Source organism: Picosynechococcus sp. PCC 11901, from assembly GCF_005577135.1.
Taxonomy (GTDB): domain Bacteria; phylum Cyanobacteriota; class Cyanobacteriia; order Cyanobacteriales; family MRBY01; genus MRBY01.
This window is the reverse complement of the sequence record NZ_CP040360.1, coordinates 977,406-1,208,091: the sequence shown is the minus strand read 5'-3', so window position 1 is coordinate 1,208,091 and position 230,686 is coordinate 977,406. Positions and strand designations below refer to the sequence as shown.

At 49.6% G+C, this 230,686-nt stretch carries 218 protein-coding genes, 3 tRNA genes, 1 other RNA gene and 2 pseudogenes (2 of these 224 only partly in view); 114 read left to right on the top strand and 110 right to left on the bottom strand.

Annotation, left to right across the window (positions count from 1 at the left end; genetic code table 11):
• On the top strand, window positions 1–436 hold the end of the coding sequence (locus tag FEK30_RS06770; protein WP_138072523.1) for an O-antigen ligase family protein. 2,078 nt of this gene lie to the left of the window's left edge; only the last 436 of its 2,514 coding nucleotides appear in the window; its start codon lies beyond the left edge, outside the window; it ends in the stop codon at window positions 434–436.
• Between the two features lie 38 nt (window positions 437–474).
• Entirely contained in the window at window positions 475–1,707 is a 1,233-nt protein-coding gene (locus tag FEK30_RS06765) for an MFS transporter (protein WP_138072521.1), read from the top strand.
• 35 nt (window positions 1,708–1,742) lie between these two features.
• Here FEK30_RS06765 and FEK30_RS06760 read toward each other — a convergent pair whose 3' ends face one another.
• The 4 genes from FEK30_RS06760 to FEK30_RS06745 form a co-directional block, all read right to left on the bottom strand.
• Window positions 1,743–3,167: a glycosyltransferase family 2 protein gene (locus tag FEK30_RS06760; RefSeq protein WP_138072519.1), complete on the bottom strand. Its 1,425-nt coding sequence runs from the start codon at window positions 3,165–3,167 to the stop codon at window positions 1,743–1,745.
• A 130-nt stretch (window positions 3,168–3,297) separates the two neighbouring features.
• Window positions 3,298–3,879, bottom strand: a complete 582-nt coding sequence (locus FEK30_RS06755; protein ID WP_138072517.1) for a Uma2 family endonuclease — start codon at window positions 3,877–3,879, stop codon at window positions 3,298–3,300.
• 24 nt (window positions 3,880–3,903) lie between these two features.
• Window positions 3,904–6,270, bottom strand: a complete 2,367-nt coding sequence (gene pcrA / locus FEK30_RS06750; protein WP_138072515.1) for a DNA helicase PcrA — start codon at window positions 6,268–6,270, stop codon at window positions 3,904–3,906.
• A 68-nt stretch (window positions 6,271–6,338) separates the two neighbouring features.
• Window positions 6,339–6,761 (bottom strand): tellurite resistance TerB family protein, encoded by a 423-nt coding sequence (locus FEK30_RS06745; RefSeq protein WP_099237775.1) that lies wholly within the window; start codon window positions 6,759–6,761, stop codon window positions 6,339–6,341.
• Window positions 6,762–7,003: 242 nt separating this feature from the next.
• Here FEK30_RS06745 and zds point away from each other — a divergent pair, with 242 nt between their 5' ends.
• Entirely contained in the window at window positions 7,004–8,467 is a 1,464-nt protein-coding gene (gene zds / locus FEK30_RS06740; protein WP_138072513.1) for a 9,9'-di-cis-zeta-carotene desaturase, read from the top strand.
• Window positions 8,468–8,665: 198 nt separating this feature from the next.
• Here the strand turns inward: zds and FEK30_RS06735 are convergent, their stop codons facing one another.
• From FEK30_RS06735 to FEK30_RS06725, 3 genes are all read right to left on the bottom strand, one after another.
• On the bottom strand, window positions 8,666–8,809 hold the full coding sequence (locus FEK30_RS06735) for a high light inducible protein (RefSeq protein ID WP_030005805.1): 144 nt from the start codon (window positions 8,807–8,809) through the stop codon (window positions 8,666–8,668).
• Between the two features lie 163 nt (window positions 8,810–8,972).
• Window positions 8,973–9,602 (bottom strand): precorrin-8X methylmutase, encoded by a 630-nt coding sequence (locus FEK30_RS06730; protein ID WP_030005804.1) that lies wholly within the window; start codon window positions 9,600–9,602, stop codon window positions 8,973–8,975.
• A 222-nt stretch (window positions 9,603–9,824) separates the two neighbouring features.
• Window positions 9,825–11,120 (bottom strand): D-alanyl-D-alanine carboxypeptidase, encoded by a 1,296-nt coding sequence (locus FEK30_RS06725; protein ID WP_168191128.1) that lies wholly within the window; start codon window positions 11,118–11,120, stop codon window positions 9,825–9,827.
• Window positions 11,121–11,266: 146 nt separating this feature from the next.
• Here FEK30_RS06725 and plsX point away from each other — a divergent pair, with 146 nt between their 5' ends.
• Complete coding sequence (gene plsX, locus FEK30_RS06720; protein WP_030005802.1) at window positions 11,267–12,364, top strand: phosphate acyltransferase PlsX; 1,098 nt, start codon at window positions 11,267–11,269, stop codon at window positions 12,362–12,364.
• Between the two features lie 50 nt (window positions 12,365–12,414).
• Window positions 12,415–13,419: a beta-ketoacyl-ACP synthase 3 gene (locus FEK30_RS06715; RefSeq protein WP_138073762.1), complete on the top strand. Its 1,005-nt coding sequence runs from the start codon at window positions 12,415–12,417 to the stop codon at window positions 13,417–13,419.
• Between the two features lie 34 nt (window positions 13,420–13,453).
• Here FEK30_RS06715 and FEK30_RS06710 read toward each other — a convergent pair whose 3' ends face one another.
• The 3 genes from FEK30_RS06710 to FEK30_RS06700 form a co-directional block, all read right to left on the bottom strand.
• Window positions 13,454–13,837 (bottom strand): hypothetical protein, encoded by a 384-nt coding sequence (locus FEK30_RS06710; RefSeq protein ID WP_138072509.1) that lies wholly within the window; start codon window positions 13,835–13,837, stop codon window positions 13,454–13,456.
• Window positions 13,838–13,875: 38 nt separating this feature from the next.
• Window positions 13,876–14,628 (bottom strand): class I SAM-dependent methyltransferase, encoded by a 753-nt coding sequence (locus FEK30_RS06705; RefSeq protein ID WP_138072507.1) that lies wholly within the window; start codon window positions 14,626–14,628, stop codon window positions 13,876–13,878.
• Window positions 14,629–14,736: 108 nt separating this feature from the next.
• On the bottom strand, window positions 14,737–16,023 hold the full coding sequence (locus FEK30_RS06700; RefSeq protein WP_065715940.1) for a M16 family metallopeptidase: 1,287 nt from the start codon (window positions 16,021–16,023) through the stop codon (window positions 14,737–14,739).
• Between the two features lie 50 nt (window positions 16,024–16,073).
• On the opposite strand from FEK30_RS06700, the gene FEK30_RS06695 reads away from it, so the two are divergent.
• On the top strand, window positions 16,074–16,907 hold the full coding sequence (locus tag FEK30_RS06695; RefSeq protein WP_138072505.1) for a phosphatase PAP2 family protein: 834 nt from the start codon (window positions 16,074–16,076) through the stop codon (window positions 16,905–16,907).
• Between the two features lie 24 nt (window positions 16,908–16,931).
• The gene (gene era / locus FEK30_RS06690; RefSeq protein WP_030007130.1) at window positions 16,932–17,873 is read left to right on the top strand and encodes a GTPase Era; all 942 of its coding nucleotides are present in this window, start codon (window positions 16,932–16,934) and stop codon (window positions 17,871–17,873) included.
• A 126-nt stretch (window positions 17,874–17,999) separates the two neighbouring features.
• On the opposite strand, the gene FEK30_RS06685 is transcribed toward era, so the two are convergent.
• Both FEK30_RS06685 and rpsP read right to left on the bottom strand, forming a co-directional pair.
• On the bottom strand, window positions 18,000–18,428 hold the full coding sequence (locus FEK30_RS06685) for a KH domain-containing protein (protein ID WP_012306150.1): 429 nt from the start codon (window positions 18,426–18,428) through the stop codon (window positions 18,000–18,002).
• On the bottom strand, window positions 18,428–18,670 hold the full coding sequence (gene rpsP, locus FEK30_RS06680; protein WP_030007128.1) for a 30S ribosomal protein S16: 243 nt from the start codon (window positions 18,668–18,670) through the stop codon (window positions 18,428–18,430). Before rpsP ends, FEK30_RS06685 begins: the two co-directional genes overlap by 1 nt.
• A 169-nt stretch (window positions 18,671–18,839) precedes the next feature.
• Between rpsP and FEK30_RS06675 the strand changes: the two genes are divergently transcribed.
• The gene (locus FEK30_RS06675; protein ID WP_045441973.1) at window positions 18,840–19,463 is read left to right on the top strand and encodes a chorismate lyase; all 624 of its coding nucleotides are present in this window, start codon (window positions 18,840–18,842) and stop codon (window positions 19,461–19,463) included.
• A gap of 86 nt (window positions 19,464–19,549) precedes the next feature.
• Here FEK30_RS06675 and FEK30_RS06670 read toward each other — a convergent pair whose 3' ends face one another.
• The 6 genes from FEK30_RS06670 to FEK30_RS06645 all read right to left on the bottom strand — a co-directional run bounded on the left by FEK30_RS06670 (window position 19,550) and on the right by FEK30_RS06645 (window position 25,204).
• On the bottom strand, window positions 19,550–20,761 hold the full coding sequence (locus tag FEK30_RS06670) for a 4-hydroxy-3-methylbut-2-enyl diphosphate reductase (RefSeq protein ID WP_138072503.1): 1,212 nt from the start codon (window positions 20,759–20,761) through the stop codon (window positions 19,550–19,552).
• A gap of 62 nt (window positions 20,762–20,823) precedes the next feature.
• Window positions 20,824–21,747 (bottom strand): Ycf66 family protein, encoded by a 924-nt coding sequence (locus FEK30_RS06665; RefSeq protein ID WP_138072501.1) that lies wholly within the window; start codon window positions 21,745–21,747, stop codon window positions 20,824–20,826.
• 71 nt (window positions 21,748–21,818) lie between these two features.
• Complete coding sequence (minE, locus tag FEK30_RS06660; RefSeq protein ID WP_012306146.1) at window positions 21,819–22,097, bottom strand: cell division topological specificity factor MinE; 279 nt, start codon at window positions 22,095–22,097, stop codon at window positions 21,819–21,821.
• A gap of 87 nt (window positions 22,098–22,184) precedes the next feature.
• Complete coding sequence (gene minD / locus FEK30_RS06655) at window positions 22,185–22,985, bottom strand: septum site-determining protein MinD (RefSeq protein WP_012306145.1); 801 nt, start codon at window positions 22,983–22,985, stop codon at window positions 22,185–22,187.
• Between the two features lie 64 nt (window positions 22,986–23,049).
• The gene (minC, locus tag FEK30_RS06650) at window positions 23,050–23,970 is read right to left on the bottom strand and encodes a septum site-determining protein MinC (protein WP_062432278.1); all 921 of its coding nucleotides are present in this window, start codon (window positions 23,968–23,970) and stop codon (window positions 23,050–23,052) included.
• A gap of 64 nt (window positions 23,971–24,034) precedes the next feature.
• Window positions 24,035–25,204 carry a pyridoxal phosphate-dependent aminotransferase gene (locus tag FEK30_RS06645; protein WP_138072499.1) on the bottom strand — a complete coding sequence of 390 codons (1,170 nt, stop codon included), beginning with the start codon at window positions 25,202–25,204 and terminating at the stop codon, window positions 24,035–24,037.
• 217 nt (window positions 25,205–25,421) lie between these two features.
• Between FEK30_RS06645 and FEK30_RS06640 the strand changes: the two genes are divergently transcribed.
• Window positions 25,422–26,543, top strand: a complete 1,122-nt coding sequence (locus tag FEK30_RS06640) for a histidinol-phosphate transaminase (RefSeq protein ID WP_138072497.1) — start codon at window positions 25,422–25,424, stop codon at window positions 26,541–26,543.
• Window positions 26,544–26,553: 10 nt separating this feature from the next.
• Here FEK30_RS06640 and FEK30_RS06635 read toward each other — a convergent pair whose 3' ends face one another.
• A complete protein-coding gene (locus FEK30_RS06635; RefSeq protein ID WP_012306141.1) occupies window positions 26,554–26,859 on the bottom strand; it encodes a hypothetical protein in 306 nt (101 codons plus the stop codon).
• Window positions 26,856–27,731 (bottom strand): MBL fold metallo-hydrolase, encoded by an 876-nt coding sequence (locus FEK30_RS06630; RefSeq protein WP_138072495.1) that lies wholly within the window; start codon window positions 27,729–27,731, stop codon window positions 26,856–26,858. The genes FEK30_RS06635 and FEK30_RS06630 overlap by 4 nt, the downstream gene beginning before the upstream one ends.
• Window positions 27,732–27,850: 119 nt before the next feature.
• Between FEK30_RS06630 and FEK30_RS06625 the strand changes: the two genes are divergently transcribed.
• The gene (locus FEK30_RS06625) at window positions 27,851–29,191 is read left to right on the top strand and encodes a nicotinate phosphoribosyltransferase (RefSeq protein ID WP_138072493.1); all 1,341 of its coding nucleotides are present in this window, start codon (window positions 27,851–27,853) and stop codon (window positions 29,189–29,191) included.
• Here FEK30_RS06625 and FEK30_RS06620 read toward each other — a convergent pair.
• Window positions 29,188–30,531: a 16S rRNA (cytosine(967)-C(5))-methyltransferase gene (locus tag FEK30_RS06620; protein WP_138072491.1), complete on the bottom strand. Its 1,344-nt coding sequence runs from the start codon at window positions 30,529–30,531 to the stop codon at window positions 29,188–29,190. The genes FEK30_RS06625 and FEK30_RS06620 overlap by 4 nt on opposite strands.
• A 130-nt stretch (window positions 30,532–30,661) precedes the next feature.
• Here FEK30_RS06620 and FEK30_RS06615 point away from each other — a divergent pair, with 130 nt between their 5' ends.
• From FEK30_RS06615 to FEK30_RS06605, 3 genes are read left to right on the top strand one after another with little or no spacing between them, the layout of a single operon-like run.
• Window positions 30,662–30,886, top strand: coding sequence for a hypothetical protein (locus tag FEK30_RS06615; RefSeq protein WP_030007117.1), 225 nt, complete (start codon window positions 30,662–30,664; stop codon window positions 30,884–30,886).
• Entirely contained in the window at window positions 30,874–31,275 is a 402-nt protein-coding gene (locus FEK30_RS06610) for a type II toxin-antitoxin system VapC family toxin (RefSeq protein ID WP_138072489.1), read from the top strand. The genes FEK30_RS06615 and FEK30_RS06610 overlap by 13 nt, the downstream gene beginning before the upstream one ends.
• Before the next feature lie 56 nt (window positions 31,276–31,331).
• A complete protein-coding gene (locus FEK30_RS06605; protein WP_138072486.1) occupies window positions 31,332–32,024 on the top strand; it encodes an HAD family hydrolase in 693 nt (230 codons plus the stop codon).
• 467 nt (window positions 32,025–32,491) lie between these two features.
• Here the strand turns inward: FEK30_RS06605 and FEK30_RS06600 are convergent, their stop codons facing one another.
• The 5 genes from FEK30_RS06600 to pilM form a co-directional block, all read right to left on the bottom strand.
• Complete coding sequence (locus tag FEK30_RS06600) at window positions 32,492–33,076, bottom strand: transposase (RefSeq protein WP_138072484.1); 585 nt, start codon at window positions 33,074–33,076, stop codon at window positions 32,492–32,494.
• Window positions 33,077–33,155: 79 nt separating this feature from the next.
• Window positions 33,156–35,438 (bottom strand): secretin GspD/PilQ domain-containing protein, encoded by a 2,283-nt coding sequence (locus tag FEK30_RS06595; RefSeq protein ID WP_168191127.1) that lies wholly within the window; start codon window positions 35,436–35,438, stop codon window positions 33,156–33,158.
• Between the two features lie 232 nt (window positions 35,439–35,670).
• The gene (locus FEK30_RS06590) at window positions 35,671–36,477 is read right to left on the bottom strand and encodes an OmpH family outer membrane protein (RefSeq protein ID WP_138072480.1); all 807 of its coding nucleotides are present in this window, start codon (window positions 36,475–36,477) and stop codon (window positions 35,671–35,673) included.
• Between the two features lie 50 nt (window positions 36,478–36,527).
• Window positions 36,528–37,259, bottom strand: coding sequence for a PilN domain-containing protein (locus FEK30_RS06585; protein WP_138072478.1), 732 nt, complete (start codon window positions 37,257–37,259; stop codon window positions 36,528–36,530).
• 4 nt (window positions 37,260–37,263) lie between these two features.
• On the bottom strand, window positions 37,264–38,367 hold the full coding sequence (gene pilM, locus FEK30_RS06580; protein WP_138072476.1) for a type IV pilus assembly protein PilM: 1,104 nt from the start codon (window positions 38,365–38,367) through the stop codon (window positions 37,264–37,266).
• A gap of 212 nt (window positions 38,368–38,579) precedes the next feature.
• On the opposite strand from pilM, the gene FEK30_RS06575 reads away from it, so the two are divergent.
• From FEK30_RS06575 to FEK30_RS06560, 4 genes are all read left to right on the top strand, one after another.
• A complete protein-coding gene (locus FEK30_RS06575) occupies window positions 38,580–39,860 on the top strand; it encodes an ABC transporter substrate-binding protein (RefSeq protein WP_138072474.1) in 1,281 nt (426 codons plus the stop codon).
• A 120-nt stretch (window positions 39,861–39,980) separates the two neighbouring features.
• Window positions 39,981–40,424, top strand: a complete 444-nt coding sequence (locus tag FEK30_RS06570; protein ID WP_138072472.1) for a DUF3531 family protein — start codon at window positions 39,981–39,983, stop codon at window positions 40,422–40,424.
• Window positions 40,417–41,091, top strand: a complete 675-nt coding sequence (locus FEK30_RS06565; RefSeq protein WP_138072470.1) for a RibD family protein — start codon at window positions 40,417–40,419, stop codon at window positions 41,089–41,091. The genes FEK30_RS06570 and FEK30_RS06565 overlap by 8 nt, the downstream gene beginning before the upstream one ends.
• 31 nt (window positions 41,092–41,122) lie before the next feature.
• A complete protein-coding gene (locus FEK30_RS06560; protein ID WP_138072468.1) occupies window positions 41,123–41,854 on the top strand; it encodes an ABC transporter ATP-binding protein in 732 nt (243 codons plus the stop codon).
• A gap of 7 nt (window positions 41,855–41,861) precedes the next feature.
• On the opposite strand, the gene FEK30_RS06555 is transcribed toward FEK30_RS06560, so the two are convergent.
• The 4 genes from FEK30_RS06555 to pheS all read right to left on the bottom strand — a co-directional run bounded on the left by FEK30_RS06555 (window position 41,862) and on the right by pheS (window position 44,978).
• Window positions 41,862–42,662 carry a response regulator transcription factor gene (locus tag FEK30_RS06555; RefSeq protein WP_138072466.1) on the bottom strand — a complete coding sequence of 267 codons (801 nt, stop codon included), beginning with the start codon at window positions 42,660–42,662 and terminating at the stop codon, window positions 41,862–41,864.
• Window positions 42,663–42,881: 219 nt separating this feature from the next.
• Window positions 42,882–43,232, bottom strand: coding sequence for a DUF4870 domain-containing protein (locus FEK30_RS06550; protein WP_138072464.1), 351 nt, complete (start codon window positions 43,230–43,232; stop codon window positions 42,882–42,884).
• 96 nt (window positions 43,233–43,328) lie between these two features.
• Window positions 43,329–43,880 (bottom strand): TM2 domain-containing protein, encoded by a 552-nt coding sequence (locus tag FEK30_RS06545; protein WP_012306125.1) that lies wholly within the window; start codon window positions 43,878–43,880, stop codon window positions 43,329–43,331.
• 90 nt (window positions 43,881–43,970) lie between these two features.
• A complete protein-coding gene (pheS, locus tag FEK30_RS06540; protein ID WP_138072462.1) occupies window positions 43,971–44,978 on the bottom strand; it encodes a phenylalanine--tRNA ligase subunit alpha in 1,008 nt (335 codons plus the stop codon).
• A gap of 99 nt (window positions 44,979–45,077) precedes the next feature.
• Between pheS and surE the strand changes: the two genes are divergently transcribed.
• Window positions 45,078–45,911: a 5'/3'-nucleotidase SurE gene (gene surE / locus FEK30_RS06535; protein WP_138072460.1), complete on the top strand. Its 834-nt coding sequence runs from the start codon at window positions 45,078–45,080 to the stop codon at window positions 45,909–45,911.
• A 15-nt stretch (window positions 45,912–45,926) separates the two neighbouring features.
• On the opposite strand, the gene FEK30_RS06530 is transcribed toward surE, so the two are convergent.
• Complete coding sequence (locus FEK30_RS06530) at window positions 45,927–48,077, bottom strand: DUF3769 domain-containing protein (protein WP_255447981.1); 2,151 nt, start codon at window positions 48,075–48,077, stop codon at window positions 45,927–45,929.
• 265 nt (window positions 48,078–48,342) lie between these two features.
• Here FEK30_RS06530 and rplU point away from each other — a divergent pair, with 265 nt between their 5' ends.
• From rplU to rnpB, 4 genes are all read left to right on the top strand, one after another.
• Window positions 48,343–48,690, top strand: coding sequence for a 50S ribosomal protein L21 (gene rplU, locus FEK30_RS06525; RefSeq protein ID WP_030007101.1), 348 nt, complete (start codon window positions 48,343–48,345; stop codon window positions 48,688–48,690).
• A 70-nt stretch (window positions 48,691–48,760) separates the two neighbouring features.
• Window positions 48,761–49,027: a 50S ribosomal protein L27 gene (gene rpmA / locus FEK30_RS06520; protein WP_012306120.1), complete on the top strand. Its 267-nt coding sequence runs from the start codon at window positions 48,761–48,763 to the stop codon at window positions 49,025–49,027.
• 488 nt (window positions 49,028–49,515) lie between these two features.
• Window positions 49,516–50,151, top strand: a complete 636-nt coding sequence (gene hisIE, locus FEK30_RS06515; protein WP_065711609.1) for a bifunctional phosphoribosyl-AMP cyclohydrolase/phosphoribosyl-ATP diphosphatase HisIE — start codon at window positions 49,516–49,518, stop codon at window positions 50,149–50,151.
• A 24-nt stretch (window positions 50,152–50,175) separates the two neighbouring features.
• Window positions 50,176–50,562: RNase P RNA component class A (gene rnpB, locus FEK30_RS06510), an RNA gene on the top strand.
• Between the two features lie 22 nt (window positions 50,563–50,584).
• Here rnpB and rpaB read toward each other — a convergent pair.
• Window positions 50,585–51,337 carry a response regulator transcription factor RpaB gene (rpaB, locus tag FEK30_RS06505; protein ID WP_030007099.1) on the bottom strand — a complete coding sequence of 251 codons (753 nt, stop codon included), beginning with the start codon at window positions 51,335–51,337 and terminating at the stop codon, window positions 50,585–50,587.
• A 209-nt stretch (window positions 51,338–51,546) separates the two neighbouring features.
• Here rpaB and truB point away from each other — a divergent pair, with 209 nt between their 5' ends.
• A complete protein-coding gene (gene truB / locus FEK30_RS06500; RefSeq protein WP_255447980.1) occupies window positions 51,547–52,437 on the top strand; it encodes a tRNA pseudouridine(55) synthase TruB in 891 nt (296 codons plus the stop codon).
• Between the two features lie 104 nt (window positions 52,438–52,541).
• On the opposite strand, the gene FEK30_RS06495 is transcribed toward truB, so the two are convergent.
• A tRNA-Pro gene (locus tag FEK30_RS06495) sits at window positions 52,542–52,615 on the bottom strand.
• A gap of 135 nt (window positions 52,616–52,750) precedes the next feature.
• Here FEK30_RS06495 and FEK30_RS06490 point away from each other — a divergent pair.
• Both FEK30_RS06490 and FEK30_RS06485 read left to right on the top strand, forming a co-directional pair.
• Complete coding sequence (locus FEK30_RS06490; protein WP_030007097.1) at window positions 52,751–53,968, top strand: site-2 protease family protein; 1,218 nt, start codon at window positions 52,751–52,753, stop codon at window positions 53,966–53,968.
• A gap of 84 nt (window positions 53,969–54,052) precedes the next feature.
• The gene (locus FEK30_RS06485) at window positions 54,053–54,541 is read left to right on the top strand and encodes a DUF1499 domain-containing protein (RefSeq protein ID WP_099237711.1); all 489 of its coding nucleotides are present in this window, start codon (window positions 54,053–54,055) and stop codon (window positions 54,539–54,541) included.
• A gap of 95 nt (window positions 54,542–54,636) precedes the next feature.
• Here FEK30_RS06485 and FEK30_RS06480 read toward each other — a convergent pair whose 3' ends face one another.
• The 6 genes from FEK30_RS06480 to FEK30_RS06455 form a co-directional block, all read right to left on the bottom strand.
• Window positions 54,637–57,162 carry a glycogen/starch/alpha-glucan phosphorylase gene (locus tag FEK30_RS06480; protein ID WP_138072456.1) on the bottom strand — a complete coding sequence of 842 codons (2,526 nt, stop codon included), beginning with the start codon at window positions 57,160–57,162 and terminating at the stop codon, window positions 54,637–54,639.
• Window positions 57,163–57,460: 298 nt separating this feature from the next.
• The gene (locus tag FEK30_RS06475; protein WP_012306112.1) at window positions 57,461–57,673 is read right to left on the bottom strand and encodes a DUF2839 domain-containing protein; all 213 of its coding nucleotides are present in this window, start codon (window positions 57,671–57,673) and stop codon (window positions 57,461–57,463) included.
• Between the two features lie 109 nt (window positions 57,674–57,782).
• The gene (locus tag FEK30_RS06470) at window positions 57,783–58,415 is read right to left on the bottom strand and encodes a vWA domain-containing protein (RefSeq protein ID WP_012306111.1); all 633 of its coding nucleotides are present in this window, start codon (window positions 58,413–58,415) and stop codon (window positions 57,783–57,785) included.
• A gap of 170 nt (window positions 58,416–58,585) precedes the next feature.
• Complete coding sequence (locus FEK30_RS06465) at window positions 58,586–59,692, bottom strand: class I SAM-dependent methyltransferase (protein WP_138072454.1); 1,107 nt, start codon at window positions 59,690–59,692, stop codon at window positions 58,586–58,588.
• Between the two features lie 8 nt (window positions 59,693–59,700).
• Window positions 59,701–61,158 (bottom strand): M16 family metallopeptidase, encoded by a 1,458-nt coding sequence (locus FEK30_RS06460; protein ID WP_138073760.1) that lies wholly within the window; start codon window positions 61,156–61,158, stop codon window positions 59,701–59,703.
• An 85-nt stretch (window positions 61,159–61,243) separates the two neighbouring features.
• Window positions 61,244–62,848, bottom strand: coding sequence for an Hsp70 family protein (locus tag FEK30_RS06455; protein ID WP_138072452.1), 1,605 nt, complete (start codon window positions 62,846–62,848; stop codon window positions 61,244–61,246).
• A 152-nt stretch (window positions 62,849–63,000) separates the two neighbouring features.
• Here FEK30_RS06455 and FEK30_RS06450 point away from each other — a divergent pair, with 152 nt between their 5' ends.
• The gene (locus tag FEK30_RS06450; protein ID WP_138072450.1) at window positions 63,001–63,858 is read left to right on the top strand and encodes a TlyA family RNA methyltransferase; all 858 of its coding nucleotides are present in this window, start codon (window positions 63,001–63,003) and stop codon (window positions 63,856–63,858) included.
• A 15-nt stretch (window positions 63,859–63,873) separates the two neighbouring features.
• Here FEK30_RS06450 and FEK30_RS06445 read toward each other — a convergent pair whose 3' ends face one another.
• Window positions 63,874–64,269 (bottom strand): FHA domain-containing protein, encoded by a 396-nt coding sequence (locus tag FEK30_RS06445; protein ID WP_012306106.1) that lies wholly within the window; start codon window positions 64,267–64,269, stop codon window positions 63,874–63,876.
• 369 nt (window positions 64,270–64,638) lie between these two features.
• Entirely contained in the window at window positions 64,639–64,953 is a 315-nt protein-coding gene (locus FEK30_RS06440) for a P-II family nitrogen regulator (RefSeq protein ID WP_012306104.1), read from the bottom strand.
• A gap of 667 nt (window positions 64,954–65,620) precedes the next feature.
• Here FEK30_RS06440 and FEK30_RS06435 point away from each other — a divergent pair.
• The 7 genes from FEK30_RS06435 to FEK30_RS06405 all read left to right on the top strand — a co-directional run bounded on the left by FEK30_RS06435 (window position 65,621) and on the right by FEK30_RS06405 (window position 73,234).
• A complete protein-coding gene (locus FEK30_RS06435) occupies window positions 65,621–65,863 on the top strand; it encodes a hypothetical protein (protein WP_030007089.1) in 243 nt (80 codons plus the stop codon).
• 362 nt (window positions 65,864–66,225) lie between these two features.
• A complete protein-coding gene (locus tag FEK30_RS06430) occupies window positions 66,226–67,338 on the top strand; it encodes a sodium-dependent bicarbonate transport family permease (protein WP_138072448.1) in 1,113 nt (370 codons plus the stop codon).
• A 373-nt stretch (window positions 67,339–67,711) separates the two neighbouring features.
• Entirely contained in the window at window positions 67,712–69,163 is a 1,452-nt protein-coding gene (locus FEK30_RS06425) for a circularly permuted type 2 ATP-grasp protein (protein ID WP_138072446.1), read from the top strand.
• 72 nt (window positions 69,164–69,235) lie between these two features.
• Entirely contained in the window at window positions 69,236–70,186 is a 951-nt protein-coding gene (locus FEK30_RS06420; protein WP_030007086.1) for an alpha-E domain-containing protein, read from the top strand.
• A 35-nt stretch (window positions 70,187–70,221) separates the two neighbouring features.
• The gene (locus FEK30_RS06415; RefSeq protein ID WP_138072444.1) at window positions 70,222–71,106 is read left to right on the top strand and encodes a transglutaminase family protein; all 885 of its coding nucleotides are present in this window, start codon (window positions 70,222–70,224) and stop codon (window positions 71,104–71,106) included.
• A gap of 243 nt (window positions 71,107–71,349) precedes the next feature.
• Entirely contained in the window at window positions 71,350–72,240 is an 891-nt protein-coding gene (locus tag FEK30_RS06410; protein ID WP_065715911.1) for a mechanosensitive ion channel family protein, read from the top strand.
• Between the two features lie 64 nt (window positions 72,241–72,304).
• A complete protein-coding gene (locus FEK30_RS06405; protein ID WP_138072442.1) occupies window positions 72,305–73,234 on the top strand; it encodes a bestrophin family protein in 930 nt (309 codons plus the stop codon).
• 31 nt (window positions 73,235–73,265) lie between these two features.
• Here the strand turns inward: FEK30_RS06405 and FEK30_RS06400 are convergent, their stop codons facing one another.
• Window positions 73,266–74,051 carry a proteasome-type protease gene (locus FEK30_RS06400; RefSeq protein ID WP_030007082.1) on the bottom strand — a complete coding sequence of 262 codons (786 nt, stop codon included), beginning with the start codon at window positions 74,049–74,051 and terminating at the stop codon, window positions 73,266–73,268.
• Window positions 74,052–74,220: 169 nt separating this feature from the next.
• Between FEK30_RS06400 and FEK30_RS06395 the strand changes: the two genes are divergently transcribed.
• Complete coding sequence (locus FEK30_RS06395) at window positions 74,221–74,778, top strand: zinc-ribbon domain-containing protein (protein WP_138072440.1); 558 nt, start codon at window positions 74,221–74,223, stop codon at window positions 74,776–74,778.
• A gap of 35 nt (window positions 74,779–74,813) precedes the next feature.
• Here the strand turns inward: FEK30_RS06395 and FEK30_RS06390 are convergent, their stop codons facing one another.
• The 3 genes from FEK30_RS06390 to FEK30_RS06380 form a co-directional block, all read right to left on the bottom strand.
• On the bottom strand, window positions 74,814–75,947 hold the full coding sequence (locus FEK30_RS06390) for an amidoligase family protein (RefSeq protein WP_138072438.1): 1,134 nt from the start codon (window positions 75,945–75,947) through the stop codon (window positions 74,814–74,816).
• A 91-nt stretch (window positions 75,948–76,038) separates the two neighbouring features.
• Entirely contained in the window at window positions 76,039–76,809 is a 771-nt protein-coding gene (locus tag FEK30_RS06385; RefSeq protein WP_030007079.1) for a hypothetical protein, read from the bottom strand.
• Window positions 76,810–76,904: 95 nt separating this feature from the next.
• Window positions 76,905–78,521 (bottom strand): MFS transporter, encoded by a 1,617-nt coding sequence (locus FEK30_RS06380; RefSeq protein WP_138072436.1) that lies wholly within the window; start codon window positions 78,519–78,521, stop codon window positions 76,905–76,907.
• 131 nt (window positions 78,522–78,652) lie between these two features.
• On the opposite strand from FEK30_RS06380, the gene FEK30_RS06375 reads away from it, so the two are divergent.
• The gene (locus FEK30_RS06375; RefSeq protein WP_138072434.1) at window positions 78,653–80,323 is read left to right on the top strand and encodes a serine/threonine-protein kinase; all 1,671 of its coding nucleotides are present in this window, start codon (window positions 78,653–78,655) and stop codon (window positions 80,321–80,323) included.
• On the opposite strand, the gene FEK30_RS06370 is transcribed toward FEK30_RS06375, so the two are convergent.
• The 3 genes from FEK30_RS06370 to leuD are packed head-to-tail and all read right to left on the bottom strand — an operon-like array spanning window position 80,320 to window position 82,550.
• Window positions 80,320–81,573, bottom strand: coding sequence for an FGGY-family carbohydrate kinase (locus FEK30_RS06370; protein WP_138072432.1), 1,254 nt, complete (start codon window positions 81,571–81,573; stop codon window positions 80,320–80,322). The two genes, FEK30_RS06375 and FEK30_RS06370, sit on opposite strands and share 4 nt — an antisense overlap.
• Window positions 81,573–81,950 (bottom strand): 6-carboxytetrahydropterin synthase QueD, encoded by a 378-nt coding sequence (gene queD / locus FEK30_RS06365; RefSeq protein WP_012306089.1) that lies wholly within the window; start codon window positions 81,948–81,950, stop codon window positions 81,573–81,575. The genes FEK30_RS06370 and queD overlap by 1 nt, the downstream gene beginning before the upstream one ends.
• Before the next feature lie 6 nt (window positions 81,951–81,956).
• Window positions 81,957–82,550 (bottom strand): 3-isopropylmalate dehydratase small subunit, encoded by a 594-nt coding sequence (gene leuD / locus FEK30_RS06360; RefSeq protein WP_065710064.1) that lies wholly within the window; start codon window positions 82,548–82,550, stop codon window positions 81,957–81,959.
• Window positions 82,551–82,712: 162 nt separating this feature from the next.
• Between leuD and FEK30_RS06355 the strand changes: the two genes are divergently transcribed.
• The 3 genes from FEK30_RS06355 to FEK30_RS06345 all read left to right on the top strand — a co-directional run bounded on the left by FEK30_RS06355 (window position 82,713) and on the right by FEK30_RS06345 (window position 85,657).
• A complete protein-coding gene (locus FEK30_RS06355; RefSeq protein WP_099237681.1) occupies window positions 82,713–83,042 on the top strand; it encodes a DUF6825 family protein in 330 nt (109 codons plus the stop codon).
• 79 nt (window positions 83,043–83,121) lie between these two features.
• Window positions 83,122–84,864: an ABC1 kinase family protein gene (locus tag FEK30_RS06350; RefSeq protein WP_138072430.1), complete on the top strand. Its 1,743-nt coding sequence runs from the start codon at window positions 83,122–83,124 to the stop codon at window positions 84,862–84,864.
• Between the two features lie 64 nt (window positions 84,865–84,928).
• The gene (locus FEK30_RS06345) at window positions 84,929–85,657 is read left to right on the top strand and encodes a Stp1/IreP family PP2C-type Ser/Thr phosphatase (RefSeq protein ID WP_168191165.1); all 729 of its coding nucleotides are present in this window, start codon (window positions 84,929–84,931) and stop codon (window positions 85,655–85,657) included.
• A 24-nt stretch (window positions 85,658–85,681) separates the two neighbouring features.
• Here the strand turns inward: FEK30_RS06345 and FEK30_RS06340 are convergent, their stop codons facing one another.
• Window positions 85,682–86,578 (bottom strand): D-hexose-6-phosphate mutarotase, encoded by an 897-nt coding sequence (locus tag FEK30_RS06340; protein WP_138072426.1) that lies wholly within the window; start codon window positions 86,576–86,578, stop codon window positions 85,682–85,684.
• Window positions 86,579–86,697: 119 nt separating this feature from the next.
• Between FEK30_RS06340 and recN the strand changes: the two genes are divergently transcribed.
• Window positions 86,698–88,464: a DNA repair protein RecN gene (gene recN, locus FEK30_RS06335; protein ID WP_138072424.1), complete on the top strand. Its 1,767-nt coding sequence runs from the start codon at window positions 86,698–86,700 to the stop codon at window positions 88,462–88,464.
• Here the strand turns inward: recN and glmM are convergent.
• Window positions 88,461–89,867: a phosphoglucosamine mutase gene (gene glmM, locus FEK30_RS06330; protein WP_255448014.1), complete on the bottom strand. Its 1,407-nt coding sequence runs from the start codon at window positions 89,865–89,867 to the stop codon at window positions 88,461–88,463. The genes recN and glmM overlap by 4 nt on opposite strands.
• A 185-nt stretch (window positions 89,868–90,052) precedes the next feature.
• Window positions 90,053–90,658, bottom strand: a complete 606-nt coding sequence (locus FEK30_RS06325) for a Uma2 family endonuclease (protein WP_138072420.1) — start codon at window positions 90,656–90,658, stop codon at window positions 90,053–90,055.
• Window positions 90,659–90,908: 250 nt separating this feature from the next.
• Here FEK30_RS06325 and FEK30_RS06320 point away from each other — a divergent pair, with 250 nt between their 5' ends.
• Window positions 90,909–92,300, top strand: coding sequence for an NAD-dependent malic enzyme (locus tag FEK30_RS06320; RefSeq protein ID WP_138072418.1), 1,392 nt, complete (start codon window positions 90,909–90,911; stop codon window positions 92,298–92,300).
• Window positions 92,301–92,347: 47 nt separating this feature from the next.
• Here the strand turns inward: FEK30_RS06320 and pheT are convergent, their stop codons facing one another.
• Window positions 92,348–94,777 carry a phenylalanine--tRNA ligase subunit beta gene (pheT, locus tag FEK30_RS06315; protein ID WP_138072416.1) on the bottom strand — a complete coding sequence of 810 codons (2,430 nt, stop codon included), beginning with the start codon at window positions 94,775–94,777 and terminating at the stop codon, window positions 92,348–92,350.
• A 363-nt stretch (window positions 94,778–95,140) separates the two neighbouring features.
• Here pheT and FEK30_RS06310 point away from each other — a divergent pair, with 363 nt between their 5' ends.
• Window positions 95,141–96,817, top strand: coding sequence for a serine/threonine-protein kinase (locus FEK30_RS06310; protein WP_062432140.1), 1,677 nt, complete (start codon window positions 95,141–95,143; stop codon window positions 96,815–96,817).
• 11 nt (window positions 96,818–96,828) lie between these two features.
• Here the strand turns inward: FEK30_RS06310 and FEK30_RS06305 are convergent, their stop codons facing one another.
• The gene (locus FEK30_RS06305) at window positions 96,829–98,553 is read right to left on the bottom strand and encodes a peptide ABC transporter substrate-binding protein (RefSeq protein WP_138072414.1); all 1,725 of its coding nucleotides are present in this window, start codon (window positions 98,551–98,553) and stop codon (window positions 96,829–96,831) included.
• Between the two features lie 45 nt (window positions 98,554–98,598).
• Window positions 98,599–99,393 carry a fumarylacetoacetate hydrolase family protein gene (locus tag FEK30_RS06300; RefSeq protein ID WP_138072412.1) on the bottom strand — a complete coding sequence of 265 codons (795 nt, stop codon included), beginning with the start codon at window positions 99,391–99,393 and terminating at the stop codon, window positions 98,599–98,601.
• A 247-nt stretch (window positions 99,394–99,640) separates the two neighbouring features.
• Between FEK30_RS06300 and rpsF the strand changes: the two genes are divergently transcribed.
• Complete coding sequence (gene rpsF, locus FEK30_RS06295; protein WP_012306075.1) at window positions 99,641–99,988, top strand: 30S ribosomal protein S6; 348 nt, start codon at window positions 99,641–99,643, stop codon at window positions 99,986–99,988.
• 155 nt (window positions 99,989–100,143) lie between these two features.
• Here the strand turns inward: rpsF and FEK30_RS06290 are convergent, their stop codons facing one another.
• Window positions 100,144–101,538: a sensor histidine kinase gene (locus tag FEK30_RS06290; RefSeq protein ID WP_138072410.1), complete on the bottom strand. Its 1,395-nt coding sequence runs from the start codon at window positions 101,536–101,538 to the stop codon at window positions 100,144–100,146.
• A gap of 166 nt (window positions 101,539–101,704) precedes the next feature.
• Between FEK30_RS06290 and FEK30_RS06285 the strand changes: the two genes are divergently transcribed.
• Entirely contained in the window at window positions 101,705–101,956 is a 252-nt protein-coding gene (locus FEK30_RS06285; protein WP_030007062.1) for a hypothetical protein, read from the top strand.
• A gap of 11 nt (window positions 101,957–101,967) precedes the next feature.
• Here the strand turns inward: FEK30_RS06285 and FEK30_RS16735 are convergent, their stop codons facing one another.
• From FEK30_RS16735 to FEK30_RS06265, 6 genes are all read right to left on the bottom strand, one after another.
• On the bottom strand, window positions 101,968–102,111 hold the full coding sequence (locus FEK30_RS16735; protein ID WP_168191125.1) for a DUF8639 family protein: 144 nt from the start codon (window positions 102,109–102,111) through the stop codon (window positions 101,968–101,970).
• A gap of 170 nt (window positions 102,112–102,281) precedes the next feature.
• Window positions 102,282–102,353: transfer RNA gene (locus FEK30_RS06280), tRNA-Thr, on the bottom strand.
• A gap of 4 nt (window positions 102,354–102,357) precedes the next feature.
• Window positions 102,358–102,442: transfer RNA gene (locus tag FEK30_RS06275), tRNA-Tyr, on the bottom strand.
• A 96-nt stretch (window positions 102,443–102,538) separates the two neighbouring features.
• Window positions 102,539–103,564: a hemolysin family protein gene (locus FEK30_RS06270; RefSeq protein WP_315862029.1), complete on the bottom strand. Its 1,026-nt coding sequence runs from the start codon at window positions 103,562–103,564 to the stop codon at window positions 102,539–102,541.
• Window positions 103,565–103,692: 128 nt separating this feature from the next.
• Window positions 103,693–103,830 (bottom strand): hypothetical protein, encoded by a 138-nt coding sequence (locus tag FEK30_RS16730; protein WP_012306071.1) that lies wholly within the window; start codon window positions 103,828–103,830, stop codon window positions 103,693–103,695.
• Between the two features lie 102 nt (window positions 103,831–103,932).
• Window positions 103,933–105,006 (bottom strand): Gfo/Idh/MocA family protein, encoded by a 1,074-nt coding sequence (locus FEK30_RS06265; RefSeq protein WP_012306070.1) that lies wholly within the window; start codon window positions 105,004–105,006, stop codon window positions 103,933–103,935.
• A 130-nt stretch (window positions 105,007–105,136) separates the two neighbouring features.
• Here FEK30_RS06265 and FEK30_RS16725 point away from each other — a divergent pair, with 130 nt between their 5' ends.
• Window positions 105,137–105,289, top strand: coding sequence for a hypothetical protein (locus FEK30_RS16725; RefSeq protein WP_168191124.1), 153 nt, complete (start codon window positions 105,137–105,139; stop codon window positions 105,287–105,289).
• Here FEK30_RS16725 and FEK30_RS06260 read toward each other — a convergent pair.
• A complete protein-coding gene (locus FEK30_RS06260) occupies window positions 105,286–107,865 on the bottom strand; it encodes a M1 family metallopeptidase (protein WP_138072408.1) in 2,580 nt (859 codons plus the stop codon). The two genes, FEK30_RS16725 and FEK30_RS06260, sit on opposite strands and share 4 nt — an antisense overlap.
• 179 nt (window positions 107,866–108,044) lie before the next feature.
• Between FEK30_RS06260 and FEK30_RS06255 the strand changes: the two genes are divergently transcribed.
• Window positions 108,045–110,114, top strand: a complete 2,070-nt coding sequence (locus FEK30_RS06255) for a M3 family metallopeptidase (protein ID WP_138072406.1) — start codon at window positions 108,045–108,047, stop codon at window positions 110,112–110,114.
• A 59-nt stretch (window positions 110,115–110,173) separates the two neighbouring features.
• Here FEK30_RS06255 and FEK30_RS06250 read toward each other — a convergent pair whose 3' ends face one another.
• The 3 genes from FEK30_RS06250 to clpB form a co-directional block, all read right to left on the bottom strand.
• Window positions 110,174–110,935: a ParB N-terminal domain-containing protein gene (locus FEK30_RS06250; RefSeq protein ID WP_138072404.1), complete on the bottom strand. Its 762-nt coding sequence runs from the start codon at window positions 110,933–110,935 to the stop codon at window positions 110,174–110,176.
• Window positions 110,936–110,938: 3 nt separating this feature from the next.
• Window positions 110,939–112,288, bottom strand: coding sequence for an AAA family ATPase (locus tag FEK30_RS06245; RefSeq protein ID WP_030007057.1), 1,350 nt, complete (start codon window positions 112,286–112,288; stop codon window positions 110,939–110,941).
• 167 nt (window positions 112,289–112,455) lie between these two features.
• Window positions 112,456–115,449 carry an ATP-dependent chaperone ClpB gene (clpB, locus tag FEK30_RS06240; RefSeq protein ID WP_138072402.1) on the bottom strand — a complete coding sequence of 998 codons (2,994 nt, stop codon included), beginning with the start codon at window positions 115,447–115,449 and terminating at the stop codon, window positions 112,456–112,458.
• A 208-nt stretch (window positions 115,450–115,657) separates the two neighbouring features.
• Between clpB and speD the strand changes: the two genes are divergently transcribed.
• The 8 genes from speD (at window position 115,658) to hetR (ending at window position 125,061) form a co-directional block, all read left to right on the top strand.
• The gene (speD, locus tag FEK30_RS06235) at window positions 115,658–116,041 is read left to right on the top strand and encodes an adenosylmethionine decarboxylase (protein WP_041443332.1); all 384 of its coding nucleotides are present in this window, start codon (window positions 115,658–115,660) and stop codon (window positions 116,039–116,041) included.
• A 371-nt stretch (window positions 116,042–116,412) separates the two neighbouring features.
• Window positions 116,413–116,643, top strand: a complete 231-nt coding sequence (locus tag FEK30_RS06230) for a hypothetical protein (protein WP_030007054.1) — start codon at window positions 116,413–116,415, stop codon at window positions 116,641–116,643.
• A gap of 212 nt (window positions 116,644–116,855) precedes the next feature.
• Window positions 116,856–118,517, top strand: a complete 1,662-nt coding sequence (locus FEK30_RS06225; protein ID WP_138072400.1) for a GAF domain-containing sensor histidine kinase — start codon at window positions 116,856–116,858, stop codon at window positions 118,515–118,517.
• A 78-nt stretch (window positions 118,518–118,595) separates the two neighbouring features.
• Window positions 118,596–120,260, top strand: coding sequence for a bifunctional 3,4-dihydroxy-2-butanone-4-phosphate synthase/GTP cyclohydrolase II (gene ribBA, locus FEK30_RS06220; RefSeq protein WP_062432115.1), 1,665 nt, complete (start codon window positions 118,596–118,598; stop codon window positions 120,258–120,260).
• A 168-nt stretch (window positions 120,261–120,428) separates the two neighbouring features.
• Window positions 120,429–121,475 carry a recombinase RecA gene (gene recA, locus FEK30_RS06215; RefSeq protein ID WP_030007051.1) on the top strand — a complete coding sequence of 349 codons (1,047 nt, stop codon included), beginning with the start codon at window positions 120,429–120,431 and terminating at the stop codon, window positions 121,473–121,475.
• A gap of 178 nt (window positions 121,476–121,653) precedes the next feature.
• Window positions 121,654–122,724: a tetratricopeptide repeat protein gene (locus FEK30_RS06210; RefSeq protein ID WP_255447979.1), complete on the top strand. Its 1,071-nt coding sequence runs from the start codon at window positions 121,654–121,656 to the stop codon at window positions 122,722–122,724.
• Between the two features lie 23 nt (window positions 122,725–122,747).
• Window positions 122,748–123,872 (top strand): aldo/keto reductase, encoded by a 1,125-nt coding sequence (locus FEK30_RS06205; protein ID WP_138072396.1) that lies wholly within the window; start codon window positions 122,748–122,750, stop codon window positions 123,870–123,872.
• Between the two features lie 244 nt (window positions 123,873–124,116).
• Window positions 124,117–125,061 carry a heterocyst differentiation master regulator HetR gene (hetR, locus tag FEK30_RS06200; RefSeq protein WP_234991360.1) on the top strand — a complete coding sequence of 315 codons (945 nt, stop codon included), beginning with the start codon at window positions 124,117–124,119 and terminating at the stop codon, window positions 125,059–125,061.
• Between the two features lie 128 nt (window positions 125,062–125,189).
• Here hetR and aspS read toward each other — a convergent pair whose 3' ends face one another.
• Together aspS and FEK30_RS06190 are read right to left on the bottom strand one after the other, a co-directional pair.
• Complete coding sequence (gene aspS, locus FEK30_RS06195) at window positions 125,190–126,980, bottom strand: aspartate--tRNA ligase (protein ID WP_099240142.1); 1,791 nt, start codon at window positions 126,978–126,980, stop codon at window positions 125,190–125,192.
• Window positions 126,981–127,164: 184 nt separating this feature from the next.
• Window positions 127,165–128,529 (bottom strand): RNA-guided endonuclease InsQ/TnpB family protein, encoded by a 1,365-nt coding sequence (locus FEK30_RS06190; RefSeq protein WP_255447978.1) that lies wholly within the window; start codon window positions 128,527–128,529, stop codon window positions 127,165–127,167.
• Window positions 128,530–128,759: 230 nt separating this feature from the next.
• Between FEK30_RS06190 and FEK30_RS06180 the strand changes: the two genes are divergently transcribed.
• The 16 genes from FEK30_RS06180 to FEK30_RS06100 all read left to right on the top strand — a co-directional run bounded on the left by FEK30_RS06180 (window position 128,760) and on the right by FEK30_RS06100 (window position 143,411).
• On the top strand, window positions 128,760–130,088 hold the full coding sequence (locus FEK30_RS06180; RefSeq protein ID WP_138072390.1) for a nucleotide sugar dehydrogenase: 1,329 nt from the start codon (window positions 128,760–128,762) through the stop codon (window positions 130,086–130,088).
• On the top strand, window positions 130,085–131,029 hold the full coding sequence (locus tag FEK30_RS06175; RefSeq protein ID WP_138072387.1) for a Gfo/Idh/MocA family protein: 945 nt from the start codon (window positions 130,085–130,087) through the stop codon (window positions 131,027–131,029). Before FEK30_RS06180 ends, FEK30_RS06175 begins: the two co-directional genes overlap by 4 nt.
• A gap of 5 nt (window positions 131,030–131,034) precedes the next feature.
• Window positions 131,035–131,457 (top strand): DUF29 family protein, encoded by a 423-nt coding sequence (locus FEK30_RS06170; RefSeq protein WP_138072385.1) that lies wholly within the window; start codon window positions 131,035–131,037, stop codon window positions 131,455–131,457.
• A gap of 2 nt (window positions 131,458–131,459) precedes the next feature.
• Window positions 131,460–132,062 (top strand): acyltransferase, encoded by a 603-nt coding sequence (locus tag FEK30_RS06165; protein WP_138072383.1) that lies wholly within the window; start codon window positions 131,460–131,462, stop codon window positions 132,060–132,062.
• A gap of 54 nt (window positions 132,063–132,116) precedes the next feature.
• A complete protein-coding gene (locus FEK30_RS06160) occupies window positions 132,117–133,556 on the top strand; it encodes an oligosaccharide flippase family protein (RefSeq protein WP_138072381.1) in 1,440 nt (479 codons plus the stop codon).
• Complete coding sequence (locus tag FEK30_RS17205) at window positions 133,531–134,169, top strand: DapH/DapD/GlmU-related protein (protein WP_275938063.1); 639 nt, start codon at window positions 133,531–133,533, stop codon at window positions 134,167–134,169. The genes FEK30_RS06160 and FEK30_RS17205 overlap by 26 nt, the downstream gene beginning before the upstream one ends.
• Window positions 134,170–134,198: 29 nt before the next feature.
• Window positions 134,199–135,116: a methionyl-tRNA formyltransferase gene (locus tag FEK30_RS06150; protein WP_138072379.1), complete on the top strand. Its 918-nt coding sequence runs from the start codon at window positions 134,199–134,201 to the stop codon at window positions 135,114–135,116.
• A gap of 16 nt (window positions 135,117–135,132) precedes the next feature.
• A complete protein-coding gene (locus tag FEK30_RS06145) occupies window positions 135,133–136,098 on the top strand; it encodes a GNAT family N-acetyltransferase (RefSeq protein ID WP_138072377.1) in 966 nt (321 codons plus the stop codon).
• Window positions 136,095–137,492, top strand: a complete 1,398-nt coding sequence (locus FEK30_RS06140) for a polysaccharide deacetylase family protein (RefSeq protein WP_138072375.1) — start codon at window positions 136,095–136,097, stop codon at window positions 137,490–137,492. The genes FEK30_RS06145 and FEK30_RS06140 overlap by 4 nt, the downstream gene beginning before the upstream one ends.
• 17 nt (window positions 137,493–137,509) lie before the next feature.
• Complete coding sequence (wecB, locus tag FEK30_RS06135) at window positions 137,510–138,619, top strand: non-hydrolyzing UDP-N-acetylglucosamine 2-epimerase (protein ID WP_138072373.1); 1,110 nt, start codon at window positions 137,510–137,512, stop codon at window positions 138,617–138,619.
• A gap of 111 nt (window positions 138,620–138,730) precedes the next feature.
• On the top strand, window positions 138,731–139,153 hold the full coding sequence (locus FEK30_RS06130) for a DUF29 domain-containing protein (RefSeq protein WP_138072371.1): 423 nt from the start codon (window positions 138,731–138,733) through the stop codon (window positions 139,151–139,153).
• A 163-nt stretch (window positions 139,154–139,316) separates the two neighbouring features.
• On the top strand, window positions 139,317–139,748 hold the full coding sequence (locus tag FEK30_RS06125) for a hypothetical protein (RefSeq protein ID WP_181445680.1): 432 nt from the start codon (window positions 139,317–139,319) through the stop codon (window positions 139,746–139,748).
• A 225-nt stretch (window positions 139,749–139,973) separates the two neighbouring features.
• The gene (locus tag FEK30_RS06115) at window positions 139,974–140,369 is read left to right on the top strand and encodes a UDP-N-acetylglucosamine 2-epimerase (RefSeq protein WP_138072369.1); all 396 of its coding nucleotides are present in this window, start codon (window positions 139,974–139,976) and stop codon (window positions 140,367–140,369) included.
• An 11-nt stretch (window positions 140,370–140,380) separates the two neighbouring features.
• Complete coding sequence (locus tag FEK30_RS06110; RefSeq protein ID WP_138072367.1) at window positions 140,381–141,703, top strand: glycosyltransferase family 4 protein; 1,323 nt, start codon at window positions 140,381–140,383, stop codon at window positions 141,701–141,703.
• Between the two features lie 190 nt (window positions 141,704–141,893).
• A complete protein-coding gene (locus tag FEK30_RS06105) occupies window positions 141,894–142,793 on the top strand; it encodes a glycosyltransferase family 2 protein (RefSeq protein ID WP_138072365.1) in 900 nt (299 codons plus the stop codon).
• 9 nt (window positions 142,794–142,802) lie between these two features.
• Window positions 142,803–143,411 (top strand): class I SAM-dependent methyltransferase, encoded by a 609-nt coding sequence (locus FEK30_RS06100; RefSeq protein WP_138072363.1) that lies wholly within the window; start codon window positions 142,803–142,805, stop codon window positions 143,409–143,411.
• 56 nt (window positions 143,412–143,467) lie between these two features.
• On the opposite strand, the gene FEK30_RS06095 is transcribed toward FEK30_RS06100, so the two are convergent.
• Both FEK30_RS06095 and FEK30_RS06090 read right to left on the bottom strand, forming a co-directional pair.
• A complete protein-coding gene (locus FEK30_RS06095) occupies window positions 143,468–144,658 on the bottom strand; it encodes a glycosyltransferase (protein WP_138072361.1) in 1,191 nt (396 codons plus the stop codon).
• Between the two features lie 12 nt (window positions 144,659–144,670).
• Window positions 144,671–145,102, bottom strand: coding sequence for a hypothetical protein (locus FEK30_RS06090; RefSeq protein ID WP_138072359.1), 432 nt, complete (start codon window positions 145,100–145,102; stop codon window positions 144,671–144,673).
• A gap of 52 nt (window positions 145,103–145,154) precedes the next feature.
• Between FEK30_RS06090 and FEK30_RS06085 the strand changes: the two genes are divergently transcribed.
• From FEK30_RS06085 to FEK30_RS06045, 9 genes and pseudogenes are all read left to right on the top strand, one after another.
• Window positions 145,155–146,420, top strand: a complete 1,266-nt coding sequence (locus FEK30_RS06085; RefSeq protein WP_138072357.1) for a bifunctional folylpolyglutamate synthase/dihydrofolate synthase — start codon at window positions 145,155–145,157, stop codon at window positions 146,418–146,420.
• On the top strand, window positions 146,404–146,793 hold the full coding sequence (locus FEK30_RS06080; protein ID WP_138072355.1) for a hypothetical protein: 390 nt from the start codon (window positions 146,404–146,406) through the stop codon (window positions 146,791–146,793). The genes FEK30_RS06085 and FEK30_RS06080 overlap by 17 nt, the downstream gene beginning before the upstream one ends.
• Before the next feature lie 6 nt (window positions 146,794–146,799).
• On the top strand, window positions 146,800–147,750 hold the full coding sequence (locus FEK30_RS06075; protein WP_138072353.1) for an ADP-ribosylglycohydrolase family protein: 951 nt from the start codon (window positions 146,800–146,802) through the stop codon (window positions 147,748–147,750).
• 219 nt (window positions 147,751–147,969) lie between these two features.
• Window positions 147,970–149,286 carry an urea ABC transporter substrate-binding protein gene (gene urtA, locus FEK30_RS06070; protein WP_012306032.1) on the top strand — a complete coding sequence of 439 codons (1,317 nt, stop codon included), beginning with the start codon at window positions 147,970–147,972 and terminating at the stop codon, window positions 149,284–149,286.
• Window positions 149,287–149,385: 99 nt separating this feature from the next.
• Entirely contained in the window at window positions 149,386–150,564 is a 1,179-nt protein-coding gene (locus FEK30_RS06065) for an ABC transporter permease (RefSeq protein ID WP_138072351.1), read from the top strand.
• A gap of 36 nt (window positions 150,565–150,600) precedes the next feature.
• Window positions 150,601–151,770, top strand: coding sequence for an urea ABC transporter permease subunit UrtC (gene urtC, locus FEK30_RS06060; RefSeq protein WP_138072349.1), 1,170 nt, complete (start codon window positions 150,601–150,603; stop codon window positions 151,768–151,770).
• Between the two features lie 9 nt (window positions 151,771–151,779).
• Window positions 151,780–152,514 (top strand): annotated as a pseudogene (gene urtD, locus FEK30_RS06055) (urea ABC transporter ATP-binding protein UrtD); the annotation flags it as partial.
• Window positions 152,515–152,985: 471 nt separating this feature from the next.
• Window positions 152,986–153,852 carry an ATP-dependent sacrificial sulfur transferase LarE gene (larE, locus tag FEK30_RS06050; protein ID WP_138072347.1) on the top strand — a complete coding sequence of 289 codons (867 nt, stop codon included), beginning with the start codon at window positions 152,986–152,988 and terminating at the stop codon, window positions 153,850–153,852.
• Between the two features lie 20 nt (window positions 153,853–153,872).
• Window positions 153,873–155,510 (top strand): ABC transporter substrate-binding protein, encoded by a 1,638-nt coding sequence (locus tag FEK30_RS06045; RefSeq protein ID WP_168191123.1) that lies wholly within the window; start codon window positions 153,873–153,875, stop codon window positions 155,508–155,510.
• 34 nt (window positions 155,511–155,544) lie between these two features.
• Here the strand turns inward: FEK30_RS06045 and FEK30_RS06040 are convergent, their stop codons facing one another.
• Both FEK30_RS06040 and rpsN read right to left on the bottom strand, forming a co-directional pair.
• The gene (locus FEK30_RS06040; RefSeq protein ID WP_062432061.1) at window positions 155,545–155,793 is read right to left on the bottom strand and encodes a DUF7219 family protein; all 249 of its coding nucleotides are present in this window, start codon (window positions 155,791–155,793) and stop codon (window positions 155,545–155,547) included.
• 225 nt (window positions 155,794–156,018) lie between these two features.
• Entirely contained in the window at window positions 156,019–156,321 is a 303-nt protein-coding gene (rpsN, locus tag FEK30_RS06035; protein WP_012306025.1) for a 30S ribosomal protein S14, read from the bottom strand.
• A 165-nt stretch (window positions 156,322–156,486) separates the two neighbouring features.
• Between rpsN and tsaB the strand changes: the two genes are divergently transcribed.
• Together tsaB and FEK30_RS06025 are read left to right on the top strand one after the other, a co-directional pair.
• Window positions 156,487–157,146: a tRNA (adenosine(37)-N6)-threonylcarbamoyltransferase complex dimerization subunit type 1 TsaB gene (tsaB, locus tag FEK30_RS06030; protein WP_030006162.1), complete on the top strand. Its 660-nt coding sequence runs from the start codon at window positions 156,487–156,489 to the stop codon at window positions 157,144–157,146.
• A complete protein-coding gene (locus tag FEK30_RS06025; protein WP_255447977.1) occupies window positions 157,074–157,778 on the top strand; it encodes a TIGR04282 family arsenosugar biosynthesis glycosyltransferase in 705 nt (234 codons plus the stop codon). The genes tsaB and FEK30_RS06025 overlap by 73 nt, the downstream gene beginning before the upstream one ends.
• Here FEK30_RS06025 and FEK30_RS06020 read toward each other — a convergent pair.
• The 14 genes from FEK30_RS06020 to FEK30_RS05955 form a co-directional block, all read right to left on the bottom strand.
• Window positions 157,759–158,628 carry a fructosamine kinase family protein gene (locus tag FEK30_RS06020; RefSeq protein ID WP_065710017.1) on the bottom strand — a complete coding sequence of 290 codons (870 nt, stop codon included), beginning with the start codon at window positions 158,626–158,628 and terminating at the stop codon, window positions 157,759–157,761. The genes FEK30_RS06025 and FEK30_RS06020 overlap by 20 nt on opposite strands.
• A gap of 38 nt (window positions 158,629–158,666) precedes the next feature.
• Window positions 158,667–159,548 (bottom strand): glycine--tRNA ligase subunit alpha, encoded by an 882-nt coding sequence (gene glyQ / locus FEK30_RS06015; protein WP_099240188.1) that lies wholly within the window; start codon window positions 159,546–159,548, stop codon window positions 158,667–158,669.
• A gap of 198 nt (window positions 159,549–159,746) precedes the next feature.
• Window positions 159,747–160,025 carry a DUF1816 domain-containing protein gene (locus FEK30_RS06010; protein ID WP_062432053.1) on the bottom strand — a complete coding sequence of 93 codons (279 nt, stop codon included), beginning with the start codon at window positions 160,023–160,025 and terminating at the stop codon, window positions 159,747–159,749.
• A gap of 130 nt (window positions 160,026–160,155) precedes the next feature.
• Complete coding sequence (rlmB, locus tag FEK30_RS06005; protein WP_315862712.1) at window positions 160,156–161,001, bottom strand: 23S rRNA (guanosine(2251)-2'-O)-methyltransferase RlmB; 846 nt, start codon at window positions 160,999–161,001, stop codon at window positions 160,156–160,158.
• 542 nt (window positions 161,002–161,543) lie between these two features.
• On the bottom strand, window positions 161,544–161,939 hold the full coding sequence (locus FEK30_RS06000; protein ID WP_030006156.1) for a Mini-ribonuclease 3: 396 nt from the start codon (window positions 161,937–161,939) through the stop codon (window positions 161,544–161,546).
• Between the two features lie 14 nt (window positions 161,940–161,953).
• Window positions 161,954–162,310 carry an STAS domain-containing protein gene (locus FEK30_RS05995; RefSeq protein ID WP_041443323.1) on the bottom strand — a complete coding sequence of 119 codons (357 nt, stop codon included), beginning with the start codon at window positions 162,308–162,310 and terminating at the stop codon, window positions 161,954–161,956.
• A 151-nt stretch (window positions 162,311–162,461) separates the two neighbouring features.
• Complete coding sequence (locus tag FEK30_RS05990; protein ID WP_012306016.1) at window positions 162,462–163,520, bottom strand: ribonucleotide-diphosphate reductase subunit beta; 1,059 nt, start codon at window positions 163,518–163,520, stop codon at window positions 162,462–162,464.
• Between the two features lie 228 nt (window positions 163,521–163,748).
• Window positions 163,749–164,567, bottom strand: coding sequence for a TPM domain-containing protein (locus FEK30_RS05985; RefSeq protein ID WP_138072341.1), 819 nt, complete (start codon window positions 164,565–164,567; stop codon window positions 163,749–163,751).
• Between the two features lie 132 nt (window positions 164,568–164,699).
• Window positions 164,700–165,506 (bottom strand): aminotransferase class IV, encoded by an 807-nt coding sequence (locus FEK30_RS05980; protein WP_255447976.1) that lies wholly within the window; start codon window positions 165,504–165,506, stop codon window positions 164,700–164,702.
• 64 nt (window positions 165,507–165,570) lie between these two features.
• Entirely contained in the window at window positions 165,571–166,134 is a 564-nt protein-coding gene (locus tag FEK30_RS05975; protein ID WP_030006152.1) for a cyclic nucleotide-binding domain-containing protein, read from the bottom strand.
• 170 nt (window positions 166,135–166,304) lie between these two features.
• A complete protein-coding gene (locus FEK30_RS05970) occupies window positions 166,305–166,553 on the bottom strand; it encodes a DUF3146 family protein (protein WP_012306012.1) in 249 nt (82 codons plus the stop codon).
• 110 nt (window positions 166,554–166,663) lie between these two features.
• Complete coding sequence (locus FEK30_RS05965) at window positions 166,664–167,401, bottom strand: SDR family NAD(P)-dependent oxidoreductase (protein ID WP_138072337.1); 738 nt, start codon at window positions 167,399–167,401, stop codon at window positions 166,664–166,666.
• A complete protein-coding gene (locus FEK30_RS05960; RefSeq protein WP_138072335.1) occupies window positions 167,401–168,099 on the bottom strand; it encodes a DUF2834 domain-containing protein in 699 nt (232 codons plus the stop codon). Before FEK30_RS05960 ends, FEK30_RS05965 begins: the two co-directional genes overlap by 1 nt.
• A gap of 54 nt (window positions 168,100–168,153) precedes the next feature.
• Window positions 168,154–168,528 (bottom strand): c-type cytochrome, encoded by a 375-nt coding sequence (locus FEK30_RS05955; protein ID WP_012306009.1) that lies wholly within the window; start codon window positions 168,526–168,528, stop codon window positions 168,154–168,156.
• Window positions 168,529–168,710: 182 nt separating this feature from the next.
• On the opposite strand from FEK30_RS05955, the gene petG reads away from it, so the two are divergent.
• From petG to nadC, 10 genes are all read left to right on the top strand, one after another.
• Window positions 168,711–168,827, top strand: a complete 117-nt coding sequence (petG, locus tag FEK30_RS05950) for a cytochrome b6-f complex subunit V (RefSeq protein ID WP_012306008.1) — start codon at window positions 168,711–168,713, stop codon at window positions 168,825–168,827.
• 109 nt (window positions 168,828–168,936) lie between these two features.
• Entirely contained in the window at window positions 168,937–169,065 is a 129-nt protein-coding gene (locus FEK30_RS17075; protein ID WP_255447975.1) for a hypothetical protein, read from the top strand.
• On the top strand, window positions 169,055–170,995 hold the full coding sequence (locus FEK30_RS05945; RefSeq protein ID WP_138072333.1) for a transglycosylase domain-containing protein: 1,941 nt from the start codon (window positions 169,055–169,057) through the stop codon (window positions 170,993–170,995). The genes FEK30_RS17075 and FEK30_RS05945 overlap by 11 nt, the downstream gene beginning before the upstream one ends.
• A gap of 51 nt (window positions 170,996–171,046) precedes the next feature.
• Window positions 171,047–171,997, top strand: coding sequence for a glycosyltransferase family 2 protein (locus FEK30_RS05940; protein ID WP_030006148.1), 951 nt, complete (start codon window positions 171,047–171,049; stop codon window positions 171,995–171,997).
• A gap of 214 nt (window positions 171,998–172,211) precedes the next feature.
• Window positions 172,212–173,708, top strand: a complete 1,497-nt coding sequence (locus FEK30_RS05935) for a PP2C family protein-serine/threonine phosphatase (protein WP_255447974.1) — start codon at window positions 172,212–172,214, stop codon at window positions 173,706–173,708.
• Window positions 173,698–173,898: a hypothetical protein gene (locus FEK30_RS05930; protein ID WP_138072331.1), complete on the top strand. Its 201-nt coding sequence runs from the start codon at window positions 173,698–173,700 to the stop codon at window positions 173,896–173,898. Before FEK30_RS05935 ends, FEK30_RS05930 begins: the two co-directional genes overlap by 11 nt.
• Window positions 173,899–173,995: 97 nt before the next feature.
• Complete coding sequence (locus FEK30_RS05925; RefSeq protein ID WP_138072329.1) at window positions 173,996–174,787, top strand: hypothetical protein; 792 nt, start codon at window positions 173,996–173,998, stop codon at window positions 174,785–174,787.
• A 16-nt stretch (window positions 174,788–174,803) separates the two neighbouring features.
• Window positions 174,804–176,114, top strand: a complete 1,311-nt coding sequence (locus FEK30_RS05920; RefSeq protein WP_138072327.1) for a glycosyltransferase family protein — start codon at window positions 174,804–174,806, stop codon at window positions 176,112–176,114.
• A gap of 143 nt (window positions 176,115–176,257) precedes the next feature.
• The gene (locus FEK30_RS05915) at window positions 176,258–176,569 is read left to right on the top strand and encodes a DUF2973 domain-containing protein (RefSeq protein ID WP_030006144.1); all 312 of its coding nucleotides are present in this window, start codon (window positions 176,258–176,260) and stop codon (window positions 176,567–176,569) included.
• Between the two features lie 5 nt (window positions 176,570–176,574).
• Window positions 176,575–177,438, top strand: coding sequence for a carboxylating nicotinate-nucleotide diphosphorylase (gene nadC, locus FEK30_RS05910; protein WP_138072325.1), 864 nt, complete (start codon window positions 176,575–176,577; stop codon window positions 177,436–177,438).
• 25 nt (window positions 177,439–177,463) lie between these two features.
• Here the strand turns inward: nadC and priA are convergent, their stop codons facing one another.
• The gene (gene priA / locus FEK30_RS05905) at window positions 177,464–179,875 is read right to left on the bottom strand and encodes a primosomal protein N' (RefSeq protein ID WP_138072323.1); all 2,412 of its coding nucleotides are present in this window, start codon (window positions 179,873–179,875) and stop codon (window positions 177,464–177,466) included.
• Between the two features lie 659 nt (window positions 179,876–180,534).
• Between priA and FEK30_RS05900 the strand changes: the two genes are divergently transcribed.
• Window positions 180,535–181,632, top strand: coding sequence for an RpoD/SigA family RNA polymerase sigma factor (locus tag FEK30_RS05900; RefSeq protein ID WP_030006142.1), 1,098 nt, complete (start codon window positions 180,535–180,537; stop codon window positions 181,630–181,632).
• 225 nt (window positions 181,633–181,857) lie between these two features.
• Here FEK30_RS05900 and moeB read toward each other — a convergent pair whose 3' ends face one another.
• Window positions 181,858–183,033, bottom strand: a complete 1,176-nt coding sequence (gene moeB / locus FEK30_RS05895) for a molybdopterin-synthase adenylyltransferase MoeB (protein ID WP_062432027.1) — start codon at window positions 183,031–183,033, stop codon at window positions 181,858–181,860.
• Between the two features lie 295 nt (window positions 183,034–183,328).
• On the opposite strand from moeB, the gene FEK30_RS05890 reads away from it, so the two are divergent.
• On the top strand, window positions 183,329–184,744 hold the full coding sequence (locus tag FEK30_RS05890; protein WP_138072321.1) for an LCP family protein: 1,416 nt from the start codon (window positions 183,329–183,331) through the stop codon (window positions 184,742–184,744).
• Between the two features lie 39 nt (window positions 184,745–184,783).
• Window positions 184,784–186,505, top strand: coding sequence for an FAD-dependent oxidoreductase (locus FEK30_RS05885; protein WP_138072319.1), 1,722 nt, complete (start codon window positions 184,784–184,786; stop codon window positions 186,503–186,505).
• A gap of 109 nt (window positions 186,506–186,614) precedes the next feature.
• Here FEK30_RS05885 and FEK30_RS05880 read toward each other — a convergent pair whose 3' ends face one another.
• The 3 genes from FEK30_RS05880 to FEK30_RS05870 form a co-directional block, all read right to left on the bottom strand.
• A complete protein-coding gene (locus FEK30_RS05880) occupies window positions 186,615–187,406 on the bottom strand; it encodes a DUF1828 domain-containing protein (protein WP_065710003.1) in 792 nt (263 codons plus the stop codon).
• A 3-nt stretch (window positions 187,407–187,409) separates the two neighbouring features.
• A complete protein-coding gene (locus FEK30_RS05875; RefSeq protein ID WP_065710002.1) occupies window positions 187,410–187,874 on the bottom strand; it encodes a DUF6978 family protein in 465 nt (154 codons plus the stop codon).
• Window positions 187,875–187,999: 125 nt separating this feature from the next.
• Window positions 188,000–189,529, bottom strand: a complete 1,530-nt coding sequence (locus FEK30_RS05870; protein ID WP_138072317.1) for a YifB family Mg chelatase-like AAA ATPase — start codon at window positions 189,527–189,529, stop codon at window positions 188,000–188,002.
• Window positions 189,530–189,606: 77 nt separating this feature from the next.
• On the opposite strand from FEK30_RS05870, the gene FEK30_RS05865 reads away from it, so the two are divergent.
• The gene (locus FEK30_RS05865) at window positions 189,607–190,128 is read left to right on the top strand and encodes a TolB family protein (RefSeq protein ID WP_138072315.1); all 522 of its coding nucleotides are present in this window, start codon (window positions 189,607–189,609) and stop codon (window positions 190,126–190,128) included.
• 35 nt (window positions 190,129–190,163) lie between these two features.
• Here FEK30_RS05865 and FEK30_RS05860 read toward each other — a convergent pair whose 3' ends face one another.
• From FEK30_RS05860 to FEK30_RS05845, 4 genes are all read right to left on the bottom strand, one after another.
• A complete protein-coding gene (locus FEK30_RS05860; RefSeq protein ID WP_138072313.1) occupies window positions 190,164–191,351 on the bottom strand; it encodes a GNAT family N-acetyltransferase in 1,188 nt (395 codons plus the stop codon).
• 78 nt (window positions 191,352–191,429) lie between these two features.
• Window positions 191,430–191,903 carry a phosphoribosyltransferase gene (locus FEK30_RS05855; protein ID WP_138072311.1) on the bottom strand — a complete coding sequence of 158 codons (474 nt, stop codon included), beginning with the start codon at window positions 191,901–191,903 and terminating at the stop codon, window positions 191,430–191,432.
• A 2-nt stretch (window positions 191,904–191,905) separates the two neighbouring features.
• A complete protein-coding gene (locus FEK30_RS05850; RefSeq protein ID WP_138072309.1) occupies window positions 191,906–192,484 on the bottom strand; it encodes a metal-binding protein in 579 nt (192 codons plus the stop codon).
• Window positions 192,484–194,637 carry an IMS domain-containing protein gene (locus FEK30_RS05845; protein ID WP_138072307.1) on the bottom strand — a complete coding sequence of 718 codons (2,154 nt, stop codon included), beginning with the start codon at window positions 194,635–194,637 and terminating at the stop codon, window positions 192,484–192,486. Before FEK30_RS05845 ends, FEK30_RS05850 begins: the two co-directional genes overlap by 1 nt.
• Window positions 194,638–194,915: 278 nt before the next feature.
• Between FEK30_RS05845 and pdhA the strand changes: the two genes are divergently transcribed.
• The 4 genes from pdhA (at window position 194,916) to gcvH (ending at window position 198,146) form a co-directional block, all read left to right on the top strand.
• Window positions 194,916–195,947, top strand: coding sequence for a pyruvate dehydrogenase (acetyl-transferring) E1 component subunit alpha (gene pdhA, locus FEK30_RS05840; protein WP_138073755.1), 1,032 nt, complete (start codon window positions 194,916–194,918; stop codon window positions 195,945–195,947).
• A gap of 157 nt (window positions 195,948–196,104) precedes the next feature.
• Complete coding sequence (locus tag FEK30_RS05835) at window positions 196,105–197,430, top strand: aminopeptidase P N-terminal domain-containing protein (RefSeq protein WP_138072305.1); 1,326 nt, start codon at window positions 196,105–196,107, stop codon at window positions 197,428–197,430.
• A gap of 15 nt (window positions 197,431–197,445) precedes the next feature.
• Window positions 197,446–197,568, top strand: coding sequence for a hypothetical protein (locus FEK30_RS17070; protein WP_255447972.1), 123 nt, complete (start codon window positions 197,446–197,448; stop codon window positions 197,566–197,568).
• A gap of 179 nt (window positions 197,569–197,747) precedes the next feature.
• Window positions 197,748–198,146 carry a glycine cleavage system protein GcvH gene (gene gcvH, locus FEK30_RS05830; protein ID WP_012305985.1) on the top strand — a complete coding sequence of 133 codons (399 nt, stop codon included), beginning with the start codon at window positions 197,748–197,750 and terminating at the stop codon, window positions 198,144–198,146.
• On the opposite strand, the gene FEK30_RS05825 is transcribed toward gcvH, so the two are convergent.
• The gene (locus tag FEK30_RS05825) at window positions 198,125–199,156 is read right to left on the bottom strand and encodes a DMT family transporter (RefSeq protein WP_138072303.1); all 1,032 of its coding nucleotides are present in this window, start codon (window positions 199,154–199,156) and stop codon (window positions 198,125–198,127) included. The two genes, gcvH and FEK30_RS05825, sit on opposite strands and share 22 nt — an antisense overlap.
• Window positions 199,157–199,542: 386 nt before the next feature.
• Between FEK30_RS05825 and ftsH2 the strand changes: the two genes are divergently transcribed.
• Both ftsH2 and petL read left to right on the top strand, forming a co-directional pair.
• On the top strand, window positions 199,543–201,429 hold the full coding sequence (ftsH2, locus tag FEK30_RS05820; RefSeq protein WP_138072301.1) for an ATP-dependent zinc metalloprotease FtsH2: 1,887 nt from the start codon (window positions 199,543–199,545) through the stop codon (window positions 201,427–201,429).
• Window positions 201,430–201,566: 137 nt separating this feature from the next.
• Window positions 201,567–201,662: a cytochrome b6-f complex subunit PetL gene (petL, locus tag FEK30_RS17215; RefSeq protein WP_099240448.1), complete on the top strand. Its 96-nt coding sequence runs from the start codon at window positions 201,567–201,569 to the stop codon at window positions 201,660–201,662.
• Window positions 201,663–201,836: 174 nt separating this feature from the next.
• On the opposite strand, the gene nblB is transcribed toward petL, so the two are convergent.
• The 4 genes from nblB to purM all read right to left on the bottom strand — a co-directional run bounded on the left by nblB (window position 201,837) and on the right by purM (window position 204,601).
• Window positions 201,837–202,493, bottom strand: a complete 657-nt coding sequence (gene nblB, locus FEK30_RS05810) for a phycobilisome degradation protein NblB (RefSeq protein WP_138072299.1) — start codon at window positions 202,491–202,493, stop codon at window positions 201,837–201,839.
• A gap of 31 nt (window positions 202,494–202,524) precedes the next feature.
• Entirely contained in the window at window positions 202,525–202,989 is a 465-nt protein-coding gene (locus FEK30_RS05805) for a CBS domain-containing protein (protein ID WP_030006122.1), read from the bottom strand.
• Window positions 202,990–203,076: 87 nt separating this feature from the next.
• On the bottom strand, window positions 203,077–203,523 hold the full coding sequence (gene ccmS / locus FEK30_RS05800; protein ID WP_138072297.1) for a beta-carboxysome assembly chaperone CcmS: 447 nt from the start codon (window positions 203,521–203,523) through the stop codon (window positions 203,077–203,079).
• A gap of 52 nt (window positions 203,524–203,575) precedes the next feature.
• Entirely contained in the window at window positions 203,576–204,601 is a 1,026-nt protein-coding gene (purM, locus tag FEK30_RS05795; RefSeq protein ID WP_138072295.1) for a phosphoribosylformylglycinamidine cyclo-ligase, read from the bottom strand.
• Between the two features lie 332 nt (window positions 204,602–204,933).
• On the opposite strand from purM, the gene FEK30_RS05790 reads away from it, so the two are divergent.
• Together FEK30_RS05790 and FEK30_RS05785 are read left to right on the top strand one after the other, a co-directional pair.
• Complete coding sequence (locus FEK30_RS05790) at window positions 204,934–205,800, top strand: septal ring lytic transglycosylase RlpA family protein (protein ID WP_065709990.1); 867 nt, start codon at window positions 204,934–204,936, stop codon at window positions 205,798–205,800.
• Between the two features lie 19 nt (window positions 205,801–205,819).
• A complete protein-coding gene (locus tag FEK30_RS05785) occupies window positions 205,820–207,346 on the top strand; it encodes a bifunctional pantoate--beta-alanine ligase/(d)CMP kinase (protein ID WP_138072293.1) in 1,527 nt (508 codons plus the stop codon).
• Between the two features lie 3 nt (window positions 207,347–207,349).
• Here the strand turns inward: FEK30_RS05785 and FEK30_RS05780 are convergent, their stop codons facing one another.
• Window positions 207,350–208,192 carry an RNA methyltransferase gene (locus tag FEK30_RS05780; RefSeq protein ID WP_315862702.1) on the bottom strand — a complete coding sequence of 281 codons (843 nt, stop codon included), beginning with the start codon at window positions 208,190–208,192 and terminating at the stop codon, window positions 207,350–207,352.
• A gap of 359 nt (window positions 208,193–208,551) precedes the next feature.
• Between FEK30_RS05780 and fusA the strand changes: the two genes are divergently transcribed.
• The gene (gene fusA / locus FEK30_RS05775; protein WP_012305975.1) at window positions 208,552–210,639 is read left to right on the top strand and encodes an elongation factor G; all 2,088 of its coding nucleotides are present in this window, start codon (window positions 208,552–208,554) and stop codon (window positions 210,637–210,639) included.
• A 157-nt stretch (window positions 210,640–210,796) separates the two neighbouring features.
• On the opposite strand, the pseudogene FEK30_RS05770 reads toward fusA, so the two are convergent.
• Window positions 210,797–211,180: pseudogene (locus tag FEK30_RS05770) on the bottom strand (HupE/UreJ family protein); the annotation flags it as partial.
• A gap of 78 nt (window positions 211,181–211,258) precedes the next feature.
• Between FEK30_RS05770 and FEK30_RS05765 the strand changes: the two are divergent.
• Window positions 211,259–212,137, top strand: coding sequence for an IS982 family transposase (locus FEK30_RS05765; protein ID WP_138071026.1), 879 nt, complete (start codon window positions 211,259–211,261; stop codon window positions 212,135–212,137).
• Between the two features lie 7 nt (window positions 212,138–212,144).
• On the opposite strand, the gene FEK30_RS05760 is transcribed toward FEK30_RS05765, so the two are convergent.
• A complete protein-coding gene (locus tag FEK30_RS05760) occupies window positions 212,145–212,375 on the bottom strand; it encodes a HupE/UreJ family protein (protein ID WP_138072290.1) in 231 nt (76 codons plus the stop codon).
• A 182-nt stretch (window positions 212,376–212,557) separates the two neighbouring features.
• On the opposite strand from FEK30_RS05760, the gene pbpC reads away from it, so the two are divergent.
• The 3 genes from pbpC to gloA all read left to right on the top strand — a co-directional run bounded on the left by pbpC (window position 212,558) and on the right by gloA (window position 217,033).
• A complete protein-coding gene (pbpC, locus tag FEK30_RS05755) occupies window positions 212,558–214,858 on the top strand; it encodes a penicillin-binding protein 1C (protein WP_255447971.1) in 2,301 nt (766 codons plus the stop codon).
• Window positions 214,859–215,509: 651 nt separating this feature from the next.
• The gene (locus FEK30_RS05750; protein ID WP_255447970.1) at window positions 215,510–216,595 is read left to right on the top strand and encodes a transporter substrate-binding domain-containing protein; all 1,086 of its coding nucleotides are present in this window, start codon (window positions 215,510–215,512) and stop codon (window positions 216,593–216,595) included.
• 42 nt (window positions 216,596–216,637) lie between these two features.
• The gene (gene gloA / locus FEK30_RS05745; protein WP_030006114.1) at window positions 216,638–217,033 is read left to right on the top strand and encodes a lactoylglutathione lyase; all 396 of its coding nucleotides are present in this window, start codon (window positions 216,638–216,640) and stop codon (window positions 217,031–217,033) included.
• A gap of 80 nt (window positions 217,034–217,113) precedes the next feature.
• Here the strand turns inward: gloA and FEK30_RS05740 are convergent, their stop codons facing one another.
• The gene (locus FEK30_RS05740; protein WP_138072284.1) at window positions 217,114–218,046 is read right to left on the bottom strand and encodes a putative selenate ABC transporter substrate-binding protein; all 933 of its coding nucleotides are present in this window, start codon (window positions 218,044–218,046) and stop codon (window positions 217,114–217,116) included.
• A gap of 83 nt (window positions 218,047–218,129) precedes the next feature.
• Between FEK30_RS05740 and FEK30_RS05735 the strand changes: the two genes are divergently transcribed.
• Complete coding sequence (locus FEK30_RS05735; RefSeq protein ID WP_168191121.1) at window positions 218,130–219,758, top strand: rhomboid family intramembrane serine protease; 1,629 nt, start codon at window positions 218,130–218,132, stop codon at window positions 219,756–219,758.
• A 35-nt stretch (window positions 219,759–219,793) separates the two neighbouring features.
• On the opposite strand, the gene FEK30_RS05730 is transcribed toward FEK30_RS05735, so the two are convergent.
• From FEK30_RS05730 to malQ, 6 genes are all read right to left on the bottom strand, one after another.
• A complete protein-coding gene (locus FEK30_RS05730) occupies window positions 219,794–220,570 on the bottom strand; it encodes an HNH endonuclease (protein ID WP_138072280.1) in 777 nt (258 codons plus the stop codon).
• A gap of 76 nt (window positions 220,571–220,646) precedes the next feature.
• On the bottom strand, window positions 220,647–220,829 hold the full coding sequence (locus tag FEK30_RS05725; RefSeq protein ID WP_138072278.1) for a hypothetical protein: 183 nt from the start codon (window positions 220,827–220,829) through the stop codon (window positions 220,647–220,649).
• A gap of 113 nt (window positions 220,830–220,942) precedes the next feature.
• Window positions 220,943–221,239 carry a helix-turn-helix domain-containing protein gene (locus FEK30_RS05720; protein WP_138072276.1) on the bottom strand — a complete coding sequence of 99 codons (297 nt, stop codon included), beginning with the start codon at window positions 221,237–221,239 and terminating at the stop codon, window positions 220,943–220,945.
• On the bottom strand, window positions 221,236–221,565 hold the full coding sequence (locus FEK30_RS05715) for a type II toxin-antitoxin system RelE/ParE family toxin (RefSeq protein WP_138072274.1): 330 nt from the start codon (window positions 221,563–221,565) through the stop codon (window positions 221,236–221,238). The genes FEK30_RS05720 and FEK30_RS05715 overlap by 4 nt, the downstream gene beginning before the upstream one ends.
• A 100-nt stretch (window positions 221,566–221,665) precedes the next feature.
• A complete protein-coding gene (locus tag FEK30_RS05710; RefSeq protein WP_138072272.1) occupies window positions 221,666–222,049 on the bottom strand; it encodes a DUF1818 family protein in 384 nt (127 codons plus the stop codon).
• A complete protein-coding gene (gene malQ, locus FEK30_RS05705) occupies window positions 222,050–223,567 on the bottom strand; it encodes a 4-alpha-glucanotransferase (RefSeq protein WP_138072270.1) in 1,518 nt (505 codons plus the stop codon). It lies immediately after the preceding gene.
• A 236-nt stretch (window positions 223,568–223,803) separates the two neighbouring features.
• Between malQ and fbp the strand changes: the two genes are divergently transcribed.
• The 3 genes from fbp to FEK30_RS05690 all read left to right on the top strand — a co-directional run bounded on the left by fbp (window position 223,804) and on the right by FEK30_RS05690 (window position 226,805).
• Window positions 223,804–224,853, top strand: coding sequence for a class 1 fructose-bisphosphatase (gene fbp, locus FEK30_RS05700; RefSeq protein WP_012305963.1), 1,050 nt, complete (start codon window positions 223,804–223,806; stop codon window positions 224,851–224,853).
• A gap of 52 nt (window positions 224,854–224,905) precedes the next feature.
• Complete coding sequence (locus FEK30_RS05695) at window positions 224,906–225,124, top strand: hypothetical protein (RefSeq protein ID WP_138072268.1); 219 nt, start codon at window positions 224,906–224,908, stop codon at window positions 225,122–225,124.
• A gap of 115 nt (window positions 225,125–225,239) precedes the next feature.
• Window positions 225,240–226,805 carry a B12-binding domain-containing radical SAM protein gene (locus tag FEK30_RS05690; RefSeq protein ID WP_012305961.1) on the top strand — a complete coding sequence of 522 codons (1,566 nt, stop codon included), beginning with the start codon at window positions 225,240–225,242 and terminating at the stop codon, window positions 226,803–226,805.
• 89 nt (window positions 226,806–226,894) lie between these two features.
• On the opposite strand, the gene FEK30_RS05685 is transcribed toward FEK30_RS05690, so the two are convergent.
• Window positions 226,895–228,151: an acetylornithine transaminase gene (locus FEK30_RS05685; protein WP_138072266.1), complete on the bottom strand. Its 1,257-nt coding sequence runs from the start codon at window positions 228,149–228,151 to the stop codon at window positions 226,895–226,897.
• A 245-nt stretch (window positions 228,152–228,396) separates the two neighbouring features.
• Here FEK30_RS05685 and FEK30_RS05680 point away from each other — a divergent pair, with 245 nt between their 5' ends.
• The 3 genes from FEK30_RS05680 to FEK30_RS05670 form a co-directional block, all read left to right on the top strand.
• The gene (locus FEK30_RS05680) at window positions 228,397–229,398 is read left to right on the top strand and encodes a potassium channel family protein (protein ID WP_181445688.1); all 1,002 of its coding nucleotides are present in this window, start codon (window positions 228,397–228,399) and stop codon (window positions 229,396–229,398) included.
• 120 nt (window positions 229,399–229,518) lie between these two features.
• Window positions 229,519–230,208 carry a ribulose-phosphate 3-epimerase gene (gene rpe / locus FEK30_RS05675; protein WP_012305958.1) on the top strand — a complete coding sequence of 230 codons (690 nt, stop codon included), beginning with the start codon at window positions 229,519–229,521 and terminating at the stop codon, window positions 230,206–230,208.
• A 154-nt stretch (window positions 230,209–230,362) separates the two neighbouring features.
• Window positions 230,363–230,686, top strand: the start of a protein-coding gene (locus tag FEK30_RS05670) for a hypothetical protein (protein ID WP_138072262.1). The gene runs 1,089 nt beyond the window's last position; 324 of the gene's 1,413 nt are visible here — the first part of the coding sequence; the start codon lies at window positions 230,363–230,365; its stop codon lies off the right edge, out of view.

Below are 230,686 nucleotides of genomic sequence, written 5' to 3'. Positions count from 1 at the left end.
CCAACAAATTACCCAAAACCCAGACAATAATACCCGTTGGCTCATTCTCAAGGCCTGGTTTCAGCCGGACTTTAATCTAAATCTAAACCTCAAACAAGCCGATGCAGAAGACTCCCAAACCTATCTCCTGACCTCCCGCCGTGCCGAAGGGGTGACGCTCCAGACATGGCTGAAGCAGATTGCCGAACTTGCCAAACCCGTCGGTAGTGAGCGCCTAGCCTCTCGACTGCTTTACCGTAGTGAGGATTTTGAAGCGGTGGATACGGTGTTGCGTCCCGATGATCTCCAGACGTTTCGTCTCCTGTCATTGTTGGGGCTGGGAAGTGGTTATCCCCGCACGTTCCCGGTTTTAGATCAGCTGATCAACGATGTCCGTACCGAGGCGTTGGACCTGCCTCACCCCACTGAAAACGGTTTCCAACTCAGGGAACAATAGATTTCACGGTCAACATTTAAGCGCAATTTAAAAATTTCATGGGTAATGCATCAAAAACTTGGCTGCTGGGCCTTGATCGCCAGATCTGGATCCTCGCCGCAGGCCGACTCCTTTCCCAGATTGGCACCGGGTTCACTGCCTTTTATGCGCCAATCTTTTTCGTAAATCAGGTGGGCCTATCAGCGACCCAGGTGGGCCTTGCCTTAGGGAGTGCCTCGGTTTCGGGGGTTGTGGGCCGTTTTTTAGGGGGAACAGGGGCGGATAATCCAGCCTGGGGACGCAAAAAAACGCTGCTGGCTGCCGCAGGGGTTTCGGCGATCGCCGATGTGGCTTTGGCAACGGCAGATACGTTTTGGCTCTTGGTGTTGGGAAATTTGTTAATGGGCTTGGGGATCGGTCTGTATTGGCCTGCGACAGAAACAGTGGTGGCAGATCTAACCAGCGGTAGTCAGCGTAATGAAGCCTTTGCCCTGGTGCGCCTGGCAGATAACATTGGCCTCGGTACAGGGGTGATGCTGGGGGGCTTGATCATTGCGACGATTCAAAATTATCGTTTGCTGTTTGTCCTCGATGGCATCAGTTTTGTGGTGTTCTTTGGGGTGATCTGGGTGGCGATCGCCGAAACCTACCAAAGCCACGAGGATGTCCAAGCTGAAGGTAATAGCTGGTTAACGGCCCTCCAGGATCAACGGCTGGTAATTTATATGGCGGTCAATGTGATGTTTACGCTGTATATCGCCCAGATCCAAAGCACCGCGCCCCTATACCTCACGAATTTCATTGAATTTTCGCCCCAGGTGATTAGTGGCCTGTTTGCCTGGCATATCGTGTTTGCTTCCGTCTGTCAGTTGCCCATTGCCCGGCGTTTAAATGGCTTGAGCCGACCCCATGCCCTGATGGTTTCCCTCCTGTTATGGGGCATGGGTTTTACGGTGATGTGGGGAGCGGGTATTGGTGCAATTCCGGCCCTGGTGGGGGCGATCGCCAGTTTGGGGATTTTAGCCCTAGCCACCGATGCCTATACCCCAGCCGCTTCTGCTTTAGTGGTTGATCTCGCCCCAGCCTCCCAACGGGGTGTTTACCTCGCACTGAATTCCCAATGTTGGGCGATTGGCTATTTAATTGGGCCACCGATCGGCGGTTGGGCCTTGGATCAGGTGCCGGCGATCGCCCATGGATTTTGGCTGGCGGGGGCAGTGAGTATTGTTCCTTGTCTGTTGACCTTGCGGTACCTCGAAACCCTTATCACCCACAAAAAAACGGAGGGTTAACTCCGTTCAATGGTTAATTATTTCCTGTAAATTCACTAAGTCTGAGAAACAAAACTTTCTTCTTCTCCCTGGTGGGTGGTTTTAACCCACTTGAGCCGTTTGGGGCGCACCGACATCCGGGCCGTAGTCAGGGGCATCACGACCATCCAGTGGAGCATATAAACCATCGTCAGACCACAGGCCGTAAAAATTTTCGTGACCTTCGCCCAAGTCCAGGGCAACTCGTGATAGACACGCATATTTCCCTGCACCATTGCCCAGAGGGAAAGGCCGAGGGCGAGGGTCGTCATCGGCATCAGGACGGGTAAATGGCCCTTCAGTGCCGCAAAAATAAAGTCAGGGATAGCCGCAGTGGGGAGCAAATACTGCATCAAGATGAAGGAAAAGAGATCGACTTTTTTACCAAAGCCGAGGCGCTTATTCGAGAAATATCGCCAATAGTCGAGGTAGCGCTGGTAACCCCCTTCGGCCCAACGACTGCGCTGATGCCAGAGGGCGATCGCCTTGGTAACTCCTTCTTCGTTAACGGCGGGATTAAGCAAAAAGCCAATTTTCCAATTGTCCAGGTGAAGGCGGATCGTCAAATCCAAATCATCGGTGATCGTTTCTTCGTTCCAACCACCACATTGATCCAATGCAGAACGGCGCACAAACTGACCATTGCCCCGCAGTTCACCGATGCCCCCCAGGGCAATTCGTTGTTGTTGAAAATAACTGTCGAGGATCATTTCTGTGGCTTGACCCTTCGTCCAGAAATTTAGCGGTTCATTGGCGATCGCCTTCCGGACTTGGATCGCCCCGACATTTTCATCGGCAAAGAGGGGCACCACATGGCGCAAAAATTCCGGCGGTACCGTGGCATCAGCATCAAAGACCGCAATAATTTCGCCCTGGGTTTGGGCTAGAACTTGGTTGAGGGCACCTGACTTCCCACCACCGGCATTGGGAGAGCGATGCACCACCTTTAACTGGGGATACTCCAGAGCCAATTGATCGAGGATCTGGGGCGTTTTGTCGGTGCTGGCATCATCAATTAACCAGACCTCACATTTCGCCGTCGGGTAATCCAATTGGCAGAGATTTTTTACTAAACGCCCAATGACGGCTTCTTCGTTCTTCGCCGAGACAATGAGGGAAACGATGGGTGCAGTGGTTAAATCTGCGTCAGCTAGGGGTTGGGGTTGAGGATCGGGCTGGGCGCTAACCAAACGGATGGCCTGAATCAAAAGCAGACCCGTAGCTCCCAAAACCGCCGTTGACCCCCAGCTCACACTGTGGAGAACAAAGGCGATCGCCCAGATGAAACTGAGCATCAAGGCTGACTTTTTGCGACGCCCCCCTAATCCCTGGAAAAAATCACTCCGAAATTCCGCTTCGGCTACCTCTGGATCAGTCAGTTCATCTAAAAAAGCCCCAAGGGGATCGTGATTGTCATCGGTTTGCCAGGGTTGATTTGCCATGCGGAGATTCTCCTCTTCCAAAAAGTGCGGTTCGGGGGCTGGGGATAATTGCGTTTGCCGCTCGACATTCATGATAATCGATAGGCCTGCCCCCTTGGGGAACGGTTCTCAAGGGACTGTGCGACCATCGCTACGGAGTTGGCGCAGTGAAAGTTACTCCTTCGTAAATGTCCGTGAGGGGGGCATCAAGATCAAAGGATTCTAAATGGGCGATCGCCTCAAGTCCTTCGTAGATTTGTAGCATCCAAATATCTTGGGTCTGTCGCCGAAAACATTGCACAAAGGGGGTTTCTGTGCCAACAAGTAAATATTCTTCTAGGCTCGGAATGGTGCGATAGTACAAAAATTTGGCGGCTTGATCGAAATTTCTTGTCGAGGGAGAAAGCACTTCGATGATCAGTTTCGGAAAGTTGAGATAAGTCTGGGCCGGATCATCGCGGCGATCGCAGGTTACAAGGACATCTGGATAAAAAAAGCGTCGTTGATGAGCAACATTTACTTTCATGTCGGACATATACGTCAGACAGCCAGAGCCTTTTAGATGATTTCTCAACAACATGGCACAGTTCAAACTAATCAGGTTGTGGTTTCCTGTGCCGCCAGCCATGGCATAAACTTCACCATCGACGTATTCATGGCGGATATCACTGGTCGCTTCAAAGGCGAGATATTCCTCTGGGGTTAGGTGTGAATGGTCACTGAGGGCAATCATAATCTTTTTAAATTTGGTATCTACTTAAAGCTTTTTCATCGGGGCCACCCGGGGATCAATGATTTTTTTACCGAGATTGGGAAACTGGATCGCCAGGTTGGTCTTTTTGTCATCCCCAAAGATTTTGATCACTTCCCCTTCCCCAAAGACGTTGTGGTGGACGCGATCGCCAATGTCCCATTTTTGTTGGGCCACTTCGGTGCGGGCGGCCTGTCGTTCCCGTCTTTTCTGGGAGCGTTGCTTCTGGCTAATGGACATCATTTTGGGTTCCTGCTTCGGGGGCATTGGGGCCGGCGATCGCCCATTGGAAGTTACCAACTCCTGGGGGAGTTCTGCGAGAAATTGCGAGGCAACGGCAGGCTCTCGATAACCCCACATATACCGCTCCCTGGTATAGCTGAGGAATAATTGCTCCTGGGCGCGGGTCAGGCCCACGTAACACAACCGTCGTTCTTCTTCTAAAGCAACGGGATCATTTAAGGAGCGGGTATGGGGAAATAGCCCCTGCTCTAGCCCTACCAAAAAGACCACCGGAAATTCCAAACCCTTCGCTGAATGGAGCGTCATCAAAGAAACCTGCTGGGACTCATCATTGAGGTTATCGAGATCCGAAGCGAGGGACGCATTTTCCAAAAAGCCATTTAAGCTACTGTCTTCGTTTTCGTCTTGGAATTGCAGCATTGCATTGTAAAGCTCGGAAATATTTTCCACACGACTATCGGCTTCTTCAGTACCTTGTATTTTTAAATCATCGATATAGCCGGAATTTTCCATCACATAATCGAGGATATCTGCACCGCGCATGGTCGCCATTTTGCCCTGCATTTCCTGGATTAGCCCGGCAAATTCGTTAATTTTCCGAGCGGCCCGTCCGGCGATGGTGGCCACAGAGGTTTCATCGCTGAGGATTTCCCAGAGGGGACAGCCTAATTCTTGGGCGGCATGATTGAGTTTATCGACGGTGGTTTTGCCGATGCCCCGCTTGGGAGTATTAATCACCCGCATCAGGCTCAGGGTATCTGCGGGGTTGGCGATCGCCTTGAGGTAAGCGAGGGCATCTTTAATCTCTTTGCGGTCATAGAACTTGAAGCCGCCCACTACTTGGTAGGGAATGTTGTTGCGAATCAGGAGATCTTCAAAAGGGCGGGATTGGGCATTGGTGCGGTAGAGGATCGCAAAATCGCCCCAGTTGAGTTCTGGATTTTTGCGCCGCAGACCGAGGATCTGATTTAAAACAAATCGCGCTTCTTCGTTTTCGTTATCCGCCTTGTGGCAATAAATTTCTTCTCCGGCGCCCCGGGTAGCCTTGAGCACTTTATCAATCCGCTGGCTATTTTGCTCGATCAAGGCATTGGCGGCTTTCAGAATATTTTCCCGGGAGCGGTAATTTTCCTCCAACTTGACCATGGTTTGGGTTTCGTCATCGGGGAGGCGATCGCCAAAATTTTCTTGGAATTCCAGCAAGATTGTGAAATCCGCCATCCGAAACGAATAAATGGATTGATCCGCATCCCCTACCACAAACAAAGAGCGATTATGCCAACCCAAAGCGGCCTGGTTTGTTTCACCATTGGTACTGAGTAACCGAATTAACTCATACTGAATCCGGTTTGTATCCTGATATTCATCTACCAGGATATGGTGAAATTGACTGTGCCAATAGCCGAGGATCGATTCATTTTGTTGGAATAGCCGCACCGGAATCAGGATTAAATCATCAAAGTCAAGGGAATTATTCGCTGCCAAGGCCGTTTGATAGGCTTCATAAACCTCCGCGACAACTTTCCCTTTGTAACCTCCCTGCTGCCGGGCATAGTCATTGGGGGCAAGGCCGAGGTTTTTGGCATTACTAATCTGATAGCGGATGGTGCGGGGATTGAATTTTTTATCGTCTAGGTTTAGTTGCTGGGTGACAATGCGTTTGATCAATGTCTGGACGTCGCTATCGTCCATGATCGTGAAATTGCGCTGCCAGGTGCGGCCCCGTTCGTCCTGATATTTGTTGATGTCGTACCGGAGAATTCGCGCGCATAGGCTGTGAAACGTGCCAATCCAGAGCTGTTTTGTCACCTGCTTGTAAACCTGCGATCGCAATTTTTTTTGCTCAAACTCCGGCAGCCCTCCCAAGGGTTTACCATGTTGCAGTTCTGCGAGTTGTTGGGCATAGAGCAGTTCCACCCGTTCTTTCATTTCGCGGGCAGCCTTGTTCGTAAAGGTGACGGCCAGAATATTTTCTGGATCAACACGGTGGTTGCGGATCAAATGGGCAATGCGAAACGTCAAGGCCCTGGTTTTGCCTGAGCCAGCCCCGGCCACCACCAGGAGTGGCCCACAAAAATGTTCAACAGCACGACGTTGGGAGGGGTTGAGTTGGGCTAACAAGTCAGACATGGAAGGTAAGGTTCACAGCACAAGGAGAGACCTTATTTTGACATACTCCCCGGCGTGGCAGGGTTCAGTTAGTTCATCTCGGTGATCGCCCCTTTGTAGAGTTTTTGGATGGATTTGATCACCCGCTGAAAAGGAGAGTTTGCGTGCTGGGACTCCGGCGCTAGAGATTGCAAGCGATTAAGCAATTTCGCCTCTTCCGTTTCAATTTGACTATCGCTGTAGACCATGTGGCTAACCGCATCGAGCAGTTCTTGGTATTCCGCCTCGTTGGTATGGTCATCAATGTATTCTTCGACGAGACGGTAACAATCCTCCGGTTTAACAGGAACCGCCTCACATAACAAAGCCCGAATATCCGGATCTTGGGAGAGGTTTTTTTGATCCGCAATTTGGTGGAGATATTGACGTTCTTCTACCTGGATTTCGCCGTCGATCCAAGCGGCACTAAAAAGAATTTTAAAAAGTTGTTTGTTTTTATCTGCCGTCTGCATAAGGGGTCCTCCCGAATCAGTGGGGAAAGTAATGGGCCAAAACCTTCTTGATTGTCTCTACCCTAAACTCCCCGTCTTGTGACCCCGAATTTTCTGTTGAATATCTTAAACATTCTGACTTGAACTTTTCCTGAACCCGCACCGATTCAACCAGAAAGAAAGGCGATCGCCCCGAAGAGACCCCCACCAATCGTTTACAATAATTAATACTTTTTTGAGAATCAAACCGTAGGACAAAAGTAATGCGTGTAGCAATCGTTGGAGCAGGCCTCGCCGGACTCAGCACCGCCATTGAACTGGTCGATGCAGGCCATGAAGTCGAAATCTTTGAAGCTCGCCCCTTTGTCGGTGGAAAAGTCGGCAGTTGGGTTGACAAAGACGGCAATCACATCGAAATGGGCCTTCATGTCTTCTTCGGTTGCTACTACAATCTGTTTTCCCTGATGGAAAAAGTCGGTGCCGGCAATAACCTCCGCCTCAAGGAACACACCCACCAATTCATTAACGAAGGGGGCAAAATTGGCGAACTCGACTTCCGTTTTCCCGTCGGTGCTCCTTTCCATGGTCTCAAAGCATTCTTTACTTCTTCTCAACTTTCGGCGATCGACAAAGCCGCCAACTCCCTAGCCCTAGGGACGAGCCCCATTGTGCGTGGCCTCGTTGATTTTGACGGAGCCATGAAAACGATCCGCGACCTCGATAAAATCAGCTTTGCCGATTGGTTCCGGAGCCATGGTGGTAATGACGGCAGTCTGAAAAAAATGTGGAATCCGATCGCCTATGCCCTTGGTTTTATCGACACCGAAAATATCTCCGCTCGCTGCATGTTGACCATCTTCATGTTCTTCGCCGCAAAAACTGAAGCCTCAGTGCTGCGGATGCTCGAAGGCTCTCCCCACGAATATCTCCACAAACCGATTGTCAACTACCTCGAAGCCCGGGGCACCAAGATTCATACCCGCCATCGGCTTACCGATATCCACTACACCCTAGAAGGACAATCCAAAATTGATGGCATCGTCATTAACAACGGTGAAACTACCGAGACCATCACCGCCGATACCTATGTTTTTGCCCTTGATATCCCTGGTATCCAGCGCATTATTCCCGAAGCTTGGCGTCAATGGTCGGAATTTGACAACATCTACAACCTCGAAGCTGTGCCTGTCGCCACTGTGCAATTACGCTTTGACGGTTGGGTAACAGAACTCAACGACCCCGAAAAACGTAAACAACTCCAAGAAGCGGTCGGTATTGATAATCTGCTCTACACCCACCAAGCCGATTTTTCCTGTTTTGCCGATTTAGCTCTCGCCAGTCCCGCCGATTACTACAAAGAAGGTGAAGGTTCTCTTATGCAATTGGTTTTGACGCCCGGCGATCCATTTATCAAAAAGAGCAATGAAGAAATCGCCCAGCACGTCTTGGCCCAGGTACATAAACTCTTCCCTTCTTCCCGAGAGCTCAATATGACTTGGTCAAATGTCGTCAAACTCGCCCAGTCCCTTTACCGAGAAGCCCCCGGCATGGATGTGTATCGCCCAGCCCAAGCGACGCCCATCAACAATTTATTCTTAGCCGGAAGCTATACCCAGCAAGACTACATCGACAGCATGGAAGGCGCAACAATTTCCGGTCGCCAAGCAGCAGCAGCAATCCTCCGTACCGTCGAAGAACCACGCGAGAAAACCCCTGCGGTTGTGTAGGACGAAACTACTGCGGCATTATTGCAACTGAAAAAATTGTCCACCAAGCCTCCTGATACCAATAGAACGGGGGCTTTTTAATTGTTTTCTGACAAAAAACAAAAAAGAGAGGAATTCAATCCTCTCTCAAACTTTTAAGTGCTTTTTTAACAATCAATTTGTGATAACTGATCCTGGAATGTCGTCAGTTCTCAGAAATTACATGAGGCCGAGTTGTGCCAGAATACCTTTTCCGGTTAGGAGCTCAGTCAAAAGACCGATTACGAAACCGAGCATTGCTAGGCGGCCGTTCCAGTTTTCAGCGAAGGCGCTAAAACCAAATTTGCTTTCTTGATTTTCCATAATTTATTTCCTCAGAAGAATCTTGACGTATATAGTTGTTTTCTAGTCAACCAGTTGATACTTAATTTAACAAAAGCACAGATATCTTGCAACGTTTTGTTACTTGCTTGAAGGGAAATTTCTTCGAGGATTGAAACGAAAACAGGGTAAAAACCCTTCTCCTTCAAGGGTTTTCGCCTACATCTTGTCCGTAGGCTTTCCATGACAAACTAATCAAACCATTGATAATCGCCACGGCAACGGTCGCGCCACCTTTACGACTTTGCATGCAAATGTGTGGAATCGCCGCTTCTTCTAAATACTTTTGGGGCGCTGTGCCTGTCAGAAAATTAGCAGGAGTAAAAATGACCAGCGCAGGGCGAATGATGCCTTTTTTGACTAAAGTGACCAGACTAGACAGGGCGGTTTGGGATTGGCCAATGACAAAAATTGCTTCTGGATAACGGCGCGCCAGGGTTTCCATACCCCAAGCGGTTTTTGTCTTTTCCCGTTGGGGACGGGTGAGGGTATCGGCGCTACAGTAAACGGGATTGGCGAAGGAATTTTGAAGCTGTTCTGTGATGCCGACACGAACCATCGGAGCATCGACGATGATCGTACCGCGAGCGGCCAGGGCCGCTGCACCAGCCTGGAGGGCGTGTTCTGAAAAGTGAATCAGTTGGGCATACTCAAAGTCAGCGGTACAGTAAATGACCTGACGCACAATTTCATATTCGGCAGGGGAAAAGGAGTGTTTGCCAATTTCGCGATCAATGAGGGCTAAACTTTGGGCGTCGGTCAGATGCCATTCCATCATATTCTGTACTGCCTCGGCGTTGTTGGGCTCTGTTCGGTAGTCCTCCACAATTTTGACATACCCGAAAAGCCACTAGAGTAGTTCTCCGGGAAAAATCAACTTGACATTAGTTTCATTGCAAAGCGCCTAAATATCTTGATGGGTAAGTGTTTCGGCATTATTCGGACAGTTTTTTATCTGGGCTTGAAATTCTGGAAGTAATGATTGGGTCTTGGGTTTTTAATTGGCTTGAATGCGTTCGGGATTGCCGAAATAGTCTGGGGGAGATTTTTGAGTTGAGTCAACGGGGGGAATCACCGGCCACTGCTCACTTAGGGTTTGTAGGAGTTGATCCTGTTGTTGTCGATAGCCGCTAACGTCCCAGGTGCCGTTATTGATAATGGCAAACCAGACATTGCCTTGGGTTTGGGTTGGCATAACCCCAGCGAGGGCACTGACTTGGTTGAGGGTGCCCGTTTTAAAGGCGATGCCTGGGGGAATGGTGCGGTTATTGACGGTGCCGCCGCGATCTTGGCCTGCAATGGGTAGGAGATCGAATACGGTAAAGGGTTGTCCTTGGAGTTTGCTGTCGATGGCTTGGAGCATTGCTACGGCAGCCCGAGGGGAGACTTTGTTTTCGACGCCGAGGCCAGATCCGTTAATGAGCTGGATTTCTGATGTCGGAATATTCAGGTTTTGGGCAATGCGCGTTCCCATGGCTGGGCCACCGTTTAGGTTTTGGGCGATCGCCTCGGCTACGGCATTGTTGCTGTAGAGATTCATTTGTTTGAGGATGTCGGCCAGGGTTAAGGATTGGTGGTTGAGGACGAGGGTTGCACCATCGGGTAGGGCTTGGCGAGTAAGGATTTTTCCGGCGATCGCCACCTGGGAACGGGGAGGACGCGGCGACATCTGTTGATATTGGGTTTCGATGGCGTCGTTCCAGGCGCGTTGATCAAGGGCGAGGCGCAAACTGTCCCCAGAGGTGGCAGGCTCAGCAACATAGTTCATCATGAAGTCACCGACAATAATTAAATCTCCTTCAATTTGACGAATTCCCGCTTGATTCAGGGCATTTCCCAGGGCGATCGCCTCTTCCCAAACAAATAAAGGATCGCCCCCTGCCTCAATAATCAAATCTCCCTGAACTAGACCATTAGCCACCGTCCCCGTTGTGTAAACACGGGTGGTAAAGCGATGGGTCAACGGCCACTGCTCCAGGGCCGCTAGGGTCGTCGCAATTTTCGTTAGCGAGGCCGCCGACAACGGTTGATTTCCCTGGTGGTTCCCCAGGGTTGACCAGGCTGATTCTAGCCAAATGCCCTGTAACGCCGGATCTTTGCCGCCAGAATCTAATTGCGCTAAGTATCGATCCACAATGGTTTGGGTATTGGTGTCCTGTTGGTAGCGAATCTCGAAGAGGCCCGCTTCTTGCCATTGCAAGCTTGCGTAGGAGGCGATCGCCAAATCCGTGCCATCCCCTTGCTGAAAAAAGCCCAAAAAACCCAAAATCCCCAAAATTAACCCATTTAACATACCGTAAACCCCCATTGATCCCCGTCAATGCAAAATCACAATCAAAATTTGGGTCAATGATATCAACATCAAAATCTTCTCAGCCGTGACTTCAGTGACCCAACAGGCTTCTGGTAATATGTTGAAGGCTTCTATTCCTGATAAAAATGTCATCGACACGCGCAAAAATAGCCGTAGACGCTATGGGGGGAGATTATGCTCCAGACGAAATCGTTGCTGGGGCGATCCGAGCCGTAGAAGAACTCAATGTAGAAGTTTTTCTAGTCGGTGACCCTGTCCGCATTCAAAAGTATTTAGACGAACATTCATCTCCAGCCAACCAGTTTCTCCATGTGGTAGAAGCCGAAGGAGTGGTGGAAATGTGCGAAGAACCTCTTGTGGCCATTCGGCGCAAGCCCAAAGCGTCAATTAATTTATCGATGCAGCTTGTCCGTAAAAAACAAGCCGATGCCGTCGTTTCAGCGGGGCATTCTGGGGCGGCGATGGCTGCGGCTCTTTTGAAATTGGGTCGCATTAAGGGCATTGATCGGCCTGCAATCGGGGCTGTATTTCCGACCTTGGATCCCGAACGCTCGGTGATCGTGCTCGACGTGGGAGCGAATGTCGATAGTCGTCCGAAATATCTGGAGCAGTTTGCCCTGATGGGGACTATTTACAGCAAGTATGTCCTGGGGAACCGGGAACCACAGGTGGGCTTATTGAATATTGGTGAGGAGCCTTCCAAGGGCAACGAACTGGCCTTAAAAACCCACGAACTATTGAGTAGTAACCCTGCAATTCCTTTCAAGGGGAACGCTGAAGGACGGGATGTGCTGTCCGGTGAGTTTGATGTGGTGGTCTGCGATGGTTTTACGGGAAATATCCTCTTAAAGTTTGCAGAATCAGTCGGCGCAGTGCTCCTACAAATCTTAAAAGAAGAATTACCCCGTGGTCTGCGGGGCAAACTTGGGGCGGCGGTATTAACTCCAAACCTGAAGCGAATTAAGCAACGCATTGATCATGCAGAACACGGTGGCGCACTGCTATTTGGAGTGGCTGGGGTGTGTATCATTAGCCACGGTAGCTCGAAGGCACCGTCTATTTTTAATGCAATTCGTTTAGCTAAAGAAGCAATTGACAACCAGGTAATCCAACGGATTCAGAATTACACGGAGGAACACCAAGCTCTGCTTGAGCAGCAAACGAACTCCACCACCACACTCTCTGAAGTGGCATCCAGTGCCATGATAGAAAAAAGCGAGTGAATGAATTACTATCAGATGAATCATCTCCGAGGAAGGAAGGGAGTCGAGCATTGAAATTTGATGGGGCAGGTATTGCCATTACAGGAAGTGGCTCTGCCACACCAAAAGCAGTCATCCATAATGATGATCTGAGTCAGTTGGTAGAGACTTCAGACGAGTGGATTCGCACTAGAACGGGGATCGCAAATCGTCATTTACTTCCAGAAGATAGTAGTTTGAGTGAATTGGCGGCAGAGGCGGCAAAAAAGGCGATCGCCGCCGCCCATTTACACCCAGAAGAAATTGATTTGATTATCCTGGCGACATCCACACCGGATGATTTGTTTGGCAGTGCCGGGAAAGTACAGCAGTTGATCGGCGCAAAAAATGCCACCGCCTTTGATCTGACGGCGGCCTGTTCTGGATTTGTTTTCGGTTTAGTGACAGCAGCCCAATATCTTCGGACAAGCACCTTTCAAAAGATTGTTGTGATTGGTGCCGATGTGTTGTCCCGGTGGGTAGACTGGGGCGATCGCACCACCTGTGTATTGTTTGGCGATGGTGCTGGAGCCGTGGTTTGTCAGAGCAGTCCCCAGGATCAGTTGCTCGGCTTTGAGATGTACAGCGACGGTAGCCAAAACGAATGCCTGAATCTTGCCTACGACGGGCATCCCAAATATTTAATCCATGATGTGTCAATTCAAAAAGGTGGCTATCGAGCAATCACCATGAATGGGCGCGAGGTCTATCGGTTTGCGGTGGCGAAAGTACCGGAAGTCATTGAAAAAACCCTATTCCGGGCAGGTCTCACCACAGAAGATATTGATTGGCTCATTCTCCACCAGGCAAACCAACGAATTATTGATGCCGTGGCAAAACGCTTAAAGCTGCCTTCAGAAAAGGTAATTGCCAATCTCCAGGAATATGGAAATACTTCGGCGGCCTCGATCCCTATTGCCCTCGATGAAGCGGTGCGGGCTGGCAAAATCAAACCGGGTCAAACGGTAGCCACCTCTGGCTTTGGGGCGGGTCTCTCTTGGGGATCGGCAATCTTTAAATGGGGAATGCCTCATTAGTGAAAGAAAAAGGCGATCGCCGCTTTTAAAAAGATTACTTGAGTAAAAATATTACGCTTGGGCAAAACAACAAAACAAGCATACCAATGCCTAAAAAATTACCTTTGAGTGGGTTGAAATCATCCACAATTTTTTGCCATGGTAATCGAAATACAACTCTGCCAAAGTACAAATCCAAAGACAACATCACCATAACCCAAATCAAGCCAATGCCAGCACACTCAAGTAGATTTTGAGGCTTGATCCAAGGCAAGCAAAAGTAGGCAATCAAGGTAAAAAGAAAGATTCCTGAGCAGAGGCTAATATTTTTTCCTTTGCGGCGGCCAAACTTTTTCTGGAGATACCTAACGCGAAAATTGCCATTAATAATTTCTCCAAAAGCAATTAGAATCCCAACTAAAAAGGCTCTAAAAATCATAGTTCATTGGCCTGAAGTGAAAACAATTTAGCTATTTTTCAATTCAATTTTCTGGCAATATATACTCCATAGCTGTAATAAGCTTTGTATTGTTCATATAATTCAATTTCGCGCGTTTCCATTTCAACAATACTGTGGGCATTTTCACTATGATTGTTTCGTTTCAGAAAATCTTGAAAACGCGCCTGCATCGGTTGGTAATAATTTTCTAACCAACAACGTTCTGGCAAAACAAAATAACCGATTGGCGAATAGCCGTGCTCTTCGAGTAAAGCAAACTTTGCAGAGGCCAGATCAATTTCTGGATATTCAACTTCCCAATATTTTTGAATTTCTAGCGGACGAAAATTTGTAAGCCAAGTGATTTCTGAAACGACCAATAATCCACCTGGTTTTAGGTAACGATGCCAATCTTTGATCCCTTTTTCAAAGCCGATATTATAGATTGCTCCCTCAGACCAGATTACGTCAAATTCTGCATCATTAAAGGGTAAATTTTCCATGGAGCAGCACAGGGTCGATATTTTCTCAGAAAGTTCCTTTTGTTTTGCTCTCGTTTCAAGGACTTCGAGAAAATCCGGGAGGAAATCGACTGCGGTAATCTGCGCGTTTAATTGTTCCGCAAGTACCAATGTCGAAGCCCCTGTCCCGCAACCGATATCAGCAATTTTCAAGGGAGCAGTTTTATCTATTCCCAACAGATCAAGGGCAAGTTTAGTTTCTGGATTTCCCCCAGGCCCTTGACGTTCTGCATCCTTATGTAAGTCGATTAAAAGTTGATAGTCTGCCACTGCCTTGTTCTAACCCACGGGTTTATTCCCTCAGGATATCGTCCGTACTACCAACTTATTTCAACAAGCAAAATATTCTTAAAGAAAAGACTGATATCCTTTCAAAGTTTAGGCAGGTGGCGTTAGGGTGACAATGCCGTAAGCTTCAGGATTCAGATATTTTTGTACAGATTGTTGAATGGTTTCGAGGGTAATGGCTTGGAGTAATTCCGGATAATTTAAAGCGGGTTCGAGATCCCGTAATAGCGAGTAATAGTAACCGTATAAATTGGTGCGATCGCTGGGCCGTTCATTCCCAAAAATAAAGCGATTAGCCACTTGAGTTTTCACCCGCTCTAATTCGTTGGGCAAAATAGAAGCGGTACGAATGGTTTGAATTTGTTCAAGAATCGCCGCTTCTACCGCAGGGATGTGCTCCGCTGGCAATTGGGCAGAAATGTAAAACACGCCCTGTTGTTTTTGGGTGAAGTTACTAACGCTGATTTGAGTCACCAGACCTCTTTTTTCCCGGAGATCCTGCACGAGGCGCGAGACTTTACCTTGCCCTAACACCGTCGCTAAAATATCGAGGGCATAGGTTTCTTCTAAATCCGTTAGCCCCGGCACGCGCCACATCATCACTAAACGGGCTTGCTGTAGACCTTCATCTTCATAATGACGACGCACAATATTTTGAAAAGGGGCTTCGGGAGAGTGATCGTCAAAGGTGGGAACGGTTGCTGTGGGTTGGGATTGATACAGTTTATCGAAGGCTGCGGCGACTAATTCAATCAGGCGATCGCCTTCTAGATTTCCGGCAACGGCGGCAGTCATTCGTTGGGGTTGGTACCAAAAGCCGTGGAAATCCCGCATTTGTTGGGCTTGAAGATTTTCAATCACCTCACTAGGGCCGAGCACCGGACGACGGTAGGGCAACCGCTCAAATCCCGTCTCAATGGCGCGGAAATAGGTGCGACGGCGGGGATTGTCCTCGGAACGACGAATTTCTTCGAGCACCACCTGGCGTTCCCGCTCAAAGGCAGCATCAGGAATGCTAGGATTTAGCACCACGTCCAGTTGCAGGGGCGCAAGTTCCGCAAAATCCTGGGGCGCACAGGTAATGTAATAGTGGGTGTATTCTTGGCTAGTGGCGGCGTTGGTGACGGCTCCTTTAGCTTCGATGCGCTGTTCAAATTCGCCATTGCCGATTTGGGGCGTCCCCTTAAAGACCATGTGCTCCAGGAAATGGGCCATCCCATTAATGCTGTTGGCTTCCACCGCAGACCCCACATTGAGCCACACATTGAGGCTCACGGCATCAACCGGCACCTGTTCAGCAATGATTGTCAACCCATTGGCCAGGGTCTTAATCGTTGGTTGGTTGAGGCGTGGGCTGGGCACTAGGATGGAAGTCATGGGCGAAGCGCTGGCAATTCAAAGTTTTTCCGTGTTTTTACTTTAACGCAATGTTGTTCATCGAGTTTTTACAGAAGGTTTTTGGGGACAGGTTTTTGGGCTTTTTTCTGGGGGTAACGCACCTGGGGGGAGAGGCAATTTATATTTTGTTGTTGAGTTTGTATTATTGGCTACTAGATCCCCGTCAGGGTCGGCTACTAACCCTCATTTTGACCCTGAGCGTGATCAGTAATATTGTTCTGAAAAATGCCTTTGCCTTGCCCCGTCCCTATGTGGTTAATCCGGCGGTAATTACCCCAGAAGCGTTTCATACGGAAGGTAGTTTTAGTTTTCCCAGTGGCCATGCCCAGGGGATCACGACATTTTGGGGGGCGATCGCCTGGTTACATCACAAGATCTGGCTGTGGTTAGTGGCGATCGCAATTATTGTTTTGGTCTGTCTCTCGCGCTTATATTTGGGCGTTCATTTTCCGGTGGATGTGGCCGCTGGGATACTCTTAGGCATTTTTTGGATTAGCGTTGGCCTGTGGCTCAACGGAATGATTCCCTTACCGAATTATCAGTGGTGGCAAAAAATTAGCTTTTGGAGCCTGGGGGGATTGGTGGCGATCGCCTTGCCGGGATTAGCAGATTTACTGGGAATTTTCTGCGGTTTTTTGGTGCTTCCAAGTTTTACTTTTACGCCGCCCCAGGGCTACCGCGACAAAATAATGCTCGGATTCGGCGGGTTGGTGATCCTAATTCTCAGTTATCTCCTGCTGAAAGGAGCAAGTCTTATGTTGCCCCCAATTGGCCTGGTGAACTATGGGCGCTATTTGGCGATCGCCCTCATCGTTACAGAAGGTATCCCCCGTCTCTGGCAACGCCTCCAGCCAGTAAGATAAAAACACGCCACATCGCACAAATTCATGACCCAAGACTTTGATCTCAACCCGACTATTCCCGTTGCCCCCGCCGATTTTCGTTCTGGTTTTGTTGCCCTGATCGGTCGTCCCAATGTGGGCAAATCCACCCTGATGAATCAATTGATCGGTCAAAAAGTGGCGATCACCTCCCCCGTCGCCCAAACCACCCGCAATCGCCTGCGCGGTATCCTCTCCACTGACCAAGCGCAAATTATTTTTGTCGATACCCCTGGGATTCATAAGCCCCACCACGAGCTGGGGAAAATTTTGGTCAAAAACGCCCGCAGTACCGTTGGGGCGGTGGATTTAGTGGTATTTATCGTTGATGGTGCGGTTCCCTTGGGTAAAGGCGATCAATTTATCGCGGACTTTTTGGTGAAGACAGAAGCCAAGGTGATCCTTGGGGTCAACAAAATTGACCAACGCCCCGACAATAAGCCAGATATCTTCGCTTCTTATCAAGACCTCGCCAGCCAAAATAATTGGCAACTCCAAGAATTTTCGGCCCTCGCTGGCGATCGCCTCCCCGAACTCCAAGACAAACTTATTCAGGCTCTCGATCCTGGCCCCTACTATTACCCCCCCGACCTCGTCACCGACCAGCCCGAACGCTTTATTATGGCCGAACTAATCCGGGAGCAAATTTTGCTCCACACCCGCCAGGAAATTCCCCATTCCGTGGCGATCGCCATCGAACAAGTCAATGAAGGGGAAGAAATTACCGAAGTCCGTGCCGCCATCAACGTCGAACGCAATTCTCAAAAAGGAATCATCATCGGCAAAAAAGGGGCCATGCTTAAAACCATTGGCACCGCTGCCCGTCAGCAAATCCAAAAACTGATCGCCGGTAAAGTTTATCTCGAACTCTTCGTTAAAGTTCAACCCAAATGGCGCCAATCCCGCACCCGCCTCGCCGAACTTGGGTATCGCCTCGAAGATAACTGAACCGTCCAAACTGAAGCCTAGGCATAGCAGCACCAATAACAAAGACTCCAAACCAAAGGGCGACTGGAGTCTCAGGAGGCATCCACGAAGGACACAATTTCAATTTTGTCGCAACGCAAAAATAGCCTAACCCTCGTCGGAGTTCCGCAACTGGGGGCTGGGCTTCGGCGTGCGGGGCCGTCGGGAAGTGCGACCACGCCGACCGTCTTCCCTTCTACCACGAGAAGAACCAGAGGAACGCTCTCTCTGGCCACCATTGCCATCATGGCTACCGTACACATCCAAAGAAATTTTTTGCTGAGGATTGGTGGCAGCCCCATTGAGTACGGTTTCAATGGCCCGTAGATTTCGGCCGCCACGCCCAAAAACCTTTCCCTTATCCTCTTGCTCAAAAGCAACACGAATCAAAACCCGGTTGCTACTCGATAGCTGTTCGCAATCTATCGCCAGGGATTGGGGGTCATCAAGCAATGGCTCTAGAAGAAATTTGGCTAATTTTTCGTAGTTTGCCGTTGCTGAATGGGATGCACTAGACAGATCGTCTAAATTAGACATTAAACTTGGTCGAATACTTTAGCTTTTTCGAGGAGGTCACGCACTGTGTCCGTCGGTTGGGCACCTTCTTTGAGGCGCTTCACGATCGCCGGCACATTCAGGCGGGTTTCATCGGTACGGGGATTATAAAATCCGAGTTCTTCTAGGGGACGACCATCGCGGCGGCTGGTGCTTTGGGCAGCCACAAGACGATAGCTAACTTCTCTTTTCTTACCAAAACGCTTTAGACGGAGCTTTACCATTTGTTTTAACTGTGAAAAACTTCTATAGAAATAACTATAACAGAGCCAATATACTATCAAAACATAAGCACTGAGGGATGTCAATTTGCCCTGGTTACAGTGAGAACCCCAGCGGCAGGGTGGGCAAGAATTGTTTATGATCAGTTTAGTTGAAGTTTTGTGAAGAATCTTGACTCTAGCACTCAATTCTCCGTTTTTGGCAACGTCTAAAGAGCGTCAGTGGCACTGTTTAGAACCCATCTGGCAAGGGGGGATGGCCGAAGTACAAAAGGGACTCCCCCACAGCCAACTCGCCCCGCCCTGGCAAATTTTGCTCTTGGGGGATGGTTCGCCTACCCGCCATTTGGGTCTACTGACACGGGAAAAAATTGAGGTCGATGTGATCGATATGTCCCCCATTGGTACGGATAATGATGGGGCACCGAGTTTGATTTCTGCGATCCCAACGCCCCATTTACGCCGTCAGGTGTGGTTACGGACGGCGGGGGGACAACGTTTGGCCTATGCAACATCCTGGTGGGATGCGAACCATGTGGATGATTATTTGCAAAATCGCAGTTTGCCCATTTGGGAGAGTTTGTCACGGCTCCACACGGAACTGTACCGGGATATTCAAGGAATTTATCTGGGGCGATCGCCAATCCTAGAAGCCGCTTTTCAGGAGGAAGGGCCTTTTTGGGGCCGCCATTATCTGTTTTGGCACGATGGTAAACCCTTAACTTTGATTTATGAGGTGTTTTCGCCCTATTTGCGCAAATATTTAGGACAACCGAGCCAGGAATTTCCCCAATAAAAAATCCCCATCCCCAGGCGATCGCCAGCAGTAGGACGGGGTAAATATTTTTTACGTTTGCGGATGTTTAACGGTGCCTGAAAAAGTTAGACCAAGGCCGCTGGTTGGGCTTTTTCAGCAAAGATTTTCGCAATGACGTCTTCGACCACTTTGTCAGGAGTGGACGCGCCGGAGGTCACACCGATCTTTAGTTTGCCAGCCGGAAGCCAATGGGTTTGGGTTGTGATTTCACCATTGAGGGGTTTGTGGGCAATGGTGTTATTCCCTAAAAGGCGATCGCCGCTGTCGATGTGATAAGAAGGAATATTGCGCTCGACGGCGATTTCCTGGAGGTGGGTGGTATTGGAGGAATTGAAGCCACCGATGACGACCATCAGATCTAAATCTTTTTCCACGAGGTCAAACATCGCATCCTGCCGCTCTTGGGTGGCATCACAAATCGTATTGAAGCTCATGAAGTGGTCATTGATTTCCGTCGGGCCAAATTTTTCGAGCATCGTCTGTTCAAACAGTTTGCCCATTTGTTCCGTTTCGCTCTTGAGCATGGTGGTTTGATTCGCCACGCCCACACGGTCTAGATCTTTGTCGGGGTCAAACCCTTCGGAATAGGCATTTTTAAACTTGTCGAGGAACGCTTGGCGATCGCCTCCATGGAGAATGTAATTCCGCACATATTCCGCTTCGTCTAGATTCAGCAGAACGAGGTAAGTGCCAGCAAAAGAGCTAGTAGCTACCGTTTCCTCATGCTTATATTTGCCGTGGATAATCGAAGTGTAATTTTTCTTTTTGTGCTTTTCAACGGAATTCCACACCTTAGAGACCCAAGGGCAGGTGGTATCCACAATCGTGCAACCGCGATCATTGAGCAGTTGCATTTCTTGCACCGTCGCCCCAAAGGCCGGCAGAATCACCACATCGCCATTCGCCACGCCACTAAAATCCTTAGCGCCATCAACCACCTCAATAAAATGAACATTCATCTCCTTCAGACGATTATTCACCGAAGGATTGTGGATAATTTCGTTCGTCACCCAGATTTTTTCCGTAGGGAAATGCTTGCGGGTTTCGTAGGCCATCGCCACTGCCCGTTCTACCCCCCAACAAAAGCCAAACGCCTCCGCCAGGTAAATGGTGACATCACCACGGGTTAACTCATAGTTGTTGTCACGGATCTCTTGGATCAGGCTACTTTGATATTCGCTGGTCATCATGCCAGCCACTTCATCTTTATGGCCAAATCCTTGGCGATAGTAATTTTCAGAGTGATTTAGGGAACGTTTAAAGGCTTTGGTATCCATAGGGCACGGGAGATCAACGATACGCTTCAGTCAAAGATCATAGCGAATTCTTGGGGCGATCCCTAATCTTTGGGAGTATCTTTGGTTTTGGAAGTTTCGTCTAATTCAACCGAGGCTTCTGTTTCCGCCTGGGTTGCTGCTTCGGCAGATTCAGCTTGGGGTTCCTCTAGAGAGGAAGTTTCGTCGGTGACATCATTAACAGCAGGGTCTGGCTCAGGCACATCTTTTTCTTCGGCAAAAATTTGCTCAATATCTTCGTCTCCTGCTGATGCACTGGTTTCCGTTGGGGCTGCGGTAGATGCGGTTTTACGTCCAAATAGCCGACCGAAGGAAAATCCTTTTTTAGAGGGTTGTGCCGTAATCGGTGGATCGGTGATGGCGTCGCTTTCTGTTTCTGGGGTGTCGGATACTTCCGTGGGTGTCTCAGAAGCTTCTTCTGGCGAGGGAACGGGCTTTGTAGAGTCAGCTTTGTCTAAATCTTTTGAAGCAGAGGGCGTTGCTGGTTCTGGGGTCGGCTTTTCAGCTTCGGGAGATGTAACTGGGGCCGTTTCAGGAGACTCAGATGGTGTAGAGGTTTCTGGAGCTTCCTTTGCGAGGTCAGTAGTTTTAGAGGAATCGGAGGAAGATTTTTGGGTCTTTTTGGTTGCTGGGGCAGACGTAACTTTGGGCTTTTTAAAACGGTCTTTGACGTAGCCAACCAGGGAAACTTTGTCGAGGTTGGGGATTTTGCTGGGATCGGCGATCGCCTGGCGGAGTCGGAGGGTTTCCCAAGCAAACCAACCGAGGAGGATCACGCTGGCCAATTGCCCCAACAGGATGGCCCCAGCCATTTGCCCGGCACAAACCCAAAGGACGAGGGCGTAGAAAAGACCAACAGTGCTCCAAAAAAAGTCATCTTGGCGGTGGAGTTTCGGGAAAATAAAGGCAGTCAGAAATAGCAACCCGCTCCCCAGGGCAACGGCGATCGCCAAAATTTGTGCCAACATGACCAACAACTCCTACTGATGCTAACTGCTTGCCCTATTGTGCCAGAATCATCGGATCTTCGCGTAAAAAACTATTCTAGGGAACGAATATCCCGTACTCGACGAATCGGTAGATTTGCCACCAAAGCCGTCATCCGGTCACTACTCGAAAGGTCGAACTCCATTTCCTCTGGATCCACCTCGACGTATTTAGCGACGACGGCCAAAATTTCCTGGCGCATCTCCTCGACTTTTTCGGGACTGAGGCCCACCCGGTCGTGGGCAATGACCAGCTTGAGGCGTCGTTTTGCTTCGTCACTGCTCTTGGGAGACTGCCAATGGAGCAGCTTTTCAAGTAATTCCTGGATCATGACTCATTACATCATTACAAAGGGAAACATTAATTAGATTTCAGCATAGAGGGGAATGAGGGCGATATTCCGCATCAGAGACAGCAGTTAACTGGCAAAGATCCGGCGAATTTTGGCAAGGAATCCCTCTTGGTTGGCCATTAGGTTTAACAGGGGCACTTTTTCCCCCTCTAGACGGCGGGCAATATTCATAAACGCGGTGGCAGGAAGGTCATTTTGTTTGTCTCCTAGCACCAACGGTTCACCCCGGTTACTGGAAACAATTACTTGTTTATCGTCGGGAATAATCCCCAGGAGCGGAATGGCGAGAATTTCGAGGACATCCTCGACGCTCATCATTTCATTTTGTTTGACCATTTCTGGCTTGAGGCGATTCACAATGAGGCGCGTCCGTTTAATGCCATAGGCTTCTAAAAGACCCACAACCCGGTCTGCATCACGCACGGCAGCCACTTCGGGGGTTGTGACGATCAAGGCTTCCCTCGCGGCGGCGATCGCATTCCGAAAACCCATCTCGATGCCCGCCGGACTGTCCACCAAAATATAATCAAAAGCTTTATTCAGCCGCATAATGAGCTGTTTCATCTGGGTGGGAGTGACGGATTCTTTATTCCGGTTTTGGGCCGCTGGCAGGAGGACGAGACCATTTTGCCGTTTGTCCTTCACAAGGGCTTGTTCGAGGCGACATTCTCCGGCGATCGCCTCAATGGCCGTATAGACAACGCGATTTTCTAAACCCAAAAGTAAATCCAGGTTTCGCAGACCAAAGTCCGCATCGACCAGGGCCACTTTTTTGCCGAGCTTGACCAAGGCCGAACCGAGGTTGGCGGTACAGGTGCTTTTGCCGACGCCTCCTTTTCCGGAGGTCACAACGATAACGCGACTCATAGACTTCTGGGTGGATAAATAATTCAATAAGCTTACGACATAGCCACGGGTTGCGGCAGCTTAGCTACGATATTACAGGTAAGAGGGGATCAGATGTTTCTTGCCAATGCTGTTGATCGGCTTGGTATTGATAGTTTTTCGAAAATTTGAGGGCCGGAGCTAGACGAATTCCCTCTTGGGTCAGATAGGCCACCTCTGGCTTTCGTTGCTCAACGGCCTGGGGGGCAGCACGGGCGACAACATCGGCAATGCGCAGTTGGGTCGGCTCCATTTGAAGGGCCATAATCCGTCCGGTGCGATCGCCTTTTGCACCAGCATGGGCAACCCCCCGCAAACAGCCCCACACCACAATATCTTTATCCGCGACGATACTTCCCCCTGGATTGACATCCCCTGTGACAATTACCGAGCCGGGATAGACGATTTCAACTCCGGAGCGGACGGTTTGGTCAATGTACAACACTTCCGGTTCTTTGTCGGGGGCCAGGAGCGGTTTTAACTTTAGAGGAACATCCGCCAACAGTTGATTCGGGGGATCTTGATCGACGCTATAGCCTGCTGTCGCCGCGGCGATCGCCGTTTGCCGTCGGTTGGTGTAAATGCGTTTGAGCTTTAGGTCGTGGGGTTTGAGTAGGTCAGCCAGTTCCTGGAGTTGACGGCCCCCTACCAGTTGATTTTGAGCGATTAAGTGAACGTGGGCGACTGGAAAATCAGCAGCAGCCTGCAACTGCTCCCGAAAATTGGCCCAGATTGTGTCCCAAGCCTCAATTTCATAGGTCTGGGTGGTGGGTAAGACTAGGGTGAGGTGGTCAGCTTCAAGGCCGAACTGCAACTCCGGGGTCGCCATGGCTGCTTCTGGCTCTTTTGGGTTGAGATCATCACGTTCCGTAACAATCTCCGGGGTCGCGCTTTCACTGGAGTTAGAAGAAAACTCCGTCGATGTTGAGTCGGGATTGGGGAGAGTGTGATCGTCAAGCTCGGCCATAAAGTCAATTAGAAATGCACCCCTGATTTATAGCAGTAAGCACTGGGCTTCGGCAAAATTTTACTTACCTTGAGAGGGACTGGAGAAATTTGCCAAGACGGGACATTCCCTTTTCAATGGTGCCGAGATCTGTGGCGTAGGACAGACGAATGCAGCGGTCGTTGCCAAAGGCCACCCCAGGGATCGCCGCCACCTGCTGCTCGGCGAGGAGCTGTTTACAAAAACTGAGGGAATCAAGACCGTAGGCGCTGATATCCACAAAGAGATAAAAGGCACCGTCGGGGGATGGACAACTCAAACCCGGCAGATCTTGAATCGCCCCCAGCATTACTTCCCGACGCTTACTAAAGGCGGTTAACATTTCCTGGACGCAATCAAGTCCTCCTTCTAGGGCGGCGATCGCCCCGTATTGGGCAAAGGTACAAACGTTGGAGGTGCTGTGGCTCTGGATCGTCGTCATACCCTTAATTAGTTCCACCGGCGCGGCAATGTAACCCAAGCGCCAACCCGTCATCGAAAACGCTTTGGCGAAGCCGTTACAGGTGATCGTCAGGGGAAAAATTTCGTCACTCACGGAGCCAATACTCTGGTGCACGGCATCTCCGTAAAGAATTTTTTCGTAGATTTCATCGGCCACCACCAACACTTGTTTTTCCACTAAAACCTGGGCGATCGCCGCTACCTCTGCCGGACTGTAGACGGCCCCGGTGGGATTCGAAGGGGAGTTGAAAACAAATAATTTCGTTTTGTCGGTGATCGCCTGGCGCAACTGATCCGGAGTGATCTTGTAGCCCGTTGCTGCCGTGGTTTCGACGAAGATCGGGGTGCCGCCCGCTAAAATCACCATTTCTGGATAGCTCAACCAGTAGGGGGTCGGGATAATCACCTCATCCCCCGGTTCAATGAGAGCCATCATCAAACCATAGAGGGCGTGCTTGCCGCCATTGGTGACGATCACGTTTTCGGGGTTGTAGGGAAGATTATTTTCCGTCTGTAATTTTTTGGCGATCGCCTGACGCAGGGCCGGTTCTCCGGGAGCAGGGCCATATTTGGTTTTTCCCGCATCGAGGGCAGCTTTGACAGCGATTTTAATGTGATCGGGGGTGTCGAAATCTGGTTCTCCAGCACTAAAGCTGCACACGTCAATCCCATCCGCCTTCATGGCCTTTGCTTTTGCGGAGATTGTGAGGGTAATCGAAGGCTTGATTTGACCGACTCTGGCTGCCAATTTCATGGTGATTTGCGTTTAGATAGGAAGTGGAAAACGTGAAATAACGGTGCAGGAAAATTCCCAATTTTTAGGCTAAGGCGACTCCCCACCGCACCAACGTTATTTTTACATAACGCAACCTTAAACTTATGATCGATTTCACAGATTGATTACATTTCATTTGCGTTCGTTTCAATGCCCTTGGGGAATTGATTTTCATTCTTCTTTTTTCACAGCACCTATGTCCTTTTTGCGTTCTGACTTGGCCCAACTCAAAGCCTATGTGTCCCACCCCGGTGGCCCGGTAAATACGCCGGTAGATATTCTCGACACCAATGAAAGTCCCTACGATCTCCCAGCGGATCTCAAGGAAATTCTGGCCGAACATTATCAAAATCAAATTGCCACAAACCGCTATCCCGACGGGGGCCATGGGGCGCTCAAGGAAGGCATTGCCGACTATGTGAATCGTTCTGGGCAGTTGACTGGGGATATTCAAGCGGCCCACATCTCCGTGGGCAATGGTTCCGATGAGTTGATCCGCTCGTTGTTAATTGCCACTTGCCTGGGCGGGGAAGGGTCGATCCTGGTGGCCGAACCCACCTTCTCGATGTACCGCATTTTGGCGCAAACTTTGGGAATTCACACCGTGGCGATCGCCCGACAGCCAGAAGATTTTAGCTGGGATCTTGCGGCGGCCCAAAACGCCATTGACCAACCCCAAGGGGCACCGGTGCGGGTGGTGTTTGTGGTGCATCCCAACTCTCCCACGGGCCAATGTCTCACGGTAGCAGAAATTAGCTGGCTCCAGTCTTTGCCGCCGGATATCCTTGTGGTGGTGGACGAAGCCTATTTTGAATTCAGTCAAAAAACTTTGGTGGCAGAAGTCCTACAGCGGCCCAACTGGGTGATCCTGCGGACATTCTCGAAGGCGTTTCGATTGGCAGCCCTGCGGGTGGGCTATGCCGTGGGCAGTTTAGAAATTATCCAAGCCCTCGAAAAGGTACGCCTCCCCTATAATTTGCCCAGTTTTTCCCAGGCGGCGGCCCGACTCGCCCTCGACCATGGCGATCGCCTGTTGGAAACCATTCCCGAAGCGCAACAGGAACGGGGGAAACTTTACCAAGCGTTAGGGCAACTGCCGAATTTCCGGGTGTGGCCCAGCGATGCGAATTTCCTCTATGGTCGCCTCCAGCCAGCGATGGAACCCCAGGCGGAAGCCTTAGCAAACCTCGTCGAAACCCTGAAAAATCAGGGGACTTTAATTCGACACACGGGGGGCGGCCTGCGGATTAGTGTAGGAACACCAGCGGAAAATCAGCGCACTTTAACTCGGTTAACAGGTTACTTGCAGGCTCTGTAAACAGGTAATTTCAGAGGCGACGCCGCACGAAAATTAAGGCTCGGAGGAGTTGTTGGAGCAACTTGATCTGGGCGATGACTTGCTGCCCTTGCTGTTTTTTCATCTGGATCTGTTGGGTGGTGGCAGGGATCACGTCCGCTTGTTGAATTAAATCTTCTACGACAATTTTGATTTTGCGTTCGTTGAGGGCGAAACGGTGGCGACTGAGGCGCAGATCCTGGTGCCAACGGCGAACTTTGCGCCAGAGAATATAATTCACCCCGATGAGACAAAGATTACTGGCGATCGCCACCAACCAGAAAAACGTTACGCTCATGCCACGGACTCCATCCACTGAATACAAGCTTTTAAATCTTGGTGTAGGGTTGCGCTGTCGGCCTGGTGGCGGCGGCCATGGCCCGGCAAAATCCAGGTGATCGGGTAGGGAAGGAGTTTTTTCATCGATTCAATTTGCGCTGTCCAAGAATACCAACAGTGATTCCGAAAGCCCGTCAAATGACCCAGGCGCGCCGAAAAAGCCAGGTGATCCCCGGTAAAAAGATATTGATCGCGGTAGAGTAACACTGCATGGCCTTCGGTGTGGCCCGGCACGGGAATAATTAGGCAATCTTTGAGAAAGGGGATCGCTTCGGTGCCTTCGAGAACGGTTTCTACGGCTTTTGTTCCCTCCCGAAGATCGGCCCGGTGCAACAGGCGATCGCATCCGAAATGATCATGGAATTTTTGGTGATCGGCCACATCATCCCGATGGGTCAAAAATAAATATCTCACGCCGCCTAAGGCTTCTAGTTGCTTTACTAGGGAGGGTTGGAACCGGGGGGAATCGACGAGAATGTTCCCCTCTGGATGCTGGATAAAATAGCTGGCAGCCCCAAAGGATTTACGCGAGTGGTAGCCGCAGTAATAGATATTTTCGACGATGGGTAGGGGAAATTCTGCCTGGATTGCAGGAAGATCTTTGGGGACGGTTTCGGTGGCGATGGAGGCCGTAGGACAGGCCAATAAAGCTTGTAAGGCCGCCCGTCTTTGGTTAGGGGTTTGGGGCTGGTGGTAGACGGCGGATTGCCCATCCTGACGGTTGAAAATCTCTGGACTGAGCCAACGGCAAGTATCACAGTCGATGCAACTACTGTCTACATAAAAGTCACCGGGCACATTTTGCGATCGCCGCTGGTGTTGGGTAGCCATGGATCTTTTCCCCTGAACTTTCTGATGGGATCTTAACATTCGTCCCCAAAAGCAGCCGATCCAGATTTTTTATTGTATTATAAACACTAAATTAATTCATTGGAGGCGAAAGACGCACCATGGCTGGGAAAAATTTAGACATCACGGCCCAGGACTACGCTCTATTGACGGATCTTTACCAGCTCACCATGGCGGCTTGTTATGTGGGGGAAGGATTGGCAGAGACCCCCGCCTGTTTTGAGCTGTTTACCCGTCGCTTGCCCGATGAATTTGGCTATCTCGTGGCGATGGGCTTGGAGCAGGTTTTAAATTACCTGGAAGGGCTGCAGTTTACGGAGGCGCAAATTGACTATCTCCGCAGTACCGGGATTTTTGAGCAGGCCCCAGCCGCCTTTTGGGATTTACTCGCCACGGGTCGTTTTACAGGGGATCTTTGGGCCGTCCCAGAGGGAACCGTGATTTTTCCCCAGGAGCCGTTTTTGCGGATCGAAGCCCCCCTGTGGCAAGCCCAGATTATTGAAACGTTTCTGCTCAATGCCATCAATTACCAAACCCTAATTGCAACACGGGCGGCACGGATGCGTCACATTGCGGGCGATCGCCAATTATTAGAATTCGGCACAAGGCGGGCTTTTAGTCCCCAGGGGTCTACCTGGGCAGCGCGGGCGGCTTTGGCTGGCGGGTTAGATGCCACGTCCAATGTTTTAGCCGCACAACAGTTGGGGATTAAACCCGTGGGAACGATGGCCCATGCCTTGGTGATGGCGGTGGGCACCCTCGAAGGCTCGGAGGATGATGCGTTCCGGGCGTTTCACCGTTATTTTCCGGCGGCCCCTTTGCTCATTGATACCTACGACACCGTGGCGGCGGCGGAGCGTTTAGGTAAGGCGATTCAAACTGGCGAAACCCATCTAGCGGGAGTGCGCCTCGATTCGGGGGATTTATTAACCCTCTCCCAACAGGTGCGGCGAGCATTACCAACGACGGTGAAAATCTTTGCCAGTAGTGATCTCGATGAAGGGGAAATGGCGCGGCTCCAGGCGGCTGGGGCAACCATTGATGGCTATGGTTTGGGGACGAAATTGGTGACAGGCGACCCAGTTAATGGCGTGTATAAATTAGTGCAAATTGGCGATCGCCCGACGATGAAAAAGTCCAGCGGGAAGGCGACTTATCCGGGTTGTAAGCAGATTTTCCGCAATCTAGAGGCTGGACAGGATCGCCTCGGTTTAGTGAATGAAGCTCCCCAATCAGGAGAAATTCCTCTGCTCGAAAAGGTGATGGCCCAGGGAAAACGGTTATTTTCGACCGAAGATCTCGGTACAATTCGTCAGCGAACGACGGCTAATGTGTGTCAATTACCCGATGAAGTGAAACGTTTAGAAAATCCTGAGACCTATCCCGTCACAATTTCTGAATCTCTGCAAACCCTCACCGAGGCGATCGCCCAATCCCTCTAGGCAGGCCGTTGCAACTTCACCATAAAGAAACCATCCATGTCATGGCGCTGGGGTAAGACCTGAATCCAACCCTGTTCCTGGGCATAGGGAAAAGCGGGTGCATCTGAGCTGGGGGGGACAATCTGCCAGTCTGGGTGTTCCGCGAGGAATTGGTTGGCGATCGCCTCATTTTCTGCCGGATTTAGCGTGCAGGTGGCATAGACTAAATAGCCTCCCGGTTTGACCCAAGTGGCCCCCGTGGTGAGCAGTTCTCTCTGAAGTTGGGTCAGTTCAGCAATTTTCTGGGGGTTTTGTTGCCAGCGGATATCGGGGCGTTTGTGGAGTGTCCCCAATCCCGAACAGGGCACATCCAGCAGCACCCGGTCAGCCATATTGCGAAACTGCGAATAGGTGCGACTGTCACCGATGAGGGTGCGGATCATCGAGAGTTTGAGGCGGCGGGCATTTTGCTCAATTTTATTAATGCGGGCTTGATATTTATCACTGGCCCAGATGGTGCCGCGATCCTGCATTTTTTCGGCGATGTGGGTCGTTTTGCCACCAGGGGCTGCACAGGCATCGATAATTACTTCCCCTGGTTGGGGATCGAGCAAGTGCGTTACCAATTGGGCGCTGGCATCCTGGATTGTCCACCAGCCTTCTTTGTAACCCGGCAAATCTTGAATTAAACCCCGTTTTTCTACTAGGCGCAGGGCATTGGGTAAATTGGCGATCGCCTCGGCTTTGACTCCTGCCTGGGTGAGTTTATCCTGGACAGCGGCGACATTCGCCCGGAGGGGATTCACCCGGAGATCCAGTTGGGCAGGCCGATTAAACCATTGACAAAGCTGTTCCGTTTCCTCCGCTCCAAATTGTTCAAGCCATTGGCCAATCAGCCATTCCGGAAAACTATATTGCAAAGCTAGCCGCTCTGCTGCTGTCTCTGGTAACTGGAGCGGATCATGGCCTTTGTCCCGTTGCCGCAGATAACCGCGCAGACAGCCATTTACCACCCCTGCTAATTGGCCCAGCTTGTTGGTTTTCGCAATTTCAACGCTGGTATTGACCGCCGCCGAGGGGGGAATTTGATCTAAGTAACGCAGTTGGTACAAACCCAGTTGAAGGAGTACCCGTAGATCAGGCGGTTGTTGATCGATGGGCTTTTTTCCTAGTTGATCAATGATCGCATCGAGGGTTTTTTGGCGACGGACAGTACCATAGACTAATTCGGCAACTAAAGCGCGATCGCTCCCGGTGAGGTTACTTTTGTGGAGGACTCGATCAAGGGCCACATCGGTATAGGCGTTGTGGTACATGATTTGCCGGAGGGCGAGGAAGGCGAGTTGGCGGGCTGAAGACATTAAATCCGATAAAAACGTAGTAGGTTGATTATCCCCTAGTCTGTTCCTCCCCACTACTTCTGAACTTAGCTTTGGGTTTGAATCGGACAAAACTTCTAAAATGTATGGGTAATGCTCTGGATGAATCGATATGCTGAAAAGTTACGAGGCAATTTATGAGGCAGGACAAATGATTTGGCTTGGGGAAGTGCCCCAAATTGATCAAGCACGGGTAATTGTGACGATCATTGAGGAAGGTTCTCCGATTCAGAAAAAACGCCACTTTCCCCCATCACACTTGGCTGACAAAGCGAAAGTCCTCGGTGATATTGTGGCACCCCTAGTAGATGAAGCAGATTGGGAATGTCTGAAGTAATTCTCCTAGATACCCATATTTGGTTATGGCTCATCAATGGCGATTTTGATCAATTTCCGTCCCACTGGGTTGAGAAGCTGGAACGAGTCGATGTTGTTGGTGTTTCGCCGCTATCTTGCTACGAAATCGCTCTAGCCTGTCAGCGACAGCGTTTGCAACTGACTTGTCGCCCCGAAGAATGGATACAGCAGGCTTTAGACCCGGCAGGTATCGAGATTTTGCCTTTAACAGCAACAATTGCAGTAAGGGCTGTAAATTTATCTCCTATTCATCGAGACCCATTTGATCGCATGATTATTGCGACAGCTCTGGTGTATCAGGCTCAGCTTGCCAGTATTGACGGGCTTTTTGGAAAATATCCTGAACTCGAAAATTATTTAATGAGATAGATTGTTTGGTTTAATACTGGCAATCTTTAAAGTATTGTGAGCATGAGAGCAAGATTATGGTCAGGTTGATTTCGGATTTTGATGGGGTGGTCGTAGATCTGTCGGAACGCTACTATCGTGTTTATCGCTGGCGGTTAACCCAAGTCGCAGAACCAGAGCAAACCTTATCCCCCTTAACAAAGGAGGAATTTTGGGCTTTAAAGCGACAAAAGACTTCCCAGACCGATATTGGTTTGCGGTCAGGTCTCCGGGAAGATCAGTTGCCAGAGTTTAAGCGGCTCCGGGATGACCATGTGCATCGACTAGAAAATATGGTGCACGATCGCCTGATTGAGGGTTCCTTAGAAGCATTGACGACTGCTCAAAGCTGGGGCTGGGAAGTGATGACCGTTACCATGCGTCGTTACAGTGAGCTGGACAAAATTTTGCAGCTTCATCCGGTTTTGCAGGATATTTTTCCGGGCGATCGCCGTTTTTGTTTACCCGACTCAACGGATCGCAACCAAGATTTTTATCAAAAGCCGTTGCTCATGGGAGAAAGCCTTGCCCGACTGCGTCCCAAAGAGACCACTTGGATGGTGGGGGATACGGAAGCCGATATTCACTCGGCCCAGAGCCATAATATTCCCGTGATTGCAGTTCTTTCGGGGATTCGCGATCGCCAATTATTGGCCGCCCACAACCCAGATTTCATTGTGGAAAATTTATGGGAAGCGGTGCAACTGATCCGAGAGCAGGTCGCTAGTTAGCATAGAAAAAAAGCTATGTTATAATTTTGGCGCTTTATTGGGGCTGTGGCTCAGCAGGATAGAGCAAGCGCCTCCTGAATCTTTCGGGCAGCATGGATCGGAAACGCCATGGCTGAATGTGGTCAAATTCAAGGAAGCCTAAGTGATGAAAATTTCCATCATAGGGTAACCCTGAGCCAAGCCTTTCGGTGCCTCGCCGGAGGAAGGTGCAGAGACTAGCTGGTTGGTTTTGGGGCAAATTTTTTTTGAGGATCTTGAATGCTAACGTTTGTAGCGAAAGGTCATCGCCAACCCAGCATAACGGCCACCACCTACGGAAACTGTAGGATTTGGTTACCAAATCCTGGGTTCTAGGGTGAAGAGATAGTCCAGAGAGTCGGGGAAACCCACACCAATCTGAAGCGCTAGGTCGCCGGTTCGAATCCGGCCAGTCCCGTTTTTCCCGTAGGGATTTGGTCTCCAAATCCCTACCATTTTGATGGGATGTTGGGGTGTAATTGATCGACGTGCCAATTGTAGGGATTATTTTCTATGTATTCTCTGAGGATATCGAGGGATTTTTCATGGCGAATAATGTGCTCATAGTAGTTTTTTTGCCAAATTTTTGTCCCAACTAGATCGCGTTTTTGATTGATTTTTTTCGTTGTTTGATATTTGAAATAGGCGATAATTTTGCCGAGGTTCGTTTTTTGTTCGTAAAAAGGGCGATCGCCTTTGTTGTGAATGGCGTTAAAAGCGTCTTTTGGCGGTGGCACAGGGAAATCTGTCGTTTCAGGTTCGGTACAAATTAAGATGCCATGAAAATGATTGGGCATAATCACGGCGGCATCAATTTCTAGATTTTCAAAATGTCTAGGCAAATAATTCCAAACTTGTTCAACAATTTTTCCATACTCGTTTAAGTGCAAGATTTTATCCGTGATCGTGCCAAATAAACATTCACGGGCCTGCACACAAATTGTCACAAAATATGCGCCTGCCCGGTTGTAATCATAAGATTTCAAACGAATGGAGCGCCGATGATGAATTTGCGGATTATATTGATTTGCCATCGCAATAACCGTAGGGATTTGGTTTCCAAATCCAAAATAATAGAAACCAAGGGCATGGGAACCAAGCCCCTACGGATGGTTAACGGGTGGGAAAACGAGCATTGTCTAGCATTTCACGGGCTGTTTCGCTGGGTTGATAGCCATAACCCCACATTGCTCCATCAGAATCATCAATCACTTGTGGCGTAATAATAAAGAGAAGTTCTCGACGGCTATTATCTCTGGATGTACTTCTAAACAAGGAGCCGATAAGGGGAATATCGCCTAGGATAGGAACTTTTGCTGTAGTGACTAGATCTCGTTCATCAATCACACCTGCAAGAAGTAAAGTTTGATCATCTCTCAAGCGAACAGAACCTGACTGAAGAAGCGTTTGTCGTTTCAATGTAACAGGTTCATCATTGACGATCTCCTGACCGGCGACAGAAGAAACTTCTGGTTGAACATTCAGAGTAATAAAGCCATTATCGTCAATCCTTTCTATTCCTACTGCAACTTTAAGGCCAACTTGATCAATTACAGGCTCAACAATTCGATCTGTAATATTACCTTGGTCATTTTGTTGTCTGCGCTCAACAGTTCCAACTACAATATCCTCTGTCAAATCAATATTGGCAACTTGATTTTCTTGGACAATTAAAGTAGGGTCAGCAATAATTTTAGAGGTTGTATTACGTAGTAAGCCAGCAACCAAATTACCAATAAAGTTAGTACCTCGACCAACTGCTCTATCGCTAACATTTGCTCCTAGACCTTGAATAGAAAGCGTGACATCTCCTGCGTCATCTAGAGTTCGGATAACTGCTGCCACTTGGTCTTCGTTTAGTCCTGCCGGGAGGGGAGAACCAGGGAAAGCAATCTGATAAGCTTCAGTAATTGAACCAACAAATACTGTGTTGGCAGGATCTAGACTATCAAATACTTCGAATTCTTCTCCAAATGAAACTTGTTGATTTCCTTGTTCAATGACGATCCCATTGGGGTTGAACTCGGAAAAAATATCACTAGCTCTCGATAGATCATTAGGAGAAAGGATAATCCCATCTCCTGCACTGATCCCTACTCGATCTTCTAACAGGAGCTTAATATCAGACGAGATAGAACGATTTCCACTTAAAGTAACATCTAGAATCTTGACATTAACAGCAACTTGCCGCTTTCGAGCATCCAGTTGAGTCAAGAGGTTCGTTGCCATTTCAACAATCTTAGGTTCACCCGTCAATGTAATTGCATTCAGTCGAGTATCAAGCGTACTTTCCAGCTCATTTCGGAATAAATCTCGAAGTTTTATTAATCCAGCGTCAACAGTGGTTGTTGCTCCGTCTGTCGCCTCCTCTTCTTCTTCGATTTCATTGGCGCAAACAAAAACATCTCCTTCTGGTTTGACTGAATCACTGCCTGTTTCTAAATAGCATTGAGCGCGAAAAACGTCTGCTTGGTTGAGACGTAAAGTTCGGGTGATTTTAGGGATCACTGCATCAGGTAAATCTTTTCCAACAAAAACTGTCCCACCTCTCATTGCCGCTTTAAGATTGGACAGCATTAATACATAGTCAAAGACTTCTTGCACTGGCTCATTTTCAATATCTAAAGAAACAGACCGATCACTAATATCACCAGAAACGACTAAGTTAATACCTGCTGTCCGCGCTAATAGAGCCATCACATCTTCTGCGGGTGCTTGCTTCAATACAAGACGAGGCACAACTGCATTTGTCCGTAGGTTGACATATCTAGGAAGGGAGGTGTCAGTTGTCGAAACCGAAATATCGCCTATTGGTGGCGCACTGGCCCTTGGTAAAAACGGTGGAATTGGGGCCGTCGGTTGGAGGAAATTATTTTGATTGTTATTGCTGGGGGCACTCTGAGCCAACAAGGTCGGTTCAATGACTGTGGAGGGCTCTGTGACCTGGGCCGTTTCTGTCGTGTCTGCTGTCGAGGTGGTCACATTGAGCAAAATGCTGTTGTCATCCTGGCTGAGGATTTCCCCTTTTGGTGCTGCCACTTCCCCTAGGGCGACGATTTTGACATTGCCTGGAGCCGACTCCATCACCTCGATGCGCTCAATCCCCGGTAAAGGATTATCTTGGCTGAAAATATCCTGTCCATTGCCGAGATCTAACCGTGCATTGGCAATTTCTGCAATGAGTACCCGGTCTTTTTGGGTCGTCGAAACCTGGGGCTTCTCACCAGACAGATTTGCACTCTCTGGTGCAAGACTGAGAGCGAGTTCTAGGTTGCCATCTCCTGGCCGTACCGCCAGTTCCCGTACTTGTATATTTGCTGCCTGGGCTGGGGTGACTAAAACTGTTGTAGAAGCAACGACACCAGCGACGACTCCGGAATAGGACTTGATATTCACGACAGAAAATCTCCACACACACTAATTAAATGTAATCGAAAAACCGAAATGAATCCCGCTTGAAATTAACAATAATTTTAAAAAACAACCCTAAAAATCCAAAATAATTAGCAATTTAAAATAAGTTTTGCTAATAATGTCTTCAGAAATTTGTTTTGAAACCAAAATTAATGGTTCCTATGCCGCTAGTTTACCTCCCTATCTCCTCAGCAAATTGTTTTGACCTCGAAACCTAGCCACCATTCTCTGCAGGTTGTTCCTCTTGACCTTCTTCTCCCTCGGCTGGGGCGGCCTCAGCAGCTAATTCTGCTTGTCGGGCAGCTAGCTCTTCCGGGGTCGGGGCAATGAGGGCATCCACCACAAAGGAAACCCCTAGCTGGGCTTGGGATTGTGTTACCAAACGGCCATTTTCGTAGCGGAATGTCGCTGGTTCAGCCACCGTCGTCGAAAAATTACGCAATACCAACAACGGCTGCAACACATCGATGCTCGTGAGCATGGACTCTGCTTCTGTGTAGGTCATATTATCGAAGCTGACGTTAAAGGTTTGGTATTTCAGCTTATTTTGGGCAGCTTCACCGTAGGTAGCGGCATCGGTAATAAATTCGGGTTTAGGTGGTGTCGGCTCGTAGCTCGTTAGTTGTACATTGCTGGCTGTGAGGATCCGGTTGAAATCAAGCAAGAAAGTCTGCATTTGCTTGTCTTGACCATAGGCATTGAGAATTTCGGTGGCAATCCGTTGCTCGTTGGCTAATTCCACCTCGCGCTGGGCAATTTGCTCTTGGATATTCCCGGCGCCTTTTTCTTGTAATTCTGCTTGTTTTGTCTGGAGTTCCTGTTCGAGGGTGCTGATTTCCCCTTGGATGGGCCGAACGAGAAACCACCATAGTCCGGCGCTGGCCCCAATGCCGGCGATCGCCAACATCGTCCCTAAAACTTTTGAAGTGAACTGAATCCCAAAAGCTTCAAAAAAGCCCTGTTCCTGACCAACCATGGTCATTTCCGTCATCGTTTGCCGGAACTCTTCTGCGTATGTCATCGGTTGTTGCTCCTCCTCACAGTGTTGATGAATATCGAGATCGTTAAATCCTAAAAGCTACTCCGCAAGCGTTCGGCCATCCCCCGTGCCCCCTGGCTGTCTAGGGTGCGAATCACCTCTGCATCGGTGAGGTCATTGAGGGAGATTGATACCGTGTAGTCCACCACCTGGGGCATGCTAAAGGAAGCAACGGGCCGCGGAAAATCCACCTGGGCAGTGGTAATCGGGTTATCGACTAAATTTGCACTGACAATATAGATTTCTTCCCCTTGCAGCAAAGGCGATTCCGGCAGGTTGAGGACAAAGTCATTCACTTCATTAAAAGTGCGTGCGTTACCCCGTACCAACACTTGATTATCCGACTGCTCGAAGGAAGTGATCTTGAGACCGGGTGGGGTTAAATCCCCCACTTCCCGCAAAATGGCCGACCAGGGTTTAATCCTCGTTTGCAGCACATCCACAAAGGCTTGGCTTTGGGATTTATAGGTGTCAATTTCTTGTTGAATTTGCTGTAACCTCGCCTGCTGGGCATTGGCTCCCTGGAGCTGTTGATCGACAACGGCAATTTCTTCTTGGATGTTCGCTTTTTCACGACTTTGCTGGAACCACAACAGACCCACCACCGCCAAGGCCGCCGCAGTGACCGCCCCACCGATAATTAGTGGCTTTGGCTCTTGGCCCGGAATCACCCCAGGTTTGCTCACCAGACGATCGGCGATCGTCATCGAAGAATCTTTCGTTAAACCACGGTCTTTCAGGAAATTAATATCTAAACCATACATAGCCCTATACCTCCCGGAGTCCTAAACCCAGTGCAGTGCCCAAGGACGGTCGTTGTACCTTGGAAATTTCTTCATCAACGTCAATAGACAGCGCCTCAAACGGATCAATTTGAATCGTCGGAATGCTGAGACGCTGCGTAAAAAATTCATCCAGTTGACTAATCCCCCCCCCAGGGCCAGCCAACATTAATTGGGCCACTTCCAGCTCACCGCTCTGGTTGAGGTAAAAATCAATGGAACGGCGCAATTCGTCTGTCAGTTCCCCTAGAACGCGCAGGAGGGCCGCCATCCCAGGGTTAATGCCCGTGGCGCCAGTGCGCGATCCTTCCATTGGTGTGTTGGGAATGGTCATCCCCTGGAGAAGTTCGATGTCGCGGGGGGCAGGTAAATTCATGGCGCGGGATAGGGCATTTTGCAGTTGCGAAGCACCAATAGGCACCGTCCGGGAAAACTGTGGTACCCCATCGACCACAATGGCAATTTCGGTACAGTCAAATTCAATATCAACCAAGACCACCGCTTCCTGGGAGCTAAACTGCCGTAGTTGCTCACGAATCGTCCGGAGGAGGGCAAAACTATTGATTTCGAGGATATTGATCTCTAGTCCCGCCTGCACAATGGTCTCCACATAGGCGTCGGTCACTTCTCGCCGGGTGGCCACCAACAGAACTTGCACCTTTTCAATGCCATCTTCATCCTGGAAAAACCCAAGTTTTTGATAATCGAGATCCACTTCTTCGCGCGGGTAGGGCAGGTAGAGGCTTGCTTCGTGGTTGAGGACCATATCCCGCAGTTCGGCATCATCGAGTTCGGCGGGGATCGGGATCAGGCGAATAATTGCCTCCCGCATGGGCACGGCGGCCGTAACCTGTTTAGCGCTGATGTTGTTGGCGCTGAGGGTATTTTGGATCAGCTCGGCGAGGGCGGGAACATCAACAATTTTTCCTTCTTCAAAAATGCCTTCGGGTACGGGTTCGGTGATGTAGGTCGCCAGCTTATAGACCTGTCCCTGTTTTTTGAGTTGGACCATGTTTAAGCGTTCCGTTGAGATCTCGATGCCAATCCCTTTACGCTTTGGTTTGAAGATATTTTTGAAGAAATCTAGCATAGGAAAATGTTCCGAAAGGATGACCTATGGAGCCATCGGTGCTAACCACCCATACCCCGGTTGCTATTAAATTTAGCTCAGTTTGCCGAAAGTAAATAACAATCGCAAAAAAGGGAGCAATTTTGCCCCTGAAGCTGTCTGGATAATGGCATGATCTGAAGGTCAATTCAATGTGAGTGATCACTGCGGCTGAAATTGGGAGGAAAGTTTTTATGTTTAATGGTCTCAAAGGGCTACGGCGTGGACTGTTTGTGGGGGTGAGTTTGGTGGCGATCGCCGCCTGTCAGCAGGTACCTGGGGGCAATGGCAACACCCCAGAAACGGTCGAATTTTGGACAATGCAATTGCAACCAAAGTTTACAGATTATTTCAATGAATTAATTACGGCCTTTGAAACCGAAAATGCGGCAGAAACGGTGCGCTGGGTAGATGTCCCTTGGTCAGCGATGGAAAGTAAAATCCTGACGGCGGTTTCGGCGCGCACGGCTCCGGATGTGGTGAACCTCAATCCTAATTTTGCTTCCCAGTTGGCCAGTCGTGATGCTTGGTTGGTGCTGGATGATCGTCTGACGCCAGAATTGCGCGATCGCTATTTGCCGAAAATTTGGCAGGCGAATCAAATCAACGGCCAAACCTTTGGTATTCCCTGGTATCTCACGACCCGGATTAGTTTTTATAACGAAGATTTATTTGCTGAGGCGGGCATTGACGATCCCCCCAGCACCTACACAGAGTTGGCGATCGCCGCCCAAACGATCAAAGAAACAACTGGGAAATATGCCTTTTTCGTTACTTTCGTCCCCGGTGACTCCAATGAAGTCCTGGAGTCCTTGGTACAAATGGGGGTCACCCTAGTCAATGCCGATGGTTCTGCGGGCTTTAATACCCCCGAAGGCATTGCGGCTTTCCAATACTGGGTCGATCTTTACCAGGCGGAATTATTACCCCCAGAAGTGCTGACCCAAGGCCATAGCCACGGCATTGAACTCTACCAAGCCGGGGAAACGGCGATCGCCAACACTTCCCCCGAATTTATCAACACCATCCAGCAGAACGCGCCCCAAATTGCCGTGGTATCCGTCCCAGCCCCCCAAATCACTGGAGAAACAGGTAAAAAGAACGTCGCCGTAATGAACCTTGTGATCCCCAAAGATAGCGACGATCCAGAGGCTGCCCTCGATTTTGCCCTCTTTGTCACTAATACTGAAAATCAACTTGCCTTTGCTGAAGCCGCCAATGTTTTGCCCTCTACCCAGGCCGCAGTGGAACAATACATTGCGAAACTCGCCGCCAGCGCCGCCACTGATAGCCTCAGTTTGGCCCGGAAAATTAGTGCCGAACAACTAGCGGATGCCGAAATTTTGATCCCCGCCCAGGAGAATCTCACGGAACTGCAAAAGCTTATCTACGAGAATCTCCAAGCAGCGATGCTCGACCAAAAGACAGTTCCCCAGGCGGTGGCTGATGCGGCAGCAGCTTGGAATGCCCTTTAACCCTCCCAAGAGGGAATCCACCCTCCGCCCGTTGGGCACCTCCCTCCAGGGAGGATGTTTCTTGGTTTTTTGCAAAACGTTTATACTGACATTTCTCAAGCCCTATTATCCACAAACAATATGGAAGTCCAATTTCGCGAATTTTCCCCCTTCGACCTCTGGATTTGGTTGGAGTTTGACCATGTGCCTTCGGAGACGGAAAAACAATATGTCGAAGAGCTATTTGACTCTTGGTTTTACATCGGGAAATTAGGGGGCTTTAATGCGGAGAATCTCCAGATTCAAGAAACTGGGGTAGATATTAGCTACCTCACCTACGACGAAGACCAAGCGGATAATGCGCTGATGGCCCCAATGCACAATAAAGGGGACTTTGAATATGAGGGCATTTGGGGGCGTTGCTGGTTTGATTTGGGGACGAGTGATCTCATTGCTTTAGATATTTTGGTTAATGCCCTGAAGCAGTTAAGCAAAGATTTTGTGGATCTGCGCCGGATTGTGGTGGGGGGCGAAAATGAAGATTGGCCCATCGAACGGGACGAAGCTGACAGTTGGTATGCATAGGCAGCGACCCCAGGTAACAGCGATCGCCGCCATGAGTGCCGACGGTAAAATTGCCGATTACAGCGGCGCTCCAGCGCGGTTTCCTTCGGCCCAGGATAAAGCCCACTTGGAACGGTTAATTGCCCAGGTGGATGCGGTGATGTTTGGGGCCAATACCCTCCGCGCCTATGGCACAAGTCTTCCGATTGGCGATCGCCACCTGTTGCAACAACGCCAAGACCGCCACCAACCGCCCCAACCAATCCACTTTGTTTGTTCTGGCTCCGGCAATCTTTCCCAGGATTTGCCTTTTTTTCGGCAGCCCCTCCGCCGGGGTCTTTTAACCGCTCCCGAACAACTTCCCCGGTGGGCCAAATTTCCAGGTTTTGAGCAAATTATTGCTTTAGATTCAGCCGGAGCATGGCAACCAACTCTCACGGAACTGAGGCAACAGGGGATTGAAAAGTTGGGTCTGTTGGGAGGAGGAAACCTCATCGCCAGCTTCGCGGAGCAAGGCTGTTTGGATGAACTGTGGCTAACGGTTTGTCCTGTTTTACTCGGCGGAACAGCGGCTCCCACCCCCATGGCAGGCAATGGTTTTTTACAGACGGCGGGCTTGACCCTCGAACTTCTGGAATATGAGGCGATCGCCTCGGAGTTATTTCTCCATTACTGCGTGAAACAATAACAGCAGCACTCTGTACTCTGGCACCTTATCCATGGCGATTTTAACGGTTGAACAACTCACCCTTACCCTTGGGCCGAGGGATATTCTCCGAGATATTTCCTTTGCCCTAGAGCCCGGCGATCACCTAGTGCTGGTGGGGCCATCGGGCTCCGGAAAAACAACCCTCCTCCACTGTCTCAATCAACTTCAGAGTCCCACCGCAGGCCGCCTCACCTTCCAAGGTCAGCCCTACAGCGCCTATAATCCCGTTGTCCTGCGGCAACACATTGCCCTCGTGCCCCAGGAGGCCCGCCTTTTGGCGATGACCGTCAAGGATGCCCTATGGTACCCACTCCAGTTACGGAAACAATCGGCCCCAACTATCCGCAACCATTGGCAACAGTGGCAAGATCAACTGGATATTCCCCCAGAATGGCTTGATCGCCACGAAGCACTCCTGTCCGGCGGCCAAAAACAATGGGTGGCGATCGCCAGGGCACTCCTCTGCAAACCCCAAGTTCTCCTCCTAGACGAACCCACCGCCGCCCTAGATTTAGGTCGCATTCAAACCTTAGTTGCGCTGTTGTTGAAATATCAGGCCCAATCCAATATCCCTTTGGTTATTTCTACCCATAACCTCGACTTTGCCCAGCAACTCGCAACAAAATTGATTTACCTCGACCAAGGTCAAATCCAGCACCACCACCACAATCACTCCATTCCTTGGTCAGTCATCCAGCAAACCCTCCAAAGTCGTCAATCCACCAATAGCGAACCTTGGTGACGACCCTCTAACCTTGATTAACCAGCTCACGAATGGAGGTCCGGGTTTTGAGTTTTGGGGGGCTTGGGCGAGCCGGCGTCGGTGAAGGTTCTAAGGTTGCATTGCCATTGCCGAGACCAGACCCAATCCCATCGAGGTTAAAACGATAACCCACATTGCGTACCGTTTGAATCAAATTGGGCTGACGGGGGTCCTGTTCAATTTTCTTCCGCAGGGATAACACATGGGTATCGATGGTGCGGGGGTTATCAATGGCATCTGGCCATGCCCGCCGCAATAATTCTGAGCGACTGAGGGGTTCCCCGTTGGCCTGGGCGAGCACATACAACAAACTAAATTCTTGGGGCGTTAAATCGATGTACAGACCCCGGAATTGTACCCGCCGCTGCACGAGATCAATGCGCAATTCACCATAATCAAGTTGGAGGGGAGCACTCACTGCCCGAATCCGCCGCGTCAAGGCTTCTACCCGCGCTAAAAGTTCTTGCATCCCGAAGGGCTTCGTTAAATAATCATCAGCCCCAGCCTTTAACCCTGCCACAACATCTTTTTCTGTATTTTTTGCCGACAGGATGAGAATGATGGCCTGGGTATTTTGGCGTAGCCAACGGCAGAGTTCGAGGCCATCACCGTCCGGTAATTCCGAGTCTAGTAGCACCAAGGCAGGCATATGCTGTTCAAAGACACGCCGCGACTGGTTGAGATTTGCTGCTTGGTAAATGGCATAGTTGGCTTGTTGAAGATGCCACCCAAGCAATGATCTCAAGTGGGGATTTCCTTCGATGATGGCAACAGAGATTAAAGTCACGATGGTTTGACTTCCTTGCGATTGTTGCTCCTACGTTAACAAAGTTAATGTCAACAGATTGTAACCGTGGTTACGTCTTAACTGTTTCTTTGGACTCGATTAATTACCGCAAATCACAATCTTAAAAGTTCACCTAAATGGATCATGTATCTTAATGATTATTTAAGCTGAACTTGATAACAAAAGGCAAAAGAACGAAGTCAACCATCGTCATTTTAGTTACAGAATATGAATGATAAAAGGGTAGCGATATTCTGTTGCTGGACTGCCCAAGATTTTTAAAATCGCCAAAATTGGCATCACAAAGCTCAGGAGCAGTAGGGGAATGGCTAGGATGATTGCAATGGGAATCAGGATTACGGTAGCCGCGCAAAAACCGGCGATCGCCCAACCCACCCAAAGGTTTAGGTGGAGATTGAGGGATTCCCGTGCATTGGCCTTAACAACGGGATCTTCACTCACAAGCAACAGGGCCACCGGAATTCCAATGGAGACAAATGTATAGTTAATAAAAATGGCTCCGTGGCAAAGACTCGAAAGCAGTTTTCTTTTATCGGGATCAAAGGTCATCGCTTAAATTCTCCTAACTTTAGTAAAGTTGTATTTTTTAAATAAAGGTTAAATGGTTGTTATGAATGTTACGTTTTGCGAGCACGAAGACATCCATTAGTTGTCTAAACGATAAACAATTTTGCCATCGGTGGCGCGATTCGTCACTTGCAAAAATTCTGCTCGCACTAAATTTTCTAGGTGGGATTCGAGGATGTTTCTTGGAACTTCTTCAATTTCAAGGAAGCAGTCTAGAAGGGTAACTTCGCCTTTGGTCTGACAAAATTTAAGGATGCGACGATCGAGGGCTTCTTTGGCAATATTTTGATCGACAGGTGTGTCTGGGGCCAAACTGGGAGTCACATTTTGCTGATTGGCGGCGATCGCCTGATCCCCAATATTCACAATCACCTGGGGGGGGATCGCGTCACGGGTTAAGCGTTTAGACTCGTATCCCATGAGGGCTTTGGTGTTGTACTTTTTGTCAAAATCATCCTGGGACATACTAACCAACACGATTGCTTCGACAAAGCCGACAATGGTGGGAATGTAAGTCCAGAAAAAAATAGCGTAAATAATCCCCCAGCCGATTTCCCCCAGATAGAATTTATGCCCCCCCACACCACCGAGGAAAAAGGCTAACACTGCGGCTGTACTTTTCTGTCTCATGCAGGGTTCTTGGTCATACTAAGCGGACATTGGCAATCAACCAGGCGATCGCCTTTCCCCACTATTGTAGAAACCCTAGTCGAAAACGGCCTAGAACTGACGCAAAAAGCGCAGATCACTGTTATACAAACGGCGAATATCGTCCAGCTTGTGCAGAACCATCGCAAAGCGCTCTACCCCTAGCCCGGCCGCAAAACCGGTATAGACTTCCGGGTCATAACCAACGGCCTTGAGCACATTGGGATCAACCATGCCACAACCCATTACCTCCAGCCATTTACCCTGCCATTTCACATCCACTTCGGCGGAAGGTTCAGTGAAGGGGAAGTAGCTGGCCCGGAAGGTCACCTCTAGATCTTCGCCGAACATCTGCCGCAAAAATTCCTTGAGGGTGCCTTTTAGGTCGGTGAATTTCAAATTTTTATCAATTGCCAGGAGTTCAATCTGATGGAACACGGCGGAGTGGGTCGCATCGACGGTATCGCGACGGTAAACCCGGCCCGGGGCAACAATCCTTAAAGGGGGTTCGTTTTGCTCCATGTGGCGAATCTGTACCGAGGAAGTATGGGTGCGCAATAGGCGATCGCCCGGCAGATAAAACGTATCCTGCATATCCCGTGCTGGGTGGTCAGCAGGGGTATTGAGTGCCTCAAAGTTGTAATAGTCTGTCTCAATTTGGGGGCCTTCAGCGACGGTATAGCCCAGGCCCACAAAAATATCTAAAACCCGATCAATGGTGCTCTGGAGCGGGTGCATTTTCCCCAGGGGACGCCCCACACCGGGCATGGTGACATCGAGGGTTTCGGCTTTGAGTTGGGCTTCGATCTTCGCTTTCTGGAGAGTTTCAAGCTTGGTATCAAGAGCCCCCTGGAGGGCTTCTTTAACTTGGTTGGCGATCACCCCAATTTTTGGCCGTTCTTCAGCGGAGAGTTTGCCCATGCCCCGGAGGATTTGGGACAGTTGACCCTTCTTGCCGAGGTAGTTGACCCGCAATTTTTCGAGGGCGTCGAGATCTGTCGCCGTGGCGATTGCGCCGGTGGCTTCCTGTTGGAGCGTTTGCAAATCAGATTCGATTTGGGTCAAAGTAGAAGTGGTCATGCCAAAAAGATTGCAACTAAACTTGTTTCGAGGATAAAACCCCTAACAGTTTAAACCTTCCTCGATAATAAAAAAACGTCAATTTTTCACCAGGAACCCATGACACCTGCTACGCCGCTGAATTTATTAATCAGTAATGATGATGGCATCTCCGCCCTGGGGATCCGTACCCTCGCCAATACCCTCGCCGAAGCAGGTCACCAGGTCACCGTCGTTTGTCCTGACCGAGAACGTTCTGCCACGGGGCACGGTTTAACGCTCCACCGCCCGATCCGCACTGAAATTGTCGAAGGGATTTTTGATCCCCGTGTCACTGCTTGGAGCTGCTCTGGTACACCATCAGATTGTGTTAAATTTGCCCTCAGTGCCGTCCTCAAAGAACGCCCTCATTTTGTCCTCTCTGGCATTAACCACGGCTCTAATCTGGGGACTGATGTCCTGTATTCCGGGACGGTTTCGGCGGCGATGGAAGGGTTATTAGAAGGTATTCACAGCATTGCCCTAAGCCTGGCGGACTATACCAGCCACAATTTTCAACCTGCCGCTGATTTCGCAGTCAAGCTCCTCTGTCAACTGATGGAAAAACGTCCCCACTGGGCGATCGCCAACCAAGATGCGCCAGTTTTATTGAATATCAATGTGCCCAACCTAGAAAAAGAAAAGCTTGCTGGGGTAAAAATTACACGTCAGGGGTTGCGCCGTTACATTGAGCAATTTCAGAAGCGTCAAGATCCGCGCGGCAAAACCTATTACTGGCTCTCTGGGGAAGTGATCGAAGAATTACCCCAACCGGATGAGCCGAATATTCCCCTAGATTTTCCGACCGATGTCCAGGCGATCGCCGCTGGCTATATCACCATCACGCCTTTGCAGTACATCATGAATGACCTGCACCGCATCCAGACCCTCGCCCAGGAGGATTGGCAGATCTAAGCTCTGTGAATTTCGTTAAGGTGTGACCCCATCGCTGACGGGCCGAATTTCTTCGTTGGTAAACGGATCTGTGGAGCCGTTCCAATTAAAACTATTGATCGTAATATTCACCGAACCAATTTCAAGGACGGGATTATAGCGCAACAGCACGCCGTGGGTTCGCCGACTATATTCAAGGAAATAATCGGTGCTAATCGCTTCTTCGCTGTCGAGGTTGATCGCCGTCTGGAAACCCACCCGGAAGGGGCCATAGAGTTGTTGGGTCAGGCCGAATTCGAGGGTACGTTGGTCAACGGCCCGGTCAAAGAGAAACGGCGATAATTCATCACTGAGGACGCTATTGGTGTAGCTCAGATTAAAACCCGTATAGTCGAAACTGTTCCCGGCAAAGCGGCCAAATTGTCCTTCGATGCCGATTTTTCCCCGGAGGGAATTTTGGCGATCGCCATTGCTATAAACCCCCGCTACCCCCTGTAACCCCGTCACCAGAGAAACATAGGGAACAATGGGCTTCGGACTGTATCGTAAGCCCTCAAAGCGAGTCGGCGGCAAGGGTTCACCGCTCCAGAGAGGGAAACGATGGTCGAGGTTAAAGGAGCCTTGGTAACGGGTGAGGTTCACTTGGTCTTCGCTGACCCCTGGTTCCAATAAGTCTGGGCGGTCGGTATCGGCTTCGATATTCTGCACGCTGGCCTGAAAATCCACCTCAAAGCCGGAATCTCCCAAAATATAGCGCGGCGATCGCAGCACAATTCCAAAGCTCCGCTGTACCCGCTGAAAACCGAGGGAACCATTAAAAAGGCGATCGCGGTAGTTAAATTCCTGACTAAGGCGAAAGGGATTATCTAAATTACCAAGCTGTTGTTCTAGGCGAAAATTCAACTCGAGTTTATCTTCAAAATTATCCAGCTTGAGATTCTCTAAGGAACCCCGTGCCGCAAATGACACCCGTGGATTAAACCGATAGTCAAACTCACTGGTCACCGCAAACACCCCAGGGGCCAAGATTTCCCCTGCATCATCATCGTTGGTTTCTGCGAGGATCGTATCCGGGAACCAAGCCTTCTGGAGGAGGTATTGGGGGGTCACTGTCCAGCGACCCTGGGCACTGCGATAAAGGGAAAATCGCCGCTGCAGAAATAAACCGCCTTTTTCCTCATCATCAAATCCAAAGGACACCTGGCTAAAAATCCCCTCGGATTCGCCAAAGCGAAAGGTCCGCGGAAATACAGGTAAAGAAACGTTGTTGTCAATGACGAGGCGGGTCTTGGTGGTAACGAGCTCGTCGTTAAATTCGTCTACTTTTTGGTAAGTGGCCGTGTCTGCCACCAACTGCAATTCCGGTGGCGAAAAGGGATCATTGGTGATGCTGATATTTTTAGCTTCCCAGCGATCGCCGACAAATTCCACCGATTCTGCTTGGAAACGCACCCGATTGATGACGTTTGTCTGGGTATCAATGTCACGGGTGCCAATATCGCGCCCGCTGCCCAGGACAAAACTAATCCCTTCTTCGCCCATGACCTCTGTGGCCGGTTGATTGAGCAAAAGCCGTTCGTTTAAAAGCACGGCTGGATTGCTACTGACCCCAAAACGTGTGGGTCGCACTCCCAAGTCTTGGTTTAAGGTCGTTTGGGAAATTTCCCCTTCTGCCTGTTGGATCTGGCCGCGATTTTGTACAAAGAAATAGGTAAATTGTTCACCCCGTAAAATCTGTTGTCCCCGACGTAGGGCGACATCTCCCCTGGCGATCGCCAATTTGCTGTTGAGATTGATCTGGAGTTGGTCGGCGCTGAGAACGGCTTCCTGGAAGCGGACGACCACATTTCCCATGGCTGTGACCACCTGGGTTTGCTCGTTATATTCCTGGCGATCGCTGATTACTTCGAGCACCGCTGGCGGAGTCGGGATTGCTTCGGGATCTGTCGCCTCCTCGGTTGGATTTGCTTCTAAGGAAAATTGTTGCTGCTGACCCGTACGGTCTTGGATTTGAATTTCGCCATAGTTCATTTCCCCTTCCAGCTCAATTTCCTGGGCCGCTACTCCCCCTGGTAATTGCGCCATCGGTGAGCCTTGGCCCGTCTGCATCAACGGCTCTGCCACCACAGGCATCACAGCACAATTCAATGTACAAAGGACGGCGATCGCAGACATAACAGTACTCACCTGCAAAGGAAATTACACAAAATCTATCCTAATCCCTAAATTCCGCACCACACGTAATTTTATTTTTTTGGGAAGTTATTTTGTAATGTGCCGGGATTTGACGAAACCCACAAATTAAATCTATATTAGATGATTGTGTCTTTATATCCTGCTCGGATCAGGTGACACAGTAAAAATGCGATCGCCAGCTTTAACTTTGTGAAGCAAACAGACTTAAGCGCGATTGCTACCTGTACGGCAACCCTATAGAAAAATTACTATTTTTATGAGCTACGCAATTATTGAAACCGGCGGTAAGCAGGTTCGTGTTGAGCCCGGTCGTTTCTACGATATCGAAAGACTCGATGTGGACATCGATGGCAACCACACCATTGATAAAGTGCTTTTGATCAGCGATGACAATGGCGTCACCGTCGGTCAACCCTACATCGACGGCGCAACCGTTGAAGGGACTGTTGTTGATCAGCGCCGGGCTAAGAAAGTGCTGGTTTACAAAATGCTGCCCAAAAAGAAAACCCGTAAAAAGCGCGGTCACCGTCAATATTTCACCCGCTTCATGATCGATAGCATCAAAGTTGGTGGCAATGTTGTTGCGGCCAAAGCAGACGCCTAAACCCCTCAACAGTCGGCAATAGTTCACTGTTACAATAAATCCCTAGATTTCTAGCAACTGGAGAATCCCAATGGCACATAAGAAAGGTACTGGTAGTACGAGAAACGGCCGCGACTCCCGCGCCCAAAGACTCGGTGTAAAACGCTATGGTGGCCAAACCGTGACCACTGGCAGCATCCTCGTCCGTCAACGGGGCACCAAAGTTCACCCCGGCAATAATGTTGGTCGTGGTGGCGATGACACCTTGTTTGCCCTTGTCGATGGCATCGTTAAGTTCGAGCACTACAAGCGTGGCCGCCGTAAGGTCAGTGTTTACCCCGCAGATGCTTCTGCCTAAGTTTTTTTAGCAAAGGTTTCTGAGGAATTGGGGAACAAAACCCAAACCCCACCGTTTATAGGACAGCAAGCAAAAACCTCGTGATTCATCCGTGAAATGTAGCGTGGGCGGCTTGAGCCGCCGTTAGCTTTCAGTTAACAAACCGATAAGTTTGTGATACTTTGAAAGTTAAAGAGGAGCGAAAAACCTCTATAAAAACGTTTGCTTCCTAACGGAAGTCCCAGTAAAACTGAAACAATTTAATTTTTAAACTGTAGGGTGGGGCGCACCCAAACAGTATAATCAACGCTTTTGGAGAGAATACCCTCTGGGGTGGAAAGGAAGTGAACTCCTGGAAACTATAAGGTATCTCGACGAATTAAGAATCCAACACGCTTCTAGCCGTTGGAGCGTCAAACTGGGAAAGCTCAATGATTGGGCTTTCTTTTTTATTGTCATTCATTGCCCCAATTAGTCGTTATTTTTTTAAAGATTTGGAGATCGTCAAAATGAGTTTACGTGGTGCTATCCCACTGGATCAGGTGCGTTTCAATGAGCAGGGATTGGTGCCGGCGATCGCCCAAGATTATCTTGATGGCACCGTGCTGATGTTGGCCTGGATGAACCAAGCATCCCTAGAAAAAACCATGGACACGGGAGAAGCTTGGTATTGGAGTCGTTCTCGCCAAGAGCTATGGCACAAAGGGGCCACCTCCGGACACATTCAAAAGGTACAATCCCTCCGCTACGATTGCGATAGTGATGCGATTTTAATGTCCATTGAGCAGATTGGTGATATTGCTTGCCACACGGGGGAACGGAGCTGTTTCCACCAACTAGATCACAGTAAATCTGCCCCCCCAGCGGATACCCTCTCAGAAGTTTTTAACGTCATCCGCGATCGCCGGGACAATCCCCAAGCGGGTTCCTATACCAATAGCCTCTTTGAAGCAGGGGATAATAAAATCCTCAAAAAAATTGGTGAAGAAGCCGCCGAAGTGGTGATGGCCTGCAAAGACGATGACAAAGACGACATCGCCGGGGAAGTGGCCGATCTGTTTTATCACTCCCTCGTGGCGATCGCCCACCATGGCGTAGAACTGCGGGATGTTTATAAAAAGCTCCAAGATAGACGCCGGAAATAAAATACCGCTAGACTAACTATTAGGAGAGTTAGCGCGGCAGTTGCAGGGTTAACCTTGAGTTCAGCTCTGAGGAAAGTCCGGGCTCCCCAAAGACCAAACTTGCTGGGTAACGCCCAGTGCGCGTGAGCGTGAGGATAGTGCCACAGAAACATACCGCCGAAGATCAGCATTAGGCTCGCCTAAGCTATCTGGTAAGGGTGCAAAGGTGCGGTAAGAGCGCACCAGCAGTATCGTGAGGTGCTGGCTCGGTAAACCCCGGTTGGGAGCAAGGACGGCGGGATGATGGTTGGTCTTTTTCCGATCCCATAATTTGGAGTGCCGCTGGAGGTGGCTGGTAACAGTCATCCTAGATAGATAACTGCCCTTTTGCGCTGCAAGAGAACAGAACCCGGCTTATGTCTAACTCTCCTGAGCTTTTTTAAAATTAACTCCACTACGATGCCGCCATAGAAGAAGATACATTCGCGGCGATCGCCACCGGTAGTTTCCGAAACAGATAGCCTGTGCCCCGTTCTGTAATGATAAATTCTGGCTGGCGTGGATCCTGCTCAATCTTCGAGCGCAGGCGTGATACATGGACGTCCACCACCCGCAAATCACTGTGGCGGCGGGGCACATAACCCCAGATCGCCGTTAAAATATCCGTGCGGCTTAGGGGTTGTCCCGCTTGGTTCACGAGCAATTCCAGCAAATTAAATTCAATGTGGGTTAACCGCAGGGGCTTATTATTTTGGGTCACCTTGCGGCGATTCGTATCAATCACCAAGTTAGCCGTCCGTAAAATGCCCGCTTCTTCCGTGGGGGGCAGCGTTTTTTGGGTGCGCCGCAAAATACACTGGATCCGCACCTCCAACTCTTTGGGCGAAAACGGTTTGATCAAATAATCATCGGCCCCAAAGCGCAATCCCGTAATCCGGTCGGCCACATCCCCAAGGGCCGTCAACATAATGATCGGTGTACTAGATTCGCGGCGAATTTCTTGGCAGACGTAATACCCATCGCGCTTGGGCATCATCACATCCAGGATGACTAAATCGGGATCTTCACGCCAAAAAATGTCGAGGGCTTCATCACCATCGGCAGCAGTGATAATGTCGTAGCCAATCATGGATAAACGAGTTTGTAAGATACGACGTACGGCGATTTCGTCATCGACTACGAGGATGGTTGCCTTGTTGTCTACCACGATGGACGGGACTCCTTGTTGCAACGGTGGGATTTCTTAGAAATGATTCTTTACATTTCGTTACAAGAAGTATAGCAAGATCCTTTTTGTCGTGCCAAGCCAAGATAGGGCAAAATACAAAGGCTCATTGTCATTGGTGACGGAAAAAAGGGGGCCATTTGAATCAGCAACGGACAGGATCAGCCTTTAGCGGGTGGGGCTTTATTAACTTGCAAAAACCGGCTGGCTGGACTTCCCATGATTGTGTCGGGAAACTGCGGCGGCTCCTGGGCCTCAAAAAGATTGGCCATGGTGGCACCCTCGATCCGATGGCCACGGGGGTTTTGCCCGTTGCGGTGGGTAAGGCAACGCGTCTTTTGCAATATTTGCCGAAACAAAAAAGTTATCAAGGGATTGTCCGCTTTGGGGTCAAGACAACCACAGACGACCTAGAAGGGGAAGTAATCACCCAAAAAGCCTGTAACGCCCTAACTTTGGCGGAGATTCAACGGGTTTTACCAGACTTTTTCGGTACTATCACCCAAATTCCCCCAGCCTTTAGCGCGATCCAGCGGGATGGTAAACGCTTATATGAGTTGGCTCGCCAAGGCATTGCGGTGGATGTACCTAGTCGTCAGGTGGAAATTTACGACTTGCAAATTAAGGCGTGGCAACCGGGGGATTTCCCGGAACTAACCCTAGAGATTTGCTGTGGAGAAGGAACTTACATCCGGGCGATCGCCAGGGATCTCGGTGAACGGTTGGGGGTCGGGGCCACCTTAGCGGGTTTAACGCGGACTCGCAGTGGCGGTTTTGACCTAGAGGAGAGTATTAGCCTAGAAGACATTGCCGCCCAGCGGGAAACGGGAGTATTTGCTTGCCTCGAGCCGGATCAAGCTTTGGCCCATTTGCCAGCTGTCGTTCTGAATGAAGCCCAAGTAACCCAGTGGAGTTATGGGCAAAAAATTAGTTGGGATGTGGCCTTGGCTGATCCCCTGGGGGAACCTCTGGCTGTCTATGACCAGGCCCATAACTGTCTCGGTGTGGGTGAGTTTCGTCCCAGTAAAGATAATCCGCATGAACGGGTTTTGGCGGGGCGAGTAGTCTTAATCGGTCGCTAGGCGATCGCCTGTGATTTCTTTTCCCAAAAACGATTTCCAGAAACGAAAAAAACCTCCGGATCATCCAGAGGTCTTTCGAGGGTGATGATTAGATTTTTTTCGTATCGGAACGGCGGGATTTGAACCCACGACCCCCACTACCCCAAAGTGGTGCGCTACCAAGCTGCGCTACGTCCCGTTTTGTCAACAGTATTACATTCTAGGGGATGTTTTGGGAAATGACAAGACTTTTGTCCCGAAAAAAGGCGATCGCCTAAAGTTGCTATGATCACAGTGACCCTCACCATCGTCGCCAATTGGTCTTGTGCGTGCTATGCAAAAAAACTGGCAAGTGGGATCGCTGTTTGGGATTCCGTTATATCTAGATCGCTCTTGGTTTGTAATTTTAGTTCTCATCACGGCGGTGGATGCCAATGACGTCCTCGGACAGGGGTTTGTGCAATCTCCCCTAGTGGCTGTGGGGCTGGGTTTTGCCATGGCTTTACTGTTGTTTGGCTCCGTATTACTCCACGAATTGGGCCATAGCCTCGTGGCTAAATCCCAGGGAATCAGCGTCAAATCAATCACCCTCTTTCTCTTTGGGGGGGTAGCCTCCATCGACCGCGAGTCCCAAACCCCCTTAGCGGCCTTTGCGGTGGCGATCGCCGGGCCATTGGTAAGTTTTACGTTATTTGGTTTGTTTTGGGTACTGTGGCAATATGCGCCCCTCGGCGGCGCGGGTACTTTTTTGGTGCGGGATCTGGCTCGGTTAAATTTGGTCTTGGCGTTGTTTAACCTAATTCCGGGGCTGCCTTTGGATGGAGGGCAAATGTTTAAGGCCATCGTCTGGCAATGGACGGGCGATCGCCTCAAGGGAATTCGTTATGCCGCTGCCAGTGGAAAATTATTAGGCACAGTGGCGATCGCCTTTGGGCTATTGGCGGTGTTGTTGGTTGGTGAATTTGGGGGATTATGGTTGGCGCTGATTGGCTGGTTTGTGTTGCGCAATGCCGATGCCTACGAACGCTTGAGCGATCTCCAAAATCTTCTTTTGACCCTGACCGCCGAAACAGCCATGGGCCGCGAATTTCGGGTGGTCAATGCCCATTTGTCTCTACGGGAGTTTGCTGAACAGTACCTTGTGCTGTCGCCCCATCCCACTCGCCCCACCTATGCTAGTTCCGAAGGTCGCTACCGGGGCCTAATTCGACCCAAGAGTCTTCACCGCCTTGAGCGTAGCCAGTGGGATCAGTTGGAACTCATGGCGATCGCCATCCCCCTAGACAAAATTCCTTCCGTCACTGAACAGGACAACCTCGCCACGGTGATCTGTGCCCTCGAAACCCTCGAAGAACCCTTTATCACCGTGCTTTCTCCGGCGGGTGCTGTGGCGGGGATCATCGACCGCGCGCAAATCGTCCAGGCGATCGCCAAGGAATACAACATCAACCTGCCTGCCCAGGAACTCCAACGGATTCGCAGTGAGCGGGTCTATCCCAATGGTTTTCCCCTCGTGGAAATCGCCCAACAACTGCAACCCTCTGAAAGTTGAAAGATCAACGCAATGGCCATGAACCCAACGGCATGCACGGATTTTGTCTAGCATAGGGGATGTTGTTCTAAAAATTCTTCTAAGATGCTGAGCCGTTTTTTGATCCTTTGCCTTGCTCTCTGCCTCTGGGCTGTATCGCCACTGCCAAGTTTTGCTGCTTCCCCCTTTGCCGGCGAACGACCAACGGATTTAGGCGTCGAAGCTGGACACCTCGCGCCCTGTCCTAGTACGCCTAATTGTGTGGTGAGCCAGGGCGGTGACGGGGAGCATCAAATTGCGCCGATTACCTACGCCGGCGATCGCCAACAAGCCTACCAAGCCGTTGTTCAGGTTCTCGGAGTTGTCCCCCGCACAGAAATCATCACCCAAACAGAAAACTATCTCCGGGCCGAATCTCGCAGTCGTTTATTTGGCTTTGTGGATGATGTGGAATTTTACTTCCCCGAAACAGAACCAGTGATTCAAATGCGCTCAGCCTCCCGCCTTGGGGAATCAGACCTGGGCGTTAACCGTCGCCGCCTCGAACAAATTCGCCTCGCCCTCCAGGATTTAGGCATTGCCCAAAATTCTTAATGTGAGCACGAAAAAAGTGGGCCGCCATCGTGACCCACTTGCTTGCTTAGACGATTTTTTCAGTTGCCATCGACTAGGCGATCGCCGTTAAAAATCTACAGCTTGACTGAAACAGGTTTAGCACACCAGATTTCTTTGACATATTCATCGATGGTGCGGTCAGAAGAAAATCTGCCTACCCGCGCCGCATTTAGGATCGACATCTGTGTCCACCGTTCCGTCTCTGTATAGGCATTAGCCACATCCTGTTGACGTTCAACGTAGGATTCATAATCCGCCAACAACACATATTGATCGTTGTACAACAGAGAATCCACAATCGGTTTAAACATCTCCGTGTCCCCATGGGAGAAATCACCACGGGCAATCCGGTCAATGACGCCTTTGAGTTCCGCATTATTGTTGTAATAATGCAGCGGGTCATAGCCGCTGGCCTTGAGATGGGAAACTTCTTCCGCCGTGAGACCAAAGAGGAAGAAATTATCGGCCCCCACTTCCTCACGAATTTCGATATTTGCTCCGTCCAGCGTCCCAATGGTCAGAGCGCCATTCATCGCAAACTTCATGTTGCCAGTCCCAGAGGCTTCTTTTCCAGCAGTAGAAATTTGTTCCGAGAGGTCTGCTGCCGGATAAATCTTCTGGCCGAGGGAAACATTAAAGTTCTCCATAAAGACCACCTTGAGGCGATTGTGGGTATCGGGATCATTATTGACCACCTCTGCCACAGCATTCACCAATTTAATGATCAATTTCGCCATGAAATAGCCCGGTGCAGCCTTACCACCAAAGATCATCGTCCGGGGCACCATATTGATCGCCGGATTATGCTTAATGCGGTTGTAGAGGGTGATGATAAACAACACATCCAGCAGTTGACGCTTATATTCGTGGATGCGCTTCACTTGGATATCGAAAATCGAATCCGGATTAATTTCGATACCGTTGTGATGCTCAATGTAGCTGGCCAGCTTGACTTTATTTTGATGCTTGATTTCGCGCCACTGACGACGGAACTCTGGATCATCTACAAATTCTTCGATGCGTTGCACCTGTTCCAGGTTTTTGATCCAACCAGTACCGATCTTGCTAGAGATCAGATTTGCAAGTTTGGGATTGCACTGGCGAATCCAACGCCGGGGGGTGACGCCATTGGTCTTGTTGTAGAATTTCTCCGGCCAGATGCGGGCAAATCCCTTCAGGGTATCGGATTTCAACAATTCCGTGTGGAGGGCGGCGACCCCGTTAATCGCATGGCTACCGACGCAGGCCAAGTTCGCCATTCGGATCGATTTTTGGGGATATTCTTCGATAATGGACAGCTCTTGAATGAGAGCATCGAGGTCATCGTGGTCGGCGTACCAGGTTTTAAGATTTTCGATGAAGCGGAAATTAATTTCGTAAATGATCTCTAGGTGACGGGGCAGGAGCTGCTCGAACATCTCCACAGGCCAACGCTCGAGGGCTTCGGGCATCAGGGTGTGGTTGGTATAGGCGAGGGTTTTTTGGGTGATATACCAAGCGCGATCCCAGGGGAGACTATGTTCATCGATAAAGAGACGCATCAACTCAGCAACGGCGATCGCCGGGTGGGTATCGTTGAGTTGAACGGTGTAGAAATCAAAGAAATTATCCAGATTGGGCTGTTTCTTCAGGTGCGCCCGGATCATATCCTGCAAGGAAGCGGACACAAAGAAAAATTGCTGTTCTAGGCGCAGTTGACGTCCCTGGGGGGTGTTGTCGTTGGGATAGAGCACCTTAGAAATATTTTCCGAAGAAATTTGGTTGGCGACCGCTCCGTCATAATCCCCGGCATTAAAGGCTTCAAAGTTAAAGCCTTCATCTTCCGCTGCCATCGCACTCCAAAGACGGAGAACATTAACGGTGTTATTGCTATAGCCCGGGACTGGGGTATCGTAGGGCACTGCTTTAACGCGGCGGGCTGGTACCCAGACAGCACAAGGGTAACCCTTATCGCAGTGGTAAATCTCAGTGTGGCCCCCAAAGGGAATTTCCAGGGCCTCAGCTTGGCGACAAATTTCCCAAGGATTACCGTTACGGAGCCATTTATCGGGCACTTCCACTTGCCAACCGTTGCGGATGTATTGGTGGAAAATGCCAAATTCATAGCGAATCCCGTAACCAATGGCTGGAATTTCGAGACAGGCCAGGGAATCTAAAAAGCAAGCGGCGAGACGACCCAGGCCGCCATTCCCTAAACCAGGATCAACTTCTTCTTCGAGAATATCTTCGAGTTTAATGTTGCTTTCGGCGAGCATTTCGGCGACGGTTTCGTAGATTCCGAGGCTGATGAGGTTGTTGCCCAGGTACCGTCCCATCAAAAATTCTGCGGAAAGGTAGCAAACCGTTTTTGCACCCGTGTTGAGGTAAGTTTGCTCGGTTTGTTTCCACCGTTCTAAAAGGCGATCGCGGACAACATTTGCGAGCGCAACGTAATAATCGCGTTGTTGGGCCGCATCTTTATCACTTCCGGCGGAATAGAAAAGGTGATCGAAAAATGCACGGCGGAGACTTTCTTTGTCCATCCCCGTGCGATCGCCACTCCCCCCAAGGGAAGGGAGGCCATGGGAATTAGTCGCAGAGGTAGAAGGTTGTGTTTGCACAGTAAGTTATCACTCCTAACAAAATAAACGAGGGTCGCGGGTTTGTAGCATTGCAGTGGTAGGGACGTTCCCGTAGTCTGACAACGCGCATGATTCAGTCAATGATTTTAGTTAATGGTCAATGGTGAAAATTTCTGTACTGCTACGGCCCACCGTTGTACTGCTATTTTGCAGTCTGTCCTCATAATCATGCAAAAGAATCGTTAATAGAACATGACATTATCAGGACTTATGAATTTCTTTAGCGAAAGATGTCGAAATGTTCTGGAGAACGGATGTTGTAAAGCGTCCTTTGCTTTTAGTCAACGGCCCACCAACCGAAGCCAGGGCCAATAATTCGCACGGTAAGCCACAGTACAACCATGAGACCAATGCCAATCCAGGCACCTTTGGTGGTCAGATTATAAGCTTGTTCTGCTTGGGTTTTGGTGAGGGGTAACCAGGGGTAAATGCGCTGTTCTTTACCATAGTTTTCCCCCATGGATTTCTTGCGGCGCTTTGCTTCTCCCATTGTTTTTTTGTCCTAACTGTTTGAATGGCTTGCATTGTGGGTACTGCGATCGCCATCATATCAAAGTGGCCCTCGGCGATCGCCCTTATGGCAACCAATTTAAAGCAACTTAATCAATTAAGGCCTTCAGCAGCACTTCCGGGAGAGACATGGCCGTCATTTCATCGATGGTGATGGTATCGACAATATCAAACTTCGCCCCAGCTTGACCTAGTTGATCATCGAGGGCTTTGAGATAGGCCTTAGCCTTACGATCTTGGCCCACTTGAATCAGCGAGATCCCGATTTCTTCATCCCGCTCAATTTTATTGGCGGCATCGATAATCACCCGCATCACGGCTTTACTGTCGTCCGGCTCCCCATCGGTAATCACCAAAAATGTTTCACCGTTGGGTTTGGCTTCCCCTCGTTCTTTCCGTTGGAAATAGTTATCGAGGGCATCTTGCAAAACTGCCGCCAAGTCCGTCCGTCCCATGGGCTCATTTTCAGCGTAAACTTGGGTCACTTTATCGGCAGTGACATTGTCGTAACGCCGGAATCGCCCGGAAAACAAGTAGACCGTAATGCCATCGGGGTCAATTTTTTCGCAGGTTTGGGCAAGGGCAAGGGTAGAGTCTTGGGCTGCATCCCAGCGGGTTTTGTCAGAGGTGGGCAGATCGCAGGTGTACATACTGCCACTTTTATCGATGATGAGGGTATAGTCGCGATTTTCGACTAAAGAAATTTCTGCAAGATCTACCATGGGCCTTCTCCGTCACAGGTGGGGTTTTGGGGTTCCCCCTGCTTTAGCCTAGCGAATTTCTCCAGAAAAAACGGGCTCAGTAACAATAGTTTTTGGACATTTCACAACAAATAAAGTTTGGGTGACATCCTCCCGACACTGAATTCAAGATTACAGCGTTAAACGACAATTTAAGATGCGCCTAACTGGGTGGCGATCGCCTTAATTTTTTCCATTGGCGCATCGGTTTTTAGCGCTTGGGGATTAATGTGGGTGCGACTGGCTTGGAAACCTTCTGCCTGGAGACTGTTCAGTAGCGAATCTAATTTTGGCAGATCGATTTTGGCCCGGGCACCAATCTCTTTTAACGGGAAAAAATAGGGGGGTAAATCATTTTCTAAGGCCATCGTTTCTAGAACCTTAACCACATCCTGCCAGTGCCAGCGTTGGGCGATCGCTAACATTTGCCGTAAATAATCCGGGTGGTGCAGCTTGCCTAACCACATCGGGCCACTGAGGGTTAAGGGCAAATCGTCATGGGCACAGGTCGCCTGGGAGAGTTTACGCCATGTCGGTAGGCCATAGGTGCCGCAGTGGTGACAATAGCCGAGAAAGCCGTAGTTTGTCTCCGTGAGGGTAGGTTTACGGGTCAAACGGGCCATAATCCGGCAAGTATCTCCCCAAAACAACGAAAAAATTGGCTCAATGCCGAAATTGCGCTGGGCTGCCTGTTGCGCGAGGCTCCCTAGCAAGAGCCGTAGGCCCTGTTCCTGGACGGCGGGATGCGATCGTCCATAGGCCCCATATTGTCGCAAGGCTCGTTGCGGTTCCCGACCACTGTAGGTTCGACCATCGGTGCTAGTCAGGTACATCAATCCGCCCAGGGTCGTGACGGTGAGGGCATCCTGGACGAAGGCTGACCCAGAGCCAAAGGCATCAAAATCAACCAGATCATAGCGATCGCCCATTAAAGACCGTTCCAAACAAAGCTGCCGCAGGGAAAGCACACTAATGCACCGTTGGGCCGCGGGAATTCGCCGCAAATTCGTGGTCAATGTCTCCAGGAGATCTGGGTTTCCTTCATTGGCCCAGACCCAATCGGCTTGGGCTTCTTGGTAGTATCGGAGCGATCGCACCCCCGTCGCTGATAGGCCATCTAGAACCCGCAATTGCCCTTGATTTTGCCGATAGACTGCCGCCGCTAATACCCCTAAATCTCGCACAATGCGGCTGTGGGCCCGGTAGAATCCCCCATCTACCTGAAATTGTATCGACCGCTCTTCAACCAGTTGCACCACAACGCCACCTACTCAGGGATGGTGATGTCAACAGGTTTAATCGTCTCAAACAGACTGCTTAGGGGAGGATCCATGGCGGCATTGCCCACCACCAACACCGTTAGTTGTTCCGGTTTGAGGTAGGTTTGGGCCACCCGTTGCACATCTTCAATGGTGGTTGCTTCCACTTCCCGTTGGTACTGGAAAATAAAATCTTCCGGGTAGCCATAGTACTCGTAGCGCATGAGGCGAGACAGGGTTTGACCTGGATCTTCAAAATTAAAGACAAAGGAATTCAGAATCGAATCCTTGGCATAGGCGAGTTCGGCGGGGGTAATCAGTTCCGTTTGTAGTCGCTTGATTTCCCCTTTCATGGCCGTGATAAAGGGCACCGTCGCCTCGGTACGGGTCGATCCCCCGGCGATAAATTGACCATCGTAGTCATAACGGGGACTCCACACGCCATATACAGAATAGGCGAGGCCCTGGCGGGAGCGAATTTCGTTAAAAAGCCGCCCCCCAAAGCCATTAATCACACCATTCATCACAGAGAGTTCTGGATAATCAGGGTTACTCAATTGTCCCCCCTGGTGGCCGATCAAAATGCTGCTTTGGGTCAGTTGGGATTGATCAACGAGGAAAGCGCCACTTTGGGCGGGTTGGGTGACAGCGGGTGGAGCAAGGTCAGGACTGGGACTGGGGTTACGCCAGGGGCCGAATTTAGCGGCAATTTTTGCTTTGGTGGCTTCTACGTCGATGTCACCGACAATGCCGAGGATCATTTGGTCAGGGCGGATATAGCTGCGGTAGAAGTTAAATAAATCGACCCGGTCAATGTTATCGAGGGTGGCATATTCGACGGTGCGGGCGTAGGGACTATCGGCACCGTAAATCAGTTTGTCAAATTCCCGGGCGGCGATCGCATCGGGTTCATCGTTACGGCGGGCAATACCTCCGGCGGTTTGTCGTTTCGCGAGATCGAGTTTGTCCTGGGGGAAAGCAGGTTGCTGGAGCACTTCGGCAAATAGATCAAAGACGAGTGCAAAATCTTCCTTGAGGGCACTAAAAGAAGCACTGCCAGAAGCTTCCCCAATGCTGGTCTCAATGCTGGCGGCCCGTTGTTCAAGGATGTTATTTAAGGTGTCAGCGGGATGTTTGAGGGTGCCCCCACTGCGCATCACAGTGCCCGTAATACTGCCGAGGCCCACTTTGTCGGCGGGTTCCAGGCGTGAGCCAGTGCGAATCACCATGGAGCCCCCCACCAAGGGCAGGGTGTGATCTTCCATGAGATAGACCACCATCCCGTTTTCTAGTTCGTAGCGTTCGTAATCGGGGAGGGTGATTTCGGGTAGGGGAGGAAATTCTAACTCACTGTAATCTTTGGGGGTAAGGGCGATCGCCGGACTGGGGAGCAGTTGTACCGTCACTAAACCGACAAAAAACAAAGTCCAACCGCGTCGGTATAATTTCGAGACTAGGAGACGCATCTTCTTGAGTTGGGGATTTTTCATCGATTTTGTGAGATTGAAGGGCTTCTATGGATTTTAGCAGGGCTGTCCTGGGGATGGGCAGCTAACTCAACTCGGCAACTTTTTGGTTTTCAATGAGGGTGACATTGCGCAGTAGATCCTCGACGGTGACCCGCAAGGTGCGATCGCCATCGACGAGGAATTGCAACTTAATGCGGTCGGTGCCGGGATAGCCCACGGGATCCAGTTTGGCAATGGTGCGCGCCCCATCCCGGTCATTGAGGGGTTTAACGTTGGTTTGGTTGGCTCCTAGTTGTTGGGTCACGAGGCGATCGCCATCGAAATAAACCTCCGTGCCGCTGCTTTGCTCCCCCAGTTCGCCAACGATTAGTTCAATGCTGGGCTGTTGATCCATCGATGCCCCTAGGGTGATTTCCAGCGGTTCCGTCATCGGGTAGAGCTGGCCTTGGTTAATAATCGGTTGCCAATCGTGGCGGTTATGGCGGCGATTCCAGTAGCGGATGCCGTAGCTGTGGTAGAGAAAATCTTTGAGTTCAAACCCCTGGGCCAACTGCAACGCCCCCCAGGCGATCGCCCCAAAAGGATTATCCCGTTTAATTTTTTCCGGGGGGAAATAACCCTCTAACCAGCTTTGCACTAGGGGAATTTGGCTCGTGCCTCCAACTAGGAGCACCGCTTCGATGTCCTCTTTGCCGACGCCGTTACGGCGGGCCTGTTGCAAGACCTGGGCCAGCAAATCATCGAGTTGGGCAAGGAAGCCTTGATTTTCTAAAATCTCCTCAAAGGCCGACCGAGCCAGGCTTAACTCATAGCTTTCAAAGGTTTGGTCGTTGTAATAAATCTCCGTTGCCTTCGTCTTTTGGGACAAGGCAATTTTCAGGCGTTCAACTAAGCGTAAACTCAGGGCATCCTGGGGCAAATTTTGTTGGGTCTGGAAATGTTCAAAAAGCCAATTATCTAAATCGGAACCACCGAGATTTTTACCTGCTTTCGCCAGCACTTTTGCGGTTTTGATCTTTTGGGTTTTGCTATCGGCGAAGGATTTACGCCCCCACTTCAAAATAAAGCCCGTCGGTTTACTTTGGCCCTGGGCCAGGTTGAGATCCACAAGGGAAAAGTCTACGGTTCCTCCCCCAAAATCCACCACGAGAACTCTTTTTAAATCTTCAGCCAAGGCTCCATAGCCCAAGGCGGCGGCGGTGGGTTCGTCCAAAAGCTGAATTTTTTCGAGTTCTGGCAACTGCTCACAAAGCCGACTCAGCCAACTCCGGTAGGCTTCAAAACTATCGACTGGCACGGTTAAAACGAGGCTATCAAGGGTTTCTCCCTGGGCCTTGAGTTGGGCAAAAATACCGTTGAGGAAATATTCCCCCATTTTTTCAAAGGTGATTTTTTCGCCATCTAGTTCCGGTAAAAAACCTTGGATTGCGGTGCCAATGCCCCGTTTAAAGTTGCAGAAATAGCGGGGATCGGGGGCGCGATCTAAACCGCGATCGCCAATGGCTTGACCGATAACGACTTTTTGGTCGGCGGCATTTTCGATGTACAAAAGGCTGGGGATCAGCGGTGGATTCGGGGAAATGCGTTGGGAAAGACCCTGGAGTGGGAGAATTTCTGGGGCTCCTTTGGCGGCATTCCACCGGGTCACTAGGGTATTGCTCGTCCCAAAATCCACTGCGATCGCCATAATGATTTCGTGATTTTCTTGAAAGCTAAACTGGACAATTTTTGTATTGTATCGAGTTCGACGGTTTCCGGTCGTCCTGACCCCGTCATTCCCGAAAACACCAGACACCCAGTAGACTAAAACAGCAGCGGTGGCATTGGGGAAGAAAAACTTTGGCCAAACAACGATTAGACCTCCTGTTGGTGGAGCGTAAACTGTGCGAGTCTCGGCAACAGGCCCAACGGGTAATCCGGGCCGGAGAAGTCAAAGTAAAACAGCAGATTGTGGATAAACCAGGCACTTTGGTTCCTGCGGATGTGGACATTGAAGTCCAGGCGAAACCGCCCTTTGTGTCCCGGGGAGGCGAAAAACTAGCCAAGGCGATCGCCCACTTTCAAATCACAGTCAAAGATCGCATTTGTCTAGATGGCGGGATTTCTACCGGTGGCTTTACCGACTGCCTCTTACAAGCCGATGCCCAACAGGTTTATGGCATTGATGTGGGTTACGGCCAAGTCGCCTGGAAGATCCGCCAAGATCCACGGCTGATCCTCCGGGAGCGCACCAATTTTCGCCATCTGACCCCAGGTGATCTCTACTCAGAAGGTACAAAAAGACCAACCCTAGGGGTGATGGATTTATCTTTTATTTCCCTGACGAAGGTTTTGCCTACCCTCTGGAGTCTTCTGGATGAGCCGAAGGAAGTGATCCTGTTGGTTAAACCCCAATTTGAAGTGGGACGCGCCCAGGTAGGAAAAAATGGCGTTGTCCGCGATCCCCAGGCCCAGGCCCAAGCAATCTTTGCGGTACTAGAAGCCGCCCAAAAACTCGGTTGGCACCCCCAAGGGCTGACCTATTCGCCGATCACTGGCCCCGCCGGAAATGTGGAATATCTGCTGTGGTTAGGTACAAATACTCCCCAAATTGACCTTGATTTAGAAGCCCTAAAACAGCTCACCAAAACGGCGATCGCCGCCCTCAGCAAGCCAGCGAATCCGGACGGATCGACGGCGGCCAATATTACCGAATAAATTTAAGATTACGCATTAGAATTGCGCGAAGGTTTCCCGGGACGGATCTGGGTTAGAGGACTTTTTCAAGCGTTGTTCCTTGCTTGCCGCTTCCCCTTCACTGAGTTGTTTCCCTTGGATGCGCACAAGAATTTTTGGCCCAGAGGTTGCCAAACGGAAAATCAGACCATCCTTAGCCACACATTGCTCGACCCGTTGATCCTCTATATAAGTACCGTTGGTGCCGAGATTAACAATTGACCACTCTTCCCCCTCCAATCGCAGTTCAACATGGTGGCGAGAAACAACTGCACTGTAGAGAACCACATCATTATCGGTTGAACGGCCAATACTGATCGTAGTTTCGGTCTCAAAAGACCAATTTTGCATCGGAGTAGCTTGGATGGGATGAAGTAAGGTCAGAATAATCACGGATTAACAAGGGTTTGCGGATGGGGCACGGCACTAGAAAAAACGAAAATTTTAGAGATGCGGCTCGTGAAATAAAGACTTTTGACCCTATTTTACCCTTAAGGGTAGTCGAACTTACCGATTAGATTATCTTTCCTCGTCCAAGATGATCTTAGAAAATTTGATGTCCGTAACACTGATGAGATCAAGAAAATCAAAGAAGAAACACCACACTTGATCCTTGACATTAAAAAACCCCCTACGGTTGTATGGAGCACTGCTGCTATCCGTCGCTGTAGAGGGCTTGATTGTGGTGATGACGTTTGATGAGGGAACGATTAGCTATGACTGACAGGGTTTTCTGCAATATTCAGCACTTGGGAAGTCAGCCTAAAATTTGTGCGCGTACAGTACCTCCGCGTCGCAGATGTAAGTGATCCCTGAATAGTCATCGAAAAACTGGGCGGCAACCTCATCCGAAATCTTTAAAGCCATCTCTCGACTAGCGGTCAGTACCTCAATTTTTACATTCGAGGAAGTGTCAGAGACGTTGGGCTGTCCCGATGAGCGCACGTTGCGGCTCCCTTTACCGCCGGCGGGCACCACCGTGTAACCGGTTGCTCCAACACCATCGATAATTTTGGCGATTTTTTTGAGTAATAATTTTTCCGTAACGATGACGAGCTTAATGGCTTGCTGAGTCATGGGGGGTTCCTCTTGACGCGTGATGTATGGCGAGTCGAAAAAAATTGTCGCTTTTCTATTAAAAATATGGGTTGCGACAATCAAAGACAAGACTCTATGGTTTTGTCTCAAACCATATCTTTAAGTCTATGCCAAAGGATACCCTCTATTGGAAAGGATTGATTTAGATTAATCGAAGCATTTTATAAAAAACGCTTATCCCTTTAGCGCCGCGATCGCCTTTTAATCACTGGTTTTAACGCTGTTTGCAATGGAACCCGTCAAATCCTAATTCATCGTCTAACGACAAGCCAGCCCTTGAGAATCACCCTCATCACAGCAGATATTTTTCTAACGGATGTTGGCTTTGTAATTTGACCCAATTCACAAACACAGATCCAGGGATTTAGACTCAATTCATAAGCTTAGGTTATCAAAAGATTCAGCAAGTTTAAGGCGATTTTTGACAAAAAAGGCCACTTGTTGACCCGGCATTGTATAGACTAAAAAACATGGCATTCACTCAATCCATAGACTTATTTCTATGGATTGGGCTTACTCAACTATTTAAAAAATTCAACTTAAAGTCGCCATGGATATTGCATGGGTGGTTGTTGGCTACGTTCTCTGTTTTAAACGGGCACGTGATTGTTCGGAAATACATACAAACAGCATGGAGTAAAAAGCAATGAAAAAATTTGACGCGAGACCATCGCAACCCACCTTAAATGCAGATGAGGGGTGGGTAGTGCAAGTGTATGGTAGTGACCGCCGCTTACTTTGCGTTTTAGAGCCTTCCCACGGTTGGATGTTTTTGATCGGTTGTGGGGTTGGTTTACTGCTTTCTGTTATCTGGGTGAACATTGCCCCTTACAGTCCCCCTTTAGAAAGTCCTGCACCGGAACAGTCTCCTGCTTTGCAAGTGGACTGAATTCTCCCCTTGGAGGCACTCGATACAGCGAGAAGTAAATCAAGGGATTGCTTGGTTGCACGAACAATAGGCGATCGCCATTTACTTGAACACCATTCACCTTAACTAGGAGCAATGAAGACAATAGAAAAGAAAAACTTATGAATCAAATTTGACATTGCGTATCAAGTTGATGCTAAAAATTGAGATTTTCAGGATAGACTTAAGCACATAGAAATTTGGGTATTGATAGAGCTAAATCTATAAGAACCCAATAACGGATTTTCGCATCGTACCCGCGCTGTAGGTGTGAAGCCCTGCAGCCTTACTATTCAAAGCTCACAATTACCGCTCTTCATGGGAGGAAGCGGAAGGAGGTATTAGTGGATTTTTTGTCCGATTTTTTGACGAAATTTGGGTCGCAGTTGCAGTCCCCAACGCTCGGCTTTTTAATGGGTGGTATTGTCATTGCCGCCTTCGGTAGTCGACTCACCATTCCCGATGCAGTGTATAAGTTCATCGTCTTCATGCTGCTCATCAAAGTCGGTTTGAGCGGCGGTATTGCGATTCGTAATGCCAATATCACGGAGATGCTTTTGCCTGCGTTATTTGCTGTGCTCATGGGCATTCTGATCGTTTTTATTGGGCGTTTTACCTTAGCGAAACTGCCAGGTATTAGGACCGTAGATGCAGTGGCAACTGCCGGCTTGTTTGGGGCAGTGAGTGGTTCGACCCTTGCTGCTGGAATCACGGTTATGGAAGGGCAAGGTGTTTTCTACGAACCTTGGGCAGCGGCACTTTATCCTTTTATGGATATTCCCGCCCTGGTGACAGCGATTGTTGTAGCCAGTCTTTATAAGAGCAAGCAGCGCGAGGTTGAAGCCGATAGTTTCAGCAAACAACCCGTTGCCGCTGGTGAATATTCTGGTGAACCCGTTTATCCCACCACGAGGCAGGAATATCTGGATCAAAAGCGTGATAAACCGACTAATCGGGTTGAAATTTGGCCCATTGTTAAGGAAAGTCTCCAGGGTTCTGCCCTATCAGCATTGTTGCTTGGTCTTGCTCTCGGTTTGTTAACTCGGCCGGAAAGTGTCTTTGAAAGTTTCTATGAGCCCCTCTTCCGTGGTTTTCTTTCGATTTTGATGTTGGTGATGGGGATGGAAGCTTGGTCTAGGCTTGGGGAACTGCGCAAAGTTGCTCAATGGTACGCTGTCTATGCGTTTATTGCGCCGCTACTCCATGGATTTATTGCCTTCGGTCTCGGCATGATCGCCCACTATGTTACCGGGTTCAGTCCTGGTGGTGTTGCCCTCTTAGCGATTATTGCGGCGTCTAGTTCAGACATTTCTGGGCCACCTACTTTACGGGCTGGGATTCCGTCGGCTAATCCTTCTGCTTACATCGGTTCGTCTACGGCCATCGGTACCCCCGTGGCGATCGCCATCGGCATACCACTTTTTATCGGCCTTGCCCAAGCAATTATGGGTGGCTGATCTAAAATCGGTCATCGTCAAATAATCCAGAATTTCGATCAAGGTCTGCATTGTCTCCGGTCAATCGTCGGGCGATCGCAAAAAATAAACACTAGAAAGTCGGGGTTTTGCCTCGGCTTTTTTTGTTGCGGAGTGGCTCTAGAAAGGACGCCATGGGGTTTTGGGGGACTGAAAATCGTGTCCTTGGGGAGAAGCTTGATTTTTGTGAAGTCTTTGGTAGCTGTATGACTTGTTACAGCTTCAGTCGCTCAATGCTTGATACATCTAGCTAGCTGGGACGATTTAAGCACAGAAGGCAGTGGTCTGTTTGGCGATCGCCTGAACTGTAGCTTGATCTTTGGCCCCACTTCACAGCAGGTTCGAGGGTAATGGCATGGTAAATAGTCTAGAAGGTTACAACCCCGGAGATTTTTATGATGAGCTTTTTGCGGATCAGGGGATACCACGACCAGCCGCAGCGGCGTTGATTCAGCATATTGGTAAGTTCCCCCTCAACGTCCTGGAACAACAACAGAAATCGGCGCAAAATATGTTGTTCAAGTTGGGCGTGACCTTCAATGTTTACAGCGATAACCAGGGGACGGAGCGGATTTTTCCCTTTGATGTGATTCCCCGGATTATTGCCCAGACGGAGTGGGATTGGCTCGAAAAAGGCTTACAACAGCGCATTGAAGCGTTAAATCATTTCCTCGACGATATTTACAATGAACAGCGCATTATCAAGGATCAAGTGATTCCGCGCCATGTGGTGGAATCGGCGTCGGGCTACTTGAAACCCTGCATCGGTCTCAAACCCCCCAAGGGCAAATGGTGTCACATTACGGGTACTGATTTGGTGCGCGATCGCCAGGGTCAATGGTACGTCCTCGAAGATAACCTCCGCTGTCCGTCCGGGGTGTCCTACGTTCTCGAAAATCGTCGGGTAATGAAAAGTCTTTTTCCGAGCTTTTTTAATACCCTAAAGATTCAACCCGTCGATGACTATCCGGGGCAACTGCTGAATCTGTTAATGAATTTGGCCCCCGATCACATTGCCGATCCCTGCGTTGTGGTGCTGACACCGGGCATTTACAACTCCGCCTATTTTGAACATTCTTACCTCGCCCAGCAAATGGGGTGTGAGTTGGTCGAAGGGCGCGATCTGGTCGTGGTGGATGGTTATTTACAGATGCGCACCACCAAGGGATTGCAACGGATTGATGTGATTTATCGGCGCATTGACGATGACTTTTTAGACCCGTTTGTTTTTCGCTCAGATTCGGTGCTTGGGGTCCCGGGCCTGATGGAAGTCTACCGCCAAGGACGGGTGGCGATCGCCAACGCCCCAGGGACAGGGATCGCCGATGACAAAATGGTTTACGGCTACGTTCCCCAGATGATCCGCTACTACCTCGGCGAAGACCAAATTTTGCCCAATGTCGAGACTTATTTTTGTGAAGATCCCCAGCAGCAAACCCATGTGTTGAACCATTTAGACGAGCTTGTGGTGAAGGCCACCGATGCCTCCGGGGGCTATGGGATGTTGGTCGGCCCCCATGCCAGTCCTAGTGAACGGGAGCAATTTAAAGGCTATATCAAAGCTAACCCCAGAAAATATATCGCCCAACCCACATTATGTTTATCGCGGGTGCCAACCTTAATTGATGGCGCATTTGTTGGCTGTCACGTGGATCTGCGGCCTTTCATCCTCAACGGTGGCGATCGCACCTATGTTAATCCTGGTGGCCTGACCCGTGTCGCCCTCAAACAAGGCTCCTTAGTCGTCAACTCATCCCAAGGGGGCGGCAGCAAAGATACCTGGGTGATTAATACCAAGGCCGCCTAAAAAAATTACGCCAAACTGCAAACTCCCTACTACACCCTATCCCTAAGCAAATTCGAGGAGTAAAGATCCACCATGTTGAGTCGTGTTGCTGATTCTATTTATTGGCTCAATCGTTATGTCGAACGGGCCGAAAATGTCGCTCGCTTTGTGGAGGTCAATTTAACCCTCCTGCTAGATACGACAACCACCACCAACTATTGGCAAGCTCTGATCACCACCACAGGAGATTCTGCTCTATTCCGCGAGTCCTATGGCGAAGCCACCAGCGAAAATGTCCTGCAATTTTTAACCTTTGATCAGAACTACCCCAGTTCAATTGTGTCCTGTCTCAAACGGGCGCGGGAAAATGCCCATGCTGTCCGGGCCAATATTTCTTCTGAAATGTGGGAACAGCTCAACGAGCTTTATCACACAGTACAACGGGCCGCGAGTCAGCCCATGACCCTAGAAGAGCGTTATCAATTTTATCCCGCCATTCGCATGGGGAGTCATCTGTTTGCGGGCATTATGGAAGCGACAATGTCCCACAATGAAGGCTGGCACTTTGGCCAGTTGGGGCGTCTCCTGGAGCGGGCAGATAAAACAGCGCGAATCCTTGATGTGAAATACTTTATCCTCTTGCCTTCCTTGCAGGATGTGGGGAGTCCTTTGGATAATTTGCAGTGGATTGCTCTACTCAAATCTGCCAGTGCCTACGAGATGTACCGCAAACGCCAACATCGGATTACCCCAGAGAATGTGGCCGCCTTTTTGATCTTGGATGCGCAGTTTCCCCGGTCGATTTGTTTTTCGTTGCTCGAAGCCCAAAAATCTCTCCATTGCATTGCCGGGACTCCCGTTGGGAGCTGGAGTTGCTCTAGTGAGCGTTCCCTTGGTCGCCTCTGTTCTGCGTTGGATTACATGACGATGGATGAAATTTTTGACCAGGGCCTCCATGAATTTCTTGACGATCTTCAGAGTAAATTGAATCGCGTTGGTCAGGATATTTATGAAGATTTCATCGCTGTCCCCCTGGCGGTTTAGTTTGAATTGACTGTTTACTTTTTTAGGCTTGTGTTGTGCGCTATCAGATTACCCATTCGACCCTCTACACCTATAGTCATCCCGTAGAACTGGGCAGTCATTGTGTCAAATTATGTCCACGCACCGATGGCCAGCAACGGCTCCGGCAGTTTCACATAGAGGTTGACCCGCTACCCCGGCAGCACACCCGCCTCCTGGATCCAGATGGCAACGTGGCGGATCGCTTCTGGTTTGATCCGCAACCTGTGCAGTCCCTAAAGTTCGTCACAACGGCAGAGGTGGAAGTCGTTTATCAGAATCCCTTTGATTACCTTACGGCTCCCTGGGCGATCGCCTGTCCCTGGGACTACCCCAGTTCCCTCGCCCTCAGACTTTATCCCTACCGACAACTCACAACTCCCCATCCCCGCGTCGTGGAGTTAGCCCAGGATCTCTTGCACCAAGTAGAAGGGAATACCGGCCTCTTTGTGAGCCAACTGACCCAGCGCATCTATGAAGATTGTCGCTATATCCATCGCCTTGAAGGGGCACCCCAACTTCCTGGGATCACCCTCAGCCAGCGGACAGGTACCTGCCGTGATTTTGCCTTGTTATGGGTTGAGGCCTGTCGAGTCGCTGGTCTAGCGGCACGGTTTGTCAGTGGCTACCAACGGGGCGATGAAACCACAACCCAACATGAACTCCATGCCTGGGGAGAAGTGTATATGCCGGGAGGTGGCTGGCGTGGCTTTGATCCCACCTTGGGTTTAGCGGTCACAGATGGTCATATTGTCGTCGCCGCAACGGGAGATCCCCGACGGGCGGCCCCTGTATCGGGGGATATCCAGAGTCCCTTGGGGAGACCCCAGACGAGCTTGGTCTGCGATATTCGTCTGGTTGATGATGCGCTTTTTTCCCAAACACAATCACAATCGCAATAATTCTCTAGGGTCTATCATCAGTTAAGCCAGAGGATGGCATTAGCGAATCATTTCTATATGCCAAACCCCGTTAACTTGACAGCTTTACGGAAAGCTTTCACCATGAAATCGGTTCAGTTAACTTGAGCAGAATACTTTTTATTTTCCCTCAGTACTGATGGCATTGTTGCCAATCCTAAAATTTTTGTTGAATTATTCTCCTAATTAGATTGAGTTTCACTACAAAATGAAGCCACACATTTTATGAGCCAAATTACAGAAACCATTATTAACAGTCTACAAGCCATTTTAAGTATCGGTATTCAACGAATTCCTGGCTTGCTAACTGGAATCATTATTCTATTTTTAACAAGGTATTGCTCGGAAATTTTCCAGAAAATAACCAAAGAAGTTACCGCCAAAACCATCAAAAATCATTCACTACAAATTCTGGCTGACAAAGGCGTTTATGTGGGAACGTGGGTTTTAGGTGTTTTATTTGCCTGTGTAGTCGCTTTTCCTGGCCTGAGTTTAGGGGATATCGTTGCCACTTTAGGGGTGGGTTCAATCGCCATTGGTTTTGCATTTCAGGATATCGTCAAAAACTTTTTTGCGGGGATTATCCTACTAGTTGAGGAGCCTTTTCGCATCGGTGATGAAATTGCAGTCAGTGACTACCAAGGTATTATTGAAGATATCAGCATCCGCACAACGAGCATTCGCACCTATCAGGGTGAGAAAGTCTTGCTACCAAATGCCAGCGTGTTTACTGATGCGGTAATGGTGAAAACAGCTTATCCTAATCGGCGCACTGATCTCGGTGTGGGGGTAGATTACAATACGCCCCTGCCAATGGCCAAGGATTTATTACAGCAAACGATTTGTGATTTGGATGGCGTTTTAGCACAGCCTGCCCCCGAAATTGATCTCGTCAGTTTTGGCGATAGTTCCATTGACTTTATTGTCCGCTATTGGACAACGCCTAAACAAAAAGAAGTTCGTCGCGTCCAAACCCTGGCAATTATTAAGATCAAAGAAGTATTCGACGCAGCTGATATTAATATTCCCTATCCCATTCGCACTTTATATTATTACAATCAGGATAAATACAATGATTATTTACCCAGCCAATTACCTGCAGGAGATGATACTTAGAAAGCTGATTTGAAAACTGAATATTTAATTTGTTGACTCACACAAAAAATTACTTTAGATACCGATGATCACCTCTGACAAACTGGATAAACCCGATTGGCTCAGTACTATCTTTCAGGTCAAGGGGGCTGTCTTGTCTATGATTTTGCCGCGCATCCTTTTTTTCTGTATTTTGACTGCGGCATTGACATTTATCTACCTCCAGGGTTTGCCTATCTATCTTGAGAAACTGGGAGATTTGACCACAAATGTTATTTACAATCTGATTCTGGGTTTGCTCATCGTTTTTCGCACCAACACATCCTACGAGCGTTTTTGGGAAGGGCGAAAAGCATGGGGAGGGATCGTTGTGAATATCCGTAATCTTGCCCAGGAAATTTTGATTGGGATTACGACCTCAACAGAAAAAGAAATACAGGGCAAAAAACAGGCTTTAAATCTACTGCTTGCTTTTGCGATCGCCACCAAGTTGCACCTACGGGGAGACCAAGTAAACGACAGACTAGAAGCATTGGTCGAGCCGGAGCAGGTCGCGCAACTGAAAGACTCGAAAAATCGCCCCCTTGATATTCAATTTTGGTTACGCACCTATCTACATCAGCAACTCAAGCTGAAAAATTTTGGGGATGCGCAGCTAAATATGACCACCGGTATGCTGAATAATCTCACGGACAATGTGAGTGGTTGCGAAAGAATTTTAACCACTCCAATTCCAATTACCTATCGTGTCTATTTAAAGCGCTTGATTTTAATTTATTGTTTTGGTTTACCGTTCCGCTTGGTGCCTGAGATGACCTGGTGGGCGATTCCGATTGTGGCTGTGGTTAGCTTCCTGTTACTGGGCGTTGAAGAAGTCGCCCGGGAGCTAGAAAATCCCTTTGGTTTTGATGTTAATGATCTGCCCTTAGACGAGCTTTGTGACGTGATCGAAGGCAATCTTGAACGTGTCTCTAGTTTGCATGGCCAGACGAAAGAATTAGCGTCTGTATCGTGATTAGGGATGACAAACAATACTCCCGATTGCGTCACTCAAGGAAATCTGTCCCGTTACTTGCCGGATCTTGATCCTGCTGATTAAAGTCCCGGTTCCATTCCACCCCTGGCATTGCTTCAGAGGCTTGTTTGAGGGCATTTTCCCAATAGCGACGAATTTTGAGTAAGTAGGGGTCGCGGGCTTCTAACCGCAGGCGGTGCTGGATTTTGAGGCTATTGACCGCATAGGAAATCATATCGATGGGAGGCCCCACAGACAGGTTAGAACGCATTGTGGAGTCGATGGAGAGGAGGGCTGATTTGGCGATCGCATCTAAAGAAGACTCATAGGAAAGGGTACGATCCAAGATCGGTTTGCCATACTTCGTTTCGCCAATCTGTAGATAAGGGGTCTCTGGGGTCGCGCGAATACAATTTCCCTGGCTGTAGATGAGAAAAAGCTCCGGTGGTGCCCCGGCAATTTGCCCAGCGAGGAGAAAATTACACTGGAAATCAATGTGATCCTTTTCGAGCCAAGGTCGATCTTCCTGTTGCAGTTGGCGAGTCTTTTTGCCAATGTAGCGGGCAGCATCATAAAGACTAGGAATCGTATGGAGATTGTGGGGCGTACCACTGCGAATCTCCTGTTCTAGTTGATAGGTGATGGCTTGGGTAATGGATAAATTGCCCGAAGTACAGAGAATAAGCACCCGTTCCCCTGGGCAGGAAAAATCAAATAACTTTTGATAGGATGAGACGTAATCAACCCCCGCATTGGTGCGTGAATCGGCGGCGAGAATAAAACCCTGGCGAACTAAGATTCCTAAACAATACGTCAATCTTGATGACCTCGTTTGACCTGATGGGATTCACAGAAAAAATTTTGGGTTGGCCGAGCGTAACCTGTCAGGATATGGACGACAAAAGCCAGTCGCTGTCACGTTAATCATCGCATATCTTCCAAGCTGCGCGAGCATTATTTTTGCAAATTATTGTTGGAGTTTCCCCATGAATTACGTCTGTTATCTCGGTTCTGGGCAACGGCTTGATTTGGCGAACCAAGGCTCCCATACCGTTATTACCCTCAGCCAAAGTGGCCCCGGACAACAACAACAAAGTACAAACCGTTACCTAACGGGCACCTGGACGGCACAACCAACGGTGATGCAAGCGGGCGGGATCACGGTGATCACGGTTTTTAGCGCGACAAAAACAACGCAAATTACTGTACAAGGCCAGGCGATCGCCCTTTGTGAACACCCCCTCAATTTACAGGGTGCCCAATCGCTGCCTTTAGAGCAAACGGCGGCGAAATCTCCGGAGCCAATGTCTCCTTTAGAACCCCTGCCCCCACTCAAAATGGGCAACATGGAAATGAAAATGAAGCCGATGGAAATGCGCCTGGGCAATATGGAGATGCGGATCGATGATCTGAATCAGCCCGCCCAGCAGCAACCGACACCAGCAGCGAATCAGAAGCCAAAACGGTTTTGCGCCCAATGTGGTCAGGCAATCACGGCAGGCGATCGCTTTTGTACCCAGTGCGGTCAGCCTTTGTCGTCCTAACAATAGAGCTTAATCTAAGGGTTCCATCGTTGAAATTACTGAAAACCTTTTTTCCGGGCCTTGCCTTGGGGCACCTGTTGCAACCAAAGATCAATTTGCTCTGTATCCAATTGCAGTTGTTGCAAAAGAGCTTGGACATTCGCACGGGTATATTTTTCTGGGGGGCCTGGGGCGATCGCCTCTCCCTGAGCAGCCAAATGTAAAACGGCGGTAAATAAAGAAGCAGCCTGAAGAATTGGCGTTGTCTCTAGCCAAACGGGGAGAATCCGCACCTCAATCGTGTTTTTGTGGGGTAGGGCATTGATGCAGTTCACCAAATTAAAATCACAATATTTTGTCAGCTTGAGGCGATGGAGTTGCTGTTGGACGGCGGGCCAGGGAAGTTGTCGAAATTCCGGCTGGTTCACGGTAGTAAAAAGGGTTTCGGGCCAGGGGCCGAGGCGACGACAATGGGGATTCGTGCCCATGAGAGTTTTGAGAATATCCCCATAGCGCCACAACAGATTCACTAAATTGGCGATCGCCGGAGCAGACTGGAGGGGCGTCGCCTCAAAATGAAGGTGAGTTGCGCCTTCAACGGGGGCCGTAAATTTTAGGTGCCGCGCTAAGGATAATAGGGTTTCTAATTGATGCTCGTGGTCTGTCTCCAGGGGCGCTGTAATCAATTCACAGGGGCGTTCTCGTTCTCCGGGTAGTGGGGCGGCGATCGCCACGGATGCCCCGCTTTGATCATTCACCCGCCGCATCCCCCCTGGCCCCGGTTCTGGTACCGTGCCAAACAAATCGCCGATAGGAGCCATCACGGTCTCTAAAGGAGCTTTAGCCTCGGTCTGACGGGCAATCAAACGCAGCAGACGCTCGTCATCACTGACAATGCGATACCAACCTGCTTGGGGTTTGGCCTGGCGCTTCAAGTCTTTTTGTAACGTTAGATCATCGACACATTGGGCGATCATCCGTTGCTGGGGATCTCGGATCTCAAAGCCGAGGGTTAAATTGTGGAAGACTGGTTTACCCGGTACTTTGCTGGGTTCCGATTGGGGGTGAAAAAAGCGATGGACTTGCCCCCCCTGGGCAGTGGCGATCGCCGCTGCTAGCTCCTGACGACTGCTTCCTGATGGTGCCAATAACTCAATTTCAAAGCCAATTTTCCAATCTAGAGTAATCACGATTTTTTCGCCTCGGCCCTTGTCTGTTGTCGTCGATGTTTATCCAAAAAAATGCGGGAGATGATGCCTCACCTCCCAAGACGATTGCCGCTTAGAAACCCATCGCATAGAGGGGCTGGGGCGCACCCGGATCGGAAGAATAGCGATATTGAATTTGATTGAAATGATAGTCCAAATGAATTTCCATATTGCGTGAAGCGTCGAAGAGGGTCACCACCAACGGATCCCGCTCAATTTCATTGAAGTAAAAAATTTCTTCCCCGGCAGCAGTAAGCTCGACCCATAGACCATCGGCCCGTTGGACAAAATAACCTAAAGTGTGGCCATCACGATTCAAATTCTCAAAGGCAATGGTTTCGACAATCGCGGTGGGATCATAATGGGATTGCTCGGCGTAGGCCATCTCAACGATGTCATGGGCAACACCCGGTAAGCCCCATTCCAATTTGTCAGCGATGGTTGTTTTTGCTTCAGTCACAGACACATCCCAATATTCAGCGACGACAACCATATCTTCATAGCTAAAGCCTTCGTCAGTATAGTTGCAAAGACCTTGGCCACCGTAATAGTCCCGGGCCGCCGTTAATTTACTTTCAACGGTTTGATAGTCACCATCCTGGAGGAGTTTGCCGGCACTGACCTTGGCATTACCGGGGCCTTCTCCCCAGAATTCCCCCAGCATTTTTGCGTCGCACCAGGTGTAATCTTCAAAAAATAGGGACGTTGCATCCTGGGCGGGGCTTACGGTTAAAGGGGAAGCGGTGGTAGGAAGGGCATTGGCGGAGAATCCGGACACAAATACTGCACCAGTGGCAATCATTTGTAAGAGGGTGCGGGGGGCGGTAAAAAGTGTGGTTGTCATGGCTCTTGATTTTAAGTGGGAATTTTTGTGTGTTGCCCAGTCTTAGTTGTGCCGCCTATTTACTGATGCACTTTGTGGGGCGATCGCCACTGCAACTAGGCTTGATCGACGCGCCGTTCAGCGAGTTTGAGGCGAATTTCTTCGTGGTACTGCTGGGTGATGGGATAAAAGTAGGCGAGTCCTAAGCCAATGATAAGCGCAAGGGTCGGTAAGGGGGCGATCGCCAAGCGGATTGCTAGGAGGGCAGAATCAGGTTGCACCGGGGGCGCTTGACCCGGAATAGATTCAACGAAACCAGCCCAGGCGAGGGCTTGACCCACCAGGAATAAGCTAATAGCCAGACCTATTTTCTGGAGGAGCACCATAAAGCCATAAAAAACGCCTTCCCGCCGTTGTCCGGTGGTGAGTTCGTCTAGCTCAATCACATCGGGCACCATCGACCAGGGGATCAGATAGCTCACGGACACCCCACAGCCAGCCAAGATTGCACAGGCAAACATTAAACCGATTTGTCCCGGTTGCAAGAAAAACAACCCCACCTGGGCAATGATCCACAGGAAAACGCCCCCAAAATACACCGTTTTTTTCCCTAAGCGTTGACTGAGGGCGCTGGCTACAAATAAAAGCACCAGGGCTGTCCCCTGTACCGCCAGAGCCACATTGGGAAACATCGCATCCGGCAAGCCCATCCAGTTGATCACAAAATAGGGCAAGATCGAAGCGGTTAATTGAATCGCCAGCCAAGAGGCGAGATAAATCCCAATCACGAAGAGAAAGGGTTTGTTACTAAAGGCAATTTTCAGTTGCTCCCGGAAGGGAATCGGGGCCGCAAGATCCGTTTGTTCAGCCAAAGGTACTGTTAAATGGGGTTCCGGCACAGAGCGCACAAATGTCCAACCCGCCACCGCCAGCAATAGCCCCGCAGAAATAAACAAAAATGGCCATAAAATTGGCCCCTGGAGCAACCCCAACCCAACCAGGCCACTCACCCCAGCCATTCCCCATAACCCTTGACCCAATCGCTGGCGTTGCCGAGGGTTTAAAATTGGCGATCGCCCCTTCTCTTGAAGCCGCAACGTACACCACAACAGCGCCAAGCCCGCAAACACTGAACAAACCAGACCCAGGAGACTGTATTGCTTTAGGGGATCATCTGGATAAGCTTGAAAGATCAACCGCGCCACAATCAGCGAAAAAATACTAGAGCCAATGGAAAAACTAAACCGAAAACTGTTCAAGCTTGTGCGTTCGTGGTAATCCTGGGTTAACTCTGGAGTGAGGGCCGCGTAGGGCAAATTGACCGCTGTGTAGGCCAGATTAAATAAAATGCCCATCACGATGTAGTAGCCAAACAAAAACCAATCATTCACTTGATCAATTTCGCTCAATTGGGGAACCAACCACTGCCCAAAAAAGACAAAGACAAAGGGAATAATTCCCCCCAGCATCCAGGGCAAGCGTCGGCCCCAGGGATGACGGGTGCGATCGCTCAAAACCCCCACAATCGGATCATTGATGGCATCGGAAATTTTGCCGATCATCAAGATGCTCCCCGCCAGGCCTGGTGGTAAACCCGCCACTTGGGTAAAAAAGTACAACAGAAAGAAAACCAAGACATTTGCCGTGAGAGCTGGCCCAATATCGCCCGCCCCAAAGGCAATTTTTGTCGATAGGTTGAGTTTTTCTGATGGGGGATGGAACGGCTGGGTCATGGCAGGGACGCCCGCTTGGGGGCACAAAGAAACTGCTTGCAATTGTAGTGGCTGCCACGGTAATCGGCGATCGCCAACTCAGAAACGGGGAATGTAAAATAAAATTCACGCCTTTTCATAACCAAATCCCTATGCAATCTTCCTTGATCAATGGCCGTTACCAAATCGTGAAGACCCTCGGACAGGGTGGATTTGGGGATACCTTTTTGGTGAAAGACCTACAACTGCCCTCCCAACGGCAATGTGTGCTGAAATCCCTCAAGGTACAGGCCACCAGTCCCCAAACGGTCCAGGAGATGCAGCGACGCTTTCAACGGGAAGCCGCCATCCTCGAAGGCCTGGGGGAAAAATATAACCAGATCCCCAAGCTCTACGCCTACTTTGAGGAGCAGGGACGATTTTATTTGGTGCAAGAATGGATCGATGGACTGACACTTCAGGACATCGTTAAACAGCAGGGCAGCTTAAGCCCACTCCAGGTACAACAAATTTTGCTGGACTTGTTGCCCGTCCTCCAACTGGTTCATGACCAATACATCATTCACCGGGATATTAAGCCAGAAAATATTATTCTGCGCAGTAGCGATCGCAAACCTGTTTTAATTGACTTTGGGGCCGTCAAGGAAGCCCTGACCACCGCCATTCACCTGGACTTGAGCCAGCCCGTCTCTGTGGCGATCGGCACCCCCGGCTACATGGCCCCCGAACAGGGCACCGGGCGTCCCGTCTATTCCAGTGATTTGTATGGCCTTGGGTTTACGGCGATTTTTCTCCTCACTGGCCAATCTCCCCAACAGTTTCCCAATGATCCCCAAACGGGGGAATTGATTTGGCAGCAAGATTTTCCCTATCTGCAAACGCCCCTGGGTCAAGTCATTGCTAAGGCGGTGAAATTCCATCCCCGTGATCGCTTTCCCACGGCCCAGGCGATGTTAAATGCTCTCCGGAATGCAGTGGGCACTGCGGCGGCTCCGGCTCCTGTAGTTAATGGCAATCAAACCACCGCCACGCGGGTTGTGGGATCGCCCCCCGTGGCAAGACGTACCACATTACCGACAAGCACCACCGCCGCCCAACCCCAGGAAACAGAAAATGGTGGCTGTTGGCGTTTGGCGATTCTCACGGTTTTGTTTAGCGGTATTGGCATTAGTGCGGGAATTTGGTTGACCTTTGCCCTCGTCGGGCGATCGCCTGAACCTCAAACTTTTCCCGAAGATCCAGCCTTGAACACAGAGAGCAATTCGCCTGTTCTTGAAACTCCCCTACCCGAACCGACCCCAGAGCCGGAACCGGAACCCGAGCCCATTCCAGAACCAGAGCCAGAACCGGAACCCATTCCAGAGCCGGAGCCGGAGCCAGAACCGACCCCAGAACCTACTCCCAGCCCTGGAGAAATTCCGTTAATTCCCGTGGGGACTCCCGGCGCCGCCATTCCCCAAATTATTTCTGTGCCCCCCACCGATCAACGGCCTGGCTTTTGGGGTGATAGTACGGCGATTTTGTATCGCAACTATGGCCCGGCGAATGTCAGCCTCGGCTACATCGTTGACAACACAACGGGCACCTTAGCCCAGACGGAAATCACTTTTCCCGTGGGGACTGACCTCAGCGTGATCCAACAAACCCTGGGTGGCCTTTTGCCCGAAGGCGTGCCCCCGGAAGTGAACCAAGCGGTGGCCAGTGTCTACAACCGCAATAGCAGTTCCCAATCCTTCACCACGGCTAACCACCGGGGCCAAATTAAACGCAACGATAGCGATCGCCTTTATCTCGGCATTTGGAATCCCGGCTTCCACGATTAGGCTCTGGGCAGTCCCCGTTGGGCGAGGAGAGCGCTCCCATAGGCGGCTTCTGGTTGGGGTGAAATAAGCACTGAACAACGGAGGTAACGGGCACGAATTTGTGTCCAGATTGGGTTTTTTGCCCCACCACCAGCGGTAAAGACGGTGCTAACGGGAGGCGCTCCTAGGGCCTGTAACTTTTGGTAACCCTGGGCTTCAATGCGGGCGATGCCTTCTAAGAGGCCTTGCAAAAACTGGCGGGGGTCTTCAGGCCGTGGGGTTAATTTTGGTGGCAAAGTTGGGTCATTAATCGGAAAGCGATCACCAGGCCGTAGCAACGGATAATAATTTAAGCCACTGTCCTGGTGGGGATTAATAGTGGCACTGAGTTGTTGCAGTTGTGTGTCATCAAAATAATGTTTGAGCACAGCACCGCCTGTATTTGAAGCGCCACCCACGAGCCACAGATGACCAAACCGATGACTGTAGACCCCGGCGGCCAGGTCTTGAATCGGGCGATCGCCTAACAATTTCAGCACCAACGTGGAGCCGAGGGAGGTCACTGCTTCCCCAATTTCCTGGGCACCACTGGCGATAAAGGCCGCAATGCTATCGGTGGTTCCGGCACAAATTTGACAGTGGGGATTGATCCCAAACCGCCGAGCAACGGTCGCTAAAATCTTTTGTTTCCCAGCACCGGGGGGTTGCACTTGGGGCAGTAAATGAAACAGAGGATGCTGTTGTAACCAGGGAGGATAACCGAGATTTTCGACGTCATAGCCAAGTTTTAGGGCGTTGTGGTAATCGCTCAGGCCAAAGTTGCCGTGGAGTAAGCCACTTAACCAATCCGCCTGGTGACAAAAATAGCTGGCCCCCTGGGTTAACCCCTGGGATTCAAACCAGAGTAATTTGGCGAGGCTGGCCGTGGCCGATTGCACAAGATGTTGGGGCGGTGCCAAGACTCGGAGCATTGGTAAAACGGTCTGGCCCCGGTCATCGTTGTAAAGCAGGGCTTCTGTAATCGCTTCTCCGGAGGCATCACAGAGTAGAACCGTTCCAGAGGTGCCATTGAGGGCGATCGCCTGGAGATTTTGCCGAATCTCTAGATTGAGGGCAGCGAGTAAATGCCAGAGTGCCTCGCGCCAACCCTGGGGCGTTTGTGCAAGGGGATCTACACTAATCGTTTGGGAAATTTCACCCTCACCTGTAATGGCGATCGCCCGTGCCCCAGAAGTCCCGAAATCAAGGCCGAGGTAAAATGGCGCGGTCATCAGTCTTCGGTGTAAATACAGCCTGCGGTGCAAGTTTCTTTAATTTCTACCGCCGCTAAACCCGGTAAATCCACTTTTTTCAGCTCTTGGTAAATCCATTGGGCGATCGCCTCGCTGGTGGGACTTTCCATCCCCAAGGAATCATTCAAATGGTAGTGATCTAGGTACTGATCTAGTAGCGGCTGGACGTATTTTTTAATCTCGCCAAAATCGAAAAGCATCCCCTGTTTTGGCCCCGTTTCCTGGAGGCGATCGCCCCGCAGATACACCCGCATCACCCAACTATGGCCATGGAGACGGGCACATTTGCCATCGTGGTGGGGCAGTTGGTGGGCTGCCTCAAAGCGAAATTCTTTATAGAGTTCCCACTGGGCCATGATGGTTTAGGCCCAGGCCAGGTAAGGCAATTTTGTCGCCGTTGTGGCAATCTCCGCCTGGTTCGCCACCAATTGACCACAACTATCCCAAGTGCCAGCGAGTAATGCTTGTCTAGCCCCTTCTCCTAGCTGGATTTGACCCGACCAGTCACCGCAGGAAACTGTCAAATTTTCTAGATCGACGCTGGTGGCCGCCTGGGGATTGGCTTCTAACTGGCTTTGTAATGCTTCGACCGTAGCCCGATCCGCCGTTACACAGGGGACGCCGTTGGCGAGGCAGTTCCCAAAGAAAATTTCCGCAAAACTTTCACCCACAATGGCTTCAATACCCCATTTCAAAAGGGCTTGGGGGGCGTGTTCCCGTGAAGAGCCGCAGCCGAAATTACCGTTGACCACGAGGATATTCGCATTCTGATACTGGGGTAAATCAAAGGGATGCTCGCCGTCTAGTTGCTGGCGATCGTCCGCAAAAGCTTGTTCCCCAAGGCCATCAAAGGTGACACACTTCAGAAACCGTGCGGGAATGATGCGGTCTGTGTCGATGTCGTTGCCCCGGAGCGGGATCCCTGTGCCAGAAACTTGCTTGATTTCGCTGCTCATATCTCGTTTGAATCGGTGACCAGTGGGAGATTGCTAATTTAGCATACTTTCCTGGGGCAATTGCCGCAGTGAAAAGGAAACCCCAGGGGCGATCGCCAAAAGACGAAACCTCGTTTAATAGATATAATCTGTTACGAAAGCCATTAAGAAATGTTGCGTCCCATGAACAACCCCGTCCTCCAAGCCCTGGCCTATGGCCGCGCCTTTGCAGAAGTCCTCAAAGAGAGGGTAGAAGACAGTTTGACGGATCTGCTTAGTGATCTTGGTAAATTCGATGCAGAACGCAATCAATGGTTTCAGGAATTTGCCCAAGAAGTCCAGGCCCGCGCTGAACGGGAAGCGGCCAATCAAGCGAATCCTAGCCGTCCGATCACCATCGACATTGACGGCGACGATCGTCCCGCTGACCTCCAGGAGATGATCGACAATCTCCGGGCAGAAATTGCGAGCCTCAAAGCGGAACTCAAGCAATATCGCGATACCCAAAATTAAGCTTTTTCTCCCAAGGCGATCGCCCTAGCCACACCATACTTTTCTTTTCCGTAAACCCATTTCGATAGGCAAATTCTTTGTGTCTGCTCTGTCTTCCCAAGCCAATTCCAGGGTCTCTAATCCCAACGCCACCCCAGCACCGCGCCTAGAGCGGGCTAAATCTACCTATCGCTGGAACCGTGGAAACTACTCCAAAAATCGGCGACGGTTCGACATTTGGGTATTTGTGCTCACCCTGATTTTTAAACTAATCCGCAACGGCAAGAAATGGACTTATGCGGGTGGTTTTACCGAAGAGAAACTCGCAGCCCGGCAAAAAATTCAAGCCCAGTGGATTAAAGATAGCTTCCTCGAATTGGGGCCTACTTTTATTAAAGTCGGTCAACTCTTTTCAACCCGCGCCGACCTATTTCCCGAAGCATACGTCCAGGAACTGTCTAAGCTCCAAGACCGCGTACCAGCCTTTTCCTACGAACAAACGAAGCAAATAATCGAAGCAGACCTTGGTAAACCGATTAATGTTCTGTTTCGCAGTTTCGACCCCGTTCCCCTCGCGGCGGCGAGTCTCGGTCAAGTCCACAAAGCCCAACTCCACAGCGGCGAAGAAGTGGTGGTTAAAGTCCAACGACCGGGCCTGAAACAGCTTTTCACCATTGATTTGGCGATCCTTAAAAAAATTGCCTGGTATTTCCAAAACCATCCCCGTTGGGGCAAAAACCGTGACTGGCTTGGAATCTACGCTGAATGTTGCCGTATCCTCTGGCAGGAAGTAGATTACCTCCAGGAAGGACGCAGTGCCGATACCTTCCGGCGTAACTTCCGGGGGATTGACTGGGTAAAAGTACCGAAGGTCTACTGGCGTTATGCCTCACCGCGAGTGTTGACCTTGGAGTATGTACCGGGGATCAAAATTAGCCATTACGAAGCCCTGGAAGCGGCCGGCCTAGAACGCAAACAATTGGCGAAACTCAGCGCCCGGGCCTATTTACAACAATTACTAAATGATGGTTTTTTCCATGCTGACCCCCACCCCGGTAATCTGGCGGTGAGTCCCGATGGGGCACTCATTTTCTATGATTTTGGGATGATGGGAGAAATCAAGGCCAATGTCAAAGCTGGCCTCATGGAAACCATGTTGGGAATTACAGAAAAGGATGCCGACCGGGTGATAAACTCCCTCGTTACCCTAGGGGCCTTGGAAGCAACCGGAGACTTGGCACCGGTACGCCGCTCGATCCAATTTATGTTGGATAATTTTATGGATAAGCCCTTTGAGGCCCAATCGATTACGGCGATTAGTGATGACCTTTACGAAATTGCCTACGACCAGCCCTTTCGGTTTCCAGCAACCTTTACCTTTGTGATGCGGGCTTTTTCTACTTTAGAAGGGGTCGGCAAAGGCCTTGATCCAGAGTTCAATTTTATGGCGGTGGCTCAACCCTTCGCCCTCCAGGTTATGAGTGAAAATTTACCCAGCGGCAGCAACATTATTGACCAGTTAGGACGCCAGGCGGCACAACTGAGCACTTCCACTTTTGGTTTGCCACGGCGCATTGAAGACACCATCGACAAGCTAGACCGGGGTGATATTCGCATCCGGGTGCGGGCCCAGGAGTCTGACCGACTGCTCCGCAAATTGGGGGGAATGCAACTGGCGACGAATTATACGTTGATTTTTTGTGCGCTGATTTTGTCTGCTACCCTGTTATTTGTGAATGGCTCATTCATTCCGACGGCGGTGGTGGGGGCGATCGCCTTGGTGCCTGGTTGGGCATTATGGCGTCTCCTTAAAAAACTAGATCGCTACGACCGCAAATTTTAGCTAAATTTAGATAAGTTCTAATCTAGTACGCTACTTTTCCAGCTATTTTCCCGAAACCATGCTTATGAAATGTCGCTTTACGGGGCAAACTGATCCCGGGTTGGTGCGCTCCGCTAACCAAGACTCCTACTATTGTGATCCCGACGGGCGATTTTTCATCGTTGCCGATGGCATGGGAGGACACGCGGGGGGAGAAGAAGCTAGTCGGATTGCCGTAGAAACCATCCAGCAATATTTAGAGGCTAATTGGGAAAGCCCAGAAAGCTCAGAAGATCTTTTAGAAACGGCTCTCATCAAAGCCAATGAGGCAATCCTCGCGGATCAACTCGACAACCCAGCCCGTCAAGACATGGGCACGACAGCGGTGATGGTGCTATTTCGGGGCGATCATGTTTGGCGCGCCCACGTGGGGGATTCTCGCCTCTATAGTGTCCGTGGAGACACCCTCATTCAAGTAACTGGCGATCATACCTGGGTCTCCCAGGCGGTGCAGTCGGGAGATATTACGGCAGAACAGGCGAAGGTGCATCCCTGGCGTCATGTCCTTTCCCAATGTCTGGGTCGTAAAGATTTAAGCTTGATTGACCTGGCTACCCTAGAGATTCACGGTGGCGATCGCCTGTTGTTATGCAGCGATGGACTAACGGAAGAGGTAGATGACTCAGAAATCCAATTTATTCTGAGCGCTAATGATGATCTCGACCAGGCAGCGGCGGCTTTAATTGAAACGGCTAAAGATAACGGTGGTTCCGATAACGTCACCGTAGTTTTGGTGCAGGTTGAAGCCGACTAGCCCAAATTTTCCATAATCCATAACTCACAACAATCGGTAAGTAACACCGAGGGTATAGCGTTCGCCGGCAGCGAGGGTGATAGTCTCGGCGGCAGCATTGGCCGTTTCAACACAGAGAAATCGTTGATAGGCGTCCGGAGAAAGATCACCCATGGTTGCAGTTTTCTCCATGCCAGGATTCCAGACGATGGTCGTGGTACTGTTTCGGTTACAAACCTCAATTTTTCGCTCAAGACTAAGATCATCAATGAACAGCTTCGGGGCGGTATTTTGATAAATGCGGTCTACTTCCCCCTGGATCGTGACTTCGCCAATTTGTGATTTTTGCTGTGCGCTGTCTACCTTGTCGATGTAATTCAGGCCCGCAAGACCCAGCACTTTCACCCGTTGAATGTCGCCGATGGTGAAGTAGGTGTGGAGAGCTTGGGTAATGGTCATCGGCCTTTGATCGCGGTTATGACTCGTGAGTTCGAGATCTAAGCTTTCGCCTACGGTGATGGCGATCGCCAGTTCAAAAGCATAATCCCAAATTTTGTGGGTCTCTTCGTCATCTTGCAAGCTTAAAATAACGCGGGTTGCGCCATTGGCGAGGGTTTCAGTGTGCCGGACAGTCCAGAGGCGATCGCGCCCAAAACCATGGTTTGCTCGCCCTAATTCGTCCGGGTCTGCCCCAAACCAGGGCCAACAGATGGGAATCCCACCCCGGATCGCTTTTCCTGGTTGGTAATGACTGCGATCGCTCAAAAATAAAAGATCAGCCTGGGTGTTGCTTGGTTGGAAAGAAAGCACCTGTCCGCCATAGAGAGAGATTTCTGCCGTGGCAAACCGATTCTTAATTTTGATCACCGGAAAACCCGGTTGGCGATCGCCAAAGGAAAGTTCAGGCAAGCCGTATTGTTGATTGAGTTGGTCAAGATGCATAAAAACTGTGGAGCGCTACTGCCATTTTAGTGAAAATTGCCAGGGCCAGAATCTGCCACTGCCGCCCCAAAACTCCGGCATAATAGACAGCGAACGACTTTTCTTTTCCTCAACCATTTATGCTGTGTTGCCTCCGCATTGAAAATTTTGCGTTGATCGATCATCTAGAACTCGATTTACAGGCTGGGTTGATGGTTTTGACCGGGGAAACGGGGGCCGGAAAGTCAATTATTCTGGATGCCCTCGATCTTGCCCTTGGCGGAAAAGCAACGGCGCGGTTAATTCGGGCGAAAAATGATCAAGGAGATGCCACGGGAGAACGGGCGTTTATTGAAGCAACCTTTACCCTCACCCCCAGCATCAAACAATGGTTACAGAGCCAAGACATTGATCTGCTAGAAGATGAAACGGTGGTTTGTAGTCGGGAGTTAAGTCTGACCCGCACTGGTTTGCGATCGCGCAGTCGTGTCAACGGAATTATTCTTAATCAGGGTTTGATGGCGGAACTCCGGGCGCAACTGCTAGAAATTACCGCCCAGGGTCAAACGGTTGAACTCCTGATTCCTGAACGGCAACGAATTCTCCTCGATAGCTACGGTGGCTCCCAGGTGCAACAGCAGCGGCAACTTGTGACTGCCACCTATCAAATTTATCTCAAAGCAAAGCAATTACTCGAAAGTCGGCGCACTTCGGAGCAAGAACGGCTCCAACGGCTAGATTTACTGCAATATCAACTCCAGGAGCTATGTGACGCCCATTTAGAGGATCCTGAGGAGCTAGAAGTATTGCAACAGGAAGGCGATCGCCTTTCCCATGTGGTGGAATTGCAACAGCTCAGTTACCAGGCACACCAAATTTTGTACCAAAATGACGATCCCGAAACCCCGGCGGTGGCGGATCTTTTGGGGGAGGCTGAGAACCTGCTCAAAGAAATGGTGGACTATGATACCCAGTTAAATGGCATTCTCGACATGGTGCGCAATGCCCTTACAGAGGTAGTAGAAGCAGGCCACCAAATCAGCACCTACAACAACAATCTTGAAGCTGACCCAAAACAATTGGCTGACATTGAGGCCCGAATGCGGGTACTAAAGCGAATTTGCCGTAAGTATGGCCCGACCCTCAGCGAGGCGATCGCCTACCGGGACAAACTTCAGGGGGAGCTAGATGTCCTCACCGCTGCGGATCAGTCCCTTGAAGCCCTAGAGCAAGACTGTAGAATTAAATATCAAGACTTAGAAGTCCATTGCCAAAAATTAAGCCAATTACGCCAAAAAGCAGCCCAAAAATTAGAAAAGCAACTGATTAAAGAACTGAAACCCCTGGCGATGGCAAAGGTGAGCTTTGAATGTCGCCTTAGTCCCATCTCGCCTACTGCCGCCGGAGCCGATCAGGTGACGTTTTATTTCAGCCCGAACCCTGGAGAGGTGGCTCAACCCCTCGCCGAGATTGCTTCTGGTGGGGAAATGAGTCGCTTTCTCCTCGCCCTCAAAGCCTGTTTCACCCAGCAGCAGACGACGCCGAAAACTTTGGTGTTTGATGAAATTGACACCGGGGTTTCTGGGAAAGTGGCCCAGGCGATCGCCACCAAGCTCCACCATCTCAGCCAGTATCATCAGGTGCTTTGCGTCACCCACCAACCCCTCATTGCCGCCATGGCCGATGGGCATTTTCGCGTGACAAAACAAGTGCAATCCCAGGCAAAAAAACAAAAAGGCGATCGCACCCTTGTCGCCGTAGAATCCCTACAGCACCATCAGAAACGCCGCGATGAATTAGCCCAGTTGACGGGGGGTCATGCCGCCGAGGAAGCGATTTCCTTCGCCGAATCCCTCTTAGTCCAGGCCCAAACCCTCAAGGCAGGCAGCAAAATGACCCAAGCCTAGCCCAAATGGGTTTGCACCACATTGACCAAGTGTTGCGTCCAATATTCCGCGAGGTATTGTTCCTCGGCCTCAACCATCACCCGAATGACAGGTTCCGTCCCCGAAGCCCGCACCAACACCCGTCCCTTATCACCCATGGCCGCTTCGGCTTTAGCAATTTCCGTTTGAAGCACGTCGCAGTTCTGCCAATTTAAACGGCGATCGCGATCTTCGACCCGCACATTTTTCAGGAACTGGGGATAGGTCTGGAAACTTTGGTCAATTAACTCATTGAGGGGAACCCCTGCCTCCCGGACGAGGGCCGCTAAATGCAATGCCGTTTGGATCCCGTCCCCAGAAACGCTGTGGTGATGGCAAAGAATATGACCCGATTGTTCGCCACCGAGCATCGCCCCCGTCTGCCACATAGCCGCTTGGACATACTGATCGCCAACGGCAGTCCGATGAAGTTGTCCTCCTAGTTTTTCCCAGGCCCGCTCAAAGCCCAGATTTGCCATTACGGTACCGACAATTAAATTGTTCGGCAGTTGACCCGCTGCCTGGAGTTGTTTCCCCCAAAGGTAGAGGATGTAATCCCCATCAACGATCCGGCCTGTGTTATCTACGGCAATCACCCGGTCGGCGTCCCCATCAAAGGCAAAACCGAGATCTGCGTTGTGGAATTGCACCGCCCCTTGGAGTTGGTCGATGTGGGTCGAACCGCAGTTAACGTTAATTTTGTTGCCGTCTGGTTGGTGGTGTAGGGCAATCACTTCTGCACCGAGGGCTTGGAAGAGTTCAGGGGCCAAATGTACAGAAGCGCCCCAGGCCAAATCGAGCACAATTTTGAGGCCGTCGAGGGATAAACCTTGGGGAAGCGTCGCAAAAACTGCATCCCGGTATTGTTGGGTCAGTTCCTTTTGATGTTGGTAGGAACCACAGTTATTGGTTTGCAACAGAATATTTTCTAGGCGATCGCCGCGCAGACCTGCTTCAATTTTGGCACTGAGATCCTTGAGGAGTTTTGTCCCCGCGTCACTAAAAAACTTAATGCCATTATCTTCGGGGGGGTTGTGGCTAGCGGAAATCATAATTCCCCCAATGGCGTCCGTGGTGCGGGCCAGATAGGAAACACAGGGCGTCGGACAAAGGCCCACATGCCACACTTCTAATCCAGAGGCGGTCAAACCAGCGGCGATCGCCATCGCTAACATATCACTGGAGTTGCGAGAATCTTGTCCAATGATCACGGGGGCGCGTCGTGCCGCTGTTTCCTGGAGCACTTGTCCAGCCCAGTAGCCGACTTGGAGCGCAAAGGGTGCCGTCAGCAAATCCCCTGCTTTACCCCGAATCCCGTCAGTCCCAAATAATGAACCTGCGGGTAAATCACACCGTAGGGCTTGGGGCGGATAGCTCGCCAACATACGACTCAGGGGATGTCCTTCCTCTGGCATGATCATCATGGGTTTTGCTCCTCACAACATACAGACACAACGATATCAGTGATTGATTTGTCCTGACCACTATGGAGCCGCTTTTATCAGGGATTGGTATCAATGGTGTCTGGTTTAAAAACCTGGAGTGAGGCTTGGGCGGCGATCGCCTTTATTTATTCGTCTATCTCACTGGGGAATTCCGGCTCAACTTCCGGCAAATCGACAGTGGCATAGATATCCACTAGGGGAATTTCGAGGTCTAGGGATTGCAGTTTAAGCGTTGCCTCTTGGCCTTGATAACTTTCTAGAATCCAGAGCTTCCCTTCGCTACGCCGAAAGCAGTCTACCGAGTAATGGGTTGTGCTGACCAAAATGTATTCCTGCAAGCTGGGAATCGTGCGGTAGAACTTAAACTTATCGCCCCGGTCAAAGCCTTCTGTCGATTCTGACAAGACTTTAATGATTACCCTAGGTTGGGTCACATAGGACAAACTCAAATCATCGTCATCATCACAACTGACAACTAGATCTGGATAGAAAAACTTTTTTCCTGCTGATAAACGCACTTTCACATCAGCCATATAGGTGCGGCAAGGGGAATCGCCTAAATGGTTACGGCAGGCGATCGCCAAATTTAAGCTCACAGTATTGTGGGCGCGCGTTGCTCCAGCCATAGCATAAGCTTCTCCGTGCATATATTCATGCTTAATGTCGCTATGTTTTTCAAACTCTAAATATTCTTCGGGACTGAGGTACTGATCTGAGGTGAAGGCAACCATGATGTTTTCAACAATTTGGGTGACATTCTCCTCCATTTTGCCAAGAATTTACGGGGCGGCATCCCCAAAGGCAATGATTCACGATTTGATTCAGGTCAGCTCCGGGCAAGATTAAAGTGTTTTTTCCTGAGATCGTTCCAAGCCATTTCGTAAGCCGGAATACTTTAGGAAAAGGGAAAAGTAGGGTTAAATGAGATGGGAATTTTTCCTCTCTTTGTTTTTTCAGCAAGTAAAACTTAACGCAAATTCTATGGTTGCCCTCACCCCAAATCCTAGCTACAGTGTCACGATCCAGCTACGTATCCCTAACCGGGCGGGCACTTTGGCCAATGTGACCCAGGCGATCGCCAACGTGGGAGGCAGCCTCGGTAATATTGAGTTGGTAGAACGGGATCTGAAGTTTTTAATCCGCAACATCACCGTAGATGCATCCAGTGAAAAACACGCTGGGGATATTGTTGATGCCGTCAAAGCGGTGCCGGAGATTGAAATTCTCAAGGTTCTAGACCGGACTTTTGCGATTCACCAGGGGGGGAAAATTACCGTCGAAAGTCGCATTCCCCTGACGGTGCAGTCCGATTTAGCGATGGCCTATACGCCGGGGGTGGGTCGCGTTTGTCAGGCGATCGCCGAGAAACCGGAACAGGTTTATGATTTGACCGTGAAAAGCAATATGGTGGCGATCGTCACCGACGGCAGTGCTGTTTTGGGGTTAGGCAATTTGGGGCCGGAAGCCGCAATGCCTGTGATGGAAGGGAAAGCGATGCTCTTCAAGGAGTTTGCTGGGGTGAATGCGTTTCCCATTTGTTTGGCGACCCAGGATGTCGAAGAAATTGTCCGCACGGTGAAGTATCTCGCCCCGGTTTTTGGCGGCGTGAATTTAGAAGATATTGCCGCGCCCCGCTGCTTTGAAATTGAACAACGCTTGAAAGCAGAAACAGATATTCCCATCTTCCACGATGATCAGCATGGTACGGCAATTGTTTCTCTCGCAGCACTGTTTAATGCCCTGAAATTGGTCAAAAAAGACCTACAGAGCGTCAAAATCGTGATCAACGGAGCAGGAGCTGCGGGAGTGGCGATCGCCAAATTACTCCGGCAAGCAGGGGCAACGGATATTTGGATGTGTGATTCCAAGGGGATTATTTCCAGCCAACGGGATAATCTCACCCCCGAAAAACAAGCCTTTGCCGTGGCCGCCTCTGGCACCCTCGCCGAGGCGATGCAGGATGCTGATATTTTCCTTGGGGTAAGTGCGCCGGGTGTGGTGACCCCCGCAATGGTGATCTCCATGGCGAAAGACCCAATCGTCTTTGCGATGGCGAATCCAATCCCCGAAATTCAGCCAGAACTGATTATGGATAAAGTCGCGGTGGTGGCCACTGGGCGCAGCGATTACCCAAACCAAATCAATAATGTTCTCGCCTTTCCAGGGGTGTTCCGGGGGGCCCTCGATTGCCGTGCCTCCAGCATTACCACCAATATGTGCCTCCAAGCAGCCCAGGCGATCGCCTCTTTGGTTAGCCCGGCCCAGTTGGATCGAGAGCATATTATTCCCTCGGTTTTCGATCAACGGGTCGCCGCCGCCGTTTCCGCCGCCGTCGGTCAAGCCGCCCGCCAAGATGGTGTTGCCCGCCGCTAGAACACCTTGATTCTCCCCTTGAGGGGAGATGCCGCGAGGCAGAGGGGTTAGCTTCTCAAGGTCACGGCAAACTGTTTGACCAGCGCATCTCGCACCTTTTGGTGGACTGGATCAATCTCCTCGTCCGTTAGGGTTTTATCCGTAGCCCGATACTGCAAACTGAAAGCCAAACTGCGCTGGCCTTCAGGGGCGTGCTCACCGCGATATTCATCGAATAACTCCACCCCAGCCAACAGTTTTTTTGCTGTTTTCTGCATGGCCTGCTCCAGGTCGGCTACAGACGTTTCGAGGAGAGCGAAGAACGCTAGGTCACGGGTGACTGCGGGGTAAGTAGAAAAGGCCTTAAAAATGGGCACCTGTTGGGATGGACGACTCAGTACCGTTTGCAGCAGATCAAGTTTAAGTTCAAATACATACACCGCATCGATCAAATCTTTTTCCTGTCGCAATTGGGGATGAAGTTGCCCGAAAATCCCCAGTTGACGCCCCTGAAGCCAGAGAGACGCTGTCCGGCCAGGATGCAATTTTTCGTTGCTAGTATCTGCCCGATAGCTCACCTCTAAGCCCAGTTGCCGGAAGGCGGCATCAAGAAATCCCTTTGCTTCATACCAAGACATCGGTTGACCTTTGCCACCAACAGCCCAACTGCCATCGGGATTGAGATTGCCCCCTAGAATTCCAGCCAGATAATCGGCTTCAGCATAGTTTTCGTTGTCGTCTAGCCAAAAAACGCGACCCAATTCAAAGGCATTGAGGGCACCATTCCCTTGGGATTGGTTGTAAGCAAAGGCATCAATTAACCCTGTGAGCAGCTCCTTTCGTAGGGCAGAATATTCCACAAACAGGGGGTTACTGAGTTTGATGTCAGCAAGTTCTGGCTTAACCAAGGAGTAATGCACTACTTCGGTCAGGCCAATCGCCCGGAAGCTGCCCCGCAATTGACGATTTACTTTTTCGGCTGGGGACAAGAAACCAGCGGCGGATTGACTCGGCAGGGTATCGCAGAAATTGTCATAGCCATAGAGACGGGCGACTTCTTCGATGAGGTCAATTTCACGCTCTAAATCGCGATAACGGTAGGGAGGCACAGCCACTTCCCAGACCCCTTCTCCTGTGGATTCGAGGGTGCAGCCGAGGTCAGCTAAAATGCGTTCTACATCAGCGAGGGGCACGTCAAAAATTTTGCCGTCCTTGTGGACATGGCCGAGGACTTCATGGAGCCGTTGTAAACGCAGCGGGATTTTGGGGCGGGCGTTGGGATCGGGTCGGGTATCCGTGAGACCACGCTGAACTACAGTGCCTCCGGTGAGTTCTTGGAGGAGGGCGATCGCCCGTTGGGCCGCCCGGTCTAATTCCACTTGGTTGACGCCCCGTTCATAGCGAGTCGAAGATTCGCTGCGCAGACCCACGGCCCGGGAAGACCGTCGGATAGTGACCGGTTCAAATAGGGCTGCTTCTAAAACAATATTCTGGGTGCCATTGTGAACTTCCGTACTTTCACCACCCATTACTCCCGCCAAAGCGACAGGGACATCATTGGCGGTAATCACCAAATTTTTCTCAGCTAGCTTGCGCTCTTGACCATCGAGGGTCGTTAACATTTCCCCGGCTTTGGCAAACCGCACCCCAAGGGCAACGGTTTCAGATCCTGCCACCTGGGCGAGGCGCTCCCGGTCAAAGGCATGGAGGGGCTGTCCCCATTCGAGGAGTACATAGTTGGTGATATCAACAACATTATTAATCGGGCGAGTGCCAGCCGCTTGGAGCCGGAATTTTAGCCAATCAGGAGAAGGCGCTGTCGTCACACCTTCGATCACCGTACCGAGATAGGCGGGACAGGCGACAGGATCGGCCACGGTGATGGTCAACGTTTCTGGGGCGGTATCCATGGCCGGAATTTCTGGGAGTTTGACATCTACCCCCGTGAGGGCCGCCACTTCCCGCGCGACGCCGACCATACTGAGGGCATCGGCTCGGTTAGCGGTGGCGGTTAAATCCAATACCACATCATCTAAGCCGAGGAGGGGGCGCACATCCATCCCCGGCTTTAGGTCTGGTTGTTCAAAAATGTGAATGCCTTCGGAGTCTTTTTCTAAGCCCAATTCGGAGAGGGAGCAAATCATCCCGGAGGATTTTACACCCCGGAGTTTGGTGGGTTTTAGTTTGAGGTCAATGGTGGGTAAGTAGGTGCCTAGGGTAGCGACGGGGACAAAGATATCGGCCCGGACATTTTTCGCCCCACAGACAATGGTTGAAAGTTCGTCTGCACCAATATCGACTTGACAGACGCTCAGTTTGTCGGCGTCGGGATGGGGTTCGCGGCTCACAACTTTACCAACAACGACACCATCGGCCAGGCGGCGGCGATCTTCGATTTCTTCTACTTCAAACCCAGCAATGGTTAGGGTTTTGGCTAATTCTTCTGGCGATAGGGTGATCTCAACAAACTCTTTTAACCAATTCAGGGAAATCCGCATTGACTTTTTGGGGCATTACACTAGTTTCAAGGAGTTTATTTTAAACGTTTCCCTCCCCTTACCGGGGAAAATATTGGGGGCGATCGCCATAGATGATATCCCACAGATCCTGATAGAAAGACCCAAGCCCTGAGCCGAAACGCGCCCTTTTAGGGAACGCTAAGAGCACGCCTAGCAAACCCCCAGACACCATCCCAGTACGTTAAGGTGGTGGGATATGATGGAGCTTGAGGTGAACACACCATCACAGGTCATCCCCGTTGGTGCGTCAGATCACAACGCCATGCTTGCTCACGGTAACAAAATAGGCGACCAAAACTTTCCTTGCAGAGGCGATCGCCTCTCCCATTAAGGTGACTCTGGATGAGCTACTGTATCAATCCCAAATGTTCCAACCCCAAAAATCCCCTCAAGGCACGAGTCTGCGGAACCTGTGGCAGTAGCCTAATCCTGCGCCAACGCTATAAACCCCTCAAAAGCTTAGGCCATGGTGGTTTTGGTGCCACCTTTCTTGCGGTAGATTTGAACCTCCCCGGCAAACCATCCTGTGTGATCAAGCAACTGCGTCTTGCGAGCAACGTGCCGCACTTGTTCCAGATGGCCCGCGAACTTTTTGAACGGGAGGCGGAGACCCTCGGTCGCATCGGCAATCATCCCCAGGTGCCTCGCCTCCTGGATTACTTTGAAGACGACAATCATTTTTACCTGGTTCAGGAATATGTCAAAGGCAATAACCTGCAGCAGGAAGTGAAAAAAAATGGGCCATTTAGCGAAGCCGGAGCGCGGCAATTTCTCAGCGAAGTTTTACCTGTCATCCAATACATTCACTCCCAACAGGTCATCCACCGGGATATCAAGCCCGCTAACCTGATTCGCCGTGACCAAGATAAAAAATTAGTTTTGATTGATTTTGGTGCGGTAAAAAATCAAATTAACGTCGAGGCGATCGCCTCGACATCAGAACAAACAGCCCTCACCTCCTTCGCCGTTGGTACCCCAGGTTACGCTCCCCCAGAGCAAATGGCCATGCGTCCCGTCTATGCCAGTGACATCTATGCGGTGGGGATCACCTGTCTTTATTTGCTCACCGGGAAACCCCCCAAAGAACTCGACTACGACTCCAAAACGGGGGAGCTGCTGTGGGAGTCCCACGTCAATATCAGCAACAGCCTCGCGAGTGTCCTCCACAAAATGCTGGAAAGTTCAGTCAAGCACCGCTATCAATCCGCCCAGGATGTGCTTGATGCCCTCGAAATGGAACCCTATATGGAAAGCCTGGCCCAGGGCATGGCAGACTTGAGTGGCGCAGAATCCTTTACGGGAACCACTGGGGGCCAAGTTTCTCCCACCGCCTCAAGCGATGACGATGGGGAACTGACGGGCGGCCCTTCCACCCTGGCTAATTCTCAGTTAGCGATGGCCATCCGAGCAAGACGCGATCGCCAAAAGAAACCCTATGGTGCCCCTTCCCAGACAGACACCTATCACCCCTCTGCTTCTGCCCAGCGTATTAATCGATTGACCGCAGGACGCAACAAACCCCGTTCTACCATGGGCAAAACCATGCGGATCGAGCCGAACAAAGCTAATCGGGCAAATCCGATGGAAACTAAGTTGACCGCCCAGGATATGTTGAGTGCCTATGGCCAAGGTCGCCGAAACTTTGCTCAACTACAACTGTTAGGTCTCAGCCTGCCGCGCATGAATTTATCAGGTTGTATTTTCCACCAATCCCAAATGATTCAAGCCAATTTCCAGGGGGCAAATCTCAGTCGTGCTGATTTTGGCAAAGCTAACTTACACCAAGCGAATCTCCGGGACGCAAATCTAGAACAGGCTTACCTGAGCTATACCAACCTCAGCCAAGCCGATCTGCGGGGAGCTAACCTAGAACAGGCCTATTTAAACTACGCTCTGCTGGACGGGGCAAATCTCTGTGGCGCGAATTTGCGCAACGCCAAAATTACAGACCAGCAACTCAAAACCGCTAAAACGAACTGGGCCACTATCATGCCGAATGGTCGGCGGGGTCTATTTTAAGGTCGTCATTCCTAGGCTTCCTTGCGCCAGGCGGCAATATTCCAAGTATTCATATCCCAGGGCGTGAGGCTAACTCCCGTAAGGCGATCGCCAATCCCGGCGGTCTCTGCCCGGTGAATGAGGGGAATGACCGCAACCTCTTGAATCAGCAAATCATTGAGGCGAATCAACGAGGCTTGCCGCTCTTCTGGATCGAGGGCTTGGGTGGTTGCGGCCCAGAGTTCATCATAATCGGGGTTGCAATAACGGGCATAGTTATCCCCCGTCCAGTTGTTCGCCTGGGTCGGAATTTCAGCGCAAGTGTAACGTTTGAAATAGGGCAAGGGATCAGGATTGGTATTACCCGTCGTAAACATCTGCAAATCTGCTGTAAAGCGTTCTGTGGTGTCCACATTGGCCGGATCGCCGGAAAAGTAAATGCTGGCGTCAATGCTTTTTAGTTCAACGGCCATCCCAATTTCGGCCAAATTTTGCTTAATAATCGCTTGGGTTTTCTGGCGGAGTGGATTCACAGAAGTCTGGAACAGCAACCGCATCTCCACGCCGTCTTGATCACGGGTCCCATCGCCGTTGGTATCAACCCAGCCCGCTTGGTCGAGGAGGGCCTTGGCCTGTTCTGGGTTGAAGCGATAGCTGGTATTGGGGGAGACGAACTCAGGGGGATTCACTACAAAATTACTGGTGGGTTTGCCCGTGACACCATACAGTTCCTGGGCAATGGTCTCGCGATCAATGGCCGTGGCGATCGCCTCCCGCACGCGCCGATCCGTCAAGAAAGGATGGGGAAAAGCCAAACTCGACCGTTCACCACTGGGGGTTTCCTGATTGGGGTCAGTGAAGTTGAGGACTAGCCGTTCACTCAAAGACCCAAAGTTCGCTAAAACTTGCCCCTGTCCCCCTGCACTCAGTTCCGTCAAAACCTTGGTTTCTACCTGGAGATTGTAGGCAAAATCTGCCTCCCCTGTTTGGAGGACAGCCCGCGCTGCTGCGGTGGCATCCCCACCCCCTTTTAGCTCTAGTCGCTCAAAGCCTAACTGCTCGACATCCCGATAATGGGGATTCTTTTCGTAAACCACTACATCCCCCGGTTTAAATTCCACCACCCGGTATGGCCCTGTGCCCACCGGTAACAGATTTGCTGGCGCAGTTCTGGCCTGTTCTCCTTGGTAATCGACAAATTTGTGACGGGGTAAAATCATCCCCTCGGCCCCGACAAAAACCCCAAACCAGGCAGGGGTCACATCTTTAAAAGTAACCTTCACCGTTGTTTCGTCGATGGCTTCTACGGTTTCCACCCCCTGAAAAACCCCCGCATTGGTCGCCCCCGTCGCCGGGTTTGTAATGAATTCATAGGTAAAAACCACATCCGCCGCCGTGAACGGCTCCCCATCAGACCAACGCAAATCTGGTTTGAGTTTCCAGGTTACGGAGCGTCCATCGGCACTGAGCCCTCCATTTTCGAGGCTGGGAATTTCTGCGGCTAATACAGGTACCAACTCGCTATCAGGATTAAAGGTTGCCAAGGGTTCGAGGGTAATTCGGCTGGCTTCCCAGTCCTTAAAACCCGTAGAAAGATGGGGATTTAAAATGGTTGGCCCTTGCCAGTACAGTAGGCGGAGCAACGTCGGTTCGCTGGGATTTGGGGGCGTAATGTTATTGGTGGTACCACAACCCACAAGCAGGAGACAGGCGGCAGCAGCACAGGTACGGGTCAAAAAACGTTTGGCGATGGGCATGGTAACAGGTAGTCAACAACAAGTAATGGAGGACGGGGACGGGTCTTAGGGGGCGACGATGGGATTTTCGAGCTCGCCGATCCCTTCAATGGTGATCAAAAGGCGATCGCCAATGCGGACAGGGTGAACTCCGGCGGGAGTCCCCGTCAAAATCACATCACCGGGCAACAGGGTCATAATTTCGGAGATGTAACTCACCAATTTGGCCACGGAAAAAACCATATCCTGCACCGAGGCGGCCTGGGCTGGGTCTGGTTGTTCAGGGAGTTCTTTCCCCAGGGGCGTCACATAGGTGCGCAATTTGGCATCGGGGCTAAGCTCGCGCACAATCCAAGGGCCGAGGGGACAGAACGTATCAAATCCCTTTGCCCGCGTCCACTGGGCATCCTGCCGTTGGAGATCCCGCGCCGTCACATCATTGGCGATGGTATAGCCCCAAATTTTCCGGTGGGCCTCTTCTTCAGAGCAATGGCGGGTGCGATCGCCAATCACAAGGGCCAATTCCCCCTCAAACTCCAACTGTTGACATTGGGCCGGATACACAATGCCCTGTTGGTGGGCCACAATCGCACTGGGAGGTTTCAAAAATAAGACTGGTTCCGACGGAATCGGCTGCTGGAGTTCCGCCGCATGGGCGGCATAATTATGACCCACCGCAACAATTTTTGACGGGGCGCAGGGGGCCAATAATTGGTACTCATCCGGCGCGAGACTTTCCCCCGTCGGTTGTCCCCCCAACCAGGCTGGCGCATCGATCACCTGCACTTCACGGTTGAGCTTTAGCAATCCGTATAATACTTGCCCTTGGGGAGTTTGAACCCGAACATATCGTTGCGCCATAAATGAATTTTGATCAACTAAACACAGAACAGAGCTCCACCTCAAGGTGGCGATCACCAATCGATGACAGACCCTCAGACCCAAGTCATGATCTGTTTTTCATCAGTTTCAGATCCAGCCAACACTCCCTAAAAGGGGGCAAGGTGTAGTAGAATTTTATATCCTTGCTTCTCGAATCGTAAAAGAAATCCGAAATTTCCACACATCGAGCGGCCTTATTGTCCAGAAGGATTTATATCAAACAGTAATGAGCAACAACTACGAAATGATGTACATCCTGCGCCCCGACCTCAGCGAAGAGCAGGTGCAGGAAGTCTCTAGCAAATACAAGACCATGCTCCAAGACTCTGGGGCAAGCGACCTTCAGGTTCAAGTACGGGGCAAGCGCCACCTCGCCTATCCGATCCAGAACTTCAACGATGGAATCTACATCCAAGTAAACTACAAAGCCGATGGCAGCCAAATCAAAGCCGTCGAGCGGGATATGCGCTTAGGGGAAATGGTTATTCGCTACCTCACCATGAAGCTAGATGCAGAACCCATTGCCCTCGAAGCCGACGCACCTCCCTCTGAGCCAGCGGCTCCTGGTGCTTAAACTGTCGGCACGCGATAAAAACTAAATCAAAAATTAGTAGAGATGGGCTCCTCTAGTGTGGCCCATCTTTTTTTGCATCAATGGTGAAATTCAGCGTTTGGTTAGCAGAGACATTCCCAAGGGGAATTTATTGCTTTACCATGCCCTTACGAGATCTAGAGGGGCACAGCGAAGCTATTGCCGAGGGGTAAGAAAATAGCAAAGACTTCTTCCCCAGAAGCCCGGCGTCGAATTGCCAGTTTGCCGCCTAACTGTTGAAAGAGATTTTTGGTCACATCTAAATTCAGGCTCAAGCTGCCCGTTTCTGGTTGGAAAATGAGTAACTGACCAATCGCCTTTTCAAGGCATTTTTGACCCAGGCCGTGGGACTGGACTTCTAACTTCAGTTGGCTGCCGGCGGTGCTGACTTGGATTTGTACCTCTGCTCCCGTCGGTAGGCGTCGCGTGAGGGTCTCGATTAACCCGGACAGCATTTGGTCAAGCATCGCTGGATCACTTACCACCTGGGGCAGGTATGGGGGCAAGGCGACCTCTAGGTTGACATTGCGCCGTTGGGCCTGTTTTTGCCAACGGGGTGTTCCCTCCTGGAAAATTTGCTCTAGGGAAATGGGCACCAGTTGCAGAGTTTGCTTCGGGTGATGGGATGGAGTTTCCAATTCGGCCGCCCGAAAAATAAGTTCCATGCGCCGGATTTGTTCGTTGCACTCTTGCTCAATGGTTTCGATGCGTTTGACAATATCCTGAGTCAGTTGGGTTTTCTTTTTTAACAACAACTTTGTCATGGTACGGATTGTTGTCAAAGGAGTGCGAATTTCATGGGTGAGGGCCTGCAATAGCTCTAATTCCGGTTGAGCTTGGGCAGCTGGCTCTGGGATGTGATGAGGTTCTGGAGATGGTAGGGAATCAGCCTGGGGTAAATTAACCGTCAGCGATCGCACCATTAACTGGCTAAACCGGGAGACAAGACGGTAGTCCGGAACAACCTCGGCAAAGCGGGGCCAAAGTTGGGCGAGGGTTTGGAACTGGAATGGTTGCGTTAGGGCCATGCGCCACTGCAAAATTTGCCAAATGGCGGCGATCGCCTCTGTTTCAAACGAAAAGAGCAATCCCTGGGGAGACAGGGCCATCGCAAAATTAAACTTCGCCGTCAAAATCAAACAAAATTGTTCCTGGGCCAACGGATCATTGGGCAGAATTGGAAACTCAACGATTTGATTATTGTGGTGCCGAATGCTTTGATTCAAACCGGCCCCCGGCAATTGCAGGTGACTCAGGGCAATGTCCTGGAGATTTTTCGGCGTTAAAACGTAATGATGGTGGTGGCGGGTGATTTGGGGCGCATCAAAGACCGGGCTAGGGCTCGATAAAATAACACCACGGGTTTCGCCCCCGGAGCGCAGGAGTAAATCCGTCAAGGCGGCGATCGCCGCACGCCACTGCCCAGTTTGTCCAGAAGAAGAAGTAGACGAAAAAATCGGGTTAAAGTCCTGGAGAATGCCGGCCACCGTTTGCTGAATATTGAGTTCTTCTAGTTTCTTTAAATCCACCACAGTATTGCTCTCTTCTGACCCTAGGTTATATTGATACTAAAAGGATTTTTTCCAAAATAGAAGCAGTACAACCGAACATCACCGAGTGGGGTTTTACCTGCTATTTCTTTTCCCTCAGCCATCAACTTCAGATTGATTCTCCGGCTGCCATAGATTTTTGTAAGCCATGAATTTCTATAACCTTTACCGCTGGATTCTCCTCGGCATCACCCTCTACAACGTTGGGAATGTCCTGCTAACGGCCCTGGAGTATCGGCAATATTACGAAAAACTGCCCCTAAAATTGCGCCATTATTTACAACAAAAAACAGCCCGCATTCTTGGGGAAAAGATGAATACCTATAAAAAAGAATTGTGGGTCAATTTTGGTTTATTATTGCTGCTAATTAGTTTAAATGGCATTTCCTTTATGATTTGAGCTGCAACCGATTAATAATCACTATCAGCAACACAGATTCCCTTACATTTGATGCCATTGGTCGCAGTGCGCTTGCAGTGGGGACACAGCACCTTTTCTGATGTTGTTGTGGTTCCCTGGGCGGGTGCTGGCTGGGTCTTTTTTTTCTCAGTCATAGATGCTTAGGATAATTCAGTTTTACAAAGGCAATGGGGAAACCCAGTGCGCCTCCATTAATCCTAAAGAAAAACAAAAGATTGCGGCAACGGCAGATATCCGCAGGAATAATAGTCTAAACGAATATCCAAACGCTTTTTGTACTGGTTAACAATTAATTTTCTTAAGAAGCCCATAACGAGATTTGAACTCGTGACCTCTCCCTTACCAAGGGAGTGCTCTACCCCTGAGCCATATGGGCAATGTGGTGGGCCGAGCTGGATTCGAACCAGCGTAGACATAGTCAGCGGATTTACAGTCCGCCCCCATTAACCACTCGGGCACCGACCCACGTTTTTTTGTTTTCACAGTTATCAATCCTAGCATAAAAATAAAATATTGCAAGGCGATCGCCAATTTTTTTCTGACAGATTCCCAATTCAATTTTTATCGATCAGAAAACCGCCCTGGCAAACCCGGCTCACGGGGAGCATAATCACTCTCATCATAAATTTCTCCCACCAGCTCTTCGAGTAAGTCCTCTAGGGTGACGAGACCCACCGTTCCCCCATACTCATCAACGACAATGGCGATGTGGAGGCGTTGTTGGAGCATTTCTTTGAGCAAATCGGCTACCCGCTTCGTTTCAGGAATATAAACGGGCGTATCCATCACAGAACGGACAATGGCTGGGGTCTGGGTCTGGGGAGATTCTGGAGAATGGAGACCCTTGAGAGCTTGCTTGAGGTTAACAATGCCGATGATGTGGTCTTTGGATTGTTCCTGGACAGGAATGCGGGTGTAGCCCGTTTCGAGGCAGAGGTTGACCAACTCCTGGAGGGTGGCATCGTGGGCGATGGTTTGCATATCGATGCGTGGCTTAACCACATCTTTGACCATCATTTCATCAAGGAGGAGAGCATTTCCTAAAATGCGGCGGCGTTGCAGATCAAGCTTGCCTTTTCCCCCCAGGATTTCGATCATCAGTTGCAGTTCAGTGAGGGTTTCGCTGGTGGGAGAATTTTTATTCTGGCGGCCTTCAAAGATCTTGATCGTTTTTTCGGTGATGGTTTCAAAGATATAAATAATCCCCAAGGATGACAGAATACGCGACAGCCAATAGATGGGCGGCACAACGAAGGTAAAGGCCGAGCGCACGTTGAGGATGGCGAGGGACTTGGGGGTAATCTCTGCAAAAATGAGGACGACGATGGTAACGACAGCCGTCGCAATCCCGATCCCAGCGTTCCCTAACCAAATCGCGAAGAGGTTACTGGTGAGAATCGCTGAGAAATTATTAACGAGATTGTTCCCCAGCAGCAGGGTCGTGATAAATCGCGTCCGATTTTTGAGGACGATCCGGAAGATGCCCTGGGGATCGCCTTGGCGCTTAATCAGTCCTTCGAGTTTGAGGTTATCAAAGGCGGTAATGGCGGTCTCGGAGCCAGAGAAAAAGGCAGAAAGGCCAATCATGACCACCAAAACAGCGAGATCAAGCCAGACTTCCCCCAACAGGGGGCTTGGTTTGCTAGATTCAGCGGCGGCGATCGCAAACAGGAAATTCAAAGTGTGTCGTAGGAGCTAGAGGTGACTGGATTAGTTTAGAACGAATAGGCGGTTGTGAGACCCCAGATCACCAGGGCGGCGATCGCCCCTAAAACTAAAACAGCAGAAACGGCGACGACGATGGGTTTATCTGCGCCGTCAAATTTCATGATGCCACGATTGAGATCAGACATAGTCAGTGCAGCGGCTCCTTACCCGCTAAAGTCAAAGGATGATTGTTTATCTATTAAGGGTAGCGAAAACTGCGCCCCTTCACGCATCGAAAACGCAAAATATCAAGAAACGGAGAGGGGCGTGACGATGGTCTTCGGCTTATTGAGGTGTTGGTAATGGCGATCAGCCTCTTTCCAAACCTTGCCATCCAAGGCGCTTTGTTCGATCAAACTCGCAAGGCGGAGGGCTTTTAACGCCTGTTCTCCCCCAACGGAAGGTTGTTCGCCCCCCCGGACACATTGAACGAAATGTTCGAGTTCGGCATGGAGCGGTTCGATATTACTGGTGTAAACTTGCTCGATCAAACCATCCTGACGGTAAAGGACTTGGCCATAGTCGGTGGTGTAATTGGCGGTGGTTTGGCGGTGAATTTCGATCTCGTTGTTGAGAAAATCGGCTTCGGTGAGGGAATTCTGGCAGTGGGCGGCGATCGTGCGGATTTTGCGGTGGGTGACTTTGCTCGCCGTCAGGGTGGCCACGATGCCATTGGCGAAATTTAAGGTGGCCGTTACGTAATCCAAATGATTAGAATCGTCTTTTTTTGAACCCGTGGCTGTCAGTTGAACCACCGGAGAAGCTGCCATTTCTAGGAGGAGGTCAATGTCATGGATCATTAAATCCAAGACGACGGAAACATCGTTTGCCCGTTGGGAATAGGGACTCATGCGATGGGCTTCGATCGCCAAGAGCTTTTCGGTTTTGAGCACTTTACTCAGTTCTTGGAAGGCGGGATTAAACCGTTCGATGTGGCCAACTTGGAGAATCACGTTATGTTCGGCGGCCGCATTGACGAGGGCTTCGGCTTCACTGATACTCGCCGCGATGGGTTTTTCGATCATCACGTGCTTGCCCGCTGCCATGCACTCTAGGCCCACTTGGTAATGGAGCTTGGTGGGGACAGCAATGCAAACCGCATCGACGAGGGGAAGCAGGGCGTGGTAGTCCTCAAAGTAACGGATGCGATATTTACTGGCGAGGTCTAAGCCGCGTTCAACGTTGAGATCTGCAACGCCAATGAGTTCAACATCTTTGAGGAGGCTAAGGACACGGGTGTGGTGTTGCCCCATGTTGCCTACGCCAATCACGCCGATTCTGAGATTCGTATTGGGGGATAGACTGGACTGTAGTTGGGCCATAAGATTTAGGAAACTCCTTGAACTCCTCCACCGCAGATGATGAGGGATGATGTTGCCTCGCCACCTTTTTGACTACCGATGGTAGCACGGATGTCCGGAGTCTAAAGAATTGATAAGTAGATTTTGTGGAATGGCAGAGGGCGATCGCCAATGGATCCGGCCTTGGGATAATTATTGGGGCGATCGCCAAGTGGTTGACAAATTGCTGGGCTATTCAACTTATTTTTTCGACGCAAAATCGCCCCGGAAAGTTCGCCCCAAAAGTGCGATTAATGGTCATTAATGGTCGCCCTGGGCTTCGAGTTTAGCGAGGCGACTTTGCAGTTGTTTGTTGTCTTCCCGCAGTTTATCGAGGTCTTCGCGCAATCCTTGAATCGCTTTGTCGGTGCTGAGCTTTTTCTGGAGGCTGCTCACGGTTTCCTCGGCCCGCTGGCGGACGCGCTTGTCGGGGGCTTGGTTGGCCAAGGTTTGGAGGAGCGTAACAGCTTTGGGATTTTCGATCTGGCCGAGGGCGCTCACAATGGCAACTTGGGTGAGGAAGAAGGTTTCCCTGGCGATCGCCTCTAAGCGATTGAGAATGACTGCTAATTTGTCGTTGGTTTGGCCACTGGCAACAGTGCCTAGAGCACGGATTGCGGCAAGGCGTAGTGGTTGGGGGATGCCCAGTTCGGTGTAGGGCAGGATCGCGTCCACGGCTTCGGGGGAGGTTTTCATCGCGGCGAGTCCGCCAATTGCTCCGGCACGGACAACTTCATTCCAACCTGCGCGGGTTTTGAGGATCTGGTTAAGCAAGTCACGGGTGGCCTCGGCTTTGTCCGTTAAACCAACAGAAACCATTGCGCCTAGGGCGCGGGCGGCGGCGGCTTCGGTATAGTAGCTGGCATCTCCTGCCAAGAGAAAAGTTTTCATCGCTTCGTAGCTACTTTCGGTTTTGAACTTACCGAGGCTAGATAGGGTGGCCCGGCGCACACGGGGATGGGCATCTTTTAACCCTACCATCAGGGCATCCTCGGCCTGATTGAGTTGGATGCTACCAAGGGCTTTGGCAATCTCTACCCGTACACCCCAAAACGCTTCTGTTGTTAAAGCTGTTTGCAACGTATTGACCGCTTCGAGGTTCCCTTCCTTGGCGATCGCCTCGGCTGCTTGAACGCGGGAAATGGGATCGGGGTCATGGGTCAGTTGATTTTTTAGTTCTGCCATCGGGTAGGACAATTTCACCGTTTTTGTCCAATGGTTGCCCACATCGAAGCTGACAAAATCCGGTTTGCGGTCGAGGGGAATATAAAAGGTATGTTCCGCCTCGTTGAGCCTAAAGGTAAAGGTTTTTTGGCTGACTGTTTCCCCATCGAGATAGTTAAAGGCAACAGGAATTTTGAGATCAAACAGGGCTTTTTCGTCTTTTTGCCCCTGGGTTTGTTTGACCGTCAGTTTTGCTAAACCATTTTCCCCGTCCCAACTGTAGGCCACTTCAAAATCCGGATGCCCACCCCGAAAAACATATTGATCAAACAAAGGCGCAAGGTTAAACCCAGTGGATTCCTCAATCGCCCGCAGTAGATCAACGGTTTCGACGGTTTGGTGGGCGTGTTTTTGGACAAACTTTTGAATTGCTTTTGAGAACAACTCATCGCCAAGCACCGTGCGGATCATGTGGTAGACGCAAGCGCCTTTTTCGTAGAGGTGGCGGTCATAGAGTTCAATGGGGGCGCGATAAACATGGGTGACGATGGGGCGACGGTAACGGCTGCTGTCTTCGTCGAGATAGTTCCGCATCTGCTCCAACAGGTAATAGGCTGCTTCTTGTTTGCCATATTCATGTTCCGTCCAGAGCACCTCGGCGTAGGTGGCCATCCCTTCTTTGATCCAGGCGTGGCTCCAATGTTTAATCACCACCAGATCGCCAAACCACTGGTGGGCTAATTCGTGTAATACGAGGGTTTCAGTGCGCTGATCGTCGAGGCTCGCCCGTTCGTCGAGTAAACAACGATCCGTCAAAAGGGTGGTAGATGTGTTTTCCATGCCGCCGAAAATGAAGTCATCGACGCACACTTGGGCGTATTTTGGGAATGGGTATTGGTAGCCGTAGGTTTGACTGAGAAAATCCATCATCTGGGGCGTTTTCCCCATGCTGCGATCGCCATCGGCTTCGCGCCCTTTTTCGACGTAGTAGAGGACGGGGATACCTTGCCATTCGGTTTTTGTTTCGGCAAAATCACCCACCGCTAAAGTAATTAGGTAGGAAGGATGAATTTCTTTTTGATACCAGTGATATTCCGTTTTTTCTCCTTGTTCCTCACTACTGATCAATTCACCATTGGAGATAGCCCGGTAGGGATTAGCCACGCGAATTTTTAGTTCAGAGGTGGCAAGCTGACCGGGATAGTCGAAGCAGGGGAACCAAAAACGGGAATCTTCATCTTCCCCCTGAGTCCACACCTGCACAGGTTTATCAGGGTAATGGTCGTCCGGCTGAATGAAATAAATGCCCCGCTGCGGTTCTGTTAATCGGTAGGCGATCGCCAACTCAATTTTTTTCGTCGTCGTCGGTTGCAGTAAGCGAATATTCAGGGTTTCGCCATCATAGTCAAAGGGTTGATGGACACCCCCGATGCACACCGATTCAATGGCCATGTCTACCGCATCAAGGGTCAGGGACGTCACCCCAGAACGCACCGGAGCTAAAGTAATCGTGCAAGTCCCAAAGAGCGATCGCCCCGTAATGTCGAGATCCAAATCCAAATAGATATGCTCCACCTGTCCCGGACGGTCGGGGTTGTAGTGGGGTTTTGCGCCGGGCAACTCAAAAGAACGGGTCGTTTCTGTATCCACAAACGCTTTAAAATTAATTCCAGACATTTTGCTCGACATATTCTCAGGCTCAAAAGGCGATCGCCGCCCATAAAATTCATTCGTTTCAAATCATAACAACCCCGTTGATGGGCCAGCCAACCATGTCCAGATATCCCCACTGCCTTCCCTAAAAACTTGCTGTCATAATGGGAAATAGCGTAAACAATCAGAAAAATTAACCGCATATGACCCAGAATCCCCTCCTCATCGGCCATGGTCTGCCCCCCTTCGCCGAGATCAAAGCCGAGCACGTTGAACCCGCTGTCACCACTCTTCTGGCGGAACTAGAGCAACAGGTCAGCGATCTTGAGACGAACCTCAAACCCACCTGGACAGACTTTGTCGAACCCCTTACCCAGCTCGAAGAAAAACTGATGTGGACTTGGGGGGTGATTGGTCATCTTATGAGTGTCAAAAACAGTACAGAACTGCGCGCTGCCTACGAAAAAATGCAACCTGCTGTAGTGCAGTTTATTAACCGCTGGAGCCAAAGTCGCCCCATCTACGAAGGTTACAAAGCGATTCGCGAAAGTGACCAATGGGACAAACTAGAACCCGCCCAACAACGCATTATCGAAACCGCCCTCAAGGAAGCCGAACTCGCTGGGGTGAGCCTTGAAGGAGAAGCAAAAGAGAAATTCAACGCGATCCAATTAGAATTAGCGGATCTTTCAACGAAATTTTCAAATAATGTCCTCGATGCGACCAAGGCCTTTAAGCTCAAACTGACCGATAAAGAAGATATCGCCGGGTTACCCGATAGCGCCCTGAGTCTCGCCGCCCAAACCGCCCGCAGTGAAGGGGAAGAAAACGCGACCCCAGAAAATGGCCCCTGGGTCATTACCCTTGATTACCCCAGCTATCTCCCCTTTTTGAAATATGCCGAAAACCGGGAACTGCGGGAAAAAGTCTACAAAGCAGCAGTCTCGAAGGCTTCTTCTGGGGAATTTGATAATCACCCCCACATTGATCGCATTCTTGAGTTGCGTAAACAAAAGGCCCAAATTTTAGGCTTTGAAAATTATGCCGAACTGAGTCTGGCCCGGAAAATGGCCCCGAGTGTGGCCGCCGTTGAACAACTTATGGAAGAGTTGCGCCAAGTGAGTTTCGAGGCCGCTCAACAAGAATTGGCGACCCTAAAAACCTTTTCGGGACAGGCTGACTTGGCCCACTGGGATGTGGCTTACTGGTCAGAGAAACAACGGGAAGAAAAGTTTGGCTTTACTGCCGAAGAATTGCGCCCTTATTTTTCCCTGGGGCGGGTCTTAGAGGGTTTGTTTGGCCTAGCGCAACGCTTGTTTTCCGTCGAAATTACCGCTGCTGATGGAGACGCGCCCGTGTGGCATGAAGATGTACGTTATTTCAAAATTAACGACGAGTCTGGAGAACAAATTGCCAGTTTTTACCTTGATCCCTACAGTCGCCCGGCGGAAAAACGGGGTGGGGCTTGGATGAATGATTGCGTCGGTCGCGCCAAAATGCTGGTCAATGGTCACACCGTTACCCGTTTACCTGTGGCTTATTTAATCTGTAACCAGACGCCACCCGTGGACGGTAAACCCAGTTTGATGACTTTTGGGGAAGTGGAAACCCTCTTCCATGAGTTTGGCCACGGGTTACAGCATATGTTGACCCATGTGGATTACCCCGGTGCAGCCGGAATTAATAATGTCGAGTGGGATGCGGTGGAGTTGCCCAGTCAGTTTATGGAAAATTGGTGCTACCACCGGGAAACGCTATTCGGGATGGCGAAGCATTACGAAACGGGAGAAACGCTGCCAGAACACTATTACCAAAAGCTCCTGGCTGCCCGCACTTATATGAGTGGCTCGGCGATGTTGCGGCAGTTGCATTTTAGTTTGCTTGATATTGAACTGCACGCGAAATATGACCCGGCCAGTGGTGAGACCCCGGAACAGGTGCGCGATCGCCTCGCTGAAACCACCACCGTTATGAAACCATTGCCGGAAGATTCGTTCCTCTGTGCCTTTGGCCATATCTTTGCGGGGGGCTATGCAGCGGGCTATTACAGCTACAAGTGGGCGGAAGTGCTCAGTGCGGATGCGTTTGCGGCCTTTGAAGAAGCTGGCCTCGAAGATACGGTGGCGATCGCCGATGTGGGCAAAAAATTCCGCGAAACGATCCTCGGTTTAGGCGGCAGTCTCCACCCATTGGAAGTGTTCAAGAAATTCCGGGGTCGGGAACCGCAAACAGAACCTTTGCTTCGCCATAGTGGTCTATTGCAAACTGCTTAACTCCATTCTTTAAATGAGCGTAAAAAAAGGCTTTTGGAATATTCCAAAGGCTTTTTCTTTTATTTAGTTTCTTCTACATCAATAAATCGATTCCAAGCATCTAGAATTTTTACCATTGAAGTTTCAGTAATAGCTCTATTTTTGTTCTGTAACCGCACTCTGTTAATAATTTCTCCCAAAGAACTAAAGCGACTTTTTTTTCTCTCTTGAATAATTGCTGTTGCCATTTTCTGACCTTTCTTACCAGTAAAGCCAGCAGAACCTAGTTTATCGACTAAAATTTTGAAATCAGAAGCATTAAAGGCTTCTAGGTGATCCTCATCACGAGGCACAAGAATTTTGACACCATCAAATTTTTGCTCAAGATTTCTCGATAAATTATTTTCTAAGCGAGAAACTTCAAATTTAAGTTGATCTTGAAGGTGAGCTAAAAGATTTTTTTCTAAATTAGCAATTTCATTTTTGTTTAAACTATGCTCCAAAGAGTTAGTCGCAGAACTTTCTTGCACAGTATTTAAATAATTATATTGATGCTTGATTTGCACTTCATTTTCAGGAGTAATAATGATCGCGTTAATCATCTCAAAATCATCATTGATTTCTCTGGCTCGGACTGCTGCATAATATTCTAAATGTCCAGAAACAACGGTAAATGAATCAAAATCTAAGCGTTGAACAAGAATAGGTTGAGAGTTCCCACCGACTGTTAAAAAACTATTGGCCAAAGCTTCAATTTTATCCTTAGAAAAACTAGATCGGGGTTCTGGACTATCAACAGATAGAATATCAATTAGTTGAATTTTTAAAAGGTTTTCTAGCATAATTTAATTGATTTTCTCTAATACTTCACTAGCTAGCATTGCAAATTCATGGGCTGATACAGAATCTGATTTATAGTCAAAAATAGAGAGTGGATCCGGAATATCTTCTTCTCCATACTCCAAGGTATTTTCCAACGCTTTGGCAAGATCTTCTCGTTCATAAATTGCCGCAGACATTAGGGGAAAACCATAACGTTGTTCGACCATTCTGCGACGTTTGGGATATGTATACTGGACAAAGCGAGCATTCGTTGAAATCTTCGACGGTAAAACACCTAAAATTTTCAAAGGAGACATACCAAACATATCTTTGGCTTCGTTTATATCCGCGATAAAATCTTTGACATTATTTAAACCCTCATTAGCAAATGGTTTAAGGTCTGAAGGAATGATTAGATAACCTGCACTTAGTAAAGCAATACGAGCATACAAATTAAGTGAGGGAGGAGTATCAATTAGAACAATATCATAATCATTCTTGACATCTTTTAGCTTAGATAATAGTCGAGTTTTGGCTGGTTCAATCCGGGTTAATTCCGATTCATATTTCATCATCTCAATATGAGATGGAATTACATCAATACCTTGGGATACGTAAGTTGAGGGTCTTGCAACTGCTTTGACTGGATATTTTTCTCTAGATTGAATGAGTTGCAAAATATTGTTATTTTTAAGGTCATCGTCTTTCTCATCAAGAAATTTTGCCAAACCAGTTGCATAAGTCGTATTTGCTTGGCTATCCAAATCAACAATTAAAATCCGTTTGCCTTGCTTCTGCAATGCGGCGGCGAGATTGACTACTGTTGTTGTTTTGCCAACTCCGCCTTTATTGTGATAAACAGCGATGATTTTCATACGATTTTTTCGCGCGGTTAAATTTTTTTCTGGTTGAATTTCAGACTTTTTTCGACTACTGGGAACGGGTTTTAAACTTTCACGACCAACTAAAAACTTGATTTTTTCTAGGTTAGCATTAATTTCTGATCCTGAGCATTGAAAACACAGATCTATTTTTGAGCCATCTCGTTCGTAAATACGAAAATCTTTGCCATTCGTTAATATTCCATAGGGGGACTTTAAACTGGTCAAATAGGTTCTTAGACGAGGCACATGACGATCTAAATTTTCTCTCGGACTTTTGGCTTCAATAATAAGATTTAGAGGAGAGCTACTATCCCAAGTGAAAGGCATTACCGTCGCGGTAAACGCCATAAAATCAAGACGAATATTGCCAAAGGCAACTTCTTGGTACCAAGTGTTAGGCGGATAACCTAGTTTTGGCAATAAGTAATGGACAATTAATTTACTTTCGACTTCTGTTTCGTTACGAAATAAACTGGGATCAGGAATCACGGCACTCAAAACATTGTGTTTCTTCGCCCATTATCTCCTATATGGATACCAGTTTTTTTGAAGTTTTATAAATTTTAAAAGGATAACTTTAGCAAGTTACAAAGTATTTCTTTGTACATAACGCTCAAGAATAATTCAAGCTTGACATTATCCTTTTGCCTCAACACCTAGATAGAATCTAACCAATTTTCTTCTGAGTCAGAATCAGCACCAACATAAGCTGGAGGATTTGTTTCTCTGGTCGGAGATTCTAAACCATTAGCTGTTTGCTCTGGCTCATCTGTCCCAAACCATTGATCATCGGGCTGTTCGGCATCAAAGGAAACAGTCGTCTCATCTTCACCCCAATCATCATCGGGTTCATCGAGTTCAGCCTCTGCAACCACAATTTCATCCGGTGCGACGACAGGAAGGATTTCTGCTTCTGTTATAGATGCCTCTTCTGTTTCTATGGGTTGCTCTTCCGGTGCTGGGGCGATCGCCTCTTCCGAAATCACCTCTGGCACTTCTCGTTCAGGTCGTTGCCGATCAAAAACCAAGGCCCCCTCAACGCAATCAACTAAAATGCGATCGCCTTCCATAAAGTCCGTTTCTAAAATGCGATTGGCGATCGGATTTTCCAATTCCCGTTGGATCGCCCGTTTTAAAGGTCTGGCCCCAAAGGTCGGATCGTAACCCGCTTCCACCACATGATCGAGAGCCGCATCCGTGAGGGATAACGTAATCTTTTGGTCGGCCAATAGTTTTTCGATGCGGTGAATTTGCAGTTTGACAATCTCGCGCAATTCATCCCGTTTCAAAGTATGGAAAATAATCAGTTCATCAATCCGGTTCAAAAATTCTGGGCGGAAATTTTTCCGTAACGCCCCCGTCACCTTGTCCCGCATCTTGTCATAGTTCGCATCATCCCCCGACAAACTCAGGATAAATTCACTACCAATATTGCTCGTCATCACAATGATCGTATTGCGGAAATCCACGACCCGGCCTTGGGAATCGGTGATCCGGCCATCATCCAGCACCTGCAACAGGATATTAAAAACATCCTTATGGGCTTTTTCCACCTCATCCAGCAGCACCACCGAATAGGGACGACGACGCACCGCCTCCGACAGTTGCCCTCCTTCTTCGTAGCCCACATAACCCGGAGGCGCACCAATGAGCCGCGACACCGCGTGTTTTTCCATATATTCGGACATATCAATGCGCACCATCGCCTCTTCGCTATCGAAAAGGAAAGCAGCCAATGCCCGCGCTAATTCTGTTTTCCCGACCCCCGTCGGCCCCATAAACATAAACGAGCCAATCGGACGACTGGGATCCTTCATCCCAGCCCGGGCGCGACGAATGGCAGCGGAGACCGCTTCCACCGCTTCCTGCTGACCGATCACCCGCTCGTGCAAATGTCCCTCTAGCTGTAGAAGTTTTTGCCGTTCGGATTCCATCAGGCGATTCACGGGAATCCCTGTCCAACGGGCAACAATTTCGGCGATATCCGCTTCCGTGACCTGCTCCCGTAACATGGCATCCCCTGCGGCTTGGATTTCCAGCAGTTTGACTTCTTTTTGGCTCAGTTCTGCTTGTAGCCCTTCGAGACGACCATATTTCAATTGAGCCGCTTTGTTGAGGTCATAGGCGCGTTCTGCTTGTTCCACCTGGAGACGCAGTTGTTCTTCCTCTTCCTTGAGGGAATTAATTTCATCGATGAGATTTTTCTCGGCGAGCCACTGGGAAGAAAGGTCTTTCTGTTGGATTTCAAGGCTTTTAATTTCTTCGTCGATCCGATCTAAACGTTCCTTGGAAGCGAGGTAGGCGGGAGAGGTTGCCCCCAGTTGTTCCTCACCCTTGAGGGAAAGCTGCTCCATTTGCAGTTGCATCAATCGACGATCAATGGCTTCGAGTTCAACGGGTTTGGAGGTAATCTCCATTTTCAGTTTGGCGGCGGCTTCGTCTACGAGATCGATCGCCTTATCGGGAAGAAAACGGTCGGTGATGTAGCGGTTAGAAAGGGTCGCAGCGGCAACGAGGGCGGAGTCGGTAATGTTGACGCCGTGGTGCAGTTCATAGCGTTCCTTGAGACCCCGCAGAATGGAAACGGTATCTTCCACGGTGGGCTGTTGGACGAGAACCTGCTGGAAACGCCGTTCGAGGGCGGGATCTTTTTCGATATGTTTGCGGAATTCGTCGAGGGTGGTCGCCCCAATACAGCGCAATTCGCCCCGTGCCAACATCGGTTTGAGGAGATTTCCGGCATCCATGGAACCGTTGGCGGAACCTGCACCGACGACGGTGTGGACTTCATCAATAAAGAGAATAATTTGTCCGTCGGACTGGGTCACTTCTTTAAGCACAGACCGCAGACGGGCTTCAAATTCGCCCCGGTATTTTGCGCCGGCAATGAGGGAACCCATATCGAGGGACATCAACTGCCGATTTTTGAGGGATTCGGGCACGTCGCCATTGACGATTCGTTGGGCTAAACCTTCGGCGATCGCCGTTTTCCCAACCCCCGGTTCACCGATGAGAACTGGATTATTTTTCGAGCGCCGAGAAAGTACCTGAATCACGCGCCGAATCTCATCATCCCGCCCAATCACCGGATCAAGTTTGCCGTCCTTGGCCTGTTCGGTGAGATCGCGGCCATATTTACTTAGAGGACTACCACCATAGGAACTGCCACTTTCTTCTTGGTTCTGGGCGGTGACCTTTTGGCTACCTTTGAGTTCTTTGATTTTGAGTTCGAGATCCTGGGGGTCGAGGTTAAAACTTTTCAGCGATCGCCGCCCAATCCGCTCATCCTCCGCAAAGCCCACCAGCAAATGCTCAACAGAAATAAAATCATCCTGCCAACTGTTACGACAGGCTTCGGCCCGGTCTAACATCACATCTAAACCTTGACCGAGATAGAGCTGATCGCCCCGCATTAGTTTGGGCTGTTGCTGGGCAAACCGTTCTAACTGCTGCTGGAGCCTGATCCCATCGACACCTGTCTGGGTCAAAATCGTTTGGGCCAATCCCTGTTCCTGCTCTTGTTCTAGCAATGACAAGAGTAGATGTTCCACCTCAAGATTTTGGTGTCTGTAGCGACGGGCGATCTCCTGTGACTTGACGATCGCATCCCAAGCTTGTTCGGTGAATTTGCTGGAATCGGTGGGCTGCATCAGTAGTTTGTTTTGGCGTTAACGGTTTTTATCAGCACAGTATAACAAGTTGCTGATTGTCCCTTGGGGGCAGTGCGAAAATTTCCCCGATCCAAATTTAGGTAAAAATACGGATTTATTTTCCTCAGAAAATCATTGAAACTGAGATCTTCTTTGTGATATGAACGCAAAGTTTATCCCCTTTACTCGGAGTGTAAGGATAAAAAGAATGAAAAAATTGGGTACTCACCTTGTGGTGGATGGTTGGGGTTCCCCTGCGAACCTCCTCAATGATCCCGAAGGTATCCGTCGGGCCATGATCGAAGCGATCGCCGCCGGAGAAGCGACTCTAATTGATCTCTGTGTCCATCAATTCAGTCCCCACGGTGTAACAGCCACCGCAACCCTTGCTGAGTCCCACATTGCCATTCACACCTGGCCCGAATATGGGTACTTTGCGGCTGATCTTTTCTTTTGTGGTCGCGGCAAACCCGTTGAAGCCATGAAATTCCTCCAGCAGGCGCTACAGGCAACGGAATGTAAAATGACCGAATTTGATCGCGGTTTCCCCAAAGAAATTTTGGTGCCCTCCATGGCTGCGGCGATCGCCTAAATAATCTAACGACTGCTCCAGGGCGAAATTGAACCTCTCCGGCAGTCCAGTTATTGCTGAATAACTCAATAAGTTTAGATGCCCCTCTATGTCCCCCAGACCAGAGGGGTTCCTTGTTTTTGGGCAACAAAATGGCAGTCCCATCAAGAAACCGTCACAATTTTAGCTGTCTAAATGAATCCTTCATCATGGTCTTAACCAAAGGCGATCGCCTCCGCAGACCCTACGTTAAAAGTCTTTAGCATCCTCTTAGAGAGTTTGTGATGGCGCAAAAGATAACAACCTCGATTAGGGAAATTACCCAAGCCCCTTGATACAGAGACGCAAACGCCCTTTGATAGAATGTAGCTCATCCAATGGCCGCCATTTCTATGGAAAATCACCCCACCGACCCCCAACGACAGCCCGAAAAAACCCAGATTTCGATTCACATCGATCCAGAAGTCCTCGATCAGATCAAACATCTTACTAACGACCCCAGCAAAGTGATCGAAACTGCCGTTAAGCAGTGGCTCCGGGGCGAACGGGTCCGCGATGATGAACTGACCCGACGGTTTCGGCGCAATCCTCCAGTTCCGCCCAAGGGGGAATGGAACGATTAAGAAAGGTAAGTATATTGTTGTTAAGCTGGCCTTTACCCCCCAAATTGTTAGTCATAATGGGCCTTTGTCAGCCATCAAGAAAAAGTCCGATAAAATCCCCAATAGGGTTTGATTTTCCCAAAAGCGCACCGCGCAGCGGATCCCATTGCGATCGCCTGGGCTAGTCATCAAATACCCGGACTTAATCTCGACAATATTCACTCAATGCCTCCATGGGTTGTTTTCCGCCTCAACTACCAGCAGATCAACGGCAGCACTTCGCCTATTGGCAAGCCCTCAACGCAGAAATTATCTGGCTCCAGGACAATATGGGGGTTTGTACCGCTTTTTTTTGGCAATGGGCAGAAACCTTTGGTTGCCAACCCCAGGCAATGGTGACAACAGAAATGTTTCAGCAATGGATCACGGTAGACAACGCTATCTACACAACTGCCCTGCAACGGGTGGGTCAGGGGTGCCTCCCCGAAACCCTAGACGGTACTTTTCAATGGGCCGACCAGACTTTTCCCCTCAAGCTTTTGGTCACTGCCATCGGCGCGGGCCAACTGTTGGTGGTGGGTTTCCCCCAGGCTGTTGCCCCCAGTTCCCTCTCTCCTCTGTCCTATCAAAAAGCCCTCAGTCGCATTGCTCGCAAGATCCGCAATACCTTTGACCTGACGGTGATTCGTCAAGAGGCGATGAATGGCCTAGGTAAAACTTTACAGGTGAGTCGTTGTTTATTGTTGACCGCCGATGCAACCCAAAGCCGATTTCAGGTCGAAGCAGAATATCGTTGCAGCTCAGTTCCCTCCTGTCTTGGGGCTAGTTGGCGATCGCCCGATAGCCCAGTCCTCGAAGAAATTTATCAAACTCAAGTTTCCCAATCTTTAACAACCCTTTGCCCGGCCCTGGCCGACAGTCAAGCGGTGCTTATTTTGCCTACCCTCTACCAAGGTAGTGTCAATGGTTTTATCTGTCTGCAACAGTGCGATCGCCCCAGGATTTGGCAGGAAGTTGAGCAAGAATTTGCCCAGGAGCTAGCTGAACAACTGGGAACGGCGATCGCCCATGCCACCCTCTACCAAGAACTCGAACAACTCCACCAAGCCGCCACCGAAGCCGCCCGCCTCAAAAACGACTTCCTCGCCAATACCACCCACGAACTCCGCACCCCCCTCAATGGCATCATCGGTTTTCTGACCCTCGTCCTCGATGAAATGGCCGACGGCCGCGCCGAAGAGTTAGATTTCATTGCCGCCGCCCACGAAAGCGCCCTCCACCTGCTGAACCTAATCAACGATATCCTCGACATTGCCAAAATTGAATCAGGCAAACTCGACCTCGATCTCCAGCCCATTAGCCTAGGGGAACTGCTCGATAACCTCAATAACTTTGCCCGGCCCCAGTTACAAACCAAAAATCTCACCTGGGAAATTTTAGTGCCCGAAAGCCACGACGATATCATCCTCTACGGCGACTACCAGCGTCTTTTTCAGGTGCTCCTGAACCTCGTGGGCAATGCGATCAAATTCACCAATGCTGGTGGTATTACGATCAATGTTGAGCTAGTTTTCAAACCCGTCATCCACGATGATCAACAATTTCCAGGCATGGTCAAAATCAGTGTAATTGATACCGGGATTGGCGTGGCTTTGGATATGCAATCTAAGCTCTTTCAAAACTTTTCCCAGGTGCGGGGTGGCCATACCCGTAAATATGGCGGTACGGGGTTGGGCCTCGCCATTTCCAAGAAACTGGTTGAAGCCTGTGGCGGCAAAATCTCTTTCTACAGTATGGGCGAAGGCCTGGGATCGACGGTCACTTTCTCGGTACTTCTCCAGCAAAAACCCGTGCTCAAACAGCCCAAGTACCAGGATCCCCAAGTGATTATCTAGGCCGCACCGACCCCGGCAAAACGTTACAATAGAGACTAAATATTAAAGAAACATTACATTTAGCAGACCGGAAAATACGTGGATACAGCTTGGCAGTTTGATTCGATTGAAGCGGCATTGGGCGACATCAAAGCCGGACGGGCCATCGTTGTCGTAGACGATGAAAATCGTGAAAATGAGGGGGACATCATCTGTGCGGCCCAACATGCCACCCCAGACATGATTAACTTCATGGCCGTGGAAGCACGGGGCTTGATTTGCTTAGCCATGACCGGCGATCGCCTCGATGCCTTAGATCTGCCTTTGATGGTTCACAAAAATACCGACAGCAACCAAACCGCCTTTACGATCAGCATTGATGCCCATCCCCGCCTGGGCGTTACCACGGGGATTTCTGCCGAAGACCGTTCCCGCACGATCCAGGTAGCCATTGACCCCACCTCCCGCCCCGAAGACCTCAATCGCCCCGGCCATATTTTCCCCCTCCGAGCCCGGAGCGGTGGTGTCCTCAAGCGCGCTGGCCACACCGAAGCTGCGGTGGATCTGTCCCGCTTAGCTGGTTTATACCCAGCGGGGGTCATTTGCGAAATTCAAAATAACGATGGCTCCATGGCGCGGCTGCCGGAGCTAATTGAATATGCCCGAAAGTTTGACCTCAAAATTATTAGCATTGCCGACTTGATTTCCTATCGCCTCGAAAATGACCGCTTTGTCTACCGTGAGACCGTGACAAAGCTCCCTACGGAGTTTGGTCAATTTGAAATCTATGCCTACCGCAACACCATGGATGGCACAGAGCATGTGGCCATTGTGAAGGGTGATCCGAAGAATTTTGCCGACCAGCCTGTGATGGTGCGCGTCCATTCAGAATGCTTGACGGGGGATGCCCTCGGTTCCCTGCGCTGTGATTGTCGGATGCAACTGATTGCCGCCCTCAAAATGATCGAAAATGCCGGTCAAGGGGTGGTGGTCTATCTACGTCAGGAAGGGCGCGGCATTGGCTTGATTAATAAACTCAAGGCCTATTCCTTGCAGGATATGGGTTTAGATACAGTAGAAGCTAACGAACGGCTCGGCTTTCCGGCGGATCTCCGGGACTACGGCATGGGGGCACAAATGCTCAATGACCTTGGCGTCCATGCGATTCGTCTAATTACCAATAATCCCCGCAAAATTGCGGGTCTGAAGGGCTACGGCCTAGAGGTGGTCGATCGGGTGCCGCTTCTGATTGAGAGTAATGATTTTAATACCCGTTATCTCAATACCAAGGCCCAAAAGTTGGGACATATGCTCCTGCAAACCCACCTGGCTACCATTGCCCTCCGTTGGCAAGGGAAAGATAATGTCACCCAGCGTTATGAACATTTAGAACGGCTCCGTCACTTGACCCAAAAACAACATTTACTCGTGCGGGAGGAAGCCCGTCCGGTCGCTAGTGCGGTCTTTTCCAATGCGCCCTTAATCGTTCACCTAGGCTTCGACCAGGCCAAGTTAGCCCGCGCAGATTGGTACACTGATACGCAACATCCCTATCTCCAGGCGATCGCCTCTCTCCTTGGCGACATTGCCCAATGGGACGATCTCACAGAATTGGAGTTTATGATTGCCACAGGGGATGACCCGATGACGGGGCTACAAATTCAACTCGACCGTGAATTTTTGACCTGGCCCCAGCTACCCACCTTTATCCAAGCGGCCCCCGTCAAAACCCAGACTATCTACCACTTCCAGCAGCCCAAATAATCATCCCGGTGAGGGTTGTTTGTCGTCGGAATCTCACCTGGATCTGCCTTTTGTCGGATTGTAAAAATCCTCTGGTCGCTTTCCGGAAAAATTGCGATACCATAAGTACGATTGAACTCAGAAACCCAATCACCTTTGACCCATTACGCCACGGCGATCGAGGTAACCATGTCAGCCATCACCAATAATCCCGACAAAGAAAAAGCCCTAAACCTAGTACTCAACCAAATCGAGCGCAACTTCGGTAAAGGGGCAATTATGCGGTTGGGGGATGCCGCCCAGATGAAGGTCGAAACAATCCCCAGTGGAGCTTTGACCCTAGATCAGGCGATGGGGGGTGGGTTCCCACGCGGGCGAATTGTGGAAATCTACGGCCCGGAGAGTTCTGGGAAAACGACGGTTGCTCTCCATGCGATCGCCGAAGTCCAAAAAGCGGGTGGCGTCGCTGCTTTTATTGACGCTGAACATGCCCTGGATCCCACCTATTCCGCCGCCTTGGGAGTTGATATTGAAAACCTGCTGGTGGCCCAACCCGATAACGGCGAATCCGCTTTAGAAATTGCCGACCAATTAGTTCGCTCGGCGGCTGTTGATCTCATTGTGATTGACTCGGTGGCGGCCCTCGTGCCCAGGGCAGAGATCGAAGGAGAAATGGGCGATGTGCAGGTGGGTCTCCAGGCTCGTCTCATGAGTAAAGCCCTCCGTAAAATTGCCGGGAATATGGGGCGTTCGGGTTGTACAGTAATCTTCCTCAATCAATTGCGCCAAAAAATTGGCATTAGTTACGGTAATCCAGAAGTGACCACCGGGGGAACCGCCCTTAAATTTTATGCCTCCGTGCGCCTCGATATCCGACGCATCCAAACCCTCAAGAAAGGGAGCGAAGGGGAATTTGGCATCCGCGCCAAGGTTAAGGTGGCCAAAAATAAAGTTGCCCCACCGTTCCGCATCGCTGAATTTGACATTATCTTTGGGAAAGGAATCTCTCGTGTGGGCTGTATGCTAGACCTCGCTGAACAAACGGGGGTTATTACCCGTAAAGGTGCTTGGTACAGCTACGAAGGGGATAACATTGCCCAGGGTCGCGATAATGCAGTGAAGTATCTAGAGGAAAATCCGGACGTTGCGGCGATCGTCACCCAAAAAGTCCGGGAAAATCTGGATATGAGTTCCATGGGTTTCGGGGATGAGCACCACACCACCGAAGAAGAATAAGCATTTTTGTGGCAGCAAATATTCCTGATCCAATGCAAGATGGTGAGACAAGGGGCAAATTTAAGCCTCTTTTTTCTTGAGTTTCTTGAAAATTAGGGGAACAGACACCAGACAACAGCATAATTTGCGGCGTGCTAGAATCGGATGCATCATTTTGAAAAAAAACGTTACGTTCACTATGGGTATTCGTTTCTCTCGTTGGTTAGTGGGTTGCGGTGTGGCGATCGCCTTCGGTGTATTGTCTCCTTCAGTCACTTGGGCTAATCCCCAACTCAATGCCCTCCTCGAACAGGGAAATGAACAGCTGACCAATCGGAATTTTGCCCAAGCAGTGCAGCATTACCGCCAGGCTCTCACCCTAGAAGCCAACAACGCCCGGATCCATGGTGCCCTCGGTTATGCCCTCTCTCAACTGGGCAATTATTCAGAAGCGGTGACGGCCTACCGCCGGGCTACGGAATTAGAAGATGACAATGCAGAGTTTTTCAATGCCCTAGGTTTCAATTTGGCCCAAAGTGGTGATAATCGCAGTGCCATCAACGCCTACCAGCGAGCCACCCAACTGCAGCCAAATAACCTGGCCTACAGTTTGGGTTTAGCGACCGTGCAATTTCGGGCCGGGGACTACGATCAGGCTCTGGTCGCGTACCGTAAAGTTTTGGCTAAAGACAGCAACAACACCATGGCGCTGCAAAATAGTTTAACCAGTTTGTTGCAATTAGGACGGAACCAAGAGGCGGCAGTGCTGTTTCCTGATTTGCTGCGCCAACGACCCAATGACGCGGAACTCCGCATTAAGGCAGCGGTGACGTGGTTTGGCCTCAATGATCGTGACCAGGCGATCGCCTTCCTGGAAGAAGCCCGCCGCCTCAGCACCCGCGACAGTGCGATGCAAATTCGAGTCGGCAAGATCTACGAAACCCAAAATTTATTCCCCCAGGCGATCGCCGCCTATGAGCAGGCTAGTTTTGTTGATCCCCAATCCCGCGAAGCCTTTGCCTTATATGGATCGGCGGCGATGAAGACCGAGGATTATATCAACGCCATTATTGCCTACCGCGCCCTAACGGAATTGTCCCCCACGGATCCGGCGGCCTTTTACAATTTTGCGGTGGCCCTCCAGGGGCGGCGGCGTTCCCGCGAAGCCCTCGAAGCTCTAAAAATGGCGCGGGATCTCTACCAACAACGGGGCGATCGCCGGGGGGTTAATATTACGGAATCTCTCATGGCGGCCATCGAAGAGGGCTAGGAACCGCACCAGTCACGATCACCATGCGTTACCGACGGTTTGGGAAAACAGAATTAGACATCTCAATTTTTTCCCTGGGGACAATGCGAGCCTTAGAAAGCAGCGCAACCATGACGGCAACGGTGCAGCGGGCTTGGCAGTTGGGGATTAATCATTTTGAAACAGCGCCGAGCTACGGGGTGAGCGAGCGTTTGTTGGGGCAAGCCTTTCGCGAATTGGGTCTCCCCCGGTCAAATTTTTTTCTCACGAGCAAACTCTTACCCAAGGGGGCAGCGGCGGAAATTGAGCAGACCATCACGGTTTCCCTCGAAAATTTAGGTATCGATTATTTAGATTGTCTGGCGATCCACGGGATTAACACAGCGGAACATCTCCAGTGGTTTTTAGAAACGGGTCTGGAGCCGCTCCAACAATTGCAACGGCAAGGCAAATTTCGCCACCTTGGTTTTTCGACCCACGGCCCCCTGCCTTTAATTCTCACGGCCATCGAAACGGGCTATTTTGAATTTGTTAACCTCCATTACTATTATTTTTTTCAGCGTAATGCCGAGGCGATCGCCCTCGCTGCGGCACGGGATTTAGGGATTTTTATCATTTCCCCTGGTGATAAAGGAGGCCAACTGTTTACCCCACCCCAGACCCTCCAGGCCCTCTGCCAACCGGACACGCCCCTAGCACTCACCTACCGTTTTTTGTTGGGCGATCGCCGGATTACGACCCTCAGTTTTGGGGCAGCCAATCCCGCTGAATTGGCTGTTTTGGGGCCCCTCGTTGACCAAGATCAACCCCTCACCCCCCAGGAACAACAGCGCCTCACGAACCTGAGTCAGCACCAACACCAACGCCTCCAGGGGACAGAATGCCACCAATGTTACGACTGCTTACCCTGCCCTGAAGCGATTGCAATCCCCGAAATTCTCCGCCTCAGAAATTTGGCGATCGCCTACGATATGCAAAGTTACGGCGAATACCGCTATCAGATGCTCGAAAATGCCGGCCATTGGTTCCCTGGCAAAAAAGGCAATGCCTGTACAGAATGTGGCGACTGCTTACCCCGTTGCCCCAGCCAACTGCCCATCCCCCAACTGCTCCAGGAGGCCCACCAGCGCTTGAACGGAAAACCGCGCCGTCGTCTTTGGGAAACTTGATTTTGATTTTTGCGCATATTGGCGGATGCATTTAGCCTGTCAATAACCATTAAATTTTCGTGGGGCCGATTCGTCGCCAAAACGGGTCATTAAACTCAGCCAAATGTCAGATTTTCCCTATTTTCAGGGGATAAGTCACAGCCAATGGCCAAAAGCCAAGTAGAATTTAGCCCCTAAAGGGATCATCGAAACTTCATTATTCTCGTCTAACTCGCCAGTTGATTCGTTTGGGGAACTCTGAAAATTGACCAATTCCTCTGGGGCTTTTTCGTCGATGGCACAACCGGAACTAGAACTGCTCCAAGCCCTAAATCCGAGTGCCTTTGATCAAGTGTTGTTGTCCTTGGCGTTTTTTGCGCTCCGGCAAAGCAGTTATCGCCATGGGGCTTTTTTGGATGCGGCGGCAACGGCGGCCAAATGTGCGGTCTATACCACCTATGTGGAGCAGGGGGGAAATCTACGCATGACTGGGCATTTGCACCACATCGAACCGAAACGGGTCAAGGCCATTGTCCAGGAAATTGAGCAGGGTCTCCAGGCGGGCCAACGGTTGCAGCATGCGGCTTTCCAGGAACCCACTTACTTGACTGAATTGCCCCAGGTTTGGTTAGGGCAGTATCCCTGGCATCGCTCCCAACCCCGGTTAACGGGCGATCGCCTCAGCGAAGACCAACAGACTTACCTCGAAGCGAAACTGCCCCCAGATCTACCAGCGGCCCAGGGGATCTCCTCCGCCGAATTTGCGGATCTCATTGCTTTTTTACACCAACAGGCCCAGGCAAAAACCCCAGGCGATCGCCCATTGCCCCTCAGTGAAGCCCTCGCCGAACATATCAAACGCCGTTTGCTCCACGCCGAGACCGTGATGCGCCTCGATAATCCCTGGGGGATGCCCTATTACATCCTTTTGAGTTCTACCTACGGCGGCCCCGACAGCCCAACAAAAGCCCCCCATTCCCTCCTCGAAGACGCCGCCCACTTTTTGCGCCTTAGCCATGCCTGGACAAAGCAACAACACAACGTCATGCGCATTTTTGAATCCCTTGATATTGCCCCCGCCGATTTGTCCCAGGCCCAGACAGAACTGCATGAATTAATGCGGCACTGGGCGAAAAAATATCACCAACGGGGCAAACCCACCATGGCGATTCACATGATGTTTGGCCCCAAAGATCATTCCCTTTCCTAAAGCCGAGAACAGCCGCCCTTTCCCAAACGATGTAGAGCATAAAAAAACAGGGGCGATCGCCGAAATTGCACGATCATCCCCCATTATTCTTTTTGAAAGCAATTTCAGTTGTCTTGAAAGCCAATGGCCTAGTCTTTTTCCGGGGCCGTAGAAGCGACAAAAAGTTCCTTCAGTTGCTTTTGATCGACCCCCGCCGGCGCATCGGTTAACAGACAGCTGGCCTGTTGTGTTTTCGGGAAAGCAATCACATCGCGAATGGAATCCTCCTGGGCCATAAGCATCACCAAACGATCTAAACCATAGGCAATGCCGCCATGGGGCGGGGTGCCATATTCAAAGGCTTCAAGTAGAAAACCAAATTTTTCTTGGGCCTCGGTTTCTGATAAGCCAATGGTCTGGAAGACTTTTTCTTGGACTTCCCGCTGGTAAATCCGTAGACTGCCACCACCGATTTCAATGCCATTTAAGACGATGTCGTAGGCGAGGGCGCGGGCCGTTGCCAGATCTTCTAAATCTTCTGGATTCGGTGCAGTAAAGGGATGATGTAGGGCCTCGAGGCGTTTTTCGTCGCTATTGTATTCAAACATCGGAAAATCCGTAACCCAAACAAAATTGAGCTGATTTTCATTGATCAAGCCCATCTCGGCACCGACCAACTGTCGCACCCGGTCTAGGGACTTATTGACAATATCCGTTGCCCCGGCCCCAAAGAGGAGGAGCGTGCCCGCTTCGGCCCCAGTGCGACGGAGGAGTTCTTGTTTTTGGGCGTCACTGAGATTGTCCTTGATCGCGCCGATGGTATCGATCGCCCCATCTTCCCGCACCCGAATAAAGGCAAGCCCTTTGGCCCCCATTTCGACGGCGGCATTAAATAGATCGCCACCGGGCTTGATCCGTACATTGGAAATAGCATCGTTTCCGTTGGGAATCGGGAGGACTTTTACTTGGCCACCGCTCTTAACCGCGCCAGAAAAGACTTTAAAGCCCATGTCCGCAACAATATCGGATACATTGACCAGCTCCAGGCCAAAGCGCGTATCGGGGCGATCGCAGCCGTATTTTTCCATGGACTCGGCGTAGGTGATGCGGGGGAAGGGGCGCTCCAGTTCAATGCCCTGGGCCTCCTGGAAAATCCGGCAAATTAGGCGTTCGTTGAGGTCAATGATTTCGTCGAAGGACATGAAGCTCATTTCCATATCCAACTGGGTAAACTCCGGTTGACGGTCGGCCCGGAGGTCTTCGTCCCGGAAGCAGCGGGCAATTTGATAGTAGCGATCGCAGCCAGCCACCATCAGCAATTGTTTAAAAAGCTGGGGCGACTGGGGCAGGGCATACCAATCGCCTGGGTTCACCCGGGACGGCACCAGATAATCCCGCGCGCCTTCGGGGGTAGACCGAGTCAAGATTGGCGTTTCCACCTCCATGAAGTTTTCATCGTCTTCGAGGAAGCGGCGCATCGATTTGACGACGGTGTGGCGCAGTTGGAGGTTTTTCGCCATGGTTTCCCGGCGCAGGTCGAGGTAGCGATATTTTAGCCGGAGGTCTTCTTTGACTTGATCGCCGTCGGCACTACTGGAAACGAGGATCGGCAGCTGTTTATGGACGCCATTTAGGATCTCGATGGTGTCAGCGTAGATCTCCACTTCGCCAGTGGGTAATTTGGGGTTTTTCGCCCCTTCTTGGCGGGCGCTGACTTTCCCAACAATTTTTACGACGTACTCACTACGGCTAGCATCGGCATCATTGTAGGAATCTGGGGTTCGCTGGGGGTCACTGACAATCTGGACAATGCCCGTGCGATCGCGTAGATCAATAAAAATTACGCCACCATGATCCCGACGGCGATCGACCCAGCCATACAGGGTTACGGTCTGGTCAATGTGCTCGGAGCGCAAATCCCCGCAGTAATGAGTACGCATAGTTAGTATATATAGTTAAAGCATAGAGTTTTAAAGCGATACTAAGCCTACCAAAGATCCTGGGTCTTGCCTACATTCTCTTGGGCATCCCAAACTTAAGGGTAAAACTGGCTGCCATCTGCCAAAAATTTGGTACCCGTTTGCTCTCACCAAAACCAACCGATAAGCTATGAACTACTCCAGCCTAAGAGGCATGGAGTTTCCGTCGTTTCATCGCCCCAAGTTGCCTCATGCTTCCGCAATCGGTAGAGCTTGGCGGCTCCGCGACTGAAGAGGCCAGTTCCTGACCCCTTGCCCAGGCTAAATTAACCTGAGCTGCATTAATATCTCTATCCTCCCTGTGGCCACAGTTTGGGTTTGAGCAAACATGTACCCTGTCTGCCAATGTCTTTGGCGTTAGCTCCCAACATTTAGCGCAACGCTGAGAAGGCTTAAGCGTCCTTGTCGGGGACTCCACATAAAACCCTCCTGCCTCTGCCAACTTGTATTCCAGCATTGAACCAATCATGCCGAAGCCAACCGAGAGAATGGAGCGGTTAAGCCCTGTTTTTTGAGCTTTCCGTTTGCTGTCTTTTTTGGCTTTACGGGTCATGCTTTTGACGTTTAACTGCTCACCTGCAACCAGGCTATTACCGCTGACTATGTTGCTTGTGATTTGATGCAGCCAATCTTCGCGCTGACGGGTAATTTTGCGTTGCCGCATTGATACCTGCCGTCTCACTTTTTGCCACCGCCGCGATGCTTTAACTCGCTTATTTCGGTTTGGTGCACGCTTTCGTCTGAGTTGCTTGGATGCTTGCTTAACCCGTTGTTCTCCCTCCCTAATAAAATCTGGCTTGCTGATTTGCTCCCCTGTCGAAAGGGTGATTGCTTCCTTGCAACCCAAATCAATCCCCACAGACCCACCATCGGTTTCCCGCTTGGGTTCACATTTGACCGTGATTGAGGCATACCACTTGCCCTGACGGAAGAAAATTGTGCAAGTTGTTGGTTTTCCCCAGGTGCGAGCTTTCCCTCTCATCGGCATTCTGCCTAAGTTGCTCAACTTGAGAAAGCCATGCTGACCGCCTGTTTCAACCTGCCAACCTGCCCCGCAGGGATATGTCCACCCCGAATATCTCCGAGATGCCTTAAACTTCGGATACCCCCCCAATCCCTTAAAAAATCGATTGAAGGCAAAGTCCACTCGCTTTAACGTTGCCTGTAGGGCATGGGAACCCAGCTCTTTAAATTCTGGCCATACTTGCTTGAACCCTGGCAAACTATTTTGCTGCTCAAAGTAATCGACTGCATGGTTGAACTTTTGGTACTGAGTTTTGCGGTTAGCAATCGCTGCGTTATACAAACTGCAATGTAAACGCCGCCAATAGTGCAGCTTTTTTTGCTGTTGGCGACTTGGATAGAGTCTGTAGGTGATTCGGCGTGTTAACATGCTTCTATTGTAGTCTATTGTGCCCACAATGAACAAGTCAGAAGTATTAAAAATAAGGCTAACGTCAGAGGATTTGGCAAGACTCAAGGCATTCGCGTCCAGCAAAGATGTCAGCATGGCTCAAATTATCAGAGAGTACATAAGGCGATTGCCTAAGCCTGTTTGATTTGGCTACTTCCGTTTCTCTTCAGTAGCCGCGCTATCCTTCCCTACCCTAAAGAGGGATAGGGACTGCCGCGCCCAAGTTCACTGTGCTAGGCAGCCTTGAATCTGAGGACTTTTATCGTTGGTTCGGGTAATCTAAGCTTAAAGGGTTTTAGTTGCCCAAAATTTCGAGAAAATAAGCTGTGAATTCAGAAGCTCCCCTGCTCACTCAATTTAAAGAGAAAATTCGGCAACGTACAGCAACAGTCGGTGTTGTCGGCCTTGGTTATGTCGGTTTGCCCTTTGCAGTTGAGAAGGCTAAAGTCGGTTTTCATGTTATCGGGATTGAGCAGAACCCCGCACGAACAGCCAAAATCAACGCCGCTGAAAATTATATTCCTGACGTAGAGGATGAGGCGTTACAGCAACTTGTTCAGAGTGGTCGCCTTAGGGCCGTCGAAAATTTTACGGCGATTCCAGATCTGGATGTGGTCGTCATTTGTGTACCAACACCATTAACTCAAAATCTCACGCCGAATCTGTCCTATGTAGAAAGTGTGACCCAACAAATTGCTGAACATTTAAAGCCAGGACAACTGGTTACCCTTGAGTCCACGACCTATCCAGGGACAACGGATGAGGTAATGGGCCCCCTGTTGGAAGGGATTAGTGGTTTGCGACAAGGGAAAGATTTTTTTCTGGCCCACTCACCGGAGCGGGTCGATCCAGGCAATAAGCGCTATACCACTAAAAATACAAATAAGGTGGTAGGGGCTTCTGATCCTGACTCTTTAGAGGCGGCGATGTTGTTTTACTCCCAAACTATCGATCATGTGGTGCCGGTGACCAGTGCTAAGGCCGCAGAGTTGGTCAAAGTCTTCGAGAATACGTTTCGGGCGGTGAATATTGCCCTTGTGAATGAGTTGGCAATGTTGTGCGATCGCCTCGGCATTGATGTGTGGGAGGTGTTGGATGCGGCCAATACAAAACCCTTTGGGATGATGCCATTCTATCCGGGGCCTGGGGTCGGGGGCCATTGTATCCCGATTGATCCCCATTATCTGGAATGGAAAGCGAAAGAATATAATTTTGAAACCCATTTCATCGCGTTGGCGGGAGAAATTAACCGTCGAATGCCGGAATTTGTGACGGACAAAATTTGGCGCATCTTAAATCGGGTGGGGGTTGCGCCCTCAAAATCTCAGGTGTTGCTTTTGGGGGTAGCTTACAAAAAGGATTTGGGAGATTGTCGGGAATCACCGGCGATCGCCTTAATTGAACGGCTTACTCAGGATGGGGTAAATCTGATTTATCACGATCCTTTTGTCTCTGAGATTGAGGTCAATGGTGAGCAATTGAATTCAATTTCCCTCACAGATGAGTTGCTTCAAGCCGTTGATTTAGTGGTGATTACGACGGATCATAGCCAATTAGATTATGGCAATGTGGTCAAGCAGGCCCAGGCGGTGCTAGATACGCGGGGGGTGACGCGCCATTTGAACTGTGACAAAGATAAGGTGACGTTGTTATGAGTCGAGTTATTGTTGTGGGGGCGGGCCACTGGGGCAAAAACCTCGTTCAAAATTTTTATGAGTTGGGAGCATTGGCCGGGGTTGTCGAATTGGCACCGGCGCTTCGGGAAAAAGTTGTCCAACAATATCCTGATGTACAAGTTTATGCTGACTTCTCCAAAGCACTAAACAGTGAAGCCCAAGGGATTGTGATTGCGACCCCTGCTCCGACCCACTACACCCTAGCGTTGGCAGCTTTAGAGGCCGGCAAGGATGTTTTTGTAGAAAAGCCAATAACCCTCCAGGAGAGCGAAGCCAGGGGGTTGGCAGAGTATGCAGATCAACAGGAGCAGATCTTAATGGTCGGTCATTTGTTGCTCTACCAAGGGGCGATCGCCTGGATGCGGGACTATCTCGCAACGGGAAAAGCGGGCAAAGTTTTACATGTGGCAACGCGGCGAACCAAGCTGGGACGGGTTAGGCGCGAGGAAAATGTTTGGTGGTCATTTGCGCCCCATGATGTTTCTGTGGTCTTGGAATTGCTGGGACAACCCAAATTACAACAAGTAAAAGCGGCGGGACGGACAATGCTCCAACCCACGGTGGCGGATGATGTCGATGTGGCCTTAACTTTTGCCGGGGGACAAACCGCCCATATCCATTGTTCTTGGTATGCGCCTTTACTGGAACGGAAAACAATGGTGATTGGTTCCCAGGAGATGCTGGTCTATGATGAGGTGTCTGGGCAGGTGACGGTTTACCAAAAAACGGTGGATCAGGCTCTGCAAAATCAGGATCAAGGCAGTTGGCTAGCAAACTTTGAGAGTCCACCGCCCCTCCGCCAGGAATGCCAACATTTTTTGGACTGCATGGAAACACGACAACGCCCCCGCTCCGATGGCTGGAATGGGGTAGCAGTGGTTAACATTTTGGAGCAGGTTCAGCGTGATTTAGAGAGGTAAATCCCATGGAAGAATTGACCCTGTTGCGGCAGTATATCGAAACGGAAAATTATGGGGATGCCCTCGCGCTCATCGAGGAACTGGAGGAAATGTCGAAGGAGGACAAGCTCAACAAAATTTATAGTTATGGGGTGATTTTGCTCCTGCATTTGATTAAGCAGGCGGCGGAAAATCGGACAACCCGCTCCTGGGATTTTTCGATTTACAATGCGGCAAAGGCTATGCAGCGGACAAATAAACGGCGCAAGGCTGGGGTTGTTTATGCGAATCGGGAGGAATTAACAGAAATTTTGGAGGATGCGTTTGATACGGCGATCCGCAAGGCGGCCCTAGAGGCTTTTGAAGGCAAGTATTCAGCTATCGAGCTAGAAGCCCAGGTGAATAAAAATGAGATTCTGGCAGCAGCTTTAGACCAAATTATGAACTGAAGATGAACGAACAGAAAGAAAAAACAAGTGATTATTTTGCCCATGAATCGGCCTATATTGACCCTGGTGCGGAGATTGGGGCTGGTACAAAGATTTGGCATTTTTCCCATGTGATGGGTGGGGCCAAGATTGGTCGGGATTGTTCCCTGGGGCAAAATGTGTTTGTGGCGAATCGGGTGGCGATTGGGAACGGCTGTAAAATTCAGAATAATGTGTCCCTCTATGAGGGGGTTATTTTGGAGGATTATGTCTTCTGTGGCCCTAGCATGGTCTTTACGAATGTGAAAACGCCCCGGTCTGAGTTTCCCCGCAATACGAGTGATGACTACGGAACAACGTTGATTAAGCGGGGTGCAAGTATTGGGGCGAATGCAACGATTGTCTGTGGGGTAACGCTCTATGAATGCGCTTTTGTGGCAGCGGGGGCAGTGGTCACGAAGGATGTTCCGGCCTATGGGATGGTGGCTGGGGTTCCGGCACGTTTGGTTGGCTGGATGAGTGCCTATGGTGATGTGCTAAAGTTTGATGCGACTGGTTGGGCAGTGGATTCCCAAGAAGTCCAATATCAAAAAGTTTCTCCTACAGAAGTGAAGCAAATCAGGTAAATTTTGCAGTTCATATTTCGGATTTAAATTTTGTCTGTCAGCAGATAGTTTTGTATGACCCATAGCCAAGAAACGACCACACAGACGAACAAAAGTAGTTTTGGCAAAGATGTCCTGAAACTTGTTTCTGGCACAGCCGTAGCACAGGCACTGAGTATTTTAGCAGCACCTATTCTTACGCGATTGTATGCTCCAGAAGCATTTGGTGTTGTGGCCTTATTTGTTTCTATTACTAGCATCATTAATGTGATTGCTTGTATGCGCTATGAGCTTGCCATTATGTTGCCGGAAAGTGATGAAGAGGCGGCAAATTTATTGGGAGTGAGCTTGAGTTTTGTCGTCCTAATCAGTTGCTTGACTGTTCCTCTAGTGTGGTTTGGCAAGTCTTTTATTTTAGATATTTTTAATGCTTCAGAGTTGGCTGCTTATTTGTGGCTAATTCCGCCGATGGTCTTTTTTAGTGGTGCTTTTCTAGCACTCAATTATTGGAATTCTCGGACAAAAAAATTTGGTCGCTTATCTATTGCTCGAATTATTCAATCTTTCGGAACGACAGGAATCCAATTAGGTGCTGCATTGATTGGCTATAAAACAGGGGGAAGTCTAGTTGCAGCTTATGTTGTAGGCACAGCCACTTCTACACTTATTTTAGGGGGACAAATATGGCGTGACGATCATCAATTATTACGCAATAGTATTCATCTGCAGGAAATGATTTATGGAATAAAACGCTACTATAAGTTCCCTCTATATAATACTTGGGCTGCTTTTTTGAATAATTTGTCTTGGCAGTTGCCAACTCTAATGTTGTCAGCTTTTTTTTCACCAATAATAGCCGGATACTACGACTTAGGAAACCGAGTGTTAAAAATTCCAATGAGTTTAATTGGCAATTCGATTAGCCAAGTTTTTTTTCAGCGTGCCTCAGAAGCAAAAACGAGCAATTATTTAGATGTAGTAGTTGAAAAGACATTTTTTTATCTTATTAAACTTTGTTTGTTCCCTTCTTTAGTATTAACTTTAATGGGGAAAGAATTGTTTGAAATTATTTTTGGTTCGCAGTGGAGTGAGGCTGGCATTTATGTTCAAATTTTAGGAATTTGGACATTGATTTGGTTTGTTTCATCCCCTTTAAGCAACTTGCTGAGTGTACTAGAAAAGCAAGAGTTTGCACTTTTTATTAATGTATTCATTTTTATTACTAGGCTCATTTCCTTATACGTTGGGGGAGTTGCTAATAATATTTATCTCGCCATAGCTCTATTTAGTTTTTCTGGAATATTCGCATATGGATATTTGGTTGTAATGGTTATGAAATTTGCCGGGGTTTCTTTAATTCAAACGTCAAAATTATTTTGCATTCAGTTTTTGTATACTCTGCCTTTTGTTTTGCCAATCTTCGCAGCGAGGGAAGCAGAAACAAGTAGATTGATAATTCTTTTATTTTCGACAATTTTCTTGCTTTTTTATGAATTTGTCCACAATAGAAAGTGAATGTTATATAAAAGAAATATATTTTTTTAGCTGGCATACTTCAATTTACAAGAATGGTTATGTAAGACAGTTTGGTTGGAGGATCAAAAAAAGAATGTTACTTGTCAAAAAAATAGTCCGATTTTTTCTGTCCTTGTTTATCACAAAAGAGTTTATCAAAAGAGATTATTCTAACTATTTAATCTTCAAGCATTTTGTAATCCAGAAAATTTTGAGAATCAATAGTCATGTTCCATGGCCTGTTCATCCAACATCTACTGTGTCTGGAGTTAGAAATATCAAAACAGGTTATGGAAAAACAGCTCCTGGGTTGTCACCAGGATGCTACATTCAAGGAATTAATGGAATTGTTTTTGGTGAAAATGTTTTGCTAGGACCAAATGTTGGTATTATCAGCGCGAACCATGCCTCCAAAAATTTAAATCAGCATGTCGAGGAAAAACCAATTTATATTGGAAACAATTGCTGGATTGGGATGAATTCTGTTATTTTACCAGGTGTACAATTAGGAGATAATGTAATTGTTGGGGCAGGATCAATTGTAACTAAAAGTTTTCCATCAAATTGTGTAATTGCAGGCAACCCTGCCCATATAATCAAAAATGTAGATTAAGGTATAGTATTTGAGCTTTGAATATTAAGATGAAGTTTATTTTTATTGGTCAAAGTAGTAAGTTTTCTTGTCATATTCTAGATACTCTCTTGAATAGTGAGCATGAACTAATTGGAGTCATTGAGTCAGCGCCTAGAAATGTCATTTCAGAAGCACAAGAAAAGCGACTACGGCTGAAACGAAAATTAAAATTTTTTTTGAGAAAAAGATATTTGAGTAGCTACGCTCGTAGTAAGAAAGTACCTTACTTTCTATATACTAAGCATAAATCTAACGAATTAACCCGATTCTTAAAACAACTTAATCCTGAAATTGTTTGTGTTGCATCAATGTCTCAACTCATACCACCAGAATCTCTAATAGAACTTAAGTATGGATTTATCAATCTTCATCCTTCATTATTGCCTAAATATCGTGGTGCTAACCCTTATTTTTGGCATTATTACTATATGGAAAAAGAGGGTGGAGTTACAGTTCACAAAATAGATAGAGGAGAAGATACCGGCGACATTATACAACAAGAGTCTTTCCCGATAGAACTTGGTATGGATCCCAAAGAAATCATAAGTAAAGCCGCGGAAGTAGGTGCTAGAAATATGTTGGAAGCGATAAACAAAATATCCTTGGGGACAGCGACATTTAGAACGCAGAAAAATTTACCCTGCCTGTACAAAGGACGACGAATTAAGCCTGGTGAAAATATTTACATTGATTGGGAAAATTGGTCAATTGAAAGAATCTATCATATTCTTTCTGGTGGTTACTTATGGTATGACCCATTGCCTCAGCCAAAAGGCTTATGGAAAATCTTTAAGATAAGAGCCATCAGTTTTTCGAGACAGTCAACTCAAGCCCCTTATGGAGTAATTCAGCGAGATCGTCAAGGTTTTTACTTATCGCATCCTGAAGGCAGAATTTCCTTAAAGTGGGTATTTTTTAAACGATAATTTTCCGTGGATTAAAATGAAAGGCCATATTCAGACTTGTAACCAACTAAAAACTAAAGGAGCAAACTGTATTTTTCAGCAGCCCTGGTGGTTAGACGCCGTGTCGCCTGATACTTGGTCAGCTATAGAAATAGAAAAAAATAACCGATTAATTGCACGTTTTCCCTATGTGATTAGACAAAAATATGGGTTAACAATGCTTACAATGCCTAAGCTCACCCAAACTCTTGGCCCATGGTTAGAGCCATCTAAGGCCAAATATGCCAAACAATTAAGTCAACAAAAAGACATAATGAATGAGGTGATATCGCGGCTACCATCTCATGATTACTTTTGTCAAAATTTTCATTATTCAGTTACAAATTGGCTACCGTTCTACTGGCAAGGCTTTACTCAAACCACACGGTATACTTATGTTTTAGAAAAGCTGGATAATTTAGAACAAGTATGGGCTGGCTTTCAGGAAAATATTCGCAGAGAAATACGCAAAGCTACAAAAAAAGTTAAAGTGAAAACAAATTTAGATATTGAGACATTTTTGAATGTTAATTCACTTACTTTTCAAAGACAAGGCAAAAAGCTCCCCTATACTCGCGAGTTGGTTCAACGTCTAGATACGGCTTGTTTAAAATACCAAGCACGGCAGATATTTTTTGCAGAAGATGCTCAAGGACGTATTCATGCTGCCATTTACATTGTTTGGGATGAAAATTCTGCTTACTATCTTATGGGAGGTGCCGATCCAGAACTTCGTAATAGTGGCTCTACTAGTCTACTCATGTGGGAAGCAATTCAGTTTGCTGCTACTGTTACTAAAAAATTTGACTTTGAGGGTTCTATGATTGAGCCTGTAGAGCGTTTTTTTCGAGCATTTGGGGCAAAACAAGTTCCCTATTTTCAAGTCACACGCATGAGTCGTCGAATGAAACTACTAATGACTGGACGAGAGATGCTGCAACTCTTTTCTGGAGCAAGTATATGATTTTCATTCAGATTCCTAGTACCTATGAAGCAGAACGCCGCTATATTCTCTCCGTAATGTTCGGCGAGTTTTTGGGATTAGACATCCAAATTCAATTGTCAGACCGCCAAGATACCCGAATTTCCATCAATGATGATAGTCGCACACTTGTTGTAGCCGATGGACTATTCAGCACACCACCCAACCAATGGTTAAAATCTGCCTCTCTGCCCAAACAACCCTTACCTATGTGGGATATCTCCAAAGTGGGACTATCTACTACAACTGTGAGTCCAGAAATTCCGGTCATCTATGGAAACGAACCCAATAATCTGGATTTTTTTCAATATTCGGGAAACAAAATTAACCTTGGACTTGATATTTTTGGTTCCGCTTTTTTTATGCTCACTCGTTATGAAGAAGTTGTAAAATCCGAACGAGACAAACATGATCGATTTCCTGCAACAGCATCATTAGCTTATCAAGAAAACTTTTTACATCGTCCCATCATCAATGAGTATCTAGAAATTCTCTGGGCCTGTCTCAAATATCTTTGGCCTAGGCTAAAACGCAAGTCGAGAAATTTCCAAATCCATTTAACTCATGATGTTGATAGTTCATTTCGTTTTGCATTTACTGGAATTTTATCACTTGCAAGACAATGTGCTGGTGATTTGCTAAAGCGTCGTCAGCCGACATTAATGCTAAATAATATCTCTAATTGGCTTGTAGTTAAGAAAGGAAACCTAGAAGCGGATCCTCACAACACTTTTGACTATATTATGGACATTAGTGAACAAAACAACATCAAAAGTGCTTTTTATTTTATTACGGATCATCCTGCCGGAAAAATAGATGGTATTTACGATATACGTCATCCTTTGATTAAAGAACTGCTACAGAAAATTCATCGACGAGAGCATGAAATCGGTCTTCACACTAGTTACAACACCTACCAAAATTCAAAGCAAACAAAGAACGAATTCCAAATTCTACGAGAAGTTTGCGAATCTCAAAGTATTGAACAAAATATTTGGGGAGGGCGTCAACATTTTCTTCGTTGGGAAACACCAACGACTTTCCAAAATTGGGAACATGCAGGTTTAGATTATGATACAACCCTATCCTATGCAGACATAGCAGGTTTTCGGTGTGGTACTTGCTACGAATATCCAACATTTAATTTGATTACCCGTCAGGCCCTAAAACTCCGTGAGCGTCCCCTAATTATTATGGAATGTACAGTTCTCGATAAGCGCTATATGAATTTAAGTGATGATTTGGCATTTAACGCCATGGTGGAGTACAAAAGAAATTGTCAGCTTTTCAATGGAAAACTTGTTATTCTTTGGCATAACACAAGATTTCTAGAACCAAGTGAAGTTTCTTTGTATCAAAATTTATTATCTTTCTAGCGAGAGTTAACTATTTTATGATTCAAGATATTTCCATCCAAAAAATTGTCACTATCGTTGGTGCCCGTCCCCAATTCATCAAAGCGGCTACCGTTTCTCGTCTCATTCAAAACACACCTGGTCTCAAAGAAATCCTTGTCCACACCGGACAACACTACGATGAAAATATGTCCGCCATCTTCTTTGAGGAAATGGAAATCCCAGCACCTCACTACCATCTGGGAATTGGTTCAGGTTCCCATGGCACCCAAACCGGACAAATGCTCAGTGCCATTGAAGCCGTTCTGAGCAGAGAACAACCCGATTGGGTTTTGATTTATGGCGATACTAATTCGACCCTTGCTGGCGCTTTAGCTGCAGCCAAACTACACCTTCCCATCGCTCACGTCGAAGCCGGACTCCGCTCTTTTAACAAAAAGATGCCCGAAGAAATTAACCGAATTCTGGCAGACCGAATTTCTGATTTACTTTTTGCCCCCACCGAAACCGCCGTTGCTAATCTCCACAATGAAGGCATAGGGACAGATCAAATAGCCTTAGTTGGCGATGTGATGTATGATGCCGCCCTTTACTATGGAGAAAAAGCTGAAAGCCGCAGCCAAATTCTACAGACCCTCCAGCTACAACCCAGAAACTATTTACTGGCCACTATCCACCGCGCGGAAAATACAGATAACCCCCAACGACTTCAGGCGATCTTCGGGGTTCTCAGCGAAATAGCGAAACAAATTCCAGTCGTGCTTCCCCTGCATCCCCGCACTCGCAAAGCCTTAGAAAAAACGGATCTTTTCGCCTCCCTGACCCAAGCCTTAAGCATCATTGAACCCGTCGGCTATCTGGATATGGTCATGCTCGAAAAAAATGCCCGGCTCATTACCACAGACTCCGGCGGTGTCCAAAAAGAAGCTTTTTTCTATGGTGTCCCCTGTGTCACGCTCCGGGAAGAAACAGAATGGGTCGAACTCGTTGAGCTGGGCTGGAACTATTTACTGCCACCAGTTGATCAAGCTACCATGCAGGAACAGCTACAACAGCGGTTTGAAGCGGTACCACCTCGGCTAGATACAACTAAACCCTATGGCGATGGAAAAGCCGCCCAACTCATTGTCCATCACCTCCTTAGCTAAATCATCAGTACATGAAAATCCGCATCATTCCCATACTCGCCTTCTTCTCTCCATAACAGCTCACTATAATCAAAATAAAATCAACAAACCCACCCATCGGCAGCAAGACCCATGAGTTCCCTGTATGAACAAGACTTTAGTCAATGGGCCGAAACCATGGCCGAATTGCTTGAAAACGGTCAGTTCAGTGCCCTTGATATCGAGAATTTAGTGGAAGAGGTTCGGGATTTGTCTAAACGGGAACGCGATCGCCTTTTGAGTAGTATCCGGCTGATTTTACATCACCTATTAAAGTGGGATCATCAACCTCAAAAACGGTCTCGCAGTTGGCAGGTCACCATTGAACGGGAGCGCAATAATATTCAACAATACCTTGAAGACAGTCCCAGTTTAAAACGCTTTCTGACGCAACAGTGGATTGATAAAGCCTATGTCAACGCCCGTTTGAATGCGATCGCCGAAACAGGTATCGATATGCCAAAGGATTGTTCTTATCGCTTGGCAGATGTACTAGATCGTTCTTTGAATTTTTAAAAGGCGATCGCCTCACAATCCCTGTCCAGGGAGCCAGAGTTGGGGGGCGTTGAGTAAAATAGTGAAATCCTGCTGTTGATTTAGATGTGGCTCAATTTTCTGGGGCTGTTGCCCTCTACCGTTCTGACCCTGCTGTTAATCGCCATTGCGTTTTTGAGGTTCTATGACCAAACCGACTTTGAATTTCTCGGCATCATCGCCGAACCAAGAATCTGGAGCAACCGATGTACTGTGGCAGCCCTCCTGGCTACATTGGCTAATTTCGGCGTTGAGTGGAACCGTCGAAATCGAGAAACAAACCGCTTGGTTGAAGAAGCACAACGCCGAGCTGAGGAAGTACAACGAAGAGCTGAGGAAGTACAACGAAGAGCTGAGGAGGAGCAACGCAGAATTGAAGCGGAAGAACGAAGAATGGCTCAGGAACGAGCAGCTGAGTCTCGAAGAGCTGAGGAGGAGCAACGCAGACTTGAAGAAGAGCAACGCCGAGCTAGAACGGAAGAATATGCGGCTCGCCGAACTCGAATTGAAACTCGATGCCGTATTGCCGAAATCGAATTTCAGCTTGATCCCTCCGAATCGAACCGACGAAAGCTAAAGGTTGCTTTGGCAGTGTTGACAGAATATGGAGATTTGTTTTAGGCGATCGCTGAAACAGGTATCGATATGCCAAAGGATTGTTCTTATCGCTTGGCAGACGTCCTAGAGCGTTCTTTGAATTTTTAATATTCCACAGCAAATTCTCCGTCAAAAAATTATGACAGACCTGGCTATACTGTTGAGGGTGATGTCAACCCGTGAAGGTAATTAGGCGGCCAAACAAATCCCAGTTGTCTTCCCACTCTATCCCCACACTCGCAAAGCTCTAGAAAAAGCGAATCTACCTATAATGGCCCAAACTCTTGCCGTTATTGAACCCGTCGGCTATCTGGATATGGTCATGCTCGAAAAAAATGCCCGGCTCATTACCACAGACTCCGGTGGTGTCCAAAAAGAAGCTTTTTTCTGTGGTGTCCCCCGTGTCACGCTCCGAGAAGAAACAGAATGGGTCGAACTCGTTGAGCTGGGCTGGAACTATTTACTGCCACCAGTTGATCAAGCTACCATGCAGGAACAGCTACAACAGCGGTTTAAAGCGGTACCACCTCCGCTAGATACAACTAAACCCTATGGCGATGGAAAAGCCGCCCAACTCATCGTCCATCACCTCCTCAGCTAAATCATCAGTACATGAAAATCTTGATTATCGCCCATGATTTCCCTCCAGTGAATCGCATTGCAGCTCTACGTCCCTATTCATGGGCAAAATATTGGAGTCAACAAGGTCATGAGATTACTGTCTTAACAGGACGTTCAACACATGCTCCCTTAGATTTTAATAATGGTTATCTTGAAGCAATTCAAGATAAAGTCCACATCGAAGTGATTCACTATTTACATATTAAGTCGGCACAAAATAGCTCTTGGAATATTGATATAAATTCTACAAAAACATCTTCAACAATTTATCGAAGCCTCAAGGAAGGACTACTAAGAGCCAGTGATGTCATTGGTGCAGGCTCTTTGCTTACTGCCAGTTTGTTTTGGATTCAACCTGCTTACAAGAAAGCTTTAGAGATTTATACAAAATGGCCTTTTGAAATTATGATAAGCACATATGGTCCACCGGCTGCTCATATTATTGCTGGTTTAGTTTATCCAAAAACTAGGGCTTTTTGGATAGCAGATTATCGTGATGTGTGGGACAGTCGTTACTCAACTCAACCAGAAACAGGAATATTCCGTTGTATCCAAAAAAGTTTAGAAACAAGCTTGATGATACAGAAAACAAAAATGATTACTACCATCTCTGACTCTCTAGCTAAGCAGTTAAAAATGCGCTTCGACACACCAGTCAAAGTTATTGAAAATGGATTTGACTTAGATGATCTAAAATTAGTAAATAAAAATTTTCAACCCTTTCCAAATGATAAAAAAATAAGATTAGGATACACCGGAACCATAATCCCGATTAAACGGGATCCATCCACACTACTAGAGGCAATTCAGCATTTGATCAATCAAGATATTGCTATCAAAGAAAAAATTAGACTGGTTTTTTACAGCGCCGATCATTCTGAAATAAAAAGGCTTGCAAAAAAATATAAACTGGAAGAGATTTTAGAATGCTTTCCTTATGTCGAAAGAGCCATGATTTTACAAATTCAACGTAGCTTAGACGCTCTAATTTTTTTGGATTGGTCTGATCCTTCCGCCGAAGGAATTTTAACGGGAAAACTCTTTGAATACTTATATTCTGGCACACCAATACTCAGTTTTGGTGCAAATCATCAAACAATAGCTAGCAAGATTATAGAAGAGTCAGGGACAGGTATTTGCTTAGGAAAATCCGTCAAAAATACTGCCAAGGTTATCATGCAACTTATCAATACCAGAAAAATTTCAATCAACCCCTCTACTAACATTTTAAACAAGTATTCCCGTAAAAATCTTGCGCTTGAGATGCTGACCGAGATTGAAAAAGAATATTTTTTATACAAAAATAAAACATAGTTCATTAATGAGATTTGAAGTAATCTTATGGATAAAGTATTTTTTTATGCTGATTTATTATCAATAATTACTTAGTCCTGCTAGAGCTGTCAAAAAATATGTTGTCTTAATTATATACCTCTGAAATTTATTATGTGATCACCTATCTTAGTAAACAGTGGGAATTCTCAATCAAAGTGATGTGATATTTATGCAAACTCCCGTTGCTTTCCTTGTTTTCAATCGACCCGATACAACTCAGCAAGTCTTTAATGCCATCCGCCAGGCCAAACCGCCAAAACTTCTCGTTGTCGCCGATGGGCCAAGGGGAACCCACCCCGATGATGCTGCCAAGTGTGCCGCTGTCCGGGCAATTATTGATACCATTGACTGGGACTGTGAAGTTCTAACAAATTACGCTGATACAAACTTGGGTTGCAAAAACCGTGTTTCCTCTGGTTTAGATTGGGTGTTTGAGCAGGTTGAAGAAGCAATCATTCTAGAGGACGATTGCTTGCCCGAGCAAAGTTTTTTTCCTTTTTGTGAAGAGTTACTAGAACGATATCGTCATAACGAGCAAATCATGGCGATTTCCGGTGATAATTTTCAGTTTGGGAGAAAGAGAACAGACTATAGCTATTATTTTTCAATCTATAATCATTGCTGGGGTTGGGGAACCTGGCGGAGAGCTTGGCAACATTATGATGTAGATATGCGCCAATGGCCAAAAATAAACAAAAGAAAATTCCTTCAAAACTTATTTTCTAATGTCTTCGCCGCCAAATATTGGCAAAATAAATTCACCCAGACCTACGAGGGAAAAATCAATACCTGGGACTACCAATGGACTTTTACCTGTTGGCAAAACAATGCTCTAACCGTATTGCCAGAAGTTAATCTCGTGAAAAATATTGGTTTCGGTAACGCTAGTACCCACACGAATAATCAATTTAACCCCTATGCAAACCTCGAAACTTCCCCGATTGCTTTTCCCTTAAAACATCCCACCGAAATGGTTCAATGTCAAATTGCTGATCACTTTACACAAAACCATAAATTTGGCTTCTGGCCCCGTGCCTACAGAAAACTTCAAGGTTTAATTCAACAATAAGGTACCAATATGGGAATTGGCAAAAAAATCAATGGATCTACTACATACTTCAGGGACGAATATATTCTAGATAAATGTCTTAATAAGACTGTTCTACACGTAGGGTGTACAGATTTTCCTTTCTTTAAAGAATCACTAAATCAAGGATTTTTATTACATGAAAAAGTTAATCAAGTCGCCCAAAAAGTCATTGGCATAGATATAGCTCAGAGTGAAGTTCAAGAAATGCAGAGCCATGGATATGATGTGAGATTATTTGATGCACAAAAAATGTCTACATATCAATGGAAGGAGAAATTTGATGTAGTTTTACTTGGAGATGTCATTGAACATATTCCTAATATCGGCCTTGTTATTGAGGAGTCGATAAAAATGCTTTCCCAAGACGGAATCATCGTAATTACTGTGCCCAATGCATTTGGAATCATTAGATTTTTAAAGTCGTTTTTCAAATATGAACAAGTGCACCCAGATCACTTGGTTTATTTTTCATCAGGAACCCTAGAAACCCTTGCTGAGAGATTCGATTTAAAAGTTAGAGAAATGGCATGGTATAGATTTGAGGCTCGTGACCCTCGCTTAACAGTTAAAGTAAGTGCCTTTTTAGAGCGTATATAACATTTTTTTTCCTTGGTTTTCAGAGGGATGCATTGTACTTTTGTCTAGAAAATAATCTAAAAATATTTAAAATTTACATCAATTAATTCTTGATAAATTCTCAACAAGTAGTGAACATTTTTCTTGGAAAAATAAATATCATCTAAGCTGTCTAAAACTTTGTTTTTGAGTCCAAGCCAGTTTTCTGGATTAGCTTCGATGGAAGCAAGTACCTGTTTTAAAGCTTCTTCATTACCAGCCGGATAGGTGAATCCCGTTACTCCGTCTTCGATGGCGTAGCTCACTGAGCCAATATCTGAGCAAACAACAGGTAAAGATTGGCTATAGGCTTCTAGGATTGTTAACGGAAATCCCTCATACCAAATGGACGGAAAAATCAAGGCGATCGCCCTCTGCATATATTCTTTGACTTGTTCCTTGGGTTGTTGTCCCAAATAACGAATTTTAGGGTTCGCTTTTACTGCTGCTTCCACGGTTGCCTGTAATTCACCACTGCCAATAATCACCAGTGGATAAGATGAGTTTGACTTTTGATAGGCTTCCAGGAGAATGTGAATACCCTTTTCCGGAGAGAGTCTACCAACAAATAAATAATATTCTCCAAACTTTGCTTCGTGCTGAATCTTTGGAATATCATCAATAAAATTCGGCTTAATATAAATTTTCTTTGCCGGTATTTCCATCTGAATTAACTTATCCCGCATGAAAGGGGTAAGGGCGATATAAGCATCAACCGTCCGAGTCCAAGTCCCCAGCCAACGGTGAATCTGCAACATTGCAGCAACCGTCAAAGTTTGGATAAACGACTGCCGATAACACCGATAAAGAAGACTCTGAAGTAAGTTTTTTTCTAGGCATAATTCACAGATTGCTCCTTCTCGGAAAAAGGTTGCTGCTGGACACCCCAGCCGATAATTGTGGATGGTTTGTACCACAGGCACCCCAGCTTTCCGACAAGCATAAAAAATCGACGGAGAAAGCAATGGCAAAAAATTATGGACGTGGACAATATCTGGGTGAAAATCTTGAATAATTTTTAACGCTTCATGGTATGCCCAGCGAGACCAGATCGTGTTCAAACCGAGACTGATTTTATCCCACAAGCTCCCTTCGCTAATGTCTTGATTATCAACCGTCCAAGTTCTAACATCGTAATCAGCATCCCGAAGCAGTTGGCTTTCTTGCTCGAAAACACGATCTTCCCCAGCACGAATGCGATACCGATTATGGACAATTAAAATGCGCACTTTGGTCTTTATCTAGAACATCTCCCCATACTCTTCTAAAACGACCAGGGTATTGATTATGATTTGTCGGTTGGCTTCGCTTGGGTCGAGTTGGTAGCGGAGTTCCGCAAGACGGCATCGAGTTTCGATTCGAGCTCGCGCAATTTGGCGTTCTCTTGCTTCAGCTCTTTGTTGCTCCTCCTCAGCTCTTCGTTGTGCTTCTTCAGCGAGGCGGTTTGTTTCTCGATTTCGACGGTTCCACTCAACGCCGAAATTAGCCAATGTAGCCATGACGGCTGCCACAGTACATCGGTTGCTCCAGATTCTTGGTTCGGCGATGATGCCGAGGAATTCAAAGTCGGTTTGGTCATAGAACCTCAAAAAGGCGATCGCAATCAATAGAATTGTTAAAACGCTTGAAGGCAGTAACGCCAGAAAATTGATCCAGATCTGGGAATTTCCCATACACAAATCCATTATAGTCTGGGGATATTATCCCAAAGTTTTGAGATTCACCATGAGCCAAGTGGCGATCGCCAATCTCCTTGAAACCTTTGAACGGTTTGGCATTAACCTCGGTTTAACGCGCATTACCCAACTATTGGCGAACCTTGGTCATCCAGAGCGCCAAGTACCGATTCTCCATGTGGCAGGCACCAATGGGAAAGGGTCGGTCTGTGCCTATTTGTCTTCCATTTTGGCGGCGGCAGGCTATCGGGTCGGGCGGTTTACGTCACCCCATTTGGTGGACTGGACAGAACGCATTTGTTTGAATAATCAGCCGATTACGTCCGAGCGGTTATTGACGGTTTTGGAAAAGGTGAAAGCAGCCATTGATCCGACCCAAGAAACACCGACCCAATTTGAGGTGATTACGGCGGCAGGATTTTTGTATTTCGCCCAGGAACAGGTGGATATTGCGGTGATTGAAGTGGGTTTGGGGGGACGCTTGGACTCGACGAATGTTTGCGATCGCCCCCTCGTTTCTGTCATTACCTCCATCGGCATGGATCACTGGCAGCGCTTAGGTAACAGCTTAGATAAAATTGCTGGGGAGAAAGCGGGCATTTTAAAACAAGATTGTCCGGCTGTGATTGGGGCAGTGCCGGAGATCGCGGCGAAAGTGATTCGTGAAAAAATTAGTGAGTTAAATTGTCCAGCCACCTGGATTCAACCCGCCCAAGCCATTCATCCCCCTTCAGGAGAAGGACAGAGGAGGATAGCGAAATACAATGATTTTGAATATTTTTTGCCGCTTTTAGGGGATATTCAACTTCATAATTCGGCGATCGCCATTGAAACTATTTATGCGTTGCGCAAACAAGGTTGGCAAATTTCCGATCAACAATTGCGCGACGGTATTGCTAAAACCCGCTGGGCTGGACGTATTGAATGGCACCAATGGCAGGGGCAAAAAATCCTCATTGATGGCGCTCATAATGGTGTGGCAGCGGCGGAATTACGCAAATATGTAGACACCCTCCCCCAACCCGTCACTTGGGTCATGGGAATGCTCTCCACCAAGGATCACCAAAATGTCCTCCAAGCCCTCCTGCGAGACGGGGATCACTTGCATCTCGTACCAGTGGGGGGCCATAGCAGCGCCGATCCCCAGAGTTTAGCAATGTTGGCCCAGGTGATTTGTTCGGCCCTCGCATCCTGTCAAACCCATGAAACCTTATCTGAAGCCCTTGATCAGGCGATCGCCACCCCCCACACTAGGGTGTTATGTGGTTCGTTGTATCTTTTGGGAGAATTTCTAAGTTATGCAGCCAAAATTTAAAACCCGTAAAGCCTGGAATCAGGCCGAAATGCTGCTCCAACCGGCCTTTATTCGGGTCGTCGATAATTTCCGTGCTCAATTAGAAGATTCCCCCTGGACTGGGGAGTACGAAGATATTCAAGACCCCTACCCTGGCTACGTTTTGCGCCTGAAGAAAGACCACATCGAAACGACGGTTAATATCTGGGATCTCTGTTACCAGATCTGTTTTGTTGCCTATCCCACCGCAGCCCTCGTGGAAAATGGCTGCACCGTGGAAATCGATGAAACCCTGTTCGAGGCGTCTGGGGCCGTGGATTGGCAAAAACTGGAAGCGAAAACCCAACAGTTGATCCACAATATGTTTGAGCAATTTGATCACTTAGGGGGGTAGTCATTGATGGTTACGCAAGCGCAGATTCACGGGGGATTATTGGGGCTTTGTGTGGGGGATGCCCTGGGCGTGCCTGTGGAATTTTCTGAGCGCAGCACTCGACAGCGGGATCCTGTGACAACGATGCGGGGCTATGGCACCTACAATCAACCCCCCGGTACCTGGTCGGATGATAGTTCCCTCACTTTTTGTCTGGCCGAGGCGATCGCCGAAGTGGGTCTGGGCGAAGAACTCCCCGAACATCTGGGTCGTAAGATGGGTCTTTGGCTCAAGGAAGCTTACTGGACACCCCACGGCGAAACCTTTGATGTGGGCAACACGACCGCCGCCGCAATTCATCAAATTTTAGCGGGTATCAATCCCCTGGAAGCAGGTGGGATCGGGGAGCGGAGTAATGGCAACGGCTCCTTAATGCGTATTTTGCCCCTCGCCTTTTGTGGTGAGCGACTGCCCTACGCCGATCTTTTGGATCTCGTGCACAACATTTCCTATCTGACCCACCGTCATCCCCGTTCCCTCATTGCCTGCGGCATTTATATTTCCATTGCCCTGGAACTGTTACACGGAAAAAGTATTGAAATTGCCTACCAGCAAGGGATACAACGGGCCGAAGAGTTTTATCGCGATTCCATTTACAAGCCGGAACTCAGCCACTACCAGCGGCTTTTGGCAGCAGATTTCGCCACACTTCCCAGGGAAAGCATTGCAGCGAGCGGTTATGTCGTCCATGCCCTCGAAGCCGCCCTTTGGTGTTGTTTAAACCATGATAACTATCAGGATACGGTGCTCGCGGCGGTGAATTTGGGGGACGACACCGATACCACAGCGGCGATCGCCGGCGGTTTAGCCGGACTTTACTACGGCCTCGACAATATTCCCCCTGACTGGCTGGCGCAAATTCCCCGGCGGGATGACATTCTCCAGTTAGGCGATCGCCTCTTCACAGCTATCCGCTGACCGAGCAGGGGCAAGCAGTCCATTTTCTTTAATGTAAAGTTAAATTAATTCTTCTCCATTAACAAACCCTTGAATCAAGCGCATCGGCACTTTGTATCAAGTGTCACATTTTTTTAGGGGCGGGACTTTTACACTGCAAAGCTTAAACACGACTTAAACTTTTAAGCTTCTTTCCTCCCACACACTATCCCAAAGCCCCTTGAGAAAATCGCATTAACCATGAGTAATCTCGGAAGACGTAAATTTATTCTCTACAGTTCCGCCGCCCTCGGTTCCAGTATTCTCCTCAAAGCCTGCGGCCAACCCACAGAAACCCCTGATACCCCCGATAGTGGCAGCACAACCTCAACCCCCAGTGGTGACACGATCAAAGTTGGCATTCTCCACTCCCTCAGTGGCACCATGGCCATTAGTGAAACCACCGTGGTCGAAGCCGAACAACTCGCCATCAAAGAAATTAATGCCGCCGGTGGCATCGATGGCAAACAAATCGAAGCCATTGTCGAAGATGGTGCCTCCGACTGGGATGTCTTCAAAGAAAAAGCCGAAAAACTCATTGACCAAGATGGTGTCGCCGTCGTCTTTGGCTGCTGGACGTCTGCCAGCCGAAAAGCGGTTAAAGATGTCTTTGAAGCAAAAGACCACATGCTGTTCTACCCTGTCCAGTACGAAGGCCAGGAATGCTCGAAGAATATCTTCTACACTGGGGCCGCCCCGAACCAACAAATCGAGCCCGCTGTGGATTGGCTCCTCGAAAATAAGGGCACAGAATTTTTCCTCGTGGGTTCTGACTATGTATTCCCCAGAACTGCGAACACCATTATCAAAGCCCAGTTAGAAGCCAAAGGTGGCACCACGGTCGGCGAAGACTATCTGCCCCTAGGTAATACTGAAGTGACGCCGATTATCACCAAAATCAAAGCAGCGCTTCCCAACGGCGGCGTGATTTTCAATAGCTTGAACGGTGACAGTAACGTTGCGTTCTTTAAGCAAATTCGTGATGCGGGCCTCACCCCGGAGCAATATCCGGTCATGTCGGTGTCGATCGCCGAAGAAGAAGTTCGTCAGATTGGCCCCGAATACCTCACGGGTCACTATGCGTCTTGGAACTACTTCCAAACCGTAGAAACCCCCGAAAATGAAAAGTGGGTGGCAGACTTTAAAGCAGAGTACGGTGAAGACCGGGTGACCAATGACCCCATGGAAGCGGCATACATCATGGTCTACATCTGGAAGCAGGCGGTAGAAGCGGCGATCGCCAATGGGGCGACCGATGCCTATGACCTCGAAGCTGTACGGAGTGCCGCCATTGGTCAAGAATTTGCGGCTCCCGAAGGCCCAGTGACGATGAATGTTAACCACCACCTCTCAAAGACCGTGCGCATCGGTCAGGTACGGGAAGATGGGATGTTCGATATCGTCTGGGAAACCGACGGCCCCATCGCCCCCCAAGCCTGGAACCAGTATGTTGAATCCACCAAAGGATTTGCCTGTGACTGGAGCGACCCCACAAAGGGTGAAAAATATGCCATCTAGGGCCTAAAACCCAGATGTTTTCCGGGAAAGCTGGGATTCCGCCCTACAGAATCCGGCTTTCTCGCGGTTTTATTGCGCGTATTGTGGTGGGTTTGCCCTGTGACAGAACTTTTAATCGGTATTTTTAACGGAGTCAGCATTGGCTCTGTGCTTTTGGTTTCGGCCTTGGGTTTGGCGATCGCCTTTGGTTTGATGGGGGTGATCAACCTGGCCCACGGCGAATTAATGATGCTGGGCGCCTACACAACCTTCGTGGTTCAAAATGTATTCCGGGGGTTTGGGGAACCTTTTTTTAATCTCTACATTATCTTTGCGATTCCCCTGGCTTTTTTTGTCGCCGCCGCAGTGGGCTTTGGCCTGGAGCGGGGCGTGATCCGCTATCTCTATGGCCGTCCCCTAGAAACCCTCTTGGCCACCTGGGGGGTTAGCCTGATTTTGCAGCAGTTTGTCCGCAGTGTGAACTGGGCGATCGCCTTCGGGGTCATTGCCTTTCTGCTCAAAGATGTGCTCCGCTGGGCTGTGCTCCAAGCTTTAAATCTCGCCAAGATCCAATCTGCGACCCTAAAAACGTGGCTGGATAAATTAAACGTGGTTGCCGCCTTTGCCCTTGGTTTTGGGGTAATTTTCGCGGTCAATCTGACGAAAAATGACGCCCTCACAAAGCCGTGGTTTAGTGCCCGAAATGTGGATGTGACTGCGCCGCAATGGCTCCAGGGGGGACTTTCCCTGGGTTCCGCCCAACTGCCCTACAGCCGCATTTTTATCATCGTCTTGACCCTGATCTGTCTGGGGGCGATGTACTGGTTTTTGAACAAATCCAACTGGGGCCTCCGAATCCGTGCCGTCACCCAAAACCGCGAAATGAGTTCTTGTTTAGGGATTCCCACCGCCCGCGTGGATGCCTTGACCTTTGCCCTGGGGTCTGGTCTAGCTGGCATTGCCGGGGTGGCGATCGCCCTGTTGGGTTCCGTCGGGCCAAATACCGGCCAAAACTACATCGTAGACGCCTTTATGGTGGTTGTTGTGGGGGGCGTTGGTAATTTGCTCGGCACCATTTTGGCGGCCCTCGGTTTGGGGATTATCAACTATCTCATCGGTTCTGGCACATTTGTTACCGTTTTTACCTCCCTCCAAGCCCCACAATTTCTCTTGGATTTGGCCACTTTTTTTGCCACCACCAGTATGGCGAAGGTGATGACCTTTGTGATTATTATCGGCTTCCTCCAGTTCCGGCCTGCGGGTCTCTTCCCGCCGAAAGGCAGAACCGCAGAACTATAAGCCCTTGTTCCGATAGCCCAGCCCATAAACAGCACAATGAATGTAGGTTTAACCCGACGTGACCAGCGCAAACAACAGCGCACCAAACTTCTCATTGAGGGAGCAATCATCCTTGCTCTGGTGATCATTACGATGGTCGTCTTGCCCTTGATTTTGCCGGAATTTCGCCTCAAACTCGTGGGGCGTTTTCTCTCCATGGCGATCGTCGCCCTGGGGATCGACCTCATTTGGGGCTACACTGGCTTGCTTAGTCTTGGCCAAGGGATTTTCTTTGCCCTCGGTGGCTATGCCCTGGCGATGCACCTCAGTTTGCAACTGCCTGATGGTGCCATTCCCGAATTTTTTATGCTCTATGGCGTCGAAAAATTACCCCTCTTTTGGCAGCCTTTTTACTCGCTACCCCTGACTCTGATTGCTATGGTGCTGGTGCCGGGGATCGTTGCGGGGATTTTGGGCTATCTCGTCTTTCGCAATCGCATTAAGGGGGTTTATTTTTCGATCATCACCCAGGCGGCCTTGTTGGTCTTTTTCAATTTTTTCAATGGTCAGCAAAAACTGATCAACGGCACCAATGGTCTCAAAACAGATACCGCCGTTTTCCTAGGGCAACGGGTCGGGGATTCAGGGATTCAGTTGCTGTTTTATGAAACAACGATTGTGGCCTTGCTGTTGGTTTATCTCCTTTGTCGCTGGCTAACGAGTGGTCGCTTTGGCCGGATGTTGATCGCCATTCGGGATGATGAAACGCGAGTGCGGTTTACGGGCTACGATCCCACCTGGTTTAAGGTCGTTGTTTTTGCGATCGCCGGGGCGATCGCCGGAATTTCCGGCGCCCTTTATACGGTGCAAAGTGGGATTATCACGCCGAACTACATGGAAGTGGCCTTTTCCATTGAGATGGTGATCTCCGTGGCAGTGGGGGGCCGGGCGACCCTGATCGGCGCAATTATTGGCACGATTTTGGTCAATTTTGCCCGCATTTATTTGAGTGAAAGCTTCCCAGAAATTTGGCTGTTTTTCCAAGGGGCGCTGTTTTTAATCGTGGTGACGGTGCTTCCCGACGGCATTGTGGGCTGGGTGCGGGACGTTCTCTGGGTCAAGGTGGCCCGTCTGTTGGGGATCGGACAACCAGTGAGTTATCCGGCGATCGCCGACGATCCCGATGTGCAAAATATCCAAGAAGACCAATTAGTGACAAAGGAGTAGGGCGAGGCCATGGAAAATATCTTGGAAATTGAGAATTTGACCGTCAACTTCGATGGCTTTAAAGCCCTCAATAACCTCACCTTCCGCATGGGAAAAGGGGAGCTACGGGTGATCATTGGCCCCAATGGTGCGGGGAAAACTACGTTTTTAGATGTAATCACCGGCAAGGTTAAACCCACCACAGGCAAAGTCAAATTTAAAGGCAAAACCATCAGCGGTCTCCCGGAACATAAAGTGGCCCGCCTCGGCATTGGTCGCAAATTTCAAACGCCTCGGGTCTACCAAAATTTAACGGTACGCGAAAACCTAGACCTCGCCTGTAATCGCCACAAAAACGTTTTACCGACTCTTTTTGGGGGAACCAAGGCCACGGAAAGAACCCAAACCCTAAGTCTTTTAGAAACCATTGGCCTCACCGAAAAAGCCGATATTCAAGCGGCCTGGCTAGCCCATGGGGAAAAACAGCGTTTAGAAATTGGCATGCTCGTGGCCCAGTCCCCGGATCTGTTGCTGGTGGACGAACCCGTGGCGGGCTTGACCGATGAGGAAACGGAAAATGTCGGTAATTTACTCCTCGCCCTCGCCGAAAGCCATTCCCTGATCGTGATCGAACATGATATGGAGTTTGTGCGCCAGATTGCGCGGCAAGTAACGGTACTGCACCAGGGTTCTGTGCTCTGTGAAGGCAACATGAATCAGGTACAAAACGACCCCAAAGTGATTGAGGTTTATCTGGGGGAAGCGCCCACCGTCACCCCGGAGCAAATGAACCTGATTCGCATCGCTGCGAGTATGGCCTGGGCCGATGGCAACTTTGCCCCAGAGCAGAAACAGGTGATCCTCAGTCGCCTGAGTGAGCAATTTACCAACGACAGTCAGCACCAGGCGCAACTGCAAGGGGAACTGGAAAATTATCTGGCAAGCAATCTGCCCCTAGAGCAGTTGACAGATACCCTAACCACGGAAAACGAAAAAATTACCGCCCTAAAGCTCAGTTATGAGGTCATTCGGGCCAATGGGGTCAATGAACTAGAGAGCATTGTCTACCAGCAACTCCTGGGGCAATTGGGGCTTCCTCTGGAGATGGTGCGGGAAATCGAGGCCGAGATTGATCAAGTCTATGGTGGCTAGGGAGATGGCGATCGCCTTGGGGCCAAAAGCACCAAAGCAATCTGTTAAGATCCCAGGCTAAACCTTCAGTGAATGCGGCGACCCATGGCTTGGCAAGAAAAACTCACGGCACTGCAACATTTTTTCGAGGCAACGGAACGGGCTTTAATTGCCTATTCTGGGGGCATTGACAGCACTCTGGTGGCCAAGGTAGCCCACGATGTTTTGGACGATCGCGCCGTGGCGATGACTGCCGTTTCGCCATCCCTGTTACCGGAAGAACTCGAAGCGGCGATCGCCCAGGCGAAAACCATTGGCATTGTCCACGAACAGGTGGAAACCCACGAAATGGACAACCCTAATTACGTCAGTAATCCGGCCAACCGCTGCTATTTTTGCAAAAGCGAACTCCACGACACCCTCAAACCCCTGGCCCTAGAGCGGGGCTATCCCTACGTGATTGACGGGGTCAATGCCGATGATCTCCAGGACTATCGTCCGGGGATTCAAGCGGCGAAGGAACGGGGGGCGCGATCGCCTTTGGCAGAAGTGGGGATCACCAAATTAGAAGTGCGGGAAATTTCCAAACAGTTGGGATTGCCCTGGTGGGATAAACCCGCGCAACCCTGTCTCAGTTCCCGGTTTCCCTATGGTGAACTGATCACCACCGAAAAACTCCGGCGGGTCGGTCGTTGTGAAGTTTATCTACGGCGTTTGGGCTGGCGATCGTTGCGGGTTCGTTCCCAAGGTGACACGGCTCGCATTGAGTTGCCCCCCGAACAAATTCGCGATTTTGTCGTCCAGGTAGATCTCGATGCCCTGGTTAAAACGTTCCAAGGCTATGGGTTTCTGTACGTCACCCTAGACCTAGAGGGTTACCGCAGTGGCAAGCTGAATCAAGTCCTCGATCCCCAAACCCGGTCTGCCCAACAATATTCGGGGTCAAATCCCGCTATGATCAAGTCCACCTAGTCCTGTTGTCCAAAAGCACTATGATCCATTCCCGGCAATTTTATTCTGTAGCGGCGATCGCCCTTTGTTTTGGTTCCCTCCTGGTGAGCTGTAATCCCAATCCCAACGGCACCACCCCCAGCAGCGAAACGACCACCATTAGCGCCGATGTCAATAATCGTTTGGCCCTGGGCACCACCGCCAAACCCCGCACCATCGATCCCGCCGATAGCTACGAAATTGCCGGTTTAAATATCATCTACAACGTCACCGAAAGTCTCTACACCTACGAAATCGGTACCACGGAGATCAAACCCCTCCTGGCCGCAGATCTGCCCACCATTAGCGACGATGGCCTCACCTATACGATTCCCCTGCGGGAGGGCGTCACTTTCCACGATGGCGAACCTTTTAACGCGGCGGCGATGAAATTTTCTTTAGATCGCTTCATGGAAAACAAAGGGAAACCTTCCTTTTTACTAGGGGACATCATCGAGAATATCGAAGCGACCGGGGAATATGAACTGACCATTACCCTCAAGCAACCCTTTGCTGCGTTTCCTGCATTATTGGCCTTTGCTGGGGCTAGTGCTGTTTCCCCCGCGGCCTACGAAATCGGCGAAGGTGCCTTTAACCCCAGTCAACTGGTGGGCACTGGCCCCTACAAGCTAACGGCCTTTACGAGCGACACCATTACCCTCGACCGCAATGACGATTACTGGGGCGAGACCGCGAAGAATGCCGGGGTTGATATCCAAATTTTTAATAGTAATGCCGCCAATTTATTTAATGCGCTCCAGACGGGGGCTGTGGATATCGCCTACCAATCCCTGGAGCCAGAACAAGTGAGTAATCTCCTCCGGGAGGCAGAAAGCGGCGAAATTCAAGCCCTAGAAGCAGAGGGGACAGCGGTGAATTTTATGGTGCTAAACCGTAACCAAGCCCCCCTCGATCAGCTCGAAGTCCGCCAGGCGATCGCCGCTCTCCTCGACCGCAACCTGATCAACGAACGGGTGCTTAATGGTCAGGCTGATCCGCTCTATAGTTTGATTCCGACTTCTTTTCCGGCTTCGCAGCCCTTGTTCCAAACCACCTATGGTGATGCCAACATTGAACAGGCCAAAACCCTCCTCACCGAAGCGGGCTTTACCCCAGAAAATCCGGCTGTAATTCCCCTGTGGTATCCGTCCGGCTCCACCACCCGTGGCATTATCGCCACAACCCTCAGGGAATATGCCAACCGCGAACTGGAAGGCTTGTTGCAATTTGAGCCCAGCAGCGTCGAGGGAGCGACTTTTTTCCAGAATATTGCCCAGGGGATTTATCCGGCGGCCCTAGGGAACTGGTACCCAGACTTTTTAGATGCGGATAATTACATTCATCCCCTTTTAAATTGTGAAGTGGGATCGCCAGAAACGGGCTGTGAATCGGGGGGCGCCCAAAATCAAGGGTCTTTTTATTGGAATGAAGCGATGAACCAATTAATTGATGCCCAACGGACAGAAACTGACCCAACAAAACGCCTCGAAATTTTTACGCAAATCCAAGAACAAATGGTGGCAGATGTGCCCTATATCCCCATTTGGCAAGGGAAAGAATATGTTTTTGCCCAGGCTAATATTCAAGGTTTAGCAGTAAACCCAAGCCAAAGTTTACCCCTCTGGCTGGTGGAAAAGTAGCCAAAAGATCGCCGCTATGATTCTCCAAAAAAGACTAAGCTTTGTTCTCCTCATCGGGGAGTTCAAGGCTTTTGCGGGTACTTTTGAGGGTTTTCCAAAGGTTTTTTATTTCTTGATAGGCTTGCTGTGATGAAATTTTGCCGTTCGTTTCTAAGTTGCAGATAAAATTTACCCGCTGGGCAAACTCCTGTAGGTTGGCATTAAAGAGGACTTTCTCCATTTTGAATTCGCCTCGGTAGCTCTCAATGGGAAATAGAAATTTTTCTTTTTCGGATTCAGACATGGCGATCGCCTTAGGTAACTCCAATGAGGTTTGAATCAATACAAAACACCAAGAGACGCCTCTAGTGTAACGAAAGAATTTCTTCAGGGGAGGTGACAATTGCTGCTTTTTTGAAAATTGCCCATCTCCCATCGCCACAAAAAAAGGTAAAGCTAAGCCTTACCTCGAAAAAAAATATAAAAATAATCGCTAAATTGTCTTAACTCTTGGGGCCGAGACCAGTCACTACCAACTGGATTTGACCACACCGGGGAGCAAGCCTTGGTGAGCCCAATCCCGGAGGACGTTGCGGCACAGACCAAAGTCACGGTAGTAGCTGCGGGGTCTGCCAGTAATTTGGCAACGGTTGCGCATCCGGGTCGGAGAGCTGTTGCGGGGAAGATTCTGGATTTTGCGGTGGATTTCGAGTTTTTCGAGGGGATCAGCTGCGTTGTTGAAAGCTTCCTTAAGGGCAGCTCTTTTTGCGGCGTATTTTGCCACCATGCGAGCACGTTTCTTGTCGCGCTCAATCATTGATTTCTTGGCCATGAAATTTAGTCTAAAAATTCTATATAAAGACAGCATTTTCTATCATAGCTTAAATGGCCAAAATTCCTAATCCCTAAGGCTAAATTTACTGGGCTACCGTTGGGTAATCGGCCGGCGATCGCCTAGAATGAAAGGCCTGTTATTTGTGGCAATTTGCAGACATCTATGGCGATCGCACCGGAGCCCACCTTGGGTTTAGCACTCCACACCACAACCCCCCAGTTAGGGCTGAGTTTACGGAACTTGGTCACAGGGGAACAACGCACGGCCCTGTGGGAACTAGGACGGGATCTATCGGCCCAACTCCATTGCTATCTCCAGGAGTTTATCCAGCCCCATGCTTGGCAAGACATCGCTTTTTTAGGGGTGGCAAAGGGGCCTGGTGGCTTTACGGGCACTCGGTTAGGTGTTGTCACGGCCCGCACCCTCGCTCAACAGTTGAGCATACCCCTCTATGGCATCTCGACCTTAGCGGCGATCGCGCAGCGATCCACGACGGGGTGCGCTTTTCAGAACCGAGAAAATTGTCTGGGTCAAACGGTGGCTGTGGCTTTGCCAGCGCGACGGGGCGCGGTATTTGGAGCGATCTATCAAATCACTGCGACAGGGGTGATCGCCCTCGTGCCGGATCAGTTATTTACCCCCACAGCCTGGGCAGATTGTCAGGGCAATTTTCCTGATTTGCAGGTGATCGATCCTCCAGAAACGATTGGTGATACTGTGACTGAAGTTTTAAGCCTTGCCCAATCCCAATGGCAAGCAGACCCCCAGGGGCCTTGGGGCGCGGTTGTACCGTTCTATGGGCAACATCCCGTTTATCAGTAATGTGTCACAAAGCAGCTCATCTAATTATCTTCACCCGCTACCCGGTGCCGGGCCAGACAAAAACCCGTTTAATTCCCGCTTTAGGGGCGGAGGGGGCCGCAACACTACAACGCCACCTGACGGAACATACCCTGAAAACCGTAGAAGTTTTGAAAAATATCGAGATTTCGATTTACTTTTCCGGTGGTACAACGACCCAAATGGCGGCCTGGCTGGGGGAACAGTGGCATTATCAAGCGCAACAGGGCCAAGATTTAGGCGATCGCCTGATTCATGCTTTTCAAACCAGTGAGCAACAGGGTTATGACAAAACCGTGGTGATTGGTATCGACTGTCCAGGCATTACCGATGAAATTCTCGCAGCGGCCTTTGACAAATTAGATGCGGCTGAAGTTGTCCTTGGCCCAGCAGTGGACGGTGGTTATTATCTGATTGGTCTGCGCCAAAATATTGCTGCTCTCTTTACAAAAATGCCCTGGGGTACAGCTCAAGTTTTCTCGGAAACTGAGGCCCGCTGCCAGCAGTTAAATCTAAGCCTTGCCTTACTGCCAATACTCCAGGACATTGACGACCCCGCCGATCTCAGGGTTTGGGACAACCTTAAAAACACTCCTAAAAAAGCTGCTGAATAATTCGCTTGGCTTGGTTGCCATAGCCTCCACCAAACAAATTGAAGTGATTGAGTACGTGATAGAGGTTGTACAAATCGCGGCGATCGCCATAGCCAGAATCTAGGGGCCAAGCCTCGTTATAGCCCTGGTAAAAACGTCCCGGAAAGCCACCAAATAGTTCTGTCATCGCAATATCCACTTCGCGATCGCCATAGTAGGCCGCTGGGTCAAAAATAATCGGTTCTCCCTGGGCCGTCACTGCGGCATTCCCTGACCAAAGATCCCCATGGACGAGGGAGGGTTGGGGCTGATGATCCCGCAAAATTCTTCGTACTCCTTCAATGATCCGCTGTGGCTCCGGAAAATCGCCCCCTTTTCGCCTCGCAAGACGCAGTTGATAACCAAGGCGTTGTTCCGCCCAAAATTCAGCCCAATTGCTTTGCCAGTCATTCATTTGGGGCGTAGAACCAATGGTGTTGGGGCGATCCCAGCCAAATTTTTCCGCCGTACCCCGACGGTGAAGTTCTGCGAGGTGGCGGCCCATAGCTTGCCAAGCCTCACCACTACCACCACCAAGGTCGATCCATTCCAGGACGATATAACTATTACTCTCGGTTTCCCCCCAACAGATGGGCTTTGGAACACGGATAGTTTGGGTTGCGCCCATTTGCTGGAGGGCCAAGGCTTCTGCGGCGAACATTGCCGTCTGATTCGGACGATTCAGCTTCACAAAGTACCGCTGGCCAGAGCCTGCCAAACAGTAGCCCTGATTAATACAGCCGCCCCCCACGGAACGCTGCTGTTCGAGGGTGAACGGTTGGCCCGTGGTTGCCGCAATGTGCTCGGCAATGGCCCCTAGGGAAGTACGCATCGCAATACCTCAATTCGTCGGCGGAGTCTATCTCCAGCTTAGGCGATCGCCTTTTGTAACGGAAAGCCCAATTCTTCCCGTTGGGCAAGGTAAAGGTGGGCCACCTGGCGGGCCATGTGACGAATCCGCCCAATGTAACGGGTACGTTCGGCCACGGCAATCACTCCCCGCGCATCGAGTAAATTAAAGGTGTGGGAACATTTCAGCACATAATCAAGGCTCGGCATCACCAACCCTTTCTCAATCAGTTGTTGGGCTTCTGCTTCGTAGAGCGAAAATAGCTGAAACAACATTTCCGGATTAGACGCTTCAAAATTGTAGGTGCATTGCTCAATTTCACTTTGCAGGAAAATATCTCCGTAGCTGGTGGTCTCATTCCAGCGGATCTTGGTGATCGCATCCACTTCCTGGAGGTACATTGCCAGGCGTTCTAGGCCGTAGGTGATTTCAATACAAACCGGGCGACAGTCAAGGCCACCACATTGTTGAAAGTAGGTAAATTGGGTGATTTCCATGCCATCAAGCCACACTTCCCAGCCCACGCCCCAGGCACCGAGGGTCGGCGACTCCCAGTTATCTTCTACAAAGCGGATATCGTGATCTTCCGGCTGAATCCCTAGGGCTTTGAGGGAGTCTAAATAAATCTCTTGAATGTTGTCCGGTGACGGTTTGATGATCACCTGGTACTGGAAATAATGCTGTACCCGGTTGGGGTTTTCACCGTAGCGGCCATCGGTAGGGCGACGGCAAGGTTCGACATAGGCAACAGACCAAGGTTCAGGGCCAATCGCCCGCAAAAAAGTGTGATGGTTCATGGTGCCGGCCCCTTTTTCGGTGTCGTAGGGCTGGGCAATTAGACAACCACGATCCTGCCAAAATTGATTGAGGGTGGCGATGATTTCTTGAAAATTTAACGACACGCTATTTTGCCTCGAACACTTGCTAGGAAATGGACAGAATATAGATTTTGTTCCCTAATGAAGATATCACAAGACTTCTACCCCTGTGGCGTCCTGGTTTCAGGGAAGCGGCTTCGCAACCACGACAAAAATCCCCATTATGAATAGCGCCGGGGCACACACAGAAAATGGGGATTACCAGGGGGAATAATTCAGAAGCTAGTGGCTAAAGCTAAAGATGGGCATCAGGGTTTTTTTTGACCCAGAGTCATCAAAAATAGTGAGCTCTTTGGGGGTACGACACCGTTGTAGGTTTACGTCGATGTTTTGGGCGCCTTCGTTGGTAAGGTCTTCGAGGAAACCGGGCTGGGCGGCGATCGCCTCTTTGCGACTGAGGTAAGGACCAAAGTAGTAGGTACACTCCGGTTGCTCAGTGGTAATTTCAAGCCAATAGGCACGGCCAATGGTCTCGAAGAGCTTGAGCAAAAGTTCTTTCATATCTGTCCCTGTGGTGGTGAAGTTTGAGGTATGGGTCTACTGGAAAAATACTTGTTGTTGAAGATAGCTTGTCTGGATCCAAACCAACAACTCTTGTTTTATCCCGAAAGCGCTCACTTTGCATACTGCCTTAGGGGGTATCCGGGAGGGTGATTTGCACCTGGCGTACAAGCTTTTGTCGGTACACTTCATATAAGGCGATCGCCGCAGCGACGGAAGCGTTTAGGCTAGGGGTTTTCCCGGTCATCGGAATTGCAACCAGTTCATCACAATGCTTTTGCGTCAACAAACTAAGACCTTGTCCTTCCGAACCGATAACTAATCCTATCGCACCTTCAAATTTGATATTGTGTAAGGCTTTACTGGTTCCGGCGGCAGTGCCATAAATCCAGAAACCAGCTTCCTTGAGTTCTTCCATGGCCCGACTAAGATTGACCACTCGCGCGACCGGGAAATGTTCAAGGGCACCAGCGGCCACCTTCATCACCGTTGAGGTTACCCCCACCGCCCGCCGTTGGGGAATAATCATCCCTTGGGCACCAATGGCTTCGGCAGTACGAATAATCGCCCCCAAATTATGGGGATCGGTGATGCCGTCGGCAATCACAACCACGGGGGATTCTGTTTTGGCCTTCGCTTGCTCAATGAGATCCGGCAACTCCATATATTCATAGGGAGCCGTCTGCACAGCGATGCCCTGGTGGACGCCCCGGTTGGTCAGATAGTCTAGGCGGGACATACTCACTTCGTCGATGACCGTGCCTTGGTTCTTAGCGGCCTGGAGGAGGGTATGGAAACGATTGGCGTGGCGCAGGCGGGAGGTGACCCAAATTCGGTTGAGGGGACGTTCGCTCTCCAGCACTGATAACACCGCATGTTTGCCGTAGATCAAGTCATTATCTTCTTCTGGGGTGACTGCTTCGGCAACTTCCTCTGGGGCGGTTTGGGGCGTGAGTTCAGGCGCATCTTGGGGGATGAATTCTGGCCCTTGGCTACGCTGGGGTTTGGGACGGTCTGTAATGGGGCGTCTTTTATTCGGGCCAGCACCTTGGCTGCTGCGTTTATCAAAACGTTTAAAGGAGCGCTCTCCTCCTTCGTCTCGTCGGGAAAATTGACCCTTGCGACGGGGGGCTGGGCGATCGCCCCGTTCAAATTTACCGCCATCTTCGCGGCGATCAGAACGTCGATCCCGATCAAAGGAAGAAGCTTTTCCAGACTTTTTGCTCGGCTTGCGGTCTCTTCCCCCGGCGGCTCTACCGTATTTTTTACCCGAATCGGATCGATGTGGCTTGTTCATAAAAAATCAGTCTTTGGTCGTTCAGATGTATTAACTTGTCAAGGAAAATCAGTTGCAGGGGCTGGGGCGATCGCCTAGGTATGACTCCGGTTATTTAAAATCAACAAAGTCACCTTTTTCAGCCAACCGTTAAATCAACACAAACATATTTTGTCTTACCTCAGGCGGGGCGCTCCCTAGGGGAAAAAGCCCCAACGAAACACAAAAGAGAGTCGATCATATCAGACCCCAGACCGTTCTTGGGGTAAATAGGTAAATAATTCGGCCAAACGCTGTGGGTTTGTGAGATAGAGATATCCGACTAGAGCTTCAAAGCCCGTGGCCTGCCGATAAATAGCTAAGCTCAGACGCCTTGGTTTTCCGGTGGCTGCATTGCGCCCCCGGCGAACAATGTCCTGTTCTAGCTCGCTTAAATGGGGTTCTAGGAGAGTTAAATATTGGGCTTGGGTTTCTGCCCGCACCTCCGCCACCACCTTACCGTGGTAATCCGCGATGCGACAGGGGGGCAACAAAAAATAACAGCGGCTGTAGAGTTCATAAACAGCATCCCCCACATAGGCTAAGGACGCGGGGGATAATTGTCGGAGCTGATCAGCGGTAATGTCAGGGACAAACAATGGTTTTCTCGTCCCTATTTTTTCTCGTCTAGGTGGGCGATCGCCTCATCAATGGAGTTTCGTAGAGACAAAAACTTCTCTAGGCGAACTAACTTCACCGTTTGGGTTACCCGTGGATTGGTCACCACTTGCATCGTTCCCCCAGCATTTTGGGTGTGTTTTACCAACTGCACCAGGGCACCGATACCAGAACTATCCACAAAATCAATTTGGGCTAGGGAGAGGATAATATCGTGGGGGCCTTCATTAATGCGGTTTTTGATGGCTGTACTAAACACAGGCTCGGAAAAAGCATCCAATAACCCAGTTAATCGGAAAATTTGATATTTGTTATCGATGACTTCGTAAGTTCCTCTCAAACTTACAGTCAGATTTAGCGGTTCAGGAATAGTCCTCTCCTCCTCAAACTGAACGGATATGCAACGCTAATTTTAGCTCATTGCGACTGCGGGCAGAATAAGGGACGAAAAACAGTACAACAAACTACAGATTTTTTTCTGCATTATCGCCCCCAGTGTCTGTTTAAAATTCATCCCAGCCTGTAATTCCCGATGACATCACGTAGCTGGTCACCCCGGCCTCAAAGAAGTTGGCTTTGGTGTTACCTTCTTTTTTTGTGTCTGAGAATCGTTCGAGGTGACGGTAGGGGCTTTTCTTGTATTGATCCCCTTTGTACAACGGTTCGAGGCCGATGGCTTGAAGACGAATATTCGCTAAATACTTGGTGTAAATCTCGGTGCTTTGTTCTGTAATGCCGAGGATATCGTTACCGACAATGTGGTTTGTCCATTGGCATTCGTACTGTACAGCCCGTTCCACCATTTCATAGATGTGATCGACAGAGTGATCAAAGGTGGCCATGGCCTCTGGGATCAGCTTTTGGAATAGGCGCACGTGACTGAGTTCGTCCCGGTTAATCATCTTAAAGATATCCGCAGAACCGGGCATCAACATCCGCGAGGCGAGGTTATAGAAGAACACAAAACCATTGTAAAAATACAGCCCTTCTAGCAAATAGTCGGCGACGAGGGTCGTGAAATAGTTTTCTGGGGTGGGATTGTCAATGTAGCGTTGGTAGTTGCTGGCAATGTACTCACAGCGATCGCGTAAGACTTTATCCGTACGCCAAAAATCATAGACGGCACTGCGGCGATCGCTAGGGATGATCGTCTCAATCATGTATTGATAGGACTGGTTGTGCATTCCTTCCTGGGAAATTTGCTCGGCAATGCAGAGGCTAATTTCTGGGGCTGTAATCGAGCTTTTGATGTGAGGAAGATTACAGGTTTGGACAGAATCGAGGAAGGTCAGGTAACTGAGAATGCCGTCAAAGGCGCGGCGTTCTGAATCTGTCAGGTTGTGGTAGTCGGTGACATCCTGGGTAATGTCCAGCTTCTGGGGAATCCAAAAGTTTTCGCGCATCTGTTGGTACAGTCCCACCGCCCAAGGGTAGCGAACGTCGTTCAGTTGCATCAGGTTGGTAGTTTCTCCGAACCAAATGGAACGGTGGGCGATATCGTCATTCCCATCAGGATTAAAGATGGGATTGGTGGGCATCCGGTCAAGGAGAGATTGTTGCATAGTGGCTGGGGCCGCGTAGAGGATACAAATCTTAAAAGGTCTTAGTTTAGTTTAAAAGAGTTTGCTGAGAGATACCACACCAGTGATGGGTGTAGTTGGAATGATTGTCCCCCAGAAAGCACTATTTGTAGTCTGATTGCAATTTTTGTTTTTTTTCTGGGCGAGCAGATAAAAAAGCCTCCCAAGGAACTGAGAGGCATCAGGTTGAATTTTACAAGGGGACAAGCTTTAGGATTCAGATTCGGATTCGGAAGGATTCGGTTGATTAAACATCGGCGCAATAAAGGCCACGATCGCCCCCATCATGAAGCCGAGGATATTGCGGAGTAAGGGTAACCAGTCAGAGGTGCGGGTGACAACGGGGCCAACCCCAAAGGCGAGAAAGAGGATGCCCCAGAGAGGAGACATGATTAAGGCCCACTGCCAGGCAAAGGCTTGACCTTCCTTGCGGGGAATGGCAGCAAAGCCACAGATAACGCCCCCAACAACGGAACTAATGAGGGTGAGTAACCACTGTTCACGGGGTAAGCCAGGTACAACGATACAGCCGCCTTCTTTGGTGACACAGACTTTAACGGTTTCTAGGGCATCGGCGATCGCCTGATTTTCGCCATGTTCACGGACGTAATACATATTGCCGAAGCGGGTCTGGAGTTCGATCCAGAAGGTGCGGGGCATCAGCTCATAAACATCATCACCAATGCTAAAGGCCAAGAGGTTACCCCCCCGGCCATCGGCAACGAGCAAAATACTTTTATCATCGAGACCCCAGTATTCCTTTACGGCCCGTCCGGGACTGCGGTCAAATTGGGTTAAGACACGCATTTTCCAGCCCGTTTCTGCTTCAAAATTGTTCAGATCCGTCACGAGATTTTCTTCCTGGAGCTGGGGGAGGAAGTTCGCCAAATCCACGACCGGCGTTTCATAATCGGGGAGCAGTTCAGGGTTGTTAACGGCGAAGGCAGCGGGGGCGATCGCCCAGGTCATCACCGCCAAACAGACCGCGAAAAGACTACGGAGCAGGGGACGAGGCAAGAAATGATTCATAGAAATTTCTGAAAATAAAGAAGCCAGCAGGGGCCGCTAATTATGAAAATTAATCGCGTTTTTATTACGGCTTGTTACTTTATTTTAAGTATTTTAAGATTTTTCTCAATGCTTTTTCGGGATTTACCTGGATTACACGAGCAATTGACCGCTCAAATGCTGGAGGTGACGCAGGGCTGGATGGTCGATCTGGAGAGCGTTTAAGGAAAAATCAACTCCCTGAATTGCTTGGAACGGAATCAAGCCCACGACGCTGTTACTGTAGGCGATCGCCTCGAAGGTTTGGATCAGATCAATGTCCCAAGGAATTTCCTGGACGGGGAGTTGCTGATTTTGCAATTGCCCTAGGAGGTGCGATCGCATCACCCCAGGCAAAATTCCCCCCAGGGGCGGCGTGTACCAAGTGCCTTGTTTAAAACCCCATAAATTTCCGGTGGCGGTTTCGAGCCAGTGGCCGCTGGGAGCTTGCAGAATTGCTTCTCCTGTCCCCAAGGCGATCGCCCGTTGACGGGCCTGCCACGCACTGAGGTAATTCCCTGTTTTAAAATCCGCCTGGGGTCTCTGGAAATAGGGGTCTTGGGCCAACCAACCTTGGATTCCCTGCTGTTGATGTTGGGCTAAATGTTCCGGCAGTGGACGACCGAGGATCAGTTCACGGCCATCATGGAGGATTGTCACCCGCACCACGGGGGCAACGGTGGCCACTTTTTGGGCGCCCTGGTTAATGCGCTCCCAATCAGGTGCTGGCCATTGCAAAGTTTTGATGCTGTGGCGGAGGCGATCGCCATGGTGAGACCACAGACTGCGGGGATCCGTGAGGGAATTTTGGTGAACCCGGAGGGTCGTAAAGAGGGTCGCCCCAAATAAAAAACTCGGATCACTAACCGGGAGAGTCAGTTCTGTCCCCTCGTACCAAGCCCCCGCGTACCAATAGCCCATGACCATAAGATTCTAAAATTTCTATCACACCATACTTCAAACTGCTTTTACCTGGCGGAGAGCGTTAAACAGGATTTTCCGGCGCCGTTTGGGATTGTACCCGGCGCAGCAACCAATCGAAGCGGGTGGTAGCGACATTGAGATTTTCTTGAATCATGCTGGGCACAGCTTCGGTAGCGCGACTTTGATTAAACACGAAATCTTTATCCTCGCCGAGGTGACGCACCGTATTCCGAAGACGACTCGCTAAAAAGGTGGCGATCGCCCGATTAAATCGCGCCGAAAAGCCAATATCTTGATTCAGGCGGTCGGAAATTTTGTCTTGGGATACGGCCAATAATAAGCATTCACCGCAGGTTTTGACACTGGCACTGGGTAACTGCTGATCAATGAAAGACAGTTCCCCAAAAACTTCCCCACTCTGGAGCACCGCAATATCCTTTGTCACTCCCATGAGGTCAATGAAAACCGATACCGAGCCATCGAGGAGAATGTAAAAATTTTCCAGGGGTTGATTTTCCTGGATTAAAACTGTTTGCGGCGGAATTTTGGCAATCTTACCGGCAGTGATAAGCCAGTCAATATCATCATCATTTAATTCTCCAAACAGAAATAATACTTTCTGCATTGCCAATGTCCTTTAGCACGAATGGTGCGGTCTGTGGTTATTTTACCCCGGATCTCCAAGGGACTTAGACCGCTGCGGCGATGTGTAACAAGATTTTTTGATTGGGTTACCGTGTCACTATCCGGATTTCAGTCTCCCCACAATTGATCCGAAAGGGAGTTGGAGGAACTTTATAGCCGTGACCGGAGGGTGAACTGATAATCGCCACCTGGTTCCAGACGATAATCACTCTGCTCCAAAAATCGGCCCAGGGGTTCGTAAATTAAGGCGCGGCCGAGGGTCGGATGTACCCGCAATTTTCCCTGGCGGAAATGCCACTGAAATTCCCATTGATAGGAACCCGCTTGCACTTCGCCAATGATTTTGCCCTGCTGCCAGGACTGTTGCAAAATTCGCACATGGGCCGGGGTTTCAGGCACAACAACAACCTTAATCTGGTGCTAAATAACGTTCCCTATTGTGGAAGTTTTTACCGCAAAATGCACCATCATTTCAGCATTTCATGGCAAAATTGCCCCACTTCTTGCTGCTACCAGGGTAAAGACTCACCATCCCAGTTAAAAAATTTCCCCGTATCCTGGGGATGCAGATTGGCGATCACTTGGCGCAATTGGCTCACTGTCCGCGTGGGTGAAAATAGCTTTTCGAGGGGGACATTTTTCTGGAAAGGCTGGGAGAGATCGGTAGCCGTTGTCCCTGGGTGCAGGGCCGCCACAATGATATTTGGGGCAACGCGACTCCATTCAATAGCGATATTTTTCAAAAACATATTCAAGGCAGCTTTCGAGGCACGGTAGCCATACCATCCCCCTAGGCGATTGTCTTCGATGCTGCCGACTTTAGCGGAAATAGCAGCAAAAATTGCGGGTTCTGGGTGACGAAGGAAGGGGAGGAGATGTTTGGCCCAGAGGACGGCACCGATGGCATTGACTTGAAAATAGGTCAGTAAATTTTCTGTTTGGATATGGCGGAGACTTTTTTCCGGTTGGAGGGTTTGGTGATGCAGAAGACCGACGCAATAGATTACTTCATCAAGGCGAGAGGTTTGGGCTTTGAGGGTGGCGATCGCCGCTGTGATCTGCGCTTCCTGGGTCACATCCACGGGGATTAGTTGGAGTCGATCAGGGTAGCGCTCCTGTAACGCCAGGAGATCGGCGGAGGGCTGGCGGTAGGTGCCATAGACCCGCTGATACAGATCTGAGACGAGGTATTGCCGGACAAATTCTAGACCGATGCCGCGACCAGCACCAATAACAAGGGCTTCCATTATGGACGACTCACCTCCGCAGTATTTAAGGTCTGACTGGGAGCCGCAGGGTTTTTGGGAGCCTCTAGGGTGGGGGGACGTAGGGCAAGGTATAAAGCAGCACCAAGGGGAGGGGTAAAGGCGATCGCCCACAACAACCAGTTTTGATCCCCAAGGCCACGGCGGGCTAAATCATCTTTAATTAGGGTCGGGAACAGAATCGCCAGCAGACAAAAATCTAAGCTCATCACGTGGATAAAGCGATCGCCCCAAAATCTGGTGCCAAAATCACCCCAATCCCCCGCACTGAATCCGTAAATCAGGAGTCCTAGCAGCGCAACCAAACAAAACAAGCCCAACAGTCGCGAATCCTGCCACCGGAGCCACCAGTTTTTTCGCCCCGTAAAGGTGGGATTATCGCGCCGCAACGCTAAATAGGGCAGCAACGCAAACGCACCGAGGAAAAAACTGCCTGTCGCAAAGACCCAAGCGGGTAACTTTTGGCGATCGCCATCGAGAAACAAGAGCGCCCCATACATGACCGGGAAAATACCCATGATGTTAAACAGGGCAATGATCAACGGGTTGATGCCGTCCCACTGTCCACCGGATAAAGCGGTAATCAGCTCTAGGGTTTCCGATTGGTTGGGGGGCGCACCCAAAAAGGCATACAACACAAAGGCAAGCCACAGGGAACCAAGGAAAATCGAGCGGGCCATAGCGAGTGAACTCCTAGGGACAGGGAAGAATAATAAATGGCGTCATTGAAACAACTACAGGGTGCGGAGGTAACTCAACAGATCCGCCATTTCCTGGGGGGCCGGCTGGAATTTCGGCATGGGGGGTGTTTTCCCGCTGATGACCTGTTGAATCAAACGCACGTCGGATTTTCGCTGGGCGACGGCCCGTAAACTTGGCCCCACGTTGCCATCCGCCTGGGGGCCGTGACAGCCAGCACAATTAATTTGAAAAATGGCATTGCCCCGCAGTTCATCCCCTTGGAGCGCTAAAACCTGTTGAATGTAGGGGTCACTGGCCTGGGTACTGTACACACCAAAGATCCCCAGGGCAGCAATGGCCAGCACTAGGATGATTACGAAGAGGAGCTTCGAAAAATTTGGGACGGAAAGCTCAGAAGAATTAGCCACGGGGTTTGCTGTAGAGGAGATACAACTTTGTTGATATTACGCAATTTTTCTTAATGGTTATCCTACTGCGATCGCCTAAGAATGTCGAATCAAATCCCTTTGCACGGACTTCCTCCATCCCATAGAATGATTAAAAATCTTTAACAGTTAGCTTTAATCTGCCGCCATAAGGAGAAACCCCTGTGATTGAACCCCTCTTACTCGGTATTGTGTTGGGCCTGATCCCCGTAACCCTCGCTGGTTTATTCGTCGCTGCCTATCTCCAGTACAAGCGTGGTAATGACCTCGGCATGGAGTAACTAGCCATCTACGGCTTCTATCCCAGTAGCGATCGCCAATCCTTGCTTTTTTGGAGCAGGGATTATTTTTTACAACACAATGCACCACGGGTTTAAAAGGGAATTTCCCTTGTTAGAATTTTGGGCAGAAACGTTGGTGGGCAACACCGTTGCTGTGGGCGATCGCTCCCCACCCATGGTTTGGACTGTTTCAACTTACCTTCTCAAGTCTTTAGAGGTTAGCGCCATTGTCATCTAGTACCGTTCGGCACAAAACGAAAAAAGCCCTTGCCCGTCAGTCCAAGGAAAGGCGATCGCCCCAAGGTTTCTTGCGGGGAATTGCCCAAAAGGCTATGGGAACGGTGATTGGTTGCACTATGCTCGGCAGTGCGATCGCCGCTGGGGGGTTGGTGGGTCTCGCCATTAGTTTCCGGAACCTGCCCGATGTGCGGACCCTAAAGACCTATGTGCCCACCGAAACCAGCTATATCTACGACATCAACGGCAAAGTCCTCCTGAGCCTCCATGGTGAAGCCAACCGAACCAATATCGAACTCAGTGAAGTTTCCCCCGAACTCAAGATGGCCGTCCTCGCCATCGAAGATAGCCATTTTTACCAACACAACGGCATCAATCCCACCAGTATCGGTCGGGCAATCCTCTCCAACCTCGAAGCAGGCGGCATCACCGAAGGAGCCTCAACCATCACCATGCAATTGGTGAAAAACCTCTTCCTAGCCCAAGATCGTACCTACAACCGTAAACTCGCCGAAACCGTTCTTGCCCTCCGCATCGAACAGATTTTCCCCAAGGATGAAATCCTAGAAATGTACCTCAATAACATTTATTGGGGCCACAACAACTATGGCGTCGAAACAGCCGCCGAATCCTATTTCAATAAATCCGCCGCCGATCTAACCCTGCCCGAAGCCGCCGTGATGGCCGGGATGATCCAAGCCCCCGAAGATTACAGCCCCTTTCGAGATTACCAAGCCACCAAACAACGGCAAAAAATTGTCCTGAATCGCCTAGAGGATCTCGGTTGGATTACTCCCGAAGAAGCCGCCGCTGCTGCCCAAGAACCCCTTTTGGTGGGCCAACCGACTGCCTGGAAAGCCAGTGCCTCCCCTTACATCACCCAAGCCGTAGTAGAAGAGCTCACCCAACGCTTTGGCGAAGAATTAGTTCGTAAAGGCGGGATGCGCGTCCAGACCACCGTGGATCTCAATATGCAACGCCGTGCCGAAGAAACGGTACAAAAAGCCTTTCAGCAGGCCCGCAGTCGGGGGTTACGGGCTGACCAGATTGCCGTAGCTGCCGTCGATCCGCGTACCCATTTTGTCAAGGTTCTGGTGGGGGGCAGAGACTACGAAGAAAGCCAATTTAATCGAGCGATCCAGTCTCAACGTCAGCCAGGATCAGCCTTTAAACCTTTTGTTTACTACACTGCCTTTGCGAGTGGCAACTATACACCCTTTTCGACCATCGACGATAGCCCTGTGAGTTACCCCGACGGCAACGGTACCTATTCACCCCAAAACTATGGGGGATCTTTTTCTGGCACCGTGAGTTTGTATGACGCCCTAATCACTTCCAAAAACGTTCCCGCTGTCAAACTTGGGAAAGCAGTGGGCCTCGAAAAAGTGATCGAACTATGTCGTTTATTGGGAATCGAGAGTCCGCTCCAACCAGTTATTTCTCTGCCCCTCGGCGCAGTGGGGATCAGCCCCCTAGAAATGGCCAGTGCCTACGCCACTTTTGCGAGTAATGGCTGGCAAAGTGAAACAACTTTGATCTTGCGGGTCACCGATAGCCAAGGGAATGTTCTTTTGGATAATACACCCCAGCCACGTTTAGTTTTAGATCCTTGGGCTACGGCCTCCCTGACAACAGTCCTCCAAGGAGTTGTGAATGGCGGCACGGGTCAGGCCGCTAATTTAGGCGATCGCCCCGCCGCTGGAAAAACTGGCACTACCTCCTCAGAACGGGATGTGTGGTTTGTGGGCTATGTACCCCAACTGGCAGCAGCGGTTTGGATTGGCAACGACGACTACCGACCCATGGGCGCTGGTACCACTGGCGGCGGCGATGCGGCTCCCATCTGGCGCGCCTTTATGCAGGAAGCCCTTAAGGGAGAAGAACCCCAATATTTCCCGGCAGCGTCTAAATATCCCCGCCCTAAACCGTAGGGGTATCCGGCATAATAGGACAGTCTTTTTCCATTTCCTTGGGTTAGAACTTTGGTTTATATTAGTGTCGTTATTCCCACCTACAATCGCAAACCCATTTTGACAAAATGCCTCCAGGCCCTAGAACAGCAGCAAGTGCCGGAAGAGCTAGAAAATGGAGGCTACGAGGTGGTGGTGGTGGACGATGGCTCCACCGATGGCACAGTGGATTGGCTCCAGACCGAAGCGGATCAATATCCCCACATACGACTCTTTGAACAGTCTCACAAAGGGGCGGCGGCGGCCCGAAACCTCGGCGTAGAACAGGCCCAGGGGGAGATTATTATTTTTATTGATAGTGATCTGGTCGTCACAGAAACTTTTTTGGCAGCCCACCTAGAGGGACTCCGCCGGGGTAAACGCAAACTCAAAAGCGATCGCCTATTTACCTACGGACGTGTGATCAATACTGCTAATTTTGAAGATCCCACCAGCGAACCCTTTAAGGTGACAGATTTTTCGGCGGCCTACTTTGCCACGGGAAATGTGGCGATCGCCCGCAAATGGCTCCTCGAAGCTGGCTTATTTGATACCGGCTTTCAGCTCTATGGTTGGGAAGATTTAGAACTGGGTGTCCGTCTCAAAAAACTGGGTCTCACCCTGATTAAATGTCCCGATGCCGTCGGTTACCACTGGCATCCCCCCTTCAGTTTGGCGCAAATCCCTCAGCTCATTGATCAAGAAATTCAACGGGGCAAAATGGGGGTCATCTTCTACAAAAAACACCCCACCTGGGAAGTTCGCATGATGATCCAAATGACCTGGCTCCACCGTCTGCTCTGGGGCATCCTTTCCCTGGGGGGCTGGCTCAATGAAAAACGTCTAAAACCCCTTTTAGGTTGGCTAATCCAGCGAGGAAAATCACAACTGGCCCTCGAAATTGCCCGGATTTTTCTCAATTGGTATAACGTGCAGGGGGTCTATGCTGCCTACCGAGAAGATCAACTGGCCCGTCGATCTTGAATTGCGCAAAAATTATCTTGACAAGATCATGGGGATTGAGCTATGAATTAGCAACCGTAAAAAATCAATCTCTTTCAGTTCTTAAAAATCGAGTATTTTTTTCCTGAAAAAAGCTAACTTTTTGTTGGTTACGGAATCTGTCTCAGGGTTGATTTTTTAACAATTTTATTTGTACTAGGTCTATTTCTCTACACATCCCACGAAAACAACGATTGTGACTCCTTCTGCCTCTAACTTTGCCACTCCCAAGTATTTTGACCCTGCCGCCCGGGAGTCAGAGTTGCAACTCGTTTCCGGCAAGCCAGACTCCCGCTTAGAAACGGCCATTGGCGAAGATGTCGAATTTTTGCGGGCGCAAATTGCGAAGCTCAGCCGAGAGCAAACGAAGGTTCAAGATCTGTTGAGTTCCCTGGGTTTTGCCCTCAGAAGTTTTAACAACCTCAACCAATTTCTTGAGTTGACCCCCTTAATGTCTGCGCGGGTGGTGGATGCTGATGGTGGTGCTTTGGTGCTGTTTGATGCCCAGGGCCAGGTGCAGCTCGAAAAATTTTATTGTGGTGAAGGGGGAGATTGTCAGTTTATTCGACAAGCATTTACGCAGCTTCAGACGGGATCGCGGACCATAAACCCTGAGGCAGCGACCTGTACGGCCCAGGAAGCGTTGCAGTTTGACGAAAAACTCCAGGCCCAGCTCGGCGAAGAAATTCGGGTTTGTAGCACGCCCATCCTTGTCAAAAATGTGACCCGTGGCAAGCTCTACGTATTTAGTCGTGATCCCCAGTATGGCTGGGATATTACCCGGCGAAAATTGGTGCAACTGGTGGCGGATCAAACGGCGGTGGCGATCGCCAACAATGACCTCACCAGCAAACTCCGGAGCAAGGAAAAGCAAGACCGGGAACTAGAAATCGCCTCGGAAATTCAAAACCATCTTTTACCCAGTGAATGTCCGCAAATCAAAGGTTTGGCGATCGCCGCCGATTATCGCAATGCCTACCGGGTTGGGGGCGACTATTACGACTTCATTCCCAGTAACTACGACCGCATCCGCCGCCAGGATGATCCGAAGCTTGTGCAATGTGTCCCCTGGAGTATCGTCATTGGCGATGTCATGGGGAAAGGCGTCCCGGCAGGTTTGATTATGACCATGACCAGGGGGATGCTCCGGGCCGAAGTGCTCAATCGCCACAGTCCCGCCAAAATCCTTGAACACCTAAACCGGGTCATGTACGCGGATCTGGATAATTCCCACCGATTTGTGACCCTATTTTATTCAGAGTACGATCCGAAAACCCGTACCCTGTCCTATAGCAATGCGGCCCATCACCCGCCGCTACTGTGGCGCGCCCAAACCCGAAACATCGAACCCCTCGACACCCAGGGCATGTTGATTGGTCTGGATCTAGATTCGTCCTACGAAGACGCTAAGGTGGTGCTGGAGGTGGGGGATATCATTCTCTACTACACCGATGGGTTTACCGATGCCGTCAACTCCCACGGCGATCGCTTTGACGAAGAAAACCTTGTGCGCGTCTTTCAAAATGCCTGCCAAAATTGCCAGACGCCGGAAGCAATTGTGCAGGAACTCTTTACCCAAGTGGAAAAATTTACCTATCCCAAAGTGCGTGGCGGTGATGATATGACCTTGGTTGTTGTGCAGGTACAATCAGAAGCAATTGAGTCCCATCTGTGTCAACACCATGACTGCTAAATCTCCTGTGCCCTTACCATCAGTAGCATCTGAGCAAATTGTGATCGCCCAAACGGGCTATGTCGAAGATCCTGATATTTTGGGTCAAATCCGTGATGGCTTTCAAAATTTCGTCGATAGTGGTCAAATGTGGGCCTTGATCTTAGGTTTTGTCCTCGGTTATTGGTTTAGTGGCATCCGTCGCGGTTAAGGGATTTCTCTCCTCTGATAAGTACGGTATGCTTAAAAGGAATTTTTCCTGCTTTGGAAAGATTTCTGTCGATATTACTAGCCCCTAGACTGTTTTCGTGTCTAAGTCTTTTCGCTTACGATCATCTCCTACTTTGATTGCGAAGGTGCGCCGTTTCAGTCAGCGCCCGCGTCGATGGTTTGCCCTCAGTCGGTCTGTGGATTGGCTTTGGGTGGGCAAAGTTGGCGGATTGGGGGTCGGCATTACTAGTCTTTGGCTCTGGCAATGGCAACTACTGGTGGCGATCGCCTTGGGAGCTGGGGCAATGGCCGCGATTTATCTTTTTGAAGCTTCGCCTTGGCAGAAATATTTAGAAGAAGGTTATCGACTCTGGCATAGTCGCCACCGACGGTTACTCCTGGCGGGTATGGGCGGCAGTCTCACGGTGTTACTGAGTTATGGGGCGATCGCCTTTTGGCAATCCATGGCGAACCACTGGCTGACCAGTGTAATGCTCCTTCAAGGGTTCATGATTAGTGCGATGTTTGCCCTCTTGTTAAATCGCCACTGGCAGTATCAATCTCCCCAGAATCAATTTGAACAAGCCCTGGAAAATTTAGGCGATCGCAGTAGTATCCGCCGACTCTACGCGATTCGTCAATTGCGGCAGTTATTACAAGAGCAACGATTGACGGCAGAACAGCGCCACACCCTCCACACCTTTTTGCAATTAAGCTGGCAACAGGAACGGGAAAAGCCCCTGCGGGAAGCCCTCCTGGGAACATTGCGCCTCTACACCAGACCCCAAACCCCATCTCCCCGACCCCTCCAACTCCAAAAATCCCGCCCTCCCCTTAACTTGACCAGGCAGCAACAAACCCGCAAATCTTTAGTCAAAGAGCAGGTCTAGGGGTTTTTGAGCAACAATGGCCCAACCCTTTGATCTGATTATCCTGACCAATGGCCCCGGTGAAGTGACCACTTGGCTCCGTCCCGTCGTGCAGGCTGTGCGTGCCCATTGGGGAAGTCTGCCGCGCATTTCTGTGGTCTTGGCTCCCTGTTCCCACAGCACGGGTCAAGAAGCGGCGATCGCCCGCAGTTATCCCGAAGTTGACCGGGTTCAGGCCGCCAAGCATTTTTTCCCATTTCTGCTCTGGGGAAAAACCGCCGAATCTTGGTCTTGGTTTTCCCAGGGGGTGGTGCTTTTTCTCGGTGGGGATCAATTTTTTCCCCTGGTGATTGGTAAACGCCTCGGCTTTAAAACCCTAATTTACGCCGAATGGGAAGCTCGCTGGTGGCGCTGGATTGATGCTTTTGGGGTAATGAATGCCCAAGTTCTAGCGAAAATCCCCCCCAAGTACCAGGCTAAATTTCAAGTGGTCGGCGATCTGATGGTGGATATCTCCCAGGAGGCGCAGCAGACTCGCACCACACCGATCATCGGCCTCTTACCAGGCTCTAAGGGAATGAAACTCGCCCAGGGAGTCCCTTTACTCGTGGCCACCGCCAGTGTGATCCGCCGCCAGCGCCCAGCGGTGAAATTTTTGCTCCCCGTAGCCCCGACCATCACCGTGCAAACGCTACTGCACTATGGCGATCGCCAACGAAATCCCATGGTAAAACGCTTTGCTGCACCTGCCATTGAGCTTTGCCACACTGGGGATCAGCCCTATTTACAAGTCGCCGATGGCACGCAGATTCAACTGGTCACTGACTTTCCTGCTCACCAGGACTTAAGGCAATGTCAACTTTGTCTCACCACCGTTGGCGCAAATACCGCTGAATTAGGCGCTTTGGGCTTGCCGATGCTGGTACTTTTGCCCACGCAACAGTTGGACGCGATGCGCGCCTGGGATGGCATTCCCGGTCTCATTGCGAAAATTCCCTGGTTGGGAACCTGGTTTGTGCGCTGGCTTAACCGACGTATTATTACCCATGCCCGCAAACATCAAGTGCGTTATGCTTGGCCAAATATTTGGGCGAAAAAAGACATTGTGCCGGAGCTGTTGGGGGAACTAGATCCAGAAACCCTAGGAGCTTTGGTCTTAGATTATTTAGACCATCCTGAAAAACTTAAGGCGATGCAAGCCTCTCTCCAGGCTTGTCGTGGCGAGGCGGGGGCCGCCCACAAATTAACGCTGATGATCGGTGATCTGTTGCACTTAACGACGGTGGATTTAGGCCATCAGCCGCCGCCAGTACACCCTCAGGATTCCCGCTTAAACCAGGGAGAATAGTTAAGGGTAAATACTTAGCCTTTGGGGATCAAAGGCGATCGCCCTTTGCCAGACGGGAATTTTTTCGAGATAATAGACCTAAGCATAGCGTAGCCCTTTTTTTGCACCGAATTGCTGCTATTGAAGCGAGGCACAGATTAATAATGTTTCATTTCTTGTTTATTTTGGCATTTGGAATTATCGCCACCATCGCAGCGGTGAACTTGGTGCGCAGCTTTATGATGCTGAGTAATGAAACAAGGGTCTACCCGAATTTTCAGAGTAATACCCAAGGAACGCAATCCCAACGGCCCCGGCCGACCCCCCACCCAGAAATGGTTGACGACTTGGGCCAACCGATTAATGAACCGCTATTGGTCGTGCGATCGCTAGATGTAGAAGACGCGAGGCAACGCCTGGACAATTTATACAACTCATCGCCGAGTGGTGAAAATAACCAAGAAGAGGATGCCTAGAACCGATGGCAACCTTACCCCCTTGGCTCATCGTTGATCCCCTCCTCCAACAGTGGTTACAGGAAGATCTCGGACGCGGCGATCGCACGACCCAATCCCTTTTTGCAAATACCCCAGCCCCCATCGGTCAGGCGAAATTGATTTTAAAAGCAGATGGTCGGGTTGCGGGCTTGCCTTTGGTAGGACGGGTTTTTCAGTTACTGGATCCCCAGAATTTTAAATTTGAAACGGTTTTGTCAGAAGGTTCTTCGGGACAGCCGAAGAATTTAATCGCCACGATGACGGCTCCCCTCGATATTTTGCTCATGGGGGAACGGGTCGCGTTGAATATTTTGATGCGCTTGAGCGGGATCGCCACAATGACGGCGCAGTATGTGGAAAAAATTGCTGATTTGCCGACGCAATTGGTGGACACCCGCAAAACCACTCCTGGCTTACGTCTGCTGGAAAAATATGCGGTGCAGGTGGGTGGCGGGCAAAACCATCGTTTTGGGTTGGATGATGCGGTGATGATCAAGGACAATCACATCCAGGCGGCAGGGGGAATTTCCCAGGCGATCGCCCTTGTGCGGCAAAATATGCCCTATCCTCTAGCGATTGAAGTAGAAGCCGAAACCCCGGAACAGGCTTTTGAAGCGGTGACAGCGGGGGCCGATATTTTAATGCTGGATAATATGTCCGTGGCGATGATGGCGGGTTTGATCCCCCAGTTACGGGAAAAAAATCCCCGTTTGAAATTGGAAGCGTCGGGCAATATTACCCTCGAAACCTTGCGGGAGGTGGCGTTGACGGGGATCGATTATATTTCCACCAGTGCGACGATTACCCGTGCGCCGTGGCTCGATATCAGTATGAAAATTACGGCTTAGTGTTAAAAAAATTTTCACTGAATGGCTAATCAATATATAACGGATCAACATTAATCGCAAGGCTTACCGGACGCGGACAAAATTCCCGCAAAAAAGTCAAATCGGGGATCTCCGTTTTGCGCTGGGGAAATTTCAGCACCACCTGCCAACGGTAACGCCTTGCCACTCGCAGAATATTCGCTGGCACGGGGCCAAGAAGTTCGTCTTCGGGTTCGAGCAACGGGAAACATTTTTCGGCGATCGCCTCGGCGGTGTAGCGTACCTGATCATGATTTTCTCCACTAAAGCGCAGCAAAATTAATTTGCCAAAGGGCGGATAGCCCAATTCCTGCCGTTGACTTATTTCCCGCTCGGCAAAGGTCAGGTAATCATGGGTTTTCACCGCTTGAATCACCGGATGCTCTGGGGAATAGGTCTGAATGATCACCTGTCCCGGTTCATCGCCTCGACCCGCCCGACCCGCCACTTGGGTCAGGGTTTGGAAGGTGCGTTCCGCAGCCCGATAATCACTTTGATGCAATAGTCCATCCGCCGCAATCACCCCCACAAGGGTCACTTGAGACACATCTAAACCCTTCGTGAGCATTTGGGTTCCCAGTAAAATATCCGCCTCACCCCGGGCAAATTGCCCCAATAAGTCGCGGTGCGCCCCTTTGCGACGGGTCGTGTCACTATCAAATCGCAGACAACGTAACTGAGGAAATTCCTTGGCGATCGCCTGGAAGACCTTTTGGGTGCCGTTCCCGAAAAACTTGAAATAGGGGGAATTACAGCTAGGGCAATGTTTGGGTTGGAGTTGGCTATGATCGCAATAATGACAGCGCAATAGGGGCATACTTCCCTCCTGGACATAGTGGTAGGAGAGAGACACATCACAATGGGGACATTCCATCACGTAGCCGCAACTGCGACAGGAAACAAAGGTGCTGTGACCGCGACGGGCAACGAATAAAATGCCCTGTTCGCGGGTCTGGGCGATGCGTTCGAGGGCTTGCCGGAGGGACTGACTAAACAGAGAATAATTGCCGACCCGCAGTTCGTGGCGCATATCAACAATTTCCACGGGGGGCAGGGGACGGGATTGCACCCGTTCGGGGAGGGAAACGTAATGGTAGCTGGAATTTCGGGCGGTTTGAAATTTTACCCAGGTGTCTAGGGCCGGGGTCGCAGACCCGAGAATGAGTGGACAATTTTCCTGTTGCGATCGCCACCGGGCAACGGTGCGGGCGTGGTAGGTGGGGGCGGGCTGATCCTGTTTGTAGCTGCTATCGTGTTCTTCGTCGAGGATGATCATCCCCAGATTGGGCAGGGGAGCGAAAACAGCGGAACGGGTGCCGATAATAATTTGGCTGTCGGGGCGCAACATTTGTCGCCAGGTATCGTAGCGTTCCCCTTCTGATAAGCCGCTGTGGTAAGTCAAAACGCGATCGCCAAACCGTGACCGAAACCGATCCATTAGTTGCGGTGTGAGACCAATTTCTGGCACGAGAATAAGGGCAGATTTTTGCTGGGATAACAGGGGGGCGATCGCCTGGAGATAAACCTCCGTTTTCCCTGAACCCGTCACCCCATGTAACAAAACTTCCCCGTATCCTTGGATGGCTTGAATCGTTTCTAAGGCTTGTTGTTGGGCGGCAGTTAGGGTTTTTGCTTGATCTGAATTTTGATCTGGGGCGCGGTGTAAGCGTAATTTTTCCCGTTCGGCGATCGCCACACAACCGACTTTTGCCATTTTCGTCACCGTTGCCGCCGTTGTTTTCGCCACCCCCACCAATTCCGAGAGCCACATTTCGCCCCCTTCATGGCGCAACACCAGCAAAATTTCCCGTTGCCGTTTGGTGAGCCCTTCCCGTTCGCCCACGTAACTCACCCACTTTTGTCGCTGCCCGTGGATGACCTGGGGTGTCGCCAAATATCGTTCTGCGAGGCCCGCCTTTTCCAATTCCTGTATCCCCCGATAGACCGACTTAATCTGTCGTTGGAGGTACTTCACACTGTAATCCTGGGTTGATCCCCGCTGGAGTAACTGGAAAAGTTGTTGGGCCGTCGGTGGTAAAGAGTCGATGTCGATGGAGGCGAGATCGGTTTTCAAAAGCCGAACACGGGGTTGCGATCGCCGCAATAAACCCGGCGGCAAAGCCATTCGTACCACCGTCATCATATCCGTTTGATAGGCCTGGGCAACCCGCAATAAAAGCTGCCAATAGTGAGGCGAAAAAAAGCCCCGCGCAATGATCCCCTGCACCGGACGAATTTGCTCAGGATCTAGTCCCTGAGGGAGCTTTGCAATGAAGCGAATGGCGATCGCCCCCACCTGTTGCGCCCCAAACCCAACCAATACGATATCCCCTGGCACCACCGTCAATTCTGGCGGCACTCCATAGGTAAAAAGCCCCTGAGTATAACCACAATCAACTAAGACCTCAAGCCAATCCAAATCCCCGATCTCCTAAGATTCCCAAAACTCACTGCAAAAGCACTATACCCCATGATTTTTTATCAATTCAAATAAGCATAATTATTTTTCTCTATATACAACCCTAGGTAGAGGGAAGTAAGAAGTAAATTATGAGAATTTATTTTTCTAATCAAAACTAAACTTTCTTAAAATTTCCTGGATTACATCACATTAAATAATCCTTAAAAGAAGTGTCGCTGATAATGCAGATGCCGCCAGTCTGCTATGTCAAGCTATTTTGATGGGCAACCGATCTTTTGGGGCTTGGCAAGCAATTTAAGAAAAATTTACACAACTTCCCTGGGCAAAAGATCCACTCAACAAAACCTTAATTTTGTATTTAACAAAACCATATTCTACTCAACCATCTGCTACATTAATTCTGAGAAAAGTCTCGGATTTTTCCCAGAAACCTTTACTAATTGCTGCAATTGTTGATTTTTATTAAAAGCTTATTTACATTCCCAGAGCTCAAACAGGTATAACAGTTCTAAGGAATGAACTGTCTGCTCCTTGAAATTGTTTTAGCTGCATCCTGATAAACGATTATTTGGTATTGAATTCTGCTTATTTTTGTTTTTCTTTAGCTAATCCTCGCTTCCCACCACACATCCCCTGACTCTTTATTTCGTAGGATTATGTTCGACACAACCACAACCAACAGTCTTGACCCTGTGTATGCTCAAGATAGCCATCAAGCCACTGAATTAGAATCGAGCAATTCAATGGTTGAAGCGGAATTTTCAGAGACAGAACTCACAAATTTGCGGGGAGTCCGTAGTCGCAATGAGGATACTGTCGGTGCTTTTTTTAAAGAGATGGCCCGCTACCCCCTCCTCAAGCCAGACGAAGAAATTCAACTGGCCCACAGTGTTAAGTTCCTCAATGATGCTGAAGAGCGTCGCCTTGAACTTCAGGAACAATTGGGGCGATCGCCCACCAATGAAGAATGGGCGAGTGTCCTTGGCCTCGAAACGGTTAAACAGCTCAACTCTGCCCTGTACAAAGGCCGGGTGGCGAAGCGGAAGATGATTCGCTCCAATCTGCGTCTTGTGGTCTCCATTGCGAAACGCTATCTCAACCGGGGTGTACCGTTCCTGGATCTGATTCAAGAGGGGGCGATCGGCCTTAACCGTGCCGCCGAAAAATTTGACCCCAACAAAGGCTACAAGTTTTCGACCTATGCCTATTGGTGGATTCGCCAGGCGATTACCCGCACCATTGCTAATGATGCCCGGACAATTCGCTTACCGATCCACATCGTCGAAAAGCTCAATAAACTCAAAAAAGCCCAACGGACGCTCAAACAAAGCCTGCAACGGAATCCAACTGAAGCGGAATTGGCCCAAGAACTCGATATTACCGCTGATCAACTCCACCAACTCCTTCAACTCCGGCGTCAATCTCTCTCCCTGAACCACCGGGTGGGTAAAGGTGAAGACACGGAACTGGTTGATCTCCTTGAGGATGATGGCCTTCAACTTCCCGAAGAACGGATGAGTGAAGCGATGATGCGCCAAGAACTTTGGGATGTCCTCGGTGACGTGCTCACTGACCGTGAAAAAGAAGTCATTGCCCTCCGCTATGGTCTCTCCTCTGAACAGCCCCATACCCTCGAAGAAGTGGGTGGGATGTTTAATCTGTCTCGGGAGCGGGTACGACAAATCCAAAGTAAGGCGATGCGTAAGTTACGGCGTCCCCAGGTGGCCCGCCGCCTCAAAAGTTGGCTGTATTGATCCCCTAAATTAATCTTTGCTGGATTTGGCGATCGCCAACCTAGATTATTCCTCCTTTCGCTTTTGCCCCCGTAGCCCCTCTGTAATATTTAAGAGGGGTTTTTTCTATGGTTTATTGCTTTTGTGCCCACAAAAAAACCCGCTTGGTGCGGGCGCGTTTTTCATGAATTAATCATTTCAACGATTTTATGTGGTTCCAACCTGTAGCCTCATTCCCAAGACTGTCTAGTACAAGGGAACGTTAGCATCAACTTCTTCACTCCAGGCTTTGATCCCGCCTTTGACGTTGATACCTGTAATGCCTGCTTCCTGGAGAATACCGAGAGCTTTCGCTGAGCGGCCGCCCATCTTACAGTGGGCAATTAACTTTTTCCCTTCTGTCAGTAATTCCTTGACCTGATCAACCCCATCGCCTTGTTCAATATCGGGTAGAGGGATCAGGGTCGCCCCCGGAATTTGGGCAATGTCATATTCGTGGGGATTGCGGACATCAATCAAAACATAATCATCAGCATCGCTGTCTAATAATGCCTTGAGCTCTGTAACTGTCATTTCTTCCATAGCTGCCTGCTGTTCTGCCTCCGCTGCCTTTGCTTGGGGAATGCCACAAAACTGTTCGTAATCAATTAATTTTTCGATTACAGGACGTTCTGGGTTGGGACGTAATTTCAATTCCCGGAATTTCATATCGAGGGCATTGAAAAGTAAAAGTCTGCCACTGAGGGTATTTTTTGCCCCAAGGATAATCTTGATGGTTTCTGTGGCTTGGATCGTGCCAATAATCCCTGGTAATACACCGAGGACACCACCCTCTGCACAGGATGGCACCATGCCTGGTGGCGGGGGTTCGGGATATAGATCGCGGTAGTTGGGGCCGCCTTCGTAGTTAAAGACGGTGGCTTGGCCTTCAAACCGGAAAATCGAACCGTAGACATTGGGCTTATTTAAAAGCACACAAGCATCGTTCGTGAGATAACGGGTGGGGAAATTATCAGTCCCATCCACAACGATGTCGTAATCTTTGATAATGTCGAGGGCGTTACTCGAATTAATCTGGGTCTCGTAGAGATCAACTTGACAAAAGGGGTTGATTTCTAGAATCCGGTTTTTAGCCGATTGGATCTTCGGCTTGCCAACCCAAGAAGTGCCGTGGATGATTTGGCGTTGCAGGTTAGAAAAATCTACAATGTCGAAATCGACCAGACCAATCCGACCGATTCCCGCAGCAGCAAGGTAGAGCAGTAATGGCGAGCCGAGACCACCACTACCAATACAAAGGACACTGGCGGCTTTAAGCTTCTTTTGTCCATCTACGCCCACTTCCGGCAAGATTAGGTGCCGTGAATAGCGTTCGTAGTCATCCTTTGTTAGTTCTATAGTGTCTAAATTAGGATTTAACATTTTTGGGTGTTCTGAGGAAATGTTTTAGAGTCTGCGGTCTGGGGTCACGACCAAGAACACGATTGCAGTCTTTTAGTCTACTGCGTTGTGGGGTTAGATTCTAGGTTAGCTTAAGGGATTGTGCCTTGGGCAGAAAATATTTTGCCCAGGAATAGGCGACGATTGATGAATTTATTGGTATTTTTTGAGGAAAGCATTGTGCAACACTGCGTCAAATTGTATTGACAGGGTATAGTCGCTTTTAGGATTCACTAAGCGGGATAATTTTGTATTGATCCCTAGGAGAAACGGTCTTATGGTTCACGGTCAGGAAGTTACGAATGGGGATCACCCCCGCAAAGGCTCCACGAAGCTTCTTCGATCACCGCGCCACAATCTCTCCCGCCGCCATAAGCCAAAGTCTAAGGTTTTTTCGCCTTTCGTGCGGGGACTGTCATGGGGGGTTGGGTTTATGGGCACAATTCTCCTATCCGCTTCCCTAGGCACGGCGATCGCCGTCTATACCCCCATTGCCCAATTGGTATTACCTTTTCTGCCAGCTCCCCTGGGAAGCCTTGCCACCGACGGTTTACGGCAATTAGGGACTTACAGCTTGGGTCGCCCCGTGAATGTCCTTGTGATGGGGGTTGATCGCGTCGAAGGGACGGAGAATCCAGAAGCCGAATTTAATGGACGCAGCGACACAATCCTCTTAGTTCGCTTCGAGCCAGAACAGGGACAAGTCAATATGCTTTCGATCCCCAGGGATAGCCAAGTCAGAATTCCCAATGTGGGCATTACAAAAATTAATGAAGCCAATGCCTATGGTGGCGGTCAGTTGGCAGCCCAGGTTGTGAGTGACGCTTTAAATGGTGTGACAGTCGATCGCTATGTGCGTTTGACCACCGACACCTTCAAAGAGTTGGTTGATGCCGTGGGGGGAGTTAATGTGTTTGTCCCAGCGGATATGCAATACACAGACCAGACCCAGGGCCTAGAGATCAACCTCGAAAAAGGCTGGCAAGTGCTAGATGGAGAACAGGCAGAACAGTTTGTCCGCTTCCGGCAGGATCAATATGGTGACATTGGTCGGGTACAACGCCAACAGATACTCCTCAAAGCGCTCCGGGAAAAAATCCAGTCTCCGGCGATTATTCCCCGTCTCCCGGCTCTGATTGGTTTAGTACGTGAACACATTGATACGAATCTAACCTGGGAAGAAATGCTGGCATTGATGAATTTTTCGCGACAGCTTGAGCCAGAAAATTTTCAGATGGTGATGCTCCCAGGGCGCTTTAGTGACGTGGGTGAATATAACCGTAGTTACTGGATTATTTCTGACCAGGGTAAAAATCAGGTGATGACAGAATTTTTCGCGGTGGAATCGCCCGTCTGGTCAGCCCCCGGCGAAAATGATGGCACTTTAACGAACAACGTGCGCATTGCGATTCAAAATGCCTCTGGTTCACCGGGAATGGCGCGGCAGGTGTCGGAATTTTTGCAGGCCCAGGGCTTTACGAATATTTATTTGTCGAGTGATTATCCAGACCGCCTTGAGCAAACCCAAGTGATCGCCCAACAGGGAAATGTGGCTGGGGCAAATCAACTGCTAGCAAACCTAGGTACGGGCAGGGTTGAAGCTTCTTCCATCGGCGAAATTGAATCGGACTTTACGATCCGTGTGGGCCAAGATTGGCTGGAACGATCCCAGGAATCGTTTGTGTCCAATTAATTTGAAATTAATTGAATCGATTAGCAACTAAGCAAATTAATGGAAAACTTACGGACGCAGGTCTTGGTGGTTGGGGGCGGCACCGGGGGGACAGCCGCAGCAATTCAATGTGCGCGACAAGGAATTGAGACAATTTTGGTGAGTGAGTTTCCCTGGTTGGGGGGGATGCTCACGGCGGCAGGGGTTGCGGCACCGGATGGCAATGAACTCAAGGCCTGGCAGACGGGACTCTGGGGTGCTTTTCTCCGGGAGCTACAACGGCGACATCAGCAAGCAGGCTTAGATCACAGTTGGGTGAGTATGTTCACTTTTGAGCCGCGAGTTGGGGCTGAGATTTTTGCAGATTGGGTTAAAGCGGAGCAGCAGTTAACCTGGATTGCGGGACAGATCCCCCTGGAAGTCAAAAGACAAGGCGATCGCCTTTGTGCGGTACGTTTTCCAGATTATTGGATTGAGGCGGACATGATCCTCGACGGGACAGAATTAGGGGATCTACTGGCCCTGGGGGAGGTACCCCACCGTTGGGGTTGGGATTGGTCGGAGAAGTTTGAGGAACCCAGCGCTCCTGCTGCTCCCAACGAAATGACACAAATCTATCCGGTGCAGTCGCCCACCTGGGTTTTTTATCTAAAGGAAAAAGGGGTGCAGCCACCGCCTAGCCATGGCGATTTTTCGGCGTTCCAAGGGGCTTGGGAAAAATATGGCCTGGAGCATTTTCTGAATTATGGGGGCTTGCCCAATGGCCACTACATGATGAACTGGCCCCTCGCTGGCAATGATTTTGGTTTGGGGGGCGATCGCCTTTTAGATCCCCAGCAACGCCTTAATTTTTATCGGGAAGCCCAGGCCCACAGTTTGGCGTTTGCGGATTACATTTACCAAGCATCTGGCGGCAAATATGGCCTAGCGACGGGCGTTTTTCCCCATGACTTGTACGGCGGCAGTTTTGCCCTGATGCCCTATTTCCGGGAAAGTCGGCGCTTGATCGGGACAGAAACCCTTACGGAGCAGCAAATTTTACCCCAGGGTACTGTTGCGCCTTTGCCGTTAAATTCAGCCGGAGAAGTCCAGGCGATCGCCGTTGGGAATTACGCCAATGACCACCATTATCCGGGCTTTGAGTTTCCCCTCACGCCAAAGTCGATCCCCTGGGGCGGCCGCTGGACAGGTACTCCCTTCACGATTCCTTACACGGCTCTATGCTCGGCCACGGTGGAAAATTTGCTTGCTTGTGAAAAAAATATTGCCGTTTCCCACATCGCTAACGGGGCAACGCGCTTGCAACCCCTGGTACTCAATCTTGGTCAGGCAGCAGGCCAAGCAGCGGCCCTGGCAAGTCAAAATCGGTGCGCTCCAAAAGAGATTGATGTCCGGCAACTCCAAGAAAAATTATTGACGGATAACGTCGCACCCGCAGCAGTGATCCCTTTGTATAATTTGGCCTTTGACCATCCCGAATGGCTGAAATGGCAACGATTTTACCTCGATCATCCTGAACAATATCCTGAAAATGGTTTATGCGATCGCAGGCCGTTTGTCTCAGCACCCACACCCCAGGCAAAACTCTACAGCGGTGAAATTTTTCCCCAAGGTAATTGCCAATATGCGATCGCCTTACCTGATCAGTCGCAACCAATTCAGGTGGTAACCCTCGATCCCCAGATGCACCAATGGCTGGGAAATTTGCAGACTCCCCAAAAAATTCAGGCGATCGGCAGAATTAACAAGGCCGCCCCTTGGTTTGTCCTTGAGGGAATTTAAATAAAACCTACTACTACATCCAGTTAAGGATGCGATATTGGATAACCTCGATGATATAAAGTTTGAATTAGCCACCAGCTTTGTTATGGGATCGCTTGTTCTCTTATTTTTATGTGATCCCAGCAAGAGTGTTTTTGATGTCATTTCTATTAGAAAAGTTTTTGACAATAGAATCAGCATCTTTAAGTAACTTTTTTTGCTTAGATGTCCAAACCGGATAACGATCATCTAGCAGAGAGATAAACTGTAAATGACCTGACTTATCATTTTCTTTGAGTTCCCTTAAATCCCCCCAAGTTGTATAAATACGATTTATAATATTTCTGGTGTTATTTTTTTTCTCAGTGCTAAGCAAGCATAAATAACTTGTTTTATTTGGATGATTGATGCAGAAATCTAACTTCCAATTTTGACCTGACGTCCCTTGAATTTTTTTGTTTTTTTCATATTGAAAATCGTGTAAATCCAAGAACATTTCCACCGAATTAAGTGCGTCGTTACGAACCCTATCCAATTGGACAAACCACAAACTAGCTACTCTTATAATTGCTTGGCTTAGATCAAATACTGCTTCAGATATATTCCTCTGTTCATTTCCTTTTCCCATATCTATAAAGAATTCTCCCCCTCTGTACTCAATCCTGTAGGTAAGACAAATATCTTTAATTTGATCATTTTGTTTTTGTGATCTTCCTTGAGAAAGGATTTGTGCGCTCAGCCATTCATGTGTTCCACCTAAATCAGTCAGTACTGCAAAAAGTGGATCTTTACTTTTGTAATACAAATCAATGATATCTCCGTCAGGATAAATAAAAGGGGTTTCTATCCGGACATATTCACCATGAGGATCGCATTCAAACAAATTTTCAAGATTATCTAAAATATGCTTGCAAATATTCATATTTCAAAACAGCTCTCCCTGTAAACCAGTTGATAATCCAATCATATTTCCAGCGTGCTTAGTATTTGATTCCAAACAAAATTGTCGCCATACTCCTTCTGGATTAGTCACTGGCTCTGTAATATCGTCTGGTGCATAAGCCCACTTATCTCGGTATTGTTCAGTCCAGCGATGCTTATGCACTCTTCCTATTTTCTGTCTTCTGTCAGGATTACGATGTGTTTGTCCCATATCCAACCGATAAATACTGCCATATGGTGGCAATATCATTGAATAAGTCAGTGTTTCTCTCTTTTGATTAAAAGTGCCTTTGATGAATAAGTTATTTTCAATAGATGAATCAATACCTACTTGAAAAATCAAAGAACCTTGGTGTTCTAGATCTTTTTCCCAATGAATGTCACCATAAATTTCTTTTGTTTTATCAAGAAGTAATAAATCAAACTGGCTTTGAGACAAGATTAACATCGCTGATGGACAAAGTTAAAAATTTAATGATTTTGTAAACTCGTTAATTCAATCACTTAGTTTTGTTATCTGTTGTAGTATACATTTAGTCTATTGCAGCTTTTAAGACAATTTTAAAACTCTCTTTACTGCATTCGGTCAATGGTGCGGTATTGAATCGCTTCAGCAATGTGGACTGTTTGGATGGTGGGAGCGGCGGCTAAATCGGCAATTGTCCGGGATACCTTCAGTATCCGATCCATGGCCCGGGCCGATAATCCCAACTTGCGGATTGCCCCTTCGAGTAAGTTACGACTGCCTTGGTCAAGGCCACAATGTTGCCGCAAATCCTTGGTGGTCATCTCCGCGTTACAGTGCACTTGAGGGTGATCCTGAAATCGCACTTGGGCAATCTGTCGCGCCTGGTTAACCCGTTCTGCGACGGTGTGAGAATCTTCCCCGACACCCTGTTGCATCATTTCCTCTGGCTTCAAGCGATTGACCGCTACCTGGAGATCAATACGATCCATCAACGGCCCAGAAAGTTTCGCCCAGTACTGTTCACGAGCGCGGGGACTGCAAGTGCAAGCTTGGATCGGGTCACCAAAATAACCACAAGGGCAGGGATTTGTACTGGCAACGAGGGTAAATTGGGCGGGAAATTCCACTGACTGGCGGGTGCGGGAAATGGTCACAAAACCATCTTCTAGGGGTTGCCGTAAAAACTCCAAAACAGTACGTTTGAACTCTGTTAATTCGTCGAGAAACAATACCCCCCGGTGAGCCAAAGAAATTTCTCCAGGGCGCGGAAAACTACCACCACCGACGAGGGAAGGGCCAGAGGCGGAGTGGTGGGGACTACGGAAGGGGCGTGCTGTTACCAATGTGCCACGATCTTTGAGTAAACCAGCGACGGAATGAATTTGTGACACTTCTAGGGCTTCATCGAAGGACAGTTTCGGCAAGATGCCCGGTAATCTTCGGGCTAGCATCGTTTTTCCGCTACCGGGTGGCCCCACAAAAACGAGATTATGGCCCCCAGCGGCGGCGATTTCGAGGGCGCGACGGGCATGGGTCTGGCCTTTGACGTCTTTGAGATCGGGGACGAGGTGGGCGGCTTTGGCGATCGCCTCTCGGATATCGATTTTTACAGCTTGATGCCCATGGGGTGCCCCCAACAGATCCGCCACTTCCTTTAAATTTCCACAGCCATAAACCGTTAGACCCGCCACCACTGCTGCTTCCTGGGCGTTAGCAATGGGAACGACCATCCCCTTAAACCCCAATTTTTGGGCGGCGGCGGCGATCGGTAAAACTCCCGCCACAGGCCGGAGGGTGCCATCGAGGGACACTTCCCCCAGGAATAAAAAATCTTCCAGGAGCGTTGTTTCAATTTGTTCCGTCGCGGCCAAAATGCCCACACTAATGGGAAGATCAAAACTAGGGCCTTCCTTGCGGAGATCGGCGGGGGTGAGATTGACTAAAATTTTGCGCACAGGGAAGCCGAAGCCAGAATTTTTGAGGGCGGCCTTGACCCGTTCCCGGGATTCTTGTACTGCTGTATCCGGTAGTCCGACCACCATCATTTTCGGTAAGCCGCCGGAAATATCCACTTCCACCCCGACTCTGAGGGCATCGACCCCGACAATGGTGGCACTCCAAATTTTTGCTAGCATGGCTCTGTTTTAGTGTGCTGTTAGGACAATATTATAGAAAAATTGGCGATCGCCCGCCCTTTGATTTCCCTTGACCTATGCGCTATGTTCTTTTTTTACGTAGTTTTCTCCTTGGTAGCCTCGGTTTGCTGCTCCAGAGCTGCGTTGGTTATCCGCGCATTGTTAATTTTCCCGTTGATCCCGGTGGCCGCAGTTTAAATAGTCGAGCCCTCGAATTTGACCCGGCGATCGCCGAACCTTACCTTGTTTTCGCCTCAGACCGCAACGGCTCCCAGGATATCTATTTGTTCGATACCAGTACCAGGCAAACAATCCTGTTACCTGGTCTAAATGCCCTGAATGAAATTGCCTCCCACCCTGCCGTTTCTGAAGATGGTCGCTACATTGTCTTTGCGGTCAATCGTCGCGGCGAATCTGATATTTATCTCTATGATCGCGAGTTTGAACAAAAGCGAAATTTAACCGACAACTTAAACCAAGAAGTGCGTAATCCAACCATTAGTGCTGATGGGTCTAAAATCGCCTTTGAGGCGGCTGAAAATGGCCAGTGGGATATCCTCGTTTATGATCGCAATGGCCGCCAGTTAGATGTAGAATAACGACGTAAAAAAAATCAAAAATTTTGCAGGGTTACTTAGGAGAAATCTAGGTAAACCTCTTGGCGCTTAAAGGGAATATCCGCATTGATCGCTTCAATTTCCTGTTGCTCCATGGCATTAATTTCATCAATATAAGCGTCTAAAACTTGGCCCATGCGGGGTTGATAAAAACGGTGGAGGCTATAGTTTGGGGTTGCCGGGAAACCGCGTCGTCGCTTATGTTTTCCGCCAGCGCCCGGATCGTACATCGTGATCCCCTGTTCGATTGCCCATTGAATCGGTTTGTAATAGCAGGCTTCAAAATGGAGACAGTCATATTCATCAAAGGCCCCCCAATAACGACCATAAAGATAATTATCTTTGCGGATACAAAAAGATAAACCGACGGGATGTTTGTCATCTTCTGGCGTGTAAGCGGCGGCTAAGACAACGCGATGGCGATAGGTAGATTCTAGGGTTTCAAAAAAGGGTTTACGGAGATATTTACTCCCCCAAAAAAATTTGTCGCAGGTACTGCTATAGAAACGATAAATGAGTGGGAAGTAATGGGCGGGAATTTCGTCCCCGGTCATCATCTTGAGGGATAAGCCTGCTTTATCAACGGCTTTGCGTTCGCGCTTAATATTTTTGCGTTGGTTGGAGGTAAAAGCACCGAGATAGTCGTCGAAGTTGTCGAAATTCTGGTTACTCCAGATGTAGCCATGGTGGAGCCAAGCCCGGAAGCCGAGTTGTTCCATGGTTTTTTGCCAAGTGGGATCGACAAACAGAAAATTACAGCCGGAAAGTTGTTGGCGATCGCAAAATTGATCAATGGCAGCGACCATGACCTGGGAGAGGGTCAATTCATCTTCGCCGGGGGCAATGAGAAAGCGGTAGCCCACGGCGGGCGTAAAGGGAGTCATCCCCACGAGTTTTGGGTAATATTCGTGGCCCAGGCGGTAGGACAGATCTGCCCATTGGTGGTCAAAGACAAATTCGCCGTAGCTGTGGCCTTTGATGTAGAGGGGGGCCATGGCAATAAATTCTCCATCCCGCTGCACCGAGAGATGGCAGGGTTGCCAGCCCGTCCGGGGGCCGACACTGCCAGACAGTTCAATATTGTGGAGCCAATCCCATTCTAAAAAAGGGGTTTTCAATGGCGCGGCGATCGCATCCCAGGCAGCTTTGGGGATTTCCGCGATTTCACTGTGCCAAGTAACGGTAATTTGCGACGGGGCAACCATTGATTTGGGCAAAATTTAAGAATTTTTTATACCTTAATGGATCTCGTTTGATTTTGCATGGCTCTCCCTGGGCATGGCTCACCATTTTTCGTAATGCTCAAAGGGCTGCTGAATCCAAGGATTATCAGGCAAATGCTGGACAAAGTAATTGGGCTGAAATTGGGAATGGCCTTTGTACCAGAGGACGGCGGTACGAATTTCTGTAATCTGGGGGGCTTGGGTTTGGAGCCAGGTCTGGGTTTGCTGGAGACTCCGCCCCGAATCAACTAAATCGTCTACCAGTAAAAGGCGATCGCCCAGGGGGCCAAAGTTCGTAAAATTCTCGGCGAAATGGAGTTGGCCTTGCTCACGATTGCCGGTGCCACCGTAGCTAGCCACATTGAGGATTGCCAAGGGTTGGTCAAAAATGCGTGCCAAAATGTCACCAATCCTTAAGCCACCTTTCGCCAAACAGAGAATTTGATTAAACTGCCAGCCAGAAGCTTCGATCTGTGCCGCCAACTGTTCGATTAAATGGTGGTACTCTGTCCAACTAATGCGGAGATCTGCCATGGTTATCTTCGGGAAGAACGGGAGGATTTACGACGTTTTTTGCGCTTTTTTCGGGAAAAGAAAGAAAATAAGCCTTGTTTTTGGGAACGTTTAACCATCGAGCCAAGCCAATCGCTGACGGAATGACTCATCGCCCCGATTTCTAGCCCCACAAAAAGGGCCAAACTTTCCGCCCAATAATGTTGTTGCCACTGTTGCTGGGCATTGAGAAAAGCAGTGCGCCAATTCCAGGAAAAATCAAGTATTAGTTGGGCGATCGCCACGCCAACCATTGTGACCAACAGCAGAATCGTCCCTAAATAAAGCAGACGAACAATTGTACCAATTAAAAACCCGTGGGAAAGGGCTGAACGATGGCGGAGATTTTTTTGATAGGGGAGCCAAATCCAGCGGAAGAACCCCCAACGCTTAAACTGCACGGAATGAATATCCAAGTCCGGGCCAAACATCAAACCGCTAAACAGGTAGGCCAAACTCAGAATGAGGGCCAATTCCCACCGCCGCAGCAGAAAAAAACCAAGGCCCACCACCACGGGCAGCCCCCAAAACGTGATCTGATCGTGGGTGCGTCCAGAAGGCATTACAGGGTTTGGGAAGAACGAATCAACCAGCGATCGCCTTGGCGCACCAAGCTATAGCGGACACGCAGGTCAGAATCATAGGACTGGCCGGGATCGCGCTCCCCATTCGCCCGGTAATAATCTGCCTTTTCCTGTACTTGAGCCTCCACGGTCGCCACATTGGGTTGGTCTGGGTTGAAGCTCACCGTTTCAATGGTCAAACTGTGGTCATAGGTGCGATAGGTACCAGCGCTGCGGACGGCCTGGGCACTACTGCGCCAGCGGGACAGGGACGGTTCTGCCAAAATATTTTCTAGGGCCGCCAAATCACGGTCTTGGCCAAAGGCTCTAGCTTTACTCTCAAACCAAGTTTGAATCACCTCAGCGGCGATCGCCTCATTGAGCGCAGACGTTGTCGTCGTTGTATCGGTTGTCCCATTCTCCGGATTATTATTTGCCTCGGCGGTATCTAAGCTGGGGATTGTTAGGGGTGGCTCACCGTTGAGGGTGATCTGTAAGGGTTCCTGGGTAGTTAGGCCAGACAAAATTCGCACCAGGCCCACGACCAGCAAAACACTCCCCACGATAGCGGCGATCGCCCCCCAAGGCCCGATAGACTTTTTTGACGAAACTGATTTTGACGAAACGAAAGACGCTTCCGGGTCTGGGTTTAATGCCGCAGTTACAGGTGCTACACCAGGAGAAGGCGGTGCCGGGGGAACTGTAGCGGGAGTTTGAGTGACGAGATCCTCAAAGGAATCAACCTTGGCGGGACGACTGGGATGCGGCGAAACACCAGTTTCTGACTGTAATGTTTCCGGTGGCTTTTCCGACGGGGCCGCTGTACTTTCTGTGTCTGGATGTGGTGTGGGTGTGGGGACAGCCTCCTTGAGGAGATCGTCAAGATATTGCTGCACTTCAGGATCGGCGAAGTAAGCCGTCAACGAAACAGAGCCATCTTCACGCCGTTGCCGGAGATCGCGGAAATGGGAAAAAACCTCTGTCTTCAGCCATTGTTCCCCGTAGAGACATAGGCCTGGGAGTAGATCCGGTGCCCCCTCAGACTGCTCTTGAATGTAAGCGATCGCCTCCTGTTCCTGGCTTTGTTCTAATAGTTGATTGGCTTCCGTTGGCTGACCTAAAAGTAAGGCGCAGATTGATTGCTCCAAGAAAACATCCTGGCGTTTGCCGAGGCGTTTTAATAGGGTCTGGGCTTGCACGACCAGGTCTGGTTTCCGTTGCGAAAACCCAGCAGCCAAGAGAGCATACACTGCTAGATAGGCCGCTGCCGCCGAAGGCCGCTTTGATTCTGCCACAAAGAGATCTAACTGTTCTTGCACCGTCAGATAACTGCGTAACTGCTGGATAAAGCGCAAAAAATCATCAATACTTAGACCCGACTGATCGTCCCCCTGGCCATCAATCCCCACGCGAGCGCTCAACATTTCCTGGAGCAGTTGTAAGCCCCGTTGTCGCTCTTGGGTTTCTGATTCGGGTAGAGCCAGAAGTTCTAGAACTTGATAGGGTCTGAGGCGATTGAGATCCCCTTGAATTTCCCGTTGGAGGTCTGCAAATTGTGCCACATCTACCAATAGCTCTTGACTCTTCTGACCGGAGAGAGCCGCCTGTTCGTAATGTTGCTGGAGCCACTGTTCCCGGCTCAATTCCCAGTGGGCCAGGGCCAAACAAAGCCGTAGTTCTTGCTCGACGACTTCGACGGCCCCAAATTTCCCTTCCTTGACCAACTTGCCTTTGCCCTTGAGATAGGGGGCAGCCCACTTCAGCACTAATTCGTACTCCCCCAAGTCGAGGAGTAATAGCAGTCCCCCCGGTAAATCTTTTTCCGCGATGTCAATGGTTGGTTGGTGGGCCGTCAGGGCTTCTAACTCTGTGTCACTGGAGGGGCGATCGGGGAAAGGCAGTTTCGGACGGCTGGGGACGAGGGAACGAAACATATTGCCCGACAGCTCATGGTCGTAGATGGCGCGGGTTTCTGTTTGGGATAACACCTCAAAGGCTTGCTCGATAATCCGGTTGCGGGCCTCAATGGCCAAGGCATTATGTTCGCGACGGGGAAATTGGGAAAGGCGATCGCGATAGGCTTGGGTAATTTGGGCAGTGGTTGCCTTGGCGGGGACGCATAGGATGCGGTAATAGTCGAGCGGAATGCGCACAGTTTACTTTCCTATCAGCAAAAGTCAGGTCAATTAAGGTTATATTAACCAAAGAATTTTAAACACCATAGGTTGCACGCTGTAGCGTTACCGAGCCCCGCAATCCTTAGAACATAGACCTCAGACCCTCTGGTTTGTTGATTGCTAAGCGATTGAACCGATGATGCTTTGCTTCTATGGAAGTCAATTTGATTCTAAACTGTTACTGCAGATTTCACACAGCCCTCGCGCCGCGTGATCGACTCATAAGACTAACCGAAAAATCCTGAATGTTAATGATGCATAAAGAACGGACAGCCCCAGAATTTGATAGTTCTTCGGTAGAGATCACCAAAGAAGAAGCCCTCATGCTCTACGAAGATATGACCTTAGGACGCTTGTTCGAGGATAAGTGTGCTGAGATGTATTACCGTGGCAAAATGTTTGGCTTTGTCCACCTCTACAACGGTCAGGAAGCGGTTTCCACTGGGGTGATTCGCTCAATGCGGCAGGGGGAAGATTTTGTTTGTAGTACCTACCGTGACCACGTCCACGCCCTCAGCGCTGGGGTTCCCGCACGGGAAGTAATGGCGGAACTTTTTGGTAAAGAAACAGGCTGCAGCAAGGGTCGGGGCGGCTCAATGCACATGTTTTCAAAAGAGCATGGTCTCCTGGGGGGCTATGCGTTTATCGGGGAAGGCATTCCGGTGGCGGCAGGTGCGGCTCTCCAAAGTAAATACCGCCAGGAAGTGATGGGCAATAAAAATGCTGATAATGTGACGGCTTGTTTCTTTGGGGATGGGACGTCTAATAATGGTCAGTTTTTTGAAACCTTGAACATGGCGGCCCTCTGGAAATTGCCGATTTTATTTGTCGTAGAGAACAATAAGTGGGCAATTGGTATGGCCCATGAACGGGCAACGTCCCAGCCGGAAATTTATAAGAAAGCAAGTGTGTTCGGGATGCCTGGCTATGAAGTGGACGGGATGGATGTGTTGGCAATGCGGGATGTGGCCCAAAAAGCCGTGGCCAGAGCCAGAGCCGGAGAAGGGCCAACTTTGATCGAAGCACTAACTTACCGCTTCCGGGGTCACTCCCTCGCCGATCCCGACGAATTGCGGTCTGCTGAAGAAAAAGAATTCTGGGCCCAGCGGGATCCACTCAAACGTTTTGAAAAATTTGTCACCAATCGGGGCCTAGCCACCGCTGAGGAATTAAAAGCGATTGAGGAGAAAGTCCAAGCGGTTGTGAATGAGTCTGTGACCTTCGCTGAAAGTAGCCCTGAACCCAACCCGGCGGATCTGCGTAAATACATTTTTGCCGAAAGCTAAAACAGAATCTTTAATTTGTAAAGTTAGGGTTGGCGATCGCCTTTTGGGTGAAGTCGCCAACCTTTTTTCATGGGTCAATTTCCGGGGCTAAATTCGGGGGCAGAAAAGTTTGCTACCATTTTATTCACTCAAAACAAGCGCAAATCGATAGAAATCAATGGGCATTACACCGCAGGAATACCAACAGCGTCGCCAAGCATTCATGGCCGAAATTGGCCAGGGAACCGCCATCCTACGCAGTGCGCCCCACGCGGTGATGCATAACGATGTGGAATATAATTTCCGCCAAGATAGCGATTTTTATTATTTAACGGGTTTCAATGAGCCCAATGCGGTGGCTGTGTTCGCTCCCCACCACCCAGAACATCAATTTATTCTGTTTGTACAACCAAAGGATTTGGCCCAGGAAATTTGGGTCGGCTACCGGGCCGGAGTCGAAGGGGCCAAGGAAAAATTTGGCGCGGACATCACTTACTCAATTCAAGAATTAGACGAAAAACTGCCGGAATACCTCAAGGGCGGCGATCGCCTTTTTTATCACCTGGGCCGGGACGAAAAATTCAACCAAACGATTCTGCAACACTACCAACGTCTCCTGGCAACCCGCTCGAAGCGCGGTACAGGCCCCACTGCCCTTGAAGATCCGGGGCAAATTTTACATCAGATGCGCATGGTCAAAAGCCCAGCGGAACTAGACCTCATGCGTCGGGCCACAGCCATTTCTGCCAAAGCCCACCTCTGGGCACTGGAATATGCAAGACCTGGACTCTATGAATACCAAGTTCAAGCCGAAATCGAACACCTTTTCCGCCTCGAAGGGGCTGCCGGCTTTGCCTATCCTTCCATTGTTGCTGGGGGCGCCAATGCCTGTATTTTGCACTACGTTGAAAATAGCGCCCAACTCCAGGACAACGAATTACTTTTGATCGATGCGGGCGCTTGCTATGACTACTACAACGGCGACATTACTCGCACCTTCCCCATTGGTGGCCGATTTACCCCGGAACAAAAAACCCTCTACGAAATTGTCCTCGAAGCACAAAAACAAGCCATTGCAGCCGTCCAACCCGGACATTCCTACCAAAGCTCCCATGCCGCTGCCGTGCGGGTCATCACCCAGGGGTTATTGGATTTGGGATTACTCCGGGGCGATCTCGAAGAATTGATCGAAGGGGAGAAATATAAGCCTTTCTTTATGCATGGCACGGGCCACTGGTTGGGGTTAGATGTCCATGACGCAGGGATCTACAAAATTGGCCCGGAAAAGGATGCTTGGACGAATTTTGCGGCGGGCAATATTGTCACCGTTGAACCGGGTATTTACATTTCCCCCTACATTGAACCGGCCGAAGGTCAGCCAGAAATTCCCGACCACTGGAAGGGCATTGGCATTCGTATCGAGGACGATGTGCTGGTTACAGAAACGGGCCATGAGGTTTTGACGGCGGCTGTCCCCAAAGAAATTAAAGAGCTAGAGCGCTAGGGAGGCATTTTCGAGATGCAGCGTGATTTACTCGGATTTGGGCTATTTTTTCTGGGTCTAACGGTCTATCTATTTTGGTCGGCGAAAACGGAAATGGGCACTAAAATCGGTCAGAAAATAAAAGGCGATCGCCGCTAATGGGCCTTGAGGCGTTACGGCCATGGTTGCCACGACCCAGGAATCGTAACAAATTTCTGGTTAAGCCTTGATCTTGCCAAAATTCCAGAATAAAGTAGCCCAAGGGTTGTACAGACTTGACACATCCATGGCGATTTTCTGTCTGTGCCCTGCAACCTTCCAGCCTAGAGAAATTGACTATGGAACTCGAATATCCAGATGACCTCCGCTATTTAGATAGCCACGAATATATTCGCCTCGATGGGGAAATTGCCACCATTGGCTTGAGTGCCCATGCCATCGATGAATTGGGGGATATTGTGTTCCTAGAGTTACCAGAGGAAGGGGATGCAATTGTTGTGGGCGAAACCTTTGGCAGCATTGAATCAGTCAAGGCTGTCGAGGATCTTTACGCGCCGATTTCTGGCACTGTCATTGACCGTAATGAGGCATTGATCCAATCCCCAGAGATGGTTTCCGAAGACCCCTACGAAGAAGGGTGGTTTATCAAAGTGCGGGTCGATAACCTCGACGATGAAATGCTCGCCGAAACGATGACCGCCGAAGAATACCGGCTTCAGGTGGCAGGCGAAGAATAGGATTGGGTGGCAGCTTGGGTTTGGGGCTTTTGGGTCTGGGCCGATTTCGCCAGATAAATTCCCCCAAGCACCCCGCAAAAGGCGATCGCATTGGTCGGCGTTAACGTCTCACCCAAGAGACCCCAGGCAAACACCGCCGTAATAATTGGCTCCAAAAGGAGAAAAATCGCCACAAAGCCAGACGAAAAGGTTTTGAGACTATAGACCACTAGCCCCTGGCCAAAACACTGACACAGAATTGCTAAACCAATGGCGGCTCCCCATACTGGCAAGGACTGGGGAAACAGATGGTCTTCGGTGAGCCACACAAAAGGCAACAGTAACAGACAACCGAAACCGCAGCGCCAGAGCAAAATTTGACTGGCCCCCAGGCGATCGCGCAGGTTTTCTACCAAGAGCAAATTCACGCCATAACAAAGGGCTGACAGTAGGGCCAGCAGATCCCCGGTCAAATGCTGCCAGGCCAACTGGAAATCCGTCACCCCAATGGCGATCGCCCCCCCCATAGCGACCACCAGACCCCAGAGAAAGCGTCGGTCAAAACTTTGGCGTAACCATAACCAAGCCCCCAGGGTCGTGAACAGTGGCGTCAAATTGCGTAAAACCGTCGAATTCGCCACACTTGTCTCGGCGAGGGAGAGCGCCCACAGCACCACAGAGCTCGAAGAAACCGCCCCCACCAAAAGCAACAAAGCATAATCTTTGCCGGTGATCCGTGGGGCGATCGCCGTAACATTGCGATCATCTGCCCTGGGTTTCAACAGCTCCCACAAGCTCAAAACCACCGTCGCCAACCACAACCGATTAAAAACCGTGGCCCCGGCCCCTAGCTCCGTACTACACCAACGGATAAAAATCGCCGCAAACGATACTGCCAGCAACGCCAAAATGAGCAAAAATAAAGTCCATTGCAAGGGCGACTGGGTTGATGAATCAGGGGAAACTGGGTCATGGGGAGTCGCCGCATCGGCGGTCAGAGAGTCTTGGGGCACAGGGGAAGGAGAGATCACAGCAAAATCACGTTGAAAATCTAAAAAATTGAATTAAATATTTAACCTTAACCAAATCTACAGTAGAAAACGATCAGTCCTTCCTTTGCCTGGGAAACGCAGCCAATCATCGGCAGACCCCTCACCCAGCGAAAAGCAGCGATTAGCCCTAAGAAAATCCCAGAAAGTTGCTATCAAAATGAGAATTAAGTTAAATTTAGTTAAGACATCGTCATAAAAATGCCAATTTATAGGCAAAGCCCCTAAGCAACGCTTTCTTTTTATATTGCTAACAAGCGCGGAAACCTTTGCTTCGTGGTGCGCCCCTAGGGATTGCAAAGATGAGTGGCCCAGTGCTGCTTCTCGCCGCATCCATTTATTGAATCAAACATAACAAAGATTAACCCATGAAACCATCTTGGAAAACCGTTGTCCTCTGGGCACTTCCCCTACTCGTGATCGGCTTTTTTGTCTGGCAGGGAGCCTTTTCGGCAAATCCCTCCAACCTCGTTGGTAATAGCGCCAACATCCGCATGAGCTATGGCCGCTTCCTTGAGTATTTGGATGCTGGCCGGGTAACAAGTGTTGATCTCTACGAAGGGGGCCGCACAGCGATCATCGAAGCGGTTGACCCAGAACTCGATAACCGTGTGCAACAAATCCGGGTTGATTTACCGGGTAATTCTCCTGAGCTGATTAGTAAGCTCCGGGACGCCAAGGTAGATTTCGATTCTCACCCTGTTAGCAACAACGGCGCTGTATGGGGCATTCTCGGCAATCTTATCTTCCCAATTTTATTAATCTCGGCACTATTTTTCCTCTTCCGTCGCTCCAACAATATGCCCGGTGGCCCCGGCCAAGCGATGAACTTCGGCAAGTCTAAGGCTAAGTTCATGATGGAAGCCCAAACAGGCATCATGTTCGATGACGTTGCTGGCATCGAAGAAGCAAAAGAAGAACTCCAAGAAGTTGTCACTTTCCTGAAACAGCCGGAAAAATTCACTGCAGTGGGGGCACGAATTCCCAAAGGGGTACTGCTTGTGGGGCCTCCTGGGACGGGTAAAACTCTCCTCGCAAAGGCGATCGCCGGTGAAGCGGGTGTTCCTTTCTTCAGTATTTCTGGTTCTGAATTTGTCGAAATGTTCGTTGGGGTCGGTGCATCCCGTGTCCGTGACCTCTTCAAAAAAGCCAAGGAAAATGCGCCTTGTCTGATCTTTATCGATGAAATTGACGCCGTTGGTCGTCAACGGGGTGCAGGCATCGGTGGCGGTAACGACGAGCGGGAACAAACCTTGAACCAGCTTCTAACGGAAATGGATGGTTTCGAGGGTAATACTGGCATCATCATCATTGCCGCAACCAACCGTCCCGACGTGCTAGATTCTGCGTTAATGCGTCCCGGTCGTTTTGACCGTCAGGTGACTGTGGACACCCCCGATATCAAAGGTCGTTTGAGCATCCTCGAAGTCCATGCTCGCAACAAAAAACTTGCTGACGAAATCTCTCTCGATGTCATCGCCCGCCGGACGCCTGGTTTTAGTGGCGCTGATCTCGCTAACCTCTTGAACGAAGCAGCAATTCTCACAGCCCGTCGCCGTAAAGAAGCAATCACCATGGCGGAAATTGATGACGCCGTAGACCGAGTGATCGCTGGGATGGAAGGGACACCCCTCGTTGACAGCAAGAGTAAGCGTCTGATTGCTTACCATGAAGTGGGCCACGCCATTGTCGGTACCCTACTCAAGGATCACGATCCGGTGCAGAAGGTTACTCTCATTCCCCGTGGCCAAGCCCAAGGTTTAACCTGGTTCACCCCTAACGAGGAACAGGGTTTAACGACGAAATCTCAGCTAATGGCCCGCATTGCTGGTGCCCTCGGAGGCCGCGCCGCCGAAGAAGAAATCTTTGGCCATGATGAAGTGACTACCGGCGCTGGGGGTGATCTCCAACAGGTCAGCGGTATGGCGCGCCAAATGGTGACTCGCTTTGGGATGAGTGATCTTGGCCCGTTGTCTCTAGAAAGCCAACAGGGTGAAGTTTTCCTTGGTGGTGGCTTTATGAACCGCTCGGAATATTCTGAAGAAGTTGCTTCGCGCATTGATGAGCAAATTCGGATTATCGCCGAAGAAGCCCACCGCCTTGCCCGCAAACTGGTGCGTGATAACCGAGAAGTCATTGATCGTCTCGTAGATCTGCTGATCGAACGAGAAACTATCGATGGAGAAGAGTTCCGGCAGATTGTAGCGGAATACACAACCGTTCCCGAAAAGGAGCAGTTTGTGCCACAACTCTAAACCCATAATTTGAGATTAATCTAAGGATCGGGGGGAGCTAGTCACTGACTTGTTCCCTCTTTTCTTGGGTCAACTTTTTGGGGCGATCGCCCTTTCCTTTATAATGAGTGGCAATGTTTTTATTAGGACTACATCAGATGGCTGCCATTATTCCTTTTGCGGGTTATATCGTCGTTTTCACTGGTATTGCCCTTGCTGGCTTCCTTGGTCTACGGGCCGCAAACATTATCTAGGGAATTGATTTTTAGCGCGATATTTCGTTAGAAACTCATTCTAAAAAACTGCCCCAGGAGAAATCATTGACATGAAAAATCCGAGGCAGTTTTTTGTTGCTTATTCAGTTAAAAACGAATGCTATGGTTAAGCAGAAAAAATTCAAAAATGAGTCCCTTTGATTACGATAAAACCTAATTAAGATGGTGCTTTGCTTCGTCAGCCACTGCCACTTGTTCATCCTGGGCTAGGGTTTCTAGGAAGGGCTTAACTTCTTCACCCCCCAGCCGTCCTAGGGATTGGGCCAAGCGATAGCGCACTTGCCAATCGGGATCGGCAATAAAGGGAGTTAATAGCTCAATAGCACGGCGATCGCCTAGATCTCCGAGGGCACTGATCGCGCTGGTGCGCACCAATTCTGTTTCTGATTTGAGGGCTTCTTTGAGTAAATCGAAGGCATTAGGATTGCCCAATTCACCGAGGGCTGCCACGATGCTGAATTGCAACAACCACTCCGAGGTGGAATGGTACACCTGGGCCAAATCATCATAGGCTTCGGCAATTTTTAAGCCGGCGATCGCATCGGCTGCTGCTGCCTTGACATCCAATTCCGAATCATTAAAAAGGGTATGGCGGAGTAGTGCCAAAGCCTCTGTTTCAAAGCCTTGGCCCACCGCATCCATTTGACTGACCGCCGCATAACGTACCCGTGCTTCGGGATCACTCAGGAGGGGCTGAATCAGGGGAAATGCATCCTGGGACGAAAAAGCCCGGAGCTGATTTAAGCCGGAAATGCGATCGCCAAAGCTATCGGAAGAAAGCAGTTGTCGGACGGATTCAAGGGAAGCCATGAAGATGTTTTACCAAATGAAACAATGGAATTTAAGAGGCCTGGGCCATTGCTCGAATAATATCACCTTGGGTAATGATCCCAATGACTTTTTCGCTGTCTGGGGCAATGACGGGTAAACGACCCACGTGTTTCTCATGCATTAAGTGGGCCGCTTCCCGGACAATTTTTTCGGGGTGGATCGTGTAAACTTTTTTGCTCATGACTTCCCCCACCGTTTGGCCGAGGGCCTTGTGAATCTCAGCGTCGTGCTTAGCGGGATTTTGCAAATAAATCACACTATCCAACAACATGATGTAGGGGGGCGTATCTACCCCTGTTTCTTGCCAGGTGAGGTCACTGTCTGAAATGATCCCCACCAATTTACCCTGACCATCAACAACGGGAAGGGCGCTAATTTTTTTCTCCACAAGGAGGGCGATCGCCGTTTGGAGCGAATCATCTGCTTTGACCACGGCGGGATCGGGGGTCATGACTTCGGCAACGGTTTTGGTAATCATGATGCCAGCTTAGGGGATTTTTAGGATTTTCTGTCTTTATTCTAGGAAAATCTCGCTTTATTGTGGGGTTCTCGTAGTAGATCGTTACTTCGAGGCCGATTCAAGCTGGATAGATTGGGCCATGGCCGCTTCTAGATCGGCAATCAACTGATCCAGGTCAGGGCCATGGGTTTGCCAACAGGTTTCAGGGCTGGGGTCAGCTTGGTAATACACCAGTTTCACCTGCCCGTCACCAATGCAGAGGATAATCACTTCCTGCTCAAAGTCTGCCCCGGCAATGATCCCCAGGATTTCCTGGAGACGCCCCCCCACCCGTCGATTCAAGGTCTGGAGGGTTTCTGGGGAGCAGGGCACAAAATGGGGCTGGGGTTTGAGGTCAATGCCGAGGATCGTGCCGTCGTGGTGCCATTCCTGCTGGAGCCCCCAGGCGAGGGCCGTCAGTTGGGAGCGGTAGTCTTGGACGAACCAATCCACGTGCGATCGCCATTTTTCCCTGGGTTGCGGGCCTTGATTGTCGAAGGAGGAAAACATGAACTCAAACCCAATATTAGTAACTATTAATCGTTGGCAAGGATGACCGTAGCTATTGTAGCCCGAGGACTTCCCCTTGACCTGCGACCACCGTACCCACTTGCCAAGCCGCGAGCCCCTGGGCCTCAAACCAAGCAACATTTTCCGCCGCTTTGGGGGCCGGCACAATCACCACATAGCCCACCCCCATGTTGAAGGTGTCCCACATGGCCGCTTGGGGGACATCACCCATGGTTTGCAGCCACTGGAAGAGGGGGGGGATTTCCCAGGTGTTCGGATCAATGGCGATGGATTGATTGACTTGGAGGCACCGGGGCAGATTTTCGGGGAGACCGCCTCCGGTGATGTGGGCCATGCCGTGGATCTCCATGTTGGCCTTGAGGGCACCTTGGATCGCCTGGACATAGATTTGGGTGGGCGTAAGGAAGACTTCACCGAGGGTTTTACCCTGAAATTCTGCGGGCTTGTCGTCCCAGGACAATTGATTCGTTTCAATGATTTTCCGCACTAGGGAAAAACCATTGCTGTGGACACCGCTACTGGGTAAGGCGATCGCCACATCGCCGACCTGCACTTGGGAGCCGTCTAAAATTTCGCTCTTTTCGACGATCCCCACACAGAAGCCCGCAAGATCATATTCCCCTGCTTGGTAAAAACCCGGCATCTCCGCTGTTTCGCCTCCCAGAAGCGCACAACCACTCTGCTTACACCCTTCAACAATTCCGGCGACCACCTGAGCCAGTTGCTCCGGTTCGAGCTTGCCCGTCGCTAAATAGTCGAGGAAAAAGAGCGGTTCGGCCCCAGAGGTGAGGATATCGTTGACACACATTGCCACCAAATCAATGCCGACGGTGTGGTGTTGATCGGTCTGGTGGGCGATTTTGAGCTTTGTGCCCACCCCATCCGTACCGGAAATCAACACCGGTTGACGATAGCCAGCGGGAATTTCAAAGCAGCCACCAAAACCACCGAGGCCACCCAGTACCCCCGGTCGGTATGTGCTTTCGACGTTATCCTTGATGGTTTTGACGAAGGAACGCCCTGCTTCGATATCTACTCCTGCTTGTTGGTAGTCCATGCGATAAAAATTCTTTATGAATTGGTCAAGGGAAATTGTCGAGTCTGACAAAACTCGAAAAGCAGATTTTACCGTGCTTTAACTTTATTCGTTGCCATTTATTTTGACCTGAAACCCCATTTTCGACTCTGTGTATACGGATGTGAAGCCGAAAAAGCCTGTGTTACTGTATGTCGGCTTAAGAAATGTAACGTGATCACAACGTTCTGACTTAGGTGTGGGTAAGCGCATTTTTTGGATGCAACGGCCCCTTTGACCAAAGGAAACCCTCTACTGTCAATTGTTTTTGGTGAGGCATGGTTTTCGGCGGTAGTTGAATTCAATTTTTTTTCATGACCTTAAAACGTAAACATTTGCTCGCTTTGTCTGCTGCCTTTACGACCTTTGCTCCCTTGAGCTTGACCGCAGCACCAACCCTAGCAAATACGGATACGTCTCCTCGTGTTCTGGCCCGTACTCAAGTGACCGCTGCGGCAGAACGTTTAGAACCAATTGCGACGTTGTTTTCTTATCCCCACGAAGAACGGACTGCTACCACCCTCTACGTCAACCAACTCCCCGTTCTCACGTTTCTCAATTCTGGTGATGCCGCCGATGATGAGGCCCAGGCGATCGCCCAAAAAGTTTCCCAAGAATTAAATACCCTCGTTGCCCAAGCGGACTTTGATGCCACGAAATTTTCTGCAAGTTGGCAGGCCGCAGGCAAATATGACTTGCTCTATGACAATGCACCCTTGATCACCCTAGATGATTCGGTTTTTCTCGCGGATCGGACGGGCAATGAGACCCAGGATGCTCTGATTGCGGTGAATCGCTTCCGGCGAATCCTCGGTGGTGCTGAACCCATGGCGGCGATCACCAATGCCCCCAAGGCGAAAAATGTGGCGGGTGCTGGCCTGAAGGTACAACGCACCATGCAAGGCCGGGCCTCTTGGTATGGGCCTGGGTTCCATGGCCGACGCACGGCGAGCGGCGAACGGTTCAATCAAAATGCGATGACTGCCGCCCACAAGAGCCTACCCTTTGGCACAAAGGTGCGGGTAACAAATGTCCGCAATGGTCGTTCTGTGGTGGTGCGCATCAATGACCGTGGCCCCTTTACCCCTGGTCGCATTATCGATTTGTCCAAGGGTTCGGCCCAGCAGATTGGGTTAGTCAGTGCTGGCGTGGCTACGGTAAAGTTAGAGGTTCTGAACTAACGTCTCCATCCCTTAGCCGATGAAAGTTGTACGCACCCTTGCTGGATTACAAACGGCGATCGCCCAGGTTGCCCCGAGGCAAAAAATTGGTTTTGTCCCCACGATGGGGGCACTCCATCGAGGCCATGGCAGTTTGATCCAACGGGCAAGGGTAGAAACAGACTTTGTGGTGGTGAGTATCTTCGTTAATCCTCTGCAGTTTGGAGCCAACGAAGATCTTGATCACTATCCCCGGCAATGGGAAGGCGATCGCCAATTTTGTGACGACTTGGGGGTAGACCTCATCTTTGCCCCCACAGTAGCCGAAATGTATCCGGGGCCAGAGCCAGTGCAGATCTTGCCACCTCCTGGGTTGACTAGCGGGCTTTGTGGTCGCTTTCGTCCAGGCCATTTTACGGGGATGGCGACGGTAGTGGTGAAACTGTTGCAATTGGTACGGCCAGCGATCGCCTATTTCGGTGAAAAGGACGCCCAACAACTAGCGATTATTAAACGGCTGGTGCAGGATTTGCATCTACCCGTCACTGTCCGGGGTTGTCCCATTGTCCGGGAGCCATCGGGGTTAGCGCTCAGTTCCCGCAATCAATATTTATCTGCGACAGAAAAAACTGAGGCGATCGCCCTTTCCCAAGCCCTCCAAACTGCCCAAGCGCTATTTCAAACGGGGGAACGACACGCAGGTCGGCTCATTGCAGCGGCCAAAGAAACCCTGGCTAAATTTCCGGGGGTACAACTGCAATATTTAGAATTAGTCGATCCAGAAACCCTGACGCCCCTGCCCCAGGTGCAAAAATCTGGTTTACTGGCGATCGCCGCCTATGTCGGTCAAACCCGTTTGATTGATAACACCATGCTAAAAACCCGTCAGCCGATTATTGCCATTGATGGCCCCGCCGGAGCCGGTAAATCTACCGTTACCCGCCAAGTGGCCGAGCAGCTCCAGCTTCTCTTTCTAGATACCGGGGCAATGTACCGGGCGATCGCCTATCTTGTTTTAGAAAATAATATCAATCCCCAGGATGAAGTGGCCGTCGCCGAACTCGTCAGTACCGCCACCATTACCCTAGTCCCCCCTAAGGCGCCCACAGAACCCATTACCGTGTTGGCGAATAACCTTGATGTGACCCAGGCAATCCGCACGCCTGCTGTGACGAAACAGGTATCTGTCATTGCCGCCCAAGCCGCCGTCCGCCAAGCCCTAGTGAAGCAGCAGCAACGCCTCGGTGAAAATGGGGGCCTCGTGGCAGAAGGGCGCGATATTGGTACCCATGTGTTTCCCGATGCCGAACTCAAGATTTTCTTGACTGCCACCCCCGCCGAGCGGGCCAGACGCCGCGCCAAGGATCTCGCTGCCCAGGGAGAAACCAACATTGACCTAGGACAACTAGAGGCAGAAATTACCGAACGCGATCGCCTCGACAGTACCCGCGCCATTGCTCCTTTGACCAAGGCTCCCGATGCGGTGGAGTTAATTACCGATAACCTCAGCATTGAGGCGGTGGTCGCTAAAATTATTCATTTATATAAAGGTATAAATCAGGCCTAAATATTATTCGGGTGAAGCGGCGTTGGCGATCGCCCATTCCACCTGTCGTAAAATCCCCCGTAACATTGCCACTTCTCGACTACTGGGGCTGGCTCGGTGGTACAAATTCCGAAACGTTTCCATCCGTGAGGCACTGGTGTGGGGATACAGAAATCCCACCTGCAACAACACCTGCTCTAGGTGCTGGTAATAGCCCTCTAATTCACTGAGATCGGCCAGATCCGGGGCTGCTGTGGCTATTTCTCTTGGGGCAAAAGTGGGTTTTTCGGTGGCTAAACTGCGCAATTCGTAGCCACAAACAGCGACCGCCTGGGCCAAATTCAAGGATGTATATGCATCCCCCGTGGGAATGCAGACCAGCCTTTGGGCTTGGTTTAATTCGCCATTGCTCAAGCCGTGGTCTTCCCGGCCAAAAATTAGCGCACTGGGTTGATCGTCTTCTAAAAACCAGGGCAAAGCTGCCTTGGGGGTTTCCACAGGCATCGGTAAACTGCGCTGGAGTCCAGTGGTGGCGATCGCCTTTTTGCAACCCGTCAATGCCGTTGTCAAATCGGGAACAACCACCGCCCGTTCGAGAAATTCCCGCCCATGGACTGCCATTAAAAAAGCCTCTTGGCCTAAATGGTTACAATGGGGATTCACCAAGAACAATTGCCCTAGGCCCATATTTTTCATCACCCGGGCAATGGAGCCAAGATTTAGGGCCCCTGCAGGTTCTACAACCACAATCCGAATATGCGTCAAACTCGCCAAGCTATTTTCTCCATCGCAGTGCAACTCCCCATTGTGCCGTGGGCGTGACCCCAAAAAAAACCTGGCGATCGCCAAATCGGAATCTGATTCCATCGGCTCAATATTTGGGTCATGGTTACCTCACCCATTGGCGATCGCCCCCCAAGATCCTTTTAAGTTGACCGCAAGATAATTTACAATCTGTAATGTTGCCATCGTGCCCCGCAAGGATTTTAATATTCTTTGCTGTAGCAAAATATTCAGTTTTCCCAAGACTGGAGCGGCAGCTTATACGAACCAAGCGCGTGACACTTACAATACAAATTAGTCCCTTAACGACTCACCATAAACCACATCGGTTTTAGATTGGCTCAAACAAGACCGAGACGTTTTCAGTTGTACGTCTAATTGCACCAAGTGATCACCCTAGTAAAAATAGTAGTACTTAAATTTTATCGAGCGAACATAAACCTATGAAAGACCTGACCAAATATCGTAATATCGGTATCTTCGCTCACGTCGATGCGGGTAAAACCACCACCACCGAACGTATCCTGAAGTTAACCGGAAAAATCCACAAATTAGGTGAAGTGCACGACGGTGCAGCCACCACTGACTTCATGGAGCAGGAGCAGGAGCGCGGGATTACCATTCAATCCGCTGCCACAAGCTGTTTCTGGAAAGATCACCAGCTCAATATTATCGATACTCCCGGTCACGTCGATTTCACCATTGAAGTTTATCGCTCCCTAAAAGTACTCGACGGTGGTGTCGGTGTATTTTGTGGTTCCGGTGGTGTAGAACCCCAATCCGAAACCAACTGGCGTTATGCCAACGACTCTAAGGTTGCGCGACTGATCTATGTCAACAAATTAGACCGGATCGGTGCTAACTTCTACAACGTTGTGAAGCAGGTAGAAAACATCCTGGCGGCAACCCCCCTGGTAATGACCCTGCCGATCGGTACAGAGAGTGAATTTAAGGGCGTTGTTGATCTGCTTACCGAAAAAGCTTGGATTTGGGACGAATCTGGCGATCCGATGAACTACGAGATCACCGATGTCCCCGAAGACATGAAGGATCAAGTAGCAGAATACCGCGAAGCCCTCGTCGAACTCGCTGTCGAACAAGATGACGAGATCATGGAAAAATACCTCGAAGGCGAAGAAGTCAGCATTGACGAAATCAAGGCTTGTATCCGGAAAGGAACTCGCGAACTCGCTTTCTTCCCCACCTACTGTGGTTCCTCCTTTAAGAACAAAGGAGTACAACTGGTTCTCGATGCGGTTGTGGACTATCTCCCCAACCCAATGGAAGTCAATCCCCAGCCGGAAACGGACATTGAAGGGAACGAAACGGGCAACTTTGCGATTGTTGACCCCGAAAAGCCTCTCCGTGCTTTGGCCTTCAAGATTATGGATGACCGTTTTGGGGCCTTGACCTTTACCCGGATTTACTCTGGGATGCTCAAAAAGGGTGACACTGTCCTCAACACGGCCACGGGCAAAACCGAGCGCATTGGGCGGATGGTAGAAATGCACGCCAACTCCCGTGAGGAAATCGATGAAGCCCAAGCGGGTGACATTATTGCCATTGTTGGGATGAAAAACGTCCAAACGGGTCACACCCTTTGCGATAAGGACAATCCGGCAACCCTCGAACCAATGGTTTTCCCGGATCCGGTAATCTCCATTGCGATCGCCCCCAAAACCAAAGGCGGCAACGAGAAAATGGGGGTTGCCCTCAGCAAGATGGTTCAAGAAGATCCCTCCTTCCAAGTGGAAACCGACCAAGAGAGCGGTGAAACCATCATTAAAGGGATGGGTGAACTTCACCTCGATATTAAAGTAGACATCCTCAAGCGTACCTACGGCGTGGAAGTAGAAGTGGGTAAACCCCAGGTTGCCTACCGTGAATCGATCACCAAAGTCATCAATGACAGCTACACCCACAAGAAGCAGTCTGGTGGTTCCGGTCAGTTCGGGAAAATCGACTACACCATCGAACCCGGTGAATCCGGTAGCGGCTTCCAGTTCGAGTCCAAGGTCACTGGTGGTAACGTTCCCCGTGAATTCTGGCCCGCCGTTCAAAAAGGTTTCGAGCAATCCATCGAGAAGGGTGTGCTGGCTGGCTTTCCCTGTGTTGACCTGAAGGTAACTTTGACGGATGGTGGTTTCCACCCGGTTGACTCTTCGGCGATCGCCTTTGAAATCGCCGCCAAGAGTGGCTACCGTCAAACCCTACCCAAGGCTGGCCCCCAAATCCTCGAACCGATCATGAAGGTGGATGTCTTTACCCCCGATGATTACGTTGGGGATGTGATCGGTGACCTCAACCGTCGTCGTGGCATGATCGAAGGTCAAGAATCCGGTGCTACTGGGATCCGCATCAAAGCCAAAGTGCCCCTCAGCGAGATGTTCGGTTACATCGGCGATCTGCGTACCATGACCTCTGGCCGTGGTCAGTTCTCCATGGAGTTCTCTCACTATGATCCTTGTCCGAAGAATGTTGCGGATGAAGTGATCAAGGAAGCTAAAGAACGGGCGGAAGCAAATAGCTAACCCTTAAAACGACGCTCTCCCACTGGGCGAGATTAGAACCAAAAAGCCGATTGGTGAAAATGCCAGTCGGTTTTTTCTTTGGTCGCCATCAACCCATTAAAAAAACTCTCCACTGAAACCCGGAGAGTTCTTTGATCCAACCTGTCAGTATCGCTGCTTAAATGCTTTGGGCCAAGACCGCCACACCAGCGACCACCATCATCACCCCAGCAATGCGGAAAAATTGAATCTGTTGACGACGCAAGGCCAGAAAAGCCGTTCCCATGCCGATGAGGTGTAGGCTCGCAGTCCCTGCCAGGAAACCGAGGGCATATTGAAGACCTTGGGCATTGGCAGGCATTTCAGCGCCGTGGGCATAGCCATGAAAAACGGCCAGCGCCCCAATAATGAGACTACTCCACAGCAACGGCAGACGGGTGCCAAAGAAAACAAAACAACCTAACAGTAGATCGGAAAAGATAATGCCAACCTCGATCCCTGGTACGGTCATGCCGACCATGCCGAGCAAACCGCCCACCAACATCAGTCCCAGAAAACTTAGGGGGAACGTGAGTTCGGGATAAGGGAAGAGGGGTAGAGTAGTCTGGAAGTGTCCAAACTAAACCAATCTACTCACCCCATGTCTAGTCTAGAAGAACTTTTCTGTAATGTGGATGACTTCTGTCAAATCTTTGAGCCTCTCTGGCATCAAGAGTTAATTCAAGGCGGTACAGTGACTCGACTTCGCTCCCGTCGTTTATGCCTCAGCGAAATTCTGACAATCTTGATCTCCTTTCATCGCGAATCCTACCGTAATTTCAAACATTTCTACGAAAAGTATGTTTGTCAACATTGGCGAGAAGCCTTTCCACACCTCGTCAGCTATCAGCGTTTTATCGAGTGGATACCTTCGACGATTGTGCCTTTATGTGTGTATTTAAAGCATTGTTTCGGGAGCTGCACAGGTATCAGTTTCATTGATGCGACAAGCCTAAAAGTCTGTCACAGTAGGCGTATTCACAGTCACAAGGTCTTTGATGGTCTTGTGGCTCTCGGCAAAACTTCCGTGGGTTGGTTCTATGGTTTTAAGCTTCATTTAGTGGTCAATGAACTGGGAGAGTTGCTCAATGTTCAAATCACCGCAGGTAATGTAGATGACAGAAAACCCGTAGAGGAGTTAGTGCAGCAATTATTTGGCAAAGTCTTTGCAGACAGAGGCTACGTTTCTCAACCGTTAACGGAGAAGTTACGGGAAACCTATGGGATTGAGTTTTTTGCGAAGCCAAAACGCAACATGAAGAACAGATTAATGCGTTTGACAGATAAATTATTATCGAGAAAGCGCTTCATTATTGAGACAGTGATTGACCAGTTAAAGAATATTTCACAAATTGAGCATTCCCGCCATCGTAGTCCGGTGAATTGCTTTGTGAATATACTTTGTGGCTTAATCGCCTACTGCCATCAGCCGAAAAAGCCCTCGCTACAGTTAGACTGGGCATTACAGCCTTCGGCTTAACCCGAACTCACGTTAGGGGGAGTAAAAAACGCCCTTGCTTTTCTTCGACTTGAACGGCCCAAATCCCCACCGCTAACATGGCAACGAGGTGATCGAGGCCCCCAAGGGGATGTTGAAAGCCATGCCAAAAGCCAGCGGTTTCGTGGCCGCCAACGTGGGCGATCGCCACCGATGGCAGAAAAACGCAAAGCATCGCCCCAAGAAATAACAAACCGTGCCGAATGTGACGCTGACCCATGGTGTCGCTCCTTTGAAACATTCCAATTTTAGTGAACAATCCCATGGGTAATATCGCTTTGGTGATGAGTCTTAAAGATTCGCTTTATTAGGTAAAACTGCAAAATATAAAATATTAAGCCTTTGGGCGATCGCCCCAGAAAAGGGCTACAACTACGAAAAGAGATGAGGCCCAAGCTGCCTGTGTTGCTGCGTGACTGGCTCCTGAAAATTTGGCGACGATCGCCCCTACCCCTAAAAATGATCGCTGTCCTGGGGGCGATCACCTTGGTGGTGCGTTTAACGCCCTTCCTGATGCCCTTGCAAGCAGCGGATATTGCCCAAACCGATCAAGCCTTTCGCTTCTATGACCGCAATGGTTTGTTTTTGGGGACAGTCCTCAGCGCCGACCAAGAAAATACCTCTGTTGTCAGCCTCGATGAAATTTCGCCCTATTTTCAGCAGGCGATTATCGCGGCGGAGGATGGTGATTTTTACCACCATGGCCCCCTGGATCTCCAGGCGATCGCCAGGGCCACTTACCAAGCCATCAAACACCAAAAAATTGTCAGCGGAGCCTCGACGATTACGATGCAGCTTGCCCGGATGTTAGGCGATCGCCCCCGGACTTTGAACGCGAAATTCCAGGAAATTTGGGTCGCCTGGCGTTTAGGGGCGGGCATGAACCGCCAAGAAATTCTCACCGCTTACATTAACCGTTTACCCATGGGGGGCAATATCTATGGCGTTGAAGCGGCAGCTCAGATTTATTTTGGTGTGGCGGCAGCAGATCTTAATTTGGCCCAGGCGACCCTCCTTGCGGCCATTCCCAACAGTCCCACCTATCTCAACCCCTACCACTATTGGGACAATCTCAAACAACGGCAGCGGTATGTGTTGGAGCGCCTCGTCGCCGAGGGTGAAATTTCTCCAGAACAGGCGGATCGGGTTTTTCAGGAAGCCGTTACCCTGCAACCGCGTCACCAGGGCATTCTCAGTGCGCCCCATTTTGTTTTTTGGTTAACAGAGCAATTAGATACCAGCCAAAACCCCGTAATTCGTACCACCCTCGATAAAAATCTCCAGGATTTTGTTGCGGCACAGGTGCGCCAGACCGTTTTAAATTTAGACCAAAATAATGTCCACCAAGGGGCGGCGATCGCCATTGAGAATCAAACCGGCGAAATCTTGGCCTATGTGGGATCTACGGATTACTTTACGCCCCAAGGCGAAACCGATGGGGTACAAGCCCTCCGGCAACCAGGCTCCACCCTCAAGCCCTTCCTCTATCAATTGGCCCTAGAAAACCGCACCATTCGCCCCAATACGATTTTGGCGGATATTCCCACCTACTATGCCATTCCCGACGCCAAACTCTATGAACCCACGGACTACGATGAAAAATTTTTAGGCCCGGTGCGGGTGCGTCTCGCTTTGGGAAATTCCCTCAATATTCCGGCGGTGCGGGTTTTAGAAAAAGTGGGCGTTGAGGCATTTTTACAACGTTTGCACCAATTGGGTTTTCAGCATTTAACCGAAGACCCCGACTACTATGGCTTAGGTCTCACCCTGGGGAGCGGCGAAGTAACCCTGATGGAGTTGGCCAATGCCTACCGTACCCTGGCTAATGACGGCAAAAAAAGTGATTTGGTGAGTCATTTTGTTCATCCGGAATCAGCCACAACATTTCTCAGTGACTCCTCAACTTGGCAACTGATTACCCAGATGTTGAGCGATAAACAGGCCAGGGCGATCGCCTTTGGGGTCGATTCGGCGTTAAATTTACCATTTCCAGCAGCGGTCAAAACAGGGACATCCTCAAATTATCGTGATACCTGGGCGGTGGGGTTTAGCGAAAAATACACTGTTGCTACCTGGATTGGTAACTTCGATGGCACACCCATGCAGCAAGTTTCAGGGGTGGCAGGGGCTGCACCGCTCTGGCGCGAAATTATGTTGCACTTGCACCACCAGCGGGAACCATTGCCATTCCCGGAGCCAGCGGCCATGGTAAAACGTCCTATTTGTGCCCTGTCTGGCAAAAAATCCACGGGCCTTTGTCCAGTCATCGTCCAGGAATATTTTTTCCCAGAAGATCTAGCCGAGTACGAAATGGATTTAGATGATTTTTACCAGGAAATTAACGGCGAGATTCGTCTCGTGTTGCCCCCCGAATATGACCGCTGGCTGGCGACCCAAACGACCTTGGCGATGCCCCAAAGCGGCTTAAAAATTCTGTTTCCCCAAGATGGCGATCGCCTCCTGAGCGACCCCAACAATCCCGGCCAACTGGTAATCCAATTTCAAACCAAGAACCAAGAGCCTGTACAATGGCGGCTCAATGGCAATCCCTGGCAACCGGACGATCCCCAGAACCCGAAGTTACGCCTGGCCCCTGGCCCCCAGACCTTAGAAATTCGTCAAGGCGATCGCCAGGATCAAGTCAACTTTTCTGTAGAAGTAGCCCCGTCCCAAACCACGAAGCGGGGATTTTCAGTGAATTAAATGCTGATGTTCTGTCCCCAAAAAGATTCTAAATCTCTTGTAAATTGGATGATTCATCGGCAGCTAGCCCAAAACAAACTGATTTTACTGACTGTGTTGTTTTTTGAAATTGCTTTCAAAGAAAATCAAACAATGATGTCAGTACTTATTTTTTGATTTCTAGCATTTCCCATTGCTGAAAATCAGTGCATATCACCTGAGAAATACAACATATCGTTGCCCCAGAGATGGCGTTCAATCATTTTTCAATACAAAAAAGGCTCCAGAAAATAAATCTGTAAGCCTTTGCAGTACCCAAGTTTTGGCGATCTCAACAACCAGCTTGAGCATTTAATCATGTGTGGGAAGAAACATTAGCTTTATTGTAAACAAGCCAGGGGAAGTAAAGGCCATCGTTACAGAATATGCAACTGCTGTCGTCAATCTACAAGCGAGAAAATCAGGTTTTAAACAGAGATTGATTTTACGAAGTGCTTCACTTCTGTCTAAAAATCAGCTCACCAATAGAATATTGCCAGTGACTACAATGGCACTGTCGTTATTTGAATAATCTTAGGAATGGTTAATGTAAAAAAAGTAGGTGATTTTTTTTCGATCAGGAAACTTGGACAGAAGGGCCTACAAATTCTTGGCTTAATTGGCTTATCCATCTTGGCCGAAGCACAGATCCAAGTCGGATTGGCCCAAAGTCCTGATAATTTGCCAGACGATGAAGCGGCAGAAATTCTCCAGGTTGGCATTGGCGGCACCCCTCCTTTTTTAGTGGAGTCGGTCAACGGTGACTTTCAAGGAATTGTGCCGGATATCTGGGAAACTATTGCCTTTGTGAATAGCTGGGAATATGAGTTGATTTTGCAAACGGAGACACAAGCCGCCCTGGATGCCGTGGCCACCGGGGAATTAGACCTCCTGGTGGGGCCGTTTAGTATTACCGCCGAGCGTTTAGAAGCAGTTGATTTCACCCAGCCTTTTTTCATTTCTGGATTAGGGGTTTTGCTGCCCGAAGAGTCGCCCCCCATTTGGGAGCGGGTGCGGCCTTTTTTCACGCGCACGGCCCTCTCATCGGTGGGGGTTTTGCTAGTGTGTTTATTTCTAGTGGGTAACGGCATGTGGCTCGTGGAGAGACGCCATAACCCAGAGGAGTTCCCCAACCAGTATCTGCGCGGTGTGGGCAATGGAATGTGGTTTGCCCTGGTGACTCTGACGACGGTGGGCTATGGCGATCGCTCACCCAAAACCCCTTGGGGACGGTTTATCGCCGGAGTTTGGATGTTGATCTCTTTGATTGCGGTTTCTTCTCTAATCGGGGGATTAGCCTCGGCTTTTACCCTTGCCCTCGCTAAATTGCCAGAGGATGCAATCCGTGATCCTGGAGATTTACGCGGCACCCGCATGGCCGTTGTCCAGGGCACAACAGGGGAAGCTTTTGCTGCCGAATATCGTGCCAAAGTTGTGCAACGCCCTAGCTTAGAAGCGGCGATCGCCTTAATGGAAGCCGATAAAGCAGACGGTGTAATTTTTGATCGGCCAACCCTGGAGTATTACCTCAGTCAGAATCCTGACTTACCCTTGCGGGTTGCTGACTTTAACCTAAATACCGAAAATCTGGGTTTTGTTTTACCTTACGACAGTCCCCTAGCCCTGCCCCTCGATGTGAGTATCGTGGCCCTCGAAGAAGACGGTACCCTCGTCCGCACTGCCCAAGACTGGCTCCAAGGGGAACTCAATTTAGAATAGACACTAGAGATAGTTTGTTACCAACGGAGAAAAACAGCCCCTATGAAAATGCTTCACACCATGATTCGGGTTGGCAATTTAGAAGAATCCCTCAAATTTTATTGTGATGTTCTGGGGATGAAACTCCTGCGTCAAAAGGATTACCCCGGCGGCAAATTCACCCTAGCCTTTGTCGGTTATGGCGACGAAAAAGACAATACCGTGATCGAACTAACCCACAACTGGGACACCGATCGCTATGATCTCGGCAATGGTTTTGGTCACATTGCTCTGGGTGTGGATGATATCTATGGCACCTGCGAAAAAATCCGCGAGCTGGGCGGTAAAATTTCCCGGGAACCCGGCCCTATGAAGCACGGCACCACAGTAATTGCCTTTGTCGAAGATCCCAATGGCTACAAGATCGAATTGATCGAAATGAAAAAGGCCGCCGCTTAGAGCTGATTGATAAAGCCCCCCGGCCCCCAGATTTTAGGAGTCAGATCAAGAGACTTCTTAGCCTTAAAAACAACCTTCGTTTATTGGATCTTGCCAATCTGGCGGCCCACAGCTTCGATTTCAGCGTAGTTTTCGTTGCTGGTCTGAATAAACTGGGTCGCCCCAAACAAATCAAGAATTTCTTTGTGGTCAGGATTGTTGGGATCGAGTTGGAGCAAAGCCTGTTTCACTTTATCCCGGAAGCCTTCCCCATAGCGCTCGTCCACGTCGGGGGAAATGACCCAGTGATAATCGTAGTAGGCGGGCGATCGCCAAATCACGTTCACTCTATTGGTATCTACTTCCCCGGCTTCGACGCGACTGTTCCACACCTGTTCGTTAAGCATCCCCAGGTCATAGGTGCCCGCTTCGACCAGTTGGATGGTGGCATCGTGGGAGGCCGAAAAACCCACTTCCCCTTGGAAATCTTCAAGAGAGACTCCGGCTTGTTCTAGGTAGTATTGGGGCATCAGGCGGCCAGAGGTAGAGGATTCACTGCCAAAGGTGAGGGTTTTGCCTTTGACTTGGGTTAAATCAGCATCACTGGCTAATTCCCCCAGGCCACTATTCACATTGGCAATCAGTACCGAGTGAAATTCGGCGTCAATATCCCGTTGGGCGATCGCCTCAGCCCCAGGGACTTGCAATCTCGCTTGGACACCCGTTAATCCACCAAACCAGACTAAATCTAAATCACCCACCTTAAAGGCTGTGACCGCGGCGAGGTAATCGGTGACGGGTTTATATTCTACGGGAACTCCCAGTTCAGCACTCAGATAATCCGCCAGCAGGCCATAGAGTCGCTGCAATTTTTCAGGATCCTGGTCGGGAATCGCCCCCGTGACCAAGGGTTGCACTGCCGTTGTCGAGGTTTCATTTTCGGTGGGGCTAGTGACATCCGTAGTCGATGGCGCAGTACAGCCAAAAACACTGAGGGAAAGCAGACAGAGGGCAGACAGGAGCCGTTTTTTCATGGGTAATTTCTCAAGGGAAAGAAAAAGATTTATTCCCAACTTAAGATAGCAATTAATGTTTTCTCCCCCCAATGGCTTTCGTAATGGCATCTGCTTTGTGGCCCCTAATTTGGTTTTACGCTGTTTCTTTTTCCTGCGGGGTTTTGATGCTCCGTATTTGGCGATCGCCGCGCCCCCGTCCTCTGGGATGGTTCTGGGTGGCGGGGTTTGTCCTCGTCCTCACCTGGGGAATGAACCTGATTTCGATGGCTTGGGCTGCTTGGTGGAGCGGTATCGCTTGGTTGCTGTTGATCCTCATGCCGTCTTTGGGCTTGCGGCAGATCCAGAGTCTCTTGTCCCGCCAAGATTTTCAGCGGGCTTACCAATGGGCTTTGTATTTGCGATATCTTCATCCCTTTGATGGTTGGTGGGAACAGCCGCAGATCATTCGCGCTTTAATCTTGAGTCAACGGGGCCAACTCACCCCAGGCTTAAATCTTTTAGAAAAATACCAGGATCACCCCAGTTTTTTAGCCCGTCAGGCGATCGCCATGGATTATGCGATGCGGTTTGATTGGATGGGGTTGCTGGCTTGGCTCCGGGGAATGGCGCAAACCCCCCAAGAACCTTTGCTTTTGGTTTACTATTGCCGCGCCCTGGGAGAAACAGGTCAACTGTCGGAACTTTTACAACTGGTGCTGAAACCAGAAACCAAAGCGCAACTGTTGCGGGGGAGCGATCGCCGTCAGTGGCATTTGGTATTGCTATTTACGGCGGCTTTTTGTGGCGAAATCAAGACGGTGCAACGGCTATTAACAGGCCCTCTCCGAGATTATGCCAAAGAGATCAAAGGTTTTTGGTTGGCGATCGCCCACTATGGGGCCGGAAGTGTTTCCCAAGGAAATGCCATTTTACAGACCCTCCAAGAGGACTCAAATAAACGTTTCCGCAATGCCGTCCAGATGCGCCGCCAACATCCTCCCCGACCAGCCCAATCGCTCCTCCCCATAGACGCTTATCCTGATCTGGCCCGCCTTAGTCGCCTGGTACGGCAGGAAACCCAAGAGCAGCTTTATCAATCCCTCGTAGGCCAACCACCTGTGGGGCAAAAGCAACTTTCGGTGAATTCTGTTTTAGTTGCCGTCAATTGTCTGGTATTCCTGGGGGCGATCGCCGTTAGCAGTCCCGAAAATCCAGAAGCGGTTCTCCAGGGTGGTGGTTTCATTCCCAACCAAGTGTTGCAGGGGGAATGGTGGCGCTTGTTTACGGCGAATTTTATCCATGTGGGGCTGGCCCATCTCTTGATGAATATGGCAACCTTGGCGTTGCTAGGCCCCTTTGCTGAAAAACATCTGGGGCGATCGCGTTATCTCCTCGTTTATTTAGGTAGTGGTTTCGGCGCGACGGTCACCTTGTTTGGGTTGGTGCTGTTGGCCCAGGGCTTTGACTACGAGGCGTTTCCGGCGTGGTTGGCCTATCTCACTACAGAAATTCGCTATGGCTACCAGGTGTGGGTCGGGGCTTCTGGATCGATTATGGGCATGATCGGGGCGATCGCCGTGGTGTTATGGCAGGGGTGGCGACGGTTTCACCTTGAGGCTGCGGGCAGACAATTTCGCTTGATTTGCTTAATTATTGTGATCCAGTTTGCGGTGGATCTGAGTTCCCCCAATGTCAGTTTTTACAGCCATTTACTAGGCCTTTGTTGGGGGATAATATTAACTTTTTTTTAAAAGAGAAGTATAAGAAACAATTTCTATTTTAATCTTTATGAGTAGGCTCTTAGTTCTCTATAAAGATTTCTCAGTAATTCTTTCTCTTCTTCATTATCAGATATAGTTCCTTTCAATGTAATGTAAGCTAGTTCTTTGACCAGCAGAGTGCTTTTTCTTGGCAACTGTATTACATTGCCAAAATCATACCATTTCACTCCTTTTTTCTTTAGTGCCAACTGAAATGAATGCTGACCTTCTTTTCCGTAAATACGAATTATATGATGTTGATATTTTGAATATATGTATGGTTTGCCTTGTTTTGTAAAATCTGTAGACCAATTTGATTTGTGAACAAATTTACTTATATTTTGGTATTGCTTAATGAGATTGCCACTTAATAAGCGATCTTCCTGGGTTAAATATTCAATACAGGTGCTCCCAACAACCATATATCCCCATTGAGGATGGTAGATTAGATGCTCATATCGAATAGGGGCATTACATCCTTTTCTCTGACAGGTGCCATCAAGACCATCAAGATCATCAATAGAGATAAGTGTCCAACCTCTATTCGGCTCGATCAGTCCATGTTCTCTAGCATGACATCCTTTACACAAAGTCCTACAGTCGCTTAATGCATACTCCCAAGGTGCTTTGCCAGGAATATAAATATCATGATGAACTTGAAGAATTACATGGTCTCCCCCCCTAGCACACTGCAAACATTTCCACTTATCTCTATGTTTTACCTTCTCTGCGAAAAGCATCCAATTCTTATTTAAATAGAGCTTCCTTTGGCCATCCATTTCAGTTTTTTGGCTTGAATACAATCCTAGTTATAATACCAACAAAGAACCGATATAATTGATAATTTATGCTTGCTTTGTCGATAGATATTGTGGTTATTTATTTATATTCAGCGATCGCCTCAGCTGCTAAATCTGCGAGAAGTTCTTGGGATTGAGCAAAAGCAGTATCCCATTTAGCTTCATCCTCAAGCTCTTCCATAATCAAAGTGGCGATCACATCTTGCTTTTCTGTCTCCAAAGATTGCAGATGTTTAATTGCTTGTTCTAGAAGTTCAGTCATAAAAAAAGCCGTTATTTTCTAATCAGAATTATAGCGGAATTATAAAATTTTTAGACGGTTAGTGGGTTTCAGGGCGATCGCTTAGAATTTCGTTAGAAAAATTATGTAAAGTTCTAAATATTTTCAGACTTAATTAATGTTACCTGAAGCTCACAACCTACAGCCTGAGCATAACGGCGTAGGGTTGCCAAAGAAGGTGAATGCTTGCCATTACTAAGAGATGATTCTAACCGTGTGACAGCAGGGGCTTTAGTTCCCATGCGAGCAGCAACCTCTGCTTGAGAAAGACCAGCTTCTTGCCTTGCTTTGAGCATTTGTCTCAACAATGAAAATTCAGCTTCCATGTCGTCGTACATAATGCGCGTTTCAGGATTAGCTAATGCCTTTTTTTTCAGTTCAGCATGATTCATTTATTCTTGACCTCCGACATACGGCGTTTGGCAATTCTGAGTTCCTTCGCTGGTGTTTTCTGAGATTTTTTCACAAAGCCATGCAGCATAACGAGCCGTTTCCCTACTAGCGTGCAGTAAAACACTCGTGCAATCCCTTCTCTACCTTTTTTAATGCGAAGTTCAAATAAGCCGTCTGACATAGGTCGGGTATGGGGCATACCGAGATGGGAACCAAACTCTAGCATTAGATCCGTGAGACGAAAATACTTAGCCGCCAAACTCGGTGGGAGTTCAAGGATGAACTTCTCAACATCAGAGTAAGGGTATTCAATGCTCCAGGCCATAGCCTCAACATAACATAAATGTTACATTTTTTTGAATTTCTAGGAGCTTGAAGGGCGATCGCCACTTTCGATAATCTCCTGATTTTTTTCTTCGGGAGCATTAAAGGGGAAGTTCGTGACTTTTATGAAAAATATGACTTAATTGCACCAACTGCTGCACGGCTTCCGGTTGCCAATTTCCCTCAATATTTCGTTGGGTTAGCACTAACAAACGTAGACTATAGCGAACCGGAAACCCTTCAATCTCCAGCCAGACCAAATCACTTTCTGCTTCGATGGCAATCCGCTCCTCTGGCATCAATTCCGAGGCAATACTTTCGACGGTATCGGCTAACTGCACCAACAAGCGACAAAAATCTTCAAATTCTGCTGCGGTTAATTCCACAGCCCAATCGTCGGCTCCAACCAAGCCTTGGAAAGTCCGGGTGGGGTCAGGATCCCAGCCTAACCGCCAACCCGTCCCTTTTTTGAGCGATCGCCCCATTTATTCGCCTCGATACTCCGGTTCACGCCCGTAAAGATAGACGAGGTAGCGCAATTTGCCAATGAGGTCATCACTCAGCATTTCCGGCTGGTAGCGCCAAGTCCAGTTGCCCGCGGCCACTCCAGGGGTATTCATCTTTGCTTCAGACCCCAAACCCAACAGATCTTGGAGGGGGAAAACTGCCAGATTTGCCACGGAACCCAACGCCAGACGAATCAGACCCCAATGAATTCCCTCATCGCAGAGGCAACCGAGGTAATCCGTGACCCGCGCCTTTTCTTCGTCACTGCGCTTGTCAAACCAGCCCACCGTGGTGTCATTGTCGTGGGTGCCTGTGTAGACAATACAATTGCGATTGGTGTAGTTGAACGGTAGAAACGGATTAGCGCGATCGCTATCGAAGGCAAAGTGCAGAATCTTCATACCTGGCAAGCGATATTTATCCCGTAGAGCCTCCACGTCCGGCGTGATTACCCCCAGATCCTCGGCGACGATGGGCAATTCACCGAGTTTATCTTTGAGTAACGCAAAAAATTCGTCACCCTTAGCCTTGATCCAGCGACCATTCATCGCCGTTTTTTCCCCTTGGGGCACCGCCCAAAACGCTTCAAAACCCCGGAAGTGATCGATACGAACAATATCGACATACTCCAGCATGGTTTTAATGCGCTCGATCCACCAAGAATAGTGACGACGCGAAAGGTTACGCCAGTTGTAAACCGGGTTGCCCCAGAGTTGGCCCGTTTCGCTGAAATAATCCGGTGGGACTCCCGCCATCCACTTGGCGGCCCCGGTTTCATAATCGAGGCGGAAAATTTTCGGGTGGCCCCACACATCGGCGCTGTCATGGGCCACATAGATCGGCAAATCCCCAAAAATTTGGATGCCCTTTTCATTGGCATAGCTTTTTAGGGTTGACCACTGGCGGAAAAATTCCGACTGGGCGTACTTATGGAAAAAGATTTGATCAGCGAGGATCTCTGTCTGCTGGGCGATCGCCTTTGGGTCACGCCAAGCGAGGGCCGCATCCCAGTCATACCAGCTTTTGCCATCGTGGGCTTCCTTGAGGGCCATAAAGAGCGCATAATCATTGAGCCAATAGGCCTGCTCTTCACAAAAGGTTTGAAATTCTTGTTTTCTCTCTGGGGTCGCCACCGCCTGGAAGCGTTTACAGGCTTTTCTGAGGAGGGGCATCTTAAAGGCGATCGCCTGATCATAGTCCACTCGACCTCTAGGGCAGCTTGGACAGGCCGCCAAATCAGCCTCTTCCAATAAATCTTCTGAAGCCAGCCACTCCAAATTTAACAGCATCGGATTGCCCGCAAAGGCCGAATAACACAGATAAGGAGAATTCCCAAACCCCGTTGGCCCCAGGGGTAGAACTTGCCAAACCTGCTGTCCACTATCGGCAAGAAAATCAATAAATCGATAGGCTTCTGGCCCTAGATCGCCGATTCCAAATCGACCCGGCAAAGACGTAGGATGCAACAGAACACCACTAGCACGACGTTGAAACATACGCAGATTACAAGCTCACAATTTTTCTCTACTGGCCATCCTAGCAACCGTTTCCCGTACAGCCGGAGATTGTGACGATTTTTGACAGCTTAAGGTCAAGGTTTGCCTATATCCCGCCCATTCTGCCCAAATACTTTCCTTTTTTCCTTGCTTTTCCATTAAGTAATCCTTTAGCAAGAGCGCATCCCCCAAACACAATCGTTACCATTAGGGCAGACCCACAGAGGAAAAAGCCTATGCCAGATCACAATAACGACATTACCCAAAGTCCCAGTCTTGACCGCGACTGCACCACCCTCTCCCGCCATGTTTTGCAACAGCTCCAGAGCTTCGACACGGCAGCCCAGGACATCAGCGCCATCATGAATCGCATTGCCCTCGCCGGAAAGCTCGTTGCCCGTCGCCTCAGTCGCGCTGGCTTGATGGAAGGGGTTCTCGGCTTCACAGGCGAAGAAAATGTCCAAGGAGAATCTGTCAAACGGATGGATCTCTATGCCAACGATGTCTTTATTTCCGTTTTCAAACAAAGTGGCCTCGTCTGTCGCCTCGCCTCCGAGGAAATGGAAAAACCCTACTACATTCCTGAAAACTGCCCCATCGGTCGCTATACACTGCTCTACGATCCGATTGATGGCTCCTCCAATGTCGATATTAATCTCAACGTGGGGTCTATCTTCTCCATTCGCCAACAGGAAGGCATGGACCTTGACGGAGATGCCGCCGACCTCCTCCAAAATGGCCATAAACAGATTGCTGCTGGTTATATTCTCTATGGCCCTTCGACCATGTTGGTTTACTCCATTGGCACAGGGGTTCACTCGTTTATTCTCGATCCCAGTTTGGGGGAATTTATCCTCGCCGAAGAAAACATCACAATGCCCAACCATGGCTCGATCTACAGCGTCAATGAGGGGAATTTCTGGCAGTGGGAAGATTCGATTCGGGATTACATCCGCTATATGCACCGCCACGAAGGTTACACGGCCCGCTACAGCGGTGCCCTCGTGGGAGATTTACACCGCATCCTGATGCAGGGGGGCGTCTTTCTCTATCCGGGCACAAAGAAAAAGCCAGAGGGCAAACTGCGCCTCCTCTATGAAACCGCACCGTTAGCTTGGCTCATTGAACAGGCCGGGGGGAAAGCCAGCACAGGCACTATGCCGCTCCTGGATTTTGTGCCGACCTATCTCCACCAGCGCACCCCGACAATCCTCGGCAGTGTGGAAAATGTGGAATTGGTTGAATCGTTTATCCAAGAGGCAGAGCGGGAAACCGTCGGTGTTTAAGGATTTAGAGGATGTGGCAAAAATCGGATCGACAACTGTGAGGTGAAGCTGAATGCAAGAGTTAACGGGGCGCATTGCCCATCAATCCTTGGGTGTTGGCGTATGGGTTCTCGAAACAGCAGCGGGGGTCAACTATGAACTGCGGGATTTGCCCCAGGTCTATCAGCAGCCAGGGCTGCAAGTTACTGTAACGGGAGAAGTCCTCGCCGATGCGGTTTCCATCGCCATGGTGGGGCCAATTTTCGCCGTGGGTACTGTTACAAAACTTTAGCGCTACACTGAAGGCACTTGTGCGCTTACCTGACATCAGTCTTGATGATGGTCGGCGATCGCCTTCTAAAAATCAGCCTTTTTAAAACCCTTTCATCATAAAACTCTTAAATACCATGCGTGTCCTCCTCATTTATCCGGTTTTTCCGCCCACCTTTTGGTCCTACGAAAAAATCCTTGAACTGGTCAATCGCAAGGTGCTGCTGCCCCCCTTGGGCTTAATTACTGTGGCGGCGATTTTACCCCAAGAATGGGAATTTAAGCTGGTTGACCGCAATATCCGTGCTGTCACCGAAGCGGAATGGGAATGGGCCGATCTGGTCTTGATGTCGGCAATGATCGTCCAAAAGGATGACCTGCTCGATCAAATCAAAGAAGCCAAAAAACGAGATAAATTAGTGGCCGTTGGTGGCCCCTACCCGACGTCGGTACCTGAAGAAGTCCAGGATGTGGGGGCGGACTTTTTGATCCTCGATGAAGGGGAAATCACCCTGCCGATGTTTGTGGAGGCCGTTAATAATGGCGCAACCTCAGGCACCTTTAGGGCTGAGGAAAAACCCGATGTCACCACCACCCCTGTCCCCCGTTATGATCTGCTGGAATTGGATCAGTATGATTCGATGTCAGTGCAATTTTCCCGGGGCTGTCCCTTCCAATGTGAATTTTGTGACATCATCGTCCTCTATGGGCGCAAACCCCGCACCAAAACCCCAGAGCAGCTTCTCAAAGAATTAGATTGCCTCTACGAATTGGGTTGGCGACGGAGCATTTTCATGGTGGATGATAATTTCATCGGCAATAAACGCAATGTCAAACTCCTCCTCAAGGCCCTTAAGGAATGGCAACGGGAACATCAATATCCTTTCCGCTTCAATACTGAAGCTTCGGTGGATCTCGCTGACGATCCAGAACTGATGGATTTGATGGTGGAATGTTTCTTTGATGCGGTTTTCCTGGGTATTGAAACCCCTGACGAAGAGAGTCTGCAACTGACGAAAAAATTTCAAAATACCCGCAGTTCCCTCGCTGAATCCATTGACAAAATTATTCAAGCGGGATTGCGGCCCATGGCGGGTTTTATTATCGGCTTCGATGGGGAGAAGAAAGGGGCAGGCGATCGCATTATCAAATTTGCAGAACTGACGGCGATCCCCACCACCACCTTTGCGATGCTCCAGGCGCTACCGAATACGGCTCTCTGGCACCGCCTCGAAGCAGAAGGGCGACTCCGGGCGAAAAAGGACGGCAACATCAACCAAACGACCCTGATGAATTTCATCCCCACCCGTCCCCTCGAAGACATCGCCAATGAGTATGTCCACGCCTTTTGGCAACTCTACGATCCCCACCTTTATTTAGACCGCATTTATCGTTGTTTCCTGAAATTGGGCGCGCCCAAATGTCATCCCCCGGCCAAGTTGCCCAGTCTGGTCGATCTCAAGGCATTGGCGATCGTCATTTGGCGACAGGGCATTAAACGGGATACCCGCTGGCGCTTCTGGCACCATTTATTTGGTATTTTGCGCCACAATCCGGCAGTTTTTGAGCATTACCTCACCCTCTGCGCCCACAACGAGCATTTCCTGGAATATCGCCAGATCGTCAAAGACAGCATCGAAACCCAGTTAACGGAATTTTTAGAACAGGAAGAAACCTCTACTCCCACCCCCGTTACGGTGTAATTCCCACTGGGCCAAGCATGTAAAAATAAAACTCCCCGATTTTTTAACAATGGGGGAGCTTTTTATTGCTTTGGGCAGGATAAAGAAATTTAGAGGGCCATGGCAGCGAGGGTCTGGTCTAAAAGGGCGATCGCCTCATTGATTTCTGCGGCGGAAACAATCAGAGGCGGCACAAATCGGATTACCTTCGGGCCAGCGGGAGCTAACAATAAACCCTTTTCCATAGCTGCTTTGACCACTTCAATGGAGGTGAGTTCGAGGTCTGCTTTAATTTCCATACCATTGATCAAACCCCAGCCCCGGACATCGCTGAAGTAGGGATATTTTTCGGCCAGGGTTTTTAAACCCGCCCGGAGCTGCTCCCCACGGGCATTGACATTTTCGAGTAGGTTTTCCTGTTCGAGGGTTTCAACCACCGCTAGGGCCGCCGCACAGGAGAATGGGTTACCGCCGAAGGTGCTGGCGTGTTCCCCAGGGTTAAAGACCGCACAGGAATCCTTGCACATCATCGCGCCAATGGGGATACCTCCCGCTAATCCCTTCGCACTGGTGAAAATATCCGGTTCAATGCCGAGGTTTTCGTAGCCCCAGTATTTGCCAGTTCTCCCGACCCCAACTTGCACTTCATCGAGGACAAGAAGAATTCCGTTTTCGTCACAAATGCGCCGCACTGCTTTGAAATATTCCACATCACCAGGCCGGACGCCCCCTTCTCCCTGGAGGGCTTCGAGCATAATGGCGGCGACGCGGCGGTTACCTTCATCGATGTCGGTGATCGCTTCTTCGAGGGCGCGAATGTCGTTGTAGGGCACGTAGGCAAACCCATCGGGGAGCGGGTCGAAATGTTTTTGGTATTTGGGTTGTCCGGTAGCGGTAATCGTCGCAAGGGTGCGCCCGTGGAAGCTCGATTTCGCCGAAAGGATCACGGGTTGTTCGAGGAAATCTGAGACGGTGTGAGCATATTTACGGACTAATTTAATCGCCGCTTCGTTGGCTTCGGCCCCGGAGTTGCAGAAAAAGACTTTATCGGCACAGGAATGTTCGACGATCCACTGGGCTAAAGCGCCTTGCTCTGGGATGTAGTAGAGGTTAGAAATATGGTGCAGTTTTTGAATCTGCGCACTGACCGCTTGGATCAGGGCTGGGTGGGCATGGCCCAGGGTGCAGGTGGCGATGCCTGCGACAAAATCGAGATAACTTTTCCCTTCGGTATCCCACAGACGACATCCTTCCCCCTTGGCGATCGCCACCGGAAAGCGCCCATAGGTATGCATCACATACTGATCGAACTGAGTTGGGTTAAAGCTTTGGGCTGGGGAATGGTTCAGTAGCGTTTGGGGACTCACGGGTTACTCCTCTTCGATGGCGAGACTCAAAGTTAAATTTCAGTTTAGCCAATGGGTAATCTTTTTTGCTAAATACAAGGGGGGAATGAGCTAAAGAAATTCTATGTTTTTTTAGCTTCCTACAGGTCGGTTGAAATTGTCTGCAACTTTCCCTACAAACGTCAGACTTATTTTGAGGTTCATCAGTGTATAGCATTGAGCAAAAATATAGACGCCTCAGGGGACAGCTGCAACTGGGTTTGCTGATGCTTGTGGCGCTGTTTCTGCTGGGGACGAGTTGGTTTATTGTCGTGGAGCAGTGGTCATGGGTAGATGCAGCCTACATGACGATGATTACCCTCTCAACCGTTGGCTTTGGGGAAACTTATCCCTTGGGCGATCGCTCTCGGATATTCACCATTATTCTGATTTTTTTGGGCTTGATTGCGGTTGGTTATATCGTCAACCGTTTCATCGAAGCAATGATTAGCGGCTATTTTCAGGAGATAAAAAAATTGAAACAGTATCAGCAGCAAATTAGTCGTCTCAATAACCATTACATTGTTTGTGGCCTCGGTCGCACAGGGCAGCAGGTGGCCCGGGAATTTCTCGCCGAGAATATTCCCTTTGTCGTCATTGACCAAGATCCCGACATTATCGAAGCCGCTCAGGATCAAGGCTACATTTGCATCCAAGGAGATGCCACCCTCGATCAACATCTCCATGAAGCGAAAATCGACCGGGCAACTTGTTTGGTGGCGGCCCTCAGCTCCGATGCAGAAAATCTCTATACGGTACTCTCTGCCAAAACATTGAATCCAAAAATTCGGGCGATCGCCAGGGCCAGTACCGAAGAAGCCGTGGAAAAATTACGCCGCGCCGGAGCCGATGCCGTTGTTTCTCCCTACATTACCGGGGGACGTCGCCTAGCCGCCGCTGCCCTGAGACCCCAGGTTATGGATTTTGTTGATGGCATTTTGACTGGCGCAGAACGGTCTTACTACCTCGAAGAAATCCGTGTGGATAGCAATTGCGGCGGTTACATTGGCAAAAGCCTCAGTGAAGCCCGACTCAGGGTACAGTCCGGTGCCCTCGTCCTCGCCATTCGCCGTCAAGATGGCAGCCTTATTCCTGGGCCGACGGGTGATACCTTACTGTTATCTGGGGACTTTTTAATTTGTATGGGCACAGCTGAACAACTGCGTAAATTAAATAGTATTTTGATCCCTGTACAAACCGATGGGCCTCTACGTCCCCCCCAGCGCTAGGTCAGTGTTTCCTGAAACAATGCTCTACCCAGGCTAGGCTACAAAAAATATTGATACAAACTTTTGTTAATATTGATACCAACTTAGAATTCTTGAGATAATAAGAGGAATCCACCCACCATGACTGACAAGAAAATTGTAGTTTCCCCGTCCATTCTTTCAGCGGACTTTAGCCGCCTTGGTGAAGAAATTAAAGCAGTCGATGAGGCTGGCGCTGATTGGATCCACGTCGATGTCATGGATGGTCGTTTTGTCCCGAATATCACCATTGGGCCGTTAATTGTTGAGGCGATTCGTCCCTACACCAAAAAGCCTTTGGATGTGCATTTGATGATCGTTGAGCCAGAAAAATACGTGGCAAATTTTGCTAAAGCTGGTGCTGACATTATCTCCGTCCACGCAGAACACAATGCGTCTCCCCACCTCCACCGCACCCTCTGCCAGATTCGTGAACTGGGTAAAAAATCTGGGGTTGTGCTGAATCCTTCTACGCCCCTTGACATCATTGAGCACGTCCTTGATGTTTGTGACCTGATTTTGATCATGAGCGTAAACCCTGGGTTCGGCGGCCAAAGCTTCATTCCTTCGATGGTGAACAAAATCGAAAAACTCCGGGCCATGTGTGATGAGCGCGGCCTGGATCCTTGGATTGAAGTCGATGGTGGCATCAAACCTGCTAATGCGTGGCAAGTGATTGATGCGGGTGCAAATGCGATTGTTGCGGGTTCTGCTGTTTTCAAGGCCCCCAGTTATGCTGAGGCGATTGAAGGGATTCGTAACAGTAAGAAATCAGAAGCGGTTGCGGCCTAGGACATCCCCCTAAATCCCCCTTCAAAGGGGGACTTCAGACCAAAATTACTTCACAATAAATAATTGGGGAAAGACGAAACAGTTTTTCCCTATTTTTGTGGCCAAGGGAGTCTGGTGGCATAATCGAAATGCTCCCCTCCAGAATGGTTGTGCTGTGAAAGAGTCGGATTTGCGTCGATTGGCGGAACAGGGAAATCCCCAGGCGATCGCCCAGGTGTTAAGGCAAGCGTTTCAACCCCACCAGATCCGGGTGATGCTCAAACGGGTGACTGATAAGCACCTCAAAATTCAACTCGAAGGTTTTAATACCCCCGACCAGGCGATCGCCAAACAAATCCTTACCCCTTGGCAGAAAATTTGGGAACGCACGATCACGGAAACCTTTACTGTTGAAGGCATTCGATTTGGGGAAGTTACCCCCGACTGGGAATGGACAATTGTAGCGGGCTTACTCTCCCCAGCCAAACGGGAACCCTCC

What these genes read in the sequence shown, in the direction of transcription:
- queD (WP_012306089.1), bottom strand. Translation starts at nt 81,950, where the DNA reads ATGGCCCAGTGGGAACTCTATAAAGAATTTCGCTTTGAGGCAGCCCAC.
- FEK30_RS06045 (WP_168191123.1), top strand. Translation starts at nt 153,873, where the DNA reads ATGATCCATTCCCGGCAATTTTATTCTGTAGCGGCGATCGCCCTTTGT.
- FEK30_RS05890 (WP_138072321.1), top strand. Translation starts at nt 183,329, where the DNA reads ATGGTTCACGGTCAGGAAGTTACGAATGGGGATCACCCCCGCAAAGGC.
- moeB (WP_062432027.1), bottom strand. Translation starts at nt 183,033, where the DNA reads ATGTTAAATCCTAATTTAGACACTATAGAACTAACAAAGGATGACTAC.
- FEK30_RS06405 (WP_138072442.1), top strand. Translation starts at nt 72,305, where the DNA reads ATGATCACCTCTGACAAACTGGATAAACCCGATTGGCTCAGTACTATC.
- FEK30_RS06755 (WP_138072517.1), bottom strand. Translation starts at nt 3,879, where the DNA reads ATGATTGCCCTCAGTGACCATTCACACCTAACCCCAGAGGAATATCTC.
- FEK30_RS06700 (WP_065715940.1), bottom strand. Translation starts at nt 16,023, where the DNA reads ATGACTTCCATCCTAGTGCCCAGCCCACGCCTCAACCAACCAACGATT.
- FEK30_RS06040 (WP_062432061.1), bottom strand. Translation starts at nt 155,793, where the DNA reads ATGTCTGAATCCGAAAAAGAAAAATTTCTATTTCCCATTGAGAGCTAC.
- FEK30_RS06385 (WP_030007079.1), bottom strand. Translation starts at nt 76,809, where the DNA reads ATGACAACCACACTTTTTACCGCCCCCCGCACCCTCTTACAAATGATT.
- FEK30_RS06425 (WP_138072446.1), top strand. Translation starts at nt 67,712, where the DNA reads ATGGTAAATAGTCTAGAAGGTTACAACCCCGGAGATTTTTATGATGAG.
- FEK30_RS05980 (WP_255447976.1), bottom strand. Translation starts at nt 165,506, where the DNA reads ATGGGCTATTGGTACGCGGGGGCTTGGTACGAGGGGACAGAACTGACT.
- FEK30_RS06435 (WP_030007089.1), top strand. Translation starts at nt 65,621, where the DNA reads ATGAAAAAATTTGACGCGAGACCATCGCAACCCACCTTAAATGCAGAT.
- fusA (WP_012305975.1), top strand. Translation starts at nt 208,552, where the DNA reads ATGAAAGACCTGACCAAATATCGTAATATCGGTATCTTCGCTCACGTC.
- zds (WP_138072513.1), top strand. Translation starts at nt 7,004, where the DNA reads ATGCGTGTAGCAATCGTTGGAGCAGGCCTCGCCGGACTCAGCACCGCC.
- FEK30_RS05740 (WP_138072284.1), bottom strand. Translation starts at nt 218,046, where the DNA reads ATGAAAAAACGGCTCCTGTCTGCCCTCTGTCTGCTTTCCCTCAGTGTT.
- pilM (WP_138072476.1), bottom strand. Translation starts at nt 38,367, where the DNA reads ATGCTAGATTTCTTCAAAAATATCTTCAAACCAAAGCGTAAAGGGATT.
- FEK30_RS17205 (WP_275938063.1), top strand. Translation starts at nt 133,531, where the DNA reads ATGAATTTGTCCACAATAGAAAGTGAATGTTATATAAAAGAAATATAT.
- gcvH (WP_012305985.1), top strand. Translation starts at nt 197,748, where the DNA reads ATGGAACTCGAATATCCAGATGACCTCCGCTATTTAGATAGCCACGAA.
- FEK30_RS06560 (WP_138072468.1), top strand. Translation starts at nt 41,123, where the DNA reads ATGGCGATTTTAACGGTTGAACAACTCACCCTTACCCTTGGGCCGAGG.
- FEK30_RS06225 (WP_138072400.1), top strand. Translation starts at nt 116,856, where the DNA reads ATGGGTTGTTTTCCGCCTCAACTACCAGCAGATCAACGGCAGCACTTC.
- FEK30_RS17070 (WP_255447972.1), top strand. Translation starts at nt 197,446, where the DNA reads ATGCAGCGTGATTTACTCGGATTTGGGCTATTTTTTCTGGGTCTAACG.
- FEK30_RS06375 (WP_138072434.1), top strand. Translation starts at nt 78,653, where the DNA reads ATGCAATCTTCCTTGATCAATGGCCGTTACCAAATCGTGAAGACCCTC.
- FEK30_RS06305 (WP_138072414.1), bottom strand. Translation starts at nt 98,553, where the DNA reads ATGCCCATCGCCAAACGTTTTTTGACCCGTACCTGTGCTGCTGCCGCC.
- FEK30_RS06635 (WP_012306141.1), bottom strand. Translation starts at nt 26,859, where the DNA reads ATGAGCGTAACGTTTTTCTGGTTGGTGGCGATCGCCAGTAATCTTTGT.
- FEK30_RS06285 (WP_030007062.1), top strand. Translation starts at nt 101,705, where the DNA reads ATGAATTTCTATAACCTTTACCGCTGGATTCTCCTCGGCATCACCCTC.
- FEK30_RS06300 (WP_138072412.1), bottom strand. Translation starts at nt 99,393, where the DNA reads ATGGCGCAACGATATGTTCGGGTTCAAACTCCCCAAGGGCAAGTATTA.
- FEK30_RS06145 (WP_138072377.1), top strand. Translation starts at nt 135,133, where the DNA reads ATGAAAGGCCATATTCAGACTTGTAACCAACTAAAAACTAAAGGAGCA.
- fbp (WP_012305963.1), top strand. Translation starts at nt 223,804, where the DNA reads ATGCCAGATCACAATAACGACATTACCCAAAGTCCCAGTCTTGACCGC.
- FEK30_RS06575 (WP_138072474.1), top strand. Translation starts at nt 38,580, where the DNA reads ATGTTTAATGGTCTCAAAGGGCTACGGCGTGGACTGTTTGTGGGGGTG.
- FEK30_RS06625 (WP_138072493.1), top strand. Translation starts at nt 27,851, where the DNA reads ATGGCTGGGAAAAATTTAGACATCACGGCCCAGGACTACGCTCTATTG.
- FEK30_RS05850 (WP_138072309.1), bottom strand. Translation starts at nt 192,484, where the DNA reads ATGCCTTCTGGACGCACCCACGATCAGATCACGTTTTGGGGGCTGCCC.
- FEK30_RS05835 (WP_138072305.1), top strand. Translation starts at nt 196,105, where the DNA reads ATGGGCATTACACCGCAGGAATACCAACAGCGTCGCCAAGCATTCATG.
- FEK30_RS06190 (WP_255447978.1), bottom strand. Translation starts at nt 128,529, where the DNA reads ATGCTGACATCTTTGCTGGACGCGAATGCCTTGAGTCTTGCCAAATCC.
- FEK30_RS06250 (WP_138072404.1), bottom strand. Translation starts at nt 110,935, where the DNA reads ATGCTAGAAAACCTTTTAAAAATTCAACTAATTGATATTCTATCTGTT.
- FEK30_RS06735 (WP_030005805.1), bottom strand. Translation starts at nt 8,809, where the DNA reads ATGGAAAATCAAGAAAGCAAATTTGGTTTTAGCGCCTTCGCTGAAAAC.
- glmM (WP_255448014.1), bottom strand. Translation starts at nt 89,867, where the DNA reads ATGTTGGCGAGCTATCCGCCCCAAGCCCTACGGTGTGATTTACCCGCA.
- FEK30_RS06110 (WP_138072367.1), top strand. Translation starts at nt 140,381, where the DNA reads ATGAAAATCTTGATTATCGCCCATGATTTCCCTCCAGTGAATCGCATT.
- FEK30_RS06760 (WP_138072519.1), bottom strand. Translation starts at nt 3,167, where the DNA reads ATGGCAAATCAACCCTGGCAAACCGATGACAATCACGATCCCCTTGGG.
- rpsN (WP_012306025.1), bottom strand. Translation starts at nt 156,321, where the DNA reads ATGGCCAAGAAATCAATGATTGAGCGCGACAAGAAACGTGCTCGCATG.
- FEK30_RS06420 (WP_030007086.1), top strand. Translation starts at nt 69,236, where the DNA reads ATGTTGAGTCGTGTTGCTGATTCTATTTATTGGCTCAATCGTTATGTC.
- FEK30_RS05725 (WP_138072278.1), bottom strand. Translation starts at nt 220,829, where the DNA reads ATGACTGAACTTCTAGAACAAGCAATTAAACATCTGCAATCTTTGGAG.
- FEK30_RS06230 (WP_030007054.1), top strand. Translation starts at nt 116,413, where the DNA reads ATGGAAAATCACCCCACCGACCCCCAACGACAGCCCGAAAAAACCCAG.
- rpsF (WP_012306075.1), top strand. Translation starts at nt 99,641, where the DNA reads ATGAGCAACAACTACGAAATGATGTACATCCTGCGCCCCGACCTCAGC.
- FEK30_RS05790 (WP_065709990.1), top strand. Translation starts at nt 204,934, where the DNA reads ATGACCTTAAAACGTAAACATTTGCTCGCTTTGTCTGCTGCCTTTACG.
- leuD (WP_065710064.1), bottom strand. Translation starts at nt 82,550, where the DNA reads ATGAGCAGCGAAATCAAGCAAGTTTCTGGCACAGGGATCCCGCTCCGG.
- urtC (WP_138072349.1), top strand. Translation starts at nt 150,601, where the DNA reads ATGAATGTAGGTTTAACCCGACGTGACCAGCGCAAACAACAGCGCACC.
- FEK30_RS06570 (WP_138072472.1), top strand. Translation starts at nt 39,981, where the DNA reads ATGGAAGTCCAATTTCGCGAATTTTCCCCCTTCGACCTCTGGATTTGG.
- FEK30_RS06210 (WP_255447979.1), top strand. Translation starts at nt 121,654, where the DNA reads ATGGGTATTCGTTTCTCTCGTTGGTTAGTGGGTTGCGGTGTGGCGATC.
- FEK30_RS05765 (WP_138071026.1), top strand. Translation starts at nt 211,259, where the DNA reads ATGTCTAGTCTAGAAGAACTTTTCTGTAATGTGGATGACTTCTGTCAA.
- FEK30_RS05930 (WP_138072331.1), top strand. Translation starts at nt 173,698, where the DNA reads ATGACTGCTAAATCTCCTGTGCCCTTACCATCAGTAGCATCTGAGCAA.
- nblB (WP_138072299.1), bottom strand. Translation starts at nt 202,493, where the DNA reads ATGGCTTCCCTTGAATCCGTCCGACAACTGCTTTCTTCCGATAGCTTT.
- FEK30_RS06130 (WP_138072371.1), top strand. Translation starts at nt 138,731, where the DNA reads ATGAGTTCCCTGTATGAACAAGACTTTAGTCAATGGGCCGAAACCATG.
- FEK30_RS06380 (WP_138072436.1), bottom strand. Translation starts at nt 78,521, where the DNA reads ATGACCCAGCCGTTCCATCCCCCATCAGAAAAACTCAACCTATCGACA.
- FEK30_RS06010 (WP_062432053.1), bottom strand. Translation starts at nt 160,025, where the DNA reads ATGAAAGAACTTTTGCTCAAGCTCTTCGAGACCATTGGCCGTGCCTAT.
- FEK30_RS05720 (WP_138072276.1), bottom strand. Translation starts at nt 221,239, where the DNA reads ATGAATCATGCTGAACTGAAAAAAAAGGCATTAGCTAATCCTGAAACG.
- FEK30_RS06590 (WP_138072480.1), bottom strand. Translation starts at nt 36,477, where the DNA reads ATGACATACGCAGAAGAGTTCCGGCAAACGATGACGGAAATGACCATG.
- FEK30_RS06100 (WP_138072363.1), top strand. Translation starts at nt 142,803, where the DNA reads ATGGGAATTGGCAAAAAAATCAATGGATCTACTACATACTTCAGGGAC.
- rpsP (WP_030007128.1), bottom strand. Translation starts at nt 18,670, where the DNA reads ATGGTAAAGCTCCGTCTAAAGCGTTTTGGTAAGAAAAGAGAAGTTAGC.
- FEK30_RS06150 (WP_138072379.1), top strand. Translation starts at nt 134,199, where the DNA reads ATGAAGTTTATTTTTATTGGTCAAAGTAGTAAGTTTTCTTGTCATATT.
- urtA (WP_012306032.1), top strand. Translation starts at nt 147,970, where the DNA reads ATGAGTAATCTCGGAAGACGTAAATTTATTCTCTACAGTTCCGCCGCC.
- FEK30_RS06640 (WP_138072497.1), top strand. Translation starts at nt 25,422, where the DNA reads ATGTCCTTTTTGCGTTCTGACTTGGCCCAACTCAAAGCCTATGTGTCC.
- recA (WP_030007051.1), top strand. Translation starts at nt 120,429, where the DNA reads ATGTCAGCCATCACCAATAATCCCGACAAAGAAAAAGCCCTAAACCTA.
- FEK30_RS06765 (WP_138072521.1), top strand. Translation starts at nt 475, where the DNA reads ATGGGTAATGCATCAAAAACTTGGCTGCTGGGCCTTGATCGCCAGATC.
- FEK30_RS06460 (WP_138073760.1), bottom strand. Translation starts at nt 61,158, where the DNA reads ATGCGTCTCCTAGTCTCGAAATTATACCGACGCGGTTGGACTTTGTTT.
- FEK30_RS05965 (WP_138072337.1), bottom strand. Translation starts at nt 167,401, where the DNA reads ATGGAAGCCCTTGTTATTGGTGCTGGTCGCGGCATCGGTCTAGAATTT.
- FEK30_RS05855 (WP_138072311.1), bottom strand. Translation starts at nt 191,903, where the DNA reads ATGGCAGATCTCCGCATTAGTTGGACAGAGTACCACCATTTAATCGAA.
- FEK30_RS06455 (WP_138072452.1), bottom strand. Translation starts at nt 62,848, where the DNA reads ATGGCGATCGCAGTGGATTTTGGGACGAGCAATACCCTAGTGACCCGG.
- FEK30_RS05870 (WP_138072317.1), bottom strand. Translation starts at nt 189,529, where the DNA reads ATGCTAGCAAAAATTTGGAGTGCCACCATTGTCGGGGTCGATGCCCTC.
- pdhA (WP_138073755.1), top strand. Translation starts at nt 194,916, where the DNA reads ATGCATAAAGAACGGACAGCCCCAGAATTTGATAGTTCTTCGGTAGAG.
- FEK30_RS05960 (WP_138072335.1), bottom strand. Translation starts at nt 168,099, where the DNA reads ATGGCCCGCTCGATTTTCCTTGGTTCCCTGTGGCTTGCCTTTGTGTTG.
- FEK30_RS06170 (WP_138072385.1), top strand. Translation starts at nt 131,035, where the DNA reads ATGGAAGAATTGACCCTGTTGCGGCAGTATATCGAAACGGAAAATTAT.
- FEK30_RS06395 (WP_138072440.1), top strand. Translation starts at nt 74,221, where the DNA reads ATGAATTACGTCTGTTATCTCGGTTCTGGGCAACGGCTTGATTTGGCG.
- FEK30_RS05865 (WP_138072315.1), top strand. Translation starts at nt 189,607, where the DNA reads ATGCGCTATGTTCTTTTTTTACGTAGTTTTCTCCTTGGTAGCCTCGGT.
- FEK30_RS06340 (WP_138072426.1), bottom strand. Translation starts at nt 86,578, where the DNA reads ATGCATCTTGACCAACTCAATCAACAATACGGCTTGCCTGAACTTTCC.
- FEK30_RS06670 (WP_138072503.1), bottom strand. Translation starts at nt 20,761, where the DNA reads ATGGATACCAAAGCCTTTAAACGTTCCCTAAATCACTCTGAAAATTAC.
- FEK30_RS05695 (WP_138072268.1), top strand. Translation starts at nt 224,906, where the DNA reads ATGCAAGAGTTAACGGGGCGCATTGCCCATCAATCCTTGGGTGTTGGC.
- FEK30_RS06685 (WP_012306150.1), bottom strand. Translation starts at nt 18,428, where the DNA reads ATGTCTAATTTAGACGATCTGTCTAGTGCATCCCATTCAGCAACGGCA.
- FEK30_RS05975 (WP_030006152.1), bottom strand. Translation starts at nt 166,134, where the DNA reads ATGCAGAAAGTATTATTTCTGTTTGGAGAATTAAATGATGATGATATT.
- plsX (WP_030005802.1), top strand. Translation starts at nt 11,267, where the DNA reads ATGTCATCGACACGCGCAAAAATAGCCGTAGACGCTATGGGGGGAGAT.
- FEK30_RS05985 (WP_138072341.1), bottom strand. Translation starts at nt 164,567, where the DNA reads ATGAATCATTTCTTGCCTCGTCCCCTGCTCCGTAGTCTTTTCGCGGTC.
- FEK30_RS06665 (WP_138072501.1), bottom strand. Translation starts at nt 21,747, where the DNA reads ATGTTGGCACAAATTTTGGCGATCGCCGTTGCCCTGGGGAGCGGGTTG.
- FEK30_RS16735 (WP_168191125.1), bottom strand. Translation starts at nt 102,111, where the DNA reads ATGACTGAGAAAAAAAAGACCCAGCCAGCACCCGCCCAGGGAACCACA.
- petL (WP_099240448.1), top strand. Translation starts at nt 201,567, where the DNA reads ATGGCTGCCATTATTCCTTTTGCGGGTTATATCGTCGTTTTCACTGGT.
- FEK30_RS06645 (WP_138072499.1), bottom strand. Translation starts at nt 25,204, where the DNA reads ATGAAATTGGCAGCCAGAGTCGGTCAAATCAAGCCTTCGATTACCCTC.
- hisIE (WP_065711609.1), top strand. Translation starts at nt 49,516, where the DNA reads ATGAGTTTACGTGGTGCTATCCCACTGGATCAGGTGCGTTTCAATGAG.
- FEK30_RS05690 (WP_012305961.1), top strand. Translation starts at nt 225,240, where the DNA reads ATGCGTGTCCTCCTCATTTATCCGGTTTTTCCGCCCACCTTTTGGTCC.
- pheT (WP_138072416.1), bottom strand. Translation starts at nt 94,777, where the DNA reads ATGCGGATTTCCCTGAATTGGTTAAAAGAGTTTGTTGAGATCACCCTA.
- FEK30_RS06600 (WP_138072484.1), bottom strand. Translation starts at nt 33,076, where the DNA reads ATGGCAAATCAATATAATCCGCAAATTCATCATCGGCGCTCCATTCGT.
- FEK30_RS05860 (WP_138072313.1), bottom strand. Translation starts at nt 191,351, where the DNA reads ATGGTTGCCCCGTCGCAAATTACCGTTACTTGGCACAGTGAAATCGCG.
- FEK30_RS06565 (WP_138072470.1), top strand. Translation starts at nt 40,417, where the DNA reads ATGCATAGGCAGCGACCCCAGGTAACAGCGATCGCCGCCATGAGTGCC.
- FEK30_RS06080 (WP_138072355.1), top strand. Translation starts at nt 146,404, where the DNA reads ATGCAGCCAAAATTTAAAACCCGTAAAGCCTGGAATCAGGCCGAAATG.
- FEK30_RS06615 (WP_030007117.1), top strand. Translation starts at nt 30,662, where the DNA reads ATGCTGAAAAGTTACGAGGCAATTTATGAGGCAGGACAAATGATTTGG.
- FEK30_RS05785 (WP_138072293.1), top strand. Translation starts at nt 205,820, where the DNA reads ATGAAAGTTGTACGCACCCTTGCTGGATTACAAACGGCGATCGCCCAG.
- nadC (WP_138072325.1), top strand. Translation starts at nt 176,575, where the DNA reads ATGGCAACCTTACCCCCTTGGCTCATCGTTGATCCCCTCCTCCAACAG.
- FEK30_RS06345 (WP_168191165.1), top strand. Translation starts at nt 84,929, where the DNA reads ATGAAATGTCGCTTTACGGGGCAAACTGATCCCGGGTTGGTGCGCTCC.
- FEK30_RS05715 (WP_138072274.1), bottom strand. Translation starts at nt 221,565, where the DNA reads ATGGCCTGGAGCATTGAATACCCTTACTCTGATGTTGAGAAGTTCATC.
- FEK30_RS06475 (WP_012306112.1), bottom strand. Translation starts at nt 57,673, where the DNA reads ATGGGAGAAGCAAAGCGCCGCAAGAAATCCATGGGGGAAAACTATGGT.
- FEK30_RS06745 (WP_099237775.1), bottom strand. Translation starts at nt 6,761, where the DNA reads ATGCAGACGGCAGATAAAAACAAACAACTTTTTAAAATTCTTTTTAGT.
- FEK30_RS05900 (WP_030006142.1), top strand. Translation starts at nt 180,535, where the DNA reads ATGTTCGACACAACCACAACCAACAGTCTTGACCCTGTGTATGCTCAA.
- FEK30_RS05920 (WP_138072327.1), top strand. Translation starts at nt 174,804, where the DNA reads ATGGCCCAACCCTTTGATCTGATTATCCTGACCAATGGCCCCGGTGAA.
- tsaB (WP_030006162.1), top strand. Translation starts at nt 156,487, where the DNA reads ATGGCGATCGCACCGGAGCCCACCTTGGGTTTAGCACTCCACACCACA.
- FEK30_RS05880 (WP_065710003.1), bottom strand. Translation starts at nt 187,406, where the DNA reads ATGAATATTTGCAAGCATATTTTAGATAATCTTGAAAATTTGTTTGAA.
- FEK30_RS06410 (WP_065715911.1), top strand. Translation starts at nt 71,350, where the DNA reads ATGAGCCAAATTACAGAAACCATTATTAACAGTCTACAAGCCATTTTA.
- FEK30_RS05710 (WP_138072272.1), bottom strand. Translation starts at nt 222,049, where the DNA reads ATGGGGCGATCGCTCAAAAAAGGGACGGGTTGGCGGTTAGGCTGGGAT.
- rpe (WP_012305958.1), top strand. Translation starts at nt 229,519, where the DNA reads ATGACTGACAAGAAAATTGTAGTTTCCCCGTCCATTCTTTCAGCGGAC.
- FEK30_RS06265 (WP_012306070.1), bottom strand. Translation starts at nt 105,006, where the DNA reads ATGGCCCAACTACAGTCCAGTCTATCCCCCAATACGAATCTCAGAATC.
- FEK30_RS06730 (WP_030005804.1), bottom strand. Translation starts at nt 9,602, where the DNA reads ATGGAATGGCATCTGACCGACGCCCAAAGTTTAGCCCTCATTGATCGC.
- FEK30_RS06270 (WP_315862029.1), bottom strand. Translation starts at nt 103,564, where the DNA reads ATGATTGGCCTTTCTGCCTTTTTCTCTGGCTCCGAGACCGCCATTACC.
- rplU (WP_030007101.1), top strand. Translation starts at nt 48,343, where the DNA reads ATGAGCTACGCAATTATTGAAACCGGCGGTAAGCAGGTTCGTGTTGAG.
- FEK30_RS06160 (WP_138072381.1), top strand. Translation starts at nt 132,117, where the DNA reads ATGACCCATAGCCAAGAAACGACCACACAGACGAACAAAAGTAGTTTT.
- FEK30_RS05780 (WP_315862702.1), bottom strand. Translation starts at nt 208,192, where the DNA reads ATGGAATCAGATTCCGATTTGGCGATCGCCAGGTTTTTTTTGGGGTCA.
- FEK30_RS06550 (WP_138072464.1), bottom strand. Translation starts at nt 43,232, where the DNA reads ATGACCTTTGATCCCGATAAAAGAAAACTGCTTTCGAGTCTTTGCCAC.
- larE (WP_138072347.1), top strand. Translation starts at nt 152,986, where the DNA reads ATGGCTTGGCAAGAAAAACTCACGGCACTGCAACATTTTTTCGAGGCA.
- FEK30_RS06630 (WP_138072495.1), bottom strand. Translation starts at nt 27,731, where the DNA reads ATGGCTACCCAACACCAGCGGCGATCGCAAAATGTGCCCGGTGACTTT.
- FEK30_RS16730 (WP_012306071.1), bottom strand. Translation starts at nt 103,830, where the DNA reads ATGTCTGATCTCAATCGTGGCATCATGAAATTTGACGGCGCAGATAAA.
- FEK30_RS05990 (WP_012306016.1), bottom strand. Translation starts at nt 163,520, where the DNA reads ATGCAACAATCTCTCCTTGACCGGATGCCCACCAATCCCATCTTTAAT.
- FEK30_RS05885 (WP_138072319.1), top strand. Translation starts at nt 184,784, where the DNA reads ATGGAAAACTTACGGACGCAGGTCTTGGTGGTTGGGGGCGGCACCGGG.
- FEK30_RS06620 (WP_138072491.1), bottom strand. Translation starts at nt 30,531, where the DNA reads ATGTCTTCAGCCCGCCAACTCGCCTTCCTCGCCCTCCGGCAAATCATG.
- rpmA (WP_012306120.1), top strand. Translation starts at nt 48,761, where the DNA reads ATGGCACATAAGAAAGGTACTGGTAGTACGAGAAACGGCCGCGACTCC.
- minD (WP_012306145.1), bottom strand. Translation starts at nt 22,985, where the DNA reads ATGAGTCGCGTTATCGTTGTGACCTCCGGAAAAGGAGGCGTCGGCAAA.
- FEK30_RS06320 (WP_138072418.1), top strand. Translation starts at nt 90,909, where the DNA reads ATGGTTGCCCTCACCCCAAATCCTAGCTACAGTGTCACGATCCAGCTA.
- FEK30_RS06025 (WP_255447977.1), top strand. Translation starts at nt 157,074, where the DNA reads ATGGCAAGCAGACCCCCAGGGGCCTTGGGGCGCGGTTGTACCGTTCTA.
- pcrA (WP_138072515.1), bottom strand. Translation starts at nt 6,270, where the DNA reads ATGTCTGACTTGTTAGCCCAACTCAACCCCTCCCAACGTCGTGCTGTT.
- FEK30_RS06710 (WP_138072509.1), bottom strand. Translation starts at nt 13,837, where the DNA reads ATGATTTTTAGAGCCTTTTTAGTTGGGATTCTAATTGCTTTTGGAGAA.
- FEK30_RS06545 (WP_012306125.1), bottom strand. Translation starts at nt 43,880, where the DNA reads ATGAGACAGAAAAGTACAGCCGCAGTGTTAGCCTTTTTCCTCGGTGGT.
- FEK30_RS06355 (WP_099237681.1), top strand. Translation starts at nt 82,713, where the DNA reads ATGAACAACCCCGTCCTCCAAGCCCTGGCCTATGGCCGCGCCTTTGCA.
- pheS (WP_138072462.1), bottom strand. Translation starts at nt 44,978, where the DNA reads ATGACCACTTCTACTTTGACCCAAATCGAATCTGATTTGCAAACGCTC.
- FEK30_RS06490 (WP_030007097.1), top strand. Translation starts at nt 52,751, where the DNA reads ATGCAAAAAAACTGGCAAGTGGGATCGCTGTTTGGGATTCCGTTATAT.
- FEK30_RS06090 (WP_138072359.1), bottom strand. Translation starts at nt 145,102, where the DNA reads ATGGGAAATTCCCAGATCTGGATCAATTTTCTGGCGTTACTGCCTTCA.
- FEK30_RS16725 (WP_168191124.1), top strand. Translation starts at nt 105,137, where the DNA reads ATGGCAGAGGGCGATCGCCAATGGATCCGGCCTTGGGATAATTATTGG.
- FEK30_RS05915 (WP_030006144.1), top strand. Translation starts at nt 176,258, where the DNA reads ATGTTTCATTTCTTGTTTATTTTGGCATTTGGAATTATCGCCACCATC.
- FEK30_RS06255 (WP_138072406.1), top strand. Translation starts at nt 108,045, where the DNA reads ATGACCCAGAATCCCCTCCTCATCGGCCATGGTCTGCCCCCCTTCGCC.
- FEK30_RS06020 (WP_065710017.1), bottom strand. Translation starts at nt 158,628, where the DNA reads ATGCGTACTTCCCTAGGGGCCATTGCCGAGCACATTGCGGCAACCACG.
- FEK30_RS06695 (WP_138072505.1), top strand. Translation starts at nt 16,074, where the DNA reads ATGTTGTTCATCGAGTTTTTACAGAAGGTTTTTGGGGACAGGTTTTTG.
- FEK30_RS06485 (WP_099237711.1), top strand. Translation starts at nt 54,053, where the DNA reads ATGCTGAGCCGTTTTTTGATCCTTTGCCTTGCTCTCTGCCTCTGGGCT.
- minE (WP_012306146.1), bottom strand. Translation starts at nt 22,097, where the DNA reads ATGATCCAGGAATTACTTGAAAAGCTGCTCCATTGGCAGTCTCCCAAG.
- FEK30_RS06605 (WP_138072486.1), top strand. Translation starts at nt 31,332, where the DNA reads ATGGTCAGGTTGATTTCGGATTTTGATGGGGTGGTCGTAGATCTGTCG.
- ftsH2 (WP_138072301.1), top strand. Translation starts at nt 199,543, where the DNA reads ATGAAACCATCTTGGAAAACCGTTGTCCTCTGGGCACTTCCCCTACTC.
- FEK30_RS05735 (WP_168191121.1), top strand. Translation starts at nt 218,130, where the DNA reads ATGGCATCTGCTTTGTGGCCCCTAATTTGGTTTTACGCTGTTTCTTTT.
- FEK30_RS06725 (WP_168191128.1), bottom strand. Translation starts at nt 11,120, where the DNA reads ATGTTAAATGGGTTAATTTTGGGGATTTTGGGTTTTTTGGGCTTTTTT.
- FEK30_RS06175 (WP_138072387.1), top strand. Translation starts at nt 130,085, where the DNA reads ATGAGTCGAGTTATTGTTGTGGGGGCGGGCCACTGGGGCAAAAACCTC.
- FEK30_RS05760 (WP_138072290.1), bottom strand. Translation starts at nt 212,375, where the DNA reads ATGGGTCAGCGTCACATTCGGCACGGTTTGTTATTTCTTGGGGCGATG.
- speD (WP_041443332.1), top strand. Translation starts at nt 115,658, where the DNA reads ATGAAAAAATTGGGTACTCACCTTGTGGTGGATGGTTGGGGTTCCCCT.
- FEK30_RS06610 (WP_138072489.1), top strand. Translation starts at nt 30,874, where the DNA reads ATGTCTGAAGTAATTCTCCTAGATACCCATATTTGGTTATGGCTCATC.
- gloA (WP_030006114.1), top strand. Translation starts at nt 216,638, where the DNA reads ATGAAAATGCTTCACACCATGATTCGGGTTGGCAATTTAGAAGAATCC.
- FEK30_RS06440 (WP_012306104.1), bottom strand. Translation starts at nt 64,953, where the DNA reads ATGACTCAGCAAGCCATTAAGCTCGTCATCGTTACGGAAAAATTATTA.
- clpB (WP_138072402.1), bottom strand. Translation starts at nt 115,449, where the DNA reads ATGCAGCCCACCGATTCCAGCAAATTCACCGAACAAGCTTGGGATGCG.
- ccmS (WP_138072297.1), bottom strand. Translation starts at nt 203,523, where the DNA reads ATGTTTTCCTCCTTCGACAATCAAGGCCCGCAACCCAGGGAAAAATGG.
- FEK30_RS06205 (WP_138072396.1), top strand. Translation starts at nt 122,748, where the DNA reads ATGCGTTACCGACGGTTTGGGAAAACAGAATTAGACATCTCAATTTTT.
- FEK30_RS05875 (WP_065710002.1), bottom strand. Translation starts at nt 187,874, where the DNA reads ATGTTAATCTTGTCTCAAAGCCAGTTTGATTTATTACTTCTTGATAAA.
- FEK30_RS06075 (WP_138072353.1), top strand. Translation starts at nt 146,800, where the DNA reads ATGGTTACGCAAGCGCAGATTCACGGGGGATTATTGGGGCTTTGTGTG.
- purM (WP_138072295.1), bottom strand. Translation starts at nt 204,601, where the DNA reads ATGGACTACCAACAAGCAGGAGTAGATATCGAAGCAGGGCGTTCCTTC.
- recN (WP_138072424.1), top strand. Translation starts at nt 86,698, where the DNA reads ATGCTGTGTTGCCTCCGCATTGAAAATTTTGCGTTGATCGATCATCTA.
- surE (WP_138072460.1), top strand. Translation starts at nt 45,078, where the DNA reads ATGACACCTGCTACGCCGCTGAATTTATTAATCAGTAATGATGATGGC.
- FEK30_RS05680 (WP_181445688.1), top strand. Translation starts at nt 228,397, where the DNA reads ATGCTTGTGGCGCTGTTTCTGCTGGGGACGAGTTGGTTTATTGTCGTG.
- FEK30_RS06585 (WP_138072478.1), bottom strand. Translation starts at nt 37,259, where the DNA reads ATGTATGGTTTAGATATTAATTTCCTGAAAGACCGTGGTTTAACGAAA.
- aspS (WP_099240142.1), bottom strand. Translation starts at nt 126,980, where the DNA reads ATGCGTACTCATTACTGCGGGGATTTGCGCTCCGAGCACATTGACCAG.
- era (WP_030007130.1), top strand. Translation starts at nt 16,932, where the DNA reads ATGACCCAAGACTTTGATCTCAACCCGACTATTCCCGTTGCCCCCGCC.
- FEK30_RS06310 (WP_062432140.1), top strand. Translation starts at nt 95,141, where the DNA reads ATGAGCTACTGTATCAATCCCAAATGTTCCAACCCCAAAAATCCCCTC.
- minC (WP_062432278.1), bottom strand. Translation starts at nt 23,970, where the DNA reads ATGGCCGAGCTTGACGATCACACTCTCCCCAATCCCGACTCAACATCG.
- FEK30_RS06260 (WP_138072408.1), bottom strand. Translation starts at nt 107,865, where the DNA reads ATGTCTGGAATTAATTTTAAAGCGTTTGTGGATACAGAAACGACCCGT.
- FEK30_RS06165 (WP_138072383.1), top strand. Translation starts at nt 131,460, where the DNA reads ATGAACGAACAGAAAGAAAAAACAAGTGATTATTTTGCCCATGAATCG.
- FEK30_RS06125 (WP_181445680.1), top strand. Translation starts at nt 139,317, where the DNA reads ATGACCAAACCGACTTTGAATTTCTCGGCATCATCGCCGAACCAAGAA.
- FEK30_RS06325 (WP_138072420.1), bottom strand. Translation starts at nt 90,658, where the DNA reads ATGGTTGCCTTCACCTCAGATCAGTACCTCAGTCCCGAAGAATATTTA.
- wecB (WP_138072373.1), top strand. Translation starts at nt 137,510, where the DNA reads ATGATTCAAGATATTTCCATCCAAAAAATTGTCACTATCGTTGGTGCC.
- FEK30_RS06370 (WP_138072432.1), bottom strand. Translation starts at nt 81,573, where the DNA reads ATGACCGCGCCATTTTACCTCGGCCTTGATTTCGGGACTTCTGGGGCA.
- FEK30_RS06470 (WP_012306111.1), bottom strand. Translation starts at nt 58,415, where the DNA reads ATGGTAGATCTTGCAGAAATTTCTTTAGTCGAAAATCGCGACTATACC.
- FEK30_RS06105 (WP_138072365.1), top strand. Translation starts at nt 141,894, where the DNA reads ATGCAAACTCCCGTTGCTTTCCTTGTTTTCAATCGACCCGATACAACT.
- malQ (WP_138072270.1), bottom strand. Translation starts at nt 223,567, where the DNA reads ATGTTTCAACGTCGTGCTAGTGGTGTTCTGTTGCATCCTACGTCTTTG.
- FEK30_RS06140 (WP_138072375.1), top strand. Translation starts at nt 136,095, where the DNA reads ATGATTTTCATTCAGATTCCTAGTACCTATGAAGCAGAACGCCGCTAT.
- FEK30_RS06085 (WP_138072357.1), top strand. Translation starts at nt 145,155, where the DNA reads ATGAGCCAAGTGGCGATCGCCAATCTCCTTGAAACCTTTGAACGGTTT.